This window comes from Mycobacterium seoulense (assembly GCF_010731595.1).
GTDB classification, from domain to species: Bacteria; Actinomycetota; Actinomycetes; order Mycobacteriales; family Mycobacteriaceae; genus Mycobacterium; species Mycobacterium seoulense.
Map to the genome: position 1 here is coordinate 1,604,721 of NZ_AP022582.1, position 223,147 is coordinate 1,827,867.

Genomic DNA, 223,147 nt, shown 5'->3' on the forward strand with positions numbered 1-223,147 from the left:
CGGGCGGTGCGCCGTTGGACGGTTTCCTCGATCGGTTCGTCACCGAGTTGCTCGGCCGCCAGAACTGAATTCGCCGGCGGAACCGCCTCGAGCCTGCACAATGGCTGCCATGACCGGCACACCGCTTGCCGCCGCGGCGATCGCCCAGCTGGAGTCCGAGGGTGTCGACACAGTCATCGGCACCGTCGTGAATCCCGCCGGGCTCACCCTGGCCAAGACGGTCCCGATCCGGCGGACGAACACGTTCGCCGATCCCGGCCTCGGGGCCAGCCCCTCGTGGCACGCCTTCGCGATCGACCAGAGCGGCATCGCCTTCACCCCCGATGTCGGCGTGATCGGGGACCAGCGACTCCGCATCGACCTCTCGGCCCTGCGCATCGTCGGCGACGGGCTCGCGTGGGCGCCCGCCGCGTTTTTCTCCCAGGACGGCGCACCCGTCCCCGCCTGCGCCCGCGGCGCGCTGAGCCGGATCGAGGCCGCGCTCAGCGAAGCCGGGATCGAGGCGATGATCGGGCACGAGGTCGAATTCCTCCTCGTCGCCCCAGACGGTGACCGCCTCCCGTCGACGTTGTGGGCGCAGTACGGCCTCGCCGGCGTCCTGGAGCACGAAGCGTTCGTCCGGGACGTCGTCCGGTCGACGGCCGCGGCGGGCATCGCGATCGAGCAGTTCCATCCCGAGTACGGTCCGAACCAGTTCGAACTCTCCCTGGCGCCACAATCCCCGGTCGCCGCCGCCGACCAACTGGTGCTGGTGCGGCTCATCGTCGGACGCGTGGCCCGCCGCCACGGGGTTCGCATCAGCCTGTCACCCGCACCGTTTGCCGGTGGCGTCGGATCCGGTGCGCATCAACATTTTTCGCTGACCATGCCGGAGGGACCCCTGTTCTCCGACGGCCCGGGCGCCAGGGGCATGACGGCGGCGGGGGAGAGCGCGGTGGCGGGGGTGGTTGCCGGACTGCCGGAGGCGCAGGGCATCCTGTGCGGCTCGATCGTGTCCGGCTTACGGATGCAGCCCGGCAATTGGGCCGGCGCGTATGCGTGCTGGGGGACCGAGAACCGCGAGGCGGCGGTGCGATTCATCGCGGGCGGTCCGGCCAACCCGCGGGGGGGAAATGTCGAGGTGAAGATCGTCGACGCCTCCGCAAACCCCTACCTGGCGTCGGCGGCGATCCTGGGGCTTGCGGTGGACGGAATCAAACGCCGGGCCGCGCTGCCGCCCGAGATCACGACCGACCCGGCGGCCCTGTCCGATTCCGACCGGGTGCGCGACGGCGTCGTCGGCCTGCAACGGGGGCAGGCCGAAGTGATTGCCGCACTGGACCGTTCGGAGCTGCTGCGGGGCATTCTGGGCGACGCCGCGGTCGACATGGTGGTTGCGGTCCGCGGTCTGGAACACGAACGCTACGGCGACCTCGACACCGAGGAACTTGCGGACAAGTTCCGCATGGCCTGGAGCCTGTGACGGGTCCCGCGATGACGTCCGACGCCCTGGCCCAACACATCGGCGAAGTGACGCTGATCGATCAACACGTCCACGGTTGCTGGTCGGCGGCGGGGGATCTGCGGCGGTTCGAGAACGCGCTCAACGAGGCGAACACCGAACCCATCGTCGGCTCGGGTTTCGACTCACAACTCGGCTTTGCGGTGCGCGCCCACTGCGCGCCCGTCCTGGGCCTCCCAAAACACGTTGATCCCCAATCCTATTGGGAACACCGCAGCCGGCTCAGCGAGACCGAACTGGCCCGCACGTTCCTGCCGGCGGCGGGAGTGAGCGATTGGCTGATGGACACCGGGATAGGCACCGACACCGCGGGCCTGGCCGGCATCGCCGAACTGTCCGGCGGCCGCGCGCACGAGGTCGTTCGCCTCGAGGAGGTGGCCGAGGAGGCCGCGCGCACGCCGGGCGACTACGCGGCGGCGTTCGACGACATCCTGCAGCGGCAGGCGGCGAGGGCGGTCGGCACCAAGTCGATCCTGGCCTACCGGGGCGGGTTTGAGGGGGACCTGAGCGAACCGTCCGCCGGGCAGGTCGCCGAGGCCGCCGGCCGGTGGCGCGACCGCGGCGGTACCCGGTTACAGGATCGGGTGTTGCTGCGCTTCGGGTTGCATCGGGCGCTGCGGCTCGGCAAGCCCCTGCAGTTCCACGTGGGACTCGGCGACCGTGACTGCGACCTACACAAGACCAACCCGCTGCTGTTACTCGACTTCCTGCGGCGGTCGGGGGACACCCCGATCGTGTTGTTGCACTGCTACCCCTACGAGCGTGAGGCCGGCTACCTGGCGCAGGCCTTCAACAGCGTCTATGTCGACGGCGGGTTGAGCGTGAACCAGCTCGGAGCGCGCGCGCCCGCGTTCGTCGCCCGGCTGCTGGAGCTGGCACCCTTCGGCAAGATCCTCTATTCGTCGGACGGGTTCGGCCCCGCGGAACTCCACTTCCTCGGTGCGGCATTGTGGCGCAAGGCAATTCATCGCGTATTGCGTGATTTCGTGGCCGATGACGACTGGAGCGAGCGCGACGCGATCCGGGTGGTCGACCTGATCGCGCACGACAACGCCGCCGGGCTCTACGGCGTTTGACCCCCGGCGACGCCGGGGTATACGGGCGGTTATGCCGACCGCGAGGGGTGTCTTGGATTGGGCCCGCGACAAAGTCGTGTCGTGGGTGCCCAAGGCCGACCTCGACCAGCGGGACCCCGACTACATCCGCGACCAGCTCCCCGGAACGTGGCTGCTGGCGTCGTTCTACTTCCGGGCGGACGTGCGGGGCATGCATCGCATTCCGGCCGAGGGGCCGGTGTTGCTCGTCGGCAACCACAGCGGCGGCAACGTGCCGCCCGACACCTTCGTGTTCACGCTGGCCTTCTGCTCCTATTTCGGCGTCGAGCGGCCCTTCTACCAATTGGCCCATAACCTCGTCGTGTCAGCACCGCCGCTGGGCTGGCTGCGCAAATTCGGCACGGTCGCGGCCAACCCCGAGAATGCCCGCCTCGCATTGGATTCCGGCGCCGCGCTGCTCGTCTACCCCGGCGGCGACTACGAGGTGTTCCGGCCCTCGTGGGAACGCCACAAGGTCGACTTCGGGGGGCGCATGGGCTACGTCAAGCTGGCCCGGGAGGCGGGGGTGCCGATCGTCCCCGTCGCCAGCGTCGGCGGCCAGGAGAGCGCGCTGTTCCTCAACCGCGGGCAGTGGCTGGCCAAGTTGCTGATGGCCGACCGGTTGCTCCGGCTGAAAAGCATCCCGATATCGCTGGCCCTGCCCTGGGGGCTCAACATCAGCGACCTGGCGGGCCACATTCCGCTGCCGACCAAGATCGTGATCGAGGTCCAGGACCCGATCGAGGTCGACGGTGACGACCAGGCGGTGCACGACAAGGTGATGGCCAGCCTGCAGGCCGGGGTCGACCGGCTGGCCGCCGAACGGCGATTCCCGGTGCTCGGCTGATGCGCGTCGAACGCCGTTGCGTCATCAACGCTCCCCGCTCGGCGGTGTGGAAGATCGTCAGCGACCCCGACTGCTACCCGTCGTTCATGACGAGCCTGGAGCGGTGGGAGTCGTCGAACGACAAGCCCCCCGGTGTCGGTGCGCGCTACACCGTGCATTGGAAGATCGGCTCCGTACCCGTGGGCGGCCTCATCGAGGTGGTCGAGTTCGACGACGACCGCGACCTGGCCTTCGTGGGCCTGACCGGCATCACCCTGCGGGGGCGAATCCGGCTGCGCGACGCCCACGACGGGCGGACGAAGGTGACGTTTCGCCTGTCGTACCAGGCGCCGGGCGGCCTGCTCGGTTACATCGCCGACCGGATCGCCGTGCGCCAGGTGGGCCGCACGCTCGCCGAGACGTTGAAGCGGCTCAAGACACTCGCCGAGTCGTAACCGAATGAGGCCGCAGGTGATCGGCTCAACCTAGTTGTCGCCCAATGTGGTTCGGGCAGCAACTGGTTCCCGAACCGTCAGCGCGTAGGAACGCTCATGCGGCACGAGCAGCTGCGCTCGCCACGAACAGGTGTCGATGGCACGGCGGACCGAACGTTTCGCGCGGCCGGGTTAGCGTCTCGGGCCCCGTAGCCTGATCAGGGGTCTCCGCGTTTTGTTCGCCACTGAGCGCCGCCGTATCGGCCTCGCCGCGGGCTAGCGCCACTATCGCGACAATCACCACTATCACGGCCGACGCCAGGACGATCGTGCCCACGCCATCGGCGTTGAGGGTCTCGCCGAGCACCACGATGCCCAGAACCGATGCCACCGCTGGTTTGGCCACGGTCACCGACGGCATTGAGGCGGTCAGCGCACCAGCGCGAAACGATGACTGCTGAAAGATCATCCCCGCCAACGCCGCCAGTATCCAGACATAGAACTCTGGCGCGCACAGCAGCGCAGCGAAACCATGTCCGGCCGCCGCGACAACGGCTTTGGTGAGCACCGCGAACAGGGCCAGTGACGAACCGGCCACCACCGCCAGCAGTACAGCCGCACGCGGACCGGGCCAAATGCGCGCACCCAGGACACAGCAGACCAGTAGCGGCCCCAACACCAGGGCCACCACAGTCCAGGTTGTCAGCGACCCCTGCGACTGCCCGGCCTTCGGGTCGCCAACCGTGACGACCACCGCCAGAGCGACGGCGAGGACCGTCGCCCACATCCACTGCCAGCGGGTCACCCGCTGATGGGTCAGCCGCGCATTGACCGGCAGGGCGAAGAGCAGCGCCGTCACCTGCAGCGCCGTCACCAACATCACCGACCCGAGCTCCAGCGCGGCGGCTTGCAGGCTGTAGTTGGCAACGGCTCCGCCGCCGCCAAGCCACCACCGGGAGTCGCGCAACGACATGCGGAACAACTCCCAGTGGCCGACTGGTTCGTCGGTGACCTCATGCGCGGACCGTTGACGGCTCACCGCGCCGATCGCGGATGCCAGCGCGGCGCACAGGGCGAGCACAACCGCGATGTCCGACTTCAACATGGGACCTCCTCAAGATGCCGAGATCACTTCGGGCTAGACCCCGAAGTAGACGCCGTACCTGCTCGCCGCGAGCGCTTTCAACAGCCACAGGACCAGCCCGGTCCCAGCCAAGGTGCCCAGAGTCACTGTCACGATGAAGGCGACCCGGAAGATCGTGGAGAGCGCCGACCGGAGAGGGTTCTGCTGGTCGACGGTTGTCGACGGGCGGATGTTACTGGCGGTCATGGCATTCTCCTCGTTGACTTCCTTCGGTCATGTGCTTTGTCGTGGCCTGGTTCACGACGAATTCATGAAGGAAATGGTCATGGACGAGGCACTGCTTCCGGAATGGCCGGGAAGCCAGATTGGTCTGCCTCTAGGGATAGGGTTTCCTATCCATTCAGCAAGCATCGCGTGATCTGGTGCGACCAGCGTCGGTTGAGGCGCCCGCCCTGAAGTCGTCAGACGACCGCACCCGAAGTCTCTGCTTTGGCGCCGCAGTTACCCGTCTCGAGTACCGTCATCGCGCAGCCCACGGCGTCCAATCGACGCCGCTCTTACGAAGCGAAGGGCCGGTCGAGGCGGGCGCGCAGCTTCGCCGTGCCGGCCAGGAGCATCACTTCGGCGCTCTGATGAGCAACCAGTCGCCCGATGCGCGGGCAGAGCCGACGCAGGATGGCCAACGCCGCGGGAGGGGCGTCAGACCATCCCCGTGGCATCGAAAACCCAGCTGGTGTCCGCATTCGCGAGGTTCTCGAAGTGGTTCGGGGGAGCGAAGGCGACGAGACTGTTCATGTCCCAATAGTCTTTCCAGACGGTGATCTTGCCGTCCGCGACCTTGTGGACCGTGACGAATCTCAGCACACCCTGCTCGCCCGACGTGAACGTCCACGTCTCGGAATGCTCGTACATGACGTCGGAACCGTTGGACACCAGCACGCCGTCGTGGTTTTCGTAGCCCGCCAGCGGCTCGAGGCCCATCTTGAGCCGCTTGACGATGTCTTCCGGTCCGCGCGCCGACAGCGCCGGAACCGGCATGTCGACGTAGAGGCAGTCATCGGACAGGAACGTCTTGACCGCCTCCCAGTCCCGCCGCGAGAGCGCCTGCCACAGCCCGAGGACGACATCCTCGACCGAAATCATAGAAACGTCTGTCATAGCGCAAATAAACTCGGTAACCGGACGGGTGTCAACACCGTCCGGACCATGGAGGATGCATTCCATGAGCGGACGGGCAAAGATCCTCATCGCCTTCGCCGTCGGCGCGATCCTCGCCGGGATCTGCGGAGCGATCGCTTATGGATTTTGGGGCGCCAGCCACGAGTGTCACGAATGGGTGGACGGCCACGGCTACCGACTGGTGCATGACGAGTGGTGGGCGAAGAACCGCGGTTGTGTGGCCAGGACGGCGGCCGGTGACGAGGTGATCCACAGCGAAGGCCTGGCCGGTAAGGCGATCGGGTGGGCGTGGCAGTTGGCGATCTTCGCGGCGGGCGCCCTGCCGACGGCGATCATTTTGGCGCTGTTTGCTTTTCGGTGGCGCGGTGGTGGTGCCGGCCCAGTGGAGCCCTAGCCGGTGATGCGGGCCATCGACCGCGCCGGCCCCAGTGCCACCGGCAGCGACGACCAGCCCCGCAGCACGCGTGTGTCGCGCCTGCTGCCCGCGCCAGCCGCGCGCACCTGGGGAAAACGTTCGAAGAAGGTCCGCAGCCCGACTTCGCCCTCGGCGCGCGCCAGCGCCGCACCCAAACAGAAGTGCCGTCCTCCGGAGAACGCGAGATGCCTTCCCGCATTGGCTCTTTCGATGTCGAAGCGGTGCGGTTCGTCGAAGACGGATGGGTCGCGGTTGGCGGCGGCCAGATAGACGAGCACCAGGTCGCCCCGCTGCAGCTGCTGGCCGGCCAGTTCGACCTCGCCCCGCGCCATCCGGGCCGTCAGCTGCACCGGCGACTCCAGCCGCAGTATCTCCTCAACGGCATTGGGCCACAGGTCGGGCCGTCGGCGCAATGTGTCGAGGTGGTCGGGAGTGTCCAGCAGCATGCGAATCCCGTTGCCCAGCAGGTTGACCGTGGTCTCGAAGCCGGCCGCCAACACCAGCCCGGCGATCGCCTGGAGCTCGCTGGCGTCCAAATAGGTTTCTGCCGAGCCGCTTTCGGCTATCTGGATCAGCTGGCTCATCAAGTTGTCGGTCGGGGCGCGCCGTAACTGGCTCAGGTGCTCGGCGAGCCACGAGCTGAAGCCGGCGAGTCCGCGCTGCACGCGGCGGTACTGCTGCCACGTCAGCCCGATGTCCAGGCTCGGTGCGGCGAGTTCACCGAATTCCAGGACGCGCCGCCGTTCCCGCTCTGGGACGCCGAGGATGTCGCTGATGATTGCGACCGGAAGCTGCGAGCAATACCGGCCGACGATGTCGACGACCTGGGAGGAGCCGGACTCGGCGGCCAGCGAATCCAACAGCTCGGCCGCGGTGTCCTCGACCCGATCCCGCAATGCGGCGACCGCCCGGGGGGTGAAGACCGCCGAGACCGTCTTGCGGTAGCGGGTGTGGTCTGGCGGCTCGACGGCGAGCAGCGACGGCGCGCGGAGCGGGTGCAGCAGGTCGTCGCGGGTGCGGCCCTCCAGCCAGCGCAACGGCCGCGGCAGATTCGCGCCGAACACCAGCACGCGGAAGTCGTCGGAGCGCAGCAACTCATGGGCGAGCGCATGGTCGGCCGTGAGGTAACTGACGCGGCCCTTGACCAACGGCCCCGCGGCCCGGAACTCGTCGTAGAAGGGCGCCGGGTTTTCGGCCACCCCGGGATCGGCGATCAGCCTGGCGTGCAAGTCACCCCGGCGGACCCCGAGCGTCGCGACGCCCCGGATGAACCCGTGCATCGCCAACCAGTGCAGTCGTTCCTTCACCGGCCCCTCCATCGATCGATGCCACCGAGCCTAGGCCCGAACGCCCCGGCCCGGGTCAGCACTCGGCGATGATCTTGAATTCTGTCGTCACCGTTTTGTTGGGGTTGCTGCTGTTGATGCCGTAGGCGCTGCCGGTGATCGTGTACGCGTCGTTGGTGACGTCGGCGTGCGCGTCGCCCACGCCGCCTTCCCAGAAGCTGCCGGTGAACCCGTCGACGTTGCGGATCTTCACCCACTGGGGCATCACCCGGTAACCACTGGTCAGCACGACCGCCTCGACGCCGCCGTCGCGGTCCTTGATGTCGATGGTGCGGTACTGCTGGGTCTGGCTGCACGCCGGGGGGCGCGTGGTGTGGGTGGCGCCGTCGATGGTCAGGCGGGCCGCTTTTCGGGGTACCGTCTGCGCACCGCCGCACCCGGCGACGCTGACGACTACCGCCACCAGGGCCAAAACGACTGTGAGCAACCGATTTTGCACCAGCCGACCTCCTTACTGCCGCTTCGGCATCAGCGCGGGTAGCGACTTGACGATGCTGCGTCGTACGAATTCCGGACTCAGACCCTTGAACAAGTCGATCAATCGGATGCTGCGGGGCACGTACCAATGCAACCGCTTCGGGTTGTGGTAAGCCTGCCATGCCGTTTCCGCCACACTGCTGGCCGGCATCAACCGCAGCATGCCCTTCTTGGGCGCGGCGGCGCGCAGTTCCTCCGCCGTCATGGGCGTGCCGCCGTCCGAGTGGTTGGTCGTCGTGGTCAGGATTGCGGTGTCGATCAGGCCGGGCAGGACGTCGGCGACCCGCACCCCGTGCCGGTGCCATTCCACGCTCAGCGCCTCGGTCAAGCCCTTGACCGCGTGCTTGGTCGACGAATACACGGCCAGGCGGGGCATGCCGTACGTCGCCGACGAGGACGACGTCGAGAACATCAGGCTGCCCGGGGCCTTCTTCAGGTACGGCAACGATGCGTAGGCGCCGCTGAGCACCGCCTTGAAGTTGATGTCGACCACGCGCATGGCGGCCTCGTATGGCACGTCCTCGAACCAGCCGGATTCACCGATCCCGGCGTTGTTCCACATCATGTCGAGGCCGCCGCCACCGTTGCCGGCGCAGAAGTCGGCCAGGGCGCCCTCGAGCGCCGCCCTGTCCGTCACGTCAACCCGGCGGGTCCACAGCCGGCCGCCACCCAGTTCTTGTTGCAGGGTGGTCAGGCCGTCGTCGTTGCGGTCCACGGCGCCGACCCGCCAGCCCTTGGCGTGGAACAGCTTTGCGCCCTCCCGACCCATGCCGCTGCCCGCGCCGGTGATGAAGACCGATTTCACGGCGCGTCAGTCCGCCTCGACCACATCTTTGATGCGGTTCAGGGTTTTGGTCATGTCGCGGACGTTGCGCCGCTTGCGCAGAAAACCACCGAACAGCCAGTAGAGGCCGATCCACGGCGCCGGGTTGAGGCGGAAAGACTCGGTCACGTCCGTGCCGCCACCGCTGGGAGCCAATCGGTAGTGCCAGTTGTTGACCGCCCGATCGCCGAGCAGCACCGCAAAGCCGAATTCGCGGCCCGGTTCACACGCGGTGACCTCGCACGTCGTCCAATACACCGGCCCGATCTCGTTACGCCGCACATGACCGCGGAATTTGGCGCCGAGGGCCGGGCCGTTCGCGTCGCCCAGCCATTCGGCCTCAAACACCTCGGGGGAGAACCGTCCGATGTTGCCGACGTTTGCGATCAGATCCCAGATCTTGTCCGCAGACGCCGCCATGTGAACGGTGGCCGAACCTTCCATGGCCTGATCCAAACACAGCTTCGCGTTCGGTCATAGACCGCGAGGGCGGTTGATCGTCAGTGTGGGGTCGCCGCCTGGATCAGCCCGTTGATGATCTCCTTGATGCCCTGCGCGGGGTGCGAGTACCACCCGATCGGCAGGCCCGAGGCGGTGCCGCACTTCGGCCACGCCTCGACCCCTTGGTCGGCGAAAACCCGGTTGGCGACGGCGATTTGCTGCTCCCGGGACGCAGCCGCGGGATTGCCGACACCGCCGTATCGCTCCCAGGTGCCCGGTTTGAATTGGAGGCCACCGTATTCACCGTTTCCGGTGTTGGCGTGCCAGTTGCCACCGGACTCGCACTGGGCGATCGCGTCCCAGTTGGGCGTGGGGGCCGAGGTGGCCACACCGGTGGACGAAGCTATCGACGCTGCAACGAACCCGCCGACCGCCAGGGACTTGACGAGAGGCTTGCAGAGAATTTTCATGTCATGGATTTCGGCCGCTGTGGCCAAAGCGTTACCCATTCGAAAATGCTGCGAGATATGTCGTCTATCTGCGGAAATGGCCTTATCAAGGAACCGGAAGAAAATGTTAGAAACCGATGAGGAAAAACTAAATTATTGCTGGCAATATGACCGCGTTGCTAACGCCAGCGCCCGTTGATAGAGGCCGTCGAGCCGGCGCCCGCGGACGACGCCGCGCGTGGCGGCGTCGAGCTGCGCGGCGCACGCCGGCGAATGCAGCAGGTCCCAATGGGCCACCACCTGGGACAGCATCACTTGATTGAGGTCGTCGATCGCTGACCGCGACGCCGACAGGTCCGCCGCCTCGGTCGGGGCGGACCCGGGATCGAGCTTCCATTGCGCGAACCGGCTGTATTCGATCCCCTCGGTCGCGCTGATCTGGTCGGCGAAGAGCCGGGTCACGTAATCGGCGTCGATCTGCTGGACCGAGGCCTGGGCGGCCATCTTCGCGAGCTCTAGCTGGGCGCGGCCCTGGTCTTCGATGGCCCCGTGGGTGGTCCACTTGAAAGCGGCGACCGGCTCGGCGATCCGTAGGCGCTGCGCGGCGGCGTCGACCAGCCCGGTGAGTGAACTCGTCTCGTCCGCTCTCGCCGGCGGCGCCGCCAGGATCGCCAGCCCGGCGAGCATGCCGCCGCAGCAGCGGGCAACGAGAGCGGTGCGGCGGTTGGCCATGACCATGATTCTGCGGCAGCCCCGCTACCCGGACCTTTTCGAGTTAGCCTGAATTGCTGATGTCGTCGCCAATGGACAGCCGCGGCCCGCGCCGGGTCGGTGGCAAGCGCGGGAAATCGTTGCGCTCGAAGCGAATTCGCGCGCTGCTCGCCCTTGCGCTGGCGATCCCCTTGCTGCTGGGTGCGGCGTTCCTGCTCATCGATCGCCTCCATTCGACGCCCGCCGACGCGCTCGAGCATCCCGCCAGCCCGGTGAACGACGAGCAGTCGCGGGCTCAGGCCGTCCAGTCGGCCCAGAACGTGGTCAGCACGACGGGCCTGCAGACGTCGTCGGCCGGCTACTCACTGATGTCCTGCAAAGACCGCGACGACCCGCCGTATCAAGGCTCGATATACCTGACCTTCTCGCTGCCCGCGGGGGCACCCGCCGACACCTACTTCGCCCGCATTGCGGCGACGCTGGCCCAGCACGGCTGGGCCGAGGGCCTGCCCCCCAACAACCACGCCTTCGCCAAGACGCTCACCAAGGACGCGGTCACGGTGATCGTTTACCGCCACGACGACGAACCCCGTCTGGGCGTCCTGCGCGTCTACGGTGAGTGCCGCAACATGAACGACCACCGCCGGGACGCGGCGGCATGGACCGATGTCACCGACCAGTTCCCCAGGACGAGTTGAACGGCCGGCCACAGAGGGCCATGACGTGCTACTGCGCCCGACGGCGTCGTCGTCGGGCGCAGTAGCGATCTCGGGACAGGTGAGGCTATCCGCCGCCGCCGGGAGTGGCACCCAGGGTGCCCTGCAGGTCCGGCTTCATGGCGTTGAGCTGCGCTCCCCAGTACTCCCAGCTGTGCGTGCCGTTGGCGTTGAAGTTGAACACCGCGTTGTGGCCGCCGGCAGCGTTGTAGGCGTCCTGGAACTTCAGGTTGCTGCTGCGTACGAAGTTCTCCAGGAACTCGGCGGGCATATTGGCCCCGCCCAGCTCCGACGGTGTGCCGTTACCGCAGTAGATCCAGAGTCGGGTGTTGTTGCCCACCAGCTTGGGGATCTGCAGTGAGGGGTCGTTGCGCTGCCACGCGGGGTCGCTCGACGGGCCCCACATGTCGCTCGCCTTGTAGCCGCCGGCGTCGCCCATCGCGAGGCCGATCAGGGAGGGCCCCATGCCCTGCGAGGGGTCCATCAGGGCCGACAGCGAACCCGCGTAGATGAACTGGTTCGGGTGGTAGGCGGCCAGGATGAGCGCCGACGAACCGGCCATCGAGATGCCGACCGCGGCGCTGCCCGTGGACTTGACGCTCTTGTTGGAGGCCAGGTACTGCGGGAGCTCACTGGTCAGGAAGGTCTCCCATTTATAGGTCGAGCAGCCGGCCTTGCCGCAGGCCGGGCTGTACCAGTCGCTGTAGAAGCTGGACTGGCCACCGACGGGCATGACGATTGACAGGCCCGACTGGTAGTACCACTCGAACGCGGGGGTGTTGATGTCCCAGCCGTTGTAGTCGTCCTGGGCGCGCAAGCCGTCCAGCAGGTACACCGCGGGGGAGCCGTTGCCGCCGCTCTGGAATTGGACCTTGATGTTGCGCCCCATCCCCGCCGACGGCACCTGCAGATATTCGACGGGCAGGCCCGGGCGGGAGAACGCTCCCGCGGTCGGCGCGCCGCCGGCAAGACCGATCAGGCCAGGCAGGGTGACAGCCGCTGCTGCACCGACTAAAAGCCGGCGCCCCCAGGCCCGGACCTTCTCGCTCAGATCTGTCATACGTGCCCCTTGTCGGTGTGATCGTCGTCTCAGGCAGGAATTTACCGTGCGAATAGGCCGAATGTCGATCGGGACGCGGGGACATCTCAGTTTGGTATCGCTTTTCCCGCAGCAATTTCACGCCCGGGATAACGGCGCTGCGACGTTCCCGGCGGCCCGCCGTCACCACCGGATGGCCCGAAACGCCTGGCAGCGGGGCCGGGCGCCGGGTGCGCCCCAATGGACAAAGCGCCCGTTTTCGGCCCGCCCCGGACGGCGGGCCGCTCCGCGACGTCCAACCGCCGCCGAAAACGCCGATTCGGTTTCCCCGCGACGTTTATCGCCGCGAGAAGAACGCGACGTTTCCGGCGCCGACGGCTGTTCTCTGACCTGCGCGCCTTGTCGACGTCATGCGGTGGTTGTCGTCCGGCAGATTGACCGGTGATGGTGAACCGGGGCGGCCGGACTTCTGTCGACCGCGTAGGCTCTCACGAAGCAAGCCGATGGAGACCACGTTATCTCGGTCCGTTCCGGCTCTCACGAACCACCTCACCAGGGTTTTCTGGTGCGCGTGGGTGCGGCTGAGGGTGTCGGAGGTCCGGGGCCGATTGGGGCATGAGTTTGGACACGGTACTTGGGCTATCAGTGACGCCGACCGCTATGGGGTGGGTGCTCGCTGAGGGGCACGGCGCGGACGGCACCATCCTGGATCATCAGGAGCTGGCGCTGCACGTCGGCCGCGGTGCGCGCGCCGTCGGTACTGCGGAGCAGGTGGCGGACGAGATCGCGCGGGTGGAAGCGCAGGCGGCTGCGAGCGACCACCGGCTGCGGGTCATCGGGGTCACCTGGAGCGACGACGCATGCGCGCAGGCCGCCCTGCTGCTCGAATCGTTGACCGACGCGGGCTTCGACAACGTCGTGCCCGTCCGCCAACTCGAGGCCGTCGAGACACTGGCACAGGCCATCGCACCGGTGATCGGCTACCAGCAGACCGCGGTCTGCATCCTCGAACCCGACTCGACGACCGTCGTCATGGTCGACACCCACGGCGGCGAAACGCAAACGGCTACCAAGCAGGTGCGCGGCGGCTTCGACGGGCTGACTCGATGGCTGACCGGCATGTTCGACCGCAACGGGTGGCAGCCGGGCGGCGTTGTCGTCGTAGGCGCGCACAACGACATCGACGGCTTCTCCTGGCATCTCGAAAATACGCTGCCCGTACCAGTTTTCGTGCAGACGATGGCGCAAGTGACCATCGCGCGGGGCGCGGCGCTCACCGCGGCCCGAAGCACCGAGTTCACCGACGACCAACTGGTCGTGCACCCCGGGGAACCGGTCACCACGCCCACGGCACCGCGGAAGCTGCCGTACACCGGGGCTGTGACCACCCTGGCCGCCGGGGTGGTCACCTTCGTCTCGTCGATATCGCTCGCGGTCGGCCTTCAGCTGGCTCCGGCCAGCAACTCCGCCCCGCGGAACGAGGTACATGCGCCGCCACCGCAGGTCGCCGAGGCTGTGGCACCGCCCCCGGTCGTCGCGCCGCTGACGCCGCAGCCGAAAGCGCCCGTCAGAGAACCGATCACGGAACCCGCCGCGCCGGACGTGCAGCAGCCGGACACCAACGGCCGCCAGTCCTACCTGACGCGAGTGCTCGAGCACATACCGGCCGACGCCGGCGACTCGACGGGTGATTCGGCGCCGCAGCCGCCCACCCAGCCGCAGCCCTGACGCCGGCGCCGGGCCGGCGGCTCAGGCGCCTTTCGCGTGAGTCGCGGTGAAGGACACCGAAACGTCATTGGCGACCTGGACCGAGCCCATCAGCAGTGAGTAGGGCTTGACGCCGTAATCCGTTTGGCGAACGGCGGATTCGACCGTCATCCGCCACGCGTCGCCGAGATCCTCGGTGCGCACATCGACGACGTGCGTTCGGGACTTGCCGCGGATGTGCAGCTTGCCGGTCAGGCGGTACCCGTCGCCGGCCTTCTCGATGGTGTCTGCGGCATAACGGATCTCGGGAAACCTGCCGGCGTCCAACGATTTCAACGCGTTCGATTTCACCAGGGTCTTTTCCGGGCCGGACAAGCCTTTGACACCGCCCTCGCCGCGCACCACCTCAAAGGAATCGACCTCGACGGCCAACTCCGCGGTGAGTGGTTCGGCGCCCGCCCAAGCCACGGTGGCCTCCCAGCGCGTCATCGTGATGGTGAGCCGATGGCCCATCCGCGCCGCCCTGCCGGTGACGCCGGTGCGGATCAACAACTCACCGTCGGATGGGGTGAGGGTCCATAGCTCGGTCACGGACGGACCGTCATCACATTGTCAGCACCGTGCGGTAGTGCGCGCGGCCCTCTTCCAACGCCGCGTAGCCCTCGGCGGCCTGTGCCAGCGGCAACTCCTCGATCCAGGCCCGGACACCGGACAGGACCGCGAAGTGCATCGTGTCTTCGACGTCTTTCGCCGTGCCGGAGGGATGACCGATCACACTGAGCCCCGGGGTGATCAATTGGACCGGGCTGATCGGCAGGGGATCGGGGGTCACGCCGATGGTGACCAGTTGGCCTTGCGGCAGCAGCCCGCCGACGGTGTCCGCCATGGCGGCGGAGTTACCGGCGGTGGCCAGCACGACCGCGACTCCACCCAAGGCCTGCAACGCTTCTGCGACATCACCGCTGGTGGAGTCGACGTAGTGATGGGCCCCCAATTTCCTGGCGTCTTCGGCTTTGGCGGTACCACGGGCGATGGCAACGGTCTCGAAACCCATCGCACGAGCGAACTGCACCCCGAGATGGCCGAGCCCGCCGACGCCCAGGATCGCCACCCGGTCACCGGGCACGGCGTTGGTCTGGCGCAGCGCGTGGTAGGTGGTGACCCCCGCGCAGCCCATCGGCGCGGCCTCCACGTCGGAGAGCTCCGACGGAATCCGGGCCAGCGAGCTGACCGGTACCGTCACCGACTCCGCGTACCCGCCGGGGTAGTGCCAGCTCGGCACCTTACCGTTCGCGCAGTGGATGAAAATCCCCCTGCGGCACGGATCGCAGTGATAACAGCAGCCGCCGAACCACCCCACCGCCACCCGGTCGCCGACCGCGAACTCTTCGACGCCGTCGCCGAGTTCGGCGATCCTCCCGGCAATTTCGTGCCCCGGGGTCAGTGGCCAGGACATGTTCGGGAAGCCGCCGTTCACGAAGGCGCGGTCGGTCCCGCATATCCCACACGCGGTGACCGCAATCCGCACCTCGTCACGACCGGGCGGCGTTGTTTCGACATCGGCGAGCTCCAGTGGGCCGCCCACGGACTGTATCCGCACGGCTTGATGTGTCGGCATCGGCTTAGCCTAGTGCGCGACAGGTTATTTCGCCGCGCCGACGGTGTGGTAGTCGACCTGCCAGTGCTTGATCCCGTTGAGCCAGCCCGAGCGGAGGCGCTCCGGCTTTCCGATCGATTCCAAGTTGGGGATGCCGTCGGCGATCGCGTTGAACATCAGGTCGATGGTCATCCGCGCCAGGTTCGCCCCGATGCAGTAATGGGCACCGGTGCCACCGAAACCCACGTGCGGGTTGGGGTCGCGCAGGATGTTGAAGGTGAACGGGTCGTCGAACACGTCCTCGTCGAAATTGGCGGAGCGGTAGACCATCACCACCCGCTGCCCCTTCTTGATCTGCACGCCCGACAGTTCGTAGTCCTCCAGCGCGGTGCGCTGGAAGGACGTCACCGGGGTGGCCCACCGGACGATCTCGTCGGCCGCGGTGGCGGGACGCTCCCGCTTGAACAGCTCCCACTGATCGGGGAAATCGGTGAAGGCCATCATGCCCTGGGTGATGGAGTTGCGAGTGGTCTCGTTGCCGGCCACCGCCAGCAGGATCACGAAGAAACCGAACTCGTCGTCGGACAGCTTGTGGCCGTCGATGTCGGCCTGGACCAGCTTGGTGACCAGGTCTTCGCCCGGATTCTTCGCCCGCTCGGCGGCCATCTGCATGCCGTACATGATGAGTTCGACGGACGCGGTCATGGCGTCGTTGCTGGCGAACTCGGGGTCCTGGTCACCGACCATTTCGTTGGACCAGTGGAAAAGCTTCTTGCGGTCTTCCTGTGGCACGCCCATCAACCCGGCGATGGCCTGCAACGGCAGCTCGCACGACACCTGCTCGACGAAGTCACCGCGCCCCTCGGCGGCCGCTTCCTCGACGATGCGCCGGGCGCGCTCGGCGAGGTCGCCGCGCAGGCGCTCGATGGCTCGAGGGGTGAAGGCACGCGAGATGATCTTGCGCAGCCGGGTGTGTTGGGGTGCATCCATATTGAGCAGGACGAACTTGCCGCGTTCGACCTGCTCGTCGACCGTGCCGTCCTTGTAGCGTGGCAGCGCGGTCTTCTGCAGGCTGGAGAACACGTCGCTGCGCAGCGAAACCTCTTTGACGTCTTTGTGCTTGGACACCACCCAGAAGCCGCCGTCGTCGAATCCGCCCGCCCCGATCGGCTGCTCGTTCCACCAGATCGGCGCGGTTCGGCGCAGCTCGGCCAGCTCTTCCACCGGCAGCCGCTCGGCGTGGACGTCCGGGTCGGTGAAGTCGAATCCGGGCGGAAGATTGGGGACCGGCTTGGCGGTTGGCTCGACGGTTGGCATGGCCCGCTCCTCGATGACGAAGTGGTCTAGTCGTCTTTGTGCAAATAAACCATTGCCGCACCACGGTTGGGAAGCATTGCGGCAAGATCGCCGGGGCCGAATTGGAACGTGTTCAGCGTTCCGCGCCCGGCCGGCCGATACGGTCTTGTGGCCGGCGCCCCGATGGATATGCTTTGGTGCAGGTCACCGGCGACGACAGGCGGGGTGGAACATGATTCGGGAACTGCTCAGCGCCGCTTCTGTAGCGGGCATCGCGATTGGCATGGCGCCGTGCGCGGCCGCGGGGTACGACGGCGACGTGCCGGGCATGAATTATCAGGCGTCGCTGGGCGCGCCGTGCGACAACTACGAGCGCTTCATCTTCGGTCGAGGCCCCAGCGGCCAGGCCGAGGCGTGCCACTTCCCGCCGCCCAACCAGTTCCCTGCGGCGACCACCGGGTACTGGGTCATCTCGTACCCGCTGTACGGCGTGCAGCAGGCGGGCGCGAAGTGCCCTGGGCCGCAGGCGGCGGCGCAGTCCGACGCCGGGCTGCCCATGCTGTGCCTCGGGGAGCGGGGCTGGCAAGAGGGATGGTTCACCGGGGCGGGGTTCTTCCCGCCGGCCGGATGACCGGCTGAGCCATGGCCGACGCGCGGCCCGCCGCAACGCCGATCCCGCGCTGGCTGCGGTTCGTCCTCGCGTCCGATCGTGCCGGCTCGGCGTGGTACATCGGGACGGGCTTCTTCTTCGCGCCGGTTCTCGCCGTGCTGTCGCCGTGGCCCACCGTCACCGCGGTGCTGTGGGGGATCATCGGGATGGCCGGGCTGTGGCTCGGCCTGCTGGGCATCGCGATGGCCGTCGGGCTGGCCCGAATCTTGCGGTCCGGCGCCGAGATCCCCGAATCCTATTGGCGCACCTTGGTGAACTACTAGCGCAGCCCGGCCGGGCTAGAGTCATAGCAACTGTCCTGCGACTAGAGGAGATCGAGATGGGCTTCACCCCGAAGGATGCGGTCGACGCGGCCAGGGATATCGCGACCAACGCGGTCGAAAAGGCTTCCGACATCGTGGAACACGCCAGCGACATCATCCGTGGCGACATCGCCGGCGGCGCCAGCGGGATCGTTCAGAACTCGATCGACATCGGCACGTACGCGGTGGACCGCACCAAAGAGATGTTCACCGGCCGCGACGAGGTCGACGACGACGAAATCTAGCGGCCGTCAGATGGAGGCGGCCTCGTTGAGCTCGTCGAGCCTGTTGGTCGCCTCCAGGTATTCCTGCACCCAGCGCTCGATGACCGTCGCCGTCTTCTCCACCTTGGTGAACTGGCCGACGACCTGACCGACCGGGTTGAACGCGACGTCCACGCTCTCGTTCGGGTACCGGTTCGTTGCCCGCACCGCCATGCCGGAGACCATGTACTGCAGCGGCATGCCGAGCGGCTTCGGGTTGTCCGGCTGCTCCCACGCTTCGGTCCAGTCGTTACGCAACATGCGGGCCGGCTTGCCGGTGAACGACCGGCTGCGCACGGTGTCGCGGCTACCCGCCTTCACGTACGCCTGCTGCTGAACCGGGGTGTTCGAGGATTCCTCGACCATCAGCCACTGCGAGCCCGTCCACGCCCCTTGGGCACCCAGCGCCAGTGCCGCCGCGATCTGCTGGCCGCTGCCGATACCGCCGGCCGCCAGCACCGGCACCGGGGCGACCTCCTTGACCACCTGCGGCCACAACACGATGGAGCCCACCTCGCCGCAGTGCCCGCCCGCCTCGCCGCCCTGGGCGATGATGATGTCGACGCCGGCGTCGGCGTGCTTGCGTGCCTGCGACGGCGAGCCGCACAGCGCGGCCACCTTGAGTCCGGCGTCGTGGATGTGCTTGATCATGTCCGCCGGCGGGGTGCCGAGCGCGTTGGCGATCATCTTCACTTTGGGGTGCTTGAGCGCCACCTCGACCTGGGGCGTGGCGGTCGCCTCGGTCCAACCGAGGAGCTGCAGGCTGTCGCCGTCGCTGTCCTCGATCGGCACGCCGTGGTCGGCGAGGATCTTCTTGCCGAAGTCCAGGTGCTCTTGGGGCACCATCTTGCGCAGCGTTTCGGCCAGCTCTTCGGCGGACAGGTGCGAGTCCATCCCCTCGTACTTGTTGGGAATGACGATGTCGACCCCGTACGGGTGGTCGCCGATGTTCTCGTCGATCCAGTTGAGCTCGATCTCGAGCTGCTCCGGGGTGAAGCCGACCGCGCCGAGCACGCCGAACCCCCCGGCCTTGCTGACCGCGACCACGACATCACGACAGTGGGTGAACGCGAAGATCGGAAACTCGATACCTAGCTCATCGCAGATGGCGGTGTGCATGCCTACTCCTGGGACCCGGCCGAATTGAAACGTGTTCTAGTTTAGTACGGACCCCATTGACGTGGCCAGCGGGTCCTGACCTGCGTTTTGTCACTACGACCCGTCGCTGGCTGTCAGACTGCCGCGCTGTGGGCAACCCACAGCACCACGAACGCGAACATGCAGCCGGCGCACACGAGATGATCCCGGCAGACCGACCTGGCCAGCCGCGCCTGCTCGGGCGCATCGTCCACCCGGCGCCCGAGTCGCACCGCGTCGGGAACCGTTTGCGTCAGGGCCAGCATGATCGGAATCCCCGCGAGGACGGCCGACAGCACCAGCAGCCACCACGGTTCCAGGCCGCGGGCGGACTGGAAGGTCAACGCCGCCAACAGGATCACCATGACGAGGGCGATGAGCCGGCTCATCGGGCGGGACGTGGTGGTGGCGCGGTGGTAGTAAGCCGCGACGGATGCGAGCACAGGCTCGGGCAGATCAGCTGGCGCAGAACGAAACCGGAGCACCTGCACGTCGAATATCAGATCCATCCACAGGACGGCGAACAGGAACCCGGCGCAGGCCGTGAGCAACGAGGCCATGACGCTCCTCCATCTCCGGCTCACTGGGAGCACTCGCTCGACGTGGATCCATTGTTTCTCAGCACCGTGTCGAAGTGGAATCAGCTTGGCCTCGTTCTCGATGCGCACTGCCACGTTCACGCGCCCGACACATTTCGTGGTGCCGCCCCGTCTTAGACGGCAGCCCTGACTGCAGGCGTACCTGGTGCGACCGCCGCGCGTGCACCAGCAGCCCAGCCGTGGGGACATTGGGCACTATCGATTTCCTCGGCGACTACATTCGCCCGTACGCAACGGCCATCATGAGGCCGATCACCGCCATCAGAAGAAACACCATCGCCACCGGGTCGATTAGTTCGAACATCATGCGATCACCACTGCCTCGGGCCGTCAGCCATGCCGGATTGAACGGCTGGTGAATGCCACTACACGACGTATGTCGTTGTAGCACAACACGAATGGCGCCTGGTCGCTGATGCCGCCAGCCGATCTACGCCGCGACGCGATGTCGTTGACGCCTACTTCGTTTCGGCTGCTTGCCTGTCGTTGTGGTGGTCTCTGGCGCCCGAGGGTCACCGTTGCGTCGCGGTGGCGGCCTGTGGTCGGGGTTTTTCGCCACGTACATCTCGTACGGCACGGCCTCTAGCAGCGTCACCAGCCGTCCCCTCTCGTCGGGGAGCGGGTAGATGCGCTGCTCGCCAGGACGTGCGCCGGCGATCGCGTGGCCCAGCGGCGACAGCGTCGAGTAGACCGTGACGTCGGCGCCCTCGCCGAAACGCCGGCCGAGCAGGAAGGTTTCCGTCTCGCCGGAGGCGTCGTAGCGGATGGTAAGAACCATGCCCGGTTCGGCGATGCGAGCGCCGACGGCGTCCTCACCGACGACTGCGTTGGTCAGCAGATCCTGAATCTCGCATATGCGTGCACGTCGCGCCGCGTAGCCCGCGACGAGATTCGCGTCATAATCCATGAAGTCGTCGGGAACTTCGATACTGCGCCGCGAGCGCAGCGCGGCGAGCTCATTGTGCAGTCGCGCGTAGTCCAGTCGCGTCATCCAGATGCGTTCGGTACTAGTCATTTTGGGTGGTGTCCTTTCTCTTGTCGAGGAGTGTCGTCAGGGGCGGGCCCAATGCGGGCAGCCGCCACTGACGACCCGCAGGGCCCGTGGTGGGCAAATTCCGGCGCGTTTGAACCCGCGGCTATCGCGGGGTGTCAGCGTCCGTTTTCGGCGCAGCGGATCGAACTCGCGCAGGGGCTTCGGGTTGCCGGCCGGAGGCGGACTGTTCGGCGTGAACTTTGGTCGTCAATTCCCATGGTGGCGTGAATGGAAGCTGCAGTGTTTGCCAGAACCGGACAACACCGCGGTGGTCGATTGTCGCCATCCGACAACGCGGATTCGTGATCGTGGCCTGGAAGCCGATACCGCGAATCTCGGACCCGCACCGGACGCCGCGGCGGGAAAGTCGCGGCGACGATACGGGTAGTGGGTTTAGCGCTGGTTGGTGTGCCCGTCGCCGTCGACGACCAGATTGTCGAAGTTCTTTTGCCATTGCGCGTGGCGGGCCCGGTTGAAGGCCGCCCGGGTACCGGCGACCAGCACGCCTGCCGCGATGGCCACGCCGAACCAGGTCAATAATGCGGCCGCCACTGCCTCGTCGCCAGCGGTTTCGGGGGGTGGGCCGACATGCGAACCGTCTTCACCCACCCAGATGTCGATCGAATCACCGATGGTGACTCCCCGAGGCGCCGACACTGCGCCGGTGTGTTCGGTCCCGCCATCAACCCATCGGGCAAGTACGGTGATCGTCGGTCCTAACGATTCGTGGTAGGCGACCTTGAGGCTGGTGACTGTCCCGGTGACCACGCGACTGATCTGGGCCCGCTCGGCGTATTGGCGGCTGCGGGAGTCGTAGACCACGGTGCCCACGGCGGCAGCGATCGGCACGGCAATGACCGAGATGACCACGGCCAGCACCACAACGAGTGCCTCGACTCGATCTCCGATGCGTACCAATGGGTTGAAGCCAAATAGTTGCGCAAATCGCCACCGCGGCAAGCGCACGGTAAAGGTGTCCAACGCCGTGTCTTCGTCCGACCGATGGCCCGTCGGCCGGCCACAATTGGGATGCGGGGTAGTCATTGGTTGATTCCTGTCGGCGGGTCGCTATGGCTTCATCGTGGCGTGAGTGGGCCCGGCAGGCTTTGCGGAAACTCAACAATGGCGTCGCGGCCTTTTGTTGCATTTCGATAGCGTCGACGGTTAATCGTCGTCCGCGACCGCGAGGTCGATCATCATGGCCAGCCGCTTTCTGGCGTCGTCCAACGGCAGCTCGGTGATTTCGGCCATCTTGCGTAGCCGGTATCGCACCGTGTTTTCGTGTACTCCCAAACGCCGACCGGCCTCGACCGGGTCGCCCTGGGCCTCCAGCCAGCCCCGCAGCGTCGCCACGTAGTCGGTCTCGTTGGCGCGGTCGTGGCGACGCAGCTCGGCCACCGGTCCACGGTCGGGGGACCGGCCTGACCGCGACCCGATGCGCAGCCGCTGCAGCAGGATTTCATCCCATGACTCGTCGTAAGCAGGAGGCGTGACCCGCGACGTCGCCTCGTGCAGCGCGAGGCACTCATCGGCCTCGCGGCGGGCGGCTGCGAGGTCCGCCACCTCGGCTACCCCGCTGATGCCGGCCAACACCGTTACCCGCTCGGGTAGGGCCGCCCGCAAGCCGGTGATCCAGCGTCGGGCCGTCATTACCTGGTCGCCGGGAAGCACGGTGTAGACGGTGTTGCCTGCCAAGGCGCTGCGGCCTGGACGTGACCAACCGAACCCGGTGGTGGCGCGCTCGAACGCGAGCAGAAGAGGGGCATCGCGTTCGGTGCTGGTGAACGCTTGGAGTGCGATCACCCGCAACTGACTGTGCGGCAGGCCCAGCCTGCTGGCCAGCGTGGCGGCGTCAGCGGCGCCCTCCAACAACCGGATCACCAGCTCGGACTCGACCTGGCGCTCCAGGTCCGCGCTGGCTCGTGACCGCAGCAGATGCAAGGCCACCGTGTGCGCGCCGTCGGCCAAGGCGATGAGCGCGACCCCGTCCAGCGGCGCCGAGCACGCGACCCACACCGACCCGAGGAGTTCTCGTCCCGAGCGCACCGCCACCACCATCCGGCCGGTCATCCCCTGCTCGGTGTCCTCGGCGACAAACAGTGGATCGTCGGAGGCCGCCAGGTGCGCGAAGACTCCGCGGGCCTCGAATAATGCGCGCAGCTGTTCCGGTGCCTGTCGTTCCAGGATGGTCGCCACCCGCGCAGAGTCCGCGTCCTGCTGCTGCCTCGAATACGCCAGCACCCGCAACAGCCGATCGTGGATAACTAGTGCACCGCCGATGGCGTCGGCCAGACTGTCCGCCAGCGCGAACAAATCGGTGGGACCACGACCGGACTCTGTCTCACGGCCCTCCAGCACCAGCCCATAGACGACCGCCGCCACCTCGCTCCAGGCCATCTCCTCGTCGACAACCATGATCGCGAGGTCGTCGGACGCACCGGCGAAGGTCACCTCTTGGCCGTGGCCGCGCAGTAGCACCACGGTGGCCCGAGCCGAGGTTGCCCAATGCACAGCTTGGGTCACCGTGTCGGCACCGATGGCCAACAAGACATCGCCGACGACGGCGCGGTTTCCGACGGACTCGTGGATGACGACGCTGCGCAATTCCGTCGACCGCGGCACAGATGACCATTTAAGGCGGACTCCGTAATCGCCCAACACATTCACTAAGCGGTCCAACGTGATCACAAGCCGCTCCCCATACCATCGACCGTAGCGACATTTCTGTGGCCGTTACGGAACTCTGGACACGAGACATAACCGGCGACGGCTCTCACGTGATTGGTGGCGAGCCGCATTACGGATTAACGGCACGAACCACATAGGCGGCGAGTGCGCAAGACGCAGGGACGAGGACGCTGACGCGCCGTAGCGATCACGCTATTGATCCGCTCCCTCGCCAGCGGGTAGCGTAGTGCTGCCAATTACGACACGGCTAGTAGCGTAATTGCGGCCCCGTTCACCGAGAGGATCGGCTCGATGCGCAGCGCCTACGCCGGCGTTCCCTTCACCACGTCGACGGCGGAGATCGAAGCCGCCCTGGCGGATGTCAGCATTCCGACGCTGCTGTTGTCGCTCGTGCACATCACCGGCGACCCGCGCTTCATCCGCGACTTCAAGCAGATGGGCGTCTTCCTCAACGAGATCCAGGGATTCATGTCCGAGGAGGACAAGGCGCGGGCCCGGGCGGCGGCCTTGCCGGTGATCACCGACTACCGGGACCGCGGATGTCCCGAGCCGGAACCGCTCGGCGTCGACCTCATCCGGGAAATGATGGACTGGGCGGCCTGCGAGCACGTGAGTGACGACTACCTGCCCCTGGTCCTGGAAGAGATGGACCTCGACGGCGTCGATCCGCGCCGCCCGCCGGCCCTGCCGCCGGAAAGCGCCGCAGACGTCCCGGTTCTCGTCGTCGGCTGCGGCGAATCGGGCATTCTGGCCGGAATCCGGCTCAAGCAGGCCAACATTCCCTTCACCATCGTGGAGAAGAACCCCGGGCCGGGTGGAACCTGGTGGGAGAACAGCTATCCCGGAGCCCGCGTCGACGTGGCCAACCACTTCTACTGCTACAGCTTCGAACCCAACAACGACTGGACGCACTTCTTCGCCGAGCAGCACGAGCTGCAGGACTATTTCACCCGGGTCATGAATAAGCACGACCTGGCCGAGCACGTGCTGTGGAATACGGAGGTGCTGGCCGCCGAGTGGGTCGACGACGACGCCACCTGGAGCATCCGGCTGCGCGGCGCCGAGGGCCAGACGCGCACGGTACGCGCCCGCGCCCTGATCACGGCCGTCGGTCAGTTGAACCGGCCCAACATTCCCGACTTCGCCGGGGCCGAGACGTTCGCGGGCCCGTCGTTCCATTCCGCCGCCTGGGACCACTCCGTCGACATGAGCGGCAAGCGCGTCGCGCTGGTCGGCGCCGGCGCCAGCGGTTTCCAGATCGCCCCCGCGATCGCCCCGAAAGTGGAGCACCTCACCGTGTTCCAGCGCACCGCGCAGTGGATGTTCCCCAACCCGATGTATCACGACGAGGTCGGCGAGGGCATGCGCTGGGCGATGCGCCACCTGCCGTACTACGGACGGTGGTACCGCTTCCTGGTGCTCTGGCCCGGCTCCGACAAGGGTCTGGACGCCGCGGAGAGCGACCCGGACTATGCCGACCAGGACCATGCCGTCAGCGACATCAACGCCGCCGCCCAGATGATGTTCTCCCAGTGGATCACCAGTCAGGTCGGTGAACGGGACGAACTGCTGAGCAAGGTGATGCCCGACTATCCGGCCTGCGGCAAACGGACCCTGCAGGACAACGGCAGCTGGCTGCAAACACTGCAACGGGACAACGTGGAACTGGTGCGCACACCGATCCGCCAGATCACGCCCCGCGGCATCGTCACCGAGGACGGCGTGACGCACGAGGTCGACGTCATCGTGTACGCCACCGGTTTCCGGCACACCGACGTGCTGTGGCCGCTGAAGATCACCGGCCGCGACGGGGTGGACCTGCACCAGTTGTGGGGGAGCCGGCCGTACGCCTACCTCGGCATCACCGTTCCGAAGTTCCCCAACTTCTTCATCATCTACGGGCCCGGGACCCACCTGGCGCACGGGGGCAGCCTGATCTTTCAGTCCGAACTGCAGATGCGCTACATCGACCAGTGCCTGGCGCGGCTGGCCGAGGCGCACGTGCACTCGATGGAACCGAAGCCCGACGCCGCCACCGATTGGCATGAGCGCACCCAGAACCAGATCAAGAAGATGGTGTGGGCGCACCCCGCGGTCAAACACTCCTACTTCAAGAACGCCGACGGGGAGATCCACACCGTCAGCCCGTGGCGCCTCAACGAGTACTGGGCCGCGGTGCGCGAGCCCGACTGGTCACAATTCGTCGTCCGGCAATGGAAGTGAGCTCGCCACCATGCGTACGGTAGTCGTCGACGGGCCCCACAGCATCCGGGTCGACACCCGGCCCGATCCCACCCTGCCCGGCCCCGACGGGGCGATCGTCGAGGTCACCGCGGCCGGCATCTGCGGATCGGATTTGCACTTCTACGAGGCGGATTTCCCGATGCCGGACCCGATCGCGCTGGGCCACGAAGCGATCGGCACCGTCGTGGAAGTCGGCCGCGACGTGCGCACGGTCCAGGTCGGCGACCCCGTCATGGTGTCGTCGGTGACCGGATGCGGCGCCTGCGCCGGGTGCGCCACCCGCGATCCGGTCATGTGCCACAACGGCTTCCAGATCTTCGGCGGGGGCGTGCTCGGCGGCGCCCAGGCCGACCTGCTGGCCGTGCCGGCGGCCGACTTCCAGCTGCTCAAAATGCCGGAAGGCATCAGCACCGAACAGGCACTCTTACTCACCGACAACCTCGCCACCGGCTGGGCGGCGGCGCAACGCGCCGACATTCCCTACGGTGGCACCGTGGCGGTCGTCGGCTTGGGCGCGGTCGGCCTGTGTTCGCTGCGCAGCGCGCTGTTTCAGGGCGCCGCAACGGTTTTCGCCGTCGATCAGGTCCAGGGGCGGCTGGACCGCGCCGCCCGGTGGGGCGCAACGCCCCTCAAGGCGCCAGCGCTCGAGGCCATCCTCGCGGCGACGGGGGGCCGCGGCGCCGACGCGGTGATCGATGCCGTCGCCACCGATGCCTCCCTGACCGACGCGCTCAACGCGGTACGGCCCGGCGGCACCGTCTCGGTGGTCGGCGTGCACGACATGAATCCGTTCCCGCTCAACGCCCTGGGCTGCCTGATCCGCAGCATCACGCTGCGGATGACCACGGCGCCGGTGCAGCGCACCTGGCCGGAATTGATCCCGCTGCTGCAGTCCGGGCGGCTCGACGTCGACGGCATCTTCACCACGACGCTGCCGTTGGGGGAAGCGTCCAAGGCCTACGCGACGGCGGCGTCGCGATCGGGCGACGACGTGAAAATCCTGCTGACGCCGTAGCAACTGCCGGTGGTGACCGGCGCCATGCCGACCACGCCTTACCGCGTCGCCGTGATGTATTGGGACCGCATGAAACTGTCGATCTTGACGTCGACGTCGGGCGGGGTCATCCCATAACCGGCCTGCAAGTCGAGCGTGTTGCGCACGGGGTCCACCGCCCACCCGTGCGCGGCCAGCCGTTCCGCCGGGTCGGTCTGGGGCTCGTAGGTCAGGGCGGAGAAATCGACATCGCCGGACACGTTGACGCCGGGATGCGCCGCTTCCAAGGCCGTCAGCTGGTCGTGGTCCAGGCGAGACCCCAACGCGCCGACGGCAATTCGGCTGCCGGGCGCACTGAGCCCGCTGATCCGGGTGAAGAGCGTGTTCTGGGCCTCGTCGGTCAGGTAGGGCAGCACCCCCTCCACCGACCAGGCGCTCGGCCGTTCCACGTCGAAGCCGGCCGCCTCCAGCGCCCTCGACCAGTCGGTGCGCAGGTCGGCGGCGACCTCGACCCTGGGGGCCTTGGGTTTCGCGCCGTGCTGGGCGAGCACGTGTGCCTTGAATTCCAGCACCTTCGGCAGGTCGATCTCGAAAACCCTTGTGCCCTGTACCCATTCGAGTCGATATGCGCGGGAATCGAGGCCGGCGGCCACGATCACCGCCTGTCGGATGCCCGCGGCGCCGGCGGCGAGGAAGAAGTCGTCGAAGAACCGGGTCTGCACGCCGTAGAGGCGGGGGAAGGCCATCTCGTCCTCGGAGCTCCCCGGGTTGGCGAGCACCCCCGCCAGATACGGATCCCGCGACGCCGCGACGAAGACCTTGGCGAAGTCGTCGCGGGCCAGCGGTTGCGGGCTCATGGCGTGCAGCGCGCGCCATCCGGCCACCAGCAAGGCGGTGTAACCGACGCTGCTGACGATGTCCCAGTTGTCATCGTCGGAACGGAGCGAACCGAATTCGGGCGTTGTGCTCATGGTCGCCCCTCCCGTCGTCATGCGGCCGCGAAAGTCGATGTCCAACGTACCCGCAGTCGCCGCATCAGAGCTCCAGCAGCACCGTGACCGGGCCGTCATTGACCAATTCGACCTGCATGTCCGCGCCGAACATCCCGGTCTGGACCTCGGCGCCCAGCCGCCGCAACGCATCGGCGAACGCCGCGACCAGCGGTTCGGCGACCGCGCCCGGAGCGGCGGCGTTCCACGACGGTCGCCGGCCCTTGGCGGTGTCGGCGTACAGAGTGAACTGACTGACGACCAGGATCGGCGCGTTGACGTCGGCGGCGGACCTCTCGTCGGCGAGAATGCGTAAATACCAGAGCTTTTCAGCCAGCCGCCGCGCTTTGTCGGAGTCGTCGCTGTGGGTGACGCCGACGAAGGCCAGCAGGCCTTGGCCGTCCGGCCGGATGGCGCCCACCACTTCGCCGGCGACCGACACCGCCGCCGACGCGACCCGTTGTACCAAGACCCGCATGGGCCTTGATGCTGCCAGGCCGCCTCGGGAGGGTTGGGTAGGCTCGTTGAGTGTCTGTGCTTGTCGCGTTCTCCGTCACGCCCATGGGTGTGGGCGAGGGTGTCGGGGAGATTGTCGCCGAAGCGGTCCGGGTGGTTCGCGAATCCGGCCTGCCCAACCAGACGGATGCGATGTTCACGGTCATCGAAGGCGATTCCTGGGAAGAGGTGATGGCGGTCGTGCAGCGCGCGGTGGAGGCGGTCGCCGCCCGGGCGCCCCGGGTCAGCACGGTGATCAAGGCGGACTGGCGGGCCGGCGTCAGCGACGCGATGACGCGGAAGGTCGCCTCCGTCGAGCGTTACCTCGAGGAGGGCTAGCTGTTCTAGCCCGCAACGGCGTCCCGCAGCGCGCTGCCGTGGCTCGGCTCCGCCTTGCGGCCCTGCCAGTAGGCTCATGGCGGTGAGCGCACGCGCAGGCATCGTCGTCACCGGAACCGAAGTTCTCACCGGGCGCGTCCAAGACGCTAACGGTCCGTGGATCGCCGACCGCCTGCTGGAGCTGGGTGTGGAGCTGGCGCACATCACCATCTGCGGCGACCGCCCGGCCGACATCGAGGCGCAGCTGCACTTCATGGCCGAGCAGGGCATGGACCTCATCGTCACCAGCGGCGGACTGGGGCCCACGGCCGACGACATGACCGTGGAGGTGGTGGCCCGGTTCTGCGGTCGCGAATTGGTGTTGGACGACGACACCGAGAACAAGATCGCGAACATCCTCAGGAAACTCATGGCCCGCTTCGAGGGCGTCGACTTCGAAGCGGTGCGCGCCGCCAACCGCAAGCAAGCGATGATTCCCGCCGGAGCTCAGGTGCTCGACCCGGTCGGCACCGCGCCCGGCGTCGTCGTCCCCGGCACGCCGACGGTCATCGTGCTCCCGGGGCCGCCGCGGGAGCTGCAGCCGATGTGGAGCCGGGCCATCGAGACGCCGGCCGCCCAGCAGGCGATCGCCGGCCGGACGCTCTATCGGCAGGACACCGTGCGGATGTTCGGGCTGCCCGAGTCGGGTCTGGCCGAGACGCTGCGCGACGCCGAGGCGTCGGTACCCGGTTTCGACTCGCTCGAGATCACCACGTGCCTGCGGCGGGGCGAAGTCGAGATGGTCACGCGCTACGAGCCGGACGCCGCGGCCAGCTACGGGAAGCTGATGCAGCTGGTGCGCGACCGGCATGCTCAGCAGCTCTTCTCCGAAGACGGTTCCACGGTGGACGATCTGGTCGCCCGGGCGCTGACCGGTCGCCGGATCGCGACGGCCGAATCCTGCACCGCCGGGCTGCTGGCTGCTCGACTGACCGACCGGCCGGGATCGTCGGATTACGTGGCCGGCGGGGTGGTGGCCTACTCGAACGACGCGAAAGCAGAGCTGCTGGGTGTGGACCCGGCGCTGATCGAGGCGCACGGTGCGGTATCCGAGCCGGTGGCCGAGGCGATGGCGGCCGGCGCGCTACGCCGGTTCGGCGCCGACACCGCCGTCGCGATCACCGGTATCGCCGGCCCGGGCGGAGGCACTCCCGAAAAGCCGGTTGGCACGGTGTGTTTCACGGTAGCGCTCGGGGACGGCCGGAAGGACACCCGCACGTTGCGCCTGCCCGGCAACCGCTCCGACATCCGGGAGCGCTCGACGACGGTGGCGATGCACCTGCTGCGGCGCCTGCTGAGCGCCGCCGACTAGTGGTCACGTCACTTCGGTTGGCAGGAAAGCGCTTTCGGCGGTGCCGAACCGAATTCCGGTGGCATCCTTGCCGATAAAGGTCAGGAAGGCGACGGCGATCAGCACCGGCACGATCGTCGCGGCGAGCGCAAAGGGATAGCCGTGCGACTCCGCCAGGCGTTCCTGGATGGGCAGGTTGAACGCGGCCAGCAGGTTTCCCAGCTGGTAGGTGACGCCGGGGTAGAGGCCGCGGATGGCGTCCGGTGACATCTCGGTCAGGTGGGCGGGAATCACGCCCCACGCGCCCTGCACGCACAACTGCATCAGGAACGAACCAAGACACAGCATCGCAGCCGTGCGTGAGTAGGCGAACAGCGGAACGATCGGCAGCCCCAGCAGCGCGCAGAAAATGATGGTGTAGCGGCGGCTGAACCGCTGCGACAAGGTGCCGAACACCAGTCCGCCGATGATGGCGCCGAGGTTGTAGACGATGACGATCCACTTGACCGTGGCGCTGGACAGGGCGGCGCCGTGGTTGGCGGTCGACGTCAGGAAGCTCGGGTAGACGTCCTGGGTGCCGTGGCTCATCCAGTTGAAGGCCGTCATCAGCAGCACCAGGTAGAAGAACCGGCGGATGATCGCCCCGTCGCGCAGCACGTCGCGGATCCTGGTGCTGGTGAGCTTCATCTGATCCTGCGCGGCCTCCCACACCTCGGACTCCTCCACCCGGTACCGGATGATCAGGCTGACCAGCGCAGGAACGATGCTCAGGGCGAAGAGCCAGCGCCACGACAGGCCGAGCCAGTTCATCACCACCAGCGAGGCGACGCTGGCCAACAGGTAGCCGAATGCGTAGCCCTCCTGCAGCAGCCCGGAGAAGAACCCGCGGCGCTCGACGGGGACCTTCTCCATGGCGAGCGCGGCGCCCAGGCCCCACTCGCCGCCCATGCCGATCCCATACAACAGCCGCAGGATCACCAGCACGGTGAAGTTCGGCGCGAACGCGCACAGGAAGCCCACCACCGAGTAGAACATCACGTCCACCATCAGCGGCAGCCGGCGGCCGACGCGGTCGGCCCACAGCCCGAACAGCAGCGCGCCCACCGGGCGCATGATCAGGGTGGCCGTGGTGACGAAGGCGACCTCGGCTTTGCTGTGGTGGAAGGTCTTTGCGATGTCGGCGTAGACGAGCACGACGATGAAGTAGTCGAAGGCGTCCATCGTCCAGCCCAACGATGCCGCGATGAATGAGTTCCGCTGATCGGCGGTCAACCGTTGTGTGGTCACGTCAGCATCGTGCAGTACCGAGCATTCGATGGCGAGCCTTTCGCCCCGCGCGCCATGACGGCTGGGGTCACCCGGCGCTCATCCCACCAACCTTTGCAGCCCTTGCCGATAGGCGTAAAGGCTGTGGCGCCATAGTGCGCCGAGACCACCGCTGTTGATGTAGATCGCGGCGCCGACGTGCTCGTAGGGGCACGGCGGTAGCAACGGAATGAGATCGGAATAGTTCACCACTCGGTAGCAGGAGGCGATGGTCTCATTGAATGGGTTGACGAAATCGGTGAGCCCAGACTTTGGCCCGGCAAAGGTGATGAGGCGAGGCGCGAGATTGGGCGGGATGTTCGCGAAAATGTCGGGCGCGGAGACAACGGAAAGCGCCCCGCCCAGGCTGTGTCCGATGACCAGGAGGTCCGTGCACCCCGCGCACGCGGCGCCCAGGTTGGCCACGATGCTGGCGCGCAACATGCGGTAGAGGGCGTGAAAGCCACTCTGCACGCATCCGAATTTGGGAACGAATCCGTAGGGCGTGGCGATGATGTCCAAGTCCGTGAGCACGTCGTCGAGGTCGGCCGTGCCACGAAACGCCACGAATGCGGTACCGGTGGAGAGGTTATTGCCAATCAGGCCGAAGATGTTGTTTCGCAACACCATTTTGGCTGCCACGGGATGCTGGGCGGCCAATGCGGCGGCGAGAGCACGGTCACCCAGGATCAGCGCCGTCGCTTGATATCCCGGCGGAAGGTTCAACGGGCCGCCGGACATTGCGCTGTACGCGGAGAAAGCCAAGGGGATGGCCACATTGAGGGCGAAAGCCGGATCGAAACCCGTCGAAGACAGGGCGGCCGCGCCAATTGGAGCAGCGCTGGCTTTCACGGGAGAGATCCATGGCGCGATAATGGCGGAGCCACTGAGTAAAGCTGTTCTTGCCAGGAAGTCGCGCCGCGCCATTCCCCTCGAAAGAGAATCGCTCATCGATTTCCTTTCTAGGTTTGCCATGAAAAGGGTACGGGACAAATCGCCGTTGTCTTGAACCGTTGTTCTTCCGTCACCGGTTCGAAATCGGCACGCGCCTAAACGGGCCGAAAGTAGAACGCTCTGTTGAATGGGGTCGACGTCGATCGCATTCGTCTACGCGCCGATGCGACCGTGCGAGCCGTTTCACCATGCGGTCCGCAAGAGTAAGTTCCGAATACATGCGCATCATCGACGCCGACGGACACGTCGCCGAGAACTCGTCGCTGGCAATCGAAGCGATCAAGCGCTGGCCGCAGCACGTCAAGCCCAGCACCGACGGGCGGATGCGGTTGACGTTCGAGGGCCGCAATTACCCGGAGGATCAGGGCCCGGGTGCCGGTTGTCCGCCCGAGCACGGCATCAGCAACGCCCCGGACATCAACTGCCGATCGACCGACGGCGTCCTGGGCGATGCCGATCGCGACCACATCGACACGATGGTGTTGTACCCGAGCCTGGGCCTGTGCACGCCCAGCCTCGAAGACCCCGAGTTCGCCGCCGGGTTCGCCCGGCTGTACAACCAGTGGATCGCGGACTACTGCGCCCCGTCGGGAGGCCGGCTACGCGGCGTCGCGGTAACCCCGATCGAGCACGGGCAGGCGGCGATCGACGTGATGACCGAAGCGAAAGACCTTGGGCTGGTGGCGACCCTGGTGCCGCCGGCGCTCAAGACCCGCAACCTCGACCACCCGGACCTCGACCCCTTCTACGCCGCCGCGGTCGAGCTGGAGATGCCGCTGGGCATCCACGGCGCCCCCGGCATACACCTACCGAAGATCGGCGTGGACCGCTTCACCAACTACATTCAGGTGCACTGCATCAGTTTCCCGTTCGACCAGATGACGGCCATGACGGCGCTGGTGTCCGGCGGGGTCTTCGAGCGCCACCCGCGGTTGCGGGTCGCCTTCCTCGAGGCGGGCGCGGGCTGGGTCCCGTTCTTCATGGATCGCCTGCACGAGCACTACGAAAAGCGGGGCGATTGGGTCGAACGCGGCTGGCGCCGCGACCCGCACGAGTATCTGGCCGCGGGCAACATCTGGGTGACGTGTGAGCCGGAGGAACCGATCCTGCCGGGCGTGATCGACGTGCTCGGCTCCGACTTCATCATGTTCGCCAGCGACTACCCGCACTGGGACGGCGAATGGCCGGAAAGCACCAAGCACCTGCGGACCCGCGCCGACATCAGCGAAGAGGCCCGCGAAAAGATCGGCGGGCTGAACGCGGCGCGCTTCTACAACTTGAATTAGCGGGCTCGCCGACCGGGCAACTCGGGCCTTTCACCGCCCGGGATTCAGCCCGATCGATCCTCCCGGCGGACGACCCGATAGCCTCGTGACACCAGGGCTTTTTGGAAGGCGACAATCTGACATGACTGATAAATGGTTCTCCGATATCAGTGCGCCGGGACAGTTGACCCTCGCGGACGTGTGCGACCAAATCGAGCAGAAAATCCACGTCAACGCGGACAACCAGAAACCGCCGCAGGAGTTTCCCGATTGGCAGGCGTGTGTGGCAGATCGGGACGCCACCATCCAGAAGTTGAGCGCGGCTGTCGTCAACCTGTGCCAGATGGTGAAGTACCTGGCAGCACAAGGCCAGCACGGCGACGCTTAGCGCGGAATATCAGACGCGAATGGGCTGCCCTTGGCCGGCGCCCGGTGGCAGGATCTTGGACCATGGGCCCTTTTCTGCTTCGCGCCGCACTGACCGGTTTCGCGCTGTGGCTGGTCACGAAGTTCGTCCACGGGATCACGTTCGTCGGCGGTGACACAAAGCTTCAGCGGGTCGGCATCATCTTCGTCGTCGCCGTCGTCTTCGGTCTGGTCAACGCGTTCATCAAGCCGGTCGTCCAGCTCTTGTCGATCCCGCTGTACATCCTCACCCTCGGCCTGTTCCACGTCGTCGTCAACGCGCTGATGTTGTGGATCACCGCGTGGATCACCGAGCACACCACGCACTGGGGCCTACAGATCGATCATTTCTGGTGGACGGCGATCTGGGCCGCCATCGTGCTGTCGATCGTGAGCTGGCTGCTGTCGCTGATCATTCGGGACGTCAGCCGCCGCTAGCGCCCCCGCCAGCGCGGCGGTCGCTTCTCGGCGAAGGCGCGCGGCCCCTCCTTCGCGTCCTCGGTCTCGAAAATGCGGTCGCTGTGCCGGGTTTCGTTGTCGTATGCCGACTCGAGGTCGAGCGCCAAACCCTCGACGGCCGACTGCTTCGTCGCGAACACCGCGAGCGGTGCGTTCGCCGCGATGCGCTCGGCGTAGTCGTAGGCGGTGTCCATCAGCCGCTCGGGCGCGACGACGCGATTGATCAGTCCCATCGCCAGCGCCCGCTGCGCGTCCACCATGTCGGCGGTCAACAACAACTCCATCGCCAGCGGGTAGGGCATCTGACGCGGCAGCCGCACGGTGCTCCCGCCGCCGGCGAACAGGCCGCGCTTGGGTTCCATCACCGCGAAACGGGCGGCCGGCACGGCCAGCCGGATGTCGGTGGAACTGAGCATCTCGAATCCGCCGGCGACGCAGGTGCCGTTGACCGCGGCGATGATCGGCTTGTAGACGGGGAAGCGGTGCAGGACGGCGTGGATGGCGTCGTCCTTGTTCCAGCCTGCCGGCTGCGGCAGGTCGCCGGTGAGCTCGGGGATGAACTTCTTGAGGTCGGCACCGGTGCAGAAGTCTTGCCCCACACCGGTGATCACGGCGACCCGGGCGCCGGCGTCGTCGCGGAACGCCGCCCAGGCGTGGGCCAGGTCGCGGAAGTGTTGCATGTCGAGCGAGTTACGGGTTTCGGGACGGTTGATGGTGATGGTGACGATGTGGGCGTCCAGCGCATAGTCGATGCTCATCGCGCCTCCCGCTGACCGGCGAGGCGGACCACGTCGCGCGCGCAACCCCACGACAACGTCACGCCGTTGCCGCCGTGGCCGTAATTGTGAATGCACAGGGCCGGTCCCAATCGTTCGGCCGCCACCCGCACCGAGGGGCGGTCGGGACGCAGCCCGGTGATGGTCTCTATCAGCTCGGCGTCGGCGAGCCGCGGCTCGATCCGGCGGCACCGGTGCAGGATTCGCTCGGTCACGTCGGGGTCCGCGGTGGTGTCCCAGCGGTCGGGGATGCTGATCCCGCCGCACACGACACGCTGTGGATGGGGGAAGTAGCACGTCCATTCCGGACCGCCGTTGATCTCCAGAAACAGTTGCCGCAGACCGGGATTGGTGAGCACGACGTGCTGGCCGAACAGGGGGCGCAGCGTGTCGTCGCCGGTCAGGCGTCCCGCGGCGAGGCCGGCGCAGTTGACCACGATCGGCGCGGCGTCGGCGGCCTCGGCCAGCGACCGCACGGGATGCTCCTCGATTTCGCAGCCGGCCGCGGCCAGCCGCCGGGTCAGGTAGTCGAGATAGTGCGGCATGTCGATCATCGGCAGCGTGGCGCGAAACCCGTTACCGAAGCCGTCCGGGAGGTCGCTCGGGTCGGCCGGCCTCAGGTCGGGGATCAACGCGGCGGCCGCCGACATCGCCTCGGTCGCCGTGAGTTCACCGACGGCCAGCGCGGGCACCAGTTGAACGCCCGAGCCGGGATCGGTGGCGAGTTCGCGGAAGACCCGCAGGGAGTGTTCGGTCCAGTCCAGTGTGTCGCCGGCGCGTTCGGCGGGCCGCGGCGGCAGCCACACCGCGCCCGCCACCTTCGACGTCGTGCGCTGTGGCATCGCGGCGGTCCAGACCCGCACCGGCCAACCGGCCTCGGCCAGGCACACCGCCGACGTCAGCCCGCTGACTCCGGCACCGACGACGACGATCTGTTGCGCACTGGCCACGGCGCCACCGTAGCGAAAGTGGCCGGGGGTTGCGGCCGGCTCGCGTCAGCGCCTCGTCAGTTGTGCGGGGGCGGCGGCGGCTGTTGCCCACCCTGGGCGCCGCCGAGCAGGCCGTTGAGGATACCGAGCGTGCCCTGCACACTGGCGGGCGGCGCGCTGGGCGGCAGCGCGGCGTCCGGGGTCAGTTGCCAGGGCTGGCAGCCCGACGTCTTGAACGCCTTGTCGCTCGGGTCGATCTGCACCACCTGCGGCTTCTTGCTCATGTTGTTGTCGATGATGTTGCCGTCGGGATTGCCCGTCCGCTTCCAGTAGCAGGTGCCGTTGTTGGCGGGTCCGCCCGAGCTGTAGATCCCGGGGACGATGTCGGTCCCGACGTTGTAGATGCCGTCCTTGTCGATGCTCGTCTTCGGTCCGGGTGCCGGTGAGGCGGCGGGGGAAGCCCCCGGAGACGCCGACGGTGGCGGGCCCGGCGGGGGACCCTGCGACGCTGCCGGCGCCGGTGACGGCGCCGGCGTCTGGTCCGGGTCGGCCCCCGCGAATCCCGCCGACGCGGTCCAGCCCGCGATCATCAGTCCCGCGACGGCCAACCGTGCCGCGGTAGGAACACCAGCCTCGAACCCCATAGCACGCCAGCGTACCGGGGTGAGCGCGTTAATCACATGATGCGGCGTACCGCGGTTGCCCACCGCGGACGCGTAACCCCTGGTCGCGGGCCTTGGTGGACCCTAGGTCAGCCGGCGAACGCGCCCGGCATAGCCGAGCGCATGCTCGTAGGTTTCGAGGTTGTCGCGAGAAATCCTCGCGTGCACGGGGCGTTCGAGGAAGAACCGCAGCACCGGGTTGTAGGCGTGGTAGGTCTCGTGGAAGGTCAACACGGTGGTCCCGTCCGGCTGCTCCTCGAGTTGGTGATAGCCCTCGGCCCGTGACCACAGCGGCGCGCCGACGGCCACGTAGCGCGACAGCTTGTTGGTTTCCGCCTCGGTGACGGTCTCCCACGAGCGCGCCCTGCCGCCCGACAGCAGGTACTTGGGGACCGGGTAGACGCAGGTGCGGACCAGGCCCTCACCGGCCTCGTTGCCCTCGTTGAGGATCTCCATGCTGCCGGTGGGCCAGGTGAGGACTCGCGGCCGCGGCGCGTCGGGCGGCGCGGGCGGGTGCAGCACCCGCCACACCTTCACCGGCGGCGCCTCGACGTGAAATCGCACGGTGTAGGACTGCATCAGCCGTCTCCCCAGCTATCCCAGAACGTCACGGTTTCGGCGGGCGGCCGCGCGGCCGGCCGGAAGTCGGTGCCGATCGTGTAGGCCACCGGGAACAACGCGGCCTGCGTGACGGTGTCCGGGATGCCGAGCAACTCGGCCACCTCTTTTTCCTTCGCCAGATGCATCGTCGTCCACACCGACCCCAAGCCGCGCGAGCGCAGGGCGAGCAGGAAGCTCCAGCCGGCCGGGATGATCGACGCCCAGGCCGACGCGGCCGTCAGCAGCGTGGAGTTGTCGATGCGGTTCGCCAGGCAGGGGATGACGTGCACGGGAACCTTGGCCAGGGTGTGAGTCAGGGCCAGCGCGCCGGCGTACACGCGTTGGGTCTGCGGATCGGACGCCTCCTTGGCCGCGTGGGCAAGGTATTCGGCACCGATGCTGCGATAGATCTCGCCGATCGCGGCGCGCTTGTCGGCATCGGTGATGACCAGCCAGCGCCAGTCCTGCGCGTTGCTCGCGGTGGGCGCCTGCATCGCCAGCCGGATGCACTCGAGGATCACGTCGCGACCGACCGGCCGGTCCAGGTCGAGGCGCTTGCGCACCGACCGCGTCGTCGTCAACAGTTCGTCGACGGTCGCCAGGTCCATTCGGTTCCTTACTAGAGATCGATTGCGCACGATTGATCGACGCCCAGCACCGTCAACGAGCGCCCCAGGCCCAGGAATACCGCGACGCAGAGGGTGAGATCGAGGATCTCGGGATCGGAGAACGACTCCCGCAGCCGCTCGAAGAAGGCGTCGTCCAGCGACGCATGGTCGGTTGCGAACCGCTCGGCGTATTCGATGGCCAGCCGCTGGCGGGGCGTGTAGCCCGGGTAGCTGGCGTACGCCGCGACGTTGTCGTACAGCTCAGGCGGGACGCCGGCGTCCAGCACAGACCGCGCCCGGAAGCCCGCGCAGGCGGCGCAGTCGTTGATCTGCGCGATGCGCATCCTGGCCAGCTCGCGCTCGTCGGCAGGCAGGACGCTCTGCTGGTATGCGCCGCGAATCATCCGCTCGACCATGTCGCCGAGTTGCGGCCGCAGCGTCCAGATCATGGCGGCTTCGCCGCCCGGGCCGTCCGGCACGTCGAGACGGGCCATCGGCGACTCCTGCGGTGAGGTAATTACTGAGTCGAGCAAACCAGTTCGGACCTCGGCTGTCCAGGGCGGTCAGGTCCGGCCGCACGGTGAACCGCCATGGACACTGCGGCCGGTCGGGGTTAGCGTCCGTTGGACGAGGGCGCTCAGGGCCGAGCGCACTCGGTGGGAGGTCTCGGCATGCTGTTCATGCACGAGGTACACAAAGTGCGCGGGCGCTGCGAGGACGACTTCGAGGCCGCGTTCCGGCAGGGCTGGATGCCGATGCTCGCCGCCGGCGACGACGCGCGGCTGCTCTGGTACGCCGACCACGCGCAAGGCAGCGGCCCGTCTTACACGGTCGTGACCGTGACCGCCGTCCGGGACGGAGCGGCGTGGGAGCGCCTCGCGCTGCGGGTGCAACGGGGTGATCTGCAGCCGTGGATGCGCGAGCTGGACGATTTGCGCTACGACGTCGAGGCCAAGCTGCTCGCGCCGCTGCCGTGGTCGCCGCTGGGGGAGATCCCGTTCGAGGAGGTGCCGGTCGACGGGCGGGAGCACGAACTCAGTCTCTACATGGAAGACACCATGTGGCCTTACCAGGACAAGTTCGAGGAATACATCGCTCGCAGCGGCGACGTGTACGCCCAGAGCCTCGCGCGGCCGTCGTCAATGCTGTTGATCCAGGCGGCGTTTCAGCCCGCCCTGGGCAGCCACCTGCACCGCGAGGTCATTCTGATGCAGCGCATTCAGCGGCCCGAGCAACTGCTCGCACTGCTGCGGACCCGGATCCCGCATGAATTTCGCGCGCCCGGGACCTGGATGCACGACGCCCTCGAGCTGCGGGACCAGTGGACCAGTCGGCTGCTGCGCACCTCCGCGTGGTCACCCCTGCACTGAGCGCAAACATGAATATCGGAACGATCCTCGAAGCCGCCGCGACCGACGATCCCGCTCGCGTCGCGCTCATCATCGACGGGCGCCCTATCGGTTACGGCGAGCTCGCGGACACCGTGCGCCGGTGCGCCGCCGGGTTGGCCGACCGCGGCGTGGTGGCCGGCCAGCGCGTTGCCGTCGTCGACGGGGGAAGCGTGCTGTCGATCGCGGCCGTGTTGGGAGCGGCTCGGATCGGCGCCGCGGCCGCCTTGATGAACCCCGCGCTGACCCCGTCCGAGCTGCACGGACTTCTGACGAACGCGGGCTGTGCCGACGCGGCCGTCGCGGGGGAGCCATCCGCCGACCGGCTCCGCGAGGCCGGTGCCCCGATGGTCTTGACAGGCGACGATCTGCTGGAGGGCCTCGGTTCGGCGGCGCCGTCCGCCGACGACGCCGACCGCGATGCCCTGGTCCTGTTCACCAGCGGGACAACGGGACTCCCCAAGGCCGTCGGCATCACCGGCCGGCAGCTGTCACGGCGGATCACCGGGATGGCGGCACCATTCCGGGCGGATGCCAAACCCTCGGTGGGGATGATGTGCGTCCCGTTCTTTCATGTCGGAGGCGCGCTCGGCACGCTCGGCGGTTTGTACTCGGGCAACACGTCGGTGCTACAGCGGCGGTTTGACGCCGGCGAGTGGTTGCGCCTGGTGTCCGAGCATCGGGTGACCACGACGTTCCTGGTTCCGACGATGCTGCAGCGCATCCTCGACCATCCCGACTTCGGCGACGCCGACTTGTCGTCGTTGGTCGCCATCGCCTACGGGGCTGCCGCCGCGCCGGTCAATTTGGTGCGCAGGGCCATGGCCGCTCTCCCACATGTGGCTTTCGCCAACGTGTTCGGCCAGACCGAGACGCTCGGCGCCTATACGACGCTGATGCCCGCCGATCACCGCGATCCCGCCCGCGCGGGATCCGTCGGCCGCCCGCTGCCGGGCGTCGACGTCCGCGTGGTGGACCCGGCGACGGGAGAGGACGTCGAGCCGGGAGGGGTCGGCGAGTTGTGGGTGAACAGCGCCCAGAACGTCACCGAGGGCTGGCTGCGCACCGGTGACCTCGCCCGGCAGGACGCCGACGGCTACCTCTTCCCGAGCGGGCGGCTCAGCGACACCATCAACCGCGGGGGAGAGAAGTTCGGGCCGATCGAAATCGAGGAAGCGCTTCGTTCCCACCCGGCCGTACGCGACGTCGCGGTCGCCGGAATCGCCGACGACGAGCTCGGTCAGCGGGTGGGGGTAGCGGTGGTGGCTTGCGCCCCCGTGACTCTCGACCAGCTGCGGTCGCACTGCCGCGAACTCATCGCCTATTTCAAACTGCCCGAGCGGCTGATACTGGTCGACAACATCCCCTACAGCTCGACCGGCAAAGTCAACCGCCGTCAGCTCGCCGCACTGATCGCCAAAGAGTCCTGACGGCAAGGAGTTCCGATGCTGTTCCTGCACGAGACCCACAAAGTGGTCGGCGCACGTCAGGACGAGTTCGAGGCCGCATACCGCGAGGGCTGGATGCCGATGCTCGCCGCCGGCGATGACGCGCGGCTGCTCTGGTACACCAACCACGCCCACGGGTCCGGGCTGTCCTACAACGTGGTCACCATCACCGGCATCGCCGACGGCGCGGCGTGGGAAAGGCTCGCGCGCCGAGCGCAAAGTGGCGACCTGCGACCGTGGATGCGTGAATTGGAAAACCTGCGCCACGAAGTGACGGGCAAGCTCTTGCTGCCGGTGACCTGGTCACCGCTGCAGACCGTCGACCTGGCCAGCGTGCCGACCACGGGGCAGACACACCCGCTGACGATGTTCATGGAGGACACCGGCTGGCCGTCCGCTCCGCTCGACGACTACATCCGCTCATGGGACGAGATCTACTACCGCCCGCTGTCCCGGGCGCCCGCCAGGATGCGCATCCTCGACATCCAGGCGTGCTTCCAGGTGGCGCATGGGAGCCACCGGCGACGAGAGGCCATGCTGTGGCAGAAGATTGACGACTCCAACAACTACGCCGCCCTGGTCCACCTGCTGACCAAGGAGATCCCGCCGGAGCACCGGGCGCCGGGCAGCTACATGTTCGACGCCCTGCAATACCGCGACCAGTGGCAGAGCCGCCTGCTGCGGACGTCGGATTGGTCACCGCTGTATTGAGGTTGGCCCCGTGGCCCGGCTCAAGATCCGCCCGGCCTGCGCGACCATGTCGGCCATGATGTCGGCCGCGGGCCGGACCTCGCGGACGAGGCCCACACCCTCGCCGACGAGTATGGCGGCCGCTTCGAAATCCTCGGCGGCAACAGCCTTTTCATACTCGGCGACGACTTCGGGCAGCGACGCCGCCAGCCGGTCCTCGTTGCCATGCCAGGTCTCCAGGAACGTGTTGCCCAGCGCCCGCGCGTCGTAGCCGGCGGGCCAATCCAGCCGCCGCACCAGGTCATAGGCCCGCGTGCGAAGGGTGTCGTCGCCGCTGGCCGGTAGCGCCCGCTCGTGTGCCCGTGGCGACACCAACGCCTCGGGAGACGCCCAGAACCTGGTGCCCACGAGCGCGCCGTCGGCGCCGAGCGCCAGCGCGGCGGCGAGTCCGCGGCCGTCGGTAACCCCGCCGGCGGCCAGCACCAGCGTGCCCGGCGACCGTTCGGCGGCGAGGTCGACGACGTCGGGCACCAGCGTGAAGGTGGCCCGGGCGGTCATGCCGTGCCCACCGGCCTCGCCGCCCTGCGCCACCACGACCTCCGCGCCGGCGTCCAGCGCCCGGCGCGCGTGGTCGAGCGTTTGCGCCTGCGCGATGAGCGGGACGCCGGCGGCGTGAATGCGGTCGGCGAACGGCTGCAGTTCGCCGAACGACAACATGATCGCGGCGGGCTGTCGCTCCAGGGCCTCGTCGAGCAGCGCGGGTTGGTGGGCGAGGCTCCAGCTGATGAACCCGCATCCCACCGTTACGCCGCCGGCCCGGCCGAACTCGCGCCGCAGCCATTCGGCGTCCCCGTAACCGCCGCCGATCAGGCCCAGGCCACCGGCCGATGTCACCGCCGCCGCCAGCCGGCCCCCGGAGATTCCCGCCATCGGGGCGAGCACGACGGGGTGCTCGATGCCGAAGAATCTGGTGATCCGTGTGTCGAGGCTCATTGCAGCTCCCCGGTGAGAAACTGTGCCCGGCCGTGGCCGAAAGACCAGTCCTCGTCACCGTTTTCGGTGACCGAGACGATCAGGTCGGCCGGGTCGAGCCCGCACCGCCCGGCGAGGTTGCCGGCCAGCAGTTCGTAGAACTTCTCCTTCATCGCCCGCGTGCGCCGCCGGCTCACCACGTGCACGATCACCTGGTGCGTCGACCGGGTGATGCCGAGGCCGGTGTCCAAAGCGACGATTTCGTGGGCGGGATGGGTGCGCACCACCTGATAGCGGTCACGCGGGGGCACCCCGAAGGCTTCGACGACGGACTCGTGAACCGCGTCGAGCAGCGCGCCGACCTCCGACGGCGTGCGGCCCTCGATGAGGTCGATGTATAGCAAGGGCATTTTCACTCCTCTGATCTATGTCCTGGCTTCGACGCTAGGGGCGTCGCGGCCGGGTGTGAAATGCCCGCTGTAATCGATCTATGCTTCTCAGGCATGGGCGCGTTGGACAGCGGCAGGGTCGAGTTGCGCCACCTCCGCGCGTTCGAGGCCGTGGCACGGCTCAAGTCGTTCACCCAGGCCGCCGATGAACTGCGCATCACCCAACCGGCGCTGAGCCGCACCATCCGCCAGCTGGAGGACGCGCTCGGCGTGACACTCGTCGATCGCACCTCGCGGCACGTCGAGACCACCCGCGCCGGACGGACGTTCCTGGATCACGTCGAGCGGGTCCTCGCGGAGTTGGAGCGGGCGTTCGGCGCCGTACGCCGGCAGGCGAGCATCGGCCTCGGGTTCAGCTGGTTGCTTCCCGATCCGTGGGCGCAGGACACCGTCGCCCGTTTCGAGCGGGCCACCGGCACGACGGTCAGGCTGGTCCGCACCGACGACGCGCTGGCCGCCGTGCAGCAGGGCAGGGTCGACGTCGCCGTCGTGCGTGGGCGGGTGACGTCAACCGCCGTCCGGGTGGTGCACCTGTTCGACGAGACCCGGGTGGCCGTCTGTGCGGTCCACTCGCCGCTGGCCAACAGGTCCGAGTTGGCCTGGGCTGAGGTGCCACGCTGGCCGTTGGTCGTCAACACCGCCAGCGGGACCACCGGGCCGTGGTCGTGGCCGGCGGGCGAGGGGCCGAAAACCGTTGTGGAGACTGCCAATTTCGATGAGTGGCTGGAATCCGTCGCGGCGGATCGGGGCATCGGGGTGATCCCCGACGTCGCCGTCCGGCGCAACATCCACCCGGGTGTCCGGTTCGTCGCTCTGCGCGGAGCGCCGCAGAGCCCGGTGTCGCTGGCGTTTCTGCCGCGCGCCCGCAACGCGGTGCTGCGCCGCTTCGTCGAGGCGGCCCTCGAAAGCGTGGAGGCGTCCGCGGAAACCGATTGAGTGTGCGCTCATGGCTTTGCGTGTGCGCCCACGGCGGGGCTCCACGGCGTGTCGCCGCCCTGGGCGCACACTCAACGGATCAGGCGAGCGGCGCCAAACCCGAGCGCAGCAGCGCCAGGCTGGACGCCACCAGTTCACCGAGATCGCCGGCGCAGCCGTTGCGGCCCCAATTCTCGACTGCCACAACGAGGGCGGCGGCCAGGGCTGAACCGGTGACCTCGGCGAGCAGATCGATGTTCGGCACGCCCGGATTGCGGTCCCTGACGAAGTCGGTCAGCACCTGCGCGAAGGACGATTGCACGACGCGCAGATGGCCCGCGATGCGCTCCGCGCTGATCAGCTCGGCGCGGGCCGTCGCGGCCTGGCGGACCACTTCGAGGTCGTGCGGGAAGGCCGCGACGCTCGCGAGCACCGCATCGAAGATCGGCTCGGAGGCGGGGCGGGCGGCCAGCGCCTCGGCCAGCCAATCCAGCTGCGTCTCGTAGTCCTGGAAGAGCACTGCCTCCTTGGTGGGGAAGTGGCGGAAGAAGGTCCGTTCGGTGACGCCGGCCTCGCGGGCCAGCTCGGTCACGGTGACGTTGGTGAATCCCTTGCGCGCAAAGCTTTTCAATGCCGCTTCGCGCAGCGCCTCGTGCGTCGATCGTCGGCGTAGCTCGTGGCGGTTCGTCGGCGCGCTCATCCCACGGGGATGGTATCCCACCGCTGGGAAAGTAGTCGGAACTGACATCTTCCAATTATGTCAGTACTGACATATTCTTGTCACGCGCCGACCCCAGGGAGGAAGCCATGTCGGACTATGACGCGATCGTCGTGGGAGCGGGCCACAACGGCTTGACCGCGGCGACGGTGCTGCAGCGCGGGGGCCTGCGCACGCTGTGCCTGGAAGCCAACACCTATGCGGGGGGCATGGCGGCGACCGTCGAATTGATCGACGGCTTCCGGTACGAGATCGCCGGTTCCGTCCAGTTCCCGACGGCAAGCCAGATCACCAAGGACCTCGGGCTGGACACCCTGCCCACGGTGGAGCCGGAGGTGATGTCCACCAACATCGGCGACCACGGCGAGGAGCCGATGGTCTTCTACCGCGACCCGATGCAGCTGATGACGCACCTGGGCGACAAGCACGGCATCGAAGCCGTCACCGGCATGGCCGAGCTGATCGGGTGGAGCCAGGGGCCCGCAAAGGCCCTGGGCCGCTTCGATGTCCGGACACCGCCCAAGACACTCGACGAGATGTATGCCTGCGCGGCCAACGACGCCGAGCGGCGCGCCATCCACGAAATGCTGTTCGGGTCGGCGATGGACGTCATCGACCGCTACCTGCCCGACAAGGACAAACACGCGGTCATGCGGGGGATGCTCGCGTTTCTCGCGATCAACTCCACCTATCGCGGCCCCTACACCCCGGGCAGCGCCACCTGTCTGGCGTTCGCCCTGGCCGTTCCCGACGACAGCACCGCGATGATGACCAAACTCAGGGGCGGCATCGGCGCGCTCACCGAACACCTGCGTGAACTCTTCGTCTCCCACGGCGGCGAGATCCGCTTCCGCGCCAAGGTGGAGCAGATCCTCGTCGATCACGGCGCGGTGACCGGGGTGCGGCTGCGGGACGGGTCGACCATCACCGCACCGATCGTGGTGTCCAACCTGGCGCCGGACGTGACGGTGACCGACCTCATCGCACCGGAACACGTTCCGGCCGAGCTGTTTTCGCGGCTTTCAGGCCGCGACCACCGGGCCAGCTTCGTGCAGATCCACTTCGCCCTCGACGGGCTGCCCGAATTCGCCGCGCCCTATGAGTTCTTGAACGAAGAGGGCATGCAGCAGTCGGTCGGGATTTTCGGCGCCCCGGAGGAACAACAGCTGCACTGGGAGAATTGCCGACGGGGGATCGTGCCGGACAACCCGTCGATGGGAATGCAGATCCCGTCCGTGCACGATCCGAGCATGGCGCCGCCCGGTAAGCACGCCGCCAGCGCGTACGCGTACGCCTTCCCGGTCGAAGTCGACCGGCACGACCATGGACGACTCAAAAATGAGATGGCACAACGCGTTATCGAGAAGATCACCCGGTTGGCCCCCAACTTCAAGGACATCGTGATCCGCCACATCACTTTCGCGCCCTACCACATGAACACGATGTTCGGGGCGCCCGCCGGCGACTTCTGCCACGGCCTCCTGCACCCGGACCTGATGGGCCCCAACCGGCCCGGGCCCAAGGGATTCCTCGATTTCCCGATACCCATCGACGGCCTCTACCTCGGCGGCGCGGGATGCCACGGCGGCCCGGGCATCACGTTCACACCCGGCTACAACGCCGGCTATCAGGCCCTCGACGATATGGCCTGACGCGATCAGCCGCCGAAGGTCCCGGTGAGCTGGGCCTGGGCGGTCGCTGCGCCGGCGATCGTCTTCGCCGCCTGGACGCCGGCGAGGCCGGCGGGCAGCCCGTAGTCGTTGGGGAGCTGGTACAGGGTGAATCGGTAATGATGCGTGCCGGTTCCGGCCGGCGGGCAGGGGCCTTGGTATGCGGGCCGTCCGGCCGTATTCGGCAGCGTGGTCGCCCCGGCCGGCGTCTGACCGTCGCTGGTGCTGCCGGGTCCGGGCGCGATTCCGGTCACGATCCAGTGCACGTAGAGGCCGTTGACGGCGTCGGGGTCGTCGACCACGAGCGCCGCGCCCAGCGGCGCCGACCATGTCAGCGGCGGGGCAATGTTGGCCCCCTTGCAGGTGTACTGCACGGGGATCGGCGCGCCGTCGGCGAACGCCGGGCTGCTGATGGTCAACGGCGCGCCGGCGGGCGCCGCCGCGCCGGTCCGCCCGAGTGTGGTCACCTTCGGCGTCGACGGCGCCGTCATGCGGGTGTCGCCGTGCCCGCCGCAACCGGCCAGGGCCCCGACGATCGCCAGCCCACCGATCATCGATGAAATCCGGCGAAGGCTGTTCAGGATTGTCGATTCCATAAGGGACAGTGTGGCGCGCGCGGCGGCCGTCCGGAACACCCGGTGTGGGCAGCCGGGCGCCGCTACTGGCCGCGCTTGAGCTCCAGCACCCGCTTACGCAAACCCTTGGTGGCCGTGTCCATGAGGCTCTTGGACCCTCGCCTGATCAGAAACCCGGGCACCGGCATCAACAGGTCGACGGTGAGATCGAAGCTCACCCGGGTGGAGTCCCCGGCGGGCGTCAGCGTGTACCGACCGTCTTGCGCGCGTTGCTGTTTGGCCTTCACCAGCGTCCAGCTCACGCCGTCGTCGTGGACGGTGTAGGCCAGCTCCTGCTCGTCGCTGACACCGACGAGTTTGACCACTTGCTTCGATCTGATCGGGTGCCCCTGATCGTCGCGCTCGAGAACCTCCACCTTTTGATGGATCGAGGACCATTCGGGCAGCGATTCGATGTCGAACAGCACATCCAGGATCTCATCCGGTGTCGCTTCGATGACGACCTCGCGGGATTCGGTGACAGCCATGCAGGATAGATAACCACTGCGGCGCCGCTAAAAACTCACGGCACCAGGACCACCTTGCCGACGTTCTCCCGCGCGGCCAGGATGCGGTGCGCCTCCGGCGCTTCGGCGAATGGCACCGCGGCATGGACGACGGGCGCGATCGTACCTTCGTCGAGCGCCCGGGCCAGCGGAGTGATCCACGGCTCGAGCGTGCCGCGGTCGTCCCACAACCTCAGCATGTTGAGGCCGATGACGGCCTTGGACTCGGAGAGCTGGTCGATCAGGTTGAACCCGCGCAGCATCGCCAACGCGTGTGGGGCGGCCGCCCGCAGCGAGCGCTTCTCGCCGTGCTGCAGGTTCGAGACCCCGTATCCCACAAGCCTTCCGCCCGGCCGCAACAGCGCGTAGGACCGCCGCAACGACGTGCCGCCCAGCGCGTCGAGCACCAGGTCATACGGATCCAGGCCGCGCCACCAACCGTCGCGGCGGTAGTCGATTGCCCGGTCGACGCCCAACTCGGCCAGCTTCGGATGCTTGGCGGGCGACGCGGTGCCATGCACCTCGGCCCCGGCGGCCTTGGCGAACTGAACGGCCGCTATGCCGACCCCGCCGGCCGCGGCGTGCACCAGCACCCGTTCGCCGGCGCGCAGCGAACCGTAACCGTGCAGCGCGGCCCAGGCGGTCGCGTAGTTGACGGGGACGGCGGCGCCCTGTTCGAAGCTCATCCCGGCCGGCAGCGGAACGGAGTCGCTGGCGGACACGTTGACAATCTCGGCGTAGCCGCCGAAGCGGGTGCCCGCCAGCACCCGGTCGCCGACACGGCCGGGATCGACACCCTCGCCGACGGACTCGACCGTCCCCGCGACTTCGTAGCCGACGATCGCGGGGAGTTTCGGCGCATCGGGGTACATGCCGACGCGAGCGAGGTGATCGGCGAAGTTCACGCCCGCCGCGCGCACCGCGACCCGCAACTGCCCGGGGCCCGGCGACGGGGGATCGGGCCGCTGCTCGACCCGCAGCACCGACGGACCGCCGCGCTTGGTGATGACGACTGCGCGCATGGGCGAAATCCTCCCCGGCCGCTCAGGCCTGGTTGACGGCGTCGACCAAACGGGGGAGGACGACGCCCGACCAGCCGGTCCCCATCCGGCGGAAGGCCTCGGCCATCCTCTTGTCGTCGAGGTCAAATCCGCTGTGCTCCAAGAATACTCGGGTACCGTCGCCCTCCGGTTCAAGGCGCCAGGTGAGCGTCCAGGCAGGGGTGAAGGTATACACGAAGCGGTGCGGGGGATCGACCTCGAGCACCTTACATGGCTGCTTGCCATAGCCCGGCATGTCGAGGGTGAACTGATGGCCGACCACCGCGGCCACTTCACCCTCGGCCCACCACAGCCGCATGAGGTCGGGCTCGGTCAACAACCGCCACACCCTCGCCGGCGGGGCCGCCACGAACTGATCCACCCGGATCGTCGCGGGCATCGACGTCTCGGTCATTCCAACTCCTCTGCCGTCTCGGCGAGTTTGGCCAGTCGCGCCCGCCAGAACTTCTCGAACGGATGCAGCCACTCACCGAGCTGCGCCAGCGGTTCTGCGGTCAGGCGGTAGATGCGATGGCGGCCCTGCGGCTCGTCGGCGACCAGCCCGGCGTCGCGCAGCACCTTGAGGTGCTCGGCGACCGCGGGGCGGCTGAGGTCGAACCGCTCGCAGAGCTTCCCCGCCGACAGCGGCTGGCGGGACAGGATCTCCAGCAGTTCCCGCCGCACCGGGTTGGCCAGCGCGAGAAAGACGCGGTCGGTGCTAGCCACGCCGCGCAATATATGTCGGGGATTTCCGACATGTCAACCATTTCCGACGAGTGCTCACGACGCGCGCCGGTGACCGCTATCTTCGCGGTCATGCATTTCGCCTGGGAGCGGCTGACGCCCAGCGTGCACCGCTGCCGGCTGAAGTTCTGCGACGTCACCATCGGCCTGGTGCGGGGGCGTACCGGGGCGCTGCTCATCGACACCGGCACCACGCTGGTCGAAGCGGATGCGATCGACGCCGACGTCCGCCAGATCGCGGGAGGACCGGTCACTCATGTCGTGTTGACGCACAAGCACTTCGACCACGTCCTGGGCTCGTCGGCGTTCGGCGGAGCTGAAATCTTGTGTGCACCCGACGTTGTCGAGTACTTGTCGTCCGCCGTCGATGACCTTCGCTCGCACGCCGTGAGTTATGGCGCGGACGCCGCGGAGGTCGACCGCGCGATCGCGGCATTGAAGCCGCCGCGGCGCGGTGTCTACGACGCCGTTATCGACCTCGGCGACCGAACCGTGACGATCGCTCACCTGGGTCGGGGACACACGACCGCAGACCTGGTCGTCATTGCGCCCGGCGCCGACGGCGAAGGCGATCCGGTTGTCCTGTTCACCGGTGATCTCGTCGAGGAGTCTGCCGACCCCTCTATCGATGCCGATTCCGATGTGGGGGCCTGGCCGTCGACGCTCGATCGGATACTCGCGGTCGGCGGGCCCGACGCCATCTACGTGCCGGGCCACGGCAGAGTGGTCGACGCGGGGTTCGTCCGCCGCCAGCGGGAGTGGCTGGCCCGACGCACGGGCGCCGACCCGGGCTAAACGCGCGGACCGGTGCAGGCGGCGATGAGGGCATCCGGGTCGGTGACACTGACCCATAACTCACGCAGGGATATCGATCGGCCTACAGCTTTCGCGCGCACCGGTGGCTCAATCGTCAACGCCACCAAGCCCTTACCCGACCCATTGACCAGCCAGCGTCCGCCCGAGTAGTGCACCCCCAGGGTGAAGGCCCGGTCGTGCGCCCTCGCGGCGCCGGTGATCGACGCCAAGGGAATGTCCGCGGCGAACGCCCAGCCCATCTTCACGTGCAGCGTCTCGCCGTCGACCCTTATCTCGCTGCGCTTGGGCCCCAGTCCGACCGGAACTGAAAGCGGCAGGTACCACCGGTCATAGCGCAATTCGGTCTGCATGGCGCCGACCCTACCTCTTGTTTGCTGCGCTTGTCGTTTTTTCGCATTTCCGCTCGGCCGGCCGGCGGGTTCGGGGTGGTGGGTATCGTTGAAAGGTGTTGCGTTTCAAAGACTTATCATCGGCCCAGAATGGTCCGAGCCGGTTATGGTCGTTCGGGCGATACCGATGGTCTTGTGTGCCCACCGGCTTCAACGGCCGGAACGCGCCGGAGTAGGGCATGCGGCAATAGTTTTGGCATAGGTCTTTTGACCCCTGATTGAACCGTCATCCCCGGGGATAGACTCACGTCCAAGGGAATCGTGCCGAAAAGGGAGCGTAAGGCCATGGCCATCATTGACTCGGACGTCGAGGTCCGAACTTCGTTCGAAGACGAGCTGGCTGCCACGCAGCGCTACATGGACGGCCCGCGCTTCGCCGGCATCACCCGCCTCTACACCGCGCGCCAGGTAGTGGAGCAACGCGGCACCATCCCCACCGACTACCCGGTGGCGCGCAACGCGGCGACGGCCTTCTACGACCGGCTGCGCGAACTGTTCGCCGCCAAGAAGAGCATCACCACGTTCGGGCCCTACTCGCCGGGCCAGGCGGTGGCCATGAAACGGATGGGCATCGAGGGCATCTACCTCGGCGGCTGGGCAACCTCGGCCAAGGGCTCCACCACCGAAGACCCCGGCCCCGACCTCGCGAGCTACCCCCTGAGCCAGGTGCCCGACGACGCCGCGGTACTCGTCCGCGCCCTGCTCACCGCCGACCGCAACCAGCAGTACCAGCGGCTGAACATGAGCGAGCGCCAGCGCGCCACCACACCGGCCTACGACTACCGCCCGTTCATCATTGCCGACGCGGACACCGGCCACGGCGGCGATCCGCACGTGCGCAACCTGATCCGCCGCTTCGTGGAGGTCGGTGTGGCCGGATACCACATCGAGGACCAGCGCCCGGGCACCAAGAAGTGCGGTCACCAGGGCGGCAAGGTGCTGGTGCCGTCGGACGAACAGATCAAGCGACTCAACGCGGCCCGCTTCCAGCTGGACATCATGCGGGTGCCAGGCATCATCGTCGCCCGCACCGACGCCGAGGCGGCCAACCTGATCGACAGCCGCGCAGACGAACGGGACCAGCCGTTCCTGCTCGGCGCCACCAACCTCAACATCCCTTCGTACAAGGCGTGTTTCCTGGCGCTGGTCCGGCGCTTCTACGAGCTGGGCGTCAAGGAGCTCAACGGTCACCTGCTCTACGCTCTCGCCGACTCGGAGTACGCAGCCGCGACGGCCTGGCTCGAGCGCCAGGGCATCCAGGGGCTGATCTCCGAAGCGGTGAACGCCCGGCGGGAGGACGGACGAGACTCCATCGACGACCTCTTCGACCAGGTCGAATCGCGATTCGTGGCGGCGTGGGAGGACGACGCCGGGCTGATGACCTACAGCGAGGCCGTGGCGGAGGTACTCGCCTTCGGCGAGAGCGAAGACGAGCCGCCGAGCATGACCCCTGACGAGTGGCGCCAGTTCGCGGCGCGCGCGTCGCTCTACACGGCCCGGGAGAAGGCGAAGGAATTGGGCGTCGATCCGCCGTGGGACCCGGAGCTGTCGAAGACCCCCGAGGGCTACTACCAGATCCGCGGCGGCATTCCGTACGCGATCGCCAAGTCGCTGGCGGCCGCGCCGTTCGCCGACATCCTCTGGATGGAGACGAAGACCGCCGATCTCGCCGACGCGCGCCAGTTCGCCGACGCGATCCACGCCGAATTCCCCGAGCAGATGCTGGCCTACAACCTCTCCCCGTCGTTCAACTGGGACACCACCGGTATGACCGACGAGGAGATGAAGCGTTTCCCGGAGGAGCTGGGCAAGATGGGCTTCGTCTTCAACTTCATCACCTACGGCGGTCACCAGATCGACGGCGTCGCCGCCGAGGAGTTCGCCACGTCGCTGCAGCAGGACGGCATGCTGGCGCTGGCTCGGCTGCAGCGGAAAATGCGCCTGGTCGAGTCCCCGTACCGGACGCCGCAGACGCTGGTCGGCGGGCCACGCAGCGACGCTGCACTGCAGGCGTCCTCCGGGCGCACGGCGACCACCAAGGCGATGGGCAAGGGCTCGACCCAGCATCAGCACCTTGCGCAGACCGAGGTGCCCAAGAAACTGCTGGAGGAGTGGCTGACGCTGTGGAGCGAGCACTACCAGCTCGGCGAGAAGCTGCGGGTGCAGCTGCGGCCCCGCCGCGCCGGTTCCGACGTTCTGGAGCTTGGGATCTACGGCAATGGCGACGAGCAGCTGGCCAACGTCGTCGTCGATCCCATCAAGGACCGGCACGGCCGCAGCATCCTGCAGGTCCGTGACCAGAACACCTTTGCCGAGAAACTGCGCCAGAAGCGGCTGATGACCCTGATCCACCTCTGGCTGGTGCACCGGTTCAAGGCCGACGCGGTGTATTACGTGACGCCGACCGAGGACAACCTCTATCAGACCGAGAAGATGAAGTCCCACGGGATCTTCAGCGAGGTCTACCAGGAGGTCGGCGAGATCATCGTCGCCGAGGTGAACAAACCACGCATCGCCGCGCTGCTGACACCCGATCGGGTGGCGCTGCGAAAGCTGATCACCAAGGACGATTAGCTGTACCGCTCCACTCGTTGAGACGCGCGAAGCCGTTGGACGGCAACGCCATCCGGCCCGGCCGCCCACCGGGCCGGACGAGCTGTCCAATTTACGAATAAGAAAATTTCTTATCGCCCGGTTCGTACGTTTCCGCATGACAACAATTGTCAGCGGATACGATTTGGCTCACCGATGGCCCATTAGCCCGAGATGGGCCATCGGCCCCCAACGCGTTTGACGCCCTCGCGTTTCCGTTCGCACCAGCACCTGAACCAGCCCGGATTGCGGTCGATGCCGCAGGCTTGGGTGCGGCATCTTCGCGACCGCAAAATGTGTCTGTTGCAACAGTTGCACAGGTGTAGAATCACCGTATGGATGCGCGCCACCCCCGGACGCGCGGTGACAGAAAGGAGCGACCGATGAGGGCGCAGATGAAGACAGCGGTGGCAGTGTTCGGCGGGATCTCCGCGGTGGCCTTGGCGCTCGGATTCGGTGGCAGCGGTGCCGGCCCGGCGGCGACCGCGACGCACTCGTCATCCAGCCCCGCCGCGACGGTGGCGACCCCCGCAACCACCCATGCGGCCATACTGGCCGGCTGCGTGTCGGGTCTCGACTGCTAGCTCCACCGTTGTCCCGATGGCCCATCCCCGTGATGGGCCATCGGCGTTTTCGTGGACGGGAGTCCCGCGTCGAAACTCGTTTGCCGCGACTCCTGCCGGGGTAAGGAGAAGTGGACCACGCGGTGCACGTGGGGATTGGGGACTCCGATGAGATCTGCAGCAAGGACCTCGGTCGCGCTCTTCGGCGGCGCGGCCATGCTCGTGCTGGCGGTCGGGTGTGGCGGCGGCAATAAGGGGCCGAGCAGCACCACCACGCCGACGACGACGCCCTCGTCGAGCGTCGCACCATCGACGCCCGGTGGCGGCGGCGGAACCCCGGGCGGCCCCACGGGCGGTGGCGGACCCGGCGGCGGTGGCGGACCCGGCGGCGGTGGCGGCGGCGTCCCCGGCGGCCCGACCGGCGGTGGCGGACCCGGCGGCGGTGGCGGCACCATCCCCGGTGTCGGCGGTGGCGGCGGCGGCCCGGGTGGCGGCGGCGGTTGCGTCGGCAACGTCTGCGGCGGCTACTGACATCCGCGCGCTGAGCCGGCCGTAACACGCGAATCGAAAAAAACTTGCTCCCTAGTCGGCGGGGCTGGGATCACCCGGCCCCGCCGGCTGAAAACTCCACGCTCACCGAGCGTTCTGGCGTGACGGCCTAGGCCGAACACCGCATTCGAGTTATGGTTCTGCCCAACTCGAATGCAAGGGGACTTCGATGGCGAAGCTCAGGTTTGGATACTTCATCGCCCCGTTCCACCGGGCGGGCACGAACCCGACGCTCGCATTGCAGCGCGACCTCCAGTTCATCGAGCACCTCGACACCCTCGGCTTCGACGAAGTGTGGTTGGGCGAACACCACTCCGCCGGCAGCGAGATCATCAGCTCGCCGGAGATCTTCATCGCCGCCGCGGCCGAACGCGCCAAGCGGATTCGCTTTGGCACCGGGGTCATTTCGCTCTCCTATCACAACCCGCTCTGGGTCGCCGACCGCCTGATGCTGCTCGATCACCTGACCCATGGCCGCATCATCGGCGGTGTGGGGCCGGGTTCGCTGCCCAGCGACTCGTCCATGATCGGACTCACCCCCACGGACACACGTGAGCTGCTCGAAACGAATCTCGACATCGTCGTCCGGCTCCTGGCGGGGGAGACGGTGAGCGCCAAGACGGCCACGCATCAGTTGTTCGACGCCAAGCTGCAGCTTGCCCCGTACTCGGACGGCGGGATCCCCCTGTCGGTCGCCGCGGTCGCATCGCCGACTGGTGCGCGGCTGGCGGGCAAGCATGGCATCGGCCTGCTGTCGATCGGGGCGACGTTGACCGTCGAGGGTTTCAACGCGCTCTCCTATCACTGGGGCATCGTCGAGGAGCGGGCGGCGACCTTCGGCACACAGGTTGACCGCAAGCACTGGAGCCTGGTCGGCCTGTTCCACCTCGCCGAGACCGAAAAGCAGGCCCGAGAAGAGGTCAAGTTCGGCATCGAGCCATGGTTCCGCTATTTCCAGAAAGTCGCCGCCTTCCCGCAGATGACGATGCCGGGCGAGCAGCTCGACGAGATGATCGACGTCATCAACGACAACGGGGCGGGCGTGATCGGCACGCCCGAGCGGGCGCGGGAACAGGTGCAGCGGCTGTGGGATCAGTCCGGCGGGTTCGGCTGCATGCTGCAGATGGGCCACGAGTGGGCCAACCCGGCCGCCACCAGACGGTCCGCCGAATTGTTTGCCGCCGAAGTGATGCCGCATTTCCAGGGTCAAGCGCGGCCGACGCTGGATGCCGCCGCGCGGGCCGGGCAGGCAAGGGAGAGCCTCGCGCAATCTCAGCTGGACGCCGTGGCGCACATGACGAAGAAGTACGAAGCGGAGAAACGTCCTACTAACACCGTTTGACCTGGTGTTTTAAGGAGCGTCCTGCGTAAATATCCTTACGCAACGCAGACCCGCAGCAAACAAACTTAGCCCTCTGACAAGTCAGAGGAGTGCATCGTAACCGTGTCCACCGACAACACCGCGACCTGCTGGCGTGACATCGCCGACCAGCTCACACCCCAACAGGTCGCACGATTCGACCGCCAAGAAACCATGGCGATGCGATCACTCGAGAAATGGCGGCAACCCGAATACGGCGGGTGGGCGCCAGAATCCGCCGAGGACATCGCCCGCGGGTTTCTGGCCGAGGCCCGCTGGGAGGCTGCGCAGAACCTCACCGACACGATGATCAACATCCCCGTCCCGGCCGGCGTGCGCGAGGTCGAGCATTGGGAAGCCGACGACACGGGCACCTGGACCCGCCAGGTCCACGGCACAGAACGCACCCTCGCAGGGTTTGACGCCGCGATCTACCTCGAAGGCATCCAGCACCGGGACAGCACCGTCACCTGGTCGCTGTACGCCCACGTCGAGGACTCGGAGGCGATGACTTCCGGGCAGGTGCGCCAACTAGCCGCGCATTTAGTCGAGGCGGCCGACGAGTTGGACCGGCTGCAATGAGCGACACGGATGGGGTGAGTTCGGCTCAGGGTAAGGATGTCGCTCAGGGCGACGCCCTTCGCAGGTCAGATACTCCGCACTTGGCCGGGGGTAACGACGGTGGGGCGCGCCAGACGCACCCCGACTTGCAGGCGTTGAAGAATGCGCAGTCCCGCGCCCGCCGTGTCGGCCTGTTCCTGTCCAAACAAGGCACCACATACACACTTCTCCGGGGAACCGGAGAAGTGATCGCCACCGGGAACCTACCATCCGTGCTGGCCCACATCCCCGACCGCCGCCGATACGCCCACCAAAGCCAACCCCGACCGCAATGGCAACAGATCATCGACGACTACCTGCTCACCCTCGCCGCCGCCGGCAAACCGAACACGACCATCACCTTGCGGCGCATCCAACTATCGAAGATGGGCCGCGAAATCGGCGGCACACCAACCGAACTGACCGCCGACGAGGATTCGGTTTCGCCGATGACGACGTTTTCGCGGCCGTCGTAGAGGAACCGGATGCCGTCTGATCGGGCGAGTCCGACTGTTTGTTGGGGTGGTTGGACTTCGCCGCGTAGGTAGGGGCCGAGGTCGACGGGTTCCCAGGTGGTCGGTTCGTGTTCGGTGTCGGAGGATTCTTGTGATTTGTGGCCGTCCCCTGCGCCGATGTGCTCATCGTCGGGTGGGGGTTCGTCGGGTCCGGGGTCATCGGCAAGGTCATGTCTCGCAATTTGTACAACTCTGCTTTTAATTACAACTCTGGAATAAAAGGGGACGATTACTACGCGCATGAGTTTTCCGCGCTTGACCTCGAACTCGACCGTGCAGAGCGCCGCGAAATCGTGGTGTCGCTGCGTGAGTCGGGGATGAGCCTGCGCGCCATCGCAGCAGCGACAGGAGTCAGCCATCAGACCGCCATCCGCGACTTAGCAGGTGGTCCGCAATCACCAGAAAATGGACCACCTGATGGAGTGATTGATGTTGACGCGGAGGATGATTCCGGCGACTGGTACTGCGAAGGCGGCGGCCACGACGCCAACGCAGCAACCCCCTCTGAACAAGTTGGCAGGAATTCCGGTAATTTGCCTGATTTTTTGGGGCGGTAGCGAGACGATGCGGGGCATGTCCCGCATCCGACACCTCATGCGGCGACTGGCTCTTAGTGAGGCGGCGCGCGGCCGGCTGGCGCGTGTGGTCGCCGAAGTGTTGGTTGCGGTCATCGTGGTCTGCGTGGTGATCGTCATCTTGGCCTTGTTGAAACAGGGTCCGTCTAACACGCGGCCCACCTATCCGAGCACTCACTTCAGCACTACGACCAGCCGGCCCGTGGTCTATTACAAGAACTGCGCTGAGGCTCACGCTGATGGTCGTTGGAACATTCCCGAGGGGGATCCGGCTTACCGGCCGGGGTTGGATAAGGACCACAACGGTGTGGCGTGTGAGTCCCGCGAGCCGAACTGAGCAACCCCGGCCCCTTGGGGGCGGGTGTGTCGATTATTCGTGCCAGCGGACCCTCCGGCCGGTGCGTGCCGCCCAGGCTTCGACGGCGGCGCGGGGGTCGCCGTCGTGCTGCACCCATCGGACCCTGTAGCCGTTGCGGGCGGCCCACTGCTCCACGTCGTCCATTTCGCCGCGGTAGTGGCGGGCGGCGGCGGCCACTGACTCCGGGGTGATGTGGCCCGCGGCGGCGGTGACGTCCTCGATCGCGCCGCCGGACCGGGCCCCTGGGGGCTGAACCGCTGACTCTAGCGCCCCGATCAGGCCGCTTTTGCCGGGTGGGGCAACTTGGAATCCTGTGCCGTGTCCTGCTGGCGGTGTGATGCCGCCGATCGGGGTTGTGCCGGCTCCTGACACTGTCGGCCCGAAGGATGCCTTCGGGAGGGGTACGGGTGCCGGGCGGGCCGGCTGGTGCTGCTGGCGGGGGCGGGGTGTGCGCGGCGAGGGCCGTTCAGGTTCGGGGGGTTGGGGTTCATCCGGGCCGGTCATGGTCTCATTATGACTTGGCAACTGCGCAAAATTACGCAGTTGACGAACCTGTGCACGGCAACTGCACGTCGCCGTTCGGTCTGCGGCCGGCGAACACGAACAAGATCACACGTGTTGACATCAGAAGATCGCCGGCAGACTTGAGCGGTTGCCCCAACCAGCGTGAAAAGTGGCGAAAATTCGTCACTTTTTTCTTTTTTTCTCAGATCGCGTCGTCGAGGGCGGCTGTCATCGCCGCCCGCAGCTCCTCATCGTCGACAGCGGTGTAACGCTGCGTGGTGCCGAGGTTTTCGTGCCCCAACAGGATCTGCACGGCCCGCAGGTTGCGGGTGCCTCGATAGGCGCGGCTAGCGAAACGATGTCTGAGCTGGTGCATGGTCCAGCCGCGGGGCAGGACCTCGCGCACCAGGTAGCCGACCCAGGGGGCGGTCAGATGGTCGGTGCCCTTGTTGTTGGGGAACAGCCAGCCGCCCGCCGCGCGGATTGTCGGGTCTTGCAGACGATCTCGGATCGCATCAGCCAGCGAGTCGGACAGCGGGACGACGCGCTGCTTGTTGCCCTTGCCGTGCACCAGCAGCTGCGTCCCGTCGACGCCGTCGATGAGGTCGCGGGCGTGGACTTGGGCGACCTCAGCCCGCCTTAGGCCGCATTCGGCGGCCAGGCGTAGCACGAGTTTCAGGCGTGGATCGGCGGCCAGCAGCGCTTCCCGCCACACCCGATCCGGGGTCGGGCGGGGCGCCCCGCGCTGTTCCCGCACGGAGGGCAGCTCGTCAGCCAAATGCACGGGCATCCGTTTCGTGCGGTAGGCCCACCGCAGAAAACCTCGGATTGTGGCCCGATACGAGCGGCGGGTTTCGATCGCCCAGTCGTCGTGGTTGCCGAACCAGGCCACCAGCTAGGCAAAACCTGGTTCGCCCTCGGCTGCGTCGCCCGCGAACTCCGCATGGGCCACCACGTCCTCTACATCCACTACGAGGAAGCCGACGCCGCCTCCACCATCGAACGACTACGACTCCTCGGCGTACCGGACACAGACATCGAAACCGGGCTGCGGTTCGTCGCCCCCAACCGGCCACCCCATACCGAATGGCTGTGCGCGCTCCTCCAGCCCACCCCCACGCTCGTCGTCCACGACGGCATCAACGAAGCGTTTACACTGCTCGGCGCCGAGATCAAAGACGTCGACGGGGCGTCGGAATTCCGGCGCCGCCTCATCCGCCCCTGCACCAAAGCCGGCGCCACCACACTCGGCTGCGACCACATGCCCATGATGCGCGACCACGCCCGCCGCGACGCCTACGGCAGCGTGCACAAGGGCAACGCGCTCGACGGTGCCCGCATTCTGCTGGAGAACATCGAACCGTTCGGCCGGAACATGCGCGGGGCGTCCTCGGTGTACGTCACCAAAGACCGGCCCGGCCGGCTCCGCGCGCACGGCAACCCCACCAAGACACCCGGAAAAACATTCATGGGTGTGCTCGTCGTCGACGACATGACCGGCGGGCCCGACTTCCTGCTCGAGCTGTACGCCCCGAAAGACGAGCAGGACGACGCCCCCGCGGGGACCGTCACGCTCCCGGAGCTGGGCGACATTGTGCACCAGGTGATCGCGGCGCTACCCAATCACACGGTGGACTCGCTGCGGAAGCTATATGCGGCGATGCGGCAGGCAGATCAACCGTTCCGCGAAAACTCGATCAAGATGGCCGTCGATGACCTGGTGATTGCCGGCCGTCTGAATGAAGTGCGCGGGAAGCGCGGAGCTACCGGCTATCAGGCCGTTACGACTGCTGCCGGGGAGAATTTCTAATGAGAGTTTGCTACCGACTTCGGCTCGGACCGCTGCCCGTGGTTTGCGCCTATCGGCGCAAGCCTACCACGGCAGCAGATCCATCCGTTTGCACGACTGCTGCCCGGCAGCAGTGGGCAGCAGTGGGCAGCAGTCAGACCTGCGGGAAAAAATTGTTAGAAGACACGCCATGACGGTCGGCATCCCTACTCAATGCGTCGGCTGCGGCGCCCCCCTGCACGCGCACAACCTCACCAAGTTGTGCGCCGAATGCAAGCTGATTGCCCGTAATCGGCGCCTGTCCGGCCAGCCCGCAGACACCGCCAACCCGGTCACCCACACCGAGGCGGTCGCCAACGTCACCACGGTGCTCGGCGGCCGCATCATCCACGAAGGAGAACAACTCACATGACTGTCCCCGTCGCGGAGGTCATCGCCGAACGCCGCTACGGCGGCGTCCCCACCGTCCGCGTCCTATGCCCGCTGTGCGGACGCACCCATCTGCATCCGCAGCCCACCGACCCCCCCACACCCGTCGCCGCGCACTGCGGCGGCGGCCTCTACACCCTCGCAACCGAAAGGAAACCCCAACCATGACCGACACCACCCGCGCCGCCATTGAGCCGGTAGCCGTCGACGCCTTCGGCGACCCGGTCGTCGTCACCACCAACGCAGAACGGCTCATCCAATTACGCACCGGAGCCGCCACATCAGCCACCTACCTCAACCCCGGTGACGCGCTGGCGTTGGCCGACGCCCTACGCACGGCCGCGCATGGGGTGCTCGCCGCACGCGAGGCGGCGAACCGATGATCGACCTTCCGCCGCATTGCCCCACCTGCAACACCCCCACCGACACCCCGCGTGACCGCTGCAGCTGCGGCCGCGCCCACTGCTACGCCTGCGGCGAACTGCTGGAATGCGGCCGATTCACTGTTGCCCATAGGCCTATCTGAAACGTTTACATTGTTAACGTTTCCCCTCCACTGAAAAGGAAACCACCACATGACCGAACAGCCTCGCCGTTTGTGCTGCACCTGCTTTCGGGCCTACGTGCCACCAGGGATGTACAAATGCGGCGACTGCGATCCTGGCCGCGCCGTCCCCAACCGCGCGGCCAAATGCCCCACCCCGAACCCGTTAGACCTGACTGGTGACCTCGCCGGGCTCAACCTGGCCGACCTCGGTCTCACCGATCCGGAGATGCCCCAATGACCGCCCCGGTTCACTGCCGAGAATGCCGGCGCCGCATCGGGAAACGCGGCCACCTCTGGGCGTTCGGCGGCCACGCGCTGGGCCTATGCCAACACTGCACGACCACCAGCTGGTCGCGGCTACACGCCAAATACTTCCCCCACTGCCGCCAATCCCATACCCCGGCCGACCACAACGCCATGCTGGTCACCCCCGCCGGATACACCTATTTGCAAGCAAATCCAGCCACAATTAACCCAACGAGTAAGGAGACATCGTCGTGAACGAGTTGATCCCGCTGTCAGTGTTGGCGCTCGACACCGGCACCACCGCAGCCGAACTAGAGCGCCGCCACGCCGACAGAACGCTCCCCGACCACCTCGGCCGGGTTTGCGTAGACGCCGAGCTGGCGCGCGAACTGATCGCCGCCGAGCGGGCCCGTGTCGAGGGCCATGCACAGTACCGGCGGCAAGCCCGCCAAACCCAGCGCGAGAAGGTCGCCGCCACCCACCCACGCCGCCGCGTCAAGGCGATCACCGAACACCAGGCGCAGTTACGCGAGAAGGGCCTCATCGATGCCGACATGTCCGCGTTCGCGGTGATGGGCTCCGGTGACACCCAGGCCAGCTTGGACGGCTACGCCAGCAGGCGCATGGACGCCTGGCTGCGCGGTGAATCCACTGGCGGCCGCTACACCATCGGAAAGGACTAACCATGGAATCGTTTAGCGTTCACGCCCCGCCACCACCTCCCGGCGTCCTCGCCGCCATCGAAGATGACGAGCGGCACGCCCGGCAAGCCCTGGTGGAACGGGAGCTGCGCGCCATGCGGGCGCGCACCGAGACCCGCTCCTACGAGCGCGTCCACCCCACCCCTGCCATATACGAGCAGGCGCGCAGGTTGCTCGAGGAACACAACGGCGACTTCGAAGCCGCCCTAGCAGCTTGGATGCGTGAAAACGGTTGGGGCAACGGCAACGCCCACACCGACGAACGTGGCGGCAAACCCCCGATCGAGCACGGCCCACTGGGTCGCGTCCTGGGTGTGAGATGAGTTCGCCGCGCTGGCGTCGGGGGTCTGTCGTCATGGAGATTTCCAGGTCTTCTAAAAGTAACGCCGTGTTACCTTTTATATCGGGCAAATTATTCACCGTGTGAATAATTATTTCGGCGCTTCAGATTTTTTATTGCTATAACTATACAATGCTGACCTTGCCGGTCTTGACCTGCAGAGATGCGAAAAAATTAGCCTTTCAGGTGTCACAAATGTGACAGCTGAAGATGATCTAGGCGCCGAATCCACAACTTCTGCGATGCTCGCCCATGCATTTAATTCCATTATTGACATTGCAATGTAAGTGGGCAGCATGCGCGTTTTTAAGAATGAACTCGCTGTTGACCGGTTGCATTTAAAGAATGGCGAGGAATTCCTAGCTACATTAAATGCTAAATCAAATCGCAAAGCAGATCGAGACGCGCACTTAATTGCAAGAGGACTCTGGTAATTAAAATTATGATGACGCCGCTCAACGAATTAGCCTGCCTATGCAAGCTTCTGACCTGCGATTCTTAGCCAGCCACCACCGGTAGACCGGCAAGTTGGCCATTCTGGTTCGATGGTGATTCGGGCTTGCCGGTCGGCGCGGATCTTGTCCCAGCTGGTGCCCACGTCGTCGTCGTTGCGTTCGTCGAGCCGGCCGGCGAGGTCGGCCCGGGTGCGTACCGCCCAGCGGGTCTGCTCAAGGGTCAGGCCGGCGTCGGCGCAGGCGGCGACCACGCGGTAGGTGTCGGCTGATCGGTCCGGTGGGGTGGTGACCGTGGCCAGCGCGGTGGCCACCGCCCAGTGGCTGTCGAGGTCGAACGGCTCGCCGGGTTGTCCCGCTGCGGGCGGGTGCCCGGCGTGCCCGTTCGTGCCGGGCACGAGTGTGCTCGCGCGCCAGGGTTCTTGGCCGGGTTCGGGCAGGGTGACGCCGAGCTGGAAGGCCAGCGCGTGTTTGTCGTGGCGTGTACCGCTCGGTGTGACGAGCCAGCGCACCGGGGTGGGTTCACCGCCGGAGAGGGTGGCTTTCTGGCTGTATGTGCCGGGCGGGCGCAGTACGTCGTTGTCGCTGATTTTCGAGTCGGCGCAGCCGAGGTGGTCCCCGAGGGCGCGGGACAGGATGTCGTATTCGGTGACGGTGAGCGGTTCGGTCGTCTCGGCATAGACGTGGCCGTTGCCGGGTGTGCCGCTGCTGATGGCCCATCCGCCGATGGCGGTGACCTTGTCGGGGTTGAGGTGGCCGTGGTCGGCGTCGGCGTGGATGCGGGTGCGTTCCACGGCGGCGCCCTTGGCGCGGGTGCGGCCGCGCATCACCGAGGTGCACACGTACACGTCGGCGCCGGGCGCGGCCCGCAGCATGTGGTTCACGGCTTGATCGGCGTGCGCCGGGTAGTCGTAGGACGTTTGTTTCCAGTCCCGGTGCTTGTATTTCCCGTTGTCGCTCAGATAGGGGTCACGGCCCACGGCGATATGCAGGTAGCCGGGTGTGTCACCGAATAGGGCGGCGAGGAATTCCCGTAACTGGCGCTCGCGCGCCGCGTCGTCGTCGTGTTCGTGTCGCCCGTCGCCGTTAGACTGAGGGCGGCTACTGGTCTTAATGGGGGCTGGTGTGCTGGTGGTGTCGGGTCCCTCGGGAGTGGTGTCCCGGGGGCCGACTTCGTTAGGCGGTTCGCGCATCGCCGGTACCGCCGTCGAGTTGTTCGGCTTGGCGTGCCGCCTTGCGCTGTTGGGCGAGTTGTTCGCGTTGTTCTCTGCGTTCGCGGCGGGCTTTGGCTGACCGGAACGCCATCCGCTGCATATGTGCGCGGTACGCGCTGTCGGCCATCCTGGCCCGCAGGTCTTCGGGTAGTCCGGGATCGGTGGCGTTGTAGAACTTTTCCCAGTTGCCGCGGGCGGCGTGGGCGGCGCGCTGCGAGCGGTTGGCGGTGTTGGCCCAGCCGGTCAGGCCGGCGATGCGGGCGCGGAGTTTACGTTCGGCTGCGGTGAGCGGCATCTCGTCTCCATGACGGGATTGCCGACCCGTGAGGATCAGCACCTAATGCCGCGACACCCGCTGGTGTCGGGTCCGGGTCTCAACCGTTCTCGCCCGGCTCCAAGTCAGCCGACGTAGGACTGACAACTACATACTACGACAGGCGGGCCAAGATTTCGGCGTACAACGCGGGTTCCGCGATTCGCCGCTGCTCGGGGGAAAGGGTGTGAAGCCGCGCGATGCGCCCCCCAAGGGTCTCATCCGATGCGATCCGGTGGATTTTCGCAAGGTCAATGTGGTGGTGTTCCTTACTGACAAGTGCCTCAAAGATGATGACGAGTGTTATCGCCCGGACATCCACGCCCTGAGCGAGGGGCACAACACCGGGCAGCGGCTCTGACCGGCTGAGCAGTACCGGATAACCAAGGCTTTTGTCGTAGCGGATCTTCTCGGTCACCCGCTCCCAGTGCAGGCGGGTGTCGGGGTCCGCTTCGTCGTCGGCAACCAGGATGAAGGTGTGCTTTTTACGGCCGCGGCCGGTGGTGACCGTGATGAGGTAGTCCGGGGCGCGTTGCCCGCCGAGGCCCTCACCCCAGCGGGTTCTGGTCTTCGCGGTAGTTCGCTGCCGCCGCTCGTTGAGCGCTTCGTTAATTCCGAATTCTGAATTAGCCGCTTCATCGTGGTCGTTCACAGGTCGCCGAGCCGCAGTCGTTTGGCTTCGTCGGCGGCCCGCTCGGATGCGGTGGCCGCGGTGTAACGGTCGAGCATCTGGCGTTGCTTCCACCCGGCCATCGTCATCAGCCCGCCCTCCGAGCCGCCTGCGGCCAGCCAGCGCGACGCTGCGGTGTGCCTCAGCAGGTGCGGGTGAAAAGTGTCGAGGCCGACCAGGGCGGCGCGGCGCCGCAACGCCCGATACAGCGATGTGTACCCGAAAGACCCGGCCGCCCGGACAGGCAGCCACAGCGAGGGCCGCTCGGCGAGTTTGTGGGAGCGCCGCATCCGTATGTAGCGGTCGAGCACCGTGGCGGTTTGTGGCCCGAATGGCACCGGCCGGTCCCGGCCGCCCTTGCCGGAGCGGATGACCGCGCGCCCGTGCAGGGTGTCGACGTCGGCCACGGCCAGGGAGGCGCACTCGCCGGCCCTCATCCCGGTTTCGGCCATCAGCCGGCAGATGGCCTCGTCGCGGCGATCGGCGAAGCCGGGGCCCTGACAGGCTTTGATCAGGTCGCGCAGCTCGGCCTCGGTGAGCGGGTCGGTGATCTTGACGGCCAGCTTCGGCGGGGACATGCCCAGCAGCCGGTCCGCCTCGATCTCGCCCTCGGCGGTCAGCCAATGCGAGAACCGGCGCAACGCGAGATAGCGGGCCCGCACCGTGGCCGCCTGGGCGCCGTCGTCGAATAACGCCGCGAGGAAGCCCTGCACCGTGGGCTTGCTCAACTCCGGGGCGGTACCGGTGCGCTCACACCAGCGCAGGAACTGACGGACGCCCTCGCGGTACTGGGCGAGGGTGTGGCGCGACTTGCGCTCCGAGCGCAGCGCGACCTCCCAGGACGGCAACAACTCAGCTAATAAATTCGGAGTTTGGGGCACAAGCAGTTATCTTACTTGCGGGCCACATACAAGACCAGTATTCTGCGGTTGACCGGTGTTTCTGCTGGTAAACCTGCTAAACATGGATGAGGGCTAAGTCAGATAACGAAGAAGTATCAGGACGAGGTCGACTCGAAGTAGCCCGCCGGAGGCTGCACATTCCGGTGACAGCTCCTTCCCAGGCCGCAGCCAGGGTCTCGGCGCACAACTAGGGGATGACCACCAGCACGCCTCACCACGACTGGCGACGGATCGCGCAGCTCATCTTCGCGGGAGCCGCGGCCGTCGCTGTGCTTACCGTGTTCGACACGGCGCAGGAATCGGCGCGCCCGACGGACGTCGCGGCTTTCCCGCAGACGCCGCCCAATTTCTCCGGGGGAAGCGGCTTCGCCGCCGATGACGGCGACGACCAAGCCCAACTGCAGCAGCAGCTCGCCCAACAGCAGCTGCAGCAGTCCATGCAGCAGGCCGAACAACAGAACGAACAGGCGCAGCAGCAGTTCGAACAAGGCATGCAGCAGGCTCAGCTCGACGAGCAGCAGGCCAACAACCCGTAGCCTGCCCGAAGGCCGGCAGGTTGCGCCGGAAGTAGCTAGCGCTGGACGCTCGATTCGCGCTCGGCCGCTTTCACCAGCCGGCCGGCAAAGAACCGGACCGCCCCGCCCATGGCCGCGCGCATCACCGGTCCCGTTCCGCGCACGCCCTCGGTGAACGAGCCGCTCCAGCGGATGTCGGTTCCACCCGCCGGGTTGGGCGTGAAGACCACCTCACCCGAGTAGTCCTTGGCCGGGGTCGGGGACCCGACGAGCTTGTAGGCGTGCCGGCGATCCTGCTCGTACTCGACGGTCTCCTCCTGGACGAGCACGGGCCACATCCCCACCTTGCGGACGGCCCCGATCCCACCGGGGGCGGGATCGCCCTGCCGTGCCCAGCTCGAGTGAAAAACGATGGGTTTGGCCCACTTCGACCAGTTCGCGCCATCGGTCACCAGCCGGAACAGCGTCGCGGCGGGCGCGGTGCTGGTGCGGTTGATCTCGAAGGAAAACGTCCTGCCTGCCATGATCAACTCCCCGTGAAATCAGCGGCGGCCCCGCCGGCCGCTCGCGGGTAGGCTACCGCTCACGCCGCGCGCCTCCCGAGCGGGGTTTTGTCGGCCGCACCGCGGGCACCGTGACGAACATGCACGAACGCCAAGGCCTATCCCGAATTCGGTTCGCCTTGAACCGCCTTCACGCGCGCCGTGCTGATCATGACCTTCACGGTACGGGGGTTGCCGCACCGCCTTGCCTACAGTGGGTCCATGGAATCCGGTTCGCGCCCGCACGCCAAAGGTGTCCCGGGCGGCTTGCTCGAGATCGAGGACTGCCTGGATGCCCAAGGCAACATCATGGTGCCGCCGGACGTCACCCTGATCTCCCTGGTCGACCGCAACATCGCGAACGTCGGTGACGCCGTGGCCTACCGCTTCCTGGACTACAACCGCTCGGCTGACGGCCTCGTCGAAGAGGTGACCTGGAACCAGTTCGGTGTCCGGCTGGAAGCCATCGGCGCGCGCGTCCAGGAGGCGGCCGGCCGTGGCGAGCGAGTCGCGGTCCTGGCTCCCCAGAGCCTGGACTATGTGATGGGTTTCTACGCGGCGATCAAGGCCGGAGCCATTGCGGTGCCGCTGTTCGCGCCCGAGTTGCCCGGGCACGCGGAACGTCTGGATACGGCCCTGCGCGATTCACAGCCCACGGCCGTATTGACGACCACGTCGGCAAGCGGCGCGGTCGAGGATTTTCTGAGCACCCTTCCGCAACACCACCGGCCGAAAGTCATCGTCATCGACGAGATCCCCGACGCGGCGCGCGATTCGTTCGCTCCCACCGAGTTGCGCCACGACGACATCTCCCACCTGCAGTACACCTCGGGCTCGACGCGGCCCCCGGTTGGCGTCGAGATCACGCACCGAGCGGTGGGCACGAACCTCGTCCAGATGATCCTTTCGATCGACCTGCTGGACCGCAACACCCACGGTGTGAGCTGGTTGCCGCTGTACCACGACATGGGCCTGTCGATGATCGGCTTCCCCGCGGTGTACGGGGGACACTCCACGCTGATGTCGCCGGCCGCGTTCGTGCGCCGCCCGCAGCGCTGGATCAAAGCCTTGTCGGCCCAGGCGGGCCGCGCCGTCACCGCCGCGCCGAACTTCGCCTACGAATGGGCCGCCCAGCGCGGCCTGCCCGCACCCGGCGACGACGTCGACCTGAGCGACGTGGTGCTGATCATCGGATCGGAACCGGTCAGCATCGAGGCGATCAGCACCTTCAACAAGGCCTTCGCCCCGTACGGGTTACCGCCGACCGCATTCAAGCCGTCGTACGGCATCGCGGAGGCCACCCTGTTCATCGCGACCATCGCCCCCGCCGCCCAGGCCACCCCCGCCTATTTCGACCGCGAGAAGCTGGGCGCCGGTCGCGCCGTACGGGTCGCCGCGGACGCCCCGGGCGCCGTGGCGCAGGTCTCCTGCGGTCAGGTGGGCCGCAGCGAATGGGCCGTCATCGTCGACCCGGACACCCGGACCGAACTGCCCGACGGCCACGTCGGCGAGATCTGGGTGCAGGGCAACAACGTCGGCCGCGGCTACTGGGGGCTGCCCGAGGACACCCGCCGAGCGTTCGGCGCCAGGCTGCAGTCGCGGCTCGCCGAGGGCAGCCACGCCGAGGGCTCGGCGGTCGAACGCCCGTGGCTGCGCACCGGCGACCTGGGCACCCATCTCGACGGCGAGCTGTATGTCACGGGCCGGATCGCCGACATGGTCACGGTCGACGGCCGCAACCACTACCCCCAGGACATCGAGGCGACCGTCGCCGAAGCGTCCCCGATCGTCCGGCGCGGGTATGTGACCGCTTTCGCGGTGCCGGCCGGGGAGACCCAGCAACAATTGGTGGTCATCGCCGAGCGCGCGACGGGTACCAGCCGCGCCGACCCGCAGCCGGCCATCGAGGCCATCCGGGCGGCGGTCTTGCGCCGCCACGGTGTGCCGGTCGCCGACGTGCGGTTCCTGCCCGCCGGCGGCATTCCGCGCACCACCAGCGGCAAGTTGGCGCGCCGGGCCTGCCGTGCCCAGTATCTGAGTGACACTCTGGGCAGCCACTGACCTCGCTGGAGCGGGAGGGCCCGAAAACGCGATCCGCGCGGCGCGGGTGACTTAGTCTCCGTTCGGAGGCGAACATGGTTCTCAAGGTCGCGGTGCCGGCGGATCAGATCCACGGCGACGTCGATACCGGCTACGGAAAAGTCGCCGACGCCTTCCGCGCCAGTTTCCGCGACGGAGCGGAAGTCGGCGCCGCCGTGGCCGTCTACCGCGACGGGGTCAAGGTCGTCGACCTGTGGGGCGGCTACCGCAACGGGTTGGCGAAAGACCCCTGGCGCCACGACACGATGGTCAACATGTTCTCCACCACCAAAGGGGTTGCCGCCCTGGTGGTGGCCGTGGCGGTGTCCCGCGGGCTGGTCTCCTATGACGCCAGAGTGGCCGACTACTGGCCGGAATTCGCGCAAGCGGGCAAGGGCGACGTGACGGTCCGCCAACTCCTCGGCCATCAGGCCGGGCTGTGCGCGCTCAAACCCAAGCCCACGCTGGCCGACGTCGCCGACCCCACCAGGCTCTCGCCGATCCTGGCGGCCCAGGCACCGGCGTGGCGGCCCGGCACCCGGCACGGCTACCACGCGATCACGCTCGGCTGGTACGAATCCGAGCTGATCCGCCGGACCGACCCGGCCGGGCGCACGCTGGGCCGCTTCATGGCCGACGAGATCGCCGGGCCGCTGGGGCTGGACCTGCACATCGGCCTGCCGGAGTCGGTCAACCGCGAGCGGGTGGCACACGTCCACAACTGGGTGCGTGCGGAGACACTGCTGCACCTCCACGTGATGCCGCCCGGGTTCGTCGGCGCCTCGCTCAACCCGGTCGGCCTGACGGCGCGCGCCATCGGGGTCCCGCGCGGCGTCAATGCGTTCAACGGCGACTACAACCGCGACGAGGTGCGGTCGGTCGAGATCCCGTCGGCCAACGGCATCGGCACCGCCCGGGCGGTCGCGCGGATGTACGGCAGCGCGGCCATCGGGGGAGCCGAGCTCGGGCTCGGCGACACCCTCGATGCGCTGGCGGCGCCGCCAGTCTCGCCAAGCCGGAGCGTTCGCGACAAGGTGATGAACGTCGACGTGGCGTATTCCCTCGGCTTCTGTAAACCCGTGCCGCACTTCGCATTCGGCTCCTCGGACAGGGCCTTCGGAACTCCCGGCTTCGGCGGATCGTTCGGCTGCGCGGACCCGGACACCGGCGTCGGCTTCGCCTACGTCATGAACCGGCTGGGCTTTCACCTGTGGAGCGACCCGCGCGAACTAGCGCTGCGGCAGGCGCTGTTTCGCGATGTGCTCGGGGTGCGTTCCCAGACCTGACGCCGACCGCAAATCGCCGCCTATCACGGTGAGGGCGCCGAATTGCGTGGGGAACGGCCGAGAAACCGCTGCACCAACACCAGGAGGCGTGATGGTCAACCAGCCCCCCGAGGGCGAACGGTTCGACGGGGTCATCAACCCCTCGGCGGCCGGTTCCACACCCGTTACACCCTCGATCGTCTATCCGCCGGCCGGCGCCCCCAACGTCGTCGTGGTATTGCTCGACGATGTCGGATTCGGCGCCGCATCAACGTTCGGCGGTCCGGTCCCGACACCGGCGCTCGACCGTGTCGCGGGTGCCGGGTTGCGCTACAACCAATTCCACACGACCGCGCTGTGCTCCCCGACGCGCGCCGCCCTGCTGACCGGACGCAACCACCACAGCGCGCACATGGGCACCATCTGTGAGATCGCTTACGGGTTCCCGGGTTACGACAGCGTGATACCGCAGAGCACCGCGACGATCGCCCAGGTGCTGCGGATGAACGGTTACAGCACGGCACTGTTCGGCAAGGCGCATTTCACGCCCACGTGGGAGATCGGACCGGCCGGCCCGTTCGACCGCTGGCCGACCGGACTCGGCTTCGAACGGTTTTACGGCTTTTTGGGCGGGGACACCTCCCAGTACGAACCCGCACTCTACGACCAGACCACGCCCGTTGAGCCGTACCTCGGCCGCGACGACTACCACCTGACGGAGGACCTCGCCGACAGGGCGATCGACTGGATCCGGCTGCAGAAGACGTCGGCGCCGGACAAGCCGTTCTTTCTCTACTTCGCGCCCGGCGCGACCCATAGTCCCCACCACGTGTGGCCGGAATGGTCCGACCGATTCGCCGGCCGGTTCGACGACGGCTGGGATGCGTTGCGGGAACGCATATATACCCGCCAGCTCGACATGGGCATCATTCCTTCCGGGGCCCGGCTGACGCCGCGGCCCGAGCAGATACCCGCGTGGGCGGACTACGACGACCGCTACAAGCCAGTGGCGCGCCGGTTGATGGAGGTCTACGCCGGCTTTCTGGCCCACACCGACGCACAGGTCGGGCGGGTCATCGACGCCATCGACGAGTTAGGGCATTGGGAAGAAACGCTATTCGTCTACCTGTGCGGCGACAACGGCGCGTCAGGGGAAGGAACGCTACACGGCGCCTGGAGCTCACCTGCGTTCCAGAACGGGCTGCCCGAGGATCCCGAATGGCTGCTGGCTCACGTGGCCGACTTCGGCACGCCACGATGCGAGAACCACTACAACGTCGGCTGGGCATGGGCGCTCGACGCACCGTTTCAGTGGATGAAACAGGTGGCTTCGCATTTCGGGGGAACCCGTAACGGACTGGCGATCTCATGGCCACAGGGCATCACCGCGGCGGGGGAGCAACGCAGCCAGTTCCACCACGTCATCGACATCGTCCCCACCATCCTCGATGCCGCCGGCATCGAGATGCCCGCGCGTGTCAACGGCGTCGAACAGAAGCCGGTCGAGGGCGTCAGCATGAGGTACTCGTTCGACGACGCCGCGGCGGCCAGCCGGCGAACCACCCAGTATTTCGAGATCTTCGGCAATCGTGCTGTCTACCAAGACGGTTGGATCGCCTCATGCTTTCACGGTCGACTGCCATGGGTCCGCGCCCAGCGCGCCACCCCGTTCGACGACACCGAACGCTGGGAGCTCTACCACCTGGCGGATGACTTCAGCCAGGGAGTCGACCTCGCCGCCCAGCGCCCCGACAAGCTGGCGGAACTGCGGGCCGTATTCGACGCCGAGGCGCGCAAATACGATGTGTACCCGCTCAGCGACGCGACGCTGGCCCGCGCGTTGCCCGCCAACCGGCCAAGCCTGCGGGCCGGGCGCACCTCCGTTGCCTACTTTGCCGGGCATGTGCGCATCCCGGAACCGGTGACATTGGGCTTCACCAGCACTTCCTTCGAGCTGCAGGCACAGCTGACCATCCCGGCGGGCGGCGCGCAGGGGGTGGTCATCAGCATCGGCGGCGCGATGGCCGGATGGAGTTTGTACCTGCGTGGTGGCATTCCGCAGTTTGTCTACAACTATCTCGGGCATGAGCTCACCACTGTTGCGGCCGCCGAGCCGCTACCGGAAGGCCCTGTCGCGCTGAGGCTTTTGTTCGATTACGACGGTGGGGGACTGGGCAGGGGCGCGTCGGTGTCGCTACACGTGGACGACGCCGAGGTCGCCCGTGGCCGCGTCGAGCGGACGGTGCCGTTCCGCTTCTCGATGAGCGGCGAAACCCTGGATGTCGGCACCGACACCGGCTCCCCGGTTGCTCCCTACGGGCACGACTTCCGGTTCACGGGCCGGATCGACCGGATCGACGCCACCGTCTGCCCGCAGCCCGCCGATCTGGCCGCGGCGATCGCCGAGGCGGAGCTGCGCGCGGCGTTTGGAGCGCAATAGTGCTCACCATGTGGGGCAGCCTCGTCCCGTTGATCCTTGGCTGCGCTCTCGAACCGATCGAGATTGTCATCACGATCATGTTGTTGGGCACCCCGGCGCGCGTGCGCGCGGCCGGCGCCTGGGTCGCAGGGCACGTCAGCACGCGCCTGCTGCAAGGGCTCATCTTCGGCACGATTCTGCATTGGGGAAAGCGCGAAGCCGACTCGAATCACCCGCACCACTGGGTCGTGTCCACCGTGCTGTTGGTAGTGGCCGTGCTGTTTCTGGTGACCGCGGCGCGGGAGCTGTTCAGCGACGACGATCCCAACGCCCCGCCGCCGAAGTGGATGACCGTGCTGACGTCGGCCACGCCCACCAAGGCCTTCCTCATCGGCGCCGGCGTCATCACCGTGTCGGTGAAAGCCTGGGTCTTCACGCTGGCGGCGATCAGCGTGATCGGCAACGCGAACGTGAGCCGGCCCGCCAATATCGGTTCGTTCGTTCTCTTCGTCGCGCTTGCGGCAAGCGTGAATCTGCTCATCATCGGTGCGGCGGCATTTTTTCCGCGGCGGTCGCGCGACGTGCTGGATCGGGTCTTGCGCTGGCTACAGGACCACGACCGGCCCATCGTGGTCGTCGTAGGGGTGGTTTTCGGGATCTGGTTCGGGCTAAAAGCCCTGCGCGGCCTCGGGATTTTGTAGCGTCACCGAGCCGTCGTGGCGCCCGGGTGTGGGCCCTACGCACGGAAACCGTCGTGAATTCGTGCATACGCCACACGCTCGGCGGCATATCGGCCTCCCGCGGTGGCATCCTGGCCGTGTGGGTTTGCTCATCCGGTTGGCGGAACTCTTGATCGTGATCCTGCCTCTGGCGGGCGCGACGGTCGCCGTGGTGCGCGCGTTCGGCGCCAACCGTCGACGGCCCGAACCTCCGCCGTCTGCCGAACGGACCGAAACACCGGAGACCGGCAACAATCACGTCGCCCAGTGGCGGTCGCTGCGCCGCGTCCTCGAGGAGCACAGCCGCACCGACGCACGATGGCTCGAGTACGAACTGGACGTCGCCAAGCTGCTCGACTTCCCACTCATGACCGACATGCGCGATCCACGCACGGTCGCCTTCCACAAAGCCAAGCTCCGAGCCGACTTCCTGCGCCCCGTCAAAGCCGAAGACCTTCTCGACGACCGCGAAGCGGCGGCGCAATACCGGACCGCCGTCGAGGATTACGTGACCGCCTTCAACGCCGCCGAGACGGAAGCGATGCGCAGACGCCGCAGCGACTTCTCCCGAGCGGACCAACAGCGAATCGCGCGCGCCCAAAACCTGCTACGCGTCGCGTCGGACCCCGCCGCGACACCTCAGGAACGCCGGCACGCCCACGAGTTGGCGCGTCAGGAACTCGACGGCCTCCTCGTGTTGCCGGCCACCACGCAGGCCAGCATCGAGCGCGGGATCTCCGGCGAGCTGGAGAAATAGGACACTCTGCGTCGCCCGTCGGTGACTTTGGCCCCTTACGCGCTACGCCCGGCGATCGGCAGGATGGAGTCATCGGCATTTCGGTTTAATGCAGCGATCCGCTTGGAGCACAACATGATCGAATACGACTTGGACGGCGAACACTCCATCCTGGAGGTGCGGCCAAAATCCGCGCTCGACAAACACGACTTCGAAGAACTCGCCAAGGCCGTTGACCCCGAGATCGAGGCCAAGGGAGACCTCGCCGGCCTCATTCTCAATGTCTCGTCCTTCCCGGGATGGGACAGTTTCGGGGCCATGGTCACCCATTTCCGCTTTGTTCGGGACCATCAGAAGCATGTCAAGAAGATCGCCGTCGTCACCGACTCGCTTCTCGGGGACGTCGCTGAGCACCTGACGTCACATTTCGTGTCGGCCACGATCGAGCATTTCCCGGCCGCCGAGATCGAGAAGGCGCGAGAGTGGATCATCAGCGGTCGATAATGCGTTGAGCGCGGCGGCCGCGTGCCACGATGGTCCGATGACCGCGTCGCCCGGCCCGCCGGTCGCCGAACCCGACGGCGGCGAAGGCCTCACGGGCTATCCCGTCACGCCGCCGCCGCTTCGCGGCCCGGTCACCTTCGATCAGCGCTGGCGTGATCTGACCTTCATCCATTGGCCGGTGCGGCCCGACGCCGTCGAAGAGATGTACCCTCCCGGCACCCGCCCCGACATCTTCGCCGACGGGATGACCTACGTCGGACTGGTCCCGTTCGTGATGGACAGCACCAAAGTCGGCTCCTCGCTTCGGCTCCCGTACTTCGGCAGCTTCGCGGAAACCAACGTCCGGCTCTATAGCGTCGACGATTCCGGCCGGCACGGCGTGCTGTTCCGGTCGCTGGAAACGGCGCGGCTGGCGGTCGTGCCGATCGTCCGGGCCGGCCTCGGCGTCCCTTACACCTGGGCGAAGATGCGGACACACCGGCTCGGCGACCGCGTCACCTATGACAGCGTGCGCCGGTGGCCCCGCCGGGGGTTGCGCAGCCGGGTCGAGGTCGCCGTCGGCGCGCCGGTGGAACCGACGCCGCTGGAAGTCTGGCTCACCGCCCGGTGGGGCGCGCACACCCGCAAGGCCGGCCGAACCTGGTGGATACCGAACGAACACGAGACCTGGCCGTTGCGCGCGGCCGACATCGTCGAGCTGGACGACGAACTGGTGGCGGCCGCCATGGTGCGACCCGCGGGCGAGCGGTTGCGAGCGCTCTTCTCTCCTGGAGTGCGAACCCGTTTCGGCCGACCCGCCCGGGTCAGCTGAGCTACGGGCAGGTGTATCCGCCGTCGATGACGATGTCGGAACCGGTCATGTAACTGGACGCCGCGCTGGCCAGGTAGAGGTACAGGCCGGTGAGCTCCTCGGGGCGGCCGATCCGCCCGAGCGGAATCTTCGGCTCCCACAGGCGGTGGTATTCGGTCAGCGGCTCGACGAGTTCGGTGAGGATGTAACCGGGGCTGACGCTGTTGACCCGGATGTTGTGCGGCGCCAACTCCACGGCCATGGCCTTGGTCAGGTGGATCACCGCCGCTTTGGACGTGCAGTAGTGCCCCACCGTCTGCGGGACGTTGATGATGTGGCCCGACATCGAGGCGGTGGTGATGATGGCGCCGCCCCGACCCTGCCGGACCATCGCCCTGGCGGCCGCTTGCGCGGTGAGGAAAACGCCCCTGACGTTGGTACTTTGGATGCGCTCGAACTCTTCGGGCGACATGTCCAGCATCCCCTTCACCGTGATGATGCCGGCGTTGCAGACCGCGATGTCGACGCCGCCCAGCTCGGCGGTCACCCGCTCAAGCATCTCGGCCACCTGATCGGGCTGGGTGACGTCACAGCGGACGGTCACGACCCTGCCCTCGCCGTCCGGCGCGATCTCCCGGGCCACCTGTTCCAAGCTCTCGGGACGCCGCGCCGCTATGGCCACGTCGGCGCCGGCTTGCCGATACGCCTGCGCCACCTTCTTGCCGATGCCGCTGGATGCCCCCGTTATCAGCGCCCGCTTGCCGCGCAGATCGAACAATTCCAAGACGTTCATGCGATATCCCCATCCAGACGAGCGACCGACAATCGAAACACGTTCTAGTGTGTCCGCCATGGGCAAATTCACCAGGGCAGAAATCGAGCAGGCCGTCGAGAACTACACGCGGGTCGTCGAGGGGTGCAGCGCCTCCGGCGACTGGCGGCCGTTCGCCGACCTCTTCACCGAGGATGTCGTCTACACCGAGCACCACTACGGGGTGTTTCACGGCCGCGAGGCCGTTCGCGACTGGATCGTCGCCGTCATGGCGCCGTTCCCGCACATGCGATTTCCATCCGACTGGACCGCCTACGACGAAGACAACGACGCCGTCGTCGTGATGATCAAGAATCTCCTCGACCACCCGACCGATCCGCAAGGCGAACCGTTCTGGTTTCCGAACTGGACCCGACTGGTGTATGCGGGCAACGGCTTGTTCTCCAGCGAGGAGGACATCTACAACCCCAACCGCGATGCCCCCGGCGTGGTGACCGCCTGGCTGCAGGCCGGCGGCCAGCTCGCGTCCGAGGAGATCCTGCAGCCGGGCGCCTAGGCGGACGACAGGTCCGGCTGTCGCCCCCGTCGGCGCGAGCGCACGGCCGCCAGCGCCTGCTCCCACGCCAGCATCGTGGCGGCCTTCAGGTTGGCCGGCTTCGCGCTGTCCCTGGACAGCAGCGCGGTCGCGGCCGCCTTCGTGGTCGCCGACGCCTTCGACAGATGGCCGGAGTCGAAGGGCGGCTGGGGGTCGTATTCGATGGCCAGCTGGATCGCCTTGGCGCGGCCCTCGCCGCCGATCTCGCCCGCCAGCCACAGCGCCAGGTCCAGGCCGGCCGACACCCCGGCACAGGTGACGACATTGTCCTGCCGCACGATTCGCTCGTCGCCCACGGGGATGGCGCCGAACGCCTTGAGCGCCGGAACGGTCAGCCAGTGCGACGTGGCGCGCCGGCCCGCGAGCAGGCCCGCGGCCGCCAGGATCACCGACCCGGAGCACACCGACGTCGTCCATCGGGCGGTCCGATGGGCTTGCCGCAGCCAGTCGAGCAGCGCCTCGTCGCGGGCGTGCACGGGGGTCGCCGGACCACCGGGCACGAGAATCAGGTCGGGGGAAGGCGTTTCGGCCAGCGAGTGGGTGGCCCCGATGACCAGCACGCCCGAGTCGGCGGTGATCGGCCCGGGCTGGTGCCAGACGAAGCGCACTTCGGCGTCGGGCAGGTTGCGCAGCACCTCGTACGGCCCGATCATGTCCAGCGCGGTGAACCCCGGATAGGTCACGATCGCGATTTGGGTCATGGTGTCATCCTTTCGGTTTCAGGCGAAGGCCTTGCGATATTGGTCGGGCGGAATGCCGACCCGGCGAAGGAAGTTGCGCCGCATGGTTTCCGCGGTGCCGAAGCCGCACCGGGTGGCGATCGCGACGACGGTGTCGTCGGTCTCCTCGAGCTGCCGGCGCGCGGCTTCGGTTCGGATCCGCTCGACGTATTGACCGGGCGCCTCGCCGACCTCGGCGGTGAACACGCGGGTGAAGTGACGCGGGCTCATCGCCGCCCGGCGGGCCAGCTCGTCGATGCTGTGCTCGCCGCCCGGTTCCGCCTCGATCGCCTCCTGCACCGCACGGATCGAATTTCGTTTGGCGCGCGGCATCCACACCGGAGCCGCGAACTGCGTCTGCCCACCCGGGCGGCGCAGGTACAACACCAGCCAGCGGGCGACGGTCTGCGCCAACTCGGTGCCGTGGTCGTCCTCCACCAGTGAGAGCGCCAGATCGATCCCCGCGGTGACACCCGCCGCGGTCCACACGGTGTCCGAGCTGCGGATGAAAATCGGATCCGCGTCGACGTCGATCGCCGGGAACTCCCGGGCTAACCGCCCGGCGAAGGCCCAGTGCGTGGTCACCCGCTGCCCGTCCAGCAGCCCCGCCTCGGCCGCCAGGAAGGCGCCCGTGCAGACCGTGACCACGCGACGCGCGGTGCGGGCCACGTCCTTGATCCAGCCGATCAGCTCGGCATCCGATCGCGCCGCGTCGACACCTCCGCCACCGGGCAGCACGACCGTGTCGATCGGGCCATCCGGGTCCGGCAGCGGTGTGGCGACGAAGGCGAGCCCGGTCGGGGTGGTGACGGCCCGCCCGTCGGCGGAGGCCAGGACGACGTCGTACCCGCCCTCGGTGAGCAGCGCCGCCCCGGTGAAGACGTCGTACGGCCCCACCACGTCGAGCGCCTGCACGCCGGGATAGCCGACGATGACCACTTTGCGAGCCATGGATCTCAGTGTTGGGCACACCCGCCCATGTCGTCTACGCCGTGCAACCCACCAATTAGGACATGGGACCTGACCCATCGCAGCCGCGGCGGGCTTGGCAGACTGTCCGCATGGCACAGATAACGTTGCGTGGAAACCCGATCAACACCGTCGGCGAGCTGCCTGCCGTCGGATCTCCGGCGCCGGCCTTCAGCCTCACGGGCGGCGACCTGGGGGAGGTCAGTAGCGGCCAGCTCGGCGGTAAGGCCGTGGTGCTCAACATCTTCCCGTCCGTGGACACGCCGGTGTGCGCGACCAGCGTCCGGACCTTCAACGAGCGCGCCGCCGCCAGCGGCGCCACGGTCGTGTGCGTGTCGAAAGATCTGCCGTTCGCGTTCGCCCGGTTCTGCGGCGCCGAGGGCATCGGCAACGTCAAGACGGCTTCGGCGTTCCGCAGCAGCTTCGGCGAGGACTACGGCGTCACCATCGACGACGGACCGATGGCGGGGCTGCTGGCCCGGGCCATCGTGGTTGTCGGCGCCGACGGCAAAGTCGCCTACACGGAATTGGTCCCCGAGATCGCCCAGGAGCCCAATTACGACGCGGCGCTGGCCGCGGCGGGCTAGTTTTCGGGTCGTAACCCAAGCCGTTGAACCATCTCGGCCCGCATGTCGACCTTGCGCACCTTGCCGGTGACAGTCATCGGGAACTCGTCGACAATGTGGACATACCGGGGAATCTTGTAGTGCGCGAGTTTCCCGAGACAAAAGGCCCGCACGGCATCCGCGTCTAACGGCGCACAGTCGGGCCGCATCTTGATCCAGGCGCAGATTTCCTCGCCGTACTTGGCGTCGGGAACGCCGACGACCTGCACCGCGTCGATGTCCGGGTGAGTGTGCAGGAAGTCCTCGATCTCTCGCGGGTACAGGTTCTCACCGCCGCGGATGACCACGTCTTTGATGCGCCCGACGACTTCGCAATAGCTGTCGTCGTGCATGATCGCCAGGTCTCCGGTGTGCATCCATCCGTCGCGATCGATGACGTCGCGAGTTCTCTCGACGTCGTGCCAGTAACCCAACATCACCGAGTACCCGCGGGTGCACAGCTCGCCCGACTCCCCGCGCCCGACGATCTTGCCGCCGGCGTCGATGACTTTGATCTCGACGTGCGGATGTACCCGGCCCACCGTGGTCGTTCGATGCTGTAGGTCGTCGTCGATCCGGGTCTGGCAGGACACCGGGGAGGTCTCCGTCATGCCGTACGCGATCGAGAGCTCCGACAGTTTCAGTTCGTCGATGCAGCGTTTCATCAGCTCCACCGGACAGGTGGCGCCCGCCATGATCCCGGTGCGCAACGACGACAGATCGCGACGAGTGAGGTCAGGATGGCCGAGCATCGCGATGAACATTGTGGGCACGCCGTAGAGGCCGGTGCACCGCTCCTTTTCGATCGCCTCCAGCGTCGCGGCGGGATCGAAGCCGGCCGCCGCAATCACCATGGTGGCCCCGTGGGTGGTGCAGCCCAAATTGCCCATCACCATGCCGAAGCAGTGGTAGAAGGGCACCGGGATACAGAGGCGATCCCCGGGCCCGAGCCGGATGAGTTCGGTGACGAAAAACCCGTTGTTGAGGATGTTGCGGTGCGACAAGGTGGCGCCCTTGGGGGCTCCCGTGGTGCCCGATGTGTATTGAATGGTGATCGCATCCAGGGGGCTCAGGGCGGCCGCCCGGCACCGCAATTCGTCGGCCGTCACCTCGCCGGCGCGCTGCCGCAGCCGCTCCCAGTCGGCGGTGCCCAGGAACACGACATCCGTCAGTCCGCGGACCTCGGAACGGATCTCGTCAACCATTCGGCGGTAGTCGGAGCTCTTGAAGGTCGTCGCCGACACCAACAGCCGGGTGCCCGAATCATGCAGCACATGGGACAACTCGTGAGTTCGATATGCGGGATTGACCGAGACGAGGATGGCCCCGATCTTGGCCGTCGCGTACTGAAGGATCGTCCATTCCGGGCAATTGGGGGACCAGACCCCGACGCGATCTCCGCGCTGGATGCCGACGGCCATCAAAGCGCGGGCGAGACAGTCGATCTCGCTATCGAGTTGGGCGTAGGTCCACCGTCGGTCGCCGGCCACATCGATGAGCGCGTCGACGTCGGGGTACGCCAGCGCGGTGCGCTCGATGTTCGCCCCGATCGTCTCGTCCAGCAGTGGGGTGTCGACGGGCCCCGCGTCGTAGGAGTTCACCGCGCGTACTCGCGGCGAAGATCGGTCTTGAGTACCTTGCCACTGGCGTTGCGCGGCAAGGCATCCACGATCACGACACGGCGCGGCCGCTTGTAGGAAGCGAGGTGCTCGCGGCAGTGCTTCTCGATCTCGCCGTCGGTCGGCGGATCTGCAGGGTCGCGCGGCACGATCACCGCCATCGGGGTCTCGCCCCATTTCGGGTCGGGCACTCCGATGACCGAAACCTCGGCGACCTTGGCATGGGCTGCCACGACGTTTTCCACCTCGGCGCTGTAGATATTTTCGCCGCCCGAAATGATCATGTCCTTCTTCCGGTCGACCACATAGATGTAGCCGTCGGCGTCCTGCCGGACCAGGTCGCCCGAATGAAACCAGCCGCCGCGAAAGGCCTCCGCGGTCTCGGCGGGCTTGTTCCAATACTCCTTCATCACCAGTGGTCCGCGATAGACGATCTCGCCGATTTCGCCCCGCGGAACGTCCTCCATCTCGTCGTTGACGATGCGGACCTCGATACCCAGCATCGGGGTGCCCACGGATCCGATCTTGCCCAGAGCGTCCTGTCCGCGCAGCAGGCAGGTGATGGGGCTGCATTCGGTCTGCCCGAAGGCCGCAATGATCTCGGAGTGCGGAAAGGCGTCGAACATCGTGCGCAGCAAGGTGGTTGACGCGGGCGCCGCACCCCACCAAACGCGACGCAGCCGGCTGAGATCCCACGAGCGAAGATCCGGCAATGCGCAGACCGTCTGCCACTGCGCCGGCGTCATCCAGCAGGACGTGACCCGCTCACCGACGATCGTTCGCACGGCGGCCACGGGGTCGAAGCCGCCTGACGGTGGGACCACCACCGTGCCGCCGGTCAGGAACGTGGGGAACATCCCCGATACGCCGGCGACGTGGAACAGCGGCGCATGTGCCATCCAGCAATTGTCGTCGCTGCCCAGACCCAGGGTGGCGATCACGCTCAAGGCGTGCAGATAGAGGTTGCGGTGTGTGAGCACCGCGCCCTTCGGAAATCCCGTGGTGCCCGACGTGTACATGATGAAGGCGGCGGCGTCGGCCGGAACTGTGGCCTTGACGGGGACACCGTCCGCCGCCGCGACAAGGTCATCCAGACCGTCACCCATCGTGAGGATCGCACTGACGGAAGGTGCTTTGGTGCGCGCGTGCGCGACGGCCGGTGCGCAGGCCGGGTCTGTCACCACCGCGACCGAACCGCTGTCCGCGAGCACATACGCGATCTCGTCTGCGGTGAAGCGGAAGTTGACCGGCACCGCAACGGCGCCCAGCCGCAGCGTCGCGAACCAGACTTCGATCAGCTCGAGGCAATTCAGGCCGACCACCGCGACACGGTCGTTCGGACGAACTCCGTTCGCGGACAGCACCTTCGCCAGGCGGATCACCCGCTCGTTGAGCTGCGAGAAAGTAGACCGGCGCCGCGCATCGACAAATGCCAGGTCTTCAGGCCGGACTCGGGCGTGCCGGGCCAGGACGTCGCTGAGTGTGATGCCGGTGCCGTCCATGAGATTCCTACAGGCCCGCACGGTCGGCGAGCAGCGCCCGGTGACGGGTGCTGCTGCCGAACAGCGCCTCGGTTGTCTTGGCCCGCCGGAAGTACAAGTGCAGATTGTGTTCCCAGGTGAAGGCGATCCCGCCGTGGACTTGGATGGCGCTGCCGGCGCACAGCACATAGGTGTCCGCGGCCTGGGCCTTGACCAAAGGAGCGGCGACGCGCAGCTCTTCGCCGCTGGCGGCGCTCATCGCGGCGAACATCACCGCTGCGCGAGTGGCGTCGATCTCGATCAACATGTCGGCGCAGGCGTGCTTGACTGCCTGAAATGATCCGATGGGACGGCCGAATTGCTTTCGGTGGCGGGCATATTCGACCGAAAGCTCGAGACACGCCTCGGCACCGCCGAGCATCTCCGCAGCCAGGAGCACCCGCGCCACGTCCACCAGCCGGTCGATTTCGTCGGGGGAGCCTGCCGGCAAGGCATCGGCCGGGGCACGCGCCAGCTGTAGCTTGGCGACGGGACGGGTGAGGTCGAATGACGGCAGCGGCACGATCGTGACGCCGGGAGAGTCGGCGGTGACGACGTGCAAACTCACGGCGGAGCCATCGGACAGAGCCGGGACGACGAACAGATCCGCGACGCGGCCGTGCAACACCGGGGCGCATTCTCCGGTGAGCACGATCCGACCGTTGTGCCGTTGAGCCCGTACCGTCGCCGCAGCGGGGTCGGTCACCTGGTGTCCGGCCGCGGCGAAGGCCCCGATCTGCTCGCCGCGAAGCAGGCCGGGCAGCAGGCTTTTGCGTTGCTCGTCGTCGCCCAGCCGGAGGATTGCTTCGATCGCAAACGTCGTCGCGGCGAAGGGAACGGGGCTCAGCGCCCGGCCCAGCTCGCCGAATGCGATCGCCGTCTCGGCGAGTGTGGCACCTGCTCCGCCGTACTCCGGCGGCGTGTGTAGTGCGGGCAGCTCGAGCTCGGTGCACAGCCGTTGCCAGAGGCTGCCGTCGTGGCCATCCGCGTCGGCGACTTCTCTCATGCGCGGGGCACCGGCGTGGCCCCGAAGAAAGCCGCGGAGCGACGCGCAGAAGTCGTCCTGTTCGGTGCTGTAACGGAAGTCCATTCAGAGTCTCACCCTTGCCGGGGCCTCCTGGCGTGGTTCCTTGGGAAGCCCGAGTAGTTGCTCGCCGATCAGGTTGCGCTGGATTTGCGAACTGCCGGCGTAGATCGTGGCTGCACGGGCATAGAGCAGCTCATCCATCCAGCAAGCGGGGGAGTTCGGCGTGCCCGCTTCCGGGACCAGGCGCGCCCCGCCGTTCCCGGGCCCAAGCGGGCCAAGCGCGTCCAATTCCAGGATTTCGGCGGCGAGATCGGTGTGGCGCCGGAAGTACTCGCTCCAAATGACTTTGGTGATGGCGGAGTCGGCGCCCGGCAGTCTCCCGTTCAGCAACAAGCTCAGCCCGCGGTAGCCCCGGTACCGCATGATCTGTATCCGGGAAAAGCACCACGCCAACCCATCTCGGATATGCGGGTCGGTGTTCACGCCGCGTTCGCGTGCGAGTTCGCACAGCCGCTCGAGGTCGCGCCCGAATTCGACGGCCGCGGTAATCACCTGCGAGCCGCGCTCGAACCCCAGCAGCGTCATCGCGGTCGGCCATCCGTTCCCGACCCCACCCACCACGTTGGCCGATGCGGTGCGGGCATCGATGAAGAAGACCTCGCTGAACGACGAGTGTCCGGCCGCGTTGACGATCGGACGGACCTCGACGCCGGGTTGTTCCATCGGCACCAGTAAGAAGGACAGGCCCTTGTGCTTGGGCGCATCGGGGTCCGTGCGTGCCAGAACGAAGATCCAGTTGGCGCTGCGGCCGGCCGACGTCCACATCTTCTGCCCGTTGATCACAAACTCGTCGCCGTCGAGCACGGCCTTGGTGCGCACCGATGCCAGATCCGAGCCGGCCTCGGGTTCCGAGAAGCCCTGGCACCAGCGGTCTTCACCGCTGAGGATGCGCGGCAGGAAATGCTCTTTCTGCGCTTCTGACCCCAGGGAGATCAGCGTGTTGCCCAGCAGATCGACCCCCAGCAGGTCGTTTTCGGCCCGCTCGGGAGCGCCGGCCCGGGCGAACTCCTCGGCCAGCACCACCTGTTCGATCGGAGAGAGACCGCCGCCGCCGTATTCCCTGGGCCAGGACACGGCAACCAGGCCGCTGGCCGAAAGAGCCCGCCGCCACCGCAGCCCGAATGCTTCCCGCTCGGCCGGCGGCAACGCACCAAGTCCGCGCCAGCCGGCCGGCAGGTGTTCAGCCAGAAATGCGCGGATCCGCTCGCGGAATGCTTCCGCTTCGGGTGGATAGGTGATGTCCACTGACGTCGCACTCTCAAGGGCGCTGCTTGGTCGCGGGCAAGATCTCCGGCGCGTCGCGCCAGTCGTCGAGGCCGTACTCGACCGTTCCGTACGACAGCTTCCCGCCGGTGACTTCACCCCAGTGCGCGTGGTTGAGCTGGTGGATCTTGAAGCAACCGTCGAGTGCTGTGGTGAAGCCCATGGCGTCAACGGTTTGGTTCACCGACTCCTTGATCAACAGCGCAGCCATGGTCGGCATCTTGGCGATTCGGCGCGCGAATTCGATGGTGCTGGAGCCCAAGTCGTTCGCGGGAAACACCTTGCTCACCATCCCGAGCGAGTGGGCTTCGTCGGCGCCGATGCAGTCGCCGGTGAGCAGAAGTTCCTTCGCTTTGCGCGGACCGAACTCCCACGGGTGGCCGAAATACTCGACCCCGCACATGCCGAGTCGGGTGCCGACGACATCGGCGAAGATGGTGTCCTCGCTTGCGACAATCAGGTCGCAGCACCAGGCCAGCATCAGGCCCGCAGACAGGACCATGCCGTGGACCTGGGCGATGGTGATCTTGCGGAGATTCCGCCACCGTTTGGTGTTTTCGAAGTAGTAATGCCACTCCTGACGATTGCGCGACTCGACCCCGCCAAACTTGCCTCCGTTGCACTGATAGGTGGGGTGCTGGTCCGGGCCGGGTGAACGTTCACGGACATCGTCGGCGGACCCGAGGTCGTGGCCCGCGGAGAAGGCGGGACCCGCCCCCCGCAGGATCACCACCCGGACCGTGTCGTCAGCTTCGGCAAGCTCGAAGGCGGCACCCAACTCGACCAGCATCCCGCGGGTCTGCGCATTGCGTTGTTTCGGCCGATTCAGGGTGATCACCGCGATGCGCCCCTCATCGAGCGTTCCGTACTCGATGAAATCGAACTGCGGCACGGAGCTCTCCCGGCGATAGACCGGCTGGAGTCCGGTGACGTTCATAGCGCCTCCTTCTACTGCTAACTGCGCGCTGAACGGGTGACTTGTGCGAGGTTACGCGGCACGATGCCATGATGTCCATAGCCAATACGCTCTTATATGCGCATGACGACCACAAACTCCCAAGCAAATTGGCTCTTGTATGTTATGAAGTATCTTGCTAGTACTGTGGTATACCTACAGCAGCAGGTACATCGAGACGAGAAACGAGAAGGGTTGACCCATGGAGATCGGAATCTTCCTCATGCCGGCCCATCCACCGGAGCGCACTCTCTACGACGCCACCCAATGGGACCTCGACATGATCGAGCTGGCCGATCAACTCGGGTACGTCGAAGCCTGGGTCGGTGAGCATTTCACCGTGCCGTGGGAGCCGATCTGTGCTCCGGATCTGCTGTTGGCGCAGGCGCTGCTGCGGACGAAGTCCATCAAGCTCGCGCCCGGCGCGCATCTGCTTCCCTACCACCACCCGGTCGAATTGGCCCACCGGGTGGCCTATTTCGATCACCTTGCTCAGGGCCGCTACATGCTGGGTGTCGGGGCCAGTGGTATCCCGGGCGACTGGGCACTGTATGACGTGGACGGAAAGAACGGCGAGCATCGCGAGATGACCCGCGAAGCGCTCGAAATCATGTTGCGCATCTGGACCGAGGACGAGCCCTGGGAACACCGCGGAAAATACTGGAACGCCAACGGCATCGCGCCGATGTTCGAGGGACTGATGAAGCGGCACATCAAGCCGTTCCAGAAGCCGCATCCGCCGATCGGCGTCACCGGGTTCAGTGCCGGATCGGAGACGCTCAAGCTCGCGGGCGAGCGCGGCTACCTGCCGATGAGCCTCGACCTCAACGCCGAATATGTCGCGACACACTGGGACGCGGTCCTGGAAGGCGCCGAGCGCAGCGGTCGGACCCCGGATCGCCGTGATTGGCGGTTGGTGCGTGAGGTCTTCGTGGCCGAGACCGACGAGCAGGCCTTCCGTTACGCCGTCGACGGCACGATGGGACGCGCCGTGCGTGAATATGTGCTGCCGACGTTCCGCATGTTCGGCATGACCAAGTTCTATAAGCACAACCCGTCGGTGCCCGACGACGCCGTGACACCGGAATACCTCGCCGAGAACACCTTCGTGGTGGGCTCGGTGGAGACGGTGGTCGACAAATTGGAGGCGACCTATGACCAGGTGGGCGGGTTCGGCCACCTGCTGGTTCTCGGATTCGACTACAGCGATAACCCCGGTCCGTGGAAGGAGTCGCTGCGGCTACTGGCCGAAGAAGTGATGCCCAGACTCAACGCCCGCATTGCCAAGAAGCCTCTCGCCGCGATCGTCTAGCAGTTCCGGGTCGGGTAGGCACTGGGAAAGGGTTGAGCAATGGCGGATCGCAAGGTCACCGTCGGTTATTCGGACGGAACGCACCAGACGATTCCAGTGCGACCGGACCAAACGATTCTGGATGCCGCCGAGGAACACGGTGTGGCCATCGTCAACGAATGCCAAAGCGGGATCTGTGGCACGTGCGTAGCCACCTGCATCGCCGGACAATACGAGATGGGACGCACCGAAGGCCTGTCCGATGTGGAGCGGGAGGCGCGAAAGATCCTCACCTGTCAGACGTTTCCGACCTCGGACTGCCGGATCGAATTGCAGTATCCCGCCGACGACAACGCGGCGCTGCTGGTCGCCTGTGACGGCGTGGTGGCAGGGGTCGACCTGGTTTCGCGCACCACCGCGGTGCTGCGGGTGGACGTCTCGGCACATGTCGCGTCGAAGGGCGCGGGACTTGACTACCGGGCCGGCCAGTTCGCGCAACTGCAGGTTCCCGGCACCACCACGTGGCGCAACTACTCCTACGCGCATCCCGCCAACGACAGCGGCGAACTGGAATTCCTCATCCGGCTGCTGCCGGACGGAGTGATGTCGAACTATCTGCGGGATCGCGCGAAACCAGGTGACCATATCGCCCTGCGATGCAGCAAGGGCACCTTCTATCTGCGCCCCGTCGTTCGGCCGGTGATTCTCGTCGCCGGCGGTACGGGTTTGTCGGCGATCCTGGCGATGGCCCAGAGCCTGGGCTCCGATACCGCTCAACCCGTCTACCTTCTCTACGGGGTGACCTCCCCCGAGGACCTGTGCAAGCTCGACGAACTCAAGACGCTCAGTCACCGCGTACCGGCCCTGGAAGTGCACATCATCGTCGCGCATCCGGACCCCGAGTGGCGCGGACCGACCGGACTCGTCACCGACCTGTTGGATGAGCGGATGCTGTCCGGTGGTGACGCCGACGTCTATTTGTGCGGTCCGGCCCCGATGGTCGAGGCGACACGAACCTGGCTGGACACCAACGGTTTCCATCGCGTCGGGCTGTACTACGAAAAGTTCGTTCCCAGCGGAGCGGCACGGCGCCGCAGTCCGGCTCGGCTCGACCACGCAAGTCTCGACATCGCCGACGTGCGCAGCCGGGGCCGCGGGACCGCGGTGGTCATCGGCGGCAGCATCGCGGGGATCGCGGCGGCCAAGGTGCTCACCGAGACGTTCGATCGGGTCATCGTTCTGGAAAAGGACGATCCGCACCGTAGGCGCGAGGGCAGGCCGGGTGCGGCACAGGGCTGGCACCTGCACCACTTGCTGACCGCCGGACAGATCGAATTGGAGCGATTCTTTCCCGGCATCGTCGACGACATGGTGCGCGAGGGTGCGTTCAAGGTCGACATGGCAGCCCAGTACCGAATCCGCTTGGGCGGGACCTGGAAGAAGCCGGGCACCAGCGATATCGAGATCGTCTGTGCCGGCAGGCCGCTGCTCGAGTGGTGCGTACGGCGCCGCCTGGACGGCGAGCCACGGATCGACTTCCGTTATGAATCGGAGGTGGCCGACCTCGTCTTCGACCGCGAGAACAATACGATCGTCGGGGTCGCCGTCGCCAAGGATGGCAATTTAGAGGTCGTGCCCGCCGAATTCGTCGTCGACGCGTCCGGCAAGAACACCCGGGTGCCGGAATTCCTGGATCGCATCGGCATCGGAGCTCCCGAGGTCGAGCAGGACATCATCAACTGCTTCTACTCGACAATGCAACACAAGGTCCCGCCCGAGCGGCAGTGGGAAGACAAGGTCATGGTGATCTGCTACGCGTACCGTCCGTACGAGGACACCTACGCTGCGCAGTACTACACCGACAGCTCCCGCACCATCCTGTCGACGTCGCTGGTGGCGTACAACTGTTACTCGCCGCCGCGCACCGCTCGGGAGTTCCGCGAGTTCGCCGATTTGATGCCCTCACCGGTGGTGGGGGAGAACATCGACGGGTTGGAACCCGCCTCTGCGATCTACAACTTCCGGTATCCGAACATGCTCCGGTTGCATTACGAGAAGAAGCGGCACCTGCCGCGCGCCCTGTTGGCCGTGGGCGACGCGTACACCAGCGCGGACCCGGTGTCTGGTCTGGGTATGAGCCTGGCACTCAAGGAAGTTCGGGAGATGCAGGTGCTACTGGCCAAGTATGGTCCGGGGCATCGAGACCTTCCGCGCCGCTATTACCGGTCGATCGCGAAGATGGCCGACACGGCGTGGTTCGTGATCCGCGAACAAAACCTGCGCTTCGACTGGATAAAGGACGTCGACAAGAAGCGCCCGTTCTATTTCCGGCTTCTCACCTGGTATATGGATCGCCTAGTGGAATTGGTGCATGACGACCTGGACGCGTATCGCGAATTCCTGGCCGTCGTGCACCTGGTTAAGCCACCCATGGCGCTCATGAAGCCCGGAATCGCGAGCCGCGTTATCGGCAAGTGGGCGCGGACCCGATTGTCCGGTCAGAAAACGCTCATCGTCCGCAACTACGAAAATCGCACCGTACCGGTCACCGATCCCGCCGACCGGCTTGTGGCGGTCGGCGGTTCGGCGCCAGGCCAAGCACCATAGATCCTCGACGAGGAGGGCGAATATGTCGCAGGCTCACCGATTCCTGGACTGCCGGGGCACCCGAATTCATGCCGTCGAAGACGGCTTAGGCCCGCTGGTAGTGCTGCTGCACGGGTTTCCGGAGTCCTGGTACTCGTGGCGGCATCAGATTCCCGCGCTTGCCGGGGCGGGCTACCGGGTGGTGGCAATCGATCAGCGCGGCTACGGGCGTTCATCGAAGTACCGGGTGCAATCCGCTTACCGCATCAAGGAATTAGTCGGCGACGTCCTCGGCGTGATCGACGCTTACGGCGTGGAGAAGGCCATCGTGGTGGGTCACGACTGGGGCGCTCCCGTCGCGTGGACCTTCGCGTGGCTGAACCCGGGCAGGTGCGCCGGCGTGGTCGGGATCAGCGTTCCGTTCGCGGGTCGCGGCGTGATTGGCTTGCCGGGCAATCCCTTCGGCGGGCACCGCCCCAACGACTACCACGTCGCGCTCGCCGGCGATGGCCTGGTTTGGTACCAGGACTATTTCGCCGCGCAGGACGGGATCATCGCCGAGATCGAAGAGGATGTGCGGGGCTGGCTGCTCGGGCTGACCTACACGGTCTCCGGCGAGGGCATGATCGCCGCCACCAAGGCGGCGGTCGACGCCGGGGTGGACCTGGCCTCCATGGACCCGATCGACGTGATCCGGGCAGGCCCCCTCTGCATGGCCCAAGGCGCAAGGCTCAAGGACGCGTTCATCTATCCCGAAAAGATGCCCGCTTGGTTCACCGACGCCGACCTCGATTTCTACGCCGCCGAGTTCGAGCGCTCCGGCTTCGCCGGGCCGTTGAGCTTCTATCACAACATCGATAACGACTGGCACGACCTGGCGGATCAGGAAGGTAAGCCGCTCACACCGCCGGCGATGTTCATTGGTGGCCAGTACGATGTCGGCACCACCTGGGGCGCCGAGGCTGTCGAGCGCGCGCACGAGGTCATGCCGAATTACTCTGGTACACAAATGATCGCCGATGTCGGGCACTGGATTCAACAGGAGGCGCCCGACGAGACGAACCGGTTGCTGCTCGACTTCCTGGCAGGGCTGAACTCGTGAGAATGGCGGCGGGAGAGCGCGGATGAGAACCACCGACGTGCGGGTCCTGCGCGCGATCGCAGCGATCGCGGCGGGCCAACCCGTTGTCGTCAACGACGATTCGGCCGGTGAAGGTTATCTTGTCTTCGCGGCCGAGGCCGCAACGCCACGACTGCTTGCTTTCATGGTTCGCCACACCTCCGGATACGTGCGGGTCGCGCTGCCGGGCCCCGAATGCGAGCGGCTGAACATCCCGCCGATGTGCCATCTGGACACAGCGCTGCGTGTGTCGGTCGACGTTCGCGGGACCGGAACGGGAATCTCGGCGCGAGATCGCGCACGGACCATCGCCGCACTGGCGTCCGCAGCATCCGAGGCGACCGACTTCCTCCGTCCGGGACACGTGGTCCCACTGCAGGCCGACCCGGGCGGAGTGCTTGACCGGCCCGGCCCCGCGGAGGCGGCGGTCGACCTCGCCGGTCTTGCGGGACGACGGCGTGCGGCGGCGCTGTGTGAGATCGTCTCCCGTCGTAATCCCGTGCTGATGGCTCGTGGCGCCGAACTCATCGAATTCGCCGTCGAGCACGGATTGGCCATCATCTCGATCGATGAGCTTGTCGCCTATCGGCGACGGACCGAGCCCCAGGTGGTCCGCCTGACCGAGACCGTCCTGCCGATGTGGGCCGGCGTTTCGCGTGTCATCGGCTTCCGCGATACCCACGACGGTGGGGAGCATCTGGCGATGATCATCGGTTCGGCCGATGCGGGAGTGCCTGTGCCGCTGCACATCCACGTCGAGTGCCTGACGGGGGACGTGCTCGGATCGAAAGTGTGCGGATGCGGTGGCGAACTCAATGGCGCGCTGGCAACGATGTCGGCCCGGGGTAGCGGCGTGCTCGTTTACCTGCGTCCGTCCGGACAGCCACGGGCCTGCGGCCTCTTCGCCCGACGCGAGGCGACCGGCGACGCGTCGGGGACCGTCGCATGGATCCTGCGCGATCTTGGGCTGTATGCCCTCAAATTGTCCGACGACATGCCAGGATTTGGCCTTGTGATGTTCGGGGCGATTCGCGAACATGGCATCGGAGCCGAAGGGTTGGCGACCGCGGGGTGAAGCATCCAGACCTCGCCGGTAAGGCCGCGATCGTCACCGGTGCCGGCGCCGGAATCGGTCTGGCCGTCGCGCAGCGACTGGCCGCGGAGGGTTCCAGCGTGCTGTGCGCCGACATCGACGGCGCTGCGGCCGATGCCGCCGCAGAGAAAATCGGTTCTGGCGCAACCGGTTACCGGGTCGATGTCGGCGACGAGGCACAAGTCAAGGGCATGGTCGACGCCTGCGTCACGTCGTTCGGGGGCGTGGACAAACTCGTCGCCAATGCCGGCGTCGTCCATATGGCTTCGCTCATCGATGCCACCGTCGAGGACTTCGATCGTGTCATCGCGATCAACCTCCGCGGCACCTGGCTGTGTACCAAACATGCTGCGCCCAGGATGATCGAACGGGGCGGTGGCGCGATCGTGAACATGTCGTCGCTCGCCGGCCATGTCGCCGTCGGCGGCACCGGGGTCTACGGGATGTCGAAGGCCGGCATCAGCCACCTGAGCCGCATCACCGCCGCCGAATTGCGTTCGTCGAACATCCGCGCCAACGCGTTGCTGCCCGCATTCGTGGACACCCCGATGCAGCAGACCGCGATGGCGATGTTCGACGAGGCGCTCGGGCCAGGCGGCGCCCAGACGATGATCGCCCGGCTGCAGGGCCGCATGGCCACACCCGAGGAGATGGCCAGCATCGTCGCGTTCCTGTTATCCGACGACGCATCGATGATCACCGGGACGACTCAGATCGCGGACGGCGGAACCATCGCCGCCCTGTGGTGAGCAGTCGAGATCAGAGGGGGCTCGTGTGGCACATGTCGTGACCGGTTACGGGCAGGTCAGGACCGGCTGGTGAGGATCGACAATGTAATCGCGGTGATCTCTTCGGCGACTCCGTCGTAGCGCGTGAGGTGCCATGTGCGAGCGACGTCTTCGATGAAGCTGATCGCGGCCGCGACAAGCAGGCGCGCCTCGGCGGCGGTCGTCTCGGGGACCACCTTGCGGATGAGGTCGATCCACACTGCCTCGCGGTCGGCCTGGTTTCGCAGGTAGCCGTCGCGCACTTCGTCTGAAGCATGTGACAGTTCGGTGACTGAGACGGCAACCAGGTCCGGGGCGTCCAGGCTGATGCGGACATGGCCTTCGACGAGCCGGTGCAGACGTTGCACCGCTCCGGGATTCGCACGTAAGGCCCGGATGCATTCCAGGCTCCGCCATTCATCCAGGCGGCGGATGAGCGCATCCAAAATGGCTTGCTTGGAAGAGAATGAGCGATACAGGCCCGGCCCCGCGATTCCGGCTCCTTTGCCGATCTCGCTGGTGCTGACGGCCGGATAACCCCGCGCGCGGAACAGTCGCGCTCCCGCGACCAGCAGCGTCTCGTAGCGGGAGAACAGCACACCTTCCTCGTCGGGCGCAGCGTCAAGAGGCTGCAACTCGCGGACCGGAGGCGTTTTGGCCGCCGCCATGCAAGCCCGGTACAGGCGCTCGCTGAGTTCATCGGCCGGAAGCGTCAGGTTGTGCCGGCCGAGGCTGGTCAACGTGCTGGCCACCGCCCACGCCCGCAACTCCGAATGCTGCGGGCTCAGACCGGGCACCTCCAGGAGAACGCTTTCGCGCATGCCAGCGACGATTGCGTTGATGCGACGCCGGACCTCGGCGCGGTCATTTTCGTTGAGGTACCGGGCTTCACGTTGCCACAACACCGTCAAGGCCCGAGACGCCACGGCTGCCGCGATGAGGTCCGGCAGATCGACGTTCAGCGGCCGCGGTGTCCGCAACGCTTCGCCAGCGGTGAGACGACGCGCGCTCTCGTACTGATCCTGGCCGTTCCGGATCGCTTCTGCGAGCAACGCCTGCTTGTTGTCGTAGTGGCGATACAACGCACGCGCGGTGACCCCCGCGGCCTCGGCGATGTCTTCCAACTTGACCGAATGGAAGCCACGGTCGATGAAGAGCCCGACCGCCTGCGCCAAGATCTGCTGCTTGCGGTCCTTCGGACGGCGCTTAACGGGTTGGGCCGGGGTCTCAATGGTCCCCATCGACTCGAACCCCCCTCGTGCGCATCGGAATCACCGACTCTGCCAGAAACATCACCTACAGTTTCATCCCGCTCTGCCTCTCGAAGTCCGCGAGGTCAAAGTAGTCGCTGAAGCGCGTGATCTTGCCGTTTTTGACCTCGAACACGCCGGTCACCGGCAGCACGACTTTGCGGCCATCGTTCATCGTGAAGTAGTCGACACGTTCGACGAGCACCAGTCCCGGCTCAGCGGCCAGTGACATGATGTCGAGCTTGGCATCGGCGAACGCGTCCAGGAACGCCTGAAACACCGCGCGTATGCCGGCGATGCCCTCGATCGGCTCGACCGGCACGTTGTGATAGACCGCGTCGTCGGCGAAGGCACTGCAGATGGTGTCGAGGCTGCGCCCCTGCCACGATCCGAGAAAATCTCGGACCAGAGCTTCGCTGGCTTCCTTGGTGTCGGCCATCCCGATGACTCCTCCTCAGATGTCGCGACGGCTGTCGGAATACCAAAATACATGATAGCGTCTACATGAGTTATAACATCGTGATTTGCTGCGATACGTATATGATCGATGCATATCGTTGATGGACATATACTCGATCCCCACGCACGCCTACCGCCGCTCGGTTTTGCGCGCGCTTCACCCCATCGCGCCAGACGACTGTCGCTAGTCACGTCGAAATCGGCAAACCGCGCTCCGCGATCCCGATCCCCGGGGTGCACTATTACCAGCCCCGGCACCCAAATGCCGCTCTAAGCAGGCGATTACCGCGGCATGCGGCGAGACGGTGATGCCACTCCAGAAGCGGGGCGGGACAACCAGATCGCCGAGATGCCGGCCATGCGACCTCGAGCGCGGTGTCCGCAACGCCGTCAGCCCCCCGTCCGGGGGCTCCAGTTGGTTCCCGAGTGAGCCGCCCAGCCACCCGCAACGCCTCGGAGCCGGGCCGCGGCGCAGCCGTGCGTACGCAGGGCCGCAGCCCGCACAACTCGATACTGGCAAGATACATCATTAGACCCTTGTAGGGTTTTGCGAGGTTATTTACGAGTCCGTCAGTGATGACCTCGCGTATTGTCTATGGACATGAGGGCCGCGTGGCGCGTACTCTCACGGATGTCACTCGTCCACTTGACCTGTCCGGGGGGCAACGTGAACAACTCCACCCGACGACACCGCATCGGATCCAGGTGGTGCTCAGCGCGATGGTGACGGTGGTCGATCAACCGACTTATCGGGCGTTGAGGCCGGTTCGCGCGATGGGCGACTTCTTCGTGATGACGCTGGAAACGTTCGTGTCCATCTTCAGGCCACCGTTCGCGTGGCGTGAATACCTGTTCCAGTGCTGGTTCGTGGCCCGGGTGTCGACGCTGCCGGGCGTGCTGATGACGATCCCGTGGGCGGTGATTTCGGGCTTCCTCTTCAACGTCTTGTTGACCGACATCGGTGCCGCGGATTTTTCCGGCACCGGCTGTGCGATCTTCACCGTGGACCAAAGCGCCCCGATCGTCACGGTGTTGGTGGTCGCGGGCGCCGGAGCCACTGCCATGTGTGCCGATCTGGGTGCACGCACCATCCGCGAAGAACTCGATGCGCTGCGGGTCATGGGCATCAACCCCATTCAAGCCCTGGCGGTTCCCCGTGTGCTGGCAGCCACGACGGTATCGCTGGCCCTGAGTTCGGTGGTGACGGCGACGGGTCTTATCGGCGCGTTCTTCTGCTCCGTATTTCTCATGCACGTCTCGGCGGGTGCGTGGGTGACGGGTCTGACCACCCTTACCCACACGATCGACGTCATCATCTCGATGATCAAGGCGACGCTCTTCGGGCTGATGGCGGGGCTGATCGCATGCTACAAGGGCATGTCGGTCGATGGCGGCCCGGCCGGCGTCGGCCGAGCGGTGAACGAGACTGTGGTCTTCGCCTTCATCGTCTTGTTCGTCATCAACATCATCGTCACCGCGGTCGGCATGCCGTTCATGGTGTCGTGAGGTGAACCGATGACGGTCAGTGTCCCCAGCAGCCCCACGCGGATGCAGCGTATGACGAAAACCGCTGTGGGCGAATGGACCCGGATGGGATCGCAGGTGCGGTTCTACGTCAGCGCCGTCGCCGGGATTCCGGACGCCGTCATGCGCTACCGCGGCGAGCTGCTGCGGGTGATCGCGCAAATGGGTTTGGGCGTCGGGACTCTCGCGGTGATCGGCGGAACGGTGGTCATCGTCGGATTCTTGGCCATGACCACTGGTGCGATCGTGGCGGTGCAAGGCTACAACCAGTTCGCCTCCGTGGGCGTAGAGGCCCTGACCGGCTTCGCGTCTGCCTTCTTCAACACCCGCGAGATTCAGCCGGGAACCGTCATGGTCGCGCTGGCCGCCACCGTCGGTGCCGGCGCCACGGCACAGCTGGGGGCGATGCGGATCAACGAGGAAATCGATGCGCTTGAGGTGATTGGCATCCGCAGCGTCAGCTATCTGGCAAGCACCAGGGTAGTGGCCGGGGTGGTCGTGGCGATCCCGCTCTTTTGCGTGGGCCTCATGACCGCATATCTGGCCGCGCGCGTCGGCACCACGGTCGTCTATGGGCAAGGGTCCGGCGTGTACGACCACTACTTCAACACCTTCCTCCGCCCGACCGATGTGCTCTGGTCGTCGTTCGAAGTGGTCGTGGTCGCCCTGATGATCATGCTGGTGTGCACCTATTACGGGTACACCGCACACGGCGGGCCCGCCGGAGTGGGCGAAGCCGTCGGCCGGGCCGTGCGCGCCTCGATGGTCCTCGCGTCGATCGCGATAGTCGTCATGACACTCGCCATCTACGGCCAATCCCCGAACTTCCACCTGGCGAGCTAGTGACATGAGTCGCGGACCAAATGGACACCGTCTGCACGACGGATGGTGGACGCTGATCCTGTTCGCGGCAATCGGTGTGGTTGTTCTCGTGACGGCGCTGTCCTTCAGTGGCGCACTGCGGTCCTACGTGCCAGTGACGCTGACCGCCGACCGCTCCGGGCTGGTAATGGACACCGGCGCCAAAGTCATGATGCGCGGCGTGCAGGTGGGCCGGGTCAACCAGATCGGCCAGACCGGTCAGGACAAGAATGGAACCAGCCTCAAGCTGGAGATCGAACCCGACCAAATCCGTTATATCCCCGCCAATGTCGAGGCACAGATCAGCGCCACCACCGCGTTCGGTGCGAAGTTCGTCGACCTGGTGGTACCGCAGAACCCGAGCCGTTCGCGGCTGTCCGCTGGGGCTGTGCTGCATTCGAAGAACGTCAGCACGGAGATCAACACCGTCTTCGAGAACGTCGTCCAGTTACTCAACATGGTCGATCCGCTCAAGTTGAACGCGGTGCTGACGGCGGTGGCCGATGCCGTACGGGGGCAAGGTGAACGGATAGGCAGGGCGGGTGCCGACCTCAACCAGGTTCTGCGGGCACTCAACGCGCGCAGCGAAACGATTCGCCAAGACTGGCGATCCCTCAAAGACTTCAGCGACACCTATAGCGTCGCCGCCCAGGACATCGTGACGATCCTGAACGCCGTGAGCACGACGAGCACGACCGTCGTGAATCATTCAAACCAACTCGATGCCCTGTTGCTCAACGTGATTGGCTTGTCGAATTCCGGAGCCAATCTTCTCGGATACAGCAGGGACAATCTCGTCGCGTCGGTCAACACCCTCGAGCCGACCACGAACCTCCTACTCAAATACAACCCCGAGTACACCTGCTTCCTGCAGGGCACCAAGTGGTATCTCGACAATGGCGGCTATTCGGCGTGGGGTGGCGCCGACGGCCGGACACTGCAACTCGATGTCGCGCTGTTGTTGGGCAACGACCCCTATGCCTATCCCGACAACCTGCCACTTGTCGCGGCCAAGGGCGGCCCCGGCGGAAGGCCAGGTTGTGGGTCGTTACCGGATGCCACCAAGAACTTCCCGGTGCGCGAGCTCGTCACCAACACCGGGTGGGGAACCGGGCTCGATATCAGGCCCAACCCCGGCATCGGGCATCCGTGCTGGGCCGACTACCTCCCGGTGACCCGCGCCGCGCCCAAGCCGCCCTCGATCCGGCAATGCATTCCCGGGCCGGCAATCGGCCCGAATCCGGGGGGCCCGCCGTACGGCGCGGCGCTATATGGACCGGGCGGAGTGCCGCTGTGGCCGGGAGTGCCGGCGGCCCCACCGCCGGCCGAGCCCGGTCCGGCACCACCACCGTGATTGTCATAAGCCCACTAAAGACCAAGCAGGAGAGGGACTATGCAGGAGAACCTGAGCGGCGTCGCAGTGCGCCTCGGTGTCTTCCTGATGGGCTGCCTGCTGACCGCGGCCCTACTGGTTGCCGTGTTCGGGGAGGTGCGGTTCGGCGAAGGCAAGACCTACTATGCCGAGTTCACCAACGTGTCCAACCTCAGGGAGGGCAAGCTGGTCCGCATCGCCGGCGTTGAGGTCGGCAAGGTCGAGAAGATCTCCCTCAACCCGGACGCGACCGTGCGCGTTGAGTTCACCGCCGACAACTCGGTCACCCTCACGCAAGGAACCCAGGCGGTGATCCGCTACGACAACCTGTTCGGCGACCGTTACCTCGCGTTGGAAGAAGGGGCCGGCGGTCTCGCCGTCCTTGCTCCGCGCCAAACAATTCCACTGAGCCGCACCAAACCGGCGCTGGACCTCGACGCCCTGATCGGCGGCTTCAAGCCACTGTTTCGCGCACTAAACCCCGAACAGGTCAACGCCCTCAGCGAACAGCTGCTGCAGACGTTTCAGGGAGAGGGCCCCACGATCGGGTCATTTCTGAATCAGGCTGCGGCCGTGACCAATACCTTGGCGGACCGCGATCAGCTCATCGGGCAGGTGGTCGACAACCTCAACGTGGTGCTGGGTTCGCTTGGGGACCAGAGCGACCGGCTGGACAAAGCGGTGACATCGTTATCGCAGTTGGTGCACGGGCTCGCCGAACGCAAGACCGACATCTCCAATGCGGTGGCCTACACGAACGCAGCCGCCGGATCCATCACCGACCTACTGGCGCAAGCCCGCGTGCCGTTTTCGAAGGTGGTTCACGAGACCGATCGGGTCGCGGACATCGTCCTCGCCGACCACGATTATCTCGACAATCTGCTCAACACGCTGCCGGATAAGTACCAGGCGCTGGTCCGCCAGGGTATGTATGGCGACTTCTTCGCGTTCTACCTGTGCGATGTCGTGCTCAAGGTCAACGGCAAGGGAGGCCAGCCCGTGTACATCAAGGTGGCCGGTCAGGCCACCGGGCGGTGCGCGCCGAAATGAGATCACACGCGGAACGCAACCGGCTGATCATCGGCGCCGTCGGCATCGTGACGATCGCCGGACTTATCCTGGCCGCCTTGCAACTTCAGAATCTGCCCTTTCTCGATCAGGGTAAGAGTGTCTCCGCCTATTTCGCCGACGCAGGTGGGCTGCGGACCGGAAACACCGTAGAGGTCTCGGGCTATCCGGTAGGAAAGGTCTCCAGCATCGAACTCGATGGCCCCGGTGTGCTGGTGAAGTTCCACATTGACAACGACATTCGACTCGGAAGCCGCACCGAGGTGGAAATCAAGACCAAGGGCCTGTTGGGCAGCAAGTTCCTTGACGTCATGCCGCGTGGCGAGGGCCGCCTCGACGGGCCCATACCGATCGAGCGAACGATGTCGCCCTACCAACTGCCCGATGCGCTGGGCGACCTCGCCACCACGATCAGCGGGCTGAACACCAACCGGCTGTCGGAATCACTGGACACGATGGCTCAAACCTTTGCCGATACGCCGGCGGATTTCCGTAACGCGATGAAAGGTGTGTCCCGGCTTGCCCAAACACTCGATGAACGCGACACCCAATTACGTGGACTGCTCGACAACGCCGCCAAAGCGACGGGGGTGCTGGCCAAACGCACCGACCAGATCGTGACCCTGGTGCGCGACACGAACGCGCTGTTGGCGCAGCTACGCACGCAAAGCGCAGCCCTGGAACAGCTCTGGACGAACATCTCGTCGGTATCACGGCAATTGCAGGGCTTCATCGCCGAGAACCGACAGCAGCTGCGACCGACGCTGGACAAGCTCAACGGGGTGCTGTCGATCGTCGAAGACCGCAAGGAACGGGTGCAGAAGGCCATCCCGCTGATCAACTCCTATGTCATGTCGCTCGGCGAATCGCTGTCCTCCGGTCCGTTCTTCAAGGCCTATGTGGTGAATCTGCTGCCCGGCCAATTCGTGCAGCCGTTCATCAGCGCCGCGTTCTCCGACCTGGGGCTGGACCCGGCCACGTTGCTCCCCTCACAGGTGACGGACCCGCCAACCGGCCAACCCGGAACCCCGGCGTTGCCGGTCCCGTACCCGCGGACTGGCCAGGGTGGCGACCCACGGTTGAATCTGCCCGACGCGATCACCGGCAACCCCGGCGACCGTCCGTGCGGATTGCCGGGTGTGCCACTGCCCGGCCCCGGCTGCTATCCCTTTCGGGAGCCGCCGCCCGCTCCGCCGCCCGGCGGTCCACCACCCGGGCCGCCCGCGCAGCAGCCGGGAGGGAACCCGTGACCACGAAGCTGCGGCGTTCCCGGCCCGCGCTGGCGACCACCCTCGTCCTGGTGCTGATCGCGGGCGTGATCGTCACGATGCGAACCGCGGACGAGGCCGCCCGCACCGTCGTGGTCGCCTACTTCGACAACAGCAACGGGGTGTTCGCCGGCGACGATGTCCGTATCCGGGGTGTACCGGTGGGCAAGGTACTCAAAATTGAACCGCAGCCGCTGCGGGCCAAAATCTCGTTCTCGTTCGACCGCAGGTACAAAGTCCCAGCCGATGCCAAGGCCGCGATCCTCTCACCACAACTGGTGACGGGCCGGGCCATTCAGCTGACACCGCCGTACACGGGCGGCCCCCTCATGGCCGATGGCGCGGTCATCCCCCAGGACCGCACCGTGGTGCCTGTCGAATGGGATGACCTCCGTGCACAACTGCAGCGGTTGACCGAGTTGTTGAAGCCCACCCGGCCGGGCGGCGTCAGCACGCTGGGTGCATTGATCAATACCGCCGCCGACAACCTGCGCGGGCAAGGACCCACGATCCGGGACACCATTATCAAACTGTCGCAGGCCGTTTCGGCACTCGGCGACCACAGTAAGGACATCTTCTCCACCTTGAAGTATCTGTCGATACTGGTAACCGCGCTACGCGACAGTGCCGATCTGCTCGCGCAACTGAACCTCAACCTTTCCGCGGTCTCGGCAGTGCTGGCCGACGACCCGAACAAGGTCGCCCAAGCGGCCGAAGACCTCAACGCGGTCGTCGGCGACGTGCAGAGCTTCGCCGCCGAGAACCGCGAAGCAATCGGCACTGCATCGGACAAGCTCACGTCGATCAGCAACATGCTGGTCGGCAGCCTCGACGACATCAAACAGACACTGCACATCAGCCCGACGGTGCTACAGAACTTCAACAACATCTTCGAACCCGCCAACGGATCGCTGACCGGCGCCCTGGCGGGAAACAACATGGCCAACCCAATCGCCTTCTTGTGCGGAGCGATTCAGGCCGCGTCACGATTAGGAGGCGAGCAAGCGGCGAAACTCTGCGTCCAGTACATGGCGCCGATTGTGAAGAACCGCCAATACAACTACCCGCCGATAGGGGAGAACCTCTTCGTCGGGGCCCAGGCCAGGCCCAACGAGGTCACCTACAGCGAGGACTGGATGCGGCCCGACCACGTTCCGCCAGTGGTCGATCCGTCACCCGCCGCTCCGCCGGCTCCCGACACGCCAGCGAGTGCGACGGTAGCGACCGACCCCGCTGCCGGTCTGCGCGGCCTGATGACACCGCCGGGAGGTAGCCGGTGAAAAGGGTCGTGGGAACCGGCCACTGGGGCCGCTTGGTGGCGGGTCTGCTGATGATCGTGGCCGGGGCCGGGGCATCCGGCTGTGGCTGGCACGGCCTGAATTCGCTGCCGTTGCCCGGCACGCAGGGCAACGGACCGGGGTCCTATGTGATCCAAGCCCAGATGCCTGATGTCAACAATATTCAGCCGAACTCGCGTGTCCGCGTCGCCGACGTGACGGTCGGGCATGTGACAAAAATCGAGCGTCAGGGCTGGCACGCGCTGGTGACCATGCAACTCAACGGGGATGTCGCCCTGCCCGCCAACGCCACGGCGAAGATCGGCACGACCAGCTTGCTAGGCTCCTACCACATCGAGCTCGGTGCACCGAAAGACGAACCGCCACAAGGAAAGCTACGCGACGGCTCCGTCATTTCGCTGGCACGCGGCGGTGCCTACCCGAGCACCGAGCAGACGTTGGCGGCGCTGTCGCTGGTGCTCAATGGTGGCGGACTGGGCCAGGTACAGGACATCACCGAAGCATTGAGCACCGCGTTCCGCGGCCGCGAGCAAGACCTGCGCAGCCTGATCGGCCAGCTGGACGAATTTTCCGCACACCTCAACGACCAGTCCGGTGACATCGTCGCGGCCACCGAGAGCCTGAACCGACTGGTCGGCAAGTTCGCCGCGCAGCAACCCGTCCTGGATCGCGCCCTGGCAACTGTCCCCGACGCCCTCGCGGTGCTGAACGCCGAGCGAGACAAGCTCGTTGAGGCCGCCGATCAGTTGAGCAAGTTCAGTGCCCTGACCGTCGACTCGGTCGACAAGACCAAAGTGAACCTGGTCAAGGAACTACACCAAGTCGGACCGGTGCTCGAGTCGCTCGCAAATGCCGGTCCAGCCCTGACACGATCGCTGTCCCTGCTGGCGACCTTCCCGTTTCCGAATGAGACATTCGAGAATTTCCAACGCGGCGACTACGCCAACCTGACCGCGATCGTCGACCTCACGCTGAGCCGGATCGACCAGGGACTGTTGACCGGCACCCGGTGGGAGTGCCATCTGACCCAGCTCGAGCTCCAATGGGGTCGCACCATCGGCCAGTTCCCCAGCCCGTGCACCGCCGGCTACCGAGGCACCCCTGGCAATCCGCTTACCACGGCCTATCGCTGGGACCAGGGGCCCTAGATGCTGCATCTACCGCGCCGCGTCATTCTGCAGCTGGCCATCTTCACCGTGATTGCGGTGGCCGTGCTGGCTGTCACTTTCCTGCATTTCGTCCAGCTGCCCGCCATGTTGTTCGGCGTCGGCCGCTACACGGTGACGATGGAGCTGCCGGAAGCCGGCGGGCTGTATGGCACCGGCAACGTCACTTATCGCGGCTCCGAAGTGGGCCGTGTGGAATCGGTGCGGCTGACCGACACCGGCGTCCAGGCGGTGCTGTCGCTGAAAACGGGCATCGAAATTCCATCGGACCTCAAGGCAGAAGTGCACAGCCACACAGCGATCGGCGAGTCGTATGTCGAGTTGTTGCCCCGCAACGCCACTTCACCGCCGCTCAAGGACGGCGACGTCATTCCGCTGACCGACACGTCAGTGCCGCCCGACATCAACGCCCTGCTCAGTGCCGCGAACAACGCTCTGGGGGCAATACCTCACGACAACTTGAAAACGGTCGTCGACGAGTCGTATATCGCGGTGGGGGGGCTTGGTCCGGAACTTTCCCGGCTGATCGTGGGAACCTCGGACCTGGCGACCGATGCCCGCAAGAATCTTGACCCACTGGTAGCGCTGATCGACCAAGCACAACCGGTACTGGATTCGCAGACCCGCACCTCGGATGCGATCGCAGGGTGGGCATCACACCTGGCGGCGGTGACCACCGAACTGCAAACCCACGACGCAGCCGTCGGCAGCGTCGTAGACAAGGGTGGTCCCGCGTTGGGCGAGATGCGCCAGCTGATCGAACGCGTGCAACCCACCTTGCCCGTCCTGCTGGCCAACCTCGTCAGCGTCGGCCAGGTCGCACTCACCTACCAAAGCGACATCGAACAGCTGTTGGTGGTGTTCCCGATGGCCATCGGTACCGAACAAGCGGGCATCCTTGCCAACTTGAACACCAAGCAGGCGTATCGGGGCCAGTATCTGAGCTTTAACCTCAACCTCAACCTGCCTCCGCCGTGCACCACCGGATTCCTGCCGGCCCAACAGCAGCGCATCCCCACGTTCGAGGACTATCCGGGCCGCCCGGCCGGCGATCTGTATTGCAGGGTCCCGCAGGACTCGCAGCTCAATGTCCGCGGTGCCCGGAACATCCCGTGTGAAACCGTGCCCGGCAAGCGGGCACCCACCGTGAAGTTGTGTGAGAGCAACGAACAGTACGTGCCTCTCAACGACGGCTACAACTGGAAAGGCGACCCTAACGCGACGTTGTCCGGTCAGGGCATCCCCCAGCTTCCACCCGAATCCGGGCAGGGGACAGCGGGCAACCCCGGACCCGGGCCGGCGCCGCCACCCATCGCCGCAGCCCGGTACGACCCGGCCACCGGCACCTATACCGGACCGGACGGCCGCCAGTACACGCGATCCGACCTGGCTCAGACCGCGCCGACAAACAAGACCTGGCAATCCATGTTGCTACCCCCGGGGAGCTGACGACGATGCACAACCCAACAACCACGATGGCGATGGAGAACGGTATGTCGGTAACAACTGATTCCGAACCGGCCGTTCCGGCCGGCCACGCGCGGGACGACGTCGAGGACCTTGCCGCCGAATCCGATGCGGCCGAACTGGTTAGCGGGCCGCCGACCCGAGCGAGGAAACCCGCACCGGCACGTCGCGCGATACTGTTCGGACTCGTCGTGATCGTCGCCTTGTCGACATTGCTGTGCTGGCTAGGATTTCGTGTCCACCAGTCGCGGCAGGTGCAGACCCAACGTGGTCAATTGCTGCAAGTGGCCAGGCAGGGCGCCTTGAACCTGACCACCATCGACTGGCGGCATGCCGACGCCGATGTGCGTCGCATACTGGACAGCGCGACCGGGGAGTTCTACAACGACTTCTCCAAACGCTCAACGCCGTTCATCGAGGTGCTTCAGCAAGCCAAGGCCACCACGGTCGGCACCATAACCGAGGCGGGGCTGGAGTCGCAGACCCCAGACACAGCCCAGGCGCTGGTGGCCGTGTCGGTGCTGACGTCGAATGCCGGTGAGGCCGACCCGGTTCCGCGGGTGTGGCGAATGCGGATCACGGTCCAGAAGATCGGTGATCAGGTCAAGGTCTGCAATGTTGGATTCGTGCAATGAGCGCGGTCAAGTCGCCCGGAGTGGGCGAGCGCGAGGAAGCCACCTCGCTGCCGGAAATGGTCGCCGATGTCGACTCGCCAGATACCGATGACAGCTCGGGACGAGCCTGGCGTCACATCAGCTGGTCACGGGTGATCGCTTACGGGCTGCTGCCCGGTTTGGCGTTGTCGTTGTCAGCTGCTGCGGGGTTTTTGAAATGGCGCGACGCCTCCGTCCGAGACGTTGCGGTGGCCCGAGCGGAATCCGTGCAGGCCGCTACCGACGGCACCGTCGCGCTGCTGTCCTATCGGCCCGACACCGTGCAGAAGGATCTCGAGGCCGCGCGGGGGAGGCTGACGGGTACCTTCCTCAACGCCTACACACAATTGACCCACGACGTGGTGATCCCCGGAGCACAGCAAAAGCAGATCTCTGCCGTGGCCACTGTCCCGGGCGCGGCGCCAGTGTCGACTTCCGCCAACCACGCCGTCGTCCTGCTGTTCGTCAACCAGTCCATCGTCGTCGGCCACGACGCGCCGACCAATACCGCGTCCAGTGTCCGGGTCACCCTTGACAAGGTCGAAGGCCGCTGGCTGATCTCGCAATTCGATCCGGTCTGAGCTCATCGCTATGCAGCACCGCCGGTTCCAACACCCACCCGCAAGGTCTCTCGCAGCTGTGGCGTTGGCGGGTGCGTTATTGCTCGCGGTGCCACCGAACGCACACGCTGATGTGGTGGCCTACCTGCTCAACGTGACGGTGCGTCCCGGCTATCACTTCGCCGATGCCGATGCGGCGTTGGTGTACGGACATGGCATCTGCGACAAAATATCTCGGGGTCGCAGCTACGCGCAGGTCATGGCCGACGTCAAGGACGACCTCAATACTTCCGATGAATTCCAGGCCTCGTACCTGATCAGTCAGGCAGTTAACGAGCTGTGCCCCGCCCTGATCTGGCAGCTGCGAAAGTCCGCGTCCAACTGAGGAGACCGACATGAATCATCGCATGCTGATCCTGCCCGCGCTGTCCGCCATGGCCGCCATTGTCTGTTCTGGCGCACCCGCCGCGCAGGCCGACAACAAGCGGCTCAACGACAGCGTGGTCGCCAACGTCTTCACCGTTCAGCACCAAGCCGGCTGCAGCAATGACGTCAAGATCAACCCGCAGCTACAACTGGCCGCGCAATGGCACACATTCGATGTGCTGAACAATCGTAACCTCAACGGCGACATCGGCTCTGACGGTTCCACGCCGCAAGACCGCGCGAATGCCGCAGGTTTCCACGGCAAGGTAGCCGAAACAGTGGCTATCAACCCTGCCGTAGCGATCAGCGGCATCGAGTTGATCAATCAGTGGTACTACAACCCCGGCTATTTCGCGATCATGTCGAACTGCGCCAACAGCCAGATTGGGGTGTGGTCGGAGAACACCCGGGATCGGACCGTCGTGGTGGCCGTTTACGGGGAACCGGATCGACCTCCAACGGCACCCCCCAAGTCAACGCCGACCGGGCCGCCGCCCGCCGTGGCCTTGCAGGACAACGTTCCACTCGATCCCAGCCCCGACTACGACGCCAGTGACGAGATTGAATACGGCATCAACTGGCTGCCGTGGATCCTGCGTGGCGTGTACCCGCCACCTGCCCTGCCACCGCAATAGATACGTGGCCATCAATGCGGCGGCGAACCGATGCCTGCCGCGGTAGCGTGATCGTCACTCAAGGAGGCACGCAGATGACACGCATCGTCCGGGCACGACGCTGTACGAGCCGGCCGACTGGTATCCGCATCGGGGCGGGTGTATTCGCCGGGTTGGTGGCGCTGCAGCTGACCGGCTGTAGCTCCAAGACGACGGTCAAACCCGAGGGGGCGGCGCAATCCGTCGTCGACGTCGTCTCGCGCCAAACGGGATTCCGCCCGAACGATGTGAGTTGTCCGTCCGGCGTCGAAGCCAAGGTGGGCCAAGAGTTCGACTGCCACTTCACCGGCCCGGAGGGTAAGGGATACACCGCGCACATGCGCATCACCAAAGTCGAGGGCGAACAGGTCGTCTTCGACGTCAAGAGCCGCCCCAGCTAGGCGTCGGCGGCCCCGAGCCGATCCGCGGTGGCCGCCAGCACTTCGCGGCACCCCGCCCACATCCGCGTGATGATGTCGGCGGCGGACGCAATGTCGTGGATCCGCCCAGCCACCTGTCCGGTGTTGGCGACGCTGGCGTCCATGTCACCCTCGAAATACAGCCGCTGCACGCGTTGCAGTGCGGCGGCGCCGCCGCCGGAAGACGTTGCCGCGTCCAGCCTTTCGGCGGCGGCCGTCCGGATGACGCGCATCATGCGGTTGCCGTCGAGGGGGAGTAGGACGGTGGACGTTTCGTCGGCCGCGACGACCGCCCGCTTGAGGTTGCCGTGCACCGGGGATTCCGCCGAGGCCAACAGCCGCGTGCCCATCTGCACGCCTTCGGCGCCGAGAACGAAAGCGGCCGCCATCGACCGCGCGTCGCAGATCCCTCCGGCAGCCACGATCGGAACGTCGATCTGCGCGGCCACCAGCGGCAGCACGACCATGGTCGATGCACCGAACCGATTCTTGAAACCGCCGCCCTCGACGCCTTCGACGATGAGCCCGTCCACCCCGGCGTCGACGGCCTTGCGGGCCGCCGCGAGGGTGCCCACCACATGAAACACGGTGATGCCGGCGTCGTGGAGCCGGTGGGTGAACAGCGCAGGGTCGCCGGCCGAGGTGGTGACGAAGCGGATGTCGTTGGCTGCCAACAGATCCACGGTGGCGGGATCGCGGTTCATGATCAGCGCGATGTTCGCGCCCACCGGGCGGTCGGTGAGGTCGCGCACGCGCCGCAGATCGGCCCGGCCCTGCTCGGACGTGGTCTCGATGATGCCCAGCCCGCCCGCGTTGGACACGGCCGCGGCCAGCTGTGCACCGGCGATGTAGGTCATGGGCGCCTGAATGATCGGGATGTCGATCCGGGCGAGTCCGCAGACGCGGTTCGGTGTGGGGCCCGCGGTCATGCGCCCTGCGGATCGATGAGGTCGCGAAACCCGGCGGCCGGGTGGACCGACGCGCCCAGGCGCACCACGCGGTCGCTGAGCCCTTTGTCCGACGTCACCACCCGGATCTCATGCGGTCGGGGGTCGGCTTGGACGCGCCGGACGATCTCGTCGTCGGCCGAGTTTGCGGCCGCCCTGGGCGCATAGCCGATCTCGATGACGGACGCGCCAATGGCGGTCGACGGCGGCCGCTCAAAGACGACCGTCACGGGGTCTCCATGCTCGGCGGCCCATCGGTCGAGGCGGTCCGTCAAAGCGACCATGGCGCGGTCGCGGTCCTTCCACCAGCCGTCCGGGCGGCTCCCGATCACATTCATGCCGTCCACGATCCACCGCACGACCCCTACGGTAGGGCGAGATCGCACCGCAGCGCGAACGGGCCCGGCTTGCACGGCGCGCGATTTCATCCCTCTCGACGGAAAGCGGTTGGTACGGTCACCGATATCAGTTTCCCGCGGCGCAATGATGGGACAGGTTAATGACGTCGATTGCCGACACCGATGACCGGGTGGTCTCGCTGGCCCGCGGAATGCGCGAACTGGTGCAGGCCGAGGCCGCCGAATCCGAGCGGATGCGCACCCTCACCCCGGCGATCGTCGACGAGATGTGGGCGACCGGGCTGATGTCCGCCTTCAACCCCGTCGAGGCCGGCGGCATGGAACCGTCGTTCACCGAAATGATCGAGACCTGGATCGAAATGGCTTGGCAGGACGGCTCTTTCGGCTGGGTCGGGATCGCCAACCTGCCGTCCTCGTTCGCCGCGGCAGCGTATCTACCCGACGAGGGCTTCGCTGAGGTGTTCACTGCACACGACAACCGCGTCACCATGGGCGGCCAATTCTTCCCCAACGGTCAGGGATCCGCCGTGGACGGCGGTTACCTGGTGAGCGGGTCGTGGAACTTCGGCTCGGGCACCGGGCACTCCCAGTACGTCGCGGCCGGGTTCCTGCCCATGGACAACGGCGAGATGCGTTGGATCAGTGAGGGCTTCCCCGAGATGCGGGTCGCGGTGATTCCCCGCCACCAGATCAGCTTCAACGACGGCTGGTTCGTGCAGGGGCTGAAGGGGACCGGATCCTACGACTACAGCGCCCAGGAGGTGTTCGTGCCGGCGAGCCGCACCTTCGAGCTGTTCGCGCGCCGGCCGCATCGCGGCGCGTCGCCGGCCACCCGGATGGGCTTGATGCCGGTCACCGCCGCCGGCCACGCGTCGTGGGCACTCGGCGTCGCCAAGAGCATGCTCGACGACGTCCAGGAGCTTGCGGCGACGAAGTTCCGGATGAGTGACATGGCGTCGCTGGCCAGCCGCCCCACCTTCCAGAAGGGGCTGGCGCACCACCGCGCGGCCTGGCGAGCCGCCCGTCTGCTGGTGATCGACGCGTTCACCACCGCCGAGGCCGCGGTCGCGTCGGGGGAGGAGCTGACACCTGCCCTGCGCGCGGACATGCGGGTGGCGGCGGTCTACGCGACCGATACCGCCCGAGGCTGCGCGGAGTGGGCACACCTGGTCGCCGGCACCAGCTCGATCCGGGAGGGCAGCCGGCTCGAACGCGCCTTCCGGGACATCTACACCGGGACGCAGCACGCCTTCATCAGCGAGAAGGTCGCCATCGACGTCGCGCAGATCTGGCTCGGCATCATCGACGACCAGCCGGGGCTGTGAGTCGCTGACGCTGCCGCCTACACCAGGCGCTCGCCCGGCTGTTGGTCGTCCGGCTCGTCGCGCTGGCCTTCGTCCTGGTTGCCGGTGAGCGACGAGGCCAGGCCGGGCCCGGCGGCGCCGCCTGCCGATGCGCCCTGGGCGATCGAGCCGAGTGAGCTCAGGGGGGCGGCGCCGGCGCCCAGCAATGTCGACGCCGCGTTGACGGCGGCGGGCATCGCGGGGGCCGGGCCCGGCACCGTCGGCGAGGTGGTCGGCACCGTCGGCGCCGGGCTGGCGACGGGGCCTGCGTTGACCGGCGACGTGTCCCAGGGAGCCGGGCCGCCCGCGCCGAGCGGCGGCCCCGCGGGCATCAATCCGCCGCCACCCGCCGGTCCGACGAAAGTTTGGCCGGCGATTCGCCCGCCGGCCGAATGCAACGAGCCGGCCGTCTCGCTGTCCACCTGGGCGTACATCCGGGCGATGTCGGTCAGCGCAGCGCCCGTCCGGGCGACCTCTGCCTGAGCCGCGGTGTTGAGGGCCAGCATCGCCGTGCCCTCCGCGGCAAACGCCGCCACCGCCTGCATCGAGACCTCGTCCGCGCCGGCGGGAGCCAGCGCGGTCACCGGGCCGGCCGCGGCAGCGCCCGAGGCCAGGCCTCGAGTGGCCATGTCGACCACCTGCACCCCGATGACGCCCGCGGCCGGGTCATGTGACAGCGGTTCCATGTGCGTGTGCTCCTGTGCGAGCGATGAGCGCCGGTACGTCGAGACCAGCTGCGCCGGACGATGAATCAAGTCTAAGGGCGCCGGCGGTGTGCTGCCCACACTTTCAGCCGGGCCCAACCCGGTCGCCGACTCGGTCCCTAGCCACCGCGCAAAAGCTCGAAATCGTCGGCCTCCGGTGATCGTCGCCTACTATCAGCCCATGCGCGGCTCAAAGATCCTGATCACCGGACCGACCGGTCAACTGGCGACCCCCATTGCGCGGGCACTCGCGGCCGACAACGAGGTGTGGGGCATCGCCCGCTTCACCGATCCGGCGGCGCGGGAAGGTCTGGAGAAGGCGGGCGTCCACTGCCAGACGGTCAACTTGGCGGCCGGCGACTTCAGCGAACTGCCAAACGATTTCGAGTACGTCCTCAACCTCGCGGTGGCCAAGAGCGGGCACTGGGACAAGGACCTCGCGGCCAATGCGGAGTCGGTGGGCCTGCTCATGGCGCACTGCCGCGGCGCCAGGGCATTCCTGCATTGCTCTTCGGCCGCCGTCTATGACCCACCCGGCGACAACCCCCGAGCCGAGGGCGCCGCCCTGGGCGACAACCACAAGCCGCTGTTCCCCACCTACTCCATCTCCAAGATCGCCGGGGAGGTTGTCGCCCGGTCGATGGCGCGGGCCCTCGGAGTGCCGACCACCATCGCCCGGCTCAACGTTCCTTACGGCGACAACGGGGGGTGGCCGTTCTACCACATGGAGATGATGCTCGCGGGCATCCCGATCCCCGTCCCGCCCGGGGAACCCGCCCGCTACAACCCGATTCACGAGGACGACATCATCGCGACCATCCCGAAGTTGCTGGAGGTGGCCACGGTACCGGCGACCACCGTCAACTGGTGCGGCGACCAAACGGTCAGCATCCAGGAGTGGTGTGGCTACCTCGGTTCACTCGTGGGCAAGGAGCCGGTCTTCGAGGTGAGCGCTCAAGCGCTGCGCGGCAATCCCACCGACTGCGCGCGGATGCACGAGCTCATCGGCGGCACGACGGTGGACTGGCGCGACGGGTTGCGCCGCATGGCCGTCAAGTTTCATCCAGAGTTGGTCGGCGCGTAGGCGGCACCGGTGCGCCGAGGACCCAACGATGCGCAGCGGCTGCGAAACCTGACGCTGCTCCGCCAACCGTCGGCCCCCTGAGCCAGCCCGAAATGATGGCCAAGGGCAGCGTGACTTCGCCGTCCGCGACCCGGCGGGCAACCTGATCCGGATTAAAGAACTGCGCTGACGAGTCCTTTCGCTTCCCCGCGGGCGCAAAACGCAGAAGTTCCGAACCCGTAGTGGGTTCGGAACTTTGCCTGCGCCGGAAGGGGTCAAGATCCCTTGGCGTACCGAGTCAGGAACCCGACGGCCGCGACCCCTGAGACCGCACCGATCACGCCCCACAGCACCAGCTGGAAGACCATCGAACCCAGGAACCAGCCGAATGTCATCCCGATGTAGAGGGCCCAGATCAGGCGAAAGGCGCTCCACAGCGCCACCGCGCCGGTGCTGAGGCCGATGTAGAGGCTGCGCTGCCGGTCCACCCGATTGATCTGCTCTTCGATGCCGGCCGGGACGATCTTCATTTCTGACTTCCTTTCGTGGGGCGCCGCCGGATTGGCGTCGTCGTTGCGCCAAGTACAGACGCGCGAACCGGCTACCGATCCCAAACACCCCGCGACCACGACACGCGCCACCCCCGATTCCCGCGAAAAGACAAGGGTCGGGCGACACCGCTGTCGGGGAATGACCTCACTTGCGGGCCACCCGCGCGGGTGGATCAATTCAGAGGGACAGCCACACCGCGGCGTGGCATGCCCGCTCGCCGGGTATCCGCCGGGGTGTGGGTTCGCGACGCTCGGCTTCGCCTGCTCTTCGAAAAATCGAGGAAGGAAACGGTCCCGATGATCAATCCGCTCAAGCTCGCCGAACAGGTGGCCGAATCGGTCCTGGCGGTGGGCGGCATCCGCATCGGTACCGAGGAACCGAAGTACACGCGCCAGCCACTGACCGCCGCCGTCGAGATCCGCCGCTACGGTCCGCGGATCGCCGCCGAGACGACGGTCGACGCCGACGAAAACCGCGCTCGCGACGCCGGGTTCCGACGATTGGCCGGCTACATATTCGGCGGCAATCGGCGCGATCAATCGATCTCCATGACCGCACCCGTCAGCCAGCAGTCGAGCCGGGGCGGCGAGCAGATCGCGATGACCGCACCCGTCGTCCAGTCCGCCGATACCGAGAGCGGCTGGACGATCCGCTTTTTCATGCCCGCGAAGTGGACGATGGACACCCTGCCCGCCCCCGACGATGACCGGGTCCGCCTCGTCACCGTGCCGCCGGCGACCGTCGCGGTGCTGCGATTCAGCGGTGACCGCAGCCCCAAGGCGGTCGCCTCTCGCACTCGCGAACTCCTGGACGCGTTGCAAGACAAGGGGATTCAGCCAGCCGGCGACCCCGAGGCCTGGTTCTACGATCCGCCCTGGACATTGCCGATGCGGCGTCGCAATGAGATCGCGATTCCCATCGATCCGGCGTCCGCGCCGGAGTAGCCCAGATGGGACGCCGGATCGGCCCGTGGTCGCGTGCGCTGCCCAGCGAGACGACTGCCGATACGGTTGTCGCGGAGATGACTCATCACAATGACCGCAAAGTGCAGGCTGGGCTGCTGACCGGCGTATCGGAAACGGCGCTGCTGACGCTTTACGGACGGGCACACCAGGCCGCGCAGCCCGACCCGATCATCGACGACCCCATGGCCGTCAAGCTCGTCGACGCCATCGACTTCGACTTCGAGAAGTTCGGCCGCAGGGGTCAGGAGATGGCGCTGCGCTCGCTGGCCGTGGACCGATGCGCGATCGCGTACCTCACCACCCACCCGGCGGCGACCGTCGTCGCGCTCGGGGAAGGCTTGCAAACGTCCTTCTGGCGGCTGGACCGCTCACTACCCGAGCCGCGATTCAGGTGGGTCTCAGTGGACTTGCCTCCCGTCGTCGAACTTCGGCAGCGCCTGCTGCCGCATTCCGCGCGCATCACCCATCTCGCACAATCCGCTCTCGACTACACCTGGATCGACAAGGTGGACGCGGACAACGGCGTGTTCGTCTCCGCCGAAGGTCTGTTGATGTACCTGCAGCCCGACGACGCGCTGGGACTGATCGCTCAGTGCGCCGAGAGCTTTCCCGGCGGTCAGATGTTTTTCGACCTCCCCCCGACCGTGGTCAAGAAGATCGCACGAAAGGGCCTGCGTTCGTCCAAGCGCTACCGGGTGCCGCCGATGCCGTTCAGCCTCTCGACCCGTCAACTGGCGAAGTTGCCGCAGACGATGCCCGGCGTCCGCGCCTTCCACGATGTGCCGATGCCGCCGGGTCGGGGCATGTTCTTCGGAACGCTGTACCCCGCGTTCTGGCGCTTCCCACCGGTGCAGCCGTATCGCGGCGTCTACGCCCTGCTCGAATTCGGCTGAGCGTCAGCCGACCTTGACCACCAGCTTGCCGACGTTCTTGCCGTCGAACAGCATGTTGATCGCCGTGGGCAGCTGCTCGAACCCCTCGACCACGGTCTCGAGCGGCGTGAGCTTTCCCGCCTCGATCAGGCCCGCGATCTCGCTGAGAGCTTCCGGCGCGCGCCCGAAGTGGTCGAGGACGATGAAGCCCTGCACGGTGGCGCGCTGGATGAGCAGGTTCCCGAACGCGCGCGGACCCGGTGGCGGGTCTTCCGCGTTGTAGCCGGAGATCAAACCGCACAGCGCGACGCGGGCGCCGATGTTGAGGCGAGCGAAGATCGCGTCCATGATCTCGCCGCCCACGTTCTCGAAGTCGACGTCGATGCCGTCGGGTGTCGCCGCGGCCAGCTGGGCGGGCCAGTCGTCGGCACGGTGGTCGACGACGGCATCGAAGCCCAGCCGGTCGGTGAGCAGCGAGCACTTCTCGGGCCCCCCGGCGATCCCGACGACGCGCGCTCCGGCGGCCTTGGCCAGCTGGCCGGCCACCGAGCCGACCGCGCCGGCCGCCGCCGAAACGACGACCGTCTCGCCGGGCTGTGGCTTGCCGATATCGCGGATCCCGATCCACGCGGTGAGCCCGGTCATCCCCAGCGCGCCCAGGTAGGCGCTCGGCGAGATGCCCTGCGCGACGTCGACCGGATTGACGAGCGACGTGTCCGAGACCACCGCGTACTCCTGCCAGCCGAGGAGGCCCTGCACCTTCTGTCCGACGGTGTGGGTCGAACTGTTGGACGCGACCACCTCGCCGAGCGCGGCGGCGCGCATGACCTCGCCGATCCCGACCGGCGGCAGGTAGGTCGGGGTGTCGTTGATCCACATGCGGTTCGTCGGGTCGAGCGAGATCCAATCGACGCGCACCAGCGCCTCGCCGTCGCCGAGGTCGGGGATCGCCTCTTCGGTCATTTCGAAAGTGCCGGGGCCGATACGGCCGGTGGGACGTTCGCGAAGCAGGAAACGACGGTTTCGTCCGGTCATTAGCGCACCGTACCCTTCATTCGGGGGCCGCCGAGCGAAAGGTTGTGCTCGATGAACGTCGCGTCGCGAATCGTCGTAATCCCCGTCGCCGTGCTGACGATGGCGGCCCTGTCGCTGCCCGGGCCGGCCGCCGCAGACCCGTCACCCACGCAGCAGATCACCGCCGTGGCCGTCGGGCCCAGCGGCCAACCGATCAACGGCTACCGGGAGACGCCCCCCGAGGGCAACGTCTACGCCGTCAGCGACTGCAGCACCCCGTCGCCGTCGGCGGTGGCCGAGAACGTGTACTACTGCTCGCCCAGCGCGGCCGGCGCCGGCACCTGCTGGCCGTCGACGCCCGGATCGCTGCTGTGCGTGGATGATCCCTGGCAGCAGCGTCTGCATCGGGTGAGCTACAGCGGTCCGCTTCCGCCCGTGCAGCCGACCGCCACGCCGGACCCGTTCGCACTGACCCTCGACGACGGCACCCATTGCCTGCTGCGCAACGGGGGTGCGTGGGGAGCACGCGCCGACGGGTACGAGGGCGCCTACAGCTGCAGCGGCACCGGCGCGCACCTGGCGGTGCTATGGCTGCCCAGCCAGGGCGCGGGGAGTTGCGTCGACCGCTCGTCGGCGGTGTGGACGGTCAAGGTCGGTCAACTCGGCACACCCGGCACCGCCTTCCCGCCGCCCCAGACCCACGCGGTGACCAGCGCCTGGTTCGCGGGCGGCAAGGCCGGCCAGTAAAGCGGCGACAGCGCTGCTATAACGCAACGTATGTCAAGCCCCGATCACGCGATCACCCATGTCTCCGATACCGCCCGCTGGACCGCGCTGCACCGGGCAACCGAATCGGCCCGGCCCGATGCTCTGTTCAACGACCCGCTCGCAGAACGCCTGGCCGGCGAACACGGCCGCGAGATCGTCGCGGCCGTCCCGCGATCGACCCGCAACGGCTGGTGGCTCGTCGCGCGGACCAAAATCATCGACGACGCCATCGCGGAAGCGATCGCCGGCGGCTGCGACCGGGTGCTGAATCTTGCCGCCGGTCTGGACACCCGGCCCTATCGGCTGGCGCTGCCGGCCGATCTGACCTGGGTGGAGGCGGATCTGCCGAAGTTGCTCGCCGAGAAGACCCAGCTGCTCGCCGACGAGGTGCCGCGGTGCCGGCTGACTCGCATCGCGGTCGATCTGGCCGACCCCACGGCCCGCGGCGCGTTTCTCGACGAGGCCCTGCGCGGCGCCACCAAGGCGCTGGTGCTGACCGAGGGCCTGTTGATGTATCTGGACGACGCCGACGTCGTCTCGCTTTCAGCGGCACTCACGCGGCCCGAGATCGGCTGGTGGATGCTCGACTTCGCCGGGCCGGGCCTGAAAAAGATGATGAACAAGAAAATGGCCGGCATGTTGCAAAACGCACCGTTCAAGTTCGCGCCCGAAAACGGGCTGGCATATTTCGAAGGCCTGGGCTGGCAAACCGTCCACGTGGAGGCGCTCTATTTGGCCGCCCACCGCTTTCACCGCCTGCCGTTGTGGATGCGCCCGCTGGCCTGGCTGCCCCAGCCGGATCCGCGTCACCCGGGTGGAAGGGCGTGGAGCGCGGTGGCCCTCCTCACCCGTTGAGCCGCGCATCAATTGTCCGATTAGCCAGGGGCGCAACAGATTACATCGGAATTCATAGCGAGTGTGGTGCGCCCAAAGGGTTAATGCGGCGGGTCCGGCATCTTACGGTCGCCCGACGATTGGGGGATTTGGCTATTTGCGCTGCGGAACTGCGGTGCCGGTTTTAATATCGCCGCATGCGCATCACGGTCAAATTCGACCTGGGTTTCAAATATCCCGAACTCGAGCAGTTGTGGCGCCAAGCCGATCGTCTTGGTTTCGAAGCGGTGTGGGATTACGACCATTTTTACGGGCCGATGGAACACACCGACCCGACCTTTGAGGGCTGGACCACGCTGGCCGCCATGGCGGTGGTGACTCGACAGGCGCGCATCGGCTGCCTGGTAGCCGGCGTGACGTACCGGAACCCGGCGATCCTCGCCAAGATGGCGGTCACCGTCGACCACATTTCCGGCGGGCGGCTCGACTTCGGGATCGGGGCCGGCTGGCACGAGGCCGAGCATCGCGGCTATGGGATCGAGTTTCCCGGCCCCGGCACCCGCGTCGCGATGGTTGACGAGGCGCTGACCGTGATCCGTCGGCTCTGGACCGAGGAATCGGTGACCTTCGCGGGCAGGTTTTTCACCCTCCAAGACGCGCTGTGCGAGCCCAAGCCGCTGCAGAGGCCACACCCGCCGATCATGATCGGCGGCACCGAGCCGAAGATGTTGAGCGTCGTCGCGCGCCACGCCGACATGTGGAACATGCCCGGGCACGAGGGGCCCCAGAGGTGGGCGGAAGTCAACGGCAGGCTTTTCGACGCGTGCTCCGCCGTGGGCCGGGACCCGAGCGAGATCGAGCGTTCCGCGCAGGTGTCACTGCATCCGGCCGAACCCGGCCAGGTGGATGAACAGCTGGCGTTGTTACCCGAATTCGAGCGACTCGGCTGCGAGCACATGGTGCTGGCGTTCCGCGAGGCGCCGACGGCGGGGCTCCTGGAACGCTGCCGGGCGCTGGACTACCAGACCCGTATCCAGTCGACGAGCATGTTGGCGGGGTAGGTTCCCGGCCCGGGATCGCCGCCGCCGGAACCGGCCACCGCCAGGTTGAACACCGGATAAACGGTGTAGCCCGGCGCATTGAACGGCCAATCCGGCAGCGAGCTCGCCGGCACATCGAAGTACGGCTGGGCGCCGTCGGCGTAGTCCTTCCAGAACCGGATGCCGGCTTCGTCCCACTGGGTGCGCCAGGTGTGCCACCCGCTGTCCATCGCGATGTTGTGGGTCTTCCATTCGCCGCCGTTGGCTTTCGCGTGAACGGTGGTCGCCGAAGGCCAGCTGCCGTTGCCGTACCACTCCATGACGTCGATCTCGCCCTGGTCGTCATTGCCGAGCCAGTAGGCCGGCCACGCGCCCGCGGTCAGGCAGTCGAGTTTGATACGGGCTTCCCAGGTATGGCCGACGCCGCCGCGCCAGAGGCTTTGCACCTTGCCGCTGTAGTAGGTGGGTCCATCCTTGGCGGCGCGCAGCACGAGGTTGGAGTTGCCGTCGAGGAAGACGTTGCGCCGGTCGTCGCGGTACTGCCCGATGTGCTCGGGCTGCTCCCAATACGTCGGGTCCTTGATCGTCTCGCGGGCCTTCGCCACCGTCCACTTCGAGGAGTCGGGTGCCGAACCGGCGGGACCGGTGAAGTCGTCCTGGAAGATGTAGCTGCCGGTCTGGCCACTGGGCGCGGCAGGAACGGGTGTGCGGTCTGCCGGCTGGGCCCGGGCTTGCGGCGCAGGCAGCGCGGCTGCCAGCACGCCGATCCCGGTCGTCAACATCAGGCGGCGGCGATCAATCTTTGCCATACGCAAGGGACCATAGCAGCCCCCGCCGTACGGAGCCGAAACGGAAATGTGTCGGTAGCCGCCGCTAACGTTTCGGATTGCCGGCGGGCCTGCACGGACGGCGGCGCAGCGGTGGTTGACGGATTAACTGAAATTCATGGCTAATTCTCAACTTCATGGATGGTTTGGTCTCAGGATCGGCCGGGCATTCTGAGATCACAAACCGATAACCACCGGTCGTTTTATAGCGCGTTGCACTGAGAGGGGTTGACGATCGTGGCTGATACAACGGGAGCGACGGTTATTTGCCTCCAGTCCCATCCGTTATGGGCCGCGGCTCAGCGTTACGAGCGCGAACGTCATGAGGCGATGCGCCGTCATCCCGCATTCCGCGCGCGCGAGCGCGCGGCGATTCCCGGCGGCGAGGTCATCCCGCTCATTCGCAACTTCAAGCTGTACTCGAGCACCAACACCCCGGCCTGACCATTCCGCGCGAATTACCGCAAGGCTCGGCCTCTTGGTGGCCCGAACTGCGCTAAGCCGGCACGGAACCGTTTTTCGAATTGCGGTTGAGCGTTCACACCGATTCCGATTGCTACTACCGTGAGTAGTAGAAGCCGATCGGGGGAGCGGCTTGCCATCGAATCCCGCTGAAGCGGGAGCGTATTCGTCCGTCCGCGGTGGGCTCCGCGCGCGATCTCAGAGCTTGCCGGCGACGAAATCGGCTGCCTGGTTGGCCATGCCGGCATCGATGTAGGCACCGGCAAGGTGTTGCGGCCAGTTCGCCTTCCAGGTGTTCGGGTCGGCCGGGCTGCAGATGGGATCGGCGCCGTGGCACAACTCGATGGTCCGGTCGTTGTAGGTCGGGTTGAAGTTGGTGATCGGACCGGCCCACTGGCTGCCGTTGCCGAATAGCGCCACCGCCGCGATGTGCTGATCGGTGCCCGGCGGCAAGGGGCTGTCGAAGCCGAACGCGCTGATGGGCGCCGCGAGCACGACGTCGGTCACCGCCGCGCCGAGCGAGTAGCCGCCCAGCACCAGCCGGGTGTTCGGGCAGTTGTTGACCATGTCCTGAATGTGGTGGCTCATGTCGTTTGCGCCCTGAGCGACTTCGGTGTCGGCGGGGTAGTTCACCGCATACACGCCGATGTTCTTGTGGACCTTGGACCGCAGTGAACTGATGAACGCGTTGCCCAGCGCCCCCACCCCGGGCGATTCCATTCGGCCGCGGGCGAACACCACCTGCACCGGCGGGCAATTCGCGGCAGCGGCATTGGGAATCACGGACGGTGCCAGCACAACGGGCAGCGCCAGCGCGGCCGCGGTCAGAACCGCCGCCAGGCCGATGTCAGCGAGTCTGCGAACGAGCACAGCATGATCGTAGAGCGATCGCGACGCGGCCGCTGGCCAATGTTGCCGGCCGGTGCCGACCACCCTGATGGCGTGACACCGGTGACCGATAGGTTCGGGTTGTGAGCCACTCCGACGTCGGATTAACCGAGCGCCTGTTTGCATTGGCCGAGCAGGTGCAGGGTTTTCTGCCCGCCGACGAGGGGCGCGCGCTCTACGACGCCGCCCTGCGGTATCTCGACGGCGGCGTCGGCGTCGAGATCGGCACGTACTGCGGCAAATCCACGGTGTTGCTCGGAGCCGCGGCCCAACAGACGGGCGCCGTGCTCTACACGATCGATCACCACCACGGCTCCGAGGAGCACCAGGCCGGCTGGGAGTACCACGACGCCTCGCTGGTCGACGAGGTCACGGGACTGTTCGACACGCTGCCGACCTTCCGGCGCACGCTCGATGCCGCGGAGCTGGACGACCACGTCGTCGCCGTCGTGGGCAAGTCGCCGGTCGTGGCCTCCGCCTGGCGGTCGCCGCTGCGGTTCTTGTTCATCGACGGCGGCCACAGCGAGGCCGCCGCCAACCAGGACTTCGACGGATGGGCGAAGTGGGTGGCCGTCGGCGGCGCGCTGGCCATCCACGACGTGTTCCCGGACCCCAGGGACGGCGGACGCCCCCCGTACTACATCTACTGTCGCGCAATCGATTCGGGGCAGTTCAGAGAGGTTTCAGCCACCGGGTCGCTGCGGGTGCTCGAACGCGTCAGCGGTCAGCCCGGCGAGGTGATCTAGCGGGCTCGGGTCATCGACCGGGGCCGGCAGCGACGCATTCGCAGTCGAAGTCCGTCTGCAGGCCCATGGGCAATCCCTCACCGCGGAAGATCCCGGCGCCCGCCGTGGTGTTCGACAGCGCATCCGCGGCGAGGATCATCGCCGCTGCCGTCCACGTGGTGCGCTCCTCGGGCCACCGTTTCCCGTCCGCGAAGACCAGCCCCGTCCAGTACGAGCCGTCCTGCTCACGCAGATGCTGCATCGCGCCGAACTGTTGATGGGCGGCCTGCCGCTGGCCGATGGCGTCCAGCGCCATCACCAGTTCGCATGTCTCGGCGCCGGTTACCCAGGGTCTGTCGACCACGCAGCGAATGCCCAGACCCCCGACCACGAAGTCGTCCCAGCGCTGTCTGATCCGCGCGGCCGCCTGCGGCCCGCGCAGCGCACTACCGAGGATCGGGTAGTACCAGTCCATCGAGTAGCGGTCCTTCTCGGTGAAGGCCTCGGGGTGCGCGGCTATCGCGTGCCCGAGACGGCCCACCGCCAGTTCCCACTCCGGCTGCGGCTCGCCCATCAGGGCGGCGAGCGCCAGGGCGCACCGGATGCTGTGGAACACGCTCGCACAACCGGTGATCAGCGCTTCCTCCAAAGGACCGGCTTCGCTTCGGGCCCAACAGATCTCGCCATAGCCGATCTGCAAGTCGATGACGAAGTCGATGGCCTTGTGCACGACGGGCCACATCTGGGTGGCGAAGCGCCGGTCGCCGGTCACGAGCACGTGGTGCCAGACACCGGTGGCGATGTAGGCACAGAAGTTACTGTCGCTGTTGACGTCTTCGACGACCCCGGCACGGAGCTGGATGGGCCAGGAGCCGTCGGGCCGCTGGGTGCGACGGCTCCAATCGAACGCTGCGCGCGCCGGTTCCAGCAGTCCGGCGGCAGTGAGCGCCATCGCGCACTCCACGTGGTCCCATGGATCGGTGTGGCCGCCCTCGGACCAGGGAATGGCTCCTGAGGGCTCCTGGATGGCCGCGATTGACAGCGCGGTCTGGTGACATTGCTCGGGACTGAGGACGCCCGCGACCGATGGTGGGTTAAACCGACGCAACTGAATATCCCACCGTTGCCGGGCTTTCCGCCGCCGGCTGTTTGACGAAATACATCGCGACGCTCTTACCCACCAGCGGATTGAGCAGCGATTCCGCCAGCTGCGTGATCTTCGGTCGCCGCATCAGGTCCCACACCAAGAGTTTGTGGTACGCGGACACCGCGCGGTGATCCGTGTTCGACACGCCCACAGCGCATTTCAGCCACCAGAAGGGCGAATGCAGCGCGTGCGCGTGGTGGGCGTGCGTCAATTGCATTCCGCCGTCGAGGATCTTGGCGCGCAATTCGCTGGCACGGTAGATGCGTACGTGGCCACCCTCATTGCTGTGGTATTCGTCGGACAGCAGCCAGCACACCCGTTCGGGAAGCCAGCGTGGCACGCTGACCGCCAGGGTGCCGCCGGCCTTGAGCACCCTGATCAGTTCGGCGATGGCGGCGTCGTCGTGCGGAATGTGCTCCAGGATTTCCGACGCGATCACGCAGTCGAATGTCTCGTCGGCGTACGGCAATTTCAACGCGTCGCCGAGCACCACCTTCGCCGACGCTCCCACGGGCGCCTCACCGGCTTCCGCCATCGCGCGTAAAATGGTGTCCACCGAACGCAATTCGTCCGCATCGCGGTCGAATGCGATCACATCGGCACCGCGCCGATACGCTTCGAAGGCGTGCCGGCCGGCCCCACACCCGACGTCGATGACCTTGGCCCCCGGTCCGACCGGCAACCGGTCGAAATCGACCGTCAGCATTGCGTCTCGCCTTCGGAGGCGGCCGAGGCGGCGTTGCGTGCGATCGCCCGCTCATAGACCCGCACGGTTTGAGCGGCCACGGCTTCCCAGCTGAACACGTTGACCGCGCGGGTTCGTCCCGCCCTGCCGAGATTCCGTCGCTTCTCCGGCGAGTCCAGCAGGTCACCGAGCGCGCGGGTGAGCGCGTCGACGTCGGCGGGCGGTACCAGCTCGGCGCACGAGCCGTCCGACCCGAGGACTTCGGGAAGCGCGCCCACCCGGCTGGCCACGATCGGCGTTCCGCTGGCCATGGCCTCCACCGCCGGTAGCGAAAACCCTTCGTAGAGCGAGGGAATGCAGGCTACCTCGGCCGACGCGAACAACGCGGCCAACTCGGCGTCGGAAAGCCCGCTGGTGATGTGGACGATATCGGAGATGCCGAGCTCGGCGATGAGCTTGTGGGTCGGGCCGTTGGGTTCCACCTTCGCGACGAGCCTCAGCTCGAGATCCCTGCTGGTGCGAAGCCGCGCGACCGCCTGCAGCAGGGTGCGCACGCCCTTGAGCGGGGTATCCGCGCTGGCGATCGCGATGATGCGCCCGGGATGCCGGGGCCGCGACCCCGGCTTGAACAGTTCGGTGTTAACGCCCAGCGGGACCACGTGCAGCTGCTCCGGAGAGACACCGAAGTCGCTCACGATATCCGCGGCCGACGACGACGAAACCGTCAGCAGGTCCGGGATCTGGCGCGCCACCTGCTGCTGCATCGCCAGAAACCCATACCAGCGTTGCACCAACGGTTTTCGCCACCACCGCGCGGCGGCCAGATCGAGCACGCGGTCACGGGTGATGGGATGATGCACGGTCGCCACCACCGGCAGCCCGGCGCCGGCGATCCGGAGCAGGCCGGTGCCCAGGCTCTGGTTGTCGTGGACGACGTCGAAATCGGCCGCCCGCCCGGCCAATAACCGCGCGGCCCGCATGGTGAACGTCCTCGGCTCCGGAAAGCCCGCGGTCCACGTGGTGAGCAGTTCCAGCAGGTCGATCGAGTCGCGGATCTCGCTGGGCCGCGGCACGCGGAACGGGTCGGGTTCGCGGTAGAGATCGAGGCTTGGCACCTTGGTCAGCCGCACCCTCGGGTCGAGCAGGTCGGGATAGGGCTGACCCGAGAACACCTCTACGTCATGACCGAGTTCAGCCAGCCCGTGGCTGAGATGGCGCACGTAGACGCCCTGTCCGCCGCAATGGGTTTTACTACGGTAGGACAGCAGGGCAATTCGCATACTCAACTCTTCTGTGCTGGTGAATGACCGCGGAATAGCGCCGAATCCATCGCGGTCAACGGACTCCCGAACTCCGTGACAGCAAACTGGACATGTGTCCAGACTATAGTTCGACCACCTAATCGAGCGCAACGAGCTCCGACGTCACCGGCTCCCGGGTAAACGGTCTCACGGAAATCCGGCACGCAAAGATCATGCCACCCGGCGCCGAAGGGACTCGAACCGTTCAGCCGCTCACGCGCCGAACGAGGTATCAGCCGCCATGCCCCGCCCCGGATGGGCGCCCGCCGGCCGCGCCCCGGAGCCCGGTTCACGGCGGCCGAGCTCCGCTTTTGCCCAATTTGTTAACATCACGCCCGTGCAGGATTCGGCCGCGTCTGGCGAACTCGGCGGGTGGCGATCGGTATCGCGGCGCGACGCACTCAAGTTCGCCGCCGCGCCGATTTTCCTGGGCCTGAGCGCCGCGGCCGGCCCCTTCAACGACCGGAAGGCGTTCGCCGCCGACATGCGACTGATCGATTTCGCCGAACGCAGAATTGCACCGGAGGAGATCAAATCGGCGGGCTATGACGGCGTGGTCAACTACGTGTCGGACTCGCGGCCGGGAGCCAACTTCGAGGCGAAGCCACTGACCCGCGAATACGCCGACGCTCTGCGCGCGGTGGGACTGCACATTGTCAGCAACTTCCAATACGGCAAACCCGGGTGGCCCGACCCGTCGGATTACACCCGGGGATTCGACGGCGGCGTGGCCGACGCCCATACGGCCCAGCGGCTGCACGGCGCGGCCGGGGGCCCGGCGTCGGCGCCGATCTTTTTCAGCGTCGACGACGACATCGACGAGAACACCTGGAACAGTGTTGCCGTCCAATGGTTTCGGGGGATCAACTCCGCACTGGGCGTGGGCCGCACCGGGATCTATGGGCACGCCAATGCGTGCGGCTGGGCGATTCGAGACGGTGTCATCGGAAACTCGTCAACCGCGGGCCACCGGTGGGCATGGCAGACGAAGTCCTGGTCGCACGGCGCGCGCGAACCCGCGGCGGTGCTCTACCAGGCCGTGGTCAACAGCCCGTCGAACCCGAGTCCGCTCCTCGGCGGGATCAACGTCGACATCGACGATGTGCTGGCGCCCGACTTCGGCCAGTGGGATTTCCCGCGCTGACCCTGACGCACGGCGCCCCGCGAGCCGATGGCTGGCGGGGCGCCGCGTGGTTTTCCGGGTGTTACTTCAGATCGAACCGGTCGCTGTTCATCACCTTGACCCACGCCGCGACGAAGTCCTCGACGAACTTCCCCTGGTTGTCGTCCTGGGCGTAGACCTCGGCGAGTCCGCGCAGCACCGAGTTCGACCCGAAGACAAGGTCGTTCGCGGTCGCGGTCCACTTGACGGCGCCCGAGGCCCGGTCGCGGCCCTCGTAGACGTTCTCCGCGGTCTCCGACGGCTTCCACTCGGTCCCCATGTCGAGCAGGTTGACGAAGAAGTCGTTGGTCAACGCGCCGGGCCGATCGGTGAACACCCCGTGCTTGGAGCCGCCGTGATTGGCGCCGAGGGCACGCAAGCCGCCGATGAGCACCGTGGTCTCCGGAGCGGTCACACCGAGTAGGTACGCCCGCTCCATCAAGAGGTGCTCGAGCGGCGCCTTCTCGCCGGCCCGGATGTAGTTGCGGAACCCGTCGGCCCGCGGTTCGAGGACCCCGAACGACTCCACATCGGTGTTCTCCTGCGAGGCGTCGGTGCGCCCCGGCGCGAAGTGCACGGAGATCTCGTAGCCGGCGTCCTTCGCCGCCTTCTCGACCGCCGCGGAGCCCGCCAGCACGATCAGGTCGGCCAGCGAGATTTTCTTGCCGCCCGATGCCGAGCCGTTGAAGTCCTGCTGGATCTTCTCCAGCACGGGCAACACCTTGTCGAGCTCGGAGGGCTCGTTGCACTCCCAGTTCCGTTGCGGCTGGAGGCGCAGCCGTCCACCGTTGGCGCCACCGCGCTTGTCGGTGTTGCGGTAGCTGCCCGCCGCGGACCAGGCGGTCTTGACCAGCTGCGGAACCGACAGACCGGACGCGAGCACCTTGCTCTTCAGCGCCGCGACGTCGTTCTCGTCGACCAGCTCATGATCGACGGCCGGCACCGGGTCCTGCCAGAGCTGCGGCTCGGGAATCCACGGGCCGAGGTAGCGGCTGATCGGCCCCATGTCACGGTGCAGCAGCTTGTACCAGGCCTTGGCGAACGCCTCGGTCAGCTCCTCGGGGTGGTCCAGCCAACGCCGGGTGATGTCGCGATAGATCGGGGACTCGCGCATCGAGATGTCGGTGACCAGCATCGTCGGCGCGCGGCCCGGTCCGCCGAACGGGTCGGGGATGGTGCCCGCTCCGGCGCCGTCCTTGGCGACGAACTGCCAGGCATCGCCGGGGCTCTTGGTGAGCTCCCACTCGTATCCGTAGAGCGTCTCCAGGAAGGTGTTGTCCCACTTGGTCGGGGTGGGCGTCCAGACCACCTCCAGACCGCTCGTGATGGCGTCCTTGCCCACGCCCGTGCCGTAGGAGCTCTTCCAGCCCAGCCCCTGTTGCTCGATCGGGGCGGCCTCCGGCTCCGGGCCGACCAGGTCGCCACTGCCGGCGCCGTGGGTCTTGCCGAAGCTGTGCCCACCAACGATGAGCGCGGCTGTCTCCTCGTCGTTCATCGCCATCCGGCCGAACGTCTCGCGGATGTCGATGGCGGCGGCGATCGGATCCGGCTTGCCCTCGGGGCCTTCCGGATTGACGTAGATCAGGCCCATCGTGGTGGCGCCGTAGGGCTCGGCCAGGTCGCGCTTACCGGAGTAGCGCTTGTCGGTGCCCAGCCACTCGTCCTCCTCGCCCCACAGGATTTCCTCTGGCTCCCAGACGTCCTCGCGGCCGAAGGCGAAGCCGAACGTCTTGAACCCGAACGACTCCAGGGCGCAGTTGCCGGCGAAGATGATCAGGTCCGCCCAGGAGATCTTGTTGCCGTACTTCTTCTTGATCGGCCACAGCAGCCGGCGCGCCTTGTCCAGGCTGACGTTGTCCGGCCAGCTGTTGATCGGGGCGAAGCGCTGCATGCCTTGGCCGCCGCCACCGCGGCCGTCGTGGATGCGGTAGGTGCCCGCTGAGTGCCAGCTCATCCGGATGAACAGGCCGCCGTAGGTGCCGTAGTCGGCAGGCCACCAGTCCTGGGAGTTGGTCATCAGCGACATCATGTCGGCCTTGAGCGCGTCGACGTCGAGCTTGGCGAACTCCGCGGCGTAGTCGAAGTCGTCACCGAGCGGGTTGGACCGAGGGTTGTGTGGCTGCAGCATCGACGGGTCGACCTGGTCGGGCCACCAGTCCCGATTGGTCAGGGGCGCATTCGATTTCGGCTTGGGGGAGGGGATTGCGGGGTTTTCACTCTCGCTGGTGCTAGCTGTCTTGCTGTCCTCATGGGGCGGACGCCCTTGGGAAATATCAGATGACACAGCATTCCTTTCTTAGGGGTGATTGGGCTGCGAGCTAGGAACCTGCAGTCGAACAGTCGGGGCACACGCCCCAGTAGATGACCTCGGCCTCGTCCAGGACGAAGCCTTCGAGAACGTCGTTGTCGTCGGACGGGGTGAGGCAGGGCGCCGCGCCGACCGCGCAGTCGATGTCGGCGATCACCCCGCAGGATCGGCACACGACGTGGTGGTGGTTGTCGCCGACCCGCGACTCGTAGCGGGCGACCGACCCCGACGGCTGGATCCGGCGGACCAAACCCACCGTGCTCAGCGCGCTGAGGACGTCGTAGACGGCCTGGCGGGAGACATCGGGCAGGCCGACGCGCACGGCAGAGAAGATGGTCTCGGTGTCGGCGTGCGGGTGGGCGTCCACCGCCTCCAACACGGCGACCCTGGGACGGGTCACCCGGAGATCGGCCATCCGCAGTCGTTCCGCGTAATCGGCCGTCGATGACACCGCACCAATATGACGCACTTATTTGGAACGAGTCAAGAGTTTAGTGTGAAGTGGGGCACAACTGCAGGTGACGAATGAGCTGCGTCACGCGGGCTTCAGGGCGCTGCCTTTGCGCCAGTCGTCCCAGCTGATCGTCCAGTCGCCGTTCTGCGCCAGCGTCAAGGGCGGGCCACCGCTGTTGCGGACCTCGACCACATCACCGGGCACCGAGAAGTCGTAGAACCACTTCGCGTTGTCGGCGTTGAGGTTCAGGCATCCGTGCGACGTGTCCTGGTGGCCCTGGGCCCACACCGTGGCGTCCAGCTCGTGCAAGTAGATGCCGTCGGTGCTGATCCGGGTGGCGTAGTTGATGGTTTCGCGATAGCCCAACCGGGAGTTCTTGGGCAGCCCGAACGTGGAGGAGTCCATGACGACCGGGTTGCCCTTGTCCAGGACGGTATAGACACCCGGCGGCGTCCACAACGAGATGATCTTGCCGCCGACGTTTTCGGTGCCGCCCATGCCCATCGAGGTGGGCATGGTGCGCAGCAAGGTTCCGTTGCTGAAGACGCTGACCTGTTTGGTGGCGTCGTCGGCGATGGAGACGTGCGCGTCGCCGATCCGAAACGACACCTTGGTGTCGTCTTGCCCGAATAGGCCGTTGCCCAAGGCGATTCCGTAGATCTTGGCTTCGGCAGTGACGGTCGTGCCCGGCGCGTAGTAGTGCTCCGGCCGCCAGTGCGCCGTTTGGTCGTCCACCCAGAACCACGAACCCGCCACCTTGGGCTCGGTGGTCACTGCGAGCTGCCGCTCGGCCGCGGCGCGGTCGGCGATCTGTTCGTCGAAGTGGGCCACGACCACGGTCCCGACGCCGTAGGTGCCGCCATCCTTGAGCGCGGCCTCCGACGTCGTGGTGAACGAGACCTTGGTCTGGTTGGACGGTTTGAGCGTCGAGAACGACGAAACATGGTTTGACACAACGCCGTTCGGGCCACGACTGGTGACCGTCAAGGTATACGTGCGGCCGTAGCCCAGCGGGACGGTGGGCTTCCACACTGTGTTGTCCGGCGTCATCACGCCCTGCACCGGCTTGCCGCTCTCGTTGACCATGCGGACATCGGTCAGCGTCCCCGCGTCGGCCTTGACCATCACGTGTGCGAGCGGGTCCACGTCGCGCGCATCGGGGCCGGGCGTGACCGTGACTTGCGCCGGTCCCGCGGTTTTCGCCGGGGCGCCGCCATGTCCGCAGCCACCGCCGAAGCAACCCAGCGATGCCGCGATCAGGACGCCGCCCACCACCGCGGCAACCACCAGCGCGGCGATCAGCAACCGGCGGGGCGTGCGGTCTCCGAGGATCCGGCGATCGGGCCGATCACTGTTCTGGGACGTCATTGACTGGTCGGATCCCTGCGTTCTGTTGGTCGCCGGGCCCGAGTCACTGCCCAGCGGAGACGATGTTGTCCATCAGGTGCCACGGCCGCGCGGTTTTTAAACCGACCGCGCCCCGGCGTGGGGATCATGGCGTCATGGCCGACGACGAACTCGACAGTCTCTACTGGGCGCCGCCGAAGGATTTCACGGCGGAGCGCACCGAATTGACCGCCGCGGCCAGGCGCCGCGGCGACGGCGCCGCCGCCAAGCGGATTGCCGCGGCCAACAAACCGACCACAGCGGCGTGGATCGTCAACCGGCTTGCGCTGCGCCACAAGGACTCCGGGCAGCGCCTGGCTGACCTGAGCGATCGGCTGCGTGCCGCGCACGCAGCGATGGACGGCGTCCGCATCCGGGACTTGTCCACCGAGCAGCATCAGCTCATCGACGAGCTGACGCGGGCCGCACTGCAAGCGGCCGATGTCAGCAACCCGTCCTCCGCGGTGCGCGACGCCATCACCAACACGCTGCAAGCGGCCATCGCCGACCCCGAGGTCAGGGAGCGGCTCGGCCGGCTGGCCCGGCCCGAGCAGTGGTCCGGTTTCGGTGACTTCGGCGCCGCGGCGCCGGTAACGACGACCAAGCGAACCGGAGACGTGAAGGCGCGGCCGGCGCGAGCGCGGCCGCAGCCTGCGAAGCAGCCCGCGCGCGATGGGGCCGCGCAGCGGCGGCTCGAAAAGCTGGCCTCGGCCGTGGCGGCCGCCGAGCGCGAGAAGGCCGACGCCGACGCCCGGCTGTCGGAATGCCGAGCCGAGCGGGACGCGGCACGGCGGCGACGTGACGAGGCGGCCGCGGCTCTGCGACGTGCCGAGCGAGAACTCGAGCACGCCGAGAAAGTCTACGAGCGCAGCAAGGAGGCCGGCCGCGCTGCGGGGGAATCGGTCAAAGAGGCGAAAGCACAGTTCAAGCGGGCGTGACGGTGGGCGCCGGGCCGCGGCGGCGTTTCCCTGGGCCCAGCCGGGGTATTAGCCCTCCCGTGACGTCTTTATGGATGGACAACCGAGCCGAACAGCCTTGGGCCCCAAGCAAGCTTGACGGGGGTAGCCGGTCCGCGGATGTCATCGTCGTGGGCGCCGGCATCACCGGACTGATGACCGCGGTTCTGCTTGCCCGTGCGGGTAAGGACGTGCTGGTGCTCGAGGCGCGCACGGTGGGGGCCTGCGCGACGGGAAACACCACCGCAAAGATCAGCCTGCTGCAGGGCACCCACCTGTCGAAAATCCTGACCAGGCATGGCAGGGAGCTGGCCCGCGCCTACGTGGAGGGCAACCGCGAAGGCCAAGACTGGGTGATCGATTACTGCGAGTCACATGGCATCGCGGTGCAGCGCGAGGACGCCTACACCTACGCCCAGTCCGCCAAGGGAGTGCCGTCGGCTCGCCGGGAGTTGAAGGCGTGCCAGGCGGTGGGGCTGCCCGCCGTCTGGGACGACGACGCCGGGGTTCCGTTCCCGTATCACGGCGGTGTGCGGCTGCCCGACCAAGCGCAGTTCGATCCCATGCCCTTCCTGGACGCGCTGGCCAGGGAACTGCTCGACCGCGGCGGACGACTCGTCGAGCACACGCGGGTCCGGAAGGTTTCCACCCGCGGCGACCACGTGCGGGTGCACGTCAACGACCCCGCCCGGCGCGACGTGGAACTCGAAGCCCGGCAGCTGGTTCTGGCCACCGGCATCCCGATCTTGGACAGGGGCGGGTATTTCGCGCGCGTGAAGCCGAGCCGCTCCTACTGCCTGGCGTTCAGGGTGCCCGGCACCATCACCAGGCCGATGATGATCTCCACCGACTCGCCGACGCGTTCGGTGCGCTACGCGCCCGTCGCGGACGGGGAGCGGCTGATTGTGGGCGGGGCCGGCCACACCGTCGGCCGCGAGAAGAGCCCGTCGAAGGCGCTCGAGGAACTGTCGTCGTGGGCCCGCACGCATTATCCGGGTGCCGAGCAGACGCACTTCTGGTCGGCGCAGGACTACACACCCATCGACCAGCTGCCCCACGTAGGGCCCATCTTGCCGAACACCGAAACCATCTTCGTGGCAACCGGATTCAACAAGTGGGGGATGACCAACGGCGCCGCCGCGGCCCTGGCACTGTCCAGCCGGATCCTGGGCGGCCGGATGGACTGGGCCAGGGCGTTCGCGAGCTGGAGCCCCCACGAGTTGTCCGGCCTGCCGACGGCCTTGCAGGCCAACCTCGAGGTGGGATTCGATCTGGCGAAGGGCTGGATCACCCCGCTGTTGCGCACCGGCCGTCGCAGCCCCGGCGCCGACGAGGGCGGCGTGGTGAGCGGGCCGCCGTGGCATCTGGAGGCGCGCTGCCGCGTCGACGGCACCGAGCACGTGGTTTCCCCGGTGTGCCCGCACCTCGGCGGGATCGTGAATTGGAACGACGCCGACAAGGCCTGGGAGTGCCCGCTGCACGGGTCGCGGTTCGCGCCGGACGGCACGCTGCTGGAGGGGCCCGCGACGCGTGACCTGACCGCCTGAAACTCAGCCCGCCTTTTGGTAGACGAGCCAGTGCAAACCGATGGGCGAGTGCTCGCGCTCGACGTCGAACACATCGAGACCGTTGGCCCATCCCTCGAACCAGCCCGTGGGCGGCCAACCGCCCTCGGGCAGGTGGGCCTTCTCGTAGTCGTACGCCGAATCGTCGGCGACCAGCGCGAGGGGGAGCCCGTCGACCGCGCTCGCCATCTGCTCGCGCGTGTAGATCATGGTGTTGCACTGCTGACCGAGTTCGATCGCGGCCTCGTCGGGAACGTAGCCCTCGCGGGGCAGGAAGGCGTTGAACACCAGACGCCCGCCGGGAGCCAGGCAATCGGCGGCGAGTTCGAACACGCCCCGCAACTCCTGCGTGGTCCGGAAGTCGGGCACCACCTCGGAAAGCACCATCAGCTGGTATGCGGAGTGCACGTTTTCCATCGCGGTGAAGACGTCGCTCTGAATCACGTGTACGGCCAGCGATTCGCTCTCGGCCTCCGCACGCATGACATCGGCGAGCTTCGCCGCCATCTCTACCGCGTCCACCGGGTGGCCGCGTCGGGCGAGAGCCAGGGCGTTGCGCCCGGTTCCCGCGCCGACGTCGAGCACGCGGTAGGTCGTAGGGTCGGCCGCTTCGGCGGCCAGCGCCACCACCCGCGCGTCGGGCTCGGCGCCGAACAGCGGCGGCGGACGGACCGCCACCCATTCGTCGTAATCGGCGTCGAGTGTCCGCCACTCGGCCTTGACGCGGAAGTTCACGACCGTACCGAAGGGGGCGGTGAAGGAGATGACGATGTCGGAACGGGGGGAGGCCTTGAAGCCCTTGGCCAGTTCGGCCTTCAGCGACTTCCTGAGCTGAGACGACTCTTCGGCCGTATGCCAGACGCCCAGGGTGGCGCAGACGTTGGCGCATATCTGGACGTACTCGTCGATCAAGGCGGGCACGGCCGGCACCCTGATGTGGCCCTCGGCCGACGAACGGCGGTACAACCGCCTGATCATCGCTTCGTAAAGCATCGACGGATCGAACGGCTCAGTAGGCGGACCCTGCACCAGAACCTTCTACACGACCGGGACGCTTTGCACCACTGGTCTCAGTGCCCGTCAGCCCCGAGTGGGCGGCGCATTCGAGGAGGTCGGCGGCCTTCGCGACGCTTTCGGCGGGCTTGGTCATCTGTGCGGCCACCTCCCGGGCTCGCGTAACGTAATCGCCGCCGAGCAGGGAGCGCAGATCCGCCACCAGTGAATCGTAGGTGGATTCCGCGAACGGCCTGCTGATGCCCACTTCGAGCTGACTGACCGCAGATGCCCAGATCGGCTGATCGAGCCAGAGCCAGAGCACCAACGCGGGGACGCCGGCCCGCAGTCCCGCGGCGGTGGTGCCGGCGCCCCCATGGTGCACGATCGCGCGGCAGGCCGGAAAGACGGTCGCGTGGTTGACCGCGTCGACGATCTTGGTGTGGCCTTCCCGCGCAAGATGCGTGAAATCGTTTGGGCCACTGCAAATCAACGCTCGTTCGCCTAACTGCTCACACGCCCCCGCGATCACGGCAACCGTCTCAGCAGGCGAGGTGACCGGCGTGCTGCCGAAGCCGAAGTAAATGGGCGGCGGTCCGTCGGCGATCCACGACAACGCCTCGTTGTCGACCGCGGTCGGCATGTCCAGCGTCAGCGACCCGACGAACGGCCGTCGGTGGTCGGCTTGGGCCCATTCAGCCGCCAGCTCCGGTACGCAGAGCGCGTCGTAGGCCTGGATCTCCAACACTTCTCTCGACGATCCGGCGCCTTCGGGCAAGCCAAGCGTCGCCCGTTGCGCGCCGTCGGCGACGTTCGTGATGTGCGCCTGGAACCCGCCGAGTTCCAGCGCCCGCGCGGGGAAGAAGTGCAGCGCGGCGAACGGGATGGCGTAGAACTCCGCAACATTGACGGCCAGCCGCTGCTCGTTCATGCCGGCGACCAGCAGGTCGGCGCCCTCTGCCAACGACGTCAGGGCCGCGCTTTTTTCCGCCCACACCTGAGTGACCCGCTCCACGAGTTCCGGCAGCGCGCTGATCGGATCCTGGACGCGGTGAACGAAATCCGTCGCGGTGCTTATCTGCTCGCGGGTGTCCGGCCCGTAGGCGACGGCGGTCACCCCGGCTGATTCGACGAACCGGAGCTTGTCGGGTGAGACAGCCATGAGCACGTCATGACCCCGGCGGAGCAGCTCGCGACCGACGGCGACGCAGGGCTCGACGTCGCCCCGGCTTCCGTAGCCTGCCAACACAATTTTCATTAACGACCTAACTCGCGGCGATTGCATCGATCCAAGCAGACCGGTTATGTCGGTGCCGTCCGCGGGGTTGACAGGCTCCGCCGCGATACGGAGGTAATTGATCGGTGATCTGGGACGGCTGAAGTCGCAGCATTCGTCGTCACCGGCGATACTCGAGCGTCTGAGGCGAATGCGGCATGGTCAGGGGGCAACACTCGGTCGTGCGTCATCGCGGGCCATGTACTACTAGAGAGATCACGATTTGTTTGCCGTCCGTTGGGCTACCCCACAACGGCCCGCAGTGAGCCATTAACACTGTGGCCACCTCTTGAACCGTCCGGAGGAGACGACTACATGGACTTCGCGGCTTTGCCTCCGGAAATCAACTCCGCGCGCATGTATTCGGGGCCCGGGGCGGCACCGATGTTCGCCGCCGCGATGGCCTGGGACGCGCTAGCGGCCGCGCTGCATTCCGCGGCGACCTCCTACCAGTCGGAGATCGCGGCCTTGACCGGTGGGCCGTGGCTGGGGCCGTCCGCGGCGGCGATGGCGGCCGCGGCCGCGGCCTACGTGGACTGGACGAGGACCGCGGCGGCACAGGCCGAACAAACCGCCAACCAGGCCAAAGCCGCGGCGGCCGCCTACGAGTCGGCGTTCGCGGAAACGGTGCCACCGCCGGTGATCGCGGCCAACCGCAGCCTGCTGACGTCCCTGATCGCGACGAACATCTTCGGGCAGAACACGCCGGCGATCGCGACCACCGAGGCGCAGTACTCGGAGATGTGGGCCCAGGATGCCGGAGCCATGTACGGCTACGCGGCGTCGTCGGCGGCGGCGACGAGGCTGACGCCGTTCGCGTCGCCGCAACAAAGCACCGACGCGGGCGGCACTGTCAGGCAAGCGGCCGCCCTCACCCAGGCCACCGGCACCTCGGCGGGCAAGGTGCAAAGCGCCCTCTCGTCGACGCAGCAAGCCTTTTCCGCCACGCCCAACGCGCTCGTCAACCTCGCCAGCCCCCTCGATTTCGGCTTCGGCGGGCGGGACCTGTTGGGCCTGGCGGCGGACCTGAGCGCGGTGTTCGTCGACCCCGAAGTCGGGACGGCCGGACTCGCGGCCGCCGTGGTAGCGCTTCCCTATGATGTTTCCGGTGCTCTGACCGGTTTCCACACCGATGACATTGTGAGCGGCTGGGCTGGAGTCCAGTCCTGGCCCGGTTCGGCCCCGGTGCCACCGACGCCTTTCCCGGTGATCACCAATCTGGCGGGCGGGTCGGTCGCGACGGCGGGTCTGGGCCAGGCCAACATGGTCGGTGGTTTGTCGGTGCCGCCGGCCTGGACGGCGGCCGCGCCCGCGGTACGTCCGGCGGCCCTGGCATTGCCGGCCACCAGTGCGGGCGCCGCCGCGCAGGCGTCGTCCGGCAGCTCCGGAAGCTTGTTCGGTGAGATGGCCGCCGCCAGCATGGCCGGGCGGGCTATGGCCGGCACCGGCGGCGCGGGCCGCGCCGAACGAATCAGGGCCGCAACGCAAAAGGGGGCGCAGGACGGCACGGCATCGCCGCAGGTGCCGGCCGGCGGCCCGATCACCAGCATCGCCGCCGAGCTGCGCGAGCTGGCATCCCTGCGCGACGCCGGGATCATCACCGAGGATGAGTTCCTCGAGCAAAAACAGCGACTGCTTCCACACTGAGTCCACGCGCGCCGACATTGGTGGCGTCGCCTTTTGGGCAAGACGACGCCCCGATATCGACAGATGTCATCGGATATTGTTTCGTGCGATCTTTGTATCTCGATGCGTTAATCGTGACCGGCGACGACGCGTATTTGGCAAAATTGCACAACCTGGGATTCACGTTCGCGGACATGACCGGCTGGGTCAGCGCGGCGGAGTCCACGTACTGCCCGGGTTAATCGCCTCCCGACCCGTCACCGGTATAGCCGCCGATTCCGCATAGGCTGAGCGGGATAATTCGTGCGGTCGAGTGAGGGTGGCAGTTGGAGGATTCGACGGCCTTTTCGGGTCCCGCGACGGTAGACATGCGGGTGCACAGCCTGCTCCGCTACCCGGTGAAGTCGATGCTCGGCGAAACCGTGCCCAGCATGTTCGTCGACGAGCACGGCGCGGAAGGGGACCGACGGCTCGCGCTGCTCGACGCCGAAACCGGGCATGTGGCGAGCGCCAAGAACGCCCGGATGTGGCGAGGCCTGCTCAAGTGCACCGCCAAGGGGGACACCGGACGGGTGAACATCGGCCTGCCCGACGGGACCAGTGTGGCGGCCGACGACCCCGGCATCGACGACCTCCTCTCGCGACTGCTGGGCCGGGCGGTCCGACTGGTCACGCAGCGCCCCGAAGGTGCGACGCTGGTGCGGCCGGATCCGGAGAAGCTGCTGGAGCTGGGCTTGGACGCCGAGGTCGGCGGGCGCATTCTTCAGATTGCCCAGGCCACCCCTGGTGACGCGTTCACCGACGAGGCCCCACTGCACGCCATCACCACGGCCACGCTCGAGCACATCGGCGTCGAGGCGCTGCGGTACCGCCCCAACATTGTGATCGCGACACCACCTGGCTACCCGCCCTACGCCGAAAATGATTGGGTTGGAGCGGAAATCGCGATCGGCAGCGCCAGGCTGCGCGTCCTGACGGCTACGTCACGGTGTGTCGTGCCGACGCTCGAGCATGGGTCACTCCCTCGCGCCCCGCAGGCCCTGCGGATACCTGCGGCCGAGAACCGTTGGGACACGGGCGGTCACGGAGCTCAGCCGTGCGCGGGTGCCTATCTCGCGGTGACGGCGGAGGGCGTCGTCCGCGTCGGCGACCGCGTCACCATCGGCCGGTAAGGCAACGTCGATGCGGCCCGCGATCGCCGTGTTGCTTACGCTTCCGCCTGCGGTGTGGGGCTTTGCGCAGATTCCCACTTGGACCCCAGCGACCTCGTCACGGTGGTGCCGGCGGCTAAGTCGAGCTGGAAGGTCTCCCCGCCGTCGTCCTGGAATGTGACGACGTAGCCCCCCTCGGTGGCATCTTTGAACACCACCTTGTAGGGCCGTGCACCAGAGCCGCGGTCGACGGCGATGATGTCGCCAGGGGTGACGTCGTCGATGAGGTCGTTACCGGAGACTTTGGACATACCTCCGACGGTAGCCGATCGCTCAACGCCATCCCGCACACGTCCGGGGCCGGGGTGAACGACTGACGCGTCAGACGCGCGGTGACGGACCCTGGTTGATCTTGTTGGCCGCGAACGTCGCGGCCTGGGCGGTCATCCCGGCGTCGATGTAGGAGACGTGCGCCATGATGTTGCCGCCCCCGGAGCAGATCGGGTCGTCCGGGGCGCACAGGCTGATGATCTTGGATCCGTACGCCGGGTTGATCGTCGGCAGTGGCTGCCCGCCCCACAGCATCGTCGAGAATCCGCTGCTCGGCTCGCCGAACAGGGCTACGGCGGCGACGTGATCGGCGACCGAGGCCGGCATCGCGTTGGTGGCCAGATCGATCACCGTGGAGCCCTGGGAGTATCCGCCGAGCACGATCCTGGAGTTCGGGCAGCTGGCCACGGTGTCTTGGATATGCGTGCTCGCGTCGTTGGAGCCGGCGTTCGCGCTGTTGTGATAGTCGTCGTTGGCCGGGTAGTTGACCGCGTAGACATCGACGGACTTCCCGCCGAGCTGTGCGGTGAGCGAATCCACGAAGGCCTGTCCGATGTTGCCGAGACCGGGCTCCTGGTGAGTGCCGCGTGCGAAAACCACCGAAACGTCGGAGCAAGGATCGGCAACGGCGGCGGGAAGGGCCGAAGATCCCCACAGGGGGGCACTCAGCCCCGCCCACGTCGCCACCACGGGGACACCAACAATGCGAGCAAGTCTGCGTGCACTCATGCCGAAATCCTGTCACATCGCCGGCCATGGTCGTCCCGGCGGCTGGCGCTAGCACGTGGACGCGGCCGAACGCAGCTGAGTCTCTTTGCAGCACAACGGATATCGTCAGTGGGCGGTAGATCGGATGCGATAATGGGGCCGGTCCACTCGTCCCCGGGATCCACGATGGTGCCGCGCAACCGCTCGCCCACTCCTAGCGGCCGCGCCATTGCGGCTTGCGTTTCTCGGCCCATGCCCGCAGCCCCTCGGCGACGTCCTCGGTCGCCCCGGCCACCTTGCGCATGGTCTCGCCGAAGCGCACCGACTCGATCCAGCCCATGTCCGCCGTTCGCCACGCCACCTCCTTCGTCGCCCGCTGGGCCAGGGGCGCGGCCTCGGTGAGGGTGCGGGCCCACGCCTTGGCCTCGGCCTGCAGCTGATCGGGTTCGACGAGCTTCCACACCAGACCGATCTCCTTGGCCCGCTCCGCGCTCATCGGTTTGCCGGTCAGCAGCAGCTCCATGGCGTTGGCCCAACCGACCCGTTGGGGGAGCCGGATGGCGCCGACGATCGTCGGCACCCCGATCGATACCTCGGGGTAGCAGAAGCTGGCCTCGGTGCTGGCGATGACAAAGTCGCAGAACAGTACCCCGGTCAGCCCGTAGCCGATGCAGGGGCCGTGCACGGCGGCGATGGTCGGCTTGAACAGCTCCATCCCGCTTTCGAACGAGTTGATCGTCGGCTTCTCCCAAAAGGTGCCGCCGAAGGTGCCGACCGAGCCCTCGCCGTCCTTGAGGTCGCCGCCGGCGCAGTAGACGCTGCCGTTCGCGGTCAGGATCGCGACCCACGCGTCCAGGTCGTCGCGGAACCGCTCCCAGGCGGCGTTGAGGTCTTGGCGGAGCGCACCATTGATGGCGTTGCGAGCCTCGGGGCGGTTGAGGGTGAGGGTGGCGATGTGGTCGTCCAGCTCATACGTGACAAGGCTCATCGCTTCACCCTAATTTCGTCGGGCGCTCCGGTCGGACGGCTCAGTCCGGCGGTTCTTTCTCGGACCCGCGGACCTCGGCATCCTCGCGCTCGCTGGGCTTGCCGGGAACGCCCTGCGCCTCCCGCTCACGGGCAACCTTCTCGTCGAGCTGATCGACGATGTTTTCCAGCTGGCGAGTACGGCTGAGGGGCGCTTTGTCGGGTTCCGTCATGTCGCTTTTCGTTGATCTCCGCTCGTACGCCGCCGCCTCCCGCCGACGCGGAGCGGCCGCTATCCGATACCCTGCCGTGCTCTTGCCAATCCGGCAAAGCATACGGCTGACCGCGACGGCGTGCGTCATCGAGAGGCCAGGTCGGGTAACGCGGGCGGGCCTTAGCCGGATTCGGGGCCGCCGGTCAGGGAGATCGTTTGTGCTTGATGGCGTAGAGATCGGTGTCGGCGGCCCCATGCAGCGCGGCGACGTCGGCGCTCACGCCGTCACACGACGCTCGCCCGATACTCGTGCCCGGCGTGCGAGCCAGGACGTCGGCGATGAACCGCTCCGCCGTGGCCGGTGTCGCGGCGGTGCGCTCGGCGATACACACCGCGAACTCGTCCCCGCCGAGTCTGGCAAGAACCGCCTTGGGGGGCAACGCTTCTCGCCAGAGGCTCGCCCGGCCGATCAGATGCTCATCCCCGGCCAGGTGCCCCTTGGTGTCGTTGATTCGTTTGAAGTTGTCAATGTCGAGGGCCAGCACGGTGACGATGCATGACGCGGACCGCGATCGCGCCAGCAGGTCCGCGGTGGCAATCTCCCAGCCGGCACGGTTGAGCAGGCCCGTCAGCGGGTCGGTGCACGCCGCGGTGACCAGGGCCCGCATGAGCAACCCGAACGACTCGGCGGCTCCGAGGATCGCGATCACGAAGATCGCGTAGTCGATGAACAGTTTCGGAGTGGGAGCGGCCGCGAGGGCGACGACGCAGGCCGCCGTGAGAACGGCGACCAAGGTCGCGCCGCGGCGTACCGGGTAGAACGCACGCAGATACATGGCCAAAAACATCGGGCCGATCAGGCACGCGAATTCGGCGGTGATCGTTCGGTGGAACGCCATCACGATGGGCGTAGCCGCGATCGCAGCGGCCGTCGCGGGCCCCAGCTTGTCGGGCCGAACGGCCAGCAGGGCCAGCGCCGCCACACCGAGGCCAATCGCCACGATGCCGCCGATCGGATTCGACAGCGTCAGCCCCCGGCGGATCGGGAACAATGTGAAGACCACACCGTAGAGGTAAAGGAATGTGGTGGCACCGAAGTAAATCCGGAGCAGCCGAACCTGTTGCCTGCGGTAGAAGGCGCTCCCCGCGTCTGTGCGCAGCGGCACGCGGTTTCGGCGAGGGACCCCACCACCGAAAGGGCGGGCCAGGGTAGGACCCATCTCGTCAACTCCTCGTCGCGCACGATGCTGCGGAGTGCGGCCAATTCTGGCACTACCTGCTCGGGAGCGCTCAGTCGCCTCGGCGCAAGCCGCACCTCGCCTGTGCTGGCCTATCCTGGCCCGAGTGGCCGAACCGTCCGTCGCGCAGTTGCGCAAACGCCTCGACGGTCTCACCACCCGTGACGCCGCGCGCCTGGGAAGGCGCCTGAAGAATCTGCGCTCGGCGAAACCCGACAAGCTGCGGCAGCTCGCCGAGCAGATCGCCCATGCCGAAGCGCTCGTGGCCACCCGGAAAGCCGCCGTACCGACGATCAGCTATCCCGACCTGCCGGTCAGCGAGCGGCGGCAGGACATCATCGACGCGCTGCGGGCGAACCAGGTGGTCGTGGTCGCCGGCGAAACCGGTTCGGGCAAGACGACCCAATTGCCCAAGATCTGTCTCGACGCGGGCCGCGGCGTCCGCGGAACCATCGGGCACACCCAACCCCGGCGGCTGGCCGCGCGCACGGTCGCACAGCGCATCGCCGACGAACTGGGCAGCCCGCTGGGCGAAACGGTCGGCTACACCGTCCGGTTCACCGATCAGGTCAGCGACCGCACCCTGGTCAAGCTGATGACCGACGGCATCCTGCTCGCCGAGATTCAGCGCGACCGCCGCCTGCTGCGCTACGACACGCTGATCCTCGACGAGGCCCACGAGCGCAGCCTGAACGTCGACTTCCTGCTGGGCTACCTGCGGGAGCTGCTGCCGCGCCGCCCCGACCTCAAGTTGATCGTCACCTCGGCGACCATCGAGCCGCGCCGGTTCGCGGACCACTTCGGGGGTGTGCCCATCGTGGAGGTGTCCGGCCGGATGTACCCGGTGGAGATCCGGTACCGCCCTTTGGAGATCCCGATCACCGGTGGGCTCGAGGACGATCCCGATGACCCCGACAACGAGATCGTGCGCACCGAGACCCGTGACGAGGTCGAGGCGATCGTCGACGCGATCGGTGAGCTCGAGGCCGAGCCGCCCGGGGACGTCCTGGTGTTCCTCTCGGGTGAACGCGAAATCCGGGACACCGCAGAGGCTTTGGCTGGGCTGAAACACACCGAAGTCCTTCCGTTGTACGCCCGGCTGCCGACCGCCGAGCAGCAGAAGGTGTTCGCACCCCACACCGGGCGCCGGGTCGTGCTGGCGACCAATGTCGCCGAGACGTCGCTGACCGTGCCCGGCATCCGCTATGTCGTCGACCCCGGCAACGCCCGTATTTCGCGCTACAGCCGCCGGTTGAAGGTGCAGCGGTTGCCGATCGAACCCATCTCCCAGGCGTCCGCCGCGCAACGAGCGGGCCGCTGCGGCCGGGTCGCGGCCGGCGTGTGCATCCGCCTGTATTCCGAGGAGGACTTCGCGGCCCGTCCGCGCTACACCGAGCCCGAGATCCTGCGGACCAACCTCGCCGCGGTGCTATTACAGATGGCGGCGCTGCGGCTCGGCGAGGTGGAGAACTTTCCATTTCTCGACCCACCGGACCGGCGCAGCGTCCGCGACGGTGTGCAACTGCTGCAGGAATTGGGAGCGTTCGACGGCCACGGCGCCATCACCGAACTCGGCCGTCGCTTGGCGCGGCTACCGGTCGACCCACGGCTGGGCCGGATGATCCTGCAGGCCGAGACCGAGGGATGCGTGGCAGAGGTGCTGGTGTTGGCCGCGGCGCTGACCATCCACGACCCGCGAGAACGGCCGACCGACCGCGAGGATGCGGCCCGCCAGAAGCATGCCCGCTTCGCCGACGAGAACTCCGACTTCCTGTCCTACCTGAATCTCTGGCGCTACCTACGGGAGCGCCGGAAGACTCTGTCGGGCAATGGGTTTCGCCGGATGTGCCGAGACGAGTTCCTGCACTATCTGCGCATCCGCGAGTGGCAGGACCTGGTCGGTCAGCTACGCGGCATCGCCCGCGACCTCGGTGTCGTCGAGTCCGGCGAACCGGCCGACCCGGCGCGGGTGCATGCGGCGGTGCTGGCCGGATTGCTGTCGCATGTGGGAATGCGCCGCGAGGACGCGCGCGACTACCTCGGCGCGCGGAACTCGCGATTCGTCCTGGCACCGGGCTCGGTGCTGACCAAGCGGCCGCCGCGGTGGGTGGTCGTCGCCGAGCTGGTCGAGACCAGCCGCCTGTACGGGCGCACCGCCGCCCGCATCCAGCCGGAGGTCGTCGAGCGCGTCGCGGGCGACCTGGTGCAGCGCACCCACAGCGAACCGCACTGGGAAGCCGAGCGCGGCGAGGTGATGGCCTATGAGCGGGTGACGCTGTACGGCCTGCCCTTGGTTGCGCGGCGCCGGGTCGGATATGCCCGCGTCGAGCCGGCGGTGGCGCGGGAATTGTTCATCAGGCACGCGCTGGTGGAGGGCGACTGGCAGACGCGCCATCACTTCTTCCGCGACAACGCGCGACTGCGCGCCGAGCTCGAAGCGCTGGAGGAGCGGGCCCGCCGCCGCGACCTGCTCGTGGGCGACGACGAGATCTACGCGCTGTACGACGCCCGCATCCCGGCCGAAGTCGTCTCCGCGCGGCACTTCGACGCGTGGTGGAAGAGGCAGCGCCACAAGACCCCGGAGCTGCTGACCTTCACTCGTGCCGACCTGTTGCGCACCGGCGACACCGCCGACGCCGAGCGGCCCACCGCCTGGCATTCCGGCGACGTCACGCTGCCCCTGACCTACCGGTTCGAACCCGGCGCCGCCGACGACGGTGTCACGGTGCACGTGCCGATCGACGTGCTGGCACGGTTGGGCGGTGACGAGTTCGCCTGGCAGGTGCCGGCGCTGCGCGAGGAGCTGGTGACCGCGCTCATCCGATCACTGCCAAAAGACCTGCGCCGCAACTTCGTTCCCGCCCCCGACGCGGCCCGCGCCGTGCTGGCCGCCATCGATCCCGGGGGAGAGCCGCTACTGGAGGCGGTACAACGTGAATTACGGCTTCGTAGCGGGATTTTGGTGCCCATCGAAGCCTTCGACCTGGACAAGTTGCCCGCGCATTTGCGGGTGACCTTCGCCGTCGAATCCACCGACGGCAGCGAGATCGCCCGCGGCAAGGACCTCGGTGCGTTACAACATCGGCTGGCCGCACCCGCCCGCCAGGCGGTCGCCCGGACGGTCGCCGGCGAGCTGGAGCGCTCTGGCCTGCGCGCCTGGCCCGAGGACCTCGGCGTGCTGCCGCGAGTCGTCGAGCGAACGGTCGACGGCCGCGCCGTGCGCGGCTTTCCCGGTTTCGTCGACGCGGGTCACGCGGTCGACCTGCGGGTGTTTGCGACGTCGGCGGAGCGGGACGGCATGCTGGGTTCAGGCACGCGCCGATTGCTGCGCTTGAGTGTGGCATCGCCGGTCAAAGCGGTTGAGCGACAACTAAGCCCACGCACACGGCTGGCGCTGGGCGCGAACCCGGACGGCTCGCTGACCGCGCTGCTCGAGGACTGCGCCGACGCCGGCGCCGACACGCTGATGCCGGGGCCGGTGTGGACCCGCGACGAGTTCGCCACGCTGCGCGATCGGGTGGGCAGCAATCTGGTGTCGACGACGGCCGACATCGCGGGCCGCGTGGAGGAGGTGTTGGCCGCTACACGGGAAGTGCAACTCCTCCTGCCCGGCCAGCCGCCGCACGCGCAGGCCGACGCCATCGCCGACATCCGCGCTCAGCTGGATCGGCTCTTGCCGCCGGGGTTCGTCACAACGACCGGACGCGCTCACCTGGCCGATCTCACCCGCTACCTGACCGCAATCCGCCGTCGCCTCGAGCGGCTGCCGCATGGGGTCGACGCGGACCGAGAGCGGATGCGGCGGGTGCGCGCCGTCCAGCACGCCTACGACGAATTGGCGCACTCCCTGCCAGCCGCACGGCGGGGGGCGGACGACATCCGCGACGTCGCGCGGCAGATCGAGGAACTGCGGGTGAGTCTGTGGGCCCAGCAGCTGGGCACCCCGCGGCCGGTGAGCGAGCAGCGGATCTACCGGGCCATCGATGCGCTTTGGGACCGATCGGCGAATCATCGCCCTCCCACTCTCAACCTATAGCGCACCGGGGGGCTTGCGGCAAGGGCCGGGTAATGCCGCACAATCGCTGGCCGAAGCCGAATTTCGCTCTGGTCTGGGGGTTTGAAAATGTCGTCGCACGAAAACGTCGACCACGCGGTGCTGGTGGCCGGAGGGGGTCCGACGGGGCTGATGCTGGCCGGTGAATTGGCGTTGGCGGGGGCCGATACGGCGATAGTCGAGCGGCGCGCCGGCCAGGACGTCATCGGTGCACGCGCCGGCGGTCTGCATGCGCGCACCATCGAGGTTCTCGATCAGCGAGGGATCGCCGACCGGTTCCTTGCCCGCGGACAAGTCGCCCAGGTCACCGGGTTCTCCCAGATTCGTCTGGACATCAGCGACTTTCCCACCCGCCACCCGTACGGACTCGCGCTGTGGCAGAACGAGATTGAACGCATACTCGCCGACTGGGTCAACGAGCTGGGAGTGCGATTCTATCGCGGACACGAGGTGACGGGCATCGCCCAAGACCGCGGCGGCGTGGACGTCGCGTTGTCCGACGGCCGGTCTCTGCGAGGGGGATACCTCGTCGGCTGCGACGGTGGACGCAGCGCGGTCCGCAAGGCCGCCGGCATCGACTTCCCCGGGTGGGAGCCGACCACCAGCTACCTGCTCGCCGAGGTCGAAATGGATTTCGGGACAGGCGAACCGCCGGAATGGGGAATCCGCCACGACGCGCTTGGAGTCCACTCCCTGGCCGCGGCGGAGGATGGGCGGGTGCGGGTGATGGTCACCGAGCAGCGCCTCGAGCCCAACGGCGAACCTACGTTGCGCGACCTGACCGAGGCGCTCACCGCCGTCTACGGGACGGATTACGGGATTCACAGTCCCGCTTGGCTTTCCAGGTTCACCGACATGGCGCGACAGGCCGCGACCTATCGTGACGGACGCGTCCTGCTGGCCGGTGACGCCGCGCATGTTCACCATCCCGTCGGCGGACAGGGCCTGAATACCGGCGTGCAGGACGCGGTCAACCTGGGATGGAAGCTGGGACAGGTGGTCAACGGGTTCGCGCCCGACGGGCTGCTCGACACCTACCACGCCGAACGGCACCCGATCGCCGCGCGGGTGCTGCGCAACTCGATCGCGCAAATGGCGCTTCTTCGCCCGGATGACCGCACGAAAGCGGTGCGCGACATCATGTCTGAGCTGCTCGACATGGACGAACCTCGCAAACGGTTCGCCGGCATGATGTCCGGCCTGGACATCCGTTACGACTTGGGCGACGGACACCCACTGCTCGGACGCCGCGTGCCCGATCTCGAGGTGCTCACCGCTGACGGCCCGCTGCGGATTTTCACGCTGCTGCACCGGGCCCGGCCGGTGTTGCTCAACCTCGGCGAACCCCGCCGGTTCGACATCCCCGCGTGGGCGGATCGGGTCCGGCTGATCGACGCGGAATATGCGGGCACCTGGGAGCTTCCCGTAGTCGGCGCGGTCAGGCCTCCAGCCGCGGTGTTGATCCGTCCGGACGGGCACGTCGCCTGGGTGGACGGATGCGGCGATTCCGAACTCGGGGACGCGCTCGCCGCGTGGTGCGGCGCCCCACGCGTCGCCTAGGTTCTAATCCGGCGGTTCGTCGTCCGCGCCGCGGGTGGGGGCGCTTTCCCGGTCGCTGGGCTTGCCGTCAACGCCCTCGGCCTCCCGGTCGTCGGCGACTTTCTCTTCGAGCCGGTCGACGATGTTCTCCAGCTCCTGACCGAACGAGTCTTTGTCGGGTGTGGTCATATCGCTTTCCATCGGCTGTGGTCGGGTTCCGCCCCGTCGGTATCCAGTACCCCGTCGGCCGGGTGGTAACCGGGTGGGGATTGTGATCCTGGGTTCGCCACGTGATGAGCCGGGCTCGTCGCTGCCAGGGGTGACGGACGCGACATAACGGCGCGGCGGTGGAAGTATCGCAGGTGTGGCCGACAAGAAACCGCAGACCATCTCTTACCCGGCGGCCGATGGACGTCCGCGCCGCCACGAGACCGAACGGCTCGACCCCCACGTCATCGTCCTCTTCGGCGCGACGGGGGATCTGGCCAAACGCAAGCTGATCCCGGGCCTGGCCTATCTGGATCAGTCCGAGCTCGCACCCGACATCCATATCGTCGCGACGTCGCTGGAAGACATGAGTGACGACGAATTCCGCGAGATCGCCAAAGACGCGATCGAATCGTTCGGCGCGCACAAGCTCACACCCGAGCAGTGGTCCAACTTCGCGAAGATCCTCACCTACGTCCCGCAGGGCGCCGGGCCGGAAGCACTGGCCGCGGCGGTCGCCGACGCCGAAGCCGAACTGGGACCCGACGTCAGGCGTCTGCATTACCTGTCGGTGCCGCCGAAGGCGGCACGCGAGGTCATCACCATGCTGAGCGACGCCAAGCTCGTCGAGCGTTCGAGGGTGGTGATGGAGAAGCCGTTCGGGACGGACTTCGCGAGCGCGGTGGCACTCAACGACTTCGTGCACGAAACGTTCGAGGAATCCCAGATCTTCCGTATCGACCACTTCCTGGGCAAGGAGGCCGCCCAGAACATCTTGGCGTTCCGCTTCGCCAACGGTCTGTTCGAGCCGATCTGGAACCGCAACTTCATCGACCACATCCAGATCGACATCCCCGAAGCACTCGGCCTGGATCAGCGGGCAAACTTCTATGAGGAGACCGGCGCCTACAAGGACATGGTCGTGACCCACCTCTTCCAGGTGATGGCGTTCGTGGTCATGGAGCCGCCGACGGCGCTCGAACCCTTTGCCATCAGCGAAGAAAAGAACAAGGTGTTCCGGTCGATGCTGCCGGTCAAGCCTTCCAACGTCGTACGCGGCCAGTACAACGGATACCGCGACGAAAAAGGCGTGGCGAAGGATTCCGATACCGAGACGTTCATCGCCCTCAAGGTCGGCATCGACAACTGGCGCTGGGCCGGCGTGCCCATCTATCTCCGTACCGGCAAGAAGATGGCCGAGGGCATCCGCATCATCTCGATCGCGTTCCGTGAGGCGCCCCGGACGATGTTTCCCCCCGGCTCCGGGGTCGGCACTCAGGGTCCCGATCACCTCACGTTCGACCTCGCCGACAACTCGAAGGTGTCGCTGTCTTTCTACGGCAAGCGACCGGGCCCCGGCATGAAGCTGGACAAGCTGTCCATGCAGTTCTCCTCCCAGGAGATCGGCACCGTCGTGGACGTGCTGGAGGCCTACGAACGGCTCATTCTCGACGCGATGCGGGGTGACCACACGCTGTTCACCACTGCGGAGGGCATCGAATCATTGTGGGAGCGTTCGCAGGAGCTGCTCGACGACCCACCTCCGGCGAAGATGTACCAGCCGGGCACCTGGGGCCCCAACGCCATTCATCAACTGATCGCACCCAATGCCTGGCGGTTGCCCTTCGAGCGGGAGTGGCGTGACGTCAGGGGCTGACTGCACCCCGGTTAGCCGGATCGGTCCGGGCCAACCCAGGGCATATGACGAATAGGACCAACACCACCGAAGACGTCGCCTTCAGCCCAATTGGGCGCTGATGTAGGTGACGGCGTGCCGGAATACCCGGAGGATCTCGGTGTCGGGAACGACGAATCCGTAGTCGGCGTATAGCTGCTCGGTGGGGTAGGGGGTGACGGCCCAGCCGTGGGCGGCCAAATGCTCTGCCGCGGCTTGGCGTTCCCCCTGCCACACCAGGTCGGCGACGTCGATGTCCAGCCCGTGCTTACGCCAGGTGCTGCGCATCGCCCGGGCGCGTTCGTCGCTGAACACGCCCATGTCGGTGATGTTCTCGGTGGCCAGCCGGCTGCCCGGTGCGCTGAGCGCGGTGATGTTGTCCAGCAGCCGATCCTGTGCCTGCGGCGGCAGGTAGGGGAGCAACCCTTCAGCGATCCAGGCCGTCGGCGCCGCCGCGTCAAAGCCGTTGTCGCGCAACGCTGTCGGCCAATCATCGCGCAGATCGATGCCAACCGTCCGGCGTTCGGCGGTCGGTTCGGCGCCGATCCGGGCCAGCGTGTCGCTCTTGAACGCGATGACTTGGGGCTGATCGACTTCGTAAACCACGCTGCCCGCCGGCCAGGACAACCGGTAGGCACGGGCGTCGAGTCCGGCGGCCAAGATGACGGCCTGACGTAGGCCGGCGCTGGTCGCGGATGTGAGGAAATCGTCGAAGAACCTGGTGCGCACGGTGATCTGCTCGCGGCGCTGCTGCAGGGTCAAGGGCATGTCGTCGCTGTCGAGCGGAATCTCGCCGTCGAGCATGCGCACGAAGAACGGGTGTCCGACCGCGCGCACCAACGGTTCGGCGAACCGGTCATCGAGCAGCGCATCCGGGCCGCGGGAGGCCAGCGCTCGGGACGCGGCAACCATCGTCGCGGTCGCCCCGACGCTGGAGGCCAAATCCCAGCTGTCACCCTCGGCGCGCGCAGAACCAAGTGCTGACACCGGCCACTCCCTCCGGGGATACAGCCGCCGCGGCGGCCAATTCGCGTTTCGGAGGTTCACCGCGGATGGGCCGCGCGGCTCAACCACCCGTATCGAAGGGTACTTTCTGGCTATGTCGCACCCCCCACGCACCCTCTGAGCCCGACGACAGGAAGCGAATCTTGATGGCACCAACCCTGCGCCCGCGCCGCTCGGCCTTGTACCTACCCGGCAACAAGCCCCGGGCATTGGAGAAGGGAAAATCGCTGCCCGCGGACGTGGTGATGTTTGACCTCGAGGATGCCGTCGGACCCGACGCCAAAGCCGATTCGCGGACGACGGTGTGCGAGGCGGTCGCGTCGGGCGGCTACGGGCCCCGCGAGGTCGTGGTGCGCATCAACGGTTTAGACACCGAATGGCACGACGCGGACTTGGCGGCGGTGGCGGGCTCGGCCGCCGACGGGGTGCTGGTGCCGAAGGTCGAGTCGAGGGAGCAGGTGCAAGCGCTGGTCGAGAAGCTGGACAGGCTGCGGGCACCGGAGTCGTTGCAGCTGTGGGTGATGATCGAAACGCCGCGTTCCTTCCTGAGGGCCGAGGAGATCGCCTCGGCCAGCGATCGATTGGCCGCGCTGGTGGTCGGCACCAACGACCTGGTGAACGATCTGCACGCAGTGCACGTGCCCGGGCGCGCGCCCGTCGTCGGCGCGCTGTCGTTGGCGGTGCTGGGAGCCAGGGCAGCCGGGAAGGTGATCCTCGACGGCGTGTTCAACGACATCACCGACGAGGACGGCTTTCGAGCCGAGGCTCGACAAGGCCGCGAAATGGGTTTCGACGGCAAGACTTTGATCCATCCGTCGCAGATCGGCCCCGCCAACGACTTGTTCGGCCCCTCGCAACAAGAACTCGCCGACGCCCGCAAAGTCGTCGCGGCCTACCAGGAGGCACGGGCCGCGGGGACCAGTGTCATCACGGTGGACGGCCGCATGATCGAGAGCCTGCACGTCCGCAACGCCGAGCGGATCCTCGCCCTTGCGGACCTCATCGCGGAACTGGCATCCGCATCCTAGGCGCCGGGCCGACAGCGCAAGCGGTTCACTGCTTGTCGACCTTGGCGGCGATCTGGCCGGCGAGCTTGACCGCCAGGTCTGCCGGGTCCTTGCGGACCGCGCCGACATCGATCGCAACGTTGTTGCGTACCGTCAGCGCGCGCTGGCAGGTCATGCTCAGCAGGACGCTGCCGTTGTCGCGCAGTGTCATGGTCAGGGTCGTGCTCAACACTCCGTTGGCGTTGGAGACCGGTCCCACCTGCCACGCCGTCTCGGGGGTGTCCGTTCCCGCCGGTGTGGTGAACTGGCGGTTGGCGCACGCCGGCCAGCGCTGTGCCGAGGTGGTGAAGAAGGCGTTCGCCTCTTTGGCGGACGGGAACAGCACCAGCACCTGGTCCACCTGGGGGTCCGGTTCGTTCGAATTCGGGGGAAGGGACGCAACCTCTTCGTCGCCGCTGGCAGCGGTGTAACCGCTGCCGGCATAAACGGGAGCCTCCCCGGGGCCCATGGCGTAGAGGCAGTCATCAGGGAATTTCCAGCCCGCGGGCCATGGCTGCTTCGCATTGTCGTCTTGCAGCTTGTCGTTCTTCTCCTTGCTCTTCGACCCGGTGACGCCCAGCGCGCTGTCCATCTCCGCCGAGGTGAGCAACAAGCCCGCCAGCGCGGGCTGCGCGACCGGGGGACGGGTCGAGGTCGTGGTCGAAGAGCCGGCGGAGCCATCGTGGCTGCCGCCGCATGCGGCAACCAGAATCCCGATGGCGGCCGCGGACACTGCGGCTGATAGTTGGCGCATGCGTGGCTCACCCTCTGTGGTCGCGTTCAGCCCTCGAGCTTCAGTGCGGCCAGGCGCATCCGCTATCTAATGCTGGGAGGTGGACGCAGCATATCCGTTGGGACAGCAAATTGCGTGAATCAACGCAAATTGTTCATCGGGCCATTGTTCGAGCGCTCGTGGTTCCCGCCGGCATGTCGTCGCGCGCGCAGAGTGCAACCGGAAGGCGAGGGGGAGACGCGCGTCAGAAGCCAGAGAATGCGTCGCAGTTCAAGGGTTTCCTAGGGCAACAGAAGCGGATGGTACGGATCCCGCCGGCTCCTGTTCTGGAAAATGTCTCCGTTAAACGCCGGCTGAAACAGGTCCGCCCGGATACCAACTGCCGGTAACGTGCCTACAGCAAACACATTCTCAGAATAAGGGAGCTCCGATGCGGCGAGACCGAACTTTGGCAGGAGTGCTCGCCGTTGCGATCGTCACGGCGGGGTGCTCGAACGGCTCATCGTCGTCAGCCTCGTCGTCCAGCTCAACGACGCCGTCGAGTTCGGTTGCGGCCGGCAGTTCGTCACCGTCGACGACGCCACCCTCGTCGGCCGCACCGGGCGGCCCTTTGGACCAATCCACCTGCCTGGACGTCTCCTTCGCCAAAGACAATCTGATGGTGGCCAACAACCCCGAAAATGCCCGCAAATATGCCGACACACTGGAGAAGTACGGCCCGCCCGACAGCGTGAAGGCGGCGATCGAGCACTTCGTCACCACCGTCGGAGCGCAGCCCAACGATCCAGACCTCAACGCCAACAGGGACGCACTTACCAGTTGGATCAAGCAGATATGCCCCAACGTGAACCCTTGATCCGCCAGGCCTGACACCTTCACGCGAACCAATCGGATTGCGCCGCAGGGCGACCGGATCCGCAGTGCTCTACCGTGAGGGCAGCGGGGGACACGGCGCCCCTCTTGCGGCGCTGGGTCTCGCGGCCCGGGCCGGTGGATCAACGGTGGCCACGCGGTAGGTTAGTCCCGGTCCCGGGTGATTCGAGAGGAGATACCGTGCGCCAAACGGCGGCCATGGCCGAGGCCGACCGCACGTGGATGGTCGACACGCTGCTAGCGCTACTGCAGACGCCAAGTCCGGCGGGGCGAACGGACGCGGTGATGCAGCACATCGGCGACATCTTCGACGGCTTCGGCGTGCCCTTCTCCTTGACGCGGCGCGGTGCGCTGACCGCCGAACTCCCTGGGGCGTCGGCGACGACCGACCGCGCGCTCGTCGTCCATGCCGACACCATCGGCTGTATGGTTCGCAGGCTCAAGGACAACGGCCGCCTCGAGGTGATTCCGGTCGGCACGTTCTCGGCCCGGTTCGCCGCGGGCGCCCGGGTCCGGATCTTCTCCGACGACCCCGACGAGTTCATCACCGGCACCGTGATGCCACTCAAGGCCAGCGGCCACGCATTCGGTGACGAGATCGACCTGCAGCCCACCGACTGGGAACACGTCGAGGTCCGCGTCGACCGCAAGGTCTCCTCGCGCGAGGACCTCGTCCGTCTCGGCCTGCAGATCGGCGACTTCGTCGCCTTTATCGCCAGCCCCGAACTGACCGCCGACGGCTACATCGTTTCCCGTCACCTCGACGGCAAGGCGGGCGTCGCGGTCGCGCTCGCGCTGGCCAAGAATTTCGCCGAGAACAAGGTGGTGCTGCCGCACCGCACCATGCTCATGATCACCATCACCGAGGAGGTCGGCCACGGGGCGAGCCATGGCTTGCCCGCCGACGTCGCCGAATTGGTTTCGGTGGACAACGCGGTGTGCGCACCCGGCCAGCACTCCATCGAAGATGGCGTGACGATCCCGATGGCCGATCTGCACGGTCCGTTCGACTACCACCTGACCCGGAAGCTGTGCCGGCTCGCCGCGGAGCAGGGTATCCCCTGCGCGCGGGATGTGTTCCGCTATTACCGCTCCGATGCCGCCGCTGCGATCGAGGCGGGCGCGGGCACCCGCGCAGCGCTCGTCGGCTTCGGGCTCGACGGCAGCCACGGGTGGGAGCGCACCCATCTGGATTCGCTGCAGGCGGTGTACTGCCTGCTGCACACCTGGCTGCAGACGCCGCTGACCTTCGCCAAATGGGACGCCAAGCCGTCGGGCCAGCTGCGGGACTTCCCGTCGTCCGAGCAACCCGCCCCGAGCGAGCGGTGGGTGCCGCTGGCCCGAGGTGAACTCGATTCACCCGGCGAGGCGTCGCCGGGATCGGTCTGGCCGCCGTCGGAGGGGCCCCAGGCCTGAGGCGTCGACGCCTAGTGGTCGCCGCCGCGGGGGATCCGGTCGGCCCGCCAGCACCGGGATTGCATGGGGATGTCGATCGCTTCGGCATCAGCGAAGCGCCGGTGCAAGGCGGTGCGCGCATTGGCAAGTCGCTCTGCGCGCTCGTCCGGAGACGCCATGATCAGCCGGCTGTAAGTGCCCACCATTGCCACGACATCGTCGAGTTTCATGGTCCTGGTGAATGTGAAGGTCGCGCGGGCAACGTTGTGGAAGATCTGCGGGTCGGGAAGCGCGACGTTCTCGTGACGCCGACGAAAGCGATCGGGTGACTCCGCTTCGGGGGTGTCTTCGCCGGGCAGCAGGTCGAGGTCGCGGACCCAATCCACGTCACGATCCCGACTGGTCCAGATGAGGCCGAATCGGCCGCCATCGCGCAGTACCCGACCGATCTCCGGGACGGCGCGTTGGGGATCCATCCAGTGCCACGCCGACGAGACAAAGACTGCGTCGGCGGCCGCATCGGGCAGTGGAATGGACTCGCCCGTTCCTTCGACGGCTCGAACGTCGGGAGACCGCTCGGTTAGTACCGCCCGCATGCGGGCATCAGGTTCGACGGCGATCACCTCGGCCGCCCTGCCCGCAAGCGCGCGGGTGAATAGTCCCGTGCCCGCGCCCAGGTCGACGGCCACCCCGCAGCGGGGCGGGACCAACCAGTCCACGGCTTGGCGCGGGGGTTGTGGACGCAAGCCGTCGTAGTCCTCGGCGATCGAGCCGAAGGACGTGGCGCGTTCTAGGCGATCAGTCATATCCGCCAAGGTAATCCGGCTCGCTGGGCAAGACATGAGAAAGAATTGTGCTTCACCACAGCGCACTGTGGTTGACGAGCGCGTCGGCCACCAGCCCGATTCCGAAGACCAGGAACAGCAGCCGCACCGATATCGGACCGTAGCGGGTGAGGGCGCGCACAAGCCGACGCTGAATACGTTTGGCTCGCATCGTTTTCCGCATCGAGAGGGCAAGGATCAGCAACGGCGGGGAAAGCGCAATCAGCCAGTAGGCGATGATGGCCAACGGCCACAGTGCCGGCCTCGGGTGCAGGGCGGCGAGCATGGCCAGCCCGGTGAGATAGGGGATGGCGGTCGGCGCTTGGCCACTGCCGACCGCCAACCCGAGAAACCCGAGCAGCCAGGGACGCTGGCGCATGGCCGCCAATGCCCAGCCGGGAGCCGATGATTGGGCGGTCAACGGAAAGTAGGCCAGCCCCGTCAGCACCAGACCGAGCACCAGCTCGCCACGAAAACGGATGGCCGGTGTCACGTGGAAGCCGACGACATGGGTCAAGAAGCTGAGACCCAGAACCGTGCACAGCCCGAACGTGGTCGTCACGGCGAACACGCCGACGATGAAGCTCAGGGCGCCTGGAATCGGTGACCGGCGACTCAGCCGGCTGTCGAAAATAACCGCGGAGACCACGCCCAGGTTGAGGACGTTCAACGAATCGAGAAGCGCCAGACCCGCAAGCGCCAGCACAAGAGGTCCCACCCGCCTGAACCCCGCGTTACCGTACGAACTCGCCGGGGGCCCGCAGACGGCTGAGCTCAGCCAGCGGGACAAACAGCGAAGCGGCGACCATGCTGCAGACAATACGAGTCAGAGAGCGACGTGTCTGTCCGAGGTTGCGTGCGCCGGCCGGCGGGCACATCACCGGGGCGGCTCGCATCGGTGTCGATCCGGTCACACGGCATGGGGCACCGCGGCTTTGGTCGTCACGCGTTCGACAATGCGGGGCATGAGGCAGACGCGGGAGCCCGACGGTGGCGCGTGAATTCTCACGGCAGACGTTCCTGCGAGGCACCGCCGGCGCATTCGCTGCCGGTGCGGTCTTCGGTTCGGCCCGGGCCACCGCCGCTCCCAATCCAACCGGCTGGGAGGGTCTGTCCACCGCCATCGGGGGGCAGGTTCTGCTCCCGGACAACGGTGCTTTCGGCTCGGCCAAGCAGGTTTTCAACACCAACTACGACGGCCTGACGCCGGCCGCGATCGTCGCTCCGGCGTCGCCGGCGGACGTGCAGAAGGCCATGGCGTTCGCCGCTGCCCACAACCTGAAAGTGGCTCCACGCAGCGGCGGGCATTCCTATATCGGCGCGTCCACGGCGAACGGCGTCATGGTGCTCGACCTGCGCCAGCTGCCCGGGGGAATCAACTACGACGCCGCCTCCGGGACCGTCACCGTGGCTCCCGCAACCAGCTTGTATGCGATGCACCAGACATTGGCCGGCGCGGGGCGGGGCATCCCGACGGGTACCTGCCCGTCGGTCGGTGCGTCCGGGCACGCCTTGGGCGGGGGACTGGGCGCCAATTCCCGCCACGCCGGTCTGCTGTGTGACCAATTGGTGTCGGCGTCGGTGGTATTGCCGGGTGGCCAGGCGGTGACCGCGTCCAACTCCAGCAACCCCGACCTGTTCTGGGCGTTGCGCGGTGGCGGGGGCGGCAACTTCGGGGTGACCACCTCGCTGACCTTCGCCACGTTTCCCGCCACCGACCTCGACGTCGTGAACCTCAACTTTCCGCCCGAGGCGTTGGCGCAGGTTCTGGCCGGTTGGCAGAACTGGCTACGCACCGCCGACCGGAACAGCTGGGCGCTCGCGGATGCCACCGTCGATTCCATGGGAACGCATTGCCGCATCTTGGCGACCTGCCCGGTCGGATCGGGGGGCAGCGCGGCGGCCGCGATCACCAAAGCCGTTGGCGTGCAACCGACGGGGACCGACAACCACACCTTCAACTATCTGGACCTGGTGCGGTATCTGGCGGTGGGGAACCTCAACCCGTCGCCACTCGGATACGTCGGCGGATCCGACGTGCTGCCCGTCGTCAACGCGGCCACCGCCCAGGGGATCGCCAAGGCGGTCGAGGCGTTCCCGCGCGGAGCCGGGCGCATGTTGGCGATCATGCATGCCCTGGACGGTGCCCTCGCCGATGTGGCGCCGGGCGCCACCGCATTCCCGTGGCGCCGCCAGTATGCGCTGGTGCAGTGGTACGTCGAAACCGGCGACGCGGCGGCGGCGACCAATTGGCTCAACACCGCGCACCAAGCCGTGCAACCGTATTCGGTCGGCGGATATGTGAACTACATCGAGGCCAACCAACCGGCCTCGCGTTATTTCAGCTCGAACCAGTCCCGGCTGACTGCCGTACGGCAGAAGTACGATCCCGGCCGAATCATGTTCTCGGGGCTCAACTTCTAGTGAATAGCGTGCGCGTCTGACGTCGGGCCATAATCCCACGCATGACGAACGCGGTAAAAGTGACGCTGAACCGCAGCAGCGTCGCGATGGGCGACGACGTGGAGTCCCATCGAGTCTTCTGGGTCTTCCCAGCTTCGGCCACCGTCGACGACCTGCTGGTTGAGATCTCCCACTATGTGCCCGGAGTCGCCGGGCCGGCCGGCTGGATCGCCGACGTCAACACCGATGACCAGATGCGGCGACGCGACCTCGGCCTCATCTACACGCGCGACGACCTCAGACAAGAAGATCTGGTGTGCAGATTGGTGCCTGGTCGGACCACACTGGGCGATCTGGTCCGCTGGGCGAAGATCCCGGACCTTGACGTGTACGTCCGGTACCTGACCTGGGATATGGGACGCCCCCTGACCTTGAGCGAGGTGACGGCGGGCCCCACCTACACCGGCGTGCAGCCGACCAAGCTGCAATCCGAAGCCGAGGCAGAGGCCGAAACGGATTGGGTCTTGGTGCGCGAGTTGGATCGTCGCGCCGCCGCGGTCGCTGCAGCGCGACGCGATTGGATTCGCACCAACGTCGTCTCAGGAGCTACGCCGCCGCCCGGGACCGATGTCTTCATTGCCCGTAATTTCCACTACTTGGCCGACCTGCACTGCCCGGCCAGCATGGAGGTCGCCGCGCAATTGTTGGGAACCGATGAAGCGGTATACGAAAGTCTCGAGGCGACGAACGATTTTGATACCCGCCCGGCGATGGTTACCTTGGCGATGGTGCTTGCGGCGTTTGAATGGAATACCGCACGCGGCAGCTGGCAAGCCGAAGGCCGCCGATATCTCAAGCCGTACTTCGAATACCTCGCAGGCTGCGGCTACGGGCTCTCACCGATCGAACAAGTCATGACAGGCCACCTCGCGGTTGAGCAATTGAAATTGTCGGCCGGCGACACGGCCAGGCTGAACCGCATCCGGCAGTTGCGCGATCTGCAATACCGGCTGCGCATGAATCGCTACTACAACAAAACGCTGACCGATGACCAATACCGTGCGGCTATCAGCTCGGTCCACGCCGAACTCTCCGACCTCGGTGAAGTTCCCGGACCCATGTAGGTCGATTTGCCTCGACGCGGCGCGCGGTAGGCGAGCGTCAACGCCGGCGCCCGGGGATGTGGTCGGCGAGCTCGTCGAGTGGGCCAGTTCAGATTGCCTCGGCGATGACTACGCATCAGATGACGGCGCGGAAGTCGCGCGAAGCCCAACGCAAGCGACTGCTGCCATCTACAGTTCAGCGAACAACGGACGGACACCTAAAGGAAAATATGATGGCGAAAAGTGTTGCGGCCAAGAACGACAACGAGAAGATCGTGGTCGATTTTATACACGCCGCTTACGGCGAAAGCATGGACACCGACGCGATGACCGCGCTCATGGCCGATGACTTTGTCTGGCAGCTCCACGTGCCCCTGTCACCCGTGGTCCGGGGACGCGACGCCGCGCGCGCGGAACTCGAGAAGCACAACACGCTCTCGACGGGGATGGTCGAGGGGAGTGAGATCCGGACGATCGTGTCCGACGGTGACACAGTCGTCGTCGAACGCGTCGACGTCAACGCCATGAACGGTGTCACCGTCACGTTCTACGTCACGGCGTTCTTCGGAGTTCGCGACGGCGCGATCACTTACTGGCGCGAGTATTGGGACACCACCCACGTCGCTCAGCAACTCGGCATCGATCCCGCGCTCATGTTCGCACCGCTGAGCAGTTGAGCGGCAGGGGATTTGGGACGCCGAGCTAGCCCGAGGCGCTCAGGATCTTGATCGCGAAAACGAGCGAATCGCCCGGCCGTATTCCAGCGCTGGGCTGACCGTTGGGGTAGCCATCCGCCGAGGTCATCGCGACGGCGACGGTGGACCCGACCTTTTGTCCCGCGATCGCCTTCTGGAAGCCCGGCACAACACCGTTGAGCGGGAAGTCGACCGGGGCGCCCCGCTGGTAGCTGCTGTCGAACACGGACCCGTCACGTCCGTTGACGCCCATGTAGCAGACGGAAACCGTCGCCGTGCCGGGGACCACCGGTCCGTCTCCGGCGTGCAGCGTATGCACCTGGGTCTGGGTCACGCTGAACGGTGCCGTCACGTCGATGCGCGGCGCTGTCGTATCCGTGGATCCGGTGACCGCGACGCTGCCGGTGGCCCCGGTCAGGGTCCACTCCGGCGTTCCACCGCCTTGTGGTGGCGCGGTTGGGCAGGAGCCGGCCGCCGTTGCGTGGCCCGACGCAGCAATCGCCAGGACGGTTGCCGCGACACAGGCCGCGACGGAGGAATACACCAGGGAGGACTTCACGGCCGTCACGCTACAGCCGGTCACTGAGTCTGTTATTGGTGGCCCCGCCCCGACGTCAAGTGAACGAATATCTTCTTTAGCCGGTTAACGCCGCCAAGCCCAGGCCGGTAAAGAGTGCTGCGCCACCTCATCGCGCGATAACCGTCTCGCGCGTAAGGGTATTGGGGTTGACATTCGCTCAGACGTGTCACTCATCGCTGCCTGCGCGGCTCGCTGATCAGTGAGCGCTGACCGTTGCGGGTCCGAGTTTGTCCCGACAGCCAATGCGGACGGGTTTTGACGTCCACGCCCGCATTGTTGCCTCATCGCGCCATAGAGATAGAGGCGCACGCTTGTGCACTGCGGCGACTGGCTAAATTTCAGCGAGCCACCTTTCCAAGCTTTGGTTATTCTTCGTATTCGTTGCTGCTTCGGACCGCGCCCACCGGCGGCCGCGCAGAAAGGAAGCGAATCGAATGCCCTCACTTCGCTGGCTGGCCAAAGTCACCGTCCCCCTAGCGGCTGGCGCCGCCCTGGTCGGCGGCGCTGCCGTTGCGAGCGCGACCACCCCCCAAGATGAGGCCTACCTTGCGCAACTGCGCGCCGTCGGCCTCTCCTGGCCACCCCAGACGGAAGAGGCACTCATCGGGGAGGCCCACCTCATCTGCTACGACCTCACTTGGGGTTGGACGCCGCAACAGATCGCCGACGACGTCCACGCCCACTTGAATGCGAGGGGCGTCACCCTGTTAGACGTCGGGACCATGGTCGACGCCGCGCACTCGGTCTATTGCCCGGGCAACGTGTGCGACGCCCCGTCCCTGTGCACATGACGGCGCGCCGGGAAGATCGAAAGAGCAGGCAGAGCCGGGGAGGGCGGCCCCCGTCCAGCACGCCTTGACCGGGGAAACACGCCAGCAATGAGCAGAACTGCTCTTGGGATGTGGGCATAGCCATATCCTGCTTGCAACGCCACCCAACCAATCGAGGGAACGTTGTCAGTGACACGAAGCCGACCAGTGGTGGTCGTGTTGGCAACCATCGGCCTCCTCGTGTTCGCCGCGATGTTGTTCGGCGCCAGCGATGCCTCGCGTCGCGCGGTGATCGCCTCGGCGGGGACGGTCATCGGGGGCATATTCGCGACGACATGTTCGCTCACTGCCGCCTACCGGTCTCGGGGCCGCCAACGGTTTGCGTGGACCGTGATGTCAATCGCTCTGGTCGGTTGGACGGCCGGCGAAGCGGTTTGGTGGTACGTCGCCGTGGGTGGCGTTCTCCCGGCCGCGGATCTGTCCGCGGCCAACATCGGCTACCTGATACTGCCGCTGGGCGCGTTGGTCGCCGCGCTTGCCATTCCCAGTCGGGACGATTCCCGATTCGGAATCGGGCTCCTGCTCGACGGCATCCTGATCACGGCCTCGCTGATGGTCGTCATCGTCCTTCTGCCGCTGGGTCGCACGGCGTACCCCTCACAGACGCTCAGCGTTCCACGGATCTTGCTGGCCACCGCCGCGGGCGTGTACGTGGGATTGGTCGCCATGAGCTTCATCATCGTGAAAAAGGCGGAGGCGGACCGCAAACTCTCACCAACGCTGATGACGCTGGGCTGGGGAGTGATCGCAGCGACCGGGATAGTCCACGTCTACAGGGATTACGCCGCCCAGGTGCCCAACGACCTCGTCGTGCTCGGCTGGGTCGGCGGAATGTATTTCTTCGCACTGTCCGGAATCAGTTCTCGGCCAACACCGGAAGTTGACCTTGGATTTTCTCGGCCCTCGTCGCGGGCGTCAGTGTGGCTGCCGTACCTGCCGGTACTTCTGGCCATCATCGTTGGCGCCGTGCACTTTTGGCCGATGTACCGCGGCGAGGGGTTTATCTTCCTGGTTTGCGTGGTGCTATTCCTCACCACCCTGATCCGCCACGTCCTGCTGTTAGACCACAAGCGACGTCTGCTTGTCGCGGTGTCTGATGCCGCCCTGCGGGACCCGCTAACCGGGTTGGCTAATCAGCGACTCTTCGATGAGCGCCTGGCGCATGCGCTGCGCTTACACGTTCAGCACAGCGTGCCGGTCAGCGTGCTCACGGTAGGCGTCGACGATTTCAGGTTGGTGAACGACACGCTCGGATATGACGTGGGTGACCAACTTTTGCGCGGTGTCGGCGAGCGGATCCAGGCCAACGTCAACGACAGCCACACCGTTGCGCGAATGAGCGGGGACGAATTCGCCATCCTGGTCGAAGACCGCCCCGACGTTGCCGTGGAGGTTGCCAACGGGCTGGCCCGATCGTTCGAGGAGCCCGTCGACATCGAAGATCACAGCCTGGACGTACGTCTGAGCATCGGGGTGGCCTCTGCGGGATCAGAACTCGTCACCGTCCCGGCGCCGGGCGATCTCCTCAGACGGGCTGACGCGGCACGCTCCTGGGCCCGGCCAGCCAGCTCGACCAACGTGCGGGTGTTCACACCCGAGATGGACGCCCAGCTTGGCCAGGCAGCGGCGCATGACGTTGCCATGGCCCGGTTGCAACTGCTCGGCGAACTGCGACGCACCATCGAGAACGGCTCGCTGACCCTGCTTTATCAGCCGAAATTCGGCATGTGGACCGGAAACGTGACCGGAGTCGAGGCGCTGGTTCGATGGCAGCACCCGCGATTTGGCGTCCTGGGGCCCGATCAGTTTCTACCCCTGGTCCGAGAACACGGGCTGATGGATGCGCTCACCGAGCTGGTGCTGTGGCAGGCCGTCGCCGACGCGGCCGCGTGGCAGGCGGCAAACGCCGCTATCCCCGTCGCGATCAATTTGGGGGCGCCGTCCCTCGATAAGGATGCGCTGCCCGACCGAATCATGTTTGTGCTCAACACCTACGCAATGTCTCCCACTTCCCTCACGATCGAGATCACCGAGGATTTGGTGGTGGCCGACCTGGCGAAGGCACGCACAGTGCTGAATCGTCTTCGCGAGAACGGCATCCGGGTCGCGATCGACGACTTCGGCAGCGGCTATGCCACTTTGACTTATCTGCGCGAGCTGCCGGCCGACGAGGTCAAACTCGGCCGGGAATTCGTCGCCCCGATCCTGCACGACGAGCGCGCCGCTACCATCGCGCGGTCGGTGATCGAGCTGGCATCCGGGTTCGGCATCACCAGCGTTGCCGAAGGCGTCGAAGACTATGCGACGGCCAAGCGACTCAAGGAATATGGCTGCGACGCCGTGCAGGGGAACTTCTTCTGCCCCCCGCTACCCGCTTCCGAGATCCCGCGCATCCCTGCAAACTCGACGCTGCCGGCGCAGTGATTCGGCGGCGCGGGTCATGAGTCATCCCTGGGGCCATAGGCGGCTGCAATGTCGGGGGCGCCGAGCCACCCCGAATAGGTGGGGCGCGAGGGCCACCCTTCAGGTGAATCGAGCCACTCCTCCTGCCGTCCCCAGGGCAGGATGTCGATCAGCCCGAACGTGTGACTGAGTTGCTCGGTGCCCCGGCCGTTCGTATGCCACGTGCGGTACACGGTGTCTCCATCGCGCAGGAACACGTTGACCCCGAAGCCCCCGCCGGGTGGCGCGTCCATGTCGGCGGCAAAGGAACTTTCCGAGGACGAGTACCACTCCATGCGGTTGCCGACCTTCCGTTTGTAGGCCAGGGCTTCCTCGATCGGTCCGTTGGTGACGATGACGAACCGGGCGTCGTAATTCTCGAGGAACTCGAGGCGGGTGAATTGCGACGTGAAGCCGGTGCACCCGCCGCACTGCCATTCGGCGCCGTCCGACCACATGTGGTGGTAGACGATGAGCTGCGATCGGCCGGCGAACACGTCGACCAGGCGGATCGGCCCGTCGGCGCCGACCAGCACATAGTCGGCAAGTTCGACCATCGGCAGGCGCCGACGCTGGGCGGCGATCGCATCCAGTTCGTGGGTGGCGGCCTTCTCCCGTTTGCGCAATTCATCCAGTGCGCGGCGCCAAGTTTGCTGATCGACGACTGGCGGCAGGGCCGGGTGTTGGGACGACATGGTTCCACCTTTGCGTTCGGTTTGTCCGTCTGGAAGGTCTGACTGGTGACGTGGCCGGAATTCATCGCGCGTGGTTGCGACTCGGTCGATGCTCTTGACCCGCATGCCCGGGCTCGCTTCGATGGTGGTTAGGCACGAGGGGAGGCCCACCGTGAGGACGTTCGTTCGCCAACTTGTAGTCGTCGCCATGCTGGCCTTTGCGTCGATGGCAGCCGTGACGATCGTGACACCACCGGTGAGTTCGGCCGACTGCGCGGACGGCGAGTGGTGGGACCCGACGGGCAAGGTTTGCCGACCGCTCGGTGTCGGGCCACAACCCTTGGCGTGTGACCCGGGGCAATGGTGGGACCCGACGGCTAATGTATGCCGGCCGCTCGGTGTCGGGCCGCAACCTCTCGCGTGTGACAACGGCTGGTGGTGGGATCCTGGCGCCAACGAATGCCGTCCGCCGGTGGTACCACCGGCCGGTTAGGTGCGGTGTCTCCAGCCTTACGCGCCATGACCGACTCCGTCGTCGTCAGGGTCAAGCCCGGCAGCCGAAAGGGACCCCTCGTCGAGGTCGGCCCCGACGGTGCGCTGACAATCTACGTTCGGGAGCCTGCAGTCGACGGCAAGGCCAATGACGCCGTCACCCGGCTGCTGGCAGCTCACCTTCAATTGCCCAGAAGCCGGCTCGAATTGGTATCCGGAACGACCTCACGGCTCAAACGTTTCCGCGTGAGCCGCTGAACGCCGCGTGGGTGTGTCAGGTCTGCGCCGCCGCCGCTGGTCGTGTCACACAGCGCTGTCTTATTCCGTCTAGCGAGAGAGGTTAGCGGGCAAGCATCCACGGAAGGACGACACGATGAATCGCTTGAGCACGCCGGCGCACATCTACCTGGTCGCGGTGACAGCGGCAGTGGGGGCGGTCACCGCCGGGATCGGGATCTGGTGCCTCGTCGACCCGAATTCCTTTGCCCGTGCCGTCGGATTCGACGCGCACCGGCACTTCTTACATGACGTGGGCGCGTTCCAGCTGGGTCTGGGCGCGACCCTGCTACTGGCCGTGATCTGGGCGGACGCGTTGGCCACGGCGCTCGCCGGATTCATGGTGGCGAACACCGTGCACACGGTGAACCACGTTGTGGACCTCGACGTCGGCGGTTCCGTCGGGCAAGCGTGGGCGCTCGGCGTGGTGTCAGTTGCCCTCGCCTTCGCGTTTGTCCTGCGACTACGTCAACTCGGCTACGTTCTGGGTTCCGTTGGGACGGCAGCCAATCCGGCATTGGCGCCATTCGTGCGTCAGAAGACCATCGCGCTCACCACCTTTCGCAAGGACGGAACCCCCGGCTCCAGTCCGGTCAGCATTGTGGTGGACGGAGACCACGCCTACTTCCGAAGTTTCGAACGGGCCGTCAAAGTGCGACGAATCCGGCGTAATCCGGACGTCGAATTTGGTCCGGCAACGGCATCTGGCAAGCCGACGGGGGCCACGCTCCCAGGCCGCGTGCGTCTGCTGGAGGGGCCTGAATATCAGCGGGCGGCACGTCTGCTGCGGCAGAAATATCCGTTGCTGCATGGCGTCCTGGTGCCGACTGCACACCGGCTCATGCGGTCCAAGTATGGCCGCACGGTCCACGCGGAATTGACTCCGTTGTCTGAATCTCAGCGATAGCCGATAACGCCGCACCCGTATGCTTCGGGGGCTTACGATGTCGCCGTGGCGGATGTGACCGTGGCAATTTTTACGTTCACCAGGAACGAAGCGACCGCCGTAACCGAGTTGCTGGCACGCCTTTACGTCGACCTACCCGTGTTCGGAACCACGATATGGACACCGGCGAAGCAGGGGGAGAAGGCTCTGGAGGGCCGCCTGTCCGACGGCCGTACCGCCAGGGTGGAACACCATCCATTGAGCGCCCAGGGCAATGTCGTCGCCGCGGCCGCTCTGAGCAGATCGACCCGGGAGAACCGGGCGGACTACTACGTCTTCTACGGCTGCTGCGGAACGCTCGACGAGAAGTTGATTGGCCAGGTGTTTCGGGCCGCGAGGGTGTCATACCTGTCGTTGGGAGTGGTGATCGCCTCACCCGATGGCGAAGTCGTCAAGTTGAAGAACAAGTGGATCGTCCGCACGCAACCCGACGATCAGGCTCCGCTTGACGCGATTGAGATGCGAGCCGGGTCCGCCGGCGCCCCGGGCTCCGTGTCGGGGCTGGACCTTCCCGACGCCCACGTTTTGGCGACCGACAAGGTAATCAAGGTCTCGCCAGGTGTGGCACCCGTGCCAATCGACACCCCATCCAGCGGTCCCGTCTATGCCAGGGAGGACTGGACATACTCGCTGGCGCTTGCGCTGTACTCCGGAATGGCGACTCACCCGGTCCTCGTCGACATGGAGTCCTTCGGTATCGCTTCCGCCATGCGCTCGTTGGGCTTGTGCGAACGCGTGCTTGTCCTGCGCGTCGTCACAGATGCCCTCAGCGACAAAGCGGATCAAACCGAGGAGGATCAACTCGACTTTCTGAAAGCAGGTTTGCCCGAGCTGGCTGGTGCGATCGCGACCATCTTGGGAATCCCGATGACGCCGGGACGCGAACCGCGAACCCTCGAGGACGAGGTGCGCAGGTTGCGCGCCGGCTTGGTGATGGCCGCGCCTTTGACGAATGACCCACGGGAATCAGAAATGGTTCGTGTCGTGTCGGCGGCGTCGCTGGCCTGGGACGGCCAGCTAGACCGGGTCGACCGCTTCTCGCGCCCGCTCCTGCCATCGGGTGCCGATATGCCGGAGCGCGCCAACCCTGGGATGACAGCACGACTCTTCTTAGAACAGGTGGCTTCCGACTATCGACGCGTGGCGTCCGTAGAACTTGACCTCCGCGAGGTGGAAGCTCAGCGCAATTCGGACGAGGGGACGGCCGCCCTCGAGCGCGCACGCGTCGTGAGTCGGCCCGTGGCGCCGCTCGTTGTCGGGCAATACCTTGCCTCTTTTGAACGTGCCGCGGGCACGGACTTGGGGAGCGTGCTGGAGCCATGGATGGTGTCGGCCGGCGATGCAGATCTGGAATCGCAATGCGCTGCGGCATTCGGCGAGGTCCTCGGCCCCCTGGTTCAGGTCGCGTTGGACAAGGCGCACGGCCACACGTCGACGGTGCTGCCCGACTGGTCTGTCGCGGTAGGCGATTCGTGGTGCAGGGAATTCCTGGGAGCGGGAGCTGCGATTCTCACGGATCCGAGTTTGCTCAGCTCGCCGCCGACATAAGGCGGTCGTCCGTTGGCTCACCGACGGTGCGTCTCGCGATGCAACGTCTCCGCCCGCGGGGAGATGGGACCAGTTCTGTCCGGCCTAGCCCGTCGGCTCCCGTCTGCTGGTGAACTGGTTGACGAGCAACTGCAAACGGTCCGACTCGTAGCCAGGGCGTAGTCGGCCGGCACGGGTAAGGGTGACCAGCCCGTGGAATGCGGCCCAGAACACTTCGGTGAGAGTGTCTGCATCCTGTTCGTCCGCGACGAGTCCGACCGCCGCGCGCAGCTCGGCGAAGGCGGCTTCCAGCTGCGGCGGTGTGTCATCGGCGGCAAAGCGCAAGTTGGTCGCGCGGGTGAACATCGCGTCGTAAACCGCCGGGTTGTCCCGGGCGAAGTCGAGATATGCGTCCGCTACCCGGGTCAGGACGTCGTTGGCCGCGCCGGCGCCGGCGCGGGCGGCCCGAAGCGTATCGGCAAGCTCACCAAACCCGTCGACGGCGACGGCGTCAGCGATGTGTTCCATGCCGCTGAAGTGCTTGTACAACACCGGCTGGCTGTACTCGATCTCGGTGGACAGGCGACGGGTGGTGACGGCCTCCCATCCTTCGGCCTCGGCCAACTTGCGGGCGGTTGTGACGATCAGCCGCCGCCGGGCGGCCCGCTCGCGCTCACGACGGTCCTCGATAGCCATAGCCCATGGTAGCACTGGTAGAAATACTAGCGCCGCTATTGACACGCTAAGCGCCGGGGGTTAGCGTTGCTAGCAGTTGCGAGTGAGGGGTGTTCGACATGAACCTGGACGTCATCACACGGGCCGCCGCAATGATCGCGGTGCTGGGCACCGCGGTCGTCTACGGCACCGACGTGTTCTGCGCGATCGTGCTGCGACCGGCCTTGGCATTGGTCGACGACAGTGCGTTGGTCGCGGTCACGGGGAGTGTCCATCGATACGGAGACCGGCGCATGCCGGTGCCCGGGGTGCTCGGGGTTGTCGCCGCCGCGACGAGCGCGGTGCTGGCCATGGTCGCCGCACAGCGGATGCAGGCCATCGCCGCGGGCGCCGCGCTGATCCTCCTGCTGGGGTGGATTGTGCTCTACGCGCGGGTGAGCGCACCCATCAATCGACAACTCACCGCGGCCGCCGACGCGGGCCAGCCGCTACCGAACGGGCGTGCGCTGCAAGCCAAGTGGGACCGAGTCATCAACGCCCGCGCGACGTTGCAAGGCCTGGCAGTAGCGGCCTTGTGCGTGGTGCTGATGGTCTGACACGCCCGCCCAGCCCACGCCAAGCGGCTTCCACCGAGGAGAGCGGCATTCGATGTTTCAGCTCAGGATCTACACCCTGCGATCACCAGAAGCCCTGCAGCAGTATGCGGCAATTCACTGGGCCCGCCACCTGGAAACCTTCCCGGCATTCGGCGTGACCACCCACGGTGTGTGGACCGAGGCGAGCGACGGCGCGAATCGACTCGTCGCGCTGATCGGCTATCCACCGGGCGCGGACCCCGAACAAGTGACCCGACAGGTCATGGCCAGCCCGGAATTCGCCGCCGACATGGCCGGCTTCAATCTCGACGAGATCGTCGACGTTCAGTCGATACCGCTTGACCCGACACCGTTTTCACCCATTCACCAGCGAACCCAGGAGGGCTCGAAATGACCACCATCATCATTGGCTACAGTCTCGCCGGGCTCCTCGCCGCGGGCATCATCTTCATCGGCGCACGGTTTCTCGTCGCCCCGCGCGTTGCCGCCGCCGGCTATGGCGTACTACCGGATCTGGACCAGCCGGGCGCGAACGCCTATCTGAGCGTCAAGGGGGTGCGCGACATCGCGACAGGCCTGCTCGTCATCGTCCTGATGGTCGCGGGCGCGACACATCTCGTCGCCTGGGCGATGTTGGCCGCCACAGTCATTCCGCTCGCCGACGCCGTTATCGTGTTACGCAACGGCGGCTCGAAGTCGATCGCCTGGGGAGTCCATGGCGTGACCGCCGCCGTCATGCTCGTCACGACCGCGCTCCTGCTCGCGTCGTAGGCTGTTCTCGTCGCCCGCGACTCACCCACGGCCGAAGGCAGGGGAGCGGCCGTCGCCCATGGTTCCTGGCCCCGATAGGCGTTGGGTGCGGTGCAGCGTCACCCCGCTGCAACTCCGTCGGGGGGGACGACCACCGGGACGCTTGCCGTGGGAACGCATCCGGTCGCTGCAACGCCGGCAAATACGAGGATCGCCGCAAGGACGGCTTTCGTGGCTAGACGCGACATGGCGACTCCGTTCATCCGACCCCCTGTCGGGACTCTAGACGCGGTCGGCATTTATTTCAACCGTTATTGAAATGTTGGGTGATTGCCGGCATAATTCCTATCCGGACCGATCGATCGGTCCCGCAGCGGAGGAAGGTAATCACTTGGCATCAAAGGTTCCGCCTGCCAAGGTCGCGCGAGCCGTCGAACGGGCCCGCGGCCACCTGTCATGGCTTCGCCAACGCTTCGCTCCGCCTGCGGCGGTGATGATGGAATTAATCCTGAATGCGTGGGTGGCTCAGGCGATCACGACCGCGGCGGATCTTGGCGTGGCGGACGCCCTCGCCGATGGGCCTCTGTCCGGCGAGCAACTGGCAGACCGGCTGGGCGCCGACGCCGACGCATTGAGGCGACTCATGCGCGCGTTGATCGGAATCGGAATCTTTCGCCAACGCAGCGACGGTCGCTACGCACTCACCACGCTCGCGGCGACATTGCGCACCGACGCACCCGTGTCAATGGCCGGGATGGCGCGATGGGTCGGGTCGCCTCAGCATCGCGAGCACTGGAGCCACCTCACCGACGCGATCCGGACCGGGCATCCGGTGGTGCCAGAACTCCGCGGCAAGCCGGTGTTCGAGTACCTGGCTGACGAAGCAGAGCTGGGTGGGATTTTCAACTCTGCCATGACCAATGTGTCCGAGTTGGCGATCGTGCCTTTGACCGCGGCCTACGACTTCAGTGCGTTCGGCACGATCGTCGATGTCGGGGGCGGACACGGTCGTCTGTTGGCGGCGATTCTGCAGACGGCTCCGAATTCCCGCGGTGTGCTGTTCGATCTTCCGGAGGTCGTCGCGGGCGGCCCAGAGTTGTTTCGCAAGTACGGTGTCGAGGACCGCGTCAAGATCGAAGAGGGGTCGTTCTTCGATTCCGCCCCGGAGGGCGGGGACGCGTATGTGCTCAAGAACGTCATCCATGACTGGCCCGAGGATGACGCGGTGCGCATCCTGAAGAACGTTCGCGTTGCGGCCCGCACCGGCGCGCGACTGTTGCTCTGTGAGTTCGTCATTCCGGAGCACAACCGCGACTTTCACGGCAAGTGGGTAGACCTCGAGATGCTGGTCGTCGTCGGCGCGCGCGAACGCACCGCGGCCGAGTATGGCCGGCTGATCGACCAAGCCGGCTTCCGGCTGAACCGCGTCGTCGACACCGCGTCGCCGCTCAGCATCGTCGAGGCGACGGCGGTGTAGCCAGGGCCCGCTACGGCCGACCGGCACCTGCTTGCGCATTTTCCGGGTTGAACTCTTCACCTACGGGTCGGCGCAGACCCAACGCCGACGGCGGGTCCACCGGCTGATTACCGACACGGCTCTAGGCCATTCCGCGTCCTCTTTGCTGAAAAGGCGCTGACATTTCTCTGGCATGAGCGATAACGGTCCCGGTGCCGCCCTGTTCTGCCAAGATTTACACGTAATACCGGGGCTGGAGGGGGAGCGTTGCGGTTTCTGAGCCGCCGCATGGGTTACGGGCTGTCTGCCGTCGTCGTTGCTGCGGCAGAATTCAACGCGCTCGGGTTGTGGGGAGTGGCGACGGCTCTGCGGGGGCAGTTCGTTCTCGAAGTGACGTTGTGCGTTGTGGCGCTGCTCGCCGGGCTGCTTGTCGTTCGACGGGTTGCCGGCCTCGCGCGGTGGTGGCGAGTGACCCTTCTGGCGGCCATCGCCACCTTCCTGGCCGCTGAGGCCCTCTCTCAGCGAGTCCGGGTGGCTGATAGCGGCGCGACCGCGCCGCCGGCAGCGGTCGTCGGCTATTTCGTTGCCGGGCTGCTGTTCGGTGCGGCGATACTTCTGCTGGTTCGGCCGGGCCACCGCGCGCCGGCGCGAACGTGGATGCGGGGACGGCAGCGCGTAATTACCGCCGGCCTTGATGGATTGTTGGCGACACTGGCGTTCTTCCACCTGGTCTATGTCGCCCGGCTGGGGGCCATGCACGGCGCCGCGCTGCCCCGGTCGACCAACACCGCAGTCGTGACCGGTATCGCGGCGGTCGAGCTCGTCGTGGTGGTGAGCGCCCTTCTGGGGGCGATGTGGTATCCGCCGTATCGGTCGGGCCGGACGAATTACATGCTGCTTGCCGCCGCGGTGATCACCCTTTCGTCTTCGGACCGGCTGCTGGCCTACCTTCGCAGCGTCGGAGTGGCGCAGCTGGACTTGTGGGTCGGCAGCGGATTCGTCATTGCTCCGCTGCTGATCGCATGGAGCTTGCTGGAATTTCCTCCACGCGCCCGTCCCGAACACGACGATGAAATGCCCACCAACTGGGCGCAGCTCACCCTGCCTTACGTGGGATTCATGGGCAGCACCGCTCTCGTCACCTTCCACGAGCTCATCGGACGCCGGGTCGACCCCATCTTCATCGGCACCTACGTTGCGATGGCCGTGCTTGTCGCGACCCGATACTTGGTGGCGATGCGCGTGCAGCGGATGCTCACCGAACAGCTCATCGACGCCAAACGCCGCCTCGCGCATCAGGCTCAGCACGACCCTTTGACGCACCTGCCCAATCGATTGTTCTTGGCGCAGCAGCTGGACGATGCGATACGCGACGGACCGTTCGTGCTGATCTTCGTCGACATCGACGATTTCAAAGAGGTCAACGACCGCTTCGGGCACGCAGCCGGTGACGAGCTGCTATGTGCGATCAGCGCTCGGCTCAAGAGTTGCCTTGGCGCCGACGACACACTGGCTCGAGTCGGCGGAGACGAGTTCGCCATCCTCATCACGGGTTTCGTGGAAGCACCCGAAGTTGTCGCCGACCAGCTGCGGGTAGCGCTGCGCAGTCCGTTCTCGTTACACGGCACGTCGGTGCGGGTGCGCGCCAGCATGGGCCTGGTCACTCCCGGATGTGACGGCCTGCCTCGGACCTCCGATGATCTACTCAGACAGGCCGACATCTCGATGTACACCGGAAAGCGGCTCGGCAAGGACACCGCGGTGGTCTACCGGCCGGCGTTCACTGTGGCCGAGGATTTTCCGACCGCGCTTCGATTAGCGAAAGGTGGTGCTCCACAAGGCTTTCGGCTGAAATACCAGCCCATCGTCGGCCTCCCACAGGGCGACCCGGTCGCTGTCGAGGCGCTTGCCCGCTGGACCACACCGAGCGGCATACAGATTCCTCCCCAGACCTTCGTTTCCCTGGCCGAAGCCAACGGCATGGGGGCAGAACTCGATGCCCTGGTGATCGATCGGGCCTGCGCGGACATCCAATCGTCCGGCCTTGGCCTGGACATTCATATCAACATCGGCGCCGCGCGGTTGGGCAGCGTCGATTTCGAACGGGTCATCAGCAACACGCTCGACCGGCACGGGCTGCCGCCGCAGCGAGTCGTCCTGGAGATCACCGAGACGGTTCCCATTGTGGATCTCGCCGACGCCGCGGCGGCCATCAGACGCCTGAATGACCTGGGCATCAGAGTAGCCTTGGACGACTTCGGCGCCGGATACAACTCGCTGACCTATTGGCACGAGTTGCCGGTGCAGATTGTGAAACTCGACCGCGGGCTGGCGATGGGTGTCGAGCCGGGACGAAACCTCACGCTGTATCGCTCAGTCATCGGGCTCTGTGAAGCCCTGGGCCTCAACGTCATTGCTGAAGGAATCGAAACCGCCGAGCAGGCCGAGACAGTCTTCATGGCCGGATGTGGCCTGGCGCAAGGCTATCTGTTCGGTCGGGCCACCGACCTGACTGACATCGTCGCGTCCTAGCCGCGGGGCGTCGGTAATCGACTACGGCGATCGAAAGCCGCTAGTTCCCGTCAACTCCCGGCCGACGATTGACGTCACCCGGTCCGACGCTGCCGATCACGACGCGATGAACGCGAGCAGGTCCGGGTTGAGGACATCCGCGTGCGTGGTCAGCATCCCGTGCGGGTAGCCGGCATAGGTCTTCAGCGCACCGTTCTGAAGCAGGTCGACCGCTCGGGGCACCGCGCTGGCGAACGGAACGATCTGATCGTCATCGCCGTGCATCACCAGGACGGGAACGGTGATCTTCTTCAGCTCCTCGGAGTAGTCCTGCAGCCAGGACACCACCGTCTCGTAGTGAGCCTGGGCGCTGCCGGACATGCCCTGCCGCCACCAGTTCGCGATGACCGCCTCGGACGGCTCCACCCCTGATCGGTTGAATCCGTAGAACGGCCCCTCTGGCACCGCGCGGAAGAACTCGGATCGATTTCCCAAGACGCCCGCGCGCACCGCGTCGAACCACTCCTGGGGTTGCCCGCCAGGATTGTCCTCGGCCTGGGCCATGCTCGGTGTAGGGGAGGACACCAGTACCGCCTTGGCGACCCGCTCCTGGTGGCGCGCAACATAGCAGGCCACTTCAGCGCCGCCGGTGGAATGCCCAATATGGACGGCGTCGCGCAGGCCGAGCTGCTCGGTCAGCGCGGCCAGGTCGGCCACCCAGTGCTCGATGTCATTGCCGGTGCCGACCTGCTCGGATCTGCCATGCCCGCGCCGGTCATGAGCGATGACCCGGTAGCCCTGATGCAGGAAGAACATCATCTGCGCGTCCCAGTCGTCGGCCGTCAGCGGCCAGCCATGACTGAACACGATGGGCTGGCCAGAGCCCCAGTCCTTGTAGAAGATCTCGACACCGTCCGACGTGGTGATGGTAGGCACAGTCGTTTCCTATCACAGTCGCCTCTCGCGAGCGCTCCCGCGATCGAGTGAGTCCACCGTAGGCCACCAGATTCTTGTGAACGCCAGAGTGACCGCCAGGTTGACCTAGAAGCCGGGGTGTCGTCCGCCGGAAAGAATTGCGCTAGCCCCCGCATTGAGACCACAGAGCCGGAACGCCTTGGGCTGCAGTCGAACAGAGCTACCAGCGTGACCGGCAAACGTCCGGGGTCGGGGAGTCGTCGGATGCAAACATGCAGTTTTTAACTGTTACCCGCCATCTACCTTCGAGGTGCCTATGCCGCATTGGTGGGGCAGGCGCGCGCCAAGGCGGCCATCTCGTCGCCGAACTTCTGGTTGACCCGGGTCACCGCCTTCGGCGATGGCGGTAGTTGCGCTTTCAGCGGGTCTTGTCTGCCTAAGTCGTCGTTCATCTGGTTGGCGTCTTTCATGAATTCTCGCGCCAGCGCCGCAGCCCGCTGCGCGTGGCCCAACAGGCCAGGCGCGGTCACCTGGTCGGCTCGCCGCTGGAGGCCGTCGAGCCATGCCTGATAGTCGGCATCAGCGGGTACCGAGTTTTGTTCGTAGGAACCCGGCGGCGCGAACCGCGTCTTGGCTTTCAACGCGGCCCGCATATCGCGGTTGAAATCGATAAATTGCCGCACGCTCCAACAAGGTTGCGCCCGCTCATCGATGCGCCACGCGACGAACAGACCCGCGGCGGCCACGGCGACGCACCATATCGTCACCAACCGCCGGGCGGTCCTGCGTGTACGGAGACTGTTCCGTCCCGAAGCGCGGGGACGCGTATGTGCTCAAGAACGTCATCCATGACTGGCCCGAGGATGACGCGGTGCGCATCCTGAAGAACGTTCGCGTTGCGGCCCGCACCGGAGCGCGACTGTTGCTCTGCGAGTTCGTCATTCCGGAGCACAACCGCGACTTCCACGGCAAGTGGGTAGACCTCGAGATGCTGGTCGTCGCCGGCGCGCGCGAACGCACCGCGGCCGAGTACGGCCGGCTGATCGACCAAGCCGGCTTCCGGCTGAACCGCGTCGTCGACACCGCGTCGCCGCTCAGCATCGTCGAGGCGACCGCGGTGTAGCCCCGCTTACGGCATTACACCTTGAATTGCCAAGCAGCCGAATCGAATTGGTATCCAGAACGACGGTCGCACCTCAAACGTTTCGGCGTCAGCAATTGAGCAGTCCTTGCGGGATGGTCGACGAGGAGAGCGAAGATTTCGGCCGGGGTCGCGGCGATGGTGCGGGTGACGACGTAACGTTCGGCGGTGGCGCTCATGCGTTGTCCTCACTTGTCCCTGGGTCCGTAGGCGGCCGCGATATCGGGGGAGTCGAGCCACCCGAGTATGTGGGCTGCGATGACGAATACCAGCGCGAGGGTTTCCCAAACCGCGTCAGCGGTGGACGATGGTGTTGGTGATTTGCAGCCGACGGGAGGTTTCCATGGAAGGGACCCCGTTCGGCCGGTACCGACTAATCAATTTGCTCGGCCGAGGCGGCATGGGCGAGGTCTGGCGAGCCTATGACACCGTCACCGATCGGATAGTCGCGCTGAAAGTACTCCCAGCGCATTTTGCAGCGGACAGGACGTTTCAGCAGCGATTCCGTCGCGAGGCCCACTCAGCGGCACGGTTAAACGACCCTCACGTGGTGCCGATTCACACCTACGGCGAGATCGACGGGCGGCTATTCGTCGACATGCGGCTGATCGAGGGCCGCGACCTGGCAACCGTGCTGGCCTCCGGTTCGATGTCTCCCTCACGGGCTGTGCACATCGTCGAGCAGGTGGCCCACGCCGTGTACGCCGCACACAAGATTGGATTGGTGCATCGGGATATCAAGCCCTCCAACATCTTGCTCGATGAAAGCGACTTTGCGTATCTGATCGATTTCGGGATCGCGCGTGTTCTGGGCGAGACCGGTTTGACGGGGACGGACGCGGTGGTCGGCACGCTGCGCTACATGGCACCGGAGCGCTTCAGAGTCGGTCAGGCCGATGCACGCTCGGACATCTACGCGCTTGCCTGCGTGCTGTATGAGTGCTTGACGGGAGGCGCCCCATTTCCGGGTGACAGCATCGAGCAACAAGTGGCAGGACATCTGTCGGAGCCGCCGCCGCGCCCGTCTGACTCGGGCGCGCCGCCGGCGTTCGATGCGGTAATCGCCACTGGCATGGCCAAAGACCCAGCGCAGCGCTACGCCACCCCTGTGGATATGGCACGAGCCGCGCGCGATGCGATCACGGTGCCGCTACGCCTACGGGACCCGAATGTGCAGTCACACAACGCCGATGCCACTGCCCCCACACAAGTGGCCTCATGGCCGAGTGAGCCAACGCAGCGAGCGCAGAAACCGTTGCACCCCGACCCGCGGCAGCAGATCCCGGGGAACCGCAGACGCGCCAAACGGTCCTGGGTGGTCGCCGCCGTGATTGCGGTGGTCGTATCGTCGGGGAGCGCGAGCGTGTACCTTCTGCGCACACACACTTCCAAGGCTGGATCTACGCGCACGACGGGATCGGCGACGGTCGCCCCGCCGCCATCGGCGCCGAGCGGGGGAGGCACGCCCAGTCCGGGAGCCACGGCAGCACCGAGTGGTCCACCTACGATCGCCACCTCGATACGGGTGGGCAATGGCCCCTTCGGCGTCGCCGTCGACTCCGCCGGACACACCGCCTATGTCGCGAACACCGGTTCCAACTCCGTGTCGCTGGTCGATACCGGCAGCCGCACGGTCACAGCCACCATCGCTGTAGGACGCCACCCGGTGGGTGTTGCCGTGGATACGTCGACCCGGACCGTCTACGTCACCAACTATGACGATTCCTCGGTGTCGGTCATCGACACCGCCAACGGCACGGTCATCGCCCGGATAGGTGTCGGCACCCATCCGGGCGGGGTAGTGGTCGACCCGGATGCCCGTATCGCCTATGCCACTAACGGTGATAACGCATCGGTGTCGGTCATCGACGTGACGACGCATGCCGTGACGGCGACGGTGCCCACCGGAAAGGGTCCAAGCCGCGTCGCCATCGATCGGACCGCTCACCGCTTGTTTGTCACCACTGCCGATCCCACGGTGACGGTTATCGATACCACGAACCGAACCGTCATCGGTTCCGTCGCACTTCGCGGCCGCCCGGCCGGTATCGCCATCGATACCGCATCGCACACCGCCTATATCGCAAGCGGTGACGATGCATCGGTGTCATTGGTCGACACCATCAGCCTCAGCGTCACCGCTAGTGTGCCCGTCGGGCAACGCCCCGCGGGTGTGGCGGTGGACCCGCCGACCAACACCGCGTACGTGGCCAACTACAGCGGTGCGTCCGTGTCCGTGATGGACACCACCAGACGAATCGTCACCGGAATCCTTGCCGTCGGAAACAATCCGCTCGCCATCGCTGTCGACCCAACCACACACTTCGCCTACGTCACTAGCGACCTTAACCATGGCTCGGTGACGGTGATCGAACGTTGACGTTGGGTCCGTAGACCGCCGATTCAGGATGGTGAACTACTCACGCATTTCGCACTGAGTTAGTACTACTTTTCCAGCTGGCGCCCACACCGACGCCTCAAGAAGCGATTGTGCCCAAGCGTGCGTCAAGCGCCGGGCCTGATCTCAACCGGATGATCGCTCAGGGGCTCAATCACGATCCCTACTCGTCTCATCAGCTCAATTGAACGGTTGGTGTCCATCACCGTCTTTACGTCACCCTCAAGGATCATGTACGCGGCGCGGTTCGTCCGCTCGTAGAACTCTTTCATCGATTCCACGCTGCGAAAGACCGGGAAGTACCAAACACCCTCGCGTTCAAGCAAGAACGGCTTTTGCCTGCCGTCGTTTGTGTCCCCAAAAGGGGTGGAGTAGTACACCTTGGCATCAGCGGGAGCTGTTTCGGGCTGCTTCTTCTTTTTGAATAAGCCCACGGAATCTCCTCTATAGCGGACGCCGTTGGCTCCGCCATATGCGTGCCACGCGATCCGGAAACTCCATGGTGCCAGGTCGACGATGGGGAGCGCAGCACATCTGAAGGGTATGCAACGGTGCAGCTAGCGTCGGCGGTCGCGGCGATATGACCGGGTTGTAGGTTCGTGCCCATGAGAGCGATCGCAAACCGCCACGCGGCAATCGTCGCCCTAGCCGCCGTCGCACTGATCGCTGTGGGATGCAGCAATGGCAAAAGCGTCGACGCGTCGGCACCGCCGAAAGTCGGCGTAACCGCCAGCTCCACGCCGAAAACCCCGGCGCCGCCCACCGAGGTGAAGCTCATTGGGGAGAGCGGCATCGAGGTGACCTTGACCGGCCCGATCGCCGCCAAATACTCGTCGGCAACCGCGAGTCAGAAACAGGCTCTCGGCAAGCCGCTGACGGGTGACCGCAACGCGGGGACACGGGAGAGCGGCGTGGTCTTCCAGCAGTTCCAGGGCGGCGCGATCACCGCCGAGAACGGCGAGGCCGGCACGCCCGCATACATCATCGTGGGCAAGATCCGGGAAGCCTGGAATGTCCCACGCGGCCCGGATGGCACGCCTGCGGTCACCGGCACCAACGGTTCGGCAGGTCCGCTGGGCTTGCCCACCAGCGACGTGAACGCCGTCGGCGACCTGCAGGTGTCGACCTTCGAGCACGGCAAGATCGAGTACAACCCGACGACCGGCCAGGTCGCGGTGACGGTAAACGACAAGGTCGTGCCGTCCGGGCTCTAGCTCGAATTGCGGGCAGCGATCTCGTCACTACCGCACATCGCCACTCGGATGGCTCGCATGGAGGTTCCACTGGCCGCAATCGGAAGCCAGGACGTCGTTGACGTCGACTTCGAGTCCGCCGACCTTCGGCCCGGGATTGGACGAGGTGCTCACGACTCTCTGGTAGAGAACAGCGGCGGGGTGGACCTGATTGCCGGACCAGGCTCGAGTTTGCCAGACCCAGCGGCGGCCAGGTGTGCTCGAAGACCCAACAACGCCATCGGCCGCGGCCCACTGACACACCCTGACGCCTCCGTAGACCCCGGTGCGTTGAACCCCGAGAACCGAGTTGATTCCGCGAAACCATTGCAGCGCGGTGCGATTCCAGGTGTCGCGATTGATGTCCTCGTCGATGGTGAAGAAAATCGGTGCACCCTGGCTGCCGCCCGCGGCGGTGTGCAGCTGCCAGGCGGTGCGCGCGTCCGCGATGCCGCCGGCGTAGCCCCGCGTGAAGTCCGACGGTGCCGACCCACCTGGCTTGCCGTATTGGTAGTTACTGACGATCACCAGGCCTGCGGCTTTCAATGAGTCGGCGTAGGGCCGAGTGATCGGCTTGGCGCCAAACGATGAGCCGGGACGCGACTCCGAAACGTAGTTGACCACCCCGCTATAGCCGGCAGCGCGGATCTGCTCCGCCGGAATCTGGCGCGCGGCGAAGTCGATCAGTTGGGGAGGAGCGGTGGCCGCCGCCGTGGGCATGCCGCAGGCTACGGATGCGGCACCCAGACCGGCCAACGCAGCGGCGTAGCGCAGCGCGTCGCGGCGGGAAACCGTTCGCAGTCGCACATCGCTGGCCGGCGGGGGCAAACATTGCATCGCGCGATGTTAACGATGTGACTGTTGTTGCCGATAGAGCTGCGCTAGCCGAAACGCGGTTGCATTCCCAAATGGATACCGAACGGTGACCGTTCGGCTATGACCTCGGACGCCGCGTGCGAATCGCTCGGAGTTGCGCACGCGCGGTCGCGCGACGCATGAGGGCGGCTTAGGCTTCCCCGCTGCCGGGGGCAACCAGGTTCGTGTCTCGGTGTTGACCGACTTATCCCACAATCGCCCGCGCTGCGCGCTCTGCGATCAGCATGACCGGCGCGTTCGTGTTGCCGGAGATGATGGTGGGCATGGCCGACGCATCGACCACTCGAAGGCCGGCAACGCGATACACGCGGCAGTCGGTGTCGAGCACCGTGGCGGCCGAACGCGGCCGCCCGCGGGCGTCAAAGGCTCCCATCGCGCAGGTACCCACCGGATGGAAAATGGTCGTACCGAGTTCACCGGCCGCCTTCTGCAGCTCTTCATCGCTCACCAGTTGCGGACCGGGTAACAACTCCTGCGGGCGGTAGCGGGCCAGAGCCGGCGCCGCCATGATCTGCCGGGTCATCCGCAGGCCCCGCACGGCGATTTGACGATCGGCGTCAGTCGACAGGTAATTGCAGAAGATCTTCGGGTAGGTCAGGGGATCTGCACTGGCCATGCGCACATGGCCTCGCGAGCTGGGTCGCAGATTGCAGACCGAAGGGGTGATCGCCCCGAAGGGGTGCAGGGGTTCGCCGAACTTCGGCAACGACAAGGGCTGCACGTGCCACTCCAGATCGGCACTTTCCAGCGCGGGGTCGCTCTTGGCGAAAGCTCCTAACGTGGACGGCGGCATCGTCATTGGCCCTGATCGCAACAGCAGGTACTGAAGTCCCATGCCCGCACGGCTGATCCAGTTCCGGTACAGCGTATTGACGGTCGGGGCGCCCTGTACCCGGTAGACCGTTCGAAGCTGCAGGTGGTCCTGGAGGTTTTCGCCCACTCCTGGCAGATCGACGGCGACCGGCACTTGATGCTGGGCAAGCAGGCCGGCCGGGCCGAGACCCGAGACCTGCATCAGATGCGGGGAGCCTATAGCTCCGGCGCTCAAGATCACCTCGTGGCGGGCTCGGACGTCGACAATGTGGCCGCCTTTGAGCAACCGCACGCCGATGACGCGGCGCTGTGCCGTGGTCCAGGCACCGCGACGCTGATCCTCGTGGACCTGGTCGTCCATCAGAAGCCGCAAGGCCTGGGTCTGCGTGTAGACGGTGAGGTTCGGCCGGTGGGCGACGGGGTGCAGGAAGGCATCGGCCATCGACCAGCGACGGCCACGCCGTTGGTTGACGTGAAAGTACGCAGAACCGGCGTTGACGCCCCGATTGAATTCATCGATTGGAAGGATGCCGACCTCGGCAGCCGCGGTCTGCCAGGCGTCCAAGATCTTCCAGCGCACACGTGGCCGCTCGACGCGGATCTCACCCCCGGCGCCGTGGCAGTCGTCGGCTCCGCCGAAGTAGTCCTCTAGTTTCTTGTAGATCGCCAGTGTCTCGCCGGGGCTGTCCGGGCCACCCCAAAGCCATCGCTCGTCACCGGTGGCCTGTGCCCACAGGCCGTAATCGCTAGCCTGGCCGCGCATGTGGATCATGGCGTTGATCGACGAGCAGCCGCCGATCACACGGCCGCGCGCGTAGTGAATGCTGCGGCCGGCGAGGCCTGGGTCGGCCTCGGTCGTGAAGCACCAGTCGGTGCGGGGGTTGGCGATTGTGTACAGATAGCCCACCGGGACCTTGATCCAGAACCAGTCGTCTTTGCCGCCGGCCTCTATCAGGAGGACACGGCGATCAGGGTTGGCGCTGAGCCGGTTGGCGAGCAGGCAGCCCGCGCTGCCTGCTCCCACGATGATGAAGTCGAATTCGGCAACCGGGTTCATTCCGGTATCGGCCCTCCATAGCGTCGGATGCGAGTCCTAGTGTGCGCGATGACCACCGCATCTCGTCGAGGAATGCTTGGCCTTGAACCTGCACGTGGTCTTCGACGTCTGAAAATTGTTGTGGCACATGCAAAACCGGAGTCTATTACGAGCAAACTCCTCTCGCGTGCTGAAGCGAGAGAGGTCCTCCGTAATGATGGCAGCCCGACGGCGGCTCACACGGCTCGCTGCGCAGTATGGGAGCACGATTGCGTGCCGTGACCGTTAAGCATCGTTACCGCAATCGTGATCTCGCACTCGTATCTTTGGACATACCAGAAGGCCGTAGCTTCCGACCTCCCAATATCGCCTATCGGCGTCCGCAAGCCTGGGGGCTGAAATGACCACCGCAATCGCCGCGCACAACCCAGTCGACAAAGACGCGACCGACGCGCACGACGAGCTCCTTTTGGCGGTCGCAAAAATCAACACAGTTGCCCGTCGAGGGGACACCGTTCTCGTCGAATTCAAGCCACGCTGGCGACTCACGGAAGAAATGATCGTGCGCGCGGCGATCACGGTGATTTTGGTGGCCCTTGTGGCGGTGATTGGCGTCGCCGCGGTCGCGATCTTCACAATGGGTTAGCAGTCGCCCTAGTCCGGGCCGCCGGCCGCCCGGCCGAGATCACTGATCCGCGTCAGGCCGTGGCGCGCCGCGGTCGCGGCGGTCACGACGATGCCGTTCTTGTTCTCGGCTGGCGCCGGCTGCAGAGCGGCGAGGCCCGTTCCCCGCAGCGCCTGGGCGAGCGCCGCATGGGCTTGGTGCGCATCCGGGATCCCCCCACGGCTGCCGTCCAGGTACGCGAGGAGGCTACCCACGTACTCGGGGACGAGGTCGACTGCGCCGTCGCGGAGCAGCGGAAAGTACGTGTCGCGGTTGCCGATCCCGAGGCGCCGCTCGACCGGGAAGCCGGCGTCCGCCAGCGCGTGGGCGTAAAGCTCGGCCACGGTCACGCTCTCGGCGAAGTTGGCCGAGCCGACGACAATCGCCGGTCGGTTGGTCCGCGGTGCGCACGGCGTCGGGCCGAGCCGCCGCTCGGTGAGGAATTCAGCCGCCGCCGCGGGCGATGACCCGAGAAGGACGCGACGATTGAGCTGGGCGAGGCGCTCGGTCGTGAGTTCCGCGCTGACGGCATCGATGGTCGCGGCAAGGTCGGCGCCGTGCGCCATGCGCAACTCTTCGCGCAGGATCGGCGTCACGCTCTCGGCGGGCTGGGCGTGCCGGTCATCCTCGAGCAGGACGAAGTCGCCGGCGAGAAGGCGTGGATCGGTCGTGAAGAGCACACCAACCTGAATCGCTCCCGTTTCAAGCGCGTCAACGGTGCGCGGCCCCCCGGCGTCGGTGACACGAAACTCCTTGAAGGTGAGCCCATACCGCGCGCGCAGCAACGGCAGACAGAGCAATTCGGTTGGACACTCGGGCCCAGAGCCGAACACCAATGTTTCGGACAGGATCACGTTGGCTCCGCCGTCAGGGGTCGAGCTTGCTGCTTTCGAAGACCAGGAAGCTCGCCCCCTGAGGGTCGCGCAGCAAGCTGAAACGGCCCTTCGGCTGCTCGGTCGGCCCCGCGAGAACCGCGCCGCCGGCGGCGACGGCGGCGGCGCTGGCCTCGGCGACGTCCGTCACGACGAAGTAGGGCAGCCAGCGCGACGGCACGCCGGCATCAGCCGCTGTCAGACCGCGCAGTCCGCCGTTGTCGCCCGAAAGCACCGGCATCGCGGGCGTTCCCACGCGGATCACCCAGTAAGGCACGGGCATGCCGGCGAGGAACTCCATCCGCCAGCCCAACAGTCTACGATGACGAGACCCTTCGGTGCGCAGCCTTGCATTGCATCCCAGCGAGGCCGAGACGTTCTTTGTCGACTACGACCAGACGGCGCGAAATGCGGCAGCGATGTTAGGTAATTGTCGTTCTTGTGCCAGGCGGGTGTGGTCGCTTCACCTAGAACGAGTGAAGTCGGGGGTCGTTTACTTCGAGTCGACCCTGGCCAGATGCTCACGGGCTGCAGCGAGTCTTTGTCGCTCGGAAGGCCATGCCGTGTCGACAATGTGGAGTGCGCTGCGCAGCCAAGCTAGCGTGGCGTGTTGGACGATCGCGACGCGCTCCGGGCTCTCATCGGTGGTGCGGGTGTCGTTATGACCCTGAATGCCGCCGAGGCCGTGTTCTCCGCCTGCCAGCACAAGCAGGTCGCTTGCGCCTGGGCTTAACCGGTAGCCGTCGGTAAACCAGTCAGGACCGCGCGTACTAAGGGGGGACTGGTCGTGGTCGCCGGCAACCACGAGGCTCGGGGTCGTCAGATGCGCGAAATCAGGGTTCATGAAAGGGAAGTACTCGGCGGCCAACGGGGTGAGATCAAGTCCTCCGGTGCCAGGTAAGCAGAGCAACAGCGCCGCCTTTACCCGTGGGTCAGCCATGCTGCGCCCTGGTGTGTGGCCGTTTTCGATGACGCGCGCGCCGGCGAGCATGCTGGCGGTCTGTGCTCCCCAAGAATGTCCGGCGGCCACCACGAGCCTGCTATCGATGCGTCCAGGCAGGCCGGGCACGGCCGCTTCGACGTGGCCAAGTTGGTCGATGATGTGGGTCAGGTCCTCGACCCGATACCGCCAGATGTCAGGCGTGCGCGGGTCATCCGGGGCAAGGCCCAGCGAGTCGAGATGGGTTGGCTGTATCACCACGAACCCGTGGGCGGCCCAGAATTCGCTCAAGGGGAGGTAATCGTCCATGGTCAGCGTCATGCCGTGGGAAAAGACGATGACCGGTAGTCGTTGGCCCTGCGCGGGCGCCGACACACGTACCTGCAGGTCGTTGCCGCGGCCGGGCGCGGCCAGGGTCACCGGGCGCACTGAGACGACCGCTGACGTTCGATCGATACCGTGATCAGCGGGCGCGAGACTAGCGCTCATAATGTCATCCTCTTTTGAGTCATTCGTTGATAGGTGAGCGGGGCGGCCTACGATGGAACCGGAACGCCGCTCCGCTAGATTAACGGAACGGTGCTCCGCTTTCAAGTCGATCGGAGGGGAGAATCGTGACGCCTCGGGCCCCGGCAGCTCAGGTGCGCCCCGCCAAGCGGGCGGACGCGCGCCGCAACGAACAAGTGCTCTTAGATGCCGCTGCAGCGGTGTTCGTGCGCAGCGGGGTCGACGCTCCCGTGCGTGAGATCGCGGCCGAGGCCGGCGTCGGGATGGGCACCATCTATCGGCACTTTCCCACCCGCGCCGATCTGGTCGTGGCGGTCTTTCGGCATCAACTCGATGAGCTGTCTTCACTCGACGCGATCGTCCCGTCCCCCGATGAGGACCCGTATGCAGCGTTGCGGTCGTGGGTTCATAGGTTCGCCGACTTCCTCGTCACCAAGCACGGCCTTGCCCGGGCCCTGCGCTCAGACCAGGCCGGCTTCGACACACTGCACGCCGAATTTCTGGAACGGCTGTTACCCGTATGCGATCAACTGCTGAAAGCCGCTGCTGCCAATGGTCTTCCGCGTCGCGAAGTGCGACCCCTAGATTTCTTGCACGCGATCGGCAACCTATGTATCGGCGTAGAAGCCGATCCTCAGTACGACGTTCACGGCATGATCGATCTGTTCGTCGCGGGCTTGACGCAACCCCCTGATCGCGATTAGGCGTGGGCCGTGTGGGCGGCGAGCTTGGCTGCTGCCGCCGCGGTCGCCTCAGCAGCGGCGCGTGTCTCGGGGGCGACGGACTCTACCGGCTGCGCGATAGTGGCGACAGAGGCCACCACGATCGGGTCGATCGCTAGACAGACCGAGCCGTGTGCCTCGTTTACGTTGACGTAGCGGACGGCCCGCGCGCCACGACCGGTGCTGCGCTGCCCCGTGGGTCTTGTTCGCCGATGCGGCGCATCATGTTGTCAACCGCGGACTCGTAGGTACCTAAGTGGACCGCCAGCGACATCCGCCGCTCGAGCTGCTCCAAGCGCACGTGGTTGGGCGCCACCAGCTGTGCGAGTTCGGCCCGCACCTTGGCGCGGTGAGTCTCGGGGTCGGGCCAATCTCGGGGGAGGAGCGGTGACCAGCAAGAGGTCAGGCAATGATTCATTTGATGCAATATGCAGTTTACTTGACATAATGTCGCTTATCGGCACAATCCTGATGCGAGTTGCATTTAGCGAAAGCGCTCGCACCTCTTGACGACTGGGCATTTTGAGCACGCCACCGGACTGCTTCTGTGTACTCATTCCCCGACGGGCCTTGCGTACAGTTCAATCATTTAATGAATGATTCGGGTGTTAGGTAAAGCTTGAACGTGCCCCTGGCGGTCGACCCTAGAGTCGGCGATCGACCACCAGCCCGCCATCTCCCCTCCCCGCACCGCAACCGATACGTCACAGTGACGAATTACCCTGCGGCGCCACTGAACTACCACGTCAGGTTGGCTGGTCGGATTCTCTAGTAATTCGTCGACGATGATGACTCGGCGTTTGCCTCATGCGAAGCGACCGCTGCTGCTGGACACTGCCCATCCGGGCGGCCACATGCGGAGGGATCGCACAACCGGCACAGGGCGCCGCCGCTGGGCTGACCGCCCGCCGCCCGGATGCGCAGTCGAGCCCGGGTGATGTTGGCGATTACGGTTTGGCAGATCTCGTTCAGTTGGCGTCGTTGGCGGTCGGTCAAACCCTCGAGCGCGGCTGCGATCGCGGCGCGTCTGCTTGCACGTAACCGCAGCGCCACCGTGCGTCCCCGGCGGGTCAACCGCAGGGAATTCGTCCGTGCGTCCGAACCCGTTCGTCGCTCGACAAGGTCCGCGTCGGCCAGACGATCGACCAGTCGCACCGTGCCGGAATGGCTGATACCGATTAGCGCGCTCAATGTCTGCACCGACGCGTCGCGCGCGAGGTCCAACAGCGCGACCATCGCCGCCGCGGCAGACGTGTCGAGATCAACCTCGGCGGCGACACCTCCCCTGATGGCGTCGACGATACCGAGGGCCGTAGCACCCACCAGGTTCGCCAGCCGCGCATTCTCGTCCGGGTCCATCAAGACACCGTAACCGTCGGTTGTTTATGGTGACCGCCCACCGGGTAAATTATATGAGTCAGTCATATATCGGCTTTGCAGCGAGAAGGAAGGCGAGGACGACACCATGGCTTTCATCGCCACCGCCAACGTCGAGGTCGCGGCATCGCCGCACGAGGTGTGGCATGCATTGACCGATCCCGACCTCATCCAGCAGTACTTCTTCGGCAGTCGGGTCAACACCGACTGGCAGCCAGGCAGCCCGATCACCTGGTCGGGCGAATACAACGGGACGGCCTACCAAGACAAGGGAACAGTGCTTGAGGTCAAGCAAGACCGCCTGCTGCGGGTAACCCACTTCAGCCCGATGACCGGTCTGCCCGACGAACCGGAGAACTATCACACGCTGACATTCGAGCTGGACGCGCACGACGTCGGCACACGAGTCAGCCTGACCCAGGACAACAACGCGAGCCAAGAAGAGGCCGACCGGGCCACTGCCAACTGGTCCACGATGCTCGATGGGCTAAAGAAAACAGTCGAGGACGGCTGACCACAGCCATCCGCCGGCTGCCACCGTGACGCTTTGGCCGCTCGTGGCGAGCAAGCGTGGCAGCGCCACCAGCACGGGTGGGTTATGGCAGGTGTTCCGGCACGCCCAGGCCCCCGCCCCTTCCCGCCCGCACGGCCCCAATACGTCACTGTGACGAAAAATGCACCGCCCCAGCGGTATTGGCCGCACGAAAAGCAAATACACAGCCGCAAACCGCCGCGATCGGATCCATCTGGCGGTCGCCACGTCCGCCCCCGTCAGTCGACGGCCTACCGGACGAACGCTGACGAGTCCCCCGATGGCGTCCGCCCCCGCTCACGCGCCCATGGCCTCAATACGTCACGTGACGAATTGTGCACTGCCCCTTGGCTGAACGCGATGCCAACTCGCTGAGCAATCCGCCGATCAGTCGCCGGGCGCCGACAAGTGCACCACCTTCATGGCGGTCATCTCGTCAAGGAGTTCGGGGCCAAAGCCGAACCCCGTGCCGCTGGCGCGGCGGGGTTCGAAGGCTCCGCCGGGCGCTCCGCCGAAGACGTCGTTGACCTTCACGGTGCCCACCGGCAGGCTGCGCCACGCCTCCTGCGCATGCGCCATATTTCCGGTCAGCACGGTGGCGGCCAGCCCGTAGCGGTCGTCGGCGGCTTCGGTCAACGCGGTGGCGAAGTCCGGCACCACCCGCACCGGCGCGATCGGACCGAACGTCTCCTCGCGCATGATCAGCATGTCGGGTGTGCAGTCGGTCAACACCGTGGGCGGGTAGAACGAGCCCGGTCCGGGTTTTGGCTCGCCGCCGACCAGGACGTGGGCGCCGGCCCGTGTCGCGTCTTCGACATGAGCGTGCACGTGCTCACGGTGACGCTCGTCGACCAGCGGTCCGATGCGGTCGGCCCACGAGATCGCCTCGTCGGTCAACGCATTGAGGAACGCGTCGGCGATCGATTGCACGACGTACACCCGTTCCACCGAGACGCAGATCTGGCCCGCGTTGGCGAAGGCACCCAGGGCCGTTTGGGCGGCCGCCCACATCGGGTCCACATCGGCGTCGACGATCAGCGCGTCGTTTCCGCCATTCTCCAGCAGCGCCTTGGCGCCGCGTTCGGCACAGGCCCGCGCGATGTCGCGGCCGGTCGCGCTGCTGCCCACGTGCGCGACAACGTCGACCAACTCCGCGGCCGCCAAGCGTTCCCCGACGGTTGCGTCGCCGTCGACGAGTTCGAGCACACCATCGGGCAGCCGGGCGGCCAGCAGTTCGGCGAACCGCCGGCCGGTTTGTGGCGATCGCTCGCTGGGCTTGTGCACCACGGTGTTTCCGGTGACGAGCGCCGCGCCCAGCAGTCCGGCCGCCACCGCGACGGGATCGTTCCACCCGGTGATCACCGCGATCACCCCCCGCGGCTGGGGAACCATCAGATCGGTCGCGGACCACCCGCCCTGCAGGGCGCGACCACGATGCAACGGCCCGAGTTGGGCGTACTGCAAGAGCGTGTCGATACCCGCATCCACGCCGCCGCGCGCGTCGCCGCGAGGCGTGCCCGTTTCCCGCTCGTTCAGTTCGGCGATTTCGTCGGCGGCGGCACGAACGTCGGCCGCGGCGGCCGCAATCGCGGCCGCCCTCTCAGCAGGCGCGGTGCGTGCCCACGCGGCGGCGGCGGCCGCGGCCCGCCTGACCGCGTCGTCACAGTCGGCCGGCTCGGTGATGGGCACCTGCGTGACGGGGTCGCCGGTGCGCGGATCCAGGACGCTGATGATTTTGGTGAGAGTCGAAGCCACGCCAGCGGATACCCTGTCCCCGGTGCGGCCAATCAGCCGACCGGAATCTTCCCTGGTCAGCGCGCTGAGATGGCCCAGGACACAATCCCCATCCTGTATGGTCGGGCTGTCGGCCAGCGCGAGGGATTGAGGGATTCGATGGCAAATAGGTTCCCCGACAACGCCTTTACCTCACTGCAGGCGGTGGATCCCGGTCTGCGCAAGGTTGCCCGATTCCTGCCCCACGGATATGCCCTGCACCGCGGTCTCAAGGTCCAGCGAGCGATCATGAACCTGTTCAGTAGCACTGGGCGGCTGCGGGACGTGCCGGTGGCCACGGTCAACGAGCATGTCACGGTTCGCCTGCATCGTCCGGTCGATCATCCACACCGGGCACCGGCCCTGCTATGGGTCCACGGCGGCGGCACCGTCATGGGCCACGCCGCCCAGGACGACAAATACCTTCGCAAGCTGGCCCACCGCACGGGTGTCGCGATCGCGGCGGTCGAACACCGGCTGGCTCCCGAGCACCCCTATCCGGCCCCGGTCGAAGACTGTTATGCGGCGCTGCTGTGGCTCGCGCGTCAACCCTGGGTCGACCCGGATCGGATCGCAGTCGGCGGCGCCAGCGCCGGTGGGCATTTCGCGGCGGCGCTGGCGCAGCGGGCTCACGACCGCAGCGAGGTCAAGCTGGCGTTCCAACTGCTGGTGTATCCCATGCTGGACGACCGGACCGGCGCCGATCACCGCGGCCAGAAGCGCATCATGTGGACCGGGACCGACAACCAACTGGCCTGGCGCTGGTACCTCAACGGCGCCGACCCCAATGAAGCCGCCCCGGCACGCCGGACCGATTTGTCCGGCCTGCCGCCGGCGTGGATCGGGGTCGGGACGCTGGACCTCTTCTATGAGGAGTGCCTGGAGTACGCACGACGCCTGCGCGCGGCGGGCGTTCCGGTGCATGAGGAGATCGCCCCGGGCGCCTTTCACGCGTTCGACCAGATCGTGGACAAGGCGCCGGTGTCGGTGCGGTTTTTCGACAGTCAGTGTGCGCACCTTCGGGCCGCCCTCGCCGCATCGGCGGCATAGCAGCACGCCCGGTGTAGCCGAACCAACCTCTCCACCAATCGTTTTCGCCTTGGCGGAGCAGCTCCGACCTCGCTTCCCACACATGGTCAGGTGACCGGCACCGCGACTTTTGACTGCAAACTGTGCAGAATGTGCAACTATGGACGCCGTGGTCGCCAATCAGATGGGTCTGCGTGAGCGCCGTCGCCGGCAAACGAGCGCGGACATCCGCGACGCCGCGGTGCGCCTCACGTGGGAACGCGGATTCGACAAGGTCACCATCGACGAGATCTGCGCCGAAGCCGGGATATCGACGCGCACCTTCTTCAACTACTTCCCCAACAAAGAGTCGGCGATAGCCTACGGCCCCTCGGACATACCTCCCGAGCTGGTGGCGGATTTCGTCGCCGCAGGTCCGGCGCCTTATTCGGTGGTGCTGGCGGAGCTGATCACCCTGGCCGCGCACCACCTTCGCGATGTGCCACCGCGGCGCGAACACGCGGCCCACATGCTGGAACTCGCCAAGACCTCGCCCGCGGTGTTGGCCGCGTTTCTTGCCGATCTGGAGCGGTTCCAGACCCACTTGACCGACGTGGTCGCCCGCCGCCAGGGCATGCGGCCCGACGACGAGATCGTCGCGTTGATCGCCGCGCTCGCCCTGACCGCGGTGCGCTCGGGCATCGAACGGTGGTCGAAGGGCGAGGCGGACGATGACGACGACACGCCGATGCCGCACGTGGAACGCGCCGCCGCGCTGGTCAACAGCATCTTCACCAAGTGATCTGAAACACCGAGAGCAATTGTTGCATGGTGTGCAACATGTGCACAGTATGTACTATGCTCTCTTTGCGGCACTCGAGAACGCGTTCGCATCACAAGGCACGGCTCGGCACTGAGGGCGACAACCGGTGTTCTCGGGAGGCTGTTGCTCCTGACCGTCGAACCTGTACGGACGTGGTCACCGTCGAAACCGTTGCGGTGCACCGTAAGTCGTTGCGCACAACTGACCACATCATGATCGGATGATGAGGAGGGAATCCCCCAGGTGCAGATATCGAGGGTTATGCGCACTGCGTGGTTGCCCCTGCTGATCGTCGCGGTCCTGGTGGTCGGCGGCTTCGCGGTCGCCCGGGTCAAGTCCTTCTTCGGCGCCCACGACACCGGCATCATGACCAGCCCGAGGCTGGATGACTCCAAGCCGTTCAAGCCGAAAGTGGTCAAGTACGAGGTCTTCGGCTCGGCCCGCACCGCCAACGTGAACTACCTGGACCTGTCCGCAGACCCGAAGCGGGTCGACGGCGCGCCGTTGCCCTGGACGCTGGTCCTCAGCACGACCGCCCCCTCCGTCTTCCCGAACCTCTCGGCGCAAAGCGACGGTGATTCCCTCGGTTGTCGCATCACCATCGACGACGAAGTCAAGGCCGAGAATCTGACCAACCGCGTGCACGCCCTGACCTTCTGCATGGTGAAATCCGCATGAGCGCACACCTCGACGACGCCCGCACCGACACCATCCCCGTCGCCCAAGAACCGGTGCGGGAAAAGATTCCGCGAATCATCCGAACCTTCGCCGTGCCCATCATCCTCGGCTGGATCGCGATCATCGCGGTGCTCAACGTCGTCGTCCCCCAGCTGGACGAGGTCGGGAAGATGCGCTCGGTGTCGATGGCCCCCGACGATGCGCAATCGGTCGTCGCGACCAAGCGGATGGGGGCGATCTTCAACGAGTACAAGTCCAACAGCTCGGTCATGATCGTGCTGGAGGGCGAAAAGCCGCTCGGCGCCGACGCCCACGCCTACTACGACAAGATGGTGCAGAAGCTCGACGCCGACACCAAACACGTTGAGCACGTGCAGGATATGTGGAGCGATCCGCTGACCGGGGCGGGCGCACAAAGCAACGACGGCAAGGCCGCCTACGTCCAGGTGTATCTGGCGGGCAATCAGGGCGAAGCCCTGGCCAACGAATCGGTCGAGTCCGTCCAAAGCATCGTCAAAAGCCTGACCCCACCCAACGGAGTGAAGACCTACGTCACCGGGCCCGCGGCCCTGTCGGCCGACCAGCACACCGCCGGCGACCGCAGCCTGCAGCTCATCACTGCCGCCACCTTCACGGTCATCATCGGAATGCTGCTGCTGGTCTATCGGTCGGTCGTCACCGTGCTCCTCACGCTGGTCATGGTGGTCCTCGAACTGTCGGCCGCCCGCGGAATGGTCGCCTTTCTGGGCTATTACAAGATCATTGGGCTGTCGACGTTCGCCACCAACCTGTTGGTCACGTTGGCGATCGCGGCCGCCACCGACTATGCGATCTTCTTGATCGGCCGATATCAGGAAGCCCGCGCCGTGGGCGAGTCACGCGAAGACGCGTACTACACCATGTATAAGGGCACCGCCCACGTGGTGCTCGGGTCGGGCCTGACCATCGCCGGCGCCACCTTCTGCCTGCACTTCACCAACCTGCCCTATTTCCAGACGCTCGGGATCCCGTTGGCCATCGGCATGGTGGTGGTGGTTGCGGCGGCGTTGACGCTCGGCCCCGCGGTGATTTCGGTGGCCTCGCGCTTCCGAAAGACTCTCGAGCCCAAGCGCGCCCAGCGAATTCGCGGGTGGCGCAAGATCGGCGCCCTCGTGGTCCGGTGGCCCGGTCCCATCCTGGTCGTGACGATCGGGATCGCGCTCATCGGGTTGCTGACCCTGCCCGGGTACCGCACCAACTACAACGACCGCAACTACCTGCCCACGGATCTGCCGGCGAACGAGGGTTACGCGGCAGCCGACCGGCACTTCTCGCAGGCGCGGATGAATCCCGAAGTGCTGATGATCGAGAGCGACCACGATCTGCGTAACTCCGCGGACTTCCTGGTCATCGACAAGATCGCCAAGACCGTCTTCCGGGTGCCGGGCATCGGCCGGGTGCAAGCGATCACCCGGCCGGAGGGCACGCCGATCGAGCACACGTCGATCCCCTTCCAGATCAGCATGCAGGGCGTCACCCAGCAGATGAACCAGAAGTACCAGGAAGACCAGATGGCCGACATGCTGCACCAGGCCGACATGATGCAGACGACCATCGACAGCATGGAAAAGATGTCCAGCATTACCGCGCAGATGGCCAACGACATGCATCAGATGGTCAAGAAGATGCACGACATGACCATCGACATCAACGAATTGCGCCAGCACATGGCCGATTTCGAGGACTTCTTCCGGCCCATCCGCAGCTATCTCTACTGGGAACGGCACTGCTACGACATCCCGGTGTGCTGGTCGCTGCGCTCGGTCTTCGACGGCCTGGACGGCATCGACATCATGACCGACGATATCGAGAGCCTGCTGCCGATCATGGATCATCTCGACACGCTGATGCCCCAGATGGTGGCGCTGATGCCTTCGATGATCGAGAACATGAAGGCCATGAAAACGACGATGCTGACCATGTATGCGACCCAGAAGGGCCTGCAAGATCAGCAGAACGAGGCGCAGAAGAACTCGAACGCCATGGGCAAGGCGTTCGATGCGTCCAAGAACGACGACTCGTTCTACCTGCCGCCGGAGACCTTCAACAACGTCGAATTCAAGAAGGGGATGAAGAACTTCATCTCCCCCGACGGCCATGCCGTGCGCTTCATCATCAGCCATGACGGTGATCCGATGTCGCAAGAAGGCATTTCGCACATCGGCGCCATCAAGAAGGCCGCTTACGAGGCGCTCAAGGGCACGCCGCTGGAGGGCTCCAAGATTTATCTCGCGGGCACCGCGTCGATCTACAAAGACCTCAGCGACGGCAACACCTATGACTTGTTGATCGCCGGGATCTCTTCGCTGTGCCTGATTTTCATCATCATGCTGCTCATCACCCGGGGCGTGGTGGCCTCGGCCGTCATCGTGGGCACCGTCTTGCTCTCGCTGGGCGCGTCGTTCGGCCTGTCGGTGTTGATCTGGCAGCACCTCATCGGGATCGAGCTGCACTGGATGGTGCTCGCCATGTCGGTCATCATCCTGCTTGCCGTGGGTGCGGACTACAACCTGTTATTGGTGGCGCGGTTCAAGGAGGAGATCTACGCCGGCCTGAACACCGGGATCATCCGTTCGATGGGGGGCACCGGCTCGGTGGTCACCTCGGCGGGCCTGGTGTTCGCCTTCACGATGATGACGATGGCGGTCAGTGAGCTGACGGTCATCGGACAGGTCGGCACCACCATCGGACTGGGCCTGCTGTTCGACACCCTGGTCGTGCGGTCGCTGATGACGCCATCGATCGCCGCGCTGCTGGGCAAGTGGTTCTGGTGGCCCCAACGCGTGCGGCAGCGCCCGGTCCCCTCGCCCTGGCCCAAGCCAAGCGACGAGAAGGCGTCCCAGGAAACCGAATCCCTGGCTCCCGCTAGGTAACCCAGTCGGGTTGCCCTGCGGTGTCGACCGCGGAGAAGTCCTTGTGGCCCAGGCCGGCGGTGGTGCCGCCGTCGACGACGAACTCCGAGCCGGTCGAGTAGCTGGACTCGTCGCTGGCGAGGTAGACGACGAGGTTGGAGACCTCCTTGGGCTGGGCGATCCGCCCCAGCGCGGTTTGGAAGATGTCCTCGGGCACCCACTCGGTCATTGGGGTCTTGATGAGCCCGGGGTGGATCGAGTTCACCCGGATCCCGCTGGGCCCGAGTTCCAGTGCCGCCGATTTGGTCAGGCCCCGGACGGCGAACTTGGTCGCGGTGTAGCCGTGGCAGGCGATGGTGCCGGCGATGCCCTCGATGGAGGAGATGTTGATGATCGATCCCCGTCCGGCTTCCTTCATGGGCTTCACCACGGCGCGGATACCGAGGAACACACCCGTCAGATTGATGTCCAGGATTCGCTGCCATTCCGAGAGTGCGTAGTCCTCGAAGGTGCCGATGTTGATGATGCCCGCGTTGTTGACGAGCACGTCGATGCCACCGAACTCGTTCAGCGCGGTGGCCACCGCCGCGTCCCAATCCTCGGGCTTGGTCACGTCGAGGTGCAGATAACGAGCCGCGTCCCCGACCTCGGCCGCGACCGCCTTGCCCTCGTCGTCGAGGATGTCACCGAACACCACCTTGGCACCCTCGCCCACCAGCGTTCGCACGTGCGAGGCACCCATCCCCCGCGCGCCGCCGCTGATCAGCGCGACCTTCCCGGCCAACCGTTCTGCCACTGCGTTCTCCTGTCGTCTGGGTCTTTAGCACCATACAGACGCGGGCAGATGTATGACCAGAGTTCGCTCAGCCCACGATGTCGAAGATCGCCGCGGTCGACGTGACGGCCTTGTCCGCGTTCCCCTCGTCGTGCAGCAGCATTCGCACGCCGACGCGGCCCGGCCCCCCGGGGTGCGCGGTGCCCTCGACCCGGAAGGGGCCCACCTTGCCGCGTGACATGAACATGACGTGCCAGCTGACCACCTGCAGCTTTCGCGTGCCGGCGATGTCGGCGGCGAGATCGATCGCCGCGGTCTCGAGGACGACGTGTTGCGGTCCGATGTGCAGCGCGGCATCCGGGGAAGCGAGTTCGGTACTGAGCTCGGGTAGCACCCAGTGGCCGTCGGCGCGCCTGCTGGCGCCGAAGGCCTGCCAGAGCGGCGGCAGGTCCGGCGAGTCCTCGATCACCAGTTCCGTGCCCGAAACGTCCATCCGGCCCAGGCCTTCCGGCGGAATGCCGATGATCGCCCCCTGGCCCTCGTTGAAGGCGATCACCCGGCCGGGATTGTCGGCGTCGACGATCTTGCATCGCCCGTAGCCCATGGTGCGGCCCTGGTGCACGATGCCGGAGCCGACGATCTCGACGCGGTTGACGTCGTAGCCGGGGTCGATGATCTGTACCGACGCGATGACCGGGTTCGGGACCGCGACCATGTCGGTCTGGCAGCCCTCCGGGGACGAAATGGCCAACGGCGCCACCATGATTCCCCCGGCCTCATTGAGCATGTCCCGGCGGATGGTGACGGTGTCGTCGACCTCCCCGAGGTCCATCGAGGAGTGTCTGCGGCCGATGTAACGGTAGCTGAGCAAACCGGTCCAGCGTCGATACAGTTCGTCGCGGTAGGCCTCGGAATCGCCCGCCAACTCGCGGATGTCACGTAGCTGGTCGCCCAATTCCGGCCCCCTTCAGGCTTTTCCGTGCCGCACCTGGTTGAACGGCACGCCGCGGTCCGCGGCGTATTCGCGCGGGAAGTTCAGGACCCGCTCCCCGATCACGTTGCGCGCCATCTCGGTGGTTCCGCCACCGATGCTGGCGATCTGACGGCCCAGGTAGCGGACGCCGATGTCGAGCAGCCCCGCCTCGTCGTCGACCACGGCCGCCGGCCCGGCGACGGCCAACGCGGTGTCGTTTTCGACGTCGTGCACCTCGGCCATGAACAGCCGGATGATCGATCCCGCGGCGGGCGGCAGGGATCCGTTGGTCACCGCGTGGAAGACGTGCTCGCTGAGTTGTCCGTGCACGGCCCGATGGACCAGGGCCCTGCCCACCATCTCGCGGACTCGTTCGCTGGCGGCCTGGTTCGCCTTCTCGGCCACGGCCAGCAGGTCGACCGAAATATCTTCAGCCTCAGCGATTCCCGGTCCGCTGGTGTATTCCGACCCGTCGCCCATGCTGCGACGTTCGTGGTAGAGCTGGCGCGACGCGACATCCCAGCCCTTCCCCGGCTCCCCCACCACGGCGTCGTCACCCACGTCGACGTCGTCGAAGAACTCCTCGCAGAACTCGACCGAGCCGTTGACCTGCTTGATGCGGTTGATCGTGACGCCGGGATGCCGAAGCGGCACCAGAAACATCGTCAGCCCTTCGTGTTTGGGCGCGTTCCAGTCGGTCCGGGCCAGGCACAGGCCGTAGTCGGCGGCGAACGCCCACGTGCTCCACGTCTTGGCGCCGTTGATGATCCATCGCCCGTCCCGGCGGTCGGCGCGGGTGAGGACGCCCGCGAGATCCGATCCCCCACTGGGTTCGGACAGCAGCTGCACCAGCACTTCGTCGCCGCGCAGCGCGGCCGCGATGTGCGTGCGCTTCTGCTCCTCGCTGCCCATGTCCAGGATCGTGGCGCAGCAGATGGCGAAAGAGGGAACGTTGAGCATCAGTGGCGTCTCGTAGGCCAGGGCCTCGGCGTCGAACGCCTTCTTGTATTCGTAACCCAAGCCGAGTCCGCCGTATTCGCGCGGAAAGCAGATGCCGGCGAATCCGCCGTCGTACAGCTTCTTCTGCAGTTCGCGGGCGCGCTGCCAGGAGGCCAGTTCGTCGCGCTGCAGGACCATCGCGTCTCCGGAATCCAGCCGCGGCAGGTTGTCGGCCAGCCACGCCCTGGCCCGCCCCCGGAATTCTTCGACCGACTCCGACGTCACCGGATGACCTCTCATTCGAGCGTCGAGCTTGTGCTGGGCGACTGTACAGCACCGCCGCCGCGACTGTACAGGTCGGCGCGCTACGACCGGTTCAACTCCACCGCGGAGCGGATCAGCGCCTTCAATGCCTTCTCGTCGACCTTGTCGCCCTCGTGAAAATCGATCGCGCGTCTGGTGTTGCCGTCGAGACTGGAGTTGAACAATCCCGAGGGATCCTTCAACGAGGCGCCCTTGGCGAACGTCATCTTCACGACAGTCTTGTACGTCTCGCCCGTGCAGATCATCCCGTCGTGATACCAGACCGGCACACCTCGCCACTTCCAGTCCTCGACCACGTCCGGGTCGGCATCCTTGATGATTTCCCGGATGCGGGCGAGCATCTCGCCGCGCCAATCCGCCAACTCCTTGATCCGGGCGTCGATCAGCTCAGCGGGAGATTTGTCCTGGGAATTGGCCATCCTGGCTCGCCTTTCCGATGTTGTCGCTCGACCGCCCCGTGTCCGGCGCCGGGGTCGAAGGCCCGTAGTCTGCAGTACTCAGCATGACCGATACACATCCCTTCGACGACGCCATCCGCCTCGAAGCGACGAGCACGCACGTGCGGCGCGGGCGCACCCATCCGGAATGGGCCAACATGGTGGGGCCCTTCGGCGGTATCACCGCCGCCGCGATGCTGCGCGCCATCGAGTCGCACCCCGATCGCGTCGGCGAGCCGCTGGCATTGACGGTCAACTACGCCGCGCCCATCGCCGACGGGGACTTCGACATCTCACTTCGGGCCGCGCGCACCAACCGCACCAACCAGCACTGGATCGCCGAACTCAGCCAGGACGGCGACGTCAAGACCACGGCAACCGCGCTGTTCGCTGTGCGCCGCGACGGCTGGGGCGATACCGAGAGCGCCCCGCCGAGCGCGCCGGACCCGGAGGACGTGCCATACGGTGTCCCCGGCCTCGTCCGATGGACGAGCCTCTACGACATGCGGTTCGTCGAAGGTCCGATGCCCGGCGAAGACGGACAACCGAGCCCCTCGTCGACGACCACCGTGTGGGTGCGCGACGCCGCGCGACGCCCCGTCGACTACCCGGCGCTGGCCGCGCTGTGCGACATCTTCTACCCGCGGGTCTTCCTGCGGCGCGGCGGCGTCATCCCGTCGGGGACGATCTCGTTGACGGCGTACTTCCACGCCGACCAGCAGCAACTCGACGGCTTGGGCACCGACTTCGTCCTGTGCACCGCGCACGCCAACACATTCAGCCGTGGCTACTTCGACCAGAGCGCGCAGGTGTGGACACGGGACGGGGTGCTGCTGGCCACCACACATCAGGTCGTCTACTTCAAAGGCTGAGAGGTTTACACTTCGCCAGTGAAACGTCACGCCGGGATGCTCAGGGAAAGAATCGAGGCGCCATGACAGAGCGCACGCAGGACACGGTCGCCGAGGCCGATGCCGCCGCGCTGCTGGCCATCGAATCCATCAAACAGCTCAAAGCCCGCTACTGCCGGCACCTCGACACCAAGGACTGGGCGGCGTGGCGAACCCTTTTCACCGATGACTTCGTCAGCGACACGGCCGAAGCCGGCGGCAAGGTGATCGACGGCGCGGACGAGTTCGTGGCCTTCACCCGCAAGGCCCTCGGACGGCCGGCACAGGCGACCGCGCACCAGGTGCACTCCCCCGAGATCACCCTCACGTCGGCGACGACCGCGCGCGGGGTGTGGGCGCTACAAGACGTCGTCCGATTCGGCCCCGGCGTGACCCTGGTGGGCTACGGCCATTACCACGAGACCTACCAGAACATCGCCGGGCAATGGTTCATCAAGAGCTCCAAGCTAACTCGACTGCGAGAGGATATCGTCACTCCGGTGTTCTCCCTCTACGTCTCCGACCGAATCCGCCGGACGATCGGCCGAGTCGCCAATGTGGTGATGAGCCGATGATGGCCTCCACCGTTCTGGTCACCGGCGCATTCGGACAAATCGGCAAACGTTGCACGCAGATCCTGCTGGACCGGGAACGCACCGTCATCGCGATGGATCTGCGCAGCGACAACACCCTCGCCGTCGAACGGGAGCTGGTCGCCGCCCGGCACCCGGGAACGCTGATCCCCGCCTATACCGACCTGCTGGACGCCGAGGCAGTGCGCGATCTCGTCGCGACCCATCGCCCCGACGCGGTCGTTCACCTCGCCGCGATCGTGTCCCCGCTGTCGTATCGCAGACCCGCGTTAGCCCGCAAGGTGAACGTGGGCGGTACCGAGAATCTCTTGGCGGCCTGCACCGCACTGCCCCGACCGCCGTTGTTCCTGATGGCGTCCAGCGCCGCGGTCTACGGTTCACGCAACCCCTACCGTCAGCCCGAGCGGATCACCCCGGACACCCCGGTGAACCCCATCGATCAATACGGTCAGGACAAAGTGCTCGCCGAGGCGGCGATCCGCGCCAGCGGCCTGCCGTATGCGCTTTTCCGGCTCGGTGGGGTCATCTCACCGGACACGCACACGACGGTCAACGGCGACTCCCTGCTCCTGATGCGATCGATGCCCGGCGACAACCGCATGCACGCGGTGGACGCGCGCGATGTAGCGCTGGCCTTCGCCAACGGGGTCGATCGGCAAGCCGGCATCGCGGGCAAGGTGATACTGATCGGCGGCAACGAGTCGTACGTGCTCACCCAACGCGAACTCGAGGACGGCCTGATGGAAGCCGTCGGCCTTGGTCGCCTCGGCCCATCCGCCAGCCTGCCCGGCGACCCGAGCGACGACCGCGGCTGGAGTTTCACCGGCTGGTATGACACCACCGAAGCGCAGGCGCTGCTCGATTTCCAGGAACACGACTGGTCCCAGACCCTGGCCTGGATCGCCGAAACGCAGGGCCGCACGCGCATAGTGGTGCGACTGCTGAGCCCCATATTGCGGCCGGTCCTGCGTACCGTGCTGAAGGTGCAGCGCCGGCTCGAGGGACGCGGCCCCTACGCCGACCCGTGGACGCTCATCGAAAAGCACTACGGCGCCGCGGCGCTCGCCGGCGCGGACTAACTAGTTCGCTACGTCCGAAAGACTTTGCGCCGCAACATATCTCGCATGTCGGCGCCCATCAGCGGTCGATCCATCCCATCTGCGCGTCGGCGTGATGGCCGCCCATGGGCGGGGTGAGCCGGTCGAGCCGGGATAGCTGGTCGGGGGTCAGTTCGATGGCGTCGGCGCCGACGTTCTCCTCGAGCCGCGTCACGCGCTTGGTTCCCGGAATCGGCACGATGTCCGAACCTTTCGCCAACAGCCAGGCCAGAGCGACCTGAGCGGGAGTGGCACCGACGTCAGCGCTGATGGCGCGCAATTCGTCGGCGCTTTGCAGGTTGTGGTGAAAGTTCTCGTCGAAGAACCGCGGATTGGTCTTGCGGTAGTCACTGTCCGGCAACCCCTCGGTGGAGCGGATAGCGCCCGTGAGGAAGCCGCGACCCAACGGCGAGTAAGCGACGAACCCGATCCCCAATTCGCGCAGCAGCGGCAGTATCTCGTCTTCTTGGTCACGCGTCCACAGCGAATATTCGGATTGCACCGCGGTGATGGGATACGCGGCGTGCGCACGCCGGATGGTGTTCACGCCGACCTCCGAAAGGCCGATGTGCCGGACCTTCCCGGCAGCGACCAGGTCGGCCAATGCACCGACCGTGTCTTCGATCGGGGTATCGCGGTCCAGTCGGTGCTGATAGTAGAGATCGATGCGGTCGGTACCCAGCCTTTTCAGCGATCCGTCGACAGCGATCCGGATGTTGGCGGGGCTGCTGTCCAGGCCGTTGCGGCCCGTGTGCGAGATCAGGCCGAACTTGGTGGCCAGCACCACCTGATCGCGCCGGCCCTGCAATGCGCGGGCGAGCAGCTCCTCATTGACGTAGGGGCCGTACACCTCGGCGGTGTCGATCAGGGTGACCCCCAAGTCGACGGCGCGATGAATGGTGCGGATCGCCTCGGCGTCGTCGCTGCCGGCGCCGGCGTAGGCCACGGACATGCCCATGGCGCCCAGCCCCAGGCGGCCGACCTCCAGGTTGGCCAGGCGCGCTCGTTTCATGCCGTCATTGTGCGCTCAGCGACTTCAGGGCACGGGGACAGGTACCGTTGCGCGAGTGCACCGCATCCGTCTTGCCGCGATCCGATGGACGGCGTAGAGCCCGCGCGACCGGCCCGCAATCTTGCGGTGGACTTCTACCGCGCGTCGGGCGTGGTCATGATCGTTTTGGGCCACTGGCTGGCCGGTTCCGTGACCTACCACGACGGGCAATTCGGCCGGGAGAACCCGCTGCTCGACATGCCGTGGACGCAATGGTTGACCTGGATCTTCCAGGCCGTCCCGGTGTTCTTTTTCGTTGCCGGGTACGCCGGAGCCGTGTCATGGGCGCACCGCCGCGAGGCCGGCAGTTTCTCGCGTCAGGCGTGGATTCGGCACCGCTTGGCTCGGGTGCTGGGACCGACAACCGTCTACGTCGCGCTGATTTCGGTGCTTGTCTTGGTGCTCGAGGCCCGGCGTGCGCCGGGCACGGTGCTGGAGTACGCGGGTTGGGCGGTGGCCATGCACCTGTGGTTCCTCGCCGTGTACGTGCTGGTGGTGTCACTGACACCGGTTGCCGTTGCGGCACACCGGCGTTGGGGCCTGAGGGTACCGGTGGTGCTGGCCGCGGCGGTCGTGCTGATCGATGCCGTCTCGCTCGCGGGCCATGTCCCCTATGTCGGCGCGCTCAACTACCTGCTGTGCTGGGGCCTGCTCTACCAACTCGGGATCGCCTGGCAGGGTGGGCTGTTGGCCGGTCGCAGACCGGTGCTGCTCGCCGCCGGTTCGGCAGTCGCTCTGGCACTGCTGATCCGGGTGGGGCCGTATCCGGTGAGCATGATCGGCGTTCCAGGCGAAGCGATCGAGAACACGACGCCCCCAACGGTGGCGATGATGGCGTTCGCGTGCACGCAAGCCGGGCTGGCCATGGCGCTCGCGGCGACACTCGACCGCGTCCTGCGGCACCGTCCGGTGCAGCGCGTCTTGTCGACCGCCAATGCCAACGTGATGGCCCTTTACCTCTGGCACATGATTCCGGTGGTCATCGTCGCGATCGTCGCTTATCCGGCAGGGCTGATACCGCAACCACACGAGGGCTCTGCGGCCTGGTGGCTGGTCCGGCTGGAATGGATCGCGATCCTCAGCGTGGTGACGGCGGTCGAAATGCTGCTGCTCTGGTGGCAACGGCGACTCTTCGCGGTTCCGCTGCCCACGGTCGGTCTGCCCCTGGGCGATCGCTGGGGCGAAGCGGTCATGCTCATCGGCGCCGTCCTGGCCGCCGTTGGACTGCACCTGCTGGCTCAGGGCGGCTTCGCCCCGGATGGGCGATTCTCGTGGCCAACCGCGGCCGTCTTCGCCGCCGGCGTGGTTCTGGTGGCGGTGCGACCCAAAACCCGATCGCCCGTTGCCGGCCACGAGGCACAGCGGCGTCCAACCGCTTGAGGGTCTTGGCTAACGCGAGGGGCAATCGACTTACGACCCCTTGATAGAGGCCGTAGTGCCCTGGCCACGGCGCTACCCGGCGAGAAAACGTTTTCCCCAAGGCTCGGATTACTTGAGCAATTGAGCCTAGGCTACGGGGAGACACCCTCGTTAAGGGAGTACACACATGTCACACGCCACCCTCCGCACCACCCACGCCCCCCAGCAACGCGCTCAGGATGCCGAGCTTTTGAAGGAATCCGGGGTACACAAGCTCGTCGTCACAGACCGCGACGGCAACTGCTTGGCGTTCCTCTTGGCTTGGGAAAGCTTCGAATACGACGCCGAGACGGACACCTATGTGTGCGTCGCCGACGGCGATGGCAGAGAGCTGATGACCGTGTACACCGCCGGCGAGATCAAGCCGGCAGCCAAGGCGAACACGTATGTCGTTACCGCGCCGGATAGGTTCGTTGGGCCCAGGGCGCTCTAGCCCCGCTGACCGCTTGCGGTAGCGGGTTCGACCGCGCCTTTTTGGCCGGGTGGGAAAATTTTCGCGGACCTGATCGCCTAGAGGCATCACCCGCGCTGCGAAGTCCGGCGGGTGGCGCCGCACAACATCTCTCGTACCGTGACGCCGCCGCACGGGTCCTTGACATCGCGAAACTTATGATAGACCGTTCGTACGGTTAGTTTGACCGAAGGTGGAAGATGCCCCGACCTGGGAGACGTGGCGAGATTTTCGACGCGTTCGTCCGTTATGTCGCCGAACGCGGCTACGACAGAACGAATATGGGCGACATCGCCGACGAGCTCGGCATGTCGAAGGGCACCATCGTTCACCATTTCGGGACCAAGGCGCAAATGCTGCGCGAGCTTGAAGAGACCCACCTCGCCCGCCAACTCGATGCGCTGCAGATGGCATGGGCTCGTCTGTCCGCGCCGCACGAACGCATCGCCGCGATCATCTACGCCTCCGCACTGCTCCAGGTGGTCGCCCGCGACGCGACCGTGGCTAGCCAGCGCGAGGTGGTTCAGTTGTTCGATGACCCGGCGATGCAGCAGGTGCGCAAGTTGCGTAATCAGCTGCAAGCCTTAGCGGTTGACGAGATCCGTAGCGGAATCGAGAGCGGAGTGTTCCGAAACGTCGACGTCGAACTGGCGGCACTGCAATTGTGGGGATCGCTGCAGTGGATGTGGGTGTGGTTCGATCCCACCGGCTCCAGGACGCCCGAACAAGTCGGGGCCGCATTCGTCGACGTGTTCCTCGGCGGACTGCTGCTCGACAGGCTGGGACTCCCCAAGTGGGCGGACCCATCCGCGGACGTCGTCTCCGTTGTGCGCGAATGCCTCGCCGCGGTCACGAGCCCGGCTGATTGACCACATCGCATTAGATCTATTGTTCCGCAGCACATTTAGCGTCAACCAGTGTCATGCCTGATGCGTTGAGCCGTCCATAGCCGACCGAAGCCGCGCGCCAAAGCGCTGTGCCGTCACTGTACGGCCGGTCGGTTATCCGCGCTGATATTTCCGGGTCACCTGCGGATCGGAGATCATCTCGACCATGTGGCGAAAGCCGAAAACACCTGATAAATACGCGAACAACGCTATCGCAGCGCCAGGCGATACACAGGCCATGCGGCGGTGCGGCCACGCCCGACGTGGCGGTTATTGACTGACCGTACGGTCTAATGCAATAGTGGCTGCGTGGCGAGGGTGGCATGGAGCTGAGAGCACGGTCCCGGAGTGCCGGTCGGAGGGATCACCTGGTCCACCGGCGTCGGAAACGAGGTGATGCGGCACGCCGCGGGGGCCTCCGAACATCGCTGCGGCGAAACCGCCCGAGAACAAGTCCCAAGCCGTCCCCGCACTCCTTGGGTTCGGAATATTCGGCAGTGCAATGCTTTTCGTGCGATGTTCGTTCGACGAACCGACCCGCGAATCGGCGATCACGTGAGGGGCGGCGCGGATGACTACCTCGCACATGGTTGCCAGCAAAGTGGGCAGCAGAATCCGGCCCGGCACGGAAGTGGCCGGCGGGTTCTTCCGGATGTGCGTGCTGACCGGCAAAGCGCTGAGGCAGCCGTTCGAGTGGCGCGAGTTCATCTGGAACGGCTGGTTTCTGATGCGGGTGTCGCTGCTGCCCACCATCGCGGTGTCCATCCCGGAAACCGTGCTGCTCATCTTCACGCTCAACCTGCTGCTGGCCGAGATCGGCGCCGCCGACGTCTCCGGTGCCGGCGCCGCGATCGGCGCGGTCACCCAGCTCGGCCCGATCGTGACCGTGCTGGTGGTCGCCGGCGCGGGCGGCACGGCCATCTGCGCCGACCTCGGTGCGCGAACCATCCGCGAGGAAATCGATGCGCTCGAGGTGCTCGGCATCGACCCGATCCACCGGCTGGTGGTGCCCCGTGTCGTCGCCTCGACACTCGTCGCGGTGCTGCTCAACGGCCTCGTGGTCGCCGTCGGCCTGGGGGGCGGCTACCTGTTCAGCGTGTATCTGCAGAACGTCTCGAGCGGCGCCTACCTCTCCACGTTGACGGCGCTCACCGGCCTGCCCGAGGTGGTGATCGCGTTCGTCAAGGCCGCGACGTTCGGCCTGATCGCCGGCCTGGTCGGCTGTTACCGGGGGCTGATCGTCCGCGGCGGATCCAAGGGTTTGGGCACCGCCGTCAACGAGACGGTGGTGCTGTGTTTCATCGCGCTGTTCGCGGTGAACGCCGCGCTGACCACCATCGGTGTCCGCTTCGGGACGGGGCGTTGACATGACCGCAGCCACCGGGGTTCCCGCACGGCATCTCCACTTCCCGCGGGCCGCCCTCAGCCGATACGGCGAAGCGCCCGACAGGGTGCTGGTCGAGATCGGGCAAATGGTCTGGTTCGCCCTGACCGCAGTCGGGCAGATCCCCTTCGCCCTGCACCGTTACCGCAGGGAGCTGTTGAGGATGGTTGCCCAGATGGGAATGGGCACCGGCGCGATGGCCGTGGTAGGTGGCACCGCGGCCATCGTCGGCTTTATCACCCTGTCCGCGGGCTCTCTGGTCGCCATCCAGGGCTACGCGACGCTGGGCAATATCGGCGTGGAGGCCTTCACGGGATTTCTGGCCGCACTGGTCAACGTGCGGTTTGTGGCGCCGGTGGCCGCCGGCCAGGCGCTGGCCGCCACGGTCGGCGCGGGTGCCACCGCCGAACTGGGCGCCATGCGGATCAGCGAAGAGATCGACGCGCTGGAGGTGATGAGTATCCGGTCGGTCGCCTACCTGGCGTCGACCCGGGTCGTGGCCGGTCTGATCGTCATCATCCCGCTCTACGGGCTGGCGATGACCATGGCCTTCCTGTCCCAGCAGGTCACCACGGTCTTCTTCTACGGGCAGTCCCTCGGCACGTACAACCACTACTTCCACACCTTCCTGCGCCTGAACGACGTGGCCTGGTCATTCGCAGAGGTGATCCTGGTTGCCGTGGTCGTCATGACCACCCACTGCTACTACGGCTACACCGCCACCGGCGGGCCGGTCGGCGTTGGTGAAGCGGTCGGCCGGTCGATGCGGCTGTCCTTGATCACGATCGTGGTGGTGGTCGTGCTGACCGCGATGGCCGTGTACGGCAAGACTCCGAACTTCAACCTCACGGTGTAGCCGCCATGACCGCCCCCGTGAAGCAGAACCCGCAGCGCATCCCGCCGTATCGGACGGCGGCTTTGGTGTTCTTGTTGGTCGCTGCGGCGGTGCTGGGGTTCGTGTGGTTGCAGTTTCGCGGCGAGCTCTCGCCGACAACACGTTTGACGATGTTGGCTCCCCGTGCCGGTTTGGTGATGGATCCGGGGTCGAAGGTCACCTACAACGGCGTGGAAATCGGCCGGGTGGCCACCATCTCGGAGGTCGAGCGCGACGGATCACCGGCGGCCAAGTTCGTCTTGAACGTGAATCCGAAGTACATCGAGTTCATTCCGGCCAACGTGGATGCCAACATCAGGGCGACCACCGTGTTCGGCAACAAGTACGTGTCGTTGACATCGCCCAAAAACCCTGCACCGCAACCCATTACACCGCAGCACGTAATCGATGCCAGGTCGGTGACAACCGAGTTCAATACGCTGTTCGAGACGCTCACCGCGATCACGGAAAAGATCGATCCGGTCAAGCTGAACCTGACGCTGGCGGCGGCCGCGCAGGCGTTGACCGGGCTGGGCGACAAATTCGGGCAGTCGATCGTCAACGCCAACGCCATCCTCGACGACATCAATCCGCAGATGCCGCAGATCCGGCATGACATTCAGCGGCTGGCGGACCTGGGCGACGTCTACACCAAGGCCGCGCCGGATCTGCTCGACGCCCTCAACAACGCGGTGGTCACCGCGCGCACGGTGCACCGGCAGGAAAGCGACCTGGATGCGGCGTTGTTGGCCGCGGCCGGGTTGGGCAACACCGGCGCAGACATCTTCGCCCGCGGCGGGCCCTACCTGCAGCGTGGGGCCGCCGATCTGGTGCCCACGGCCCAGCTGCTCGACACCTACAGCCCCGAGTTCTTCTGCACCATCCGCAACTACTACGACGAGGAACCCGCGGCGTACGCGACGACCGGCGGCGGCAACGGTTACGCGCTGAGAACCATGACCGAGCTGACGTCGGGGTTGGGCGGCATCCTGACGCTCCCGGGGCTGGCCGGCACCGCGGCCACCATGGGCCTCCTCGGGCTCGCCGGGCTGGTCGGCGGCGCGCCGAATCCTTTTGTGTATCCGGACAATCTGCCGCGGGTGAACGCCCGCGGCGGCCCGGGGGGCGCGCCGGGCTGCTGGCAGGCCATCACCCATGACCTGTGGCCGGCGCCGAGTCTGGTGGTGGACACGGGCGCCAGCCTCGCGCCGTACAACCACCTAGAAACCGGCTCACCGTACGCGATCGAGTACGTGTGGGGCCGCCAGGTCGGGGACAACACGATCAACCCATGAAAATCACCGGCTCCGCTATCAAGCTCGGCATCGTCTCGCTGGTGCTGCTGCTGATCACCGTGTCGATCGTCGTGGTGTTCGCGCAGATGCGATTCAACAGCACCAACAGCTATCACGCGGAGTTCAGGAATGCCACCGGGCTGAAGAACGGCCAGTTCGTCCGCGCCGCCGGGGTGGAGATCGGCAAGGTCAAAGACGTACGGCTGATCGAAGGGGGGCAGCGGGTCCGGGTGGACTTCGACGTCGACCGCTCGATACCGCTCTACCAGTCGACGACGGCGCAGATCCGCTACCTCAACCTGTTCGCCGACCGCTACCTCGAACTCAAGCGCGGCGACGGTGAGGGCTCTGACCGGGTCCTGCCGCCGGGCGGCTCCATCCCACTGTCCCGAACTTCACCGGCGCTGGATCTCGACGCCCTATCAGCTGCTGGACCGGACGCGGCCGTTTCGACGATCACCAAGCCGCTGCCGCGCACCGCGAACTCGGCGATATCGATGACACGTCAAGCAGTCGCTGAATGTCTTGTCGCAGACCGTCGATCAGACCTACCCGCATCTGAGCGCCGCGCTCGACGGGCTCACGAAGTTCTCCGACAGCATCGGTGCAGAACGCCCGACGAAGCAGATCACACCCGGTCACTCACGGTGCGCATCCAGGCCCACCAGGTGGCCAGTGTGCTCGGTGATCGCAGCGAACAGATCAACCGGTTGTTGGTCAACACGAAGACGCTGCTGGCCGCGTTCAACGAACGTGGCCACGCCATCGGCACCTGTGTGCAGAACAGATTTCGGCGCTGGCCGAGGTGGCACGGGGCTTCATCAACGACAACCCGAACCTCAATCCCGTGCTGGAGCAGTTGCGGGCCATCAGTGACGTGCTGGTGGCGCGCAAAGACGACCTGGCTCAGACCCTCACGTACGTCAGCCAGTTCGCCGCATCGCTCGGGGAATCCGTCGCGTCGGGGCCGTACTTCAAGATCGTCCTGTCCAACCTGCTGCCGTATTGGATCTTGCAGCCGTTCGTCGACGCCGCCTTCAAGAAGCGCGGCATCGACCCGGAAGACTTCTGGCGCAGCGCCGGTCTTCCCGAGTTCCGCTGGCCCGACCCCAACGGCACCCGGTTCCCCAACGGGGCGCCGCCGCCCGCACCTCCGGTGCTGGAAGGGACCCCGGATCATCCGGGACCGGCCGTCCCGCCGGGAACGGCGTGTTCGTACACACCACCGGCCGACGCGCTGCCGCGGCCGGGGAATCCGTTGCCCTGCGCGGGCGTAGGCGTCGGCCCGTTCGGCGGCAGTTTCCCGGCACCGATCGACGTCGCCGCTTCGCCGCCGAACCCGAACGGCCTGCCACCGACACCGGGAATCCCCATCGCCGGGCGGCCGGGGGATCCGCCACCGGACGTCCCTGGCATACCGGTGCCGCTGCCCGCCCAAGCACCGCCGGGCGCGCGCACCGAAAATCTGCAACCCGCGGGCCCCACGCCGCCACCGTCGACCTTCGCACCCGGGCTACCGCCGGGGCCGCCCGCGCCGCCGGGACCGGGACAGCAGTTGCCGGCGCCGTTCATCAATCCCGGCGGCACGGGAGGTAGCGGCATCACGGGAGGTAGCCAGAATTGAGCAGCGTCTTCAATGTCCGCCACCTGCGCCCCCGAAACGTCATCGGAGCACTGGTGGTGCTGCTGGGCCTGGTCGCCGGGTTCGTCGGCTGGCAGCTGTACCAGAACCTGACCACCAACACCGTGGTCGCTTACCTCCCGGCGGCGAATGCGCTCTATTCCGGGGACAAAGTCCAGATCATGGGCGTTCGGGTGGGTTCAGTCGACAAGATCGAACCGGCCGGCGACAAGATGAAGGTGACGTTTCACTACGAGAACAAGTACAAGGTGCCCGCCAACGCGTCCGCCGTGGTCGTCAACCCCACCCTGGTGGCGTCGCGCAGCATCCAGCTGGAACCGCCGTACAGAGGTGGCCCGGTGATGGGCAACCACGCCGTGATCCCCATCGAGCGCACCCAGGTGCCGACGGAGTGGGACGAACTGCGGGACAGCGTCGCCACCATCATCTCCAAACTCGGCCCGACACCGGAGCAACCCAAGGGTCCGTTCGGAGAGGCGATCGAGTCGTTCGCCGACGGGCTGGCCGGTAAGGGCAAGCAGATCAATACGACGTTGAACAGCCTGTCGCGGTCGTTGACCGCGCTGAACGAGGGCCGCGGCGACTTCTTCGCAGTGGTGCGCAGCCTGGCCCAGTTCGTCAACGCCCTGCACAAAGACGACCAGCAATTCGTCGCGCTCAACAAGAATCTGGCCCAGTTCACCGACAAGCTGACCGGTTCCGACCGGGACCTCGCCAATGCGATACAGCAGTTCGACAGCCTGCTCTCCACGCTGCGTCCGTTCTTGGACAAGAACCGCGGGGTGCTCGCGCACGACGTCGACAACCTCGCCACCCTGACCACCACGCTGGTCCAACCCGATCCGCTGAACGGATTGGAGACGGCCCTGCACGTCCTGCCGACGCTGGAGACGAACCTCAGCCAGATCTATCACCCGTCGCACGGCGCCGTCATGTCCATCCCGGCGATCCCGAACTTCGCGAACCCGATGCAGTTCGTCTGCAGCATGATTCAGGCCGGTAGCCGGCTGGGCTATCAGGATTCCGCCGAACTGTGTGCGCAATACCTGGCGCCGATCCTCGATGCCATCAAGTTCAATTACCTGCCGTTCGGCCTGAACCTGTTCAGCACCGCCGAGGCGCTGCCCAAGGAAGTCGCCTACTCCGAGGCCCGGCTGCAGCCGCCCAACGGGTACAAGGACACCACGGTGCCCGGGATCTGGGTGCCCGATACACCGTTGTCGCACCGCAACACTCAGCCCGGCTGGGTTGTCGCACCGGGCATGCAGGGCACGCAGGTCGGGCCGGTCACGGGGGGCCTGCTGACGCCCGCGTCTCTGGCCGAACTGATGGGCGGCCCGGACAGTCCGCCCCCGCCCTCGGGATTGCAGACCCCGCCGGGACCGCCCAACGCCTACGACGAGAACCCGGTGGTGCCACCCATCGGCCTGCAGGCCCCGCAGGTGCCGATCCCGCCACCGCCACCGGCGCCGGGTGTGGTCCCGGGCCCGGTCGCACCCACACCGGCGGCCGCGTCGACAGGAGCGGGATCATGACGGGCGCGCGTGACAAGAGGGCGCTGAAGGCGCTGTGCGCGTTCGGTTCTCGCACTCGGCACCGAGCCTGGAAGGGGCTGGCACTGTTGAGCGCCGCTGCGGTGCTGACGTCGTGCGCGAAGTGGCACGGAATTGCGAACGTGCCGATGCCCGGCGGCCCGGGCTCTGGGCCCGGCTCCTACACCGTCTACGTGCAGCTGCCGGACACGTTGGCGCTCAACGACAACAGCCGGGTGCGGGTCGCCGACGTCTTTGTCGGCACGGTGCGCGCTATCGAACTGAAGAACTGGGTGGCGACGCTGACGTTACATCTGGGCAAGGAAGTCAAGTTGCCCAAGAACGCGACCGCCAAGATCGGGCAGACCAGCCTTCTGGGTTCTCAGCACGTGGAGCTGGCCGCGCCGCCCAACCCGTCGCCGGAACCACTGCGGGACGGCGACACCATCCCGCTGAAGAATTCGTCCACCTACCCCACGACCGAGCAGACGCTGGCAAGTCTGGCCATCGTGCTGCGCGGCGGGGGCATCCCGAACCTCGAAGTGCTGCAGAACGAGGTCTACAACATCGTGAACGGTCGGGCCGAGCAGATCCGTGCCTTCCTCGGCAAGCTGGACACCTTCACCGCCCGACTCGACGAGCAACGCGCTGACATCACCCGAGCCATCGATTCCACCAACCGGTTGCTGGCGTATGTGGGTCCCCGCTCGGATGTCCTGGATCGCGTCCTCACCGAATTCCCGCCGCTACTCAAGCATTTCGCCGACAAACAGAACCTTCTGATCAACGCGGTCGACGCGACGGGACGGCTCAGCCAGCTTGCCGATCAATACCTGTCGGCCTCGCGCGGCGACATCCACCAGGACCTGTTGTCGTTGCAGTGCCCACTGCGGGAACTCGGCCGCGCGGCACCGTATCTGATTCGCGCACTCAAGCTGATCCTCGTCCGGCCGTTCGACATCGACTCCGTGCCCAAGGCGTTCCGCGGCGACTACTTCAACCTGTCGCTGACGCTGGACCTGACCATGAGCGCCGTCGACAACGCGGTCCTCACCGGGACCGGCTTCTCGGGAGCGCTGCGCGCGCTCGAGCAATCGTGGGGCCGCGACCCCGAAACGATGATCCCCGACGTCCGGTACACGCCGAACCCCAACGACGCCCCGGGCGGACCGCTGGTCGAGAGGGCGGACCGGCAATGCTGACCCGGTTCATCAAGCGTCAACTGGTGATGTTCGCCGTCCTGACTGCGATCACGGCGGTCGCGCTGGGCTGGTACTACTTGCAGATCCCCAGCGCGGTGGGGATCGGCCAGTACACATTGAATGCGGACCTGCCCGCGTCGGGCGGTCTGTACAAGACGTCCAACGTGACCTACCGCGGTGAAACCATCGGCACGGTCACCGCCGTCGAGCCGACCAAGACCGGCGCGCGGGTGACCATGAGCATCGGGGACCGCTACAAGATTCCGGTCGACGCGTCGGCGAACGTGCATTCGGTGTCGGCGGTCGGTGAGCAGTATCTGGACCTGGTGTCGGTCGGCAACCCCGGCCGATACTTCTCGCCGGGACAGACCATCACCAAGGGCACGGTGCCCACCGAGATCGGGCCGGCGCTGGACGCGGCCAACCGCGGGCTTGCCGTGCTGCCCAAGGACAAGATCGCCTCGCTGCTCGACGAAACGGCCCAGGCTGTCGGTGGATTGGGCCCCGCGCTGCAGCGGCTGGTGGACGCGACCCAGGCGATCGCCGGTGACTTCAAGACCAACATCGCCGACGTCAACGACATCATCCAAAACTCCGGGCCGATCATCGACAGCCAGGTCGACTCCGGTGACTCGATCGAGCGCTGGTCGCACAACCTGAACATCCTGGCCGCGCAGAGCGCGGAAAACGACCAGCACGTGCAAAGCATCCTGACCCAAGCCGCGCCGACGGCCGATCAGGTCAACGAGGTGTTCAGCGACGTCCGCGAGTCGCTGCCGCAGACACTGGCCAATCTCGAGATCGTGCTCGACATGCTCAAGCGCTACCACAAGGGCGTCGAGCAACTGCTGGTGGCCTATCCGCAGGGCGCCTCGGAAGGCCAGGCGGTCACGGCGGCTTTCCCCGGCTACGCGTCGCTCGGCACGTCGCTGACGATCAACCAGCCCCCGCCGTGCCTGACCGGGTTTCTCCCGGCATCTCAATGGCGGTCCCCCGCTGACACCAGCCTGGCGCCGATGCCGTCCGGAACCTATTGCAAGATCCCGCAGGACACTCCCGCCAACGCCGTGCGCGGCGCACGCAACCTTCCGTGTGTCGATGTCCCCGGTAAACGCGCCGCGACGCCGCGCGAGTGCCGCGACCCCAAGCCATACGTCCCGCTGGGCACCAACCCCTGGTACGGCGAACCGAACCAGATCCTGACGTGCCCGGCGCCCGCCGCGCGTTGCGACCAGCCGGTGAAACCGGGCCAGGTCATACCCGCGCCGTCGGTCAACAACGGCCTCAACCCAGCGCCCTCCGACCGCGTGGCGGGGACACCGCCGCCCGTCAGCGATGCGCTGCAGAGGCCGGGATCGGGAACCGTCGAATGCAATGGGCAGCAACCCAATCCGTGCGTTTACACCCCCGCCGGTCCTCCCCCGGCCGTTTACCTTCCTCAGAGCGGCGAATTGGTAGGGCCCGACGGCGCCAAGTACACGGTCGAGAATTCGAGTAAGACAGGAGACGACGGATGGAAGGACATGCTGGCACCGCGCGGCTGAGCCGGGCCCGTGCCGTTGGTTCGACATCGCCACTGCCCGTCGGTGACCACGGCGACCGCCCAGGCATGCGGGAAACCATTGGCCTGGGTCAACTTCGGAGCAACGCGTGCACATACCTCGAGCGGGTTGCGGCCGGCGAGACGATCGACGTCGTCCGTCGCGGCAAACTGGTGGCCCGTATCGTGTCCGTCGGCGACTGGAGGGTCGCCCCGATCCCGGCACGATCCGTCGACACCGCGGCATCGGCCGCCGGCGGGTGGGTCGGGCTCGACGAACTGCGAACGCGAGCCGGGCGGTGCTTCGACCGCGTCGCGGCCGGGGAGACGCTCAGCGTTGTTCGCGGTGGCCGCTTACTCGCGCAAATCGTGCCCGCCGGCGACGCCGAACGGACCTCGGTTCGGGCCGACGCGAGCGGCGGGATCGAGCTTGACGAACTGCGCAAGCGCGCGGGGCGCTACTTCGACGAGGTCGCGGCCGGACAGACGATCGAGGTCATCCGCGGCGGCAAGCTGGTCGCCCGCATCGTGTCGGTCGCCTAGCACCGACGCCCGCGCGATCACCGGCTGCTGATCTTCCCCGCACCGCGCGGAAGTTTTGCCGTGGCGGCGGTGTTACGGCTCGTATGACCGCGACGGGCTTCCACGAGGGCGAGACCGCAACGCAGCGCCGAGCGGGCGTCGAAGCCGAGGCCAGGCGGCTCGAGGGCATGCTCGACGCGTCGGGCCTGTCCCCCGGCGCCGCACGGTTTCTCGCGTCACAGCGGTTTGCCGCGCTGACCGGACGTGACCACGACGGGCTCCTCTGGATCTCGCCGTTGGCCGCACCGCCGGGTTTCCTGCGCGGACGAAGTGACGTCTTGCACGTGTCGGCCTTGCCGCGCGAGGGCGATCCCCTGCACGACTTGCCGAGTGGTCAACAGGTCGGACTGATCGCCGTCGACTTCGCCACCCGACGCAGGTTGCGCGTGAACGGCGAGTTCCTCGGTGCCGAGCGCGGGGGTATGACGGTCCGCGTCGAGCAGTCATACGGCAACTGTCCCAAGTACATTCACCGCCACGCCATCGACGTGGCCGGCCTGGCCGCCCCCGCGTCGCGACGGCGCACAACGCTGCTGACCCCCGCCGACGAAGCGTTGATTGCAGCGTCGGACACGTTCTTCCTGGGCACCAGCCATCCCACCCGCGGCAGCGACGCGTCACACCGCGGCGGTCCACCGGGATTCGTCCGGGTGGACTCGCCGAACTCATTGTGGTGGCCGGATTTTCCGGGGAACAACATGTTCAACAGCTATGGCAACCTGGCGGTCGACGACGAGGCCGCGTTGCTGTTCCTCGATTTCGATACCGGCGACGCTCTGCACGTCACCGGGAGGGCGCGCGTACGGTGGACCGCGCCCGGCGCGCCCGGTGACGACGGCGGCGTGGGCCGAAACGTCGCATTCTCCGTTGGCCTCGTAGCCCGCTAGCCCTCGTCGAATCCGACGTCAGGCAGCGGGCGTCGGCAGATCGCGTGCGCCTCGGCGGCGCCGAGGCCGAACAGCCGCAGCACGTTCTCCGTGACGAGGTCGGCGGCGCGCGCGTCGTCGCGATCGGGATCTTCGCGCAGCAGATTGCCCAGGCCGAGCAGCGCACCGCCGGCCATGGCGAGCGCCAACTCGGGATCGTCGACGTCGAACCGCCCCGCCGCCACCCCGGCCTTGATATCGCGCAGGGCCCGCGGCGCCAAACCCCGGTGCGAAGACAGCAACTCCATCCCGTTGGCCAACAGGATCCGGCTCTCCTGCGGGCGCCGGCGGAACAGCCGGCCGGTCAGCCGGAAACTGGTGGCGAAGGTCTCGGCCGGATCCTCGATGGACTCGGTCAGTTGGTCCAGCATCGACCCGTAAGCGTCGAGCACGTCGGTTACCGCGGCCTCGAACAGCTGTTCCTTGCTGTCGAAGTGGTTGTAGAAGGAGCCCATCCCGACGTCGGCCGCCTGGGTGATCTCCAGGACGGGCACATTGACCTTGCCCTCGGCGATCAGCCGCTGCGCCGCTTTGACCAGCGCCGCCCGGGTCCGCCACTTGCGCCGCTCCAGCCGGTTGGACGGCTCCACCATCGCGCTCATGCTCAGCAGTATGCATCAGTAGTGAGGATTCCGTCAGATACTTGACTGAACGTTCTCTCGTATGTGACGATTTCGTCAGTTACGTTTTTGGGAGTGGTCATGCATCTGACGAAGAATGCCGGCGGGCACGCGCACAGCGAACAGGGTGCGCGTCGCGGCGAGCATCCCGGCCGGTCCCGCAACCCGGTGATCAAAGTCGCCGACATCGCGTGGTTGGAGTTCGAGCGGGCGGACCTGACGCGGGCCGAGACGTTCGCGCGGGCGTTCGGCTTCCATGCGACGTCACAGGGCCCGAACGAACTGCAGCTGCGCGGAACCCGGGAAGGCTCGCCGTGCGTCATCGTGCGTCGCGGCCGGCGCAACCGCTTCGCCGGTGCGGCCTTTCGGGCGTGCGACGAGGCCGACGTGGTCCGGTTGGCGGGGACCGTCGGCGCGCCGGTGGAACCGCTGCCGGAGACCATCGGTGGGGTGTCGGTCGCGTTGACCGACCCCAGCGGCATGCCGGTCCGCGTGGTCACCGGCATGCACGAACTCCCGGAGCTGCCGGACCAACAGATCCACACCTTCAATTTCGGCCGCGACGTGCGGCGCATCAACACCGGCCAGCGTCCCCCACGGGCGCCCGCCCGAGTCCAGCGGCTGGGCCACCTGGTGGTGCAGTCGACCAAGTACATCGAGACGCTGAACTGGTACCTGGACAACCTGGGCATGATCGTCAGCGATTTCTTGTACTTCCCCGGCCAGCGCGACCGAGGGCCGACCATGAGTTTCATCCGGTGTGACCGGGGGCCGACGCCGGCCGACCACCACACCCTGGCGATGGCGCTTGGCCCCGCCAACCGTTACATCCATTCGGCGTATCAGGTCAGCGACCTCGACGCGCTGGCAGCCGGCGGTGAATACCTTGGTGCGCAGGGCTATTCGCGGTCCTGGGGAATCGGCAGGCACATCCAGGGCAGCCAGATCTTCGACTACTGGCGCGATCCCGATGGTTACCTGTTCGAGCATTTCACCGACGGCGACATGTTCGACAACACGCTGGACCCCGGCTGGGCGCCCTTCACCGCATCCGGGTTGGCACAGTGGGGCCCGCCGGCAACCCGAGATTTTCTCGGCACCGACCCGAAATCAGCCCGCCGCGAAGTGGTTTCGATGTTCACCGCGCTCCGCTCACCCAACGAATTCGATGTCAACCGCCTGATCGGCCTACTGAAAGTTCCCGCCTCATGACCCTTTCCGTACTGCACACCGCCTCTGAAACAGGCCACGCCTGGTGGCTCAAAACCGCCAAGGGCGCCGCGAAGATCGACACCACCGCCACCAGCACCGCCGCGCTGCTGGCCGACCGGGCCGCCGTCGAGAAGGCGGCCACGAGCACCGATACCGTCGACGTCGACACCCTCGCGTTGATCTCGCCGGTGACCCGGCCGTGCCGGGTGATAGCGCAGATGACCAACTACGAATCGCATGTCAAAGACGCGGGCATGGACCCGGCGTCGATCCCGCTCACCTTCTTCCGCAAGGCGTCGGCGTCCATCACCGGGCCCTTCGACGACATCGTCAAACCCCCACACGTCAGGTTGCTCGACTACGAGGTGGAGATCGGCCTGGTGATCGGCCGCGCGGTCCCGATCGGCACCGCCATCTCCGAGGCGAACCTGAGTGAGTTCGTCGCCGGCCTGGTCGTCACCAACGACGTCTCCGCGCGTGACATCCAACTCCCGCAGACCCAGTTCTACGAGGCCAAGTCGTACCCGACGTTCACCCCGGTCGGCCCGGAACTGGTCCTGCTCACCGCCGACGAGCTCAAGCGCTTCGGTGATCTGCGGCTGCGCCTGAGTGTCAACGGCCAGGAACGCCAGAACGCGCTCGTCGAGGGCGACATGCTCTACCGGCCCCTGCAGGCGCTGCAGTCGCTCACCCAGTTCCAAGAACTCGCCCCGGGTGACCTGGTTCTCACCGGCACGCCGTCCGGCACCGCGCTGAGCGCCCCACCGAAGCCCGTCCAGTTCATCGGAAACCTGTTGCCGCCGGCCGTCAAATGGAAGATGTTCTTCTCACGCCAGGCCGCCAACCGGAACTACCTGCACGACGGTGACGTCGTCGAGGCGTCGGTGGCAACCGACGACGCGGCCATCGACCTCGGAACCCAGCGCACCGCAATCCGATTCAGGTGACGCCCCCACCGACCCGGCGGGTCCCCGTCGTCATCGTCGGCGCCGGACCGACCGGCGTCACCGCGGCCACCCTGCTGGCACAGTACGGCGTGGACTGCCTGGTGCTCGACCGCTGGCCCGGCGTGTACCCCCAGCCCCGCGCGGTGCACCTGGACGACGAGATCTATCGCATCGTCGCCCGCCTCGGGCTGGCCGACGAATTCGCCGCGATATCGCGGCCGACGCTGGGTTTGCGGTTGGTGGACAGCCGGTTTCGAACGCTCGCCGAGTTCAACCGCGACCCCGGGCACAGCGTGCACGGTTTCCCGCAGGCCAACATGTTCGACCAGCCGGAACTGGAGGCCCTGCTGCGGGCCAACCTCGAGCGCCATCCCGCCGCCGAACTGCGCGGGAACGCCGAAGTCACCGATGTCGTGATGGGCGGACCGCGCATCCGGGTCACGTTCACCGACCGCTCCGACGGCGCGCTTCACCAGGTCGAGGCCGACTACCTGCTGGGCTGCGACGGCGCCAACAGCCTGGTGCGCGCCCGGATCGGTTCGGCCATGCGCGACTTGAACTTCCAGCAACGCTGGCTGGTTGTCGACATCGCCACCGACGCGGACCTGGGCCAGTGGGACGGAGTCCATCAATTGTGTGATCCGAACCGCGCGGGGACTTACATGCGCATCGGGCCGGCGCGCTACCGGTGGGAGTTCCAATTGCTGGCCGGTGAGACCGCGAACGACTTCGACACCCTGGACCGGTTGCGCCCGTTGATCAGGCCGTGGACCAGCACCGTACCCATCGGCGAGCTGACCCTGGTGCGGGTCGCCGAGTACACATTCCGTGCGCAGATCGCCGACCGCTGGCGCCGTGGGAACGTCTTCATCCTCGGCGACGCGGCGCACCTCACTCCTCCGTTCATCGGCCAGGGCATGGGGGCGGGGCTGCGCGACGCGGACAATCTGGCATGGAAGATCGCCGGGGTCCACCACGGCACCCTGGCTCCGGAGGTTCTGGAAAGCTATCAGCAGGAACGTAAACCGCATACCCGATCCATGCTCCGGCTGGCGCTGAGTGTCGGTTGGGCGATGACCGGGGGCGGCCGCCTGGGCAATGCGGCCCGCCGGGCGGTGCTGCCGAGGCTGCGGCTCCTCCCGGGCCTGCGCGACAAGGTGGTCGACTCGAGGACGCCGGCGCTGCACCATTCGGCGTTGGTGCGCAAGTCCCTGCGGCCGCGCCGGCTCGCCGGCACCCTCTGCCCGAATGCGCCGCTCGGCGAAGGTCAACGGCTGGACGACGTGCTCGGGACCCGTTTCGCGTTGATCAGCACGGCTCGCCCGGGTGCCAACGACGAGGCGGCGCTGCGCCGGCGCAACGTCGCCGTGCTGATCGCCGAAGCCGACAGCCCGCTGGCGGCATGGCTACACCGGGGCCATGCCACCGCGGCACTGCTGCGCCCCGACCGGACCGTGGCCCGGGCCGGACGCGACGTCACCGGCGTTTGTGCGTGGACGGTGGCCGTGCTTTCGGCGGGAGCGGATCAGGCGTGCGCCGGGGGCCGCGCAACGATCACCGGTATCCGAACCGAGTGCAGGACCGCGTTGCTGACCGATCCCAACAGCACACCGGTCAGACCTCCCCGACCGTGACTGCCCACGACCAGAAGCTGTGCGGTCCCAGACTTTTCGGCGAGCTGTCGGGCCGGTTGGTCCCGTACGACCAGACGCTGCACGGTCACGTCGGGATAGCGTTCCTGCCAACCCGCCAGGTTCTCGGCCAGGCTGCGGTGCGCCTCCGCTTCCAGAGATGACCAATCCGCTTCCGGGAGGTCGGTGATCGCGATGTCGCTCCACGCGTGCAAGGCCGTCAGGCCGACACCGCGGCGGGACGCTTCGTCGAAAGCCAGCTCGATCGCGAGCTCGGAGGCCGGTGAGCCGTCCACCCCGACCAGTACCGGGGCGTCTTGCGCGGTCGCGACATGGTCGGCATGGACGACCGCGACCGGGCAATGCGCGTGCCGCACGACCGTCGCGCTGACCGAGCCGAGCACCCCCCGGGCCAGCAGTCCTCGTCCGGCCGTGCCCACGACGATCATCTCTGCCTCATCGGACATGTTGATCAGCGCCAGGGCCGGGCTGGAATACACGAGTTCCCGATGGATCGTGACGTTTCGGTCCGCCGGGAGTGCCTCCTCGGCGAGCTTGATCGCGTGCATGATCGCCTTCTTGCCCTCGTCTTCGAGCCGCACAGCCAAAGATTCGGGGTACGGGACCGGCGGCCAGGTGGCGGTGGGCGTCGTCACCGCGTGGACGACGGTGAGTGGAACTTTGCGCATCGCCGCTTCGCTGGCGGCCCAGGTTGCGGCGGCGTTCGATGCCGACGAGCCGTCGACCGCGACGACGATGCCGCGGTGTTGGTCAGGTGCTGACATTTCGTTCTCCCTCCATCACGAGCGACGCTACAAACCCGCGGGCGCATCGGTCGTGAGGCTTAAGTCCCTAACCAACGGGACGGACGGCTTTTGCCGACACCCGTTAAGGCGGCCGTAACGCTGTGGTCACGCGCCGGCTAGATGCGACGTCGCTGTAACTGCGCGATGACCCAGAAGGGCAGCGCCACGAACAGCGTGCCGCCGATGAGGTTGCCCACGGTGGTGATGCACAGATTGGTGAGCAGGCCGTGTTCGCCGAGCCCCCAACCGATCGCGCCGCGCGGTGCGGCCGGGTGGAACAGGTTCAGCAGCAGGGGAAGACCGAGGAAACCGACGTTGGCGATCACGTGCTGGGTGCCGCCGATCACGAATGCGAAGGGCCCGTAGAACGCGAACGTCATTCGGGCCACGTCGCTGCGCGCCTTGAAGAACATGCACATGGAGGTCTGCAGGAACCAGGTGCACACCACGGCAAGCAGCAGCGCGGTCCAGAACGGCTGGCCGGCCTTCTGCGCCCCGACGGCGGCCGCCCGCTCGGCGAGAGGCCCCAGGTATGGGCCACCCGCGGCACCGCAGACGGTGACGAACACCAGCGCGCCCGCGACGTTGCCGATCAGGCCGACGATCACCAGGAAGGCGTAGCTGCGCACACGCATGGTGCGGTTGAGAACTGCCAGGAAGCCCGCCGCCATGTCCGCGGTGATCAGCGACATGCCCGACACCAGGATCAGGACGAACGACATGCCGAATGCCAGGCCCATCAACAGGCTTGCGACGCCCGGGGTCTTGACCCCGGTGCTCACCATCAACGCCAGCAGCGCCCCGAACGCGACCATCACTCCGCCGACCAGGGAGCGCACCACAAACGCCCACGGGTGCGTCGCCTTCTCGACGGCCATGGCGGCCACCCGGTCCACCATGGCGCCGACGCTGAGCGGCTCGAATGGGTCATCGGGAGCGACATTCGGCGGCACGCGAGACGTCAAGCCGGGCAGCGCATTCGGTGGCGGCGCTGCGCCGTCCAACCGCGGCGATTGCGCTTCGAGAGTCATGGGTGTTGGCCTTTCCGTAAAGCGTTGATCGCGTTGATGACCCCGGTGATGTGCTCCTCGCTGAGCCTCTCCCCCTCGAAGACGTGGCTGAGCAGAATCTTCAGGTCAAGCATTTGCTGCAGGTAAACCAGGCACGGCGGGCATTCGTCGAGGTGCTTGGCGACGATCGGGCCCCATTGTTGCGGGTCGGAGTCGACGAGTTCGTCGACGAGGCGGACGAAGTCGACGCAGTCGATGGCGGGGACGGTGTTGTCATGGACGGTCATCGGCGATACCGCTTTTCCAGTTCGTTGCGAAGATTTCCCCGGGCGCGGTAGAGCAGCGCGCGTTGCCCTTCGGCGCTGAGCTCGAGGAGTTCGGCCGCCTCTTCGGCCGAGGTGCCGACGATGTCGCGCAGGATGACCAGTTGCCGCTGCCGCTCGGGCAGCGCGTCCAGCGCCGTGCGCACGTGTCCGACGAGCTCGTTCTCGACGGTGCGGTCCTCCGGCAAAAAGCGCCGCGACGGCGGAAGATTCCAGTGTCCCGCGTCGGGATGGCCTGCGGGATGCATGCGGCCCGCCAGCGGGTCGGCGTCGTCCGTCGACAGCACCTCGTGGTCGCGGATGCGGGATTCCCGGCGCCGGTGCCGCGAGGCGGTGTTCTTGACGATCCCGAACAACCATGTCCCGACCGAGGAACGCCCCTCGAAGGAATCCGCGGACTGCAGAACCTGCACCCACGCCTCCTGCACGGCCTCTTCGGCCACCGTTGCCGAATCCACCATGGTGCGGGCGAAATTGACCATCGGCCGATGAAAGTCGCGCACCAGGGTGGCCAGCGGGATGCCGCCGACGACGCGTTCGGATTCGGTACCCCCCGGCGGCACCGCCACCGGGGTCACCATCGACTCGCACTCAAGCGCATGCGGCCAGTTCCCAGCGCAGCTGCGCTTCCGATGGGGATTGGACCGGAATGAACGCAGCCTCCCGGTAGCGGCGACTCGCCGCCGTCCTGCTCGCATACCCCTTACCGCCGGCGGTGCGGATCTCGAGATCCGCGCTGGCGCTGCTGAGTTCGGCCACGGCGAGCCGCAGGGACAACAGCTCCCGCTTGGTGGGCGGATCGTCCCCGCCCACCGCGGCGGCCAGATTCGCCAATGCCGCTTCGGCAGCGGCGAGCTTCTCCGCGACCTCGTCGACTTGGGCGCTGAAGACCTTGTTCACCCCGCTGAGGCCGGTCTTGGCCTGCTGCACCGCGGTTCTGCTCAGCCCCAGGCACATCGCCGATTGCAAGACGAGGAACGTCGGGCGGACCGCCCGCAGGAAGCCCTCGAAGTCACTCGACAACACCTGCCCCGAGGGGACGTAGGCGTCCGTCAGGTTCAGGTACGACGAGGCGGTGCTACCCATTGCCAGCAGGTCGAAGTGATCGCCCACCGTCACGCCCGGCGTGTCCAGCGACAGGGCCACGATCAGCCTCTCATCGGCGTCGGTACGCACCGCGGTCACCATGGTCGAGTCGGGGTAGAGGTTGCTCGCCCACCGGATGGGTCCGGACACCGCGTAGCCGCCCTCGACGCGCGCAGCCGTCAACTCCAGACTTCCGCACCCCGCCGCCTCCTTGAACGCCGACGCCATGCCGGTCACCCCCAGCGTGGTCCCGGCAAGCAGCGGCCCGGCCGCCGCCGCACCGAAAGGCGTTGCCGCCGTGAGCAGATACTCCACTGCCATGCGATGAGCCCACAACGAGAACCCGGTGCTCATGCATTCTCCGGAGATCATCCGGATGACCTCGGCCATGTCGGGTAGCCCACCGTCGGCGTTGCCGGGTGCGCCGACCCCGAGCAGGCCGGCCGCACCCAGCGCGGCGAAGCTGCGGCGAGATGGGTGTTCACCGCGGTCTAACGCGCCGGCGTGGGCCCGGATGTCATCCAACAGTTCGACATCCAATTGACCGGCCGCCGAATCCATCGTCGCCGTCATCTCGATACCTCCTGGGCCGAGTGCATCCACGCGTAGTCGAGGAACTTGCCGTCGAAAGTGACGACCACTCTGTCGCCTTCGGGGTGCGGACGCCGCCGCACGCTCACCTGAAAGTTGATGGCGCTCATGATGCCGTCACCGAATTCCTCACCGATGAGTTCCTTGATCGCCGGGCCGTAGACGGCCAGCGCCTCGTGGAACCGGTAGATCACGGGATCCGTCGCCATGGTCGCATCGGAGCCCCGATACGGCATCATCTGCAGTACGGCTACCGCCTCGTCGTCGAGGTCGAGAAGCGATGCGACCGTGGCCGCGTCGGCGGCCGGGAGCGGATGCTGCCCGAGCAACGCCGCGACCGTCCACACCGGGTCCTTGCCGACGGATTCGGCGATTTCCGCCCAACTCAGACCCCGCCTGGCGCGGGCCAGCCTGATGGCCTGGCCGAGATCCGCCTTCGTCAATGTAGTTGCCATAGCCGGTTCCCGTCCCGATGCCTATTCGGTGACCAGAGTGGAGTCGACGCTTACCGGGTTGCGGAACGTGTTCACCACGGGTGACCAGGCGATCGCGGTGTCGTGAATCTCCTGGAGGGTGGCACCGTCGGCGTCTCCGGCCAGCGTCACCCTGCAGCGAACGGCGCTGAAACCGAGGCGCTTTCCCTCGGGGGTGTCGCCCACACCCCAGACCGCGGAGATGTCGATGTCACCTTCCATTTCGACCTCGATCTTGGTCAGCGTCACCCCGCGGTGGGTCGCATTGGCCAGCAAGCCCACCGACACGCACGAACCCAGCGCCGCCAGGGCGGTCTCGGACGGGTTGGGCGCCGAGTCGTCACCGAGCAGCGCGGGCGGCTCGCCCACCAGCATCGGTGCCAGGTCGCGAACGTAGGTCATGTTGCGGAACCCGGTCTCGCACACCGTCTTGGCTTTGAGGGTCTTCTTGCCGGTCTCCGGGTTGGCCCTGGCGGTACACGACAACTTGTCGAGGCCTTCGGCGTCGATGACGAGCGCGTCGGTCATGTGACTTCCTCCGTTTTCGCTGATTCTGCGGCTTCACGGAGTTAGTGCTCTGCGGCCGCCGATGTGTGACGGTGGACCGGACGGATTTACCCGGACGACACGAAACATCACACGGCCGAAACACGGCGCCGTCCAACGCCTGATGACCTTTGACGGAGATTTGCTTAGCCGAAGAGGCCCTGCGCGATGTAGTGGCCTTCGGCGGGCGCGGGCGGCACCGCGAAGATTGCTGAGCCGATGTGGCGGATGTATTCGTTGAGCAGGTCGTGGGCGCCCAACCGGTTCTGCAGGCGAATAAAATCTTGCGGATCCTTTTGATACGAGATGAACAGCAGGCCCGCGTTGAGTTGCCCGTTGGCGTCGAGGCCATCGGTGTAGTTGTAGGACCGTCGCCGGATCATGATGCCGTCATTGTTCTCCCGGGCGGCCAGGCCGACGTGGGACATCGGATCGATGAGCGGATTGCCGTCGGCGCCCTTGACGGCGAAGTCGGGAGTATCGAACTCGGCCTTGCCGCTCAGCGGCGCGCCCTCGTCCTTGGTGCGGCCGAAGATCCGCTGCTGATTGCCGATGCGGTCGACGTCCCAAGTCTCGAGCAGCAGCCGGATCTTGCGCACGACTTGATACGTCCCGCCGCGCATCCACGGCTGGTCGTTGTCATCGACCCAGACGAACCGGTCGTACTCCGCATCCGTGCCGATGTTGCGGGTCCCGTCCTTGAATCCCAGGAGATTTCGCGGGGTGTGCTGGCCCGGCCCGGCCGACGCGCGCCCGAATCCCAGCACGGCCCAGGATGGTGAGACGATGTTGCGGCCCAGCCGGGCGAGGTTACGCACCGCGTGATAGCAGACCTGCGGGTCGTCGGCACAGGCTTGCACGGAAAGGTCGCCGCCGCGCAACCGGGGATCCAGGTTGTCCCCGTTGAGCGGTGGCAGATCGGTGAACACCGCGGGCCGCCGCGGGGCGAGCCCGAACCGCTCGCCGAACAGCGACGGCCCCAGTCCGATGGTGACGGTGAGACTGGCCGGGCTCAGCCCGTA

The 223,147-nt window shown here is 66.5% G+C and carries 237 protein-coding genes (2 of these 237 only partly in view); 128 read left to right on the plus strand and 109 right to left on the minus strand.

The window, feature by feature from the left end; all coding sequences use genetic code 11:
- The 5 genes in view from G6N37_RS07240 to G6N37_RS07260 are tightly spaced (at most 41 nt apart) and all read left to right on the plus strand, a layout consistent with a single transcriptional unit that may run on beyond the window.
- Positions 1–68, plus strand: partial view of a TIGR03854 family LLM class F420-dependent oxidoreductase gene (locus tag G6N37_RS07240; RefSeq protein WP_163677981.1) — the 3' end only. Its footprint begins 823 nt before the window's first position; only the last 68 of its 891 coding nucleotides appear in the window; the start codon falls outside the window, past its left edge; it ends in the stop codon at positions 66–68.
- 41 nt (positions 69–109) lie between these two features.
- The gene (locus tag G6N37_RS07245; protein ID WP_163677983.1) at positions 110–1,462 is read left to right on the plus strand and encodes a type I glutamate--ammonia ligase; all 1,353 of its coding nucleotides are present in this window, start codon (positions 110–112) and stop codon (positions 1,460–1,462) included.
- 11 nt (positions 1,463–1,473) lie between these two features.
- Positions 1,474–2,577, plus strand: coding sequence for an amidohydrolase family protein (locus G6N37_RS07250; RefSeq protein ID WP_163684719.1), 1,104 nt, complete (start codon positions 1,474–1,476; stop codon positions 2,575–2,577).
- A 31-nt stretch (positions 2,578–2,608) separates the two neighbouring features.
- On the plus strand, positions 2,609–3,442 hold the full coding sequence (locus tag G6N37_RS07255) for a lysophospholipid acyltransferase family protein (RefSeq protein WP_163677986.1): 834 nt from the start codon (positions 2,609–2,611) through the stop codon (positions 3,440–3,442).
- Positions 3,442–3,876, plus strand: coding sequence for an SRPBCC family protein (locus G6N37_RS07260; RefSeq protein ID WP_163677990.1), 435 nt, complete (start codon positions 3,442–3,444; stop codon positions 3,874–3,876). The genes G6N37_RS07255 and G6N37_RS07260 overlap by 1 nt, the downstream gene beginning before the upstream one ends.
- A 94-nt stretch (positions 3,877–3,970) precedes the next feature.
- Here the strand turns inward: G6N37_RS07260 and G6N37_RS07265 are convergent, their stop codons facing one another.
- The 3 genes from G6N37_RS07265 to G6N37_RS07275 all read right to left on the minus strand — a co-directional run bounded on the left by G6N37_RS07265 (position 3,971) and on the right by G6N37_RS07275 (position 6,082).
- Positions 3,971–4,960: a DMT family transporter gene (locus tag G6N37_RS07265; protein WP_167527368.1), complete on the minus strand. Its 990-nt coding sequence runs from the start codon at positions 4,958–4,960 to the stop codon at positions 3,971–3,973.
- A gap of 33 nt (positions 4,961–4,993) precedes the next feature.
- A complete protein-coding gene (locus G6N37_RS07270; protein ID WP_163677993.1) occupies positions 4,994–5,185 on the minus strand; it encodes a hypothetical protein in 192 nt (63 codons plus the stop codon).
- A 453-nt stretch (positions 5,186–5,638) separates the two neighbouring features.
- Entirely contained in the window at positions 5,639–6,082 is a 444-nt protein-coding gene (locus G6N37_RS07275; RefSeq protein ID WP_163684721.1) for a nuclear transport factor 2 family protein, read from the minus strand.
- 79 nt (positions 6,083–6,161) lie between these two features.
- On the opposite strand from G6N37_RS07275, the gene G6N37_RS07280 reads away from it, so the two are divergent.
- The gene (locus tag G6N37_RS07280) at positions 6,162–6,512 is read left to right on the plus strand and encodes a hypothetical protein (RefSeq protein ID WP_163677996.1); all 351 of its coding nucleotides are present in this window, start codon (positions 6,162–6,164) and stop codon (positions 6,510–6,512) included.
- Here G6N37_RS07280 and G6N37_RS07285 read toward each other — a convergent pair.
- From G6N37_RS07285 to G6N37_RS07310, 6 genes are all read right to left on the minus strand, one after another.
- Positions 6,509–7,840: a cytochrome P450 gene (locus G6N37_RS07285; protein WP_163678000.1), complete on the minus strand. Its 1,332-nt coding sequence runs from the start codon at positions 7,838–7,840 to the stop codon at positions 6,509–6,511. The two genes, G6N37_RS07280 and G6N37_RS07285, sit on opposite strands and share 4 nt — an antisense overlap.
- Positions 7,841–7,895: 55 nt before the next feature.
- Positions 7,896–8,318, minus strand: coding sequence for a lipoprotein LpqH (locus G6N37_RS07290; protein ID WP_163678004.1), 423 nt, complete (start codon positions 8,316–8,318; stop codon positions 7,896–7,898).
- A 12-nt stretch (positions 8,319–8,330) separates the two neighbouring features.
- Entirely contained in the window at positions 8,331–9,161 is an 831-nt protein-coding gene (locus tag G6N37_RS07295; RefSeq protein WP_163678007.1) for an SDR family oxidoreductase, read from the minus strand.
- Positions 9,162–9,167: 6 nt separating this feature from the next.
- The gene (locus tag G6N37_RS07300; protein ID WP_174813920.1) at positions 9,168–9,641 is read right to left on the minus strand and encodes an SRPBCC family protein; all 474 of its coding nucleotides are present in this window, start codon (positions 9,639–9,641) and stop codon (positions 9,168–9,170) included.
- A gap of 38 nt (positions 9,642–9,679) precedes the next feature.
- A complete protein-coding gene (gene rpfC, locus G6N37_RS07305) occupies positions 9,680–10,129 on the minus strand; it encodes a resuscitation-promoting factor RpfC (RefSeq protein ID WP_232075341.1) in 450 nt (149 codons plus the stop codon).
- A gap of 93 nt (positions 10,130–10,222) precedes the next feature.
- The gene (locus tag G6N37_RS07310; protein ID WP_163678013.1) at positions 10,223–10,801 is read right to left on the minus strand and encodes a chorismate mutase; all 579 of its coding nucleotides are present in this window, start codon (positions 10,799–10,801) and stop codon (positions 10,223–10,225) included.
- 59 nt (positions 10,802–10,860) lie between these two features.
- Here G6N37_RS07310 and G6N37_RS07315 point away from each other — a divergent pair, with 59 nt between their 5' ends.
- Positions 10,861–11,478, plus strand: a complete 618-nt coding sequence (locus tag G6N37_RS07315) for a hypothetical protein (protein ID WP_174813799.1) — start codon at positions 10,861–10,863, stop codon at positions 11,476–11,478.
- An 85-nt stretch (positions 11,479–11,563) separates the two neighbouring features.
- Here G6N37_RS07315 and ag85B read toward each other — a convergent pair whose 3' ends face one another.
- Positions 11,564–12,556, minus strand: a complete 993-nt coding sequence (gene ag85B, locus G6N37_RS07320) for a diacylglycerol acyltransferase/mycolyltransferase Ag85B (RefSeq protein ID WP_163678016.1) — start codon at positions 12,554–12,556, stop codon at positions 11,564–11,566.
- 600 nt (positions 12,557–13,156) lie between these two features.
- Between ag85B and G6N37_RS07325 the strand changes: the two genes are divergently transcribed.
- On the plus strand, positions 13,157–14,263 hold the full coding sequence (locus tag G6N37_RS07325) for a DUF7159 family protein (RefSeq protein WP_179961900.1): 1,107 nt from the start codon (positions 13,157–13,159) through the stop codon (positions 14,261–14,263).
- A 21-nt stretch (positions 14,264–14,284) separates the two neighbouring features.
- On the opposite strand, the gene G6N37_RS07330 is transcribed toward G6N37_RS07325, so the two are convergent.
- The 3 genes from G6N37_RS07330 to G6N37_RS07340 are packed head-to-tail and all read right to left on the minus strand — an operon-like array spanning position 14,285 to position 17,156.
- Positions 14,285–14,833 (minus strand): YceI family protein, encoded by a 549-nt coding sequence (locus G6N37_RS07330; protein WP_232075343.1) that lies wholly within the window; start codon positions 14,831–14,833, stop codon positions 14,285–14,287.
- Between the two features lie 13 nt (positions 14,834–14,846).
- Positions 14,847–15,860, minus strand: a complete 1,014-nt coding sequence (locus tag G6N37_RS07335; protein WP_163678021.1) for an alcohol dehydrogenase catalytic domain-containing protein — start codon at positions 15,858–15,860, stop codon at positions 14,847–14,849.
- Between the two features lie 24 nt (positions 15,861–15,884).
- Positions 15,885–17,156, minus strand: a complete 1,272-nt coding sequence (locus G6N37_RS07340; protein ID WP_163678024.1) for a cytochrome P450 — start codon at positions 17,154–17,156, stop codon at positions 15,885–15,887.
- Positions 17,157–17,367: 211 nt separating this feature from the next.
- On the opposite strand from G6N37_RS07340, the gene G6N37_RS07345 reads away from it, so the two are divergent.
- The 3 genes from G6N37_RS07345 to G6N37_RS07355 are packed head-to-tail and all read left to right on the plus strand — an operon-like array spanning position 17,368 to position 18,352.
- The gene (locus G6N37_RS07345; RefSeq protein ID WP_163678030.1) at positions 17,368–17,766 is read left to right on the plus strand and encodes a hypothetical protein; all 399 of its coding nucleotides are present in this window, start codon (positions 17,368–17,370) and stop codon (positions 17,764–17,766) included.
- An 11-nt stretch (positions 17,767–17,777) separates the two neighbouring features.
- Positions 17,778–18,068, plus strand: coding sequence for a hypothetical protein (locus G6N37_RS07350; RefSeq protein ID WP_163678033.1), 291 nt, complete (start codon positions 17,778–17,780; stop codon positions 18,066–18,068).
- Between the two features lie 56 nt (positions 18,069–18,124).
- A complete protein-coding gene (locus G6N37_RS07355; RefSeq protein ID WP_163678035.1) occupies positions 18,125–18,352 on the plus strand; it encodes an Rv1893 family protein in 228 nt (75 codons plus the stop codon).
- A gap of 6 nt (positions 18,353–18,358) precedes the next feature.
- Here G6N37_RS07355 and G6N37_RS07360 read toward each other — a convergent pair whose 3' ends face one another.
- The 5 genes from G6N37_RS07360 to G6N37_RS07380 all read right to left on the minus strand — a co-directional run bounded on the left by G6N37_RS07360 (position 18,359) and on the right by G6N37_RS07380 (position 23,827).
- Positions 18,359–19,489 (minus strand): nitronate monooxygenase, encoded by a 1,131-nt coding sequence (locus G6N37_RS07360; RefSeq protein ID WP_163678037.1) that lies wholly within the window; start codon positions 19,487–19,489, stop codon positions 18,359–18,361.
- A 113-nt stretch (positions 19,490–19,602) separates the two neighbouring features.
- Positions 19,603–20,067, minus strand: coding sequence for a hypothetical protein (locus G6N37_RS07365; protein WP_163678039.1), 465 nt, complete (start codon positions 20,065–20,067; stop codon positions 19,603–19,605).
- A gap of 469 nt (positions 20,068–20,536) precedes the next feature.
- Positions 20,537–21,097, minus strand: a complete 561-nt coding sequence (locus tag G6N37_RS07370) for a GreA/GreB family elongation factor (protein ID WP_372514654.1) — start codon at positions 21,095–21,097, stop codon at positions 20,537–20,539.
- Positions 21,098–21,532: 435 nt separating this feature from the next.
- Positions 21,533–22,183 carry an Rv1733c family protein gene (locus tag G6N37_RS07375; RefSeq protein WP_426629110.1) on the minus strand — a complete coding sequence of 217 codons (651 nt, stop codon included), beginning with the start codon at positions 22,181–22,183 and terminating at the stop codon, positions 21,533–21,535.
- Between the two features lie 120 nt (positions 22,184–22,303).
- On the minus strand, positions 22,304–23,827 hold the full coding sequence (locus G6N37_RS07380) for a PucR family transcriptional regulator (RefSeq protein ID WP_163678044.1): 1,524 nt from the start codon (positions 23,825–23,827) through the stop codon (positions 22,304–22,306).
- Between the two features lie 291 nt (positions 23,828–24,118).
- Between G6N37_RS07380 and G6N37_RS07385 the strand changes: the two genes are divergently transcribed.
- Both G6N37_RS07385 and G6N37_RS07390 read left to right on the plus strand, forming a co-directional pair.
- Entirely contained in the window at positions 24,119–26,050 is a 1,932-nt protein-coding gene (locus G6N37_RS07385) for a flavin-containing monooxygenase (protein WP_163678046.1), read from the plus strand.
- Positions 26,051–26,060: 10 nt separating this feature from the next.
- Positions 26,061–27,086 carry an alcohol dehydrogenase catalytic domain-containing protein gene (locus G6N37_RS07390; protein WP_163678048.1) on the plus strand — a complete coding sequence of 342 codons (1,026 nt, stop codon included), beginning with the start codon at positions 26,061–26,063 and terminating at the stop codon, positions 27,084–27,086.
- 38 nt (positions 27,087–27,124) lie between these two features.
- Here G6N37_RS07390 and G6N37_RS07395 read toward each other — a convergent pair whose 3' ends face one another.
- Together G6N37_RS07395 and dtd are read right to left on the minus strand one after the other, a co-directional pair.
- Complete coding sequence (locus G6N37_RS07395; RefSeq protein WP_163678050.1) at positions 27,125–28,036, minus strand: class I SAM-dependent methyltransferase; 912 nt, start codon at positions 28,034–28,036, stop codon at positions 27,125–27,127.
- Positions 28,037–28,100: 64 nt separating this feature from the next.
- Complete coding sequence (gene dtd, locus G6N37_RS07400; RefSeq protein ID WP_163678052.1) at positions 28,101–28,532, minus strand: D-aminoacyl-tRNA deacylase; 432 nt, start codon at positions 28,530–28,532, stop codon at positions 28,101–28,103.
- 50 nt (positions 28,533–28,582) lie between these two features.
- Here dtd and G6N37_RS07405 point away from each other — a divergent pair, with 50 nt between their 5' ends.
- Both G6N37_RS07405 and G6N37_RS07410 read left to right on the plus strand, forming a co-directional pair.
- Positions 28,583–28,888, plus strand: a complete 306-nt coding sequence (locus tag G6N37_RS07405; RefSeq protein WP_163678054.1) for an MTH1187 family thiamine-binding protein — start codon at positions 28,583–28,585, stop codon at positions 28,886–28,888.
- Between the two features lie 82 nt (positions 28,889–28,970).
- Positions 28,971–30,239: a competence/damage-inducible protein A gene (locus tag G6N37_RS07410; protein ID WP_456299212.1), complete on the plus strand. Its 1,269-nt coding sequence runs from the start codon at positions 28,971–28,973 to the stop codon at positions 30,237–30,239.
- 3 nt (positions 30,240–30,242) lie between these two features.
- Here G6N37_RS07410 and G6N37_RS07415 read toward each other — a convergent pair whose 3' ends face one another.
- Positions 30,243–31,505 carry a sialate:H+ symport family MFS transporter gene (locus G6N37_RS07415; RefSeq protein WP_163678058.1) on the minus strand — a complete coding sequence of 421 codons (1,263 nt, stop codon included), beginning with the start codon at positions 31,503–31,505 and terminating at the stop codon, positions 30,243–30,245.
- Positions 31,506–31,583: 78 nt separating this feature from the next.
- Positions 31,584–32,474, minus strand: a complete 891-nt coding sequence (locus G6N37_RS07420) for a lipase family protein (RefSeq protein WP_232075345.1) — start codon at positions 32,472–32,474, stop codon at positions 31,584–31,586.
- A gap of 221 nt (positions 32,475–32,695) precedes the next feature.
- Between G6N37_RS07420 and G6N37_RS07425 the strand changes: the two genes are divergently transcribed.
- From G6N37_RS07425 to G6N37_RS07435, 3 genes are all read left to right on the plus strand, one after another.
- Positions 32,696–33,763, plus strand: a complete 1,068-nt coding sequence (locus G6N37_RS07425) for an amidohydrolase family protein (protein WP_163678060.1) — start codon at positions 32,696–32,698, stop codon at positions 33,761–33,763.
- A gap of 121 nt (positions 33,764–33,884) precedes the next feature.
- Positions 33,885–34,130: a hypothetical protein gene (locus G6N37_RS07430; RefSeq protein WP_163678062.1), complete on the plus strand. Its 246-nt coding sequence runs from the start codon at positions 33,885–33,887 to the stop codon at positions 34,128–34,130.
- 62 nt (positions 34,131–34,192) lie between these two features.
- Complete coding sequence (locus G6N37_RS07435) at positions 34,193–34,585, plus strand: phage holin family protein (RefSeq protein ID WP_163678064.1); 393 nt, start codon at positions 34,193–34,195, stop codon at positions 34,583–34,585.
- Here the strand turns inward: G6N37_RS07435 and G6N37_RS07440 are convergent.
- The 6 genes from G6N37_RS07440 to G6N37_RS07465 form a co-directional block, all read right to left on the minus strand.
- Positions 34,582–35,364, minus strand: a complete 783-nt coding sequence (locus tag G6N37_RS07440) for an enoyl-CoA hydratase/isomerase family protein (RefSeq protein ID WP_163678067.1) — start codon at positions 35,362–35,364, stop codon at positions 34,582–34,584. The two genes, G6N37_RS07435 and G6N37_RS07440, sit on opposite strands and share 4 nt — an antisense overlap.
- Positions 35,361–36,332, minus strand: coding sequence for an FAD-dependent oxidoreductase (locus G6N37_RS07445; protein ID WP_163678069.1), 972 nt, complete (start codon positions 36,330–36,332; stop codon positions 35,361–35,363). The genes G6N37_RS07440 and G6N37_RS07445 overlap by 4 nt, the downstream gene beginning before the upstream one ends.
- Positions 36,333–36,388: 56 nt before the next feature.
- Positions 36,389–36,955: a hypothetical protein gene (locus G6N37_RS07450; RefSeq protein WP_179961884.1), complete on the minus strand. Its 567-nt coding sequence runs from the start codon at positions 36,953–36,955 to the stop codon at positions 36,389–36,391.
- A gap of 102 nt (positions 36,956–37,057) precedes the next feature.
- Positions 37,058–37,552, minus strand: a complete 495-nt coding sequence (locus G6N37_RS07455; protein ID WP_163678072.1) for an SRPBCC family protein — start codon at positions 37,550–37,552, stop codon at positions 37,058–37,060.
- Positions 37,552–38,181: a nitroreductase family protein gene (locus G6N37_RS07460; RefSeq protein ID WP_163678075.1), complete on the minus strand. Its 630-nt coding sequence runs from the start codon at positions 38,179–38,181 to the stop codon at positions 37,552–37,554. Before G6N37_RS07460 ends, G6N37_RS07455 begins: the two co-directional genes overlap by 1 nt.
- 11 nt (positions 38,182–38,192) lie before the next feature.
- On the minus strand, positions 38,193–38,675 hold the full coding sequence (locus G6N37_RS07465) for a carboxymuconolactone decarboxylase family protein (RefSeq protein ID WP_163678077.1): 483 nt from the start codon (positions 38,673–38,675) through the stop codon (positions 38,193–38,195).
- Between the two features lie 177 nt (positions 38,676–38,852).
- On the opposite strand from G6N37_RS07465, the gene G6N37_RS07470 reads away from it, so the two are divergent.
- Genes G6N37_RS07470 through G6N37_RS07480 form a run of 3 tightly spaced genes read left to right on the plus strand, consistent with a single transcriptional unit; the run spans position 38,853 to position 41,728 of the window.
- Positions 38,853–39,551 carry a hypothetical protein gene (locus G6N37_RS07470; protein WP_163678080.1) on the plus strand — a complete coding sequence of 233 codons (699 nt, stop codon included), beginning with the start codon at positions 38,853–38,855 and terminating at the stop codon, positions 39,549–39,551.
- An 8-nt stretch (positions 39,552–39,559) separates the two neighbouring features.
- Positions 39,560–40,999 (plus strand): class I adenylate-forming enzyme family protein, encoded by a 1,440-nt coding sequence (locus G6N37_RS07475; protein ID WP_163678083.1) that lies wholly within the window; start codon positions 39,560–39,562, stop codon positions 40,997–40,999.
- Between the two features lie 15 nt (positions 41,000–41,014).
- The gene (locus G6N37_RS07480) at positions 41,015–41,728 is read left to right on the plus strand and encodes a hypothetical protein (RefSeq protein ID WP_163678086.1); all 714 of its coding nucleotides are present in this window, start codon (positions 41,015–41,017) and stop codon (positions 41,726–41,728) included.
- On the opposite strand, the gene G6N37_RS07485 is transcribed toward G6N37_RS07480, so the two are convergent.
- Positions 41,714–42,700, minus strand: a complete 987-nt coding sequence (locus tag G6N37_RS07485) for an NAD(P)H-dependent flavin oxidoreductase (protein ID WP_163678089.1) — start codon at positions 42,698–42,700, stop codon at positions 41,714–41,716. The genes G6N37_RS07480 and G6N37_RS07485 overlap by 15 nt on opposite strands.
- On the minus strand, positions 42,697–43,089 hold the full coding sequence (locus tag G6N37_RS07490) for a tautomerase family protein (RefSeq protein WP_163678091.1): 393 nt from the start codon (positions 43,087–43,089) through the stop codon (positions 42,697–42,699). Before G6N37_RS07490 ends, G6N37_RS07485 begins: the two co-directional genes overlap by 4 nt.
- Positions 43,090–43,182: 93 nt before the next feature.
- Between G6N37_RS07490 and G6N37_RS07495 the strand changes: the two genes are divergently transcribed.
- Entirely contained in the window at positions 43,183–44,064 is an 882-nt protein-coding gene (locus G6N37_RS07495; protein WP_163678093.1) for a LysR family transcriptional regulator, read from the plus strand.
- Between the two features lie 79 nt (positions 44,065–44,143).
- Here the strand turns inward: G6N37_RS07495 and G6N37_RS07500 are convergent, their stop codons facing one another.
- A complete protein-coding gene (locus tag G6N37_RS07500) occupies positions 44,144–44,743 on the minus strand; it encodes a TetR/AcrR family transcriptional regulator (RefSeq protein WP_163678096.1) in 600 nt (199 codons plus the stop codon).
- 107 nt (positions 44,744–44,850) lie between these two features.
- On the opposite strand from G6N37_RS07500, the gene G6N37_RS07505 reads away from it, so the two are divergent.
- Positions 44,851–46,413, plus strand: coding sequence for a phytoene desaturase family protein (locus tag G6N37_RS07505; RefSeq protein WP_163678099.1), 1,563 nt, complete (start codon positions 44,851–44,853; stop codon positions 46,411–46,413).
- Between the two features lie 5 nt (positions 46,414–46,418).
- On the opposite strand, the gene G6N37_RS07510 is transcribed toward G6N37_RS07505, so the two are convergent.
- The 5 genes from G6N37_RS07510 to G6N37_RS07530 all read right to left on the minus strand — a co-directional run bounded on the left by G6N37_RS07510 (position 46,419) and on the right by G6N37_RS07530 (position 49,317).
- Positions 46,419–47,027 (minus strand): YbhB/YbcL family Raf kinase inhibitor-like protein, encoded by a 609-nt coding sequence (locus tag G6N37_RS07510; RefSeq protein ID WP_163678102.1) that lies wholly within the window; start codon positions 47,025–47,027, stop codon positions 46,419–46,421.
- A gap of 62 nt (positions 47,028–47,089) precedes the next feature.
- Entirely contained in the window at positions 47,090–47,533 is a 444-nt protein-coding gene (locus G6N37_RS07515; protein WP_163678106.1) for an SRPBCC family protein, read from the minus strand.
- Between the two features lie 35 nt (positions 47,534–47,568).
- The gene (locus tag G6N37_RS07520) at positions 47,569–48,573 is read right to left on the minus strand and encodes a synaptic vesicle VAT-1 family membrane protein (RefSeq protein WP_163678109.1); all 1,005 of its coding nucleotides are present in this window, start codon (positions 48,571–48,573) and stop codon (positions 47,569–47,571) included.
- A 22-nt stretch (positions 48,574–48,595) separates the two neighbouring features.
- Positions 48,596–49,006 carry an SRPBCC family protein gene (locus G6N37_RS07525; RefSeq protein WP_163678112.1) on the minus strand — a complete coding sequence of 137 codons (411 nt, stop codon included), beginning with the start codon at positions 49,004–49,006 and terminating at the stop codon, positions 48,596–48,598.
- Positions 49,003–49,317, minus strand: coding sequence for an ArsR/SmtB family transcription factor (locus tag G6N37_RS07530; RefSeq protein ID WP_174813801.1), 315 nt, complete (start codon positions 49,315–49,317; stop codon positions 49,003–49,005). The genes G6N37_RS07525 and G6N37_RS07530 overlap by 4 nt, the downstream gene beginning before the upstream one ends.
- A 90-nt stretch (positions 49,318–49,407) precedes the next feature.
- Here G6N37_RS07530 and G6N37_RS07535 point away from each other — a divergent pair, with 90 nt between their 5' ends.
- The gene (locus G6N37_RS07535) at positions 49,408–50,130 is read left to right on the plus strand and encodes an MBL fold metallo-hydrolase (protein ID WP_163684731.1); all 723 of its coding nucleotides are present in this window, start codon (positions 49,408–49,410) and stop codon (positions 50,128–50,130) included.
- Here G6N37_RS07535 and G6N37_RS07540 read toward each other — a convergent pair.
- Positions 50,127–50,501, minus strand: a complete 375-nt coding sequence (locus G6N37_RS07540; RefSeq protein ID WP_163678117.1) for a hypothetical protein — start codon at positions 50,499–50,501, stop codon at positions 50,127–50,129. The two genes, G6N37_RS07535 and G6N37_RS07540, sit on opposite strands and share 4 nt — an antisense overlap.
- A 324-nt stretch (positions 50,502–50,825) precedes the next feature.
- Between G6N37_RS07540 and aceA the strand changes: the two genes are divergently transcribed.
- The 8 genes from aceA (at position 50,826) to G6N37_RS26600 (ending at position 57,631) form a co-directional block, all read left to right on the plus strand.
- Positions 50,826–53,114 (plus strand): isocitrate lyase ICL2, encoded by a 2,289-nt coding sequence (gene aceA, locus G6N37_RS07545; RefSeq protein ID WP_163678119.1) that lies wholly within the window; start codon positions 50,826–50,828, stop codon positions 53,112–53,114.
- A gap of 401 nt (positions 53,115–53,515) precedes the next feature.
- Positions 53,516–53,716, plus strand: a complete 201-nt coding sequence (locus G6N37_RS07550; protein WP_163678120.1) for a hypothetical protein — start codon at positions 53,516–53,518, stop codon at positions 53,714–53,716.
- 147 nt (positions 53,717–53,863) lie between these two features.
- Positions 53,864–54,226, plus strand: coding sequence for a hypothetical protein (locus tag G6N37_RS07555; protein ID WP_163678122.1), 363 nt, complete (start codon positions 53,864–53,866; stop codon positions 54,224–54,226).
- Between the two features lie 187 nt (positions 54,227–54,413).
- A complete protein-coding gene (locus G6N37_RS07560) occupies positions 54,414–55,586 on the plus strand; it encodes an LLM class flavin-dependent oxidoreductase (RefSeq protein ID WP_163678124.1) in 1,173 nt (390 codons plus the stop codon).
- A 102-nt stretch (positions 55,587–55,688) separates the two neighbouring features.
- On the plus strand, positions 55,689–56,186 hold the full coding sequence (locus G6N37_RS07565) for a hypothetical protein (RefSeq protein WP_163678126.1): 498 nt from the start codon (positions 55,689–55,691) through the stop codon (positions 56,184–56,186).
- 80 nt (positions 56,187–56,266) lie between these two features.
- A complete protein-coding gene (locus G6N37_RS07570; RefSeq protein ID WP_163678128.1) occupies positions 56,267–56,680 on the plus strand; it encodes a hypothetical protein in 414 nt (137 codons plus the stop codon).
- A 137-nt stretch (positions 56,681–56,817) separates the two neighbouring features.
- Positions 56,818–57,276: a helix-turn-helix domain-containing protein gene (locus G6N37_RS07575; RefSeq protein WP_163678130.1), complete on the plus strand. Its 459-nt coding sequence runs from the start codon at positions 56,818–56,820 to the stop codon at positions 57,274–57,276.
- A 16-nt stretch (positions 57,277–57,292) separates the two neighbouring features.
- Entirely contained in the window at positions 57,293–57,631 is a 339-nt protein-coding gene (locus G6N37_RS26600) for an excalibur calcium-binding domain-containing protein (protein WP_276066113.1), read from the plus strand.
- A gap of 33 nt (positions 57,632–57,664) precedes the next feature.
- Here G6N37_RS26600 and G6N37_RS07585 read toward each other — a convergent pair whose 3' ends face one another.
- Both G6N37_RS07585 and G6N37_RS07590 read right to left on the minus strand, forming a co-directional pair.
- Positions 57,665–58,024 carry a hypothetical protein gene (locus G6N37_RS07585; protein WP_163678136.1) on the minus strand — a complete coding sequence of 120 codons (360 nt, stop codon included), beginning with the start codon at positions 58,022–58,024 and terminating at the stop codon, positions 57,665–57,667.
- A gap of 334 nt (positions 58,025–58,358) precedes the next feature.
- Positions 58,359–58,940: a tyrosine-type recombinase/integrase gene (locus tag G6N37_RS07590; RefSeq protein WP_179961885.1), complete on the minus strand. Its 582-nt coding sequence runs from the start codon at positions 58,938–58,940 to the stop codon at positions 58,359–58,361.
- An 87-nt stretch (positions 58,941–59,027) separates the two neighbouring features.
- On the opposite strand from G6N37_RS07590, the gene G6N37_RS07595 reads away from it, so the two are divergent.
- The 7 genes from G6N37_RS07595 to G6N37_RS07625 all read left to right on the plus strand — a co-directional run bounded on the left by G6N37_RS07595 (position 59,028) and on the right by G6N37_RS07625 (position 62,191).
- The gene (locus tag G6N37_RS07595) at positions 59,028–59,966 is read left to right on the plus strand and encodes an AAA family ATPase (protein WP_232075346.1); all 939 of its coding nucleotides are present in this window, start codon (positions 59,028–59,030) and stop codon (positions 59,964–59,966) included.
- A 169-nt stretch (positions 59,967–60,135) separates the two neighbouring features.
- Positions 60,136–60,357, plus strand: a complete 222-nt coding sequence (locus G6N37_RS07600) for a hypothetical protein (RefSeq protein ID WP_163678138.1) — start codon at positions 60,136–60,138, stop codon at positions 60,355–60,357.
- On the plus strand, positions 60,354–60,542 hold the full coding sequence (locus tag G6N37_RS07605; protein WP_163678141.1) for a hypothetical protein: 189 nt from the start codon (positions 60,354–60,356) through the stop codon (positions 60,540–60,542). The genes G6N37_RS07600 and G6N37_RS07605 overlap by 4 nt, the downstream gene beginning before the upstream one ends.
- Positions 60,539–60,757, plus strand: coding sequence for a hypothetical protein (locus G6N37_RS07610; protein ID WP_163678144.1), 219 nt, complete (start codon positions 60,539–60,541; stop codon positions 60,755–60,757). Before G6N37_RS07605 ends, G6N37_RS07610 begins: the two co-directional genes overlap by 4 nt.
- Positions 60,758–60,949: 192 nt before the next feature.
- A complete protein-coding gene (locus G6N37_RS07615) occupies positions 60,950–61,159 on the plus strand; it encodes a hypothetical protein (protein WP_163678147.1) in 210 nt (69 codons plus the stop codon).
- 259 nt (positions 61,160–61,418) lie between these two features.
- Positions 61,419–61,850, plus strand: a complete 432-nt coding sequence (locus tag G6N37_RS07620; protein ID WP_163678150.1) for a hypothetical protein — start codon at positions 61,419–61,421, stop codon at positions 61,848–61,850.
- Between the two features lie 2 nt (positions 61,851–61,852).
- Complete coding sequence (locus tag G6N37_RS07625) at positions 61,853–62,191, plus strand: UBA domain-containing protein (RefSeq protein WP_163678153.1); 339 nt, start codon at positions 61,853–61,855, stop codon at positions 62,189–62,191.
- A gap of 489 nt (positions 62,192–62,680) precedes the next feature.
- Here the strand turns inward: G6N37_RS07625 and G6N37_RS07630 are convergent, their stop codons facing one another.
- The 4 genes from G6N37_RS07630 to G6N37_RS07645 all read right to left on the minus strand — a co-directional run bounded on the left by G6N37_RS07630 (position 62,681) and on the right by G6N37_RS07645 (position 65,738).
- Positions 62,681–63,853, minus strand: coding sequence for a hypothetical protein (locus G6N37_RS07630; protein ID WP_163678156.1), 1,173 nt, complete (start codon positions 63,851–63,853; stop codon positions 62,681–62,683).
- Positions 63,837–64,169 carry a hypothetical protein gene (locus G6N37_RS07635; RefSeq protein ID WP_163678159.1) on the minus strand — a complete coding sequence of 111 codons (333 nt, stop codon included), beginning with the start codon at positions 64,167–64,169 and terminating at the stop codon, positions 63,837–63,839. The genes G6N37_RS07630 and G6N37_RS07635 overlap by 17 nt, the downstream gene beginning before the upstream one ends.
- A gap of 133 nt (positions 64,170–64,302) precedes the next feature.
- A complete protein-coding gene (locus G6N37_RS07640) occupies positions 64,303–64,839 on the minus strand; it encodes a hypothetical protein (protein ID WP_163678163.1) in 537 nt (178 codons plus the stop codon).
- Complete coding sequence (locus tag G6N37_RS07645; protein WP_163678177.1) at positions 64,836–65,738, minus strand: tyrosine-type recombinase/integrase; 903 nt, start codon at positions 65,736–65,738, stop codon at positions 64,836–64,838. The genes G6N37_RS07640 and G6N37_RS07645 overlap by 4 nt, the downstream gene beginning before the upstream one ends.
- A 215-nt stretch (positions 65,739–65,953) precedes the next feature.
- Between G6N37_RS07645 and G6N37_RS07650 the strand changes: the two genes are divergently transcribed.
- Positions 65,954–66,295, plus strand: coding sequence for a hypothetical protein (locus G6N37_RS07650; RefSeq protein WP_163678181.1), 342 nt, complete (start codon positions 65,954–65,956; stop codon positions 66,293–66,295).
- A 35-nt stretch (positions 66,296–66,330) separates the two neighbouring features.
- On the opposite strand, the gene G6N37_RS07655 is transcribed toward G6N37_RS07650, so the two are convergent.
- Complete coding sequence (locus tag G6N37_RS07655) at positions 66,331–66,798, minus strand: SRPBCC family protein (RefSeq protein WP_163678184.1); 468 nt, start codon at positions 66,796–66,798, stop codon at positions 66,331–66,333.
- A 240-nt stretch (positions 66,799–67,038) separates the two neighbouring features.
- Here G6N37_RS07655 and G6N37_RS07660 point away from each other — a divergent pair, with 240 nt between their 5' ends.
- From G6N37_RS07660 to G6N37_RS07690, 7 genes are all read left to right on the plus strand, one after another.
- Positions 67,039–68,877, plus strand: coding sequence for a fatty acyl-AMP ligase (locus G6N37_RS07660; RefSeq protein ID WP_163678187.1), 1,839 nt, complete (start codon positions 67,039–67,041; stop codon positions 68,875–68,877).
- A 74-nt stretch (positions 68,878–68,951) separates the two neighbouring features.
- The gene (locus G6N37_RS07665; RefSeq protein WP_163678189.1) at positions 68,952–70,181 is read left to right on the plus strand and encodes a serine hydrolase domain-containing protein; all 1,230 of its coding nucleotides are present in this window, start codon (positions 68,952–68,954) and stop codon (positions 70,179–70,181) included.
- A gap of 91 nt (positions 70,182–70,272) precedes the next feature.
- Positions 70,273–72,600, plus strand: a complete 2,328-nt coding sequence (locus G6N37_RS07670; protein ID WP_163678192.1) for an arylsulfatase — start codon at positions 70,273–70,275, stop codon at positions 72,598–72,600.
- A gap of 8 nt (positions 72,601–72,608) precedes the next feature.
- Positions 72,609–73,280, plus strand: a complete 672-nt coding sequence (locus G6N37_RS07675) for a GAP family protein (RefSeq protein WP_163678194.1) — start codon at positions 72,609–72,611, stop codon at positions 73,278–73,280.
- Between the two features lie 118 nt (positions 73,281–73,398).
- A complete protein-coding gene (locus tag G6N37_RS07680) occupies positions 73,399–74,055 on the plus strand; it encodes a hypothetical protein (RefSeq protein WP_163678196.1) in 657 nt (218 codons plus the stop codon).
- Between the two features lie 114 nt (positions 74,056–74,169).
- Positions 74,170–74,538 (plus strand): SpoIIAA family protein, encoded by a 369-nt coding sequence (locus G6N37_RS07685; protein WP_163678198.1) that lies wholly within the window; start codon positions 74,170–74,172, stop codon positions 74,536–74,538.
- A 37-nt stretch (positions 74,539–74,575) separates the two neighbouring features.
- A complete protein-coding gene (locus G6N37_RS07690; protein WP_163678199.1) occupies positions 74,576–75,349 on the plus strand; it encodes a YqjF family protein in 774 nt (257 codons plus the stop codon).
- Position 75,350: 1 nt separating this feature from the next.
- Here the strand turns inward: G6N37_RS07690 and G6N37_RS07695 are convergent, their stop codons facing one another.
- Positions 75,351–76,121: an SDR family oxidoreductase gene (locus G6N37_RS07695; protein WP_163678201.1), complete on the minus strand. Its 771-nt coding sequence runs from the start codon at positions 76,119–76,121 to the stop codon at positions 75,351–75,353.
- Between the two features lie 58 nt (positions 76,122–76,179).
- On the opposite strand from G6N37_RS07695, the gene G6N37_RS07700 reads away from it, so the two are divergent.
- Positions 76,180–76,656, plus strand: a complete 477-nt coding sequence (locus G6N37_RS07700) for a nuclear transport factor 2 family protein (protein ID WP_163678203.1) — start codon at positions 76,180–76,182, stop codon at positions 76,654–76,656.
- Here the strand turns inward: G6N37_RS07700 and G6N37_RS07705 are convergent.
- The gene (locus G6N37_RS07705) at positions 76,653–77,396 is read right to left on the minus strand and encodes a DJ-1/PfpI family protein (RefSeq protein ID WP_163678205.1); all 744 of its coding nucleotides are present in this window, start codon (positions 77,394–77,396) and stop codon (positions 76,653–76,655) included. The two genes, G6N37_RS07700 and G6N37_RS07705, sit on opposite strands and share 4 nt — an antisense overlap.
- Positions 77,397–77,414: 18 nt before the next feature.
- Positions 77,415–78,365 (minus strand): GlxA family transcriptional regulator, encoded by a 951-nt coding sequence (locus G6N37_RS07710; RefSeq protein ID WP_163678207.1) that lies wholly within the window; start codon positions 78,363–78,365, stop codon positions 77,415–77,417.
- Positions 78,366–78,475: 110 nt separating this feature from the next.
- Here G6N37_RS07710 and tpx point away from each other — a divergent pair, with 110 nt between their 5' ends.
- Positions 78,476–78,970, plus strand: coding sequence for a thiol peroxidase (gene tpx, locus G6N37_RS07715; RefSeq protein WP_163678209.1), 495 nt, complete (start codon positions 78,476–78,478; stop codon positions 78,968–78,970).
- Here the strand turns inward: tpx and G6N37_RS07720 are convergent.
- Genes G6N37_RS07720 through G6N37_RS07740 form a run of 5 tightly spaced genes read right to left on the minus strand, consistent with a single transcriptional unit; the run spans position 78,967 to position 85,414 of the window.
- Positions 78,967–80,589 carry an AMP-binding protein gene (locus tag G6N37_RS07720; protein ID WP_167527369.1) on the minus strand — a complete coding sequence of 541 codons (1,623 nt, stop codon included), beginning with the start codon at positions 80,587–80,589 and terminating at the stop codon, positions 78,967–78,969. The two genes, tpx and G6N37_RS07720, sit on opposite strands and share 4 nt — an antisense overlap.
- On the minus strand, positions 80,586–82,109 hold the full coding sequence (locus G6N37_RS26160) for a long-chain-fatty-acid--CoA ligase (RefSeq protein WP_163678213.1): 1,524 nt from the start codon (positions 82,107–82,109) through the stop codon (positions 80,586–80,588). The genes G6N37_RS07720 and G6N37_RS26160 overlap by 4 nt, the downstream gene beginning before the upstream one ends.
- 7 nt (positions 82,110–82,116) lie before the next feature.
- Positions 82,117–83,217, minus strand: a complete 1,101-nt coding sequence (locus G6N37_RS07730; RefSeq protein WP_163678216.1) for an acyl-CoA dehydrogenase family protein — start codon at positions 83,215–83,217, stop codon at positions 82,117–82,119.
- Positions 83,218–84,459 carry an acyl-CoA dehydrogenase gene (locus G6N37_RS07735; RefSeq protein ID WP_163684737.1) on the minus strand — a complete coding sequence of 414 codons (1,242 nt, stop codon included), beginning with the start codon at positions 84,457–84,459 and terminating at the stop codon, positions 83,218–83,220.
- A 13-nt stretch (positions 84,460–84,472) separates the two neighbouring features.
- On the minus strand, positions 84,473–85,414 hold the full coding sequence (locus G6N37_RS07740; protein ID WP_163678219.1) for an enoyl-CoA hydratase: 942 nt from the start codon (positions 85,412–85,414) through the stop codon (positions 84,473–84,475).
- 220 nt (positions 85,415–85,634) lie between these two features.
- On the opposite strand from G6N37_RS07740, the gene G6N37_RS07745 reads away from it, so the two are divergent.
- The 5 genes from G6N37_RS07745 to G6N37_RS07765 are packed head-to-tail and all read left to right on the plus strand — an operon-like array spanning position 85,635 to position 92,271.
- A complete protein-coding gene (locus tag G6N37_RS07745; protein WP_163678222.1) occupies positions 85,635–86,744 on the plus strand; it encodes an LLM class flavin-dependent oxidoreductase in 1,110 nt (369 codons plus the stop codon).
- Between the two features lie 39 nt (positions 86,745–86,783).
- Entirely contained in the window at positions 86,784–89,330 is a 2,547-nt protein-coding gene (locus G6N37_RS07750; RefSeq protein ID WP_163678227.1) for an FAD-binding oxidoreductase, read from the plus strand.
- A 22-nt stretch (positions 89,331–89,352) separates the two neighbouring features.
- A complete protein-coding gene (locus tag G6N37_RS07755) occupies positions 89,353–90,411 on the plus strand; it encodes an alpha/beta fold hydrolase (RefSeq protein WP_163678231.1) in 1,059 nt (352 codons plus the stop codon).
- Between the two features lie 22 nt (positions 90,412–90,433).
- Positions 90,434–91,504 (plus strand): 3,4-dihydroxy-2-butanone-4-phosphate synthase, encoded by a 1,071-nt coding sequence (locus tag G6N37_RS07760; RefSeq protein WP_163678234.1) that lies wholly within the window; start codon positions 90,434–90,436, stop codon positions 91,502–91,504.
- Positions 91,501–92,271 carry a glucose 1-dehydrogenase gene (locus tag G6N37_RS07765; RefSeq protein ID WP_163678236.1) on the plus strand — a complete coding sequence of 257 codons (771 nt, stop codon included), beginning with the start codon at positions 91,501–91,503 and terminating at the stop codon, positions 92,269–92,271. The genes G6N37_RS07760 and G6N37_RS07765 overlap by 4 nt, the downstream gene beginning before the upstream one ends.
- Before the next feature lie 56 nt (positions 92,272–92,327).
- Here G6N37_RS07765 and G6N37_RS07770 read toward each other — a convergent pair whose 3' ends face one another.
- Both G6N37_RS07770 and G6N37_RS07775 read right to left on the minus strand, forming a co-directional pair.
- Positions 92,328–93,521: a TetR/AcrR family transcriptional regulator gene (locus tag G6N37_RS07770; RefSeq protein ID WP_163684739.1), complete on the minus strand. Its 1,194-nt coding sequence runs from the start codon at positions 93,519–93,521 to the stop codon at positions 92,328–92,330.
- Between the two features lie 64 nt (positions 93,522–93,585).
- Entirely contained in the window at positions 93,586–93,978 is a 393-nt protein-coding gene (locus G6N37_RS07775) for a limonene-1,2-epoxide hydrolase family protein (RefSeq protein ID WP_163678239.1), read from the minus strand.
- 740 nt (positions 93,979–94,718) lie between these two features.
- Between G6N37_RS07775 and G6N37_RS07780 the strand changes: the two genes are divergently transcribed.
- The 13 genes from G6N37_RS07780 (at position 94,719) to G6N37_RS07840 (ending at position 106,715) form a co-directional block, all read left to right on the plus strand.
- Positions 94,719–95,504, plus strand: a complete 786-nt coding sequence (locus G6N37_RS07780; RefSeq protein WP_163684740.1) for an MlaE family ABC transporter permease — start codon at positions 94,719–94,721, stop codon at positions 95,502–95,504.
- Positions 95,505–95,555: 51 nt separating this feature from the next.
- The gene (locus tag G6N37_RS07785; RefSeq protein ID WP_141224608.1) at positions 95,556–96,365 is read left to right on the plus strand and encodes an ABC transporter permease; all 810 of its coding nucleotides are present in this window, start codon (positions 95,556–95,558) and stop codon (positions 96,363–96,365) included.
- A gap of 4 nt (positions 96,366–96,369) precedes the next feature.
- Entirely contained in the window at positions 96,370–97,737 is a 1,368-nt protein-coding gene (locus tag G6N37_RS07790; RefSeq protein WP_163678242.1) for an MCE family protein, read from the plus strand.
- A 39-nt stretch (positions 97,738–97,776) separates the two neighbouring features.
- A complete protein-coding gene (locus tag G6N37_RS07795) occupies positions 97,777–98,805 on the plus strand; it encodes a virulence factor Mce family protein (RefSeq protein ID WP_163678245.1) in 1,029 nt (342 codons plus the stop codon).
- Entirely contained in the window at positions 98,802–100,073 is a 1,272-nt protein-coding gene (locus tag G6N37_RS07800; RefSeq protein ID WP_163678248.1) for a virulence factor Mce family protein, read from the plus strand. The genes G6N37_RS07795 and G6N37_RS07800 overlap by 4 nt, the downstream gene beginning before the upstream one ends.
- Entirely contained in the window at positions 100,070–101,371 is a 1,302-nt protein-coding gene (locus tag G6N37_RS07805; protein WP_163678251.1) for a virulence factor Mce family protein, read from the plus strand. The genes G6N37_RS07800 and G6N37_RS07805 overlap by 4 nt, the downstream gene beginning before the upstream one ends.
- 50 nt (positions 101,372–101,421) lie before the next feature.
- Positions 101,422–102,537, plus strand: a complete 1,116-nt coding sequence (locus G6N37_RS07810) for a virulence factor Mce family protein (protein ID WP_163684742.1) — start codon at positions 101,422–101,424, stop codon at positions 102,535–102,537.
- A complete protein-coding gene (locus tag G6N37_RS07815; protein WP_163678254.1) occupies positions 102,538–104,004 on the plus strand; it encodes an MCE family protein in 1,467 nt (488 codons plus the stop codon).
- A 44-nt stretch (positions 104,005–104,048) separates the two neighbouring features.
- On the plus strand, positions 104,049–104,657 hold the full coding sequence (locus G6N37_RS07820) for a mammalian cell entry protein (RefSeq protein ID WP_372514679.1): 609 nt from the start codon (positions 104,049–104,051) through the stop codon (positions 104,655–104,657).
- A 116-nt stretch (positions 104,658–104,773) separates the two neighbouring features.
- Positions 104,774–105,256, plus strand: coding sequence for a hypothetical protein (locus tag G6N37_RS07825; RefSeq protein WP_163684746.1), 483 nt, complete (start codon positions 104,774–104,776; stop codon positions 105,254–105,256).
- Between the two features lie 10 nt (positions 105,257–105,266).
- Positions 105,267–105,620, plus strand: coding sequence for a DUF732 domain-containing protein (locus G6N37_RS07830; RefSeq protein WP_163678258.1), 354 nt, complete (start codon positions 105,267–105,269; stop codon positions 105,618–105,620).
- Positions 105,621–105,630: 10 nt separating this feature from the next.
- Positions 105,631–106,296 (plus strand): CAP domain-containing protein, encoded by a 666-nt coding sequence (locus G6N37_RS07835; protein WP_163678261.1) that lies wholly within the window; start codon positions 105,631–105,633, stop codon positions 106,294–106,296.
- A gap of 74 nt (positions 106,297–106,370) precedes the next feature.
- Positions 106,371–106,715, plus strand: a complete 345-nt coding sequence (locus tag G6N37_RS07840) for a DUF4333 domain-containing protein (RefSeq protein WP_163678264.1) — start codon at positions 106,371–106,373, stop codon at positions 106,713–106,715.
- On the opposite strand, the gene G6N37_RS07845 is transcribed toward G6N37_RS07840, so the two are convergent.
- Positions 106,712–107,662: an NAD(P)H-dependent flavin oxidoreductase gene (locus G6N37_RS07845; protein ID WP_163678266.1), complete on the minus strand. Its 951-nt coding sequence runs from the start codon at positions 107,660–107,662 to the stop codon at positions 106,712–106,714. The two genes, G6N37_RS07840 and G6N37_RS07845, sit on opposite strands and share 4 nt — an antisense overlap.
- The gene (locus tag G6N37_RS07850; protein ID WP_163678270.1) at positions 107,659–108,039 is read right to left on the minus strand and encodes an NYN domain-containing protein; all 381 of its coding nucleotides are present in this window, start codon (positions 108,037–108,039) and stop codon (positions 107,659–107,661) included. Before G6N37_RS07850 ends, G6N37_RS07845 begins: the two co-directional genes overlap by 4 nt.
- 140 nt (positions 108,040–108,179) lie before the next feature.
- Here G6N37_RS07850 and G6N37_RS07855 point away from each other — a divergent pair, with 140 nt between their 5' ends.
- Complete coding sequence (locus G6N37_RS07855; RefSeq protein ID WP_163678273.1) at positions 108,180–109,364, plus strand: acyl-CoA dehydrogenase family protein; 1,185 nt, start codon at positions 108,180–108,182, stop codon at positions 109,362–109,364.
- A gap of 17 nt (positions 109,365–109,381) precedes the next feature.
- Here G6N37_RS07855 and G6N37_RS26435 read toward each other — a convergent pair whose 3' ends face one another.
- Complete coding sequence (locus G6N37_RS26435) at positions 109,382–110,068, minus strand: PE family protein (protein ID WP_179961886.1); 687 nt, start codon at positions 110,066–110,068, stop codon at positions 109,382–109,384.
- Between the two features lie 199 nt (positions 110,069–110,267).
- On the opposite strand from G6N37_RS26435, the gene G6N37_RS07865 reads away from it, so the two are divergent.
- Positions 110,268–111,170, plus strand: coding sequence for an NAD-dependent epimerase/dehydratase family protein (locus tag G6N37_RS07865; protein ID WP_163678276.1), 903 nt, complete (start codon positions 110,268–110,270; stop codon positions 111,168–111,170).
- A gap of 254 nt (positions 111,171–111,424) precedes the next feature.
- On the opposite strand, the gene G6N37_RS07870 is transcribed toward G6N37_RS07865, so the two are convergent.
- Entirely contained in the window at positions 111,425–111,679 is a 255-nt protein-coding gene (locus G6N37_RS07870) for a hypothetical protein (protein WP_163678279.1), read from the minus strand.
- A 318-nt stretch (positions 111,680–111,997) separates the two neighbouring features.
- On the opposite strand from G6N37_RS07870, the gene G6N37_RS07875 reads away from it, so the two are divergent.
- Positions 111,998–112,645, plus strand: coding sequence for an SOUL family heme-binding protein (locus G6N37_RS07875; RefSeq protein WP_163678282.1), 648 nt, complete (start codon positions 111,998–112,000; stop codon positions 112,643–112,645).
- A gap of 77 nt (positions 112,646–112,722) precedes the next feature.
- Positions 112,723–113,559, plus strand: coding sequence for a class I SAM-dependent methyltransferase (locus tag G6N37_RS07880; protein WP_163678285.1), 837 nt, complete (start codon positions 112,723–112,725; stop codon positions 113,557–113,559).
- A 3-nt stretch (positions 113,560–113,562) separates the two neighbouring features.
- Here the strand turns inward: G6N37_RS07880 and G6N37_RS07885 are convergent, their stop codons facing one another.
- On the minus strand, positions 113,563–114,573 hold the full coding sequence (locus G6N37_RS07885) for an NADP-dependent oxidoreductase (RefSeq protein WP_163678287.1): 1,011 nt from the start codon (positions 114,571–114,573) through the stop codon (positions 113,563–113,565).
- A 51-nt stretch (positions 114,574–114,624) separates the two neighbouring features.
- Here G6N37_RS07885 and G6N37_RS07890 point away from each other — a divergent pair, with 51 nt between their 5' ends.
- From G6N37_RS07890 to G6N37_RS07900, 3 genes are all read left to right on the plus strand, one after another.
- Positions 114,625–115,299: a hypothetical protein gene (locus G6N37_RS07890; RefSeq protein WP_163678291.1), complete on the plus strand. Its 675-nt coding sequence runs from the start codon at positions 114,625–114,627 to the stop codon at positions 115,297–115,299.
- 30 nt (positions 115,300–115,329) lie between these two features.
- On the plus strand, positions 115,330–116,175 hold the full coding sequence (locus G6N37_RS07895) for a class I SAM-dependent methyltransferase (protein ID WP_163678296.1): 846 nt from the start codon (positions 115,330–115,332) through the stop codon (positions 116,173–116,175).
- 176 nt (positions 116,176–116,351) lie between these two features.
- On the plus strand, positions 116,352–117,215 hold the full coding sequence (locus G6N37_RS07900; RefSeq protein WP_163678298.1) for a TIGR03560 family F420-dependent LLM class oxidoreductase: 864 nt from the start codon (positions 116,352–116,354) through the stop codon (positions 117,213–117,215).
- Here the strand turns inward: G6N37_RS07900 and G6N37_RS07905 are convergent.
- Positions 117,173–118,003 carry a glycoside hydrolase family 16 protein gene (locus tag G6N37_RS07905; protein WP_163678301.1) on the minus strand — a complete coding sequence of 277 codons (831 nt, stop codon included), beginning with the start codon at positions 118,001–118,003 and terminating at the stop codon, positions 117,173–117,175. The genes G6N37_RS07900 and G6N37_RS07905 overlap by 43 nt on opposite strands.
- Before the next feature lie 678 nt (positions 118,004–118,681).
- A complete protein-coding gene (locus G6N37_RS07915; protein WP_163678304.1) occupies positions 118,682–119,353 on the minus strand; it encodes a cutinase family protein in 672 nt (223 codons plus the stop codon).
- A gap of 101 nt (positions 119,354–119,454) precedes the next feature.
- Here G6N37_RS07915 and G6N37_RS07920 point away from each other — a divergent pair, with 101 nt between their 5' ends.
- Positions 119,455–120,117, plus strand: a complete 663-nt coding sequence (locus tag G6N37_RS07920; protein WP_163678307.1) for a class I SAM-dependent methyltransferase — start codon at positions 119,455–119,457, stop codon at positions 120,115–120,117.
- A gap of 10 nt (positions 120,118–120,127) precedes the next feature.
- On the opposite strand, the gene G6N37_RS07925 is transcribed toward G6N37_RS07920, so the two are convergent.
- Genes G6N37_RS07925 through G6N37_RS07935 form a run of 3 tightly spaced genes read right to left on the minus strand, consistent with a single transcriptional unit; the run spans position 120,128 to position 123,208 of the window.
- Entirely contained in the window at positions 120,128–121,204 is a 1,077-nt protein-coding gene (locus G6N37_RS07925; RefSeq protein WP_163678309.1) for a prenyltransferase, read from the minus strand.
- Positions 121,191–121,949, minus strand: coding sequence for a class I SAM-dependent methyltransferase (locus tag G6N37_RS07930; RefSeq protein WP_163678312.1), 759 nt, complete (start codon positions 121,947–121,949; stop codon positions 121,191–121,193). Before G6N37_RS07930 ends, G6N37_RS07925 begins: the two co-directional genes overlap by 14 nt.
- Positions 121,943–123,208 carry a glycosyltransferase family 4 protein gene (locus G6N37_RS07935; RefSeq protein ID WP_163678315.1) on the minus strand — a complete coding sequence of 422 codons (1,266 nt, stop codon included), beginning with the start codon at positions 123,206–123,208 and terminating at the stop codon, positions 121,943–121,945. The genes G6N37_RS07930 and G6N37_RS07935 overlap by 7 nt, the downstream gene beginning before the upstream one ends.
- A gap of 358 nt (positions 123,209–123,566) precedes the next feature.
- Between G6N37_RS07935 and G6N37_RS07940 the strand changes: the two genes are divergently transcribed.
- Entirely contained in the window at positions 123,567–124,373 is an 807-nt protein-coding gene (locus G6N37_RS07940) for a DUF1906 domain-containing protein (protein WP_232075347.1), read from the plus strand.
- Between the two features lie 61 nt (positions 124,374–124,434).
- Here the strand turns inward: G6N37_RS07940 and katG are convergent, their stop codons facing one another.
- The 3 genes from katG to G6N37_RS07955 form a co-directional block, all read right to left on the minus strand.
- Positions 124,435–126,675: a catalase/peroxidase HPI gene (gene katG / locus G6N37_RS07945; protein ID WP_163678321.1), complete on the minus strand. Its 2,241-nt coding sequence runs from the start codon at positions 126,673–126,675 to the stop codon at positions 124,435–124,437.
- A gap of 34 nt (positions 126,676–126,709) precedes the next feature.
- Positions 126,710–127,150, minus strand: a complete 441-nt coding sequence (locus G6N37_RS07950) for a Fur family transcriptional regulator (RefSeq protein ID WP_163678323.1) — start codon at positions 127,148–127,150, stop codon at positions 126,710–126,712.
- An 84-nt stretch (positions 127,151–127,234) separates the two neighbouring features.
- Positions 127,235–128,521: a L,D-transpeptidase gene (locus tag G6N37_RS07955; RefSeq protein ID WP_163678328.1), complete on the minus strand. Its 1,287-nt coding sequence runs from the start codon at positions 128,519–128,521 to the stop codon at positions 127,235–127,237.
- A 134-nt stretch (positions 128,522–128,655) separates the two neighbouring features.
- On the opposite strand from G6N37_RS07955, the gene G6N37_RS07960 reads away from it, so the two are divergent.
- Positions 128,656–129,477: a hypothetical protein gene (locus G6N37_RS07960; protein ID WP_163678331.1), complete on the plus strand. Its 822-nt coding sequence runs from the start codon at positions 128,656–128,658 to the stop codon at positions 129,475–129,477.
- 74 nt (positions 129,478–129,551) lie between these two features.
- Entirely contained in the window at positions 129,552–131,042 is a 1,491-nt protein-coding gene (locus G6N37_RS07965) for an FAD-dependent oxidoreductase (RefSeq protein WP_163678334.1), read from the plus strand.
- Between the two features lie 3 nt (positions 131,043–131,045).
- Here G6N37_RS07965 and G6N37_RS07970 read toward each other — a convergent pair whose 3' ends face one another.
- Both G6N37_RS07970 and G6N37_RS07975 read right to left on the minus strand, forming a co-directional pair.
- Positions 131,046–132,053 carry a class I SAM-dependent methyltransferase gene (locus tag G6N37_RS07970; protein WP_163678336.1) on the minus strand — a complete coding sequence of 336 codons (1,008 nt, stop codon included), beginning with the start codon at positions 132,051–132,053 and terminating at the stop codon, positions 131,046–131,048.
- Positions 132,054–132,069: 16 nt separating this feature from the next.
- Positions 132,070–133,311: a glycosyltransferase gene (locus tag G6N37_RS07975; RefSeq protein WP_163684748.1), complete on the minus strand. Its 1,242-nt coding sequence runs from the start codon at positions 133,309–133,311 to the stop codon at positions 132,070–132,072.
- Between the two features lie 333 nt (positions 133,312–133,644).
- Here G6N37_RS07975 and G6N37_RS07980 point away from each other — a divergent pair, with 333 nt between their 5' ends.
- Complete coding sequence (locus G6N37_RS07980) at positions 133,645–134,976, plus strand: PPE family protein, SVP subgroup (RefSeq protein WP_163678350.1); 1,332 nt, start codon at positions 133,645–133,647, stop codon at positions 134,974–134,976.
- A gap of 347 nt (positions 134,977–135,323) precedes the next feature.
- Entirely contained in the window at positions 135,324–136,127 is an 804-nt protein-coding gene (locus G6N37_RS07985) for an MOSC domain-containing protein (protein ID WP_372514680.1), read from the plus strand.
- A 35-nt stretch (positions 136,128–136,162) separates the two neighbouring features.
- Here G6N37_RS07985 and G6N37_RS07990 read toward each other — a convergent pair whose 3' ends face one another.
- The 5 genes from G6N37_RS07990 to G6N37_RS08005 form a co-directional block, all read right to left on the minus strand.
- Positions 136,163–136,417 carry a hypothetical protein gene (locus G6N37_RS07990; protein WP_163678355.1) on the minus strand — a complete coding sequence of 85 codons (255 nt, stop codon included), beginning with the start codon at positions 136,415–136,417 and terminating at the stop codon, positions 136,163–136,165.
- A gap of 70 nt (positions 136,418–136,487) precedes the next feature.
- A complete protein-coding gene (locus G6N37_RS07995) occupies positions 136,488–137,165 on the minus strand; it encodes a cutinase family protein (RefSeq protein ID WP_163678359.1) in 678 nt (225 codons plus the stop codon).
- 193 nt (positions 137,166–137,358) lie between these two features.
- The gene (locus tag G6N37_RS08000) at positions 137,359–138,132 is read right to left on the minus strand and encodes an enoyl-CoA hydratase/isomerase family protein (protein ID WP_163678361.1); all 774 of its coding nucleotides are present in this window, start codon (positions 138,130–138,132) and stop codon (positions 137,359–137,361) included.
- Between the two features lie 40 nt (positions 138,133–138,172).
- On the minus strand, positions 138,173–138,343 hold the full coding sequence (locus G6N37_RS25840) for a hypothetical protein (protein ID WP_167527370.1): 171 nt from the start codon (positions 138,341–138,343) through the stop codon (positions 138,173–138,175).
- 184 nt (positions 138,344–138,527) lie between these two features.
- A complete protein-coding gene (locus tag G6N37_RS08005; protein ID WP_163678364.1) occupies positions 138,528–139,490 on the minus strand; it encodes a GGDEF domain-containing protein in 963 nt (320 codons plus the stop codon).
- Positions 139,491–139,668: 178 nt separating this feature from the next.
- Here G6N37_RS08005 and hrpA point away from each other — a divergent pair, with 178 nt between their 5' ends.
- Together hrpA and G6N37_RS08015 are read left to right on the plus strand one after the other, a co-directional pair.
- Positions 139,669–143,598: an ATP-dependent RNA helicase HrpA gene (hrpA, locus tag G6N37_RS08010; RefSeq protein WP_163678367.1), complete on the plus strand. Its 3,930-nt coding sequence runs from the start codon at positions 139,669–139,671 to the stop codon at positions 143,596–143,598.
- Between the two features lie 87 nt (positions 143,599–143,685).
- Positions 143,686–145,176, plus strand: coding sequence for an FAD-dependent monooxygenase (locus G6N37_RS08015; RefSeq protein ID WP_163678370.1), 1,491 nt, complete (start codon positions 143,686–143,688; stop codon positions 145,174–145,176).
- Between the two features lie 3 nt (positions 145,177–145,179).
- Here G6N37_RS08015 and G6N37_RS08020 read toward each other — a convergent pair whose 3' ends face one another.
- Positions 145,180–145,344 (minus strand): hypothetical protein, encoded by a 165-nt coding sequence (locus tag G6N37_RS08020; RefSeq protein ID WP_163674180.1) that lies wholly within the window; start codon positions 145,342–145,344, stop codon positions 145,180–145,182.
- Between the two features lie 175 nt (positions 145,345–145,519).
- Here G6N37_RS08020 and zwf point away from each other — a divergent pair, with 175 nt between their 5' ends.
- The gene (gene zwf / locus G6N37_RS08025) at positions 145,520–147,019 is read left to right on the plus strand and encodes a glucose-6-phosphate dehydrogenase (protein WP_163678373.1); all 1,500 of its coding nucleotides are present in this window, start codon (positions 145,520–145,522) and stop codon (positions 147,017–147,019) included.
- 81 nt (positions 147,020–147,100) lie between these two features.
- Here the strand turns inward: zwf and G6N37_RS08030 are convergent, their stop codons facing one another.
- Positions 147,101–148,024: a class I SAM-dependent methyltransferase gene (locus tag G6N37_RS08030; protein WP_163678376.1), complete on the minus strand. Its 924-nt coding sequence runs from the start codon at positions 148,022–148,024 to the stop codon at positions 147,101–147,103.
- 164 nt (positions 148,025–148,188) lie between these two features.
- Here G6N37_RS08030 and G6N37_RS08035 point away from each other — a divergent pair, with 164 nt between their 5' ends.
- Complete coding sequence (locus G6N37_RS08035) at positions 148,189–149,070, plus strand: HpcH/HpaI aldolase/citrate lyase family protein (RefSeq protein ID WP_163678381.1); 882 nt, start codon at positions 148,189–148,191, stop codon at positions 149,068–149,070.
- Positions 149,071–149,095: 25 nt separating this feature from the next.
- On the opposite strand, the gene G6N37_RS08040 is transcribed toward G6N37_RS08035, so the two are convergent.
- A complete protein-coding gene (locus tag G6N37_RS08040) occupies positions 149,096–149,842 on the minus strand; it encodes a sensor domain-containing protein (protein ID WP_163678384.1) in 747 nt (248 codons plus the stop codon).
- Positions 149,843–150,232: 390 nt separating this feature from the next.
- Positions 150,233–150,445 carry a hypothetical protein gene (locus tag G6N37_RS08045; protein WP_163678385.1) on the minus strand — a complete coding sequence of 71 codons (213 nt, stop codon included), beginning with the start codon at positions 150,443–150,445 and terminating at the stop codon, positions 150,233–150,235.
- A 37-nt stretch (positions 150,446–150,482) separates the two neighbouring features.
- Between G6N37_RS08045 and G6N37_RS08050 the strand changes: the two genes are divergently transcribed.
- Entirely contained in the window at positions 150,483–150,677 is a 195-nt protein-coding gene (locus tag G6N37_RS08050; protein ID WP_163678387.1) for a hypothetical protein, read from the plus strand.
- Positions 150,678–150,874: 197 nt separating this feature from the next.
- Positions 150,875–152,110 (plus strand): osmoprotectant NAGGN system M42 family peptidase, encoded by a 1,236-nt coding sequence (locus tag G6N37_RS08055; protein ID WP_163678390.1) that lies wholly within the window; start codon positions 150,875–150,877, stop codon positions 152,108–152,110.
- 11 nt (positions 152,111–152,121) lie between these two features.
- On the opposite strand, the gene G6N37_RS08060 is transcribed toward G6N37_RS08055, so the two are convergent.
- Positions 152,122–152,895 (minus strand): class I SAM-dependent methyltransferase, encoded by a 774-nt coding sequence (locus G6N37_RS08060; protein WP_163678393.1) that lies wholly within the window; start codon positions 152,893–152,895, stop codon positions 152,122–152,124.
- A 52-nt stretch (positions 152,896–152,947) separates the two neighbouring features.
- Positions 152,948–153,631 (minus strand): GAP family protein, encoded by a 684-nt coding sequence (locus G6N37_RS08065; protein WP_163678395.1) that lies wholly within the window; start codon positions 153,629–153,631, stop codon positions 152,948–152,950.
- Positions 153,632–153,903: 272 nt separating this feature from the next.
- Here G6N37_RS08065 and G6N37_RS08070 point away from each other — a divergent pair, with 272 nt between their 5' ends.
- The 3 genes from G6N37_RS08070 (at position 153,904) to G6N37_RS08080 (ending at position 157,096) form a co-directional block, all read left to right on the plus strand.
- Positions 153,904–155,337: an FAD-dependent oxidoreductase gene (locus G6N37_RS08070; RefSeq protein ID WP_163678397.1), complete on the plus strand. Its 1,434-nt coding sequence runs from the start codon at positions 153,904–153,906 to the stop codon at positions 155,335–155,337.
- A 41-nt stretch (positions 155,338–155,378) separates the two neighbouring features.
- Positions 155,379–156,440 carry a hypothetical protein gene (locus G6N37_RS08075; RefSeq protein ID WP_163678399.1) on the plus strand — a complete coding sequence of 354 codons (1,062 nt, stop codon included), beginning with the start codon at positions 155,379–155,381 and terminating at the stop codon, positions 156,438–156,440.
- Positions 156,441–156,652: 212 nt separating this feature from the next.
- Positions 156,653–157,096 carry a limonene-1,2-epoxide hydrolase family protein gene (locus G6N37_RS08080; RefSeq protein ID WP_163678401.1) on the plus strand — a complete coding sequence of 148 codons (444 nt, stop codon included), beginning with the start codon at positions 156,653–156,655 and terminating at the stop codon, positions 157,094–157,096.
- Positions 157,097–157,121: 25 nt separating this feature from the next.
- On the opposite strand, the gene G6N37_RS08085 is transcribed toward G6N37_RS08080, so the two are convergent.
- Complete coding sequence (locus G6N37_RS08085) at positions 157,122–157,682, minus strand: FKBP-type peptidyl-prolyl cis-trans isomerase (RefSeq protein WP_163678402.1); 561 nt, start codon at positions 157,680–157,682, stop codon at positions 157,122–157,124.
- A gap of 446 nt (positions 157,683–158,128) precedes the next feature.
- Here G6N37_RS08085 and G6N37_RS08090 point away from each other — a divergent pair, with 446 nt between their 5' ends.
- Both G6N37_RS08090 and G6N37_RS08095 read left to right on the plus strand, forming a co-directional pair.
- Positions 158,129–158,485, plus strand: coding sequence for a DUF732 domain-containing protein (locus G6N37_RS08090; RefSeq protein WP_163678404.1), 357 nt, complete (start codon positions 158,129–158,131; stop codon positions 158,483–158,485).
- Positions 158,486–158,671: 186 nt separating this feature from the next.
- Complete coding sequence (locus tag G6N37_RS08095) at positions 158,672–160,948, plus strand: putative bifunctional diguanylate cyclase/phosphodiesterase (protein ID WP_163678407.1); 2,277 nt, start codon at positions 158,672–158,674, stop codon at positions 160,946–160,948.
- Positions 160,949–160,962: 14 nt separating this feature from the next.
- On the opposite strand, the gene G6N37_RS08100 is transcribed toward G6N37_RS08095, so the two are convergent.
- Entirely contained in the window at positions 160,963–161,661 is a 699-nt protein-coding gene (locus tag G6N37_RS08100) for a DUF899 domain-containing protein (RefSeq protein ID WP_163684750.1), read from the minus strand.
- Positions 161,662–161,812: 151 nt separating this feature from the next.
- Between G6N37_RS08100 and G6N37_RS08105 the strand changes: the two genes are divergently transcribed.
- From G6N37_RS08105 to G6N37_RS08120, 4 genes are all read left to right on the plus strand, one after another.
- Complete coding sequence (locus G6N37_RS08105; protein ID WP_163678408.1) at positions 161,813–162,133, plus strand: hypothetical protein; 321 nt, start codon at positions 161,813–161,815, stop codon at positions 162,131–162,133.
- Between the two features lie 26 nt (positions 162,134–162,159).
- Positions 162,160–162,390 carry a DUF167 domain-containing protein gene (locus G6N37_RS08110; RefSeq protein ID WP_163678411.1) on the plus strand — a complete coding sequence of 77 codons (231 nt, stop codon included), beginning with the start codon at positions 162,160–162,162 and terminating at the stop codon, positions 162,388–162,390.
- Positions 162,391–162,505: 115 nt separating this feature from the next.
- Positions 162,506–163,315, plus strand: coding sequence for a PPOX class F420-dependent oxidoreductase (locus G6N37_RS08115; protein WP_163678414.1), 810 nt, complete (start codon positions 162,506–162,508; stop codon positions 163,313–163,315).
- Between the two features lie 45 nt (positions 163,316–163,360).
- Complete coding sequence (locus tag G6N37_RS08120) at positions 163,361–164,902, plus strand: hypothetical protein (RefSeq protein WP_163678417.1); 1,542 nt, start codon at positions 163,361–163,363, stop codon at positions 164,900–164,902.
- A gap of 84 nt (positions 164,903–164,986) precedes the next feature.
- Here the strand turns inward: G6N37_RS08120 and G6N37_RS08125 are convergent, their stop codons facing one another.
- Positions 164,987–165,577, minus strand: a complete 591-nt coding sequence (locus G6N37_RS08125) for a TetR-like C-terminal domain-containing protein (protein WP_163678420.1) — start codon at positions 165,575–165,577, stop codon at positions 164,987–164,989.
- Positions 165,578–165,675: 98 nt separating this feature from the next.
- On the opposite strand from G6N37_RS08125, the gene G6N37_RS08130 reads away from it, so the two are divergent.
- The 5 genes from G6N37_RS08130 (at position 165,676) to G6N37_RS08150 (ending at position 170,890) form a co-directional block, all read left to right on the plus strand.
- Positions 165,676–166,152 carry a DUF1772 domain-containing protein gene (locus tag G6N37_RS08130; RefSeq protein ID WP_163678424.1) on the plus strand — a complete coding sequence of 159 codons (477 nt, stop codon included), beginning with the start codon at positions 165,676–165,678 and terminating at the stop codon, positions 166,150–166,152.
- 52 nt (positions 166,153–166,204) lie between these two features.
- The gene (locus G6N37_RS08135) at positions 166,205–166,546 is read left to right on the plus strand and encodes an NIPSNAP family protein (RefSeq protein ID WP_163678428.1); all 342 of its coding nucleotides are present in this window, start codon (positions 166,205–166,207) and stop codon (positions 166,544–166,546) included.
- Entirely contained in the window at positions 166,543–166,923 is a 381-nt protein-coding gene (locus tag G6N37_RS08140; RefSeq protein WP_163678432.1) for a DUF4267 domain-containing protein, read from the plus strand. Before G6N37_RS08135 ends, G6N37_RS08140 begins: the two co-directional genes overlap by 4 nt.
- A gap of 370 nt (positions 166,924–167,293) precedes the next feature.
- Positions 167,294–168,379, plus strand: coding sequence for an acetylserotonin O-methyltransferase (locus G6N37_RS08145; protein ID WP_232075349.1), 1,086 nt, complete (start codon positions 167,294–167,296; stop codon positions 168,377–168,379).
- Positions 168,380–168,625: 246 nt separating this feature from the next.
- A complete protein-coding gene (locus tag G6N37_RS08150; RefSeq protein ID WP_163678437.1) occupies positions 168,626–170,890 on the plus strand; it encodes a putative bifunctional diguanylate cyclase/phosphodiesterase in 2,265 nt (754 codons plus the stop codon).
- A 96-nt stretch (positions 170,891–170,986) separates the two neighbouring features.
- On the opposite strand, the gene G6N37_RS08155 is transcribed toward G6N37_RS08150, so the two are convergent.
- Positions 170,987–171,805 carry an alpha/beta fold hydrolase gene (locus G6N37_RS08155; RefSeq protein WP_163678440.1) on the minus strand — a complete coding sequence of 273 codons (819 nt, stop codon included), beginning with the start codon at positions 171,803–171,805 and terminating at the stop codon, positions 170,987–170,989.
- A gap of 293 nt (positions 171,806–172,098) precedes the next feature.
- Positions 172,099–172,530, minus strand: coding sequence for a hypothetical protein (locus G6N37_RS08160; protein WP_232075351.1), 432 nt, complete (start codon positions 172,528–172,530; stop codon positions 172,099–172,101).
- Positions 172,531–172,571: 41 nt separating this feature from the next.
- Between G6N37_RS08160 and G6N37_RS08165 the strand changes: the two genes are divergently transcribed.
- Positions 172,572–172,907, plus strand: a complete 336-nt coding sequence (locus G6N37_RS08165; protein ID WP_372514655.1) for a methyltransferase — start codon at positions 172,572–172,574, stop codon at positions 172,905–172,907.
- Between the two features lie 14 nt (positions 172,908–172,921).
- Here G6N37_RS08165 and G6N37_RS26165 read toward each other — a convergent pair whose 3' ends face one another.
- Positions 172,922–173,104, minus strand: coding sequence for a hypothetical protein (locus tag G6N37_RS26165; RefSeq protein ID WP_232075353.1), 183 nt, complete (start codon positions 173,102–173,104; stop codon positions 172,922–172,924).
- 164 nt (positions 173,105–173,268) lie between these two features.
- Here G6N37_RS26165 and G6N37_RS08175 point away from each other — a divergent pair, with 164 nt between their 5' ends.
- Complete coding sequence (locus tag G6N37_RS08175; protein ID WP_163678447.1) at positions 173,269–175,305, plus strand: serine/threonine-protein kinase; 2,037 nt, start codon at positions 173,269–173,271, stop codon at positions 175,303–175,305.
- Positions 175,306–175,430: 125 nt separating this feature from the next.
- On the opposite strand, the gene G6N37_RS08180 is transcribed toward G6N37_RS08175, so the two are convergent.
- Positions 175,431–175,757 carry a hypothetical protein gene (locus G6N37_RS08180; protein ID WP_163678450.1) on the minus strand — a complete coding sequence of 109 codons (327 nt, stop codon included), beginning with the start codon at positions 175,755–175,757 and terminating at the stop codon, positions 175,431–175,433.
- Between the two features lie 171 nt (positions 175,758–175,928).
- On the opposite strand from G6N37_RS08180, the gene G6N37_RS08185 reads away from it, so the two are divergent.
- Positions 175,929–176,537 carry an LGFP repeat-containing protein gene (locus G6N37_RS08185; RefSeq protein ID WP_163678453.1) on the plus strand — a complete coding sequence of 203 codons (609 nt, stop codon included), beginning with the start codon at positions 175,929–175,931 and terminating at the stop codon, positions 176,535–176,537.
- 27 nt (positions 176,538–176,564) lie between these two features.
- Here G6N37_RS08185 and G6N37_RS08190 read toward each other — a convergent pair whose 3' ends face one another.
- Positions 176,565–177,392, minus strand: coding sequence for a DUF1906 domain-containing protein (locus G6N37_RS08190; protein WP_163678456.1), 828 nt, complete (start codon positions 177,390–177,392; stop codon positions 176,565–176,567).
- A gap of 223 nt (positions 177,393–177,615) precedes the next feature.
- Positions 177,616–179,301 (minus strand): GMC family oxidoreductase, encoded by a 1,686-nt coding sequence (locus G6N37_RS08195; protein WP_163678460.1) that lies wholly within the window; start codon positions 179,299–179,301, stop codon positions 177,616–177,618.
- Between the two features lie 379 nt (positions 179,302–179,680).
- On the opposite strand from G6N37_RS08195, the gene G6N37_RS08200 reads away from it, so the two are divergent.
- Complete coding sequence (locus tag G6N37_RS08200) at positions 179,681–179,926, plus strand: hypothetical protein (RefSeq protein ID WP_163678463.1); 246 nt, start codon at positions 179,681–179,683, stop codon at positions 179,924–179,926.
- Between the two features lie 8 nt (positions 179,927–179,934).
- Here G6N37_RS08200 and G6N37_RS08205 read toward each other — a convergent pair whose 3' ends face one another.
- The 3 genes from G6N37_RS08205 to G6N37_RS08215 all read right to left on the minus strand — a co-directional run bounded on the left by G6N37_RS08205 (position 179,935) and on the right by G6N37_RS08215 (position 182,245).
- Positions 179,935–180,798, minus strand: a complete 864-nt coding sequence (locus G6N37_RS08205; protein ID WP_163678466.1) for a glycine betaine ABC transporter substrate-binding protein — start codon at positions 180,796–180,798, stop codon at positions 179,935–179,937.
- A 13-nt stretch (positions 180,799–180,811) separates the two neighbouring features.
- Positions 180,812–181,129: a VOC family protein gene (locus G6N37_RS08210; RefSeq protein ID WP_264065629.1), complete on the minus strand. Its 318-nt coding sequence runs from the start codon at positions 181,127–181,129 to the stop codon at positions 180,812–180,814.
- A 180-nt stretch (positions 181,130–181,309) separates the two neighbouring features.
- A complete protein-coding gene (locus G6N37_RS08215; protein ID WP_163678475.1) occupies positions 181,310–182,245 on the minus strand; it encodes an alpha/beta hydrolase family protein in 936 nt (311 codons plus the stop codon).
- 125 nt (positions 182,246–182,370) lie between these two features.
- Between G6N37_RS08215 and G6N37_RS08220 the strand changes: the two genes are divergently transcribed.
- Positions 182,371–182,967 (plus strand): TetR/AcrR family transcriptional regulator, encoded by a 597-nt coding sequence (locus G6N37_RS08220; RefSeq protein ID WP_232075357.1) that lies wholly within the window; start codon positions 182,371–182,373, stop codon positions 182,965–182,967.
- Positions 182,968–183,127: 160 nt separating this feature from the next.
- Here the strand turns inward: G6N37_RS08220 and G6N37_RS08225 are convergent, their stop codons facing one another.
- Entirely contained in the window at positions 183,128–183,403 is a 276-nt protein-coding gene (locus G6N37_RS08225; protein ID WP_163678477.1) for a hypothetical protein, read from the minus strand.
- A 350-nt stretch (positions 183,404–183,753) separates the two neighbouring features.
- The gene (locus G6N37_RS08230; RefSeq protein ID WP_163678480.1) at positions 183,754–184,344 is read right to left on the minus strand and encodes a MarR family winged helix-turn-helix transcriptional regulator; all 591 of its coding nucleotides are present in this window, start codon (positions 184,342–184,344) and stop codon (positions 183,754–183,756) included.
- Positions 184,345–184,450: 106 nt separating this feature from the next.
- On the opposite strand from G6N37_RS08230, the gene G6N37_RS08235 reads away from it, so the two are divergent.
- On the plus strand, positions 184,451–184,876 hold the full coding sequence (locus tag G6N37_RS08235) for an SRPBCC family protein (RefSeq protein ID WP_163678483.1): 426 nt from the start codon (positions 184,451–184,453) through the stop codon (positions 184,874–184,876).
- A gap of 405 nt (positions 184,877–185,281) precedes the next feature.
- On the opposite strand, the gene G6N37_RS08240 is transcribed toward G6N37_RS08235, so the two are convergent.
- On the minus strand, positions 185,282–186,649 hold the full coding sequence (locus G6N37_RS08240; RefSeq protein WP_372514657.1) for an aldehyde dehydrogenase family protein: 1,368 nt from the start codon (positions 186,647–186,649) through the stop codon (positions 185,282–185,284).
- A 138-nt stretch (positions 186,650–186,787) separates the two neighbouring features.
- Between G6N37_RS08240 and G6N37_RS08245 the strand changes: the two genes are divergently transcribed.
- The 4 genes from G6N37_RS08245 to G6N37_RS08260 all read left to right on the plus strand — a co-directional run bounded on the left by G6N37_RS08245 (position 186,788) and on the right by G6N37_RS08260 (position 192,088).
- Entirely contained in the window at positions 186,788–187,717 is a 930-nt protein-coding gene (locus G6N37_RS08245) for an alpha/beta hydrolase (protein ID WP_163678486.1), read from the plus strand.
- Positions 187,718–187,856: 139 nt separating this feature from the next.
- Positions 187,857–188,477, plus strand: coding sequence for a TetR/AcrR family transcriptional regulator (locus G6N37_RS08250; protein ID WP_163678489.1), 621 nt, complete (start codon positions 187,857–187,859; stop codon positions 188,475–188,477).
- 282 nt (positions 188,478–188,759) lie between these two features.
- Positions 188,760–189,176: an MmpS family transport accessory protein gene (locus G6N37_RS08255; protein ID WP_163678492.1), complete on the plus strand. Its 417-nt coding sequence runs from the start codon at positions 188,760–188,762 to the stop codon at positions 189,174–189,176.
- Positions 189,173–192,088, plus strand: coding sequence for an MMPL/RND family transporter (locus tag G6N37_RS08260; protein ID WP_163678495.1), 2,916 nt, complete (start codon positions 189,173–189,175; stop codon positions 192,086–192,088). Before G6N37_RS08255 ends, G6N37_RS08260 begins: the two co-directional genes overlap by 4 nt.
- On the opposite strand, the gene G6N37_RS08265 is transcribed toward G6N37_RS08260, so the two are convergent.
- The 4 genes from G6N37_RS08265 to G6N37_RS08280 all read right to left on the minus strand — a co-directional run bounded on the left by G6N37_RS08265 (position 192,081) and on the right by G6N37_RS08280 (position 195,497).
- Complete coding sequence (locus tag G6N37_RS08265) at positions 192,081–192,863, minus strand: SDR family oxidoreductase (protein ID WP_163678498.1); 783 nt, start codon at positions 192,861–192,863, stop codon at positions 192,081–192,083. The two genes, G6N37_RS08260 and G6N37_RS08265, sit on opposite strands and share 8 nt — an antisense overlap.
- A 67-nt stretch (positions 192,864–192,930) precedes the next feature.
- Entirely contained in the window at positions 192,931–193,797 is an 867-nt protein-coding gene (locus G6N37_RS08270; protein WP_163678501.1) for a hypothetical protein, read from the minus strand.
- Positions 193,798–193,809: 12 nt separating this feature from the next.
- The gene (locus G6N37_RS08275; protein WP_163678505.1) at positions 193,810–195,039 is read right to left on the minus strand and encodes an acyl-CoA dehydrogenase family protein; all 1,230 of its coding nucleotides are present in this window, start codon (positions 195,037–195,039) and stop codon (positions 193,810–193,812) included.
- Positions 195,040–195,119: 80 nt separating this feature from the next.
- Complete coding sequence (locus G6N37_RS08280) at positions 195,120–195,497, minus strand: DUF1801 domain-containing protein (RefSeq protein WP_163678508.1); 378 nt, start codon at positions 195,495–195,497, stop codon at positions 195,120–195,122.
- Between the two features lie 83 nt (positions 195,498–195,580).
- On the opposite strand from G6N37_RS08280, the gene G6N37_RS08285 reads away from it, so the two are divergent.
- The 3 genes from G6N37_RS08285 to G6N37_RS08295 all read left to right on the plus strand — a co-directional run bounded on the left by G6N37_RS08285 (position 195,581) and on the right by G6N37_RS08295 (position 198,077).
- Complete coding sequence (locus G6N37_RS08285) at positions 195,581–196,387, plus strand: acyl-CoA thioesterase (protein ID WP_163678510.1); 807 nt, start codon at positions 195,581–195,583, stop codon at positions 196,385–196,387.
- A 62-nt stretch (positions 196,388–196,449) separates the two neighbouring features.
- Entirely contained in the window at positions 196,450–196,980 is a 531-nt protein-coding gene (locus G6N37_RS08290) for a nuclear transport factor 2 family protein (RefSeq protein ID WP_163678513.1), read from the plus strand.
- Positions 196,977–198,077 carry an NAD-dependent epimerase/dehydratase family protein gene (locus G6N37_RS08295; RefSeq protein ID WP_163678515.1) on the plus strand — a complete coding sequence of 367 codons (1,101 nt, stop codon included), beginning with the start codon at positions 196,977–196,979 and terminating at the stop codon, positions 198,075–198,077. Before G6N37_RS08290 ends, G6N37_RS08295 begins: the two co-directional genes overlap by 4 nt.
- 58 nt (positions 198,078–198,135) lie before the next feature.
- Here G6N37_RS08295 and G6N37_RS08300 read toward each other — a convergent pair whose 3' ends face one another.
- Positions 198,136–199,107: an aldo/keto reductase gene (locus G6N37_RS08300; RefSeq protein WP_163678518.1), complete on the minus strand. Its 972-nt coding sequence runs from the start codon at positions 199,105–199,107 to the stop codon at positions 198,136–198,138.
- 84 nt (positions 199,108–199,191) lie between these two features.
- Here G6N37_RS08300 and G6N37_RS08305 point away from each other — a divergent pair, with 84 nt between their 5' ends.
- The 12 genes from G6N37_RS08305 (at position 199,192) to G6N37_RS08360 (ending at position 212,841) form a co-directional block, all read left to right on the plus strand.
- Complete coding sequence (locus G6N37_RS08305; RefSeq protein ID WP_163678523.1) at positions 199,192–200,526, plus strand: acyltransferase family protein; 1,335 nt, start codon at positions 199,192–199,194, stop codon at positions 200,524–200,526.
- A gap of 166 nt (positions 200,527–200,692) precedes the next feature.
- Positions 200,693–200,998 (plus strand): hypothetical protein, encoded by a 306-nt coding sequence (locus G6N37_RS08310; RefSeq protein WP_163678525.1) that lies wholly within the window; start codon positions 200,693–200,695, stop codon positions 200,996–200,998.
- Between the two features lie 218 nt (positions 200,999–201,216).
- Entirely contained in the window at positions 201,217–201,885 is a 669-nt protein-coding gene (locus G6N37_RS08315) for a TetR/AcrR family transcriptional regulator (RefSeq protein ID WP_163678528.1), read from the plus strand.
- 604 nt (positions 201,886–202,489) lie between these two features.
- Entirely contained in the window at positions 202,490–203,269 is a 780-nt protein-coding gene (locus tag G6N37_RS08320; RefSeq protein ID WP_372514682.1) for an MlaE family ABC transporter permease, read from the plus strand.
- Between the two features lies 1 nt (position 203,270).
- A complete protein-coding gene (locus G6N37_RS08325) occupies positions 203,271–204,143 on the plus strand; it encodes an MlaE family ABC transporter permease (RefSeq protein WP_163678534.1) in 873 nt (290 codons plus the stop codon).
- Positions 204,144–204,148: 5 nt separating this feature from the next.
- Positions 204,149–205,456 (plus strand): MCE family protein, encoded by a 1,308-nt coding sequence (locus G6N37_RS08330; protein WP_163678537.1) that lies wholly within the window; start codon positions 204,149–204,151, stop codon positions 205,454–205,456.
- Positions 205,453–206,733, plus strand: coding sequence for an MCE family protein (locus G6N37_RS08335; protein WP_232075361.1), 1,281 nt, complete (start codon positions 205,453–205,455; stop codon positions 206,731–206,733). The genes G6N37_RS08330 and G6N37_RS08335 overlap by 4 nt, the downstream gene beginning before the upstream one ends.
- Before the next feature lie 343 nt (positions 206,734–207,076).
- Positions 207,077–208,633 (plus strand): virulence factor Mce family protein, encoded by a 1,557-nt coding sequence (locus G6N37_RS08340; protein ID WP_163678541.1) that lies wholly within the window; start codon positions 207,077–207,079, stop codon positions 208,631–208,633.
- Entirely contained in the window at positions 208,630–209,832 is a 1,203-nt protein-coding gene (locus G6N37_RS08345) for a virulence factor Mce family protein (RefSeq protein ID WP_163678543.1), read from the plus strand. Before G6N37_RS08340 ends, G6N37_RS08345 begins: the two co-directional genes overlap by 4 nt.
- A complete protein-coding gene (locus G6N37_RS08350) occupies positions 209,826–211,376 on the plus strand; it encodes an MlaD family protein (protein WP_163678546.1) in 1,551 nt (516 codons plus the stop codon). Before G6N37_RS08345 ends, G6N37_RS08350 begins: the two co-directional genes overlap by 7 nt.
- A gap of 65 nt (positions 211,377–211,441) precedes the next feature.
- Positions 211,442–211,915, plus strand: coding sequence for a type II toxin-antitoxin system Phd/YefM family antitoxin (locus tag G6N37_RS08355; RefSeq protein WP_163678550.1), 474 nt, complete (start codon positions 211,442–211,444; stop codon positions 211,913–211,915).
- Between the two features lie 83 nt (positions 211,916–211,998).
- Positions 211,999–212,841: a pyridoxamine 5'-phosphate oxidase family protein gene (locus G6N37_RS08360; protein ID WP_163678554.1), complete on the plus strand. Its 843-nt coding sequence runs from the start codon at positions 211,999–212,001 to the stop codon at positions 212,839–212,841.
- Here G6N37_RS08360 and G6N37_RS08365 read toward each other — a convergent pair.
- Positions 212,838–213,482 (minus strand): TetR/AcrR family transcriptional regulator, encoded by a 645-nt coding sequence (locus tag G6N37_RS08365; protein WP_163678556.1) that lies wholly within the window; start codon positions 213,480–213,482, stop codon positions 212,838–212,840. The two genes, G6N37_RS08360 and G6N37_RS08365, sit on opposite strands and share 4 nt — an antisense overlap.
- A 99-nt stretch (positions 213,483–213,581) precedes the next feature.
- Here G6N37_RS08365 and G6N37_RS08370 point away from each other — a divergent pair, with 99 nt between their 5' ends.
- Genes G6N37_RS08370 through mhpA form a run of 3 tightly spaced genes read left to right on the plus strand, consistent with a single transcriptional unit; the run spans position 213,582 to position 217,293 of the window.
- Positions 213,582–214,712: a VOC family protein gene (locus G6N37_RS08370; protein ID WP_163678559.1), complete on the plus strand. Its 1,131-nt coding sequence runs from the start codon at positions 213,582–213,584 to the stop codon at positions 214,710–214,712.
- Positions 214,709–215,659 (plus strand): fumarylacetoacetate hydrolase family protein, encoded by a 951-nt coding sequence (locus G6N37_RS08375; protein WP_163678562.1) that lies wholly within the window; start codon positions 214,709–214,711, stop codon positions 215,657–215,659. The genes G6N37_RS08370 and G6N37_RS08375 overlap by 4 nt, the downstream gene beginning before the upstream one ends.
- Positions 215,656–217,293 (plus strand): bifunctional 3-(3-hydroxy-phenyl)propionate/3-hydroxycinnamic acid hydroxylase MhpA, encoded by a 1,638-nt coding sequence (mhpA, locus tag G6N37_RS08380; protein ID WP_197745730.1) that lies wholly within the window; start codon positions 215,656–215,658, stop codon positions 217,291–217,293. Before G6N37_RS08375 ends, mhpA begins: the two co-directional genes overlap by 4 nt.
- On the opposite strand, the gene G6N37_RS08385 is transcribed toward mhpA, so the two are convergent.
- The 8 genes from G6N37_RS08385 to efeB all read right to left on the minus strand — a co-directional run.
- Positions 217,185–218,075, minus strand: coding sequence for a universal stress protein (locus G6N37_RS08385; RefSeq protein ID WP_163678565.1), 891 nt, complete (start codon positions 218,073–218,075; stop codon positions 217,185–217,187). The two genes, mhpA and G6N37_RS08385, sit on opposite strands and share 109 nt — an antisense overlap.
- Before the next feature lie 137 nt (positions 218,076–218,212).
- Positions 218,213–219,127, minus strand: a complete 915-nt coding sequence (locus tag G6N37_RS08390) for a formate/nitrite transporter family protein (protein ID WP_163678568.1) — start codon at positions 219,125–219,127, stop codon at positions 218,213–218,215.
- Positions 219,124–219,393 (minus strand): hypothetical protein, encoded by a 270-nt coding sequence (locus G6N37_RS08395; protein ID WP_163678571.1) that lies wholly within the window; start codon positions 219,391–219,393, stop codon positions 219,124–219,126. The genes G6N37_RS08390 and G6N37_RS08395 overlap by 4 nt, the downstream gene beginning before the upstream one ends.
- Entirely contained in the window at positions 219,390–220,010 is a 621-nt protein-coding gene (locus tag G6N37_RS08400) for an RNA polymerase sigma factor (RefSeq protein WP_163678575.1), read from the minus strand. The genes G6N37_RS08395 and G6N37_RS08400 overlap by 4 nt, the downstream gene beginning before the upstream one ends.
- A gap of 10 nt (positions 220,011–220,020) precedes the next feature.
- Positions 220,021–221,088: an acyl-CoA dehydrogenase family protein gene (locus G6N37_RS08405; protein WP_163678578.1), complete on the minus strand. Its 1,068-nt coding sequence runs from the start codon at positions 221,086–221,088 to the stop codon at positions 220,021–220,023.
- A complete protein-coding gene (gene cynS / locus G6N37_RS08410; protein WP_163678583.1) occupies positions 221,085–221,561 on the minus strand; it encodes a cyanase in 477 nt (158 codons plus the stop codon). The genes G6N37_RS08405 and cynS overlap by 4 nt, the downstream gene beginning before the upstream one ends.
- 21 nt (positions 221,562–221,582) lie before the next feature.
- A complete protein-coding gene (locus G6N37_RS08415) occupies positions 221,583–222,107 on the minus strand; it encodes an OsmC family protein (RefSeq protein WP_163678586.1) in 525 nt (174 codons plus the stop codon).
- A 164-nt stretch (positions 222,108–222,271) separates the two neighbouring features.
- Positions 222,272–223,147, minus strand: the 3' portion of a protein-coding gene (efeB, locus tag G6N37_RS08420) for an iron uptake transporter deferrochelatase/peroxidase subunit (RefSeq protein ID WP_372514658.1). 402 nt of this gene lie beyond the right edge of the window; only the last 876 of its 1,278 coding nucleotides appear in the window; its start codon lies off the right edge, out of view; it ends in the stop codon at positions 222,272–222,274.

What these genes read in the sequence shown, in the direction of transcription:
- G6N37_RS08100 (WP_163684750.1), bottom strand. Translation starts at nt 161,661, where the DNA reads ATGTCGTCCCAACACCCGGCCCTGCCGCCAGTCGTCGATCAGCAAACT.
- G6N37_RS07855 (WP_163678273.1), top strand. Translation starts at nt 108,180, where the DNA reads ATGACGTCGATTGCCGACACCGATGACCGGGTGGTCTCGCTGGCCCGC.
- G6N37_RS07280 (WP_163677996.1), top strand. Translation starts at nt 6,162, where the DNA reads ATGAGCGGACGGGCAAAGATCCTCATCGCCTTCGCCGTCGGCGCGATC.
- G6N37_RS07675 (WP_163678194.1), top strand. Translation starts at nt 72,609, where the DNA reads ATGTGGGGCAGCCTCGTCCCGTTGATCCTTGGCTGCGCTCTCGAACCG.
- G6N37_RS07440 (WP_163678067.1), bottom strand. Translation starts at nt 35,364, where the DNA reads ATGAGCATCGACTATGCGCTGGACGCCCACATCGTCACCATCACCATC.
- G6N37_RS08385 (WP_163678565.1), bottom strand. Translation starts at nt 218,075, where the DNA reads ATGTCAGCACCTGACCAACACCGCGGCATCGTCGTCGCGGTCGACGGC.
- G6N37_RS08130 (WP_163678424.1), top strand. Translation starts at nt 165,676, where the DNA reads ATGAACCTGGACGTCATCACACGGGCCGCCGCAATGATCGCGGTGCTG.
- G6N37_RS08135 (WP_163678428.1), top strand. Translation starts at nt 166,205, where the DNA reads ATGTTTCAGCTCAGGATCTACACCCTGCGATCACCAGAAGCCCTGCAG.
- G6N37_RS08305 (WP_163678523.1), top strand. Translation starts at nt 199,192, where the DNA reads ATGGACGGCGTAGAGCCCGCGCGACCGGCCCGCAATCTTGCGGTGGAC.
- G6N37_RS07750 (WP_163678227.1), top strand. Translation starts at nt 86,784, where the DNA reads ATGGCGGATCGCAAGGTCACCGTCGGTTATTCGGACGGAACGCACCAG.
- G6N37_RS08215 (WP_163678475.1), bottom strand. Translation starts at nt 182,245, where the DNA reads ATGAGCGCTAGTCTCGCGCCCGCTGATCACGGTATCGATCGAACGTCA.
- G6N37_RS07600 (WP_163678138.1), top strand. Translation starts at nt 60,136, where the DNA reads ATGACGGTCGGCATCCCTACTCAATGCGTCGGCTGCGGCGCCCCCCTG.
- G6N37_RS07525 (WP_163678112.1), bottom strand. Translation starts at nt 49,006, where the DNA reads ATGACCGAGACGTCGATGCCCGCGACGATCCGGGTGGATCAGTTCGTG.
- G6N37_RS07605 (WP_163678141.1), top strand. Translation starts at nt 60,354, where the DNA reads ATGACTGTCCCCGTCGCGGAGGTCATCGCCGAACGCCGCTACGGCGGC.
- rpfC (WP_232075341.1), bottom strand. Translation starts at nt 10,129, where the DNA reads ATGGGTAACGCTTTGGCCACAGCGGCCGAAATCCATGACATGAAAATT.
- G6N37_RS08080 (WP_163678401.1), top strand. Translation starts at nt 156,653, where the DNA reads ATGGCGAAAAGTGTTGCGGCCAAGAACGACAACGAGAAGATCGTGGTC.
- G6N37_RS08370 (WP_163678559.1), top strand. Translation starts at nt 213,582, where the DNA reads ATGCATCTGACGAAGAATGCCGGCGGGCACGCGCACAGCGAACAGGGT.
- G6N37_RS07935 (WP_163678315.1), bottom strand. Translation starts at nt 123,208, where the DNA reads ATGCGAATTGCCCTGCTGTCCTACCGTAGTAAAACCCATTGCGGCGGA.
- G6N37_RS07970 (WP_163678336.1), bottom strand. Translation starts at nt 132,053, where the DNA reads ATGCTTTACGAAGCGATGATCAGGCGGTTGTACCGCCGTTCGTCGGCC.
- G6N37_RS07560 (WP_163678124.1), top strand. Translation starts at nt 54,414, where the DNA reads ATGGCGAAGCTCAGGTTTGGATACTTCATCGCCCCGTTCCACCGGGCG.
- G6N37_RS07270 (WP_163677993.1), bottom strand. Translation starts at nt 5,185, where the DNA reads ATGACCGCCAGTAACATCCGCCCGTCGACAACCGTCGACCAGCAGAAC.
- G6N37_RS08090 (WP_163678404.1), top strand. Translation starts at nt 158,129, where the DNA reads ATGCCCTCACTTCGCTGGCTGGCCAAAGTCACCGTCCCCCTAGCGGCT.
- G6N37_RS07685 (WP_163678198.1), top strand. Translation starts at nt 74,170, where the DNA reads ATGATCGAATACGACTTGGACGGCGAACACTCCATCCTGGAGGTGCGG.
- G6N37_RS07650 (WP_163678181.1), top strand. Translation starts at nt 65,954, where the DNA reads ATGACCACCAGCACGCCTCACCACGACTGGCGACGGATCGCGCAGCTC.
- G6N37_RS07495 (WP_163678093.1), top strand. Translation starts at nt 43,183, where the DNA reads ATGGGCGCGTTGGACAGCGGCAGGGTCGAGTTGCGCCACCTCCGCGCG.
- G6N37_RS07610 (WP_163678144.1), top strand. Translation starts at nt 60,539, where the DNA reads ATGACCGACACCACCCGCGCCGCCATTGAGCCGGTAGCCGTCGACGCC.
- G6N37_RS07660 (WP_163678187.1), top strand. Translation starts at nt 67,039, where the DNA reads ATGGAATCCGGTTCGCGCCCGCACGCCAAAGGTGTCCCGGGCGGCTTG.
- G6N37_RS08405 (WP_163678578.1), bottom strand. Translation starts at nt 221,088, where the DNA reads ATGACGGCGACGATGGATTCGGCGGCCGGTCAATTGGATGTCGAACTG.
- G6N37_RS07390 (WP_163678048.1), top strand. Translation starts at nt 26,061, where the DNA reads ATGCGTACGGTAGTCGTCGACGGGCCCCACAGCATCCGGGTCGACACC.
- G6N37_RS07435 (WP_163678064.1), top strand. Translation starts at nt 34,193, where the DNA reads ATGGGCCCTTTTCTGCTTCGCGCCGCACTGACCGGTTTCGCGCTGTGG.
- G6N37_RS07370 (WP_372514654.1), bottom strand. Translation starts at nt 21,097, where the DNA reads ATGACGCGACTGGACTACGCGCGACTGCACAATGAGCTCGCCGCGCTG.
- G6N37_RS08235 (WP_163678483.1), top strand. Translation starts at nt 184,451, where the DNA reads ATGGCTTTCATCGCCACCGCCAACGTCGAGGTCGCGGCATCGCCGCAC.
- G6N37_RS08320 (WP_372514682.1), top strand. Translation starts at nt 202,490, where the DNA reads ATGGTTGCCAGCAAAGTGGGCAGCAGAATCCGGCCCGGCACGGAAGTG.
- G6N37_RS08390 (WP_163678568.1), bottom strand. Translation starts at nt 219,127, where the DNA reads ATGACTCTCGAAGCGCAATCGCCGCGGTTGGACGGCGCAGCGCCGCCA.
- G6N37_RS07505 (WP_163678099.1), top strand. Translation starts at nt 44,851, where the DNA reads ATGTCGGACTATGACGCGATCGTCGTGGGAGCGGGCCACAACGGCTTG.
- G6N37_RS08280 (WP_163678508.1), bottom strand. Translation starts at nt 195,497, where the DNA reads ATGGCCAATTCCCAGGACAAATCTCCCGCTGAGCTGATCGACGCCCGG.
- G6N37_RS08400 (WP_163678575.1), bottom strand. Translation starts at nt 220,010, where the DNA reads ATGGTGACCCCGGTGGCGGTGCCGCCGGGGGGTACCGAATCCGAACGC.
- G6N37_RS07250 (WP_163684719.1), top strand. Translation starts at nt 1,474, where the DNA reads ATGACGTCCGACGCCCTGGCCCAACACATCGGCGAAGTGACGCTGATC.
- G6N37_RS07870 (WP_163678279.1), bottom strand. Translation starts at nt 111,679, where the DNA reads ATGAAGATCGTCCCGGCCGGCATCGAAGAGCAGATCAATCGGGTGGAC.
- G6N37_RS07465 (WP_163678077.1), bottom strand. Translation starts at nt 38,675, where the DNA reads ATGGCCCGTCTCGACGTGCCGGACGGCCCGGGCGGCGAAGCCGCCATG.
- G6N37_RS07670 (WP_163678192.1), top strand. Translation starts at nt 70,273, where the DNA reads ATGGTCAACCAGCCCCCCGAGGGCGAACGGTTCGACGGGGTCATCAAC.
- G6N37_RS07460 (WP_163678075.1), bottom strand. Translation starts at nt 38,181, where the DNA reads ATGGACCTGGCGACCGTCGACGAACTGTTGACGACGACGCGGTCGGTG.
- G6N37_RS08335 (WP_232075361.1), top strand. Translation starts at nt 205,453, where the DNA reads ATGAAAATCACCGGCTCCGCTATCAAGCTCGGCATCGTCTCGCTGGTG.
- G6N37_RS07360 (WP_163678037.1), bottom strand. Translation starts at nt 19,489, where the DNA reads ATGCACACCGCCATCTGCGATGAGCTAGGTATCGAGTTTCCGATCTTC.
- aceA (WP_163678119.1), top strand. Translation starts at nt 50,826, where the DNA reads ATGGCCATCATTGACTCGGACGTCGAGGTCCGAACTTCGTTCGAAGAC.
- G6N37_RS07275 (WP_163684721.1), bottom strand. Translation starts at nt 6,082, where the DNA reads ATGATTTCGGTCGAGGATGTCGTCCTCGGGCTGTGGCAGGCGCTCTCG.
- G6N37_RS08110 (WP_163678411.1), top strand. Translation starts at nt 162,160, where the DNA reads ATGACCGACTCCGTCGTCGTCAGGGTCAAGCCCGGCAGCCGAAAGGGA.
- G6N37_RS08075 (WP_163678399.1), top strand. Translation starts at nt 155,379, where the DNA reads ATGACGAACGCGGTAAAAGTGACGCTGAACCGCAGCAGCGTCGCGATG.
- G6N37_RS07455 (WP_163678072.1), bottom strand. Translation starts at nt 37,552, where the DNA reads ATGCAGTCCTACACCGTGCGATTTCACGTCGAGGCGCCGCCGGTGAAG.
- G6N37_RS07745 (WP_163678222.1), top strand. Translation starts at nt 85,635, where the DNA reads ATGGAGATCGGAATCTTCCTCATGCCGGCCCATCCACCGGAGCGCACT.
- G6N37_RS07895 (WP_163678296.1), top strand. Translation starts at nt 115,330, where the DNA reads ATGTCAAGCCCCGATCACGCGATCACCCATGTCTCCGATACCGCCCGC.
- G6N37_RS08040 (WP_163678384.1), bottom strand. Translation starts at nt 149,842, where the DNA reads ATGCGCCAACTATCAGCCGCAGTGTCCGCGGCCGCCATCGGGATTCTG.
- G6N37_RS07630 (WP_163678156.1), bottom strand. Translation starts at nt 63,853, where the DNA reads ATGCGCGAACCGCCTAACGAAGTCGGCCCCCGGGACACCACTCCCGAG.
- G6N37_RS07795 (WP_163678245.1), top strand. Translation starts at nt 97,777, where the DNA reads ATGCAGGAGAACCTGAGCGGCGTCGCAGTGCGCCTCGGTGTCTTCCTG.
- G6N37_RS08060 (WP_163678393.1), bottom strand. Translation starts at nt 152,895, where the DNA reads ATGACTGATCGCCTAGAACGCGCCACGTCCTTCGGCTCGATCGCCGAG.
- G6N37_RS08175 (WP_163678447.1), top strand. Translation starts at nt 173,269, where the DNA reads ATGGAAGGGACCCCGTTCGGCCGGTACCGACTAATCAATTTGCTCGGC.
- G6N37_RS07865 (WP_163678276.1), top strand. Translation starts at nt 110,268, where the DNA reads ATGCGCGGCTCAAAGATCCTGATCACCGGACCGACCGGTCAACTGGCG.
- ag85B (WP_163678016.1), bottom strand. Translation starts at nt 12,556, where the DNA reads ATGACAGATCTGAGCGAGAAGGTCCGGGCCTGGGGGCGCCGGCTTTTA.
- G6N37_RS07420 (WP_232075345.1), bottom strand. Translation starts at nt 32,474, where the DNA reads ATGAGCGATTCTCTTTCGAGGGGAATGGCGCGGCGCGACTTCCTGGCA.
- G6N37_RS07625 (WP_163678153.1), top strand. Translation starts at nt 61,853, where the DNA reads ATGGAATCGTTTAGCGTTCACGCCCCGCCACCACCTCCCGGCGTCCTC.
- G6N37_RS26160 (WP_163678213.1), bottom strand. Translation starts at nt 82,109, where the DNA reads ATGGACGGCACCGGCATCACACTCAGCGACGTCCTGGCCCGGCACGCC.
- G6N37_RS07345 (WP_163678030.1), top strand. Translation starts at nt 17,368, where the DNA reads ATGATTCGGGAACTGCTCAGCGCCGCTTCTGTAGCGGGCATCGCGATT.
- G6N37_RS07755 (WP_163678231.1), top strand. Translation starts at nt 89,353, where the DNA reads ATGTCGCAGGCTCACCGATTCCTGGACTGCCGGGGCACCCGAATTCAT.
- G6N37_RS08190 (WP_163678456.1), bottom strand. Translation starts at nt 177,392, where the DNA reads ATGCAATGTTTGCCCCCGCCGGCCAGCGATGTGCGACTGCGAACGGTT.
- G6N37_RS08345 (WP_163678543.1), top strand. Translation starts at nt 208,630, where the DNA reads ATGACGGGCGCGCGTGACAAGAGGGCGCTGAAGGCGCTGTGCGCGTTC.
- G6N37_RS07705 (WP_163678205.1), bottom strand. Translation starts at nt 77,396, where the DNA reads ATGACCCAAATCGCGATCGTGACCTATCCGGGGTTCACCGCGCTGGAC.
- G6N37_RS07880 (WP_163678285.1), top strand. Translation starts at nt 112,723, where the DNA reads ATGACTCATCACAATGACCGCAAAGTGCAGGCTGGGCTGCTGACCGGC.
- G6N37_RS07510 (WP_163678102.1), bottom strand. Translation starts at nt 47,027, where the DNA reads ATGGAATCGACAATCCTGAACAGCCTTCGCCGGATTTCATCGATGATC.
- G6N37_RS07840 (WP_163678264.1), top strand. Translation starts at nt 106,371, where the DNA reads ATGACACGCATCGTCCGGGCACGACGCTGTACGAGCCGGCCGACTGGT.
- G6N37_RS07700 (WP_163678203.1), top strand. Translation starts at nt 76,180, where the DNA reads ATGGGCAAATTCACCAGGGCAGAAATCGAGCAGGCCGTCGAGAACTAC.
- G6N37_RS26435 (WP_179961886.1), bottom strand. Translation starts at nt 110,068, where the DNA reads ATGGAACCGCTGTCACATGACCCGGCCGCGGGCGTCATCGGGGTGCAG.
- G6N37_RS08285 (WP_163678510.1), top strand. Translation starts at nt 195,581, where the DNA reads ATGACCGATACACATCCCTTCGACGACGCCATCCGCCTCGAAGCGACG.
- G6N37_RS08195 (WP_163678460.1), bottom strand. Translation starts at nt 179,301, where the DNA reads ATGAACCCGGTTGCCGAATTCGACTTCATCATCGTGGGAGCAGGCAGC.
- G6N37_RS07845 (WP_163678266.1), bottom strand. Translation starts at nt 107,662, where the DNA reads ATGACCGCGGGCCCCACACCGAACCGCGTCTGCGGACTCGCCCGGATC.
- G6N37_RS07500 (WP_163678096.1), bottom strand. Translation starts at nt 44,743, where the DNA reads ATGAGCGCGCCGACGAACCGCCACGAGCTACGCCGACGATCGACGCAC.
- G6N37_RS08255 (WP_163678492.1), top strand. Translation starts at nt 188,760, where the DNA reads ATGCGCACTGCGTGGTTGCCCCTGCTGATCGTCGCGGTCCTGGTGGTC.
- G6N37_RS07900 (WP_163678298.1), top strand. Translation starts at nt 116,352, where the DNA reads ATGCGCATCACGGTCAAATTCGACCTGGGTTTCAAATATCCCGAACTC.
- G6N37_RS08245 (WP_163678486.1), top strand. Translation starts at nt 186,788, where the DNA reads ATGGCAAATAGGTTCCCCGACAACGCCTTTACCTCACTGCAGGCGGTG.
- G6N37_RS07450 (WP_179961884.1), bottom strand. Translation starts at nt 36,955, where the DNA reads ATGGGGTTCGAGGCTGGTGTTCCTACCGCGGCACGGTTGGCCGTCGCG.
- G6N37_RS07835 (WP_163678261.1), top strand. Translation starts at nt 105,631, where the DNA reads ATGAATCATCGCATGCTGATCCTGCCCGCGCTGTCCGCCATGGCCGCC.
- G6N37_RS07335 (WP_163678021.1), bottom strand. Translation starts at nt 15,860, where the DNA reads ATGCCGACACATCAAGCCGTGCGGATACAGTCCGTGGGCGGCCCACTG.
- G6N37_RS07965 (WP_163678334.1), top strand. Translation starts at nt 129,552, where the DNA reads ATGGACAACCGAGCCGAACAGCCTTGGGCCCCAAGCAAGCTTGACGGG.
- G6N37_RS07830 (WP_163678258.1), top strand. Translation starts at nt 105,267, where the DNA reads ATGCAGCACCGCCGGTTCCAACACCCACCCGCAAGGTCTCTCGCAGCT.
- G6N37_RS08230 (WP_163678480.1), bottom strand. Translation starts at nt 184,344, where the DNA reads ATGGACCCGGACGAGAATGCGCGGCTGGCGAACCTGGTGGGTGCTACG.
- G6N37_RS07260 (WP_163677990.1), top strand. Translation starts at nt 3,442, where the DNA reads ATGCGCGTCGAACGCCGTTGCGTCATCAACGCTCCCCGCTCGGCGGTG.
- G6N37_RS07960 (WP_163678331.1), top strand. Translation starts at nt 128,656, where the DNA reads ATGGCCGACGACGAACTCGACAGTCTCTACTGGGCGCCGCCGAAGGAT.
- G6N37_RS07430 (WP_163678062.1), top strand. Translation starts at nt 33,885, where the DNA reads ATGACTGATAAATGGTTCTCCGATATCAGTGCGCCGGGACAGTTGACC.
- G6N37_RS07340 (WP_163678024.1), bottom strand. Translation starts at nt 17,156, where the DNA reads ATGCCAACCGTCGAGCCAACCGCCAAGCCGGTCCCCAATCTTCCGCCC.
- G6N37_RS08310 (WP_163678525.1), top strand. Translation starts at nt 200,693, where the DNA reads ATGTCACACGCCACCCTCCGCACCACCCACGCCCCCCAGCAACGCGCT.
- G6N37_RS08360 (WP_163678554.1), top strand. Translation starts at nt 211,999, where the DNA reads ATGACCGCGACGGGCTTCCACGAGGGCGAGACCGCAACGCAGCGCCGA.
- G6N37_RS08185 (WP_163678453.1), top strand. Translation starts at nt 175,929, where the DNA reads ATGAGAGCGATCGCAAACCGCCACGCGGCAATCGTCGCCCTAGCCGCC.
- G6N37_RS08300 (WP_163678518.1), bottom strand. Translation starts at nt 199,107, where the DNA reads ATGAAACGAGCGCGCCTGGCCAACCTGGAGGTCGGCCGCCTGGGGCTG.
- G6N37_RS07520 (WP_163678109.1), bottom strand. Translation starts at nt 48,573, where the DNA reads ATGCGCGCAGTCGTCATCACCAAGCGCGGCGGTCCGTCGGTGCTGCGG.
- G6N37_RS07800 (WP_163678248.1), top strand. Translation starts at nt 98,802, where the DNA reads ATGAGATCACACGCGGAACGCAACCGGCTGATCATCGGCGCCGTCGGC.
- G6N37_RS26600 (WP_276066113.1), top strand. Translation starts at nt 57,293, where the DNA reads ATGTCCCGCATCCGACACCTCATGCGGCGACTGGCTCTTAGTGAGGCG.
- G6N37_RS07890 (WP_163678291.1), top strand. Translation starts at nt 114,625, where the DNA reads ATGAACGTCGCGTCGCGAATCGTCGTAATCCCCGTCGCCGTGCTGACG.
- G6N37_RS07930 (WP_163678312.1), bottom strand. Translation starts at nt 121,949, where the DNA reads ATGCTGACGGTCGATTTCGACCGGTTGCCGGTCGGACCGGGGGCCAAG.
- G6N37_RS07975 (WP_163684748.1), bottom strand. Translation starts at nt 133,311, where the DNA reads ATGAAAATTGTGTTGGCAGGCTACGGAAGCCGGGGCGACGTCGAGCCC.
- G6N37_RS07885 (WP_163678287.1), bottom strand. Translation starts at nt 114,573, where the DNA reads ATGACCGGACGAAACCGTCGTTTCCTGCTTCGCGAACGTCCCACCGGC.
- G6N37_RS07615 (WP_163678147.1), top strand. Translation starts at nt 60,950, where the DNA reads ATGACCGAACAGCCTCGCCGTTTGTGCTGCACCTGCTTTCGGGCCTAC.
- G6N37_RS07990 (WP_163678355.1), bottom strand. Translation starts at nt 136,417, where the DNA reads ATGTCCAAAGTCTCCGGTAACGACCTCATCGACGACGTCACCCCTGGC.
- G6N37_RS07395 (WP_163678050.1), bottom strand. Translation starts at nt 28,036, where the DNA reads ATGAGCACAACGCCCGAATTCGGTTCGCTCCGTTCCGACGATGACAAC.
- G6N37_RS07475 (WP_163678083.1), top strand. Translation starts at nt 39,560, where the DNA reads ATGAATATCGGAACGATCCTCGAAGCCGCCGCGACCGACGATCCCGCT.
- G6N37_RS07665 (WP_163678189.1), top strand. Translation starts at nt 68,952, where the DNA reads ATGGTTCTCAAGGTCGCGGTGCCGGCGGATCAGATCCACGGCGACGTC.
- G6N37_RS07875 (WP_163678282.1), top strand. Translation starts at nt 111,998, where the DNA reads ATGATCAATCCGCTCAAGCTCGCCGAACAGGTGGCCGAATCGGTCCTG.
- G6N37_RS07490 (WP_163678091.1), bottom strand. Translation starts at nt 43,089, where the DNA reads ATGCCCTTGCTATACATCGACCTCATCGAGGGCCGCACGCCGTCGGAG.
- G6N37_RS07740 (WP_163678219.1), bottom strand. Translation starts at nt 85,414, where the DNA reads ATGAACGTCACCGGACTCCAGCCGGTCTATCGCCGGGAGAGCTCCGTG.
- G6N37_RS07775 (WP_163678239.1), bottom strand. Translation starts at nt 93,978, where the DNA reads ATGGCCGACACCAAGGAAGCCAGCGAAGCTCTGGTCCGAGATTTTCTC.
- G6N37_RS07690 (WP_163678199.1), top strand. Translation starts at nt 74,576, where the DNA reads ATGACCGCGTCGCCCGGCCCGCCGGTCGCCGAACCCGACGGCGGCGAA.
- tpx (WP_163678209.1), top strand. Translation starts at nt 78,476, where the DNA reads ATGGCACAGATAACGTTGCGTGGAAACCCGATCAACACCGTCGGCGAG.
- G6N37_RS08140 (WP_163678432.1), top strand. Translation starts at nt 166,543, where the DNA reads ATGACCACCATCATCATTGGCTACAGTCTCGCCGGGCTCCTCGCCGCG.
- G6N37_RS25840 (WP_167527370.1), bottom strand. Translation starts at nt 138,343, where the DNA reads ATGACGGAACCCGACAAAGCGCCCCTCAGCCGTACTCGCCAGCTGGAA.
- G6N37_RS07535 (WP_163684731.1), top strand. Translation starts at nt 49,408, where the DNA reads ATGCATTTCGCCTGGGAGCGGCTGACGCCCAGCGTGCACCGCTGCCGG.
- G6N37_RS07810 (WP_163684742.1), top strand. Translation starts at nt 101,422, where the DNA reads ATGATCGTGGCCGGGGCCGGGGCATCCGGCTGTGGCTGGCACGGCCTG.
- G6N37_RS08035 (WP_163678381.1), top strand. Translation starts at nt 148,189, where the DNA reads ATGGCACCAACCCTGCGCCCGCGCCGCTCGGCCTTGTACCTACCCGGC.
- G6N37_RS07550 (WP_163678120.1), top strand. Translation starts at nt 53,516, where the DNA reads ATGAGGGCGCAGATGAAGACAGCGGTGGCAGTGTTCGGCGGGATCTCC.
- G6N37_RS08015 (WP_163678370.1), top strand. Translation starts at nt 143,686, where the DNA reads ATGTCGTCGCACGAAAACGTCGACCACGCGGTGCTGGTGGCCGGAGGG.
- G6N37_RS07980 (WP_163678350.1), top strand. Translation starts at nt 133,645, where the DNA reads ATGGACTTCGCGGCTTTGCCTCCGGAAATCAACTCCGCGCGCATGTAT.
- G6N37_RS07470 (WP_163678080.1), top strand. Translation starts at nt 38,853, where the DNA reads ATGCTGTTCATGCACGAGGTACACAAAGTGCGCGGGCGCTGCGAGGAC.
- G6N37_RS08020 (WP_163674180.1), bottom strand. Translation starts at nt 145,344, where the DNA reads ATGACCACACCCGACAAAGACTCGTTCGGTCAGGAGCTGGAGAACATC.
- G6N37_RS07365 (WP_163678039.1), bottom strand. Translation starts at nt 20,067, where the DNA reads ATGGCCTCGTTGCTCACGGCCTGCGCCGGGTTCCTGTTCGCCGTCCTG.
- G6N37_RS07255 (WP_163677986.1), top strand. Translation starts at nt 2,609, where the DNA reads ATGCCGACCGCGAGGGGTGTCTTGGATTGGGCCCGCGACAAAGTCGTG.
- G6N37_RS07385 (WP_163678046.1), top strand. Translation starts at nt 24,119, where the DNA reads ATGCGCAGCGCCTACGCCGGCGTTCCCTTCACCACGTCGACGGCGGAG.
- G6N37_RS08315 (WP_163678528.1), top strand. Translation starts at nt 201,217, where the DNA reads ATGCCCCGACCTGGGAGACGTGGCGAGATTTTCGACGCGTTCGTCCGT.
- G6N37_RS07695 (WP_163678201.1), bottom strand. Translation starts at nt 76,121, where the DNA reads ATGAACGTCTTGGAATTGTTCGATCTGCGCGGCAAGCGGGCGCTGATA.
- G6N37_RS07905 (WP_163678301.1), bottom strand. Translation starts at nt 118,003, where the DNA reads ATGGCAAAGATTGATCGCCGCCGCCTGATGTTGACGACCGGGATCGGC.
- G6N37_RS07815 (WP_163678254.1), top strand. Translation starts at nt 102,538, where the DNA reads ATGCTGCATCTACCGCGCCGCGTCATTCTGCAGCTGGCCATCTTCACC.
- G6N37_RS08395 (WP_163678571.1), bottom strand. Translation starts at nt 219,393, where the DNA reads ATGACCGTCCATGACAACACCGTCCCCGCCATCGACTGCGTCGACTTC.
- G6N37_RS07315 (WP_174813799.1), top strand. Translation starts at nt 10,861, where the DNA reads ATGTCGTCGCCAATGGACAGCCGCGGCCCGCGCCGGGTCGGTGGCAAG.
- G6N37_RS07355 (WP_163678035.1), top strand. Translation starts at nt 18,125, where the DNA reads ATGGGCTTCACCCCGAAGGATGCGGTCGACGCGGCCAGGGATATCGCG.
- G6N37_RS08125 (WP_163678420.1), bottom strand. Translation starts at nt 165,577, where the DNA reads ATGGCTATCGAGGACCGTCGTGAGCGCGAGCGGGCCGCCCGGCGGCGG.
- G6N37_RS26165 (WP_232075353.1), bottom strand. Translation starts at nt 173,104, where the DNA reads ATGAGCGCCACCGCCGAACGTTACGTCGTCACCCGCACCATCGCCGCG.
- G6N37_RS07540 (WP_163678117.1), bottom strand. Translation starts at nt 50,501, where the DNA reads ATGCAGACCGAATTGCGCTATGACCGGTGGTACCTGCCGCTTTCAGTT.
- G6N37_RS08250 (WP_163678489.1), top strand. Translation starts at nt 187,857, where the DNA reads ATGGACGCCGTGGTCGCCAATCAGATGGGTCTGCGTGAGCGCCGTCGC.
- G6N37_RS07245 (WP_163677983.1), top strand. Translation starts at nt 110, where the DNA reads ATGACCGGCACACCGCTTGCCGCCGCGGCGATCGCCCAGCTGGAGTCC.
- G6N37_RS08200 (WP_163678463.1), top strand. Translation starts at nt 179,681, where the DNA reads ATGACCACCGCAATCGCCGCGCACAACCCAGTCGACAAAGACGCGACC.
- G6N37_RS08350 (WP_163678546.1), top strand. Translation starts at nt 209,826, where the DNA reads ATGCTGACCCGGTTCATCAAGCGTCAACTGGTGATGTTCGCCGTCCTG.
- G6N37_RS08325 (WP_163678534.1), top strand. Translation starts at nt 203,271, where the DNA reads ATGACCGCAGCCACCGGGGTTCCCGCACGGCATCTCCACTTCCCGCGG.
- G6N37_RS08355 (WP_163678550.1), top strand. Translation starts at nt 211,442, where the DNA reads ATGCGGGAAACCATTGGCCTGGGTCAACTTCGGAGCAACGCGTGCACA.
- G6N37_RS07485 (WP_163678089.1), bottom strand. Translation starts at nt 42,700, where the DNA reads ATGAGCCTCGACACACGGATCACCAGATTCTTCGGCATCGAGCACCCC.
- G6N37_RS07425 (WP_163678060.1), top strand. Translation starts at nt 32,696, where the DNA reads ATGCGCATCATCGACGCCGACGGACACGTCGCCGAGAACTCGTCGCTG.
- G6N37_RS08290 (WP_163678513.1), top strand. Translation starts at nt 196,450, where the DNA reads ATGACAGAGCGCACGCAGGACACGGTCGCCGAGGCCGATGCCGCCGCG.
- G6N37_RS07350 (WP_163678033.1), top strand. Translation starts at nt 17,778, where the DNA reads ATGGCCGACGCGCGGCCCGCCGCAACGCCGATCCCGCGCTGGCTGCGG.
- G6N37_RS07555 (WP_163678122.1), top strand. Translation starts at nt 53,864, where the DNA reads ATGAGATCTGCAGCAAGGACCTCGGTCGCGCTCTTCGGCGGCGCGGCC.
- G6N37_RS07515 (WP_163678106.1), bottom strand. Translation starts at nt 47,533, where the DNA reads ATGGCTGTCACCGAATCCCGCGAGGTCGTCATCGAAGCGACACCGGAT.
- cynS (WP_163678583.1), bottom strand. Translation starts at nt 221,561, where the DNA reads ATGGCAACTACATTGACGAAGGCGGATCTCGGCCAGGCCATCAGGCTG.
- G6N37_RS07265 (WP_167527368.1), bottom strand. Translation starts at nt 4,960, where the DNA reads ATGTTGAAGTCGGACATCGCGGTTGTGCTCGCCCTGTGCGCCGCGCTG.
- G6N37_RS08415 (WP_163678586.1), bottom strand. Translation starts at nt 222,107, where the DNA reads ATGACCGACGCGCTCGTCATCGACGCCGAAGGCCTCGACAAGTTGTCG.
- G6N37_RS07785 (WP_141224608.1), top strand. Translation starts at nt 95,556, where the DNA reads ATGACGAAAACCGCTGTGGGCGAATGGACCCGGATGGGATCGCAGGTG.
- G6N37_RS08365 (WP_163678556.1), bottom strand. Translation starts at nt 213,482, where the DNA reads ATGAGCGCGATGGTGGAGCCGTCCAACCGGCTGGAGCGGCGCAAGTGG.
- G6N37_RS07375 (WP_426629110.1), bottom strand. Translation starts at nt 22,183, where the DNA reads ATGACTACCCCGCATCCCAATTGTGGCCGGCCGACGGGCCATCGGTCG.
- G6N37_RS08260 (WP_163678495.1), top strand. Translation starts at nt 189,173, where the DNA reads ATGAGCGCACACCTCGACGACGCCCGCACCGACACCATCCCCGTCGCC.
- G6N37_RS07985 (WP_372514680.1), top strand. Translation starts at nt 135,324, where the DNA reads ATGCGGGTGCACAGCCTGCTCCGCTACCCGGTGAAGTCGATGCTCGGC.
- G6N37_RS07790 (WP_163678242.1), top strand. Translation starts at nt 96,370, where the DNA reads ATGAGTCGCGGACCAAATGGACACCGTCTGCACGACGGATGGTGGACG.
- G6N37_RS07635 (WP_163678159.1), bottom strand. Translation starts at nt 64,169, where the DNA reads ATGCCGCTCACCGCAGCCGAACGTAAACTCCGCGCCCGCATCGCCGGC.
- G6N37_RS08115 (WP_163678414.1), top strand. Translation starts at nt 162,506, where the DNA reads ATGAATCGCTTGAGCACGCCGGCGCACATCTACCTGGTCGCGGTGACA.
- G6N37_RS08375 (WP_163678562.1), top strand. Translation starts at nt 214,709, where the DNA reads ATGACCCTTTCCGTACTGCACACCGCCTCTGAAACAGGCCACGCCTGG.
- G6N37_RS07310 (WP_163678013.1), bottom strand. Translation starts at nt 10,801, where the DNA reads ATGGCCAACCGCCGCACCGCTCTCGTTGCCCGCTGCTGCGGCGGCATG.
- G6N37_RS07710 (WP_163678207.1), bottom strand. Translation starts at nt 78,365, where the DNA reads ATGGCTCGCAAAGTGGTCATCGTCGGCTATCCCGGCGTGCAGGCGCTC.
- G6N37_RS07820 (WP_372514679.1), top strand. Translation starts at nt 104,049, where the DNA reads ATGTCGGTAACAACTGATTCCGAACCGGCCGTTCCGGCCGGCCACGCG.
- G6N37_RS07995 (WP_163678359.1), bottom strand. Translation starts at nt 137,165, where the DNA reads ATGAGTGCACGCAGACTTGCTCGCATTGTTGGTGTCCCCGTGGTGGCG.
- G6N37_RS08225 (WP_163678477.1), bottom strand. Translation starts at nt 183,403, where the DNA reads ATGAATCATTGCCTGACCTCTTGCTGGTCACCGCTCCTCCCCCGAGAT.
- G6N37_RS07760 (WP_163678234.1), top strand. Translation starts at nt 90,434, where the DNA reads ATGAGAACCACCGACGTGCGGGTCCTGCGCGCGATCGCAGCGATCGCG.
- G6N37_RS07480 (WP_163678086.1), top strand. Translation starts at nt 41,015, where the DNA reads ATGCTGTTCCTGCACGAGACCCACAAAGTGGTCGGCGCACGTCAGGAC.
- G6N37_RS08295 (WP_163678515.1), top strand. Translation starts at nt 196,977, where the DNA reads ATGATGGCCTCCACCGTTCTGGTCACCGGCGCATTCGGACAAATCGGC.
- G6N37_RS08330 (WP_163678537.1), top strand. Translation starts at nt 204,149, where the DNA reads ATGACCGCCCCCGTGAAGCAGAACCCGCAGCGCATCCCGCCGTATCGG.
- G6N37_RS07780 (WP_163684740.1), top strand. Translation starts at nt 94,719, where the DNA reads ATGGTGACGGTGGTCGATCAACCGACTTATCGGGCGTTGAGGCCGGTT.
- G6N37_RS07655 (WP_163678184.1), bottom strand. Translation starts at nt 66,798, where the DNA reads ATGGCAGGCAGGACGTTTTCCTTCGAGATCAACCGCACCAGCACCGCG.
- dtd (WP_163678052.1), bottom strand. Translation starts at nt 28,532, where the DNA reads ATGCGGGTCTTGGTACAACGGGTCGCGTCGGCGGCGGTGTCGGTCGCC.
- G6N37_RS07730 (WP_163678216.1), bottom strand. Translation starts at nt 83,217, where the DNA reads ATGGACTTCCGTTACAGCACCGAACAGGACGACTTCTGCGCGTCGCTC.
- G6N37_RS07955 (WP_163678328.1), bottom strand. Translation starts at nt 128,521, where the DNA reads ATGACGTCCCAGAACAGTGATCGGCCCGATCGCCGGATCCTCGGAGAC.
- G6N37_RS08000 (WP_163678361.1), bottom strand. Translation starts at nt 138,132, where the DNA reads ATGAGCCTTGTCACGTATGAGCTGGACGACCACATCGCCACCCTCACC.